The following is a 194,474-nucleotide window of genomic DNA, read 5'->3' as shown; positions in this document are numbered from 1 at the left end:
GTCTTGCCGTGGTCAACGTGACCAATCGTGCCAATGTTTACGTGCGGTTTGTTACGTTCAAACTTTGCCTTTGCCATCTTATCAGACGCCCTTTTTGGTTATGGGCCATATGGCCCCGTATCGCTTCCGCGCGCGATGTATTGTGGATGAGGACGGAAATCAAGCAGTCTCGGCAGCAACGCAACCGGTGCCACTGTTTCAACGCCAAAACGCCTCCGGGCCCAATGGGTCGGAGCTATGGACTTACTCGGCCGGAACCACTCCGTTCGAAGCGTCGGGTGCTGGCGCCGCTGTGCCCTCGGGCGCGGCGGATGACTTGAACCAGCCCTGCTCCGCCTGTTGCTTGACCAGATACCGCTCAACCGCCTTGGCGGCATTCTCACTGAGCTGTTCCAATTGCTGTTGCGCAGTGAGGGTATAGCCCGACCCGACAACAGCCCCGGTTCCAAAGGTTTCGGCAACGGTGATCTGCTCGGGCTGGTCATTCAGCTTTTTGCCTGCGGCATCGTCCCAGACCGTCAGGTTGATAATCATGATCGACTTGGGAGCCAGAACAACCGGGACGCCGGGCACCGCCAGAACGTAGCCTTCGACCGAGATGCCGAAATGGTAACGGCGGTTGCCGTCATAGCGGTCAAAGCGCTCTGCAATCGCGCTTTTCATGGTTTCGACCAATTGCTCTTCGCTGGCCTTGCGGCTCAGCGGGCCGCGCTGTGCCTTTGGGGCGACGACGATATTGTGCACCAGATTGAAGTCACCCAAAGGCACGGGCGCCTCATCCAAGTCAGCACTTCCACCACATGCAGCCAATACCAACAACAGGGCAAACCCAGATAACCAACGCAGCATTTGATGCCTTCTCCCCTAACGGCTTTGCCCTTGCGATACCGCAGCTGCGTCACAGGTGCAATTGCCGCAGCTCTGCCAGCGCCTATATCGACAGGTAACAATGGAGTGCGCAATGCCCGATACCGCCCTGCCCCAACGCATCCCGGTGCGCGTTGATCTGGTCAATGACGCCTGGGGGATTTGGAAAAGCCTCAAGGTGATGCGCACCAACCTGTTGCAGGCCATCCCCGAGATGACGACCCGCCAACCCATCGTATCGGGCGTCACCGGCAAGCGGTGGCACATGATCACCGATCCCGCCACCATCCGCGAAATGCTGCTGGACCGGCTGGATCAATATCCCAAATCCATCGTCACCAAGAACCTGCTGAAACCCGCCATCGGCGAATCGCTGTTCATTGCCGAGGGCGCGCATTGGCGCTGGCAACGGCGCACGGCAGCACCCGTATTCTCGCACCGAAACGTGATGAACCTGGCCCCGATCATGTCGCGCGCGGCAGAGCGGACAACGGATCGCATCGCCGCTGCGGGCCCCAGAGCGGTGAATCTGTTGGACGAAATGGTGACAGCCACCTTTGACGTGATTGCCGATGTGACGTTCTCGAGCGATGAGAGCTTTGACCGCGACATCGTCCACCGTGCCATCGACGACTATATTTCTGAGGCGGGCAAAGTATCCCTGTTTGACGTGATTGGCGCGCCGGACTGGGTGCCCCGTCCAGGACGCATCATGTCGGGCCAGGGCATGCGCGATATGAAAACTGTGGCGGATCAAGCTATTGACGCCCGGGCGGCCCGAGGCCCCGACGGCGTACCCGACCTTTTGGATCTGCTGTTGGAGGGTGAAGACCCCAAGTCAGGCCGCAAGATGACGACAGCCGAACTGCGCGATAATCTACTCACCTTCATCGTGGCCGGGCACGAAACCACCGCGCTGACGTTGGCCTGGTCGATGTACCTGATGGCCTTTGATCCAGAGGCCCAGGAGCGCGCCCGGGCCGAGGCGCAATCGGTGCTGCAAGGGCGCGCAGCGACTGGCGCGGACGTGGCGCGCCTGCCCTTTATCCGGCAAATCATCGACGAGGCCCTGCGCCTTTACCCGCCTGCGGGCATGGTATCGCGGACGGCCATGGCCGACGACACGCTGTGCGGAACGAAAATCCGCAAGGGCGACACCTGCATCATTCCTATCTATGCGCTGCATCGCTCCCATCTGTTGTGGGACACGCCCGACGCCTTTCGGCCGGAGCGGTTCGCGGACCGCAAGGCAATCGACCGCTATGCCTATCTGCCTTTTGGCGATGGGCCACGCATCTGCATTGGTGCATCCTTTGCCCTGCAAGAAGCGGTCATTATCCTCGCCACCCTGCTCAGCCGGTTCAAATACACCCCTGTTCCAGGTCGCGATCCGGAGCCGGTGATGATCCTGACGTTGCGACCTCAAGGGGGCGTCTGGCTGATGGCGGAACCGGTCTAACGCTGACAGATCGCTTGCAGATCATCCCATTGCGCGTCGTTCAGGATTGGCGTCCAGGCACCATCCTCGGGGGCGGCAGCCCGGGCCGTGTCGATCCGTTCCGACAGGCTGGGATGGGACAGGAAATGGGCCACGACGCCCTTTCTGTCGCCATACCGGCTGCGCAGTCTTTCAAACATGTCCCCCAAGGCCGCAGGCGACACGCCCGCCTGTTCCAGCACCTCATGGGCAAAAAGATCGGCAGAGGCTTCGGCCGCCTGGGTATAGCTGGCATCAATCAGCCGCTCTGTCAGGAACAAGACCAAGGCACCGCCTGCAAAGTCTCCAAAGAGCAAGCCCAGCACCCCTATACTTCCTGCAGAACGCAGGGCGTGGCGGGTGGGATCGCGGCTGACAACATGGCCCAGTTCATGGGCCAGAACAGAAGCCACTTCCTCAGGCGATTGTGCCGCGTCGATCAGGCCACGAAAGAAGACAACATTGCCGCCCGGCAAGGCAAAGGCATTCACCATCGGGTGGTTCAGCACAAACACCGACACTTCGACGTTATCGGGCAATGAGGGTGCAAAGGCCGCCATCATCTGGTCAAGCGCTGCACGGCCCTCGGGCTTTTCGCACATGGCCAACGGGCCGCGCACATCGTTGCCCATGGCGCTGCGTATCTGTTCAAGCGTCGCCTCGCCCAGCGCACGTTCAGCATGGGGCGGGATGATATTGGCGAGTTGATCAGCCATCAGCGGGATCAATACGACAATCTGGAAGGCCACCGCGGCGATCGCGCCGGACGCCCACATCGCCAGACGACCGCGCCCCTTGGGGGGCGCGCGTTTGGTCAGGTTGGGCAAAAACGGCAACGTTGAAGCATGTGGTACGTGCAAGCGCGCCACCGGATCGGAGGTCAGGCGGAGCACCATATCCGCACCCTTGGGCAGATCATCGACAGCCCGCACATCCTTTTTCAGCCACAAGACATCTTCGGCCCCGTCGCGCGACAGGATAAGGTTGGGATCATCGAGGCTTGATTTTACCTCGACCACTTGGGGCTTCGGTACATTGCCATCAAAGTAAAAGGCCTGCGTCATATGGCGGCCCCCAGATCCAGAGCCTCGGCGAACCCTTCGGCCTCGGCAAACTCATCGCGCTTGACCTGGCTGATCTCGGCCAAACCATCATGGGTGGGCAGTGTTATCGTAGTCGCCATATGCTTCATTAGCGGGAAGGTGACAAAGGTGTTGTAGACCACCGACCAAAGCAAAAAGATGGTGAAATAGATCACGACAGACACTGCAACCGTGACCGATCTCGGCAAATCGAATGACGCGGCTTTTTGCCCGGTGACCTGTTGGATCACCTCAAGGCCAGCCAACGGCAACAACAGCATTCCCATCAGGATGATCCCCAAGAACAGGACCAGATAGGCCAGGAAAGACCCAAGGGCAAAAATCCCGGCCACCCGCCCCGTGCGCAGATCAGAGGCAAAGGTCACACCCGGCGCAGATTTGTGATTGGCCATCATCCGGCGTGCGCCAAAGATGTAGTGTACTACACCCAGATAGAGGCCGAGCACCAACGGGATCAGCAGCCAAAGCCGCCACAGGCCGCTGGTGGTTTCGACCTCCTTTGCGAGGCCCGGGTCAAAGGAAAAAAACTCTTGTGCCATCGCATCAACAAAAAGGGCGACAACCTGGCCCATTGGATCAAGAAAACCGATCCAGGCAATCCAAGCCACCCATCCCACCAGCACCGCAATCAGCAGGCGCGCCGGACGATACAGCATCGTCCATCGCCCGCCTTGCAACAGTTTGGCAGAGCCGAAAAACGTCCGGTCCGTGCGGTACTTTTCGAGGTAGAACGTCATGCGCGGCCACAGGATGCCCAATGTGCAGACCGTCACCAGCCAATGGGCGCAAGCCCGCCAGGCATAGCCCCAGGCCCCTGGCTCTAACCCAAAGCGCACGCCGCGCCAGCGGGTGCGTCCCAACACATAACGCCGAGCGCGATAGCGGGCATAGAACCATAAGGGGATCACCCCCAGAAAACTGAGGAAATACCCCGCCACGTTCCCATCAAAAACCGAAAAGCTAATGAACATCAAAAGCAGGTTCACCACCCCGATGTAGAATGTGAGGATCACTACGGCGATGAAAAAGCCCAGGAGTTTCTCCCATGGGTCACCCACATATTCCATGGGATGGCCACCGGGGCGGATCGAGCCCCAGAAATAGCGACGCAGGCGGGTCTTCATCCAAAAGCGATAAAATCCCAGTGTGAGCACTGACCAAAAGCCGGTTTTGAGGGCCAGCCAAAAGACCGCGCCACGCTGACCCGCGAACCGGACGGTCAGGGCACCGTCAGGTGAATTTGTTGTCTCTGGGGAAGCCGCGGGGCGCCATGCGTCCGGTACCGGCGCGCTTGCCGCGCCATTCGGCGAGGTCGGCTTCGGTTCGGGTGCGTCCTGCGGGGTCGAGCCAGCTGAGCCCTTCTGCCAGGGTGAAGGTGGTTGCATCGCTCAGGCCCCCGTCTTTGTACTTTTGCAGCCGCACACCCTTGCCGCGCGCCATCTCGGGCAGTTCGTTCAGGCCAAAGACCAGCATCTTGCGGTTCTCGCCCACAACGGCGACTGCGTCACCCGTGATCGGCTTGCACACCGCCAATTTCACATCGCCACGGACGTTCAGGACCTGTTTGCCGGTGCGGGTCTGGGCGATAACCTCGTCCTCGGGCACCACGAAACCATCGCCCGAGGTCGAGCCCACCAGCAACTTGCGGCCCGGCGCATGGGTCAGGATGCTGTGGATCTTTACTTCGTTGGGCAGGTCCACCATTAGGCGAAGCGGCTCGCCCATGCCGCGCCCACCGGGCAGCGTCGCCGCTGACAGGGTATAGAACCGCCCATTGGAGCCAACCACAATCAACCGATCGGTCGTCTCGGCATGGAAAATGAAACGCGGGCCGTCACCGTCCTTGAACTTCAACTCGCGGCTCAAGTCGATATGGCCGGTCATGGCCCTGATCCAACCCATCTGGCTGCACACCACGGTGATGGGTTCACGGTCGATCATCGCCTCAAGGGGCACATCCTCGACCGCACCGGCCTCCGCAAAGGTCGTGCGGCGCGCGCCGCCGTGCCAATCCTTGCCGAACTGTTTTTTACTGGCCTTCAATTGGGTTGAAATGGCATCCCATTGCAGCTCCTCGCTTTCCAGCAAGTCCTCAAGGCCCGCGCGCTCTTCCATCAGCGCTGCTTGTTCGCGCAGCAACTCAACCTCTTCGAGGCGACGCAAGGATCGCAGGCGCATGTTCAGGATCGCTTCGACCTGCACCTCGCTAAGTTCTCCGTCGCCGGGCGCGGGGGACACATAGTCCGCCTCGCTCATGGCGCGGGGGTGATCAATCGACCAATCCTCGCGCATCAGGCCGGCCTTCGGATCATCGTCATAGCGGATAATGTCAATCACGCGATCAAGGTTGAGGAAGGCGACGATCAGCCCCTCCAACACCTCAAGGCGGTGGTCGATCTTTTCCATCCGGTGCTGGCTGCGCCGGATCAGAACTTCACGGCGGAAATCCAGGAAGGCGCGCAGCACCTCCTTCATCGAACAGACCTTGGGGGTCACTCCGTCGATCAGTACGTTCATGTTCAGCGAAAACCGAACCTCAAGGTCCGAGTTGCGATACAGCATGCCCATCAGCACATCGGGGTCCACGTTCTTGGAACGCGGTTCGATGATGAGGCGAATATCATCGGCCGATTCGTCGCGCACATCGCCAAAGATCGGGATTTTCTTTGTCTGGATCAGCTCGGCCAGTTTTTCGATCAATTTGGACTTCTGGACCTGATAGGGGATCTCGGTGACCACGATCTGCCACTGGCCCCGACCCAAATCCTCAACCTCGTATCGGCACCTCAGACGGAAACCGCCCTTGCCGCTGCGGTAGGCCTGGGCAATCGCTTCGGGCGGCTCGACAATGATGCCTCCGGTCGGGAAATCGGGACCTGGCACGTAGTTCAACAGCGTGTCGTCGCGTGCATCCGGTGTCTTGATCAAATGCAGGCAGGCGTCGCACAGCTCGGCAATATTGTGGGGCGGGATATTGGTGGCCATACCCACCGCGATCCCGCTGGAGCCATTGGCCAACAGATTCGGGAACTGCGCGGGCAGCACAACCGGTTCTGTCAGAGTGCCGTCGTAATTCTCGCGGTAATCAACGGCGTTCTCGTTTAGACCGTCCAGCAGCGCCTCGGCCACTGCTGTCATCCGCGCTTCGGTATAGCGCGAGGCGGCTGGGTTATCGCCATCGATATTGCCAAAGTTACCCTGCCCGTCGACCAGCGGATAGCGCACGTTGAAATCCTGCGCGAGGCGGGCCATGGCATCATAGATCGCAGCGTCACCGTGCGGGTGGTAGTTCCCCATCACGTCGCCCGAAATCTTGGCCGACTTACGGAATCCCCCGGAGGAAGACAGGCGCAATTCCCGCATGGCGTACAAAATGCGGCGATGCACCGGTTTCAGACCATCGCGCGCATCCGGCAGCGCGCGGTGCATGATCGTGCTGAGCGCATAGGTCAGATACCGCTCGCCCAATGCGCGGCGCAGCGGTTCGGAAAGGTCCATGTTGGGGGCGTCGGCCTGATCTGACATAGATGCTGTGTAGCCAAGGGATTTGTCAGGAACAAGCATCCATCGCGCCTGACGGTATTCTGACGGCACGACAAAGCACACATGTCGTTGCTTTCACACCACAACTCGGATTGAGGGGAAAAATTGCGGAACTTTTCCAGTGTGAGAGACGTTGCGATTTGGTAGGCACAGTACATCACCAAGCTGCACCGGTGATATAGTTCTGTTGGGGGGATATGGTTCGATGCGTTTGATCATCATCACATTTGGGTTTCTGGGTTTCGCGTTCTACGAGATGAGTGGCGGCGCCGAATTTGATCCAGAGGCAACGCGCATGGCGCGCGTCGAAGCTCCAGTTGAGATACAGGAAGAAGCATTGGACGCCGTGGTGGCACAGGCCGAGCCTGTCCTGCCCGAAAACGTCACCCGCGTCGCCTTGAACCTGTCGACAGTGCAGGACGTCATGCGCCCCGAGCGGACCTTACAAACGCAAGTCGTTGCGCCTGCGCCCGCCGCCGCCGTGCAAGCCTCCGCCGTGCAAGAAGTCACAACACCGATCCTGGCCGCAGTTAGTGAAGAAGAGCCGACCATTATCTTGCCCAGCCTTTTGGGAGATGCTGTGGTGATCACGCCGGTAGATTTCAGCAACGAAGAGCCCGTGACACCGCTGGGCGTCGAAATTCGCTCAGTCTCTGGCAATAGCGTGAATGTGCGCGGCGGCCCCGGCACGAACTTTTCCGTTGTGAACCGAATGGTGCGCGGCGACGAGGTGGAAATCCTGCAAGACCCCGGTGACGGTTGGGTGAAATTGCGCCCCGTCAATGGTGGCCCCGTCGGTTGGATGGCGGACTTCCTGCTCAGCGAAGGCTGATTGCATCGGGCGACGAGACCGCTATGACTGCGGCCTGAAAAACTCGGGCGCGCGTGATGCAACACAAATCCATTCTCATAACAGGTTGTTCCACGGGCATTGGTCATGCCTGCGCCCACGGGTTGCGGTCACGCGGCTGGCGCGTCTTTGCCGCCTGTCGCAAGGCAGAAGACTGCGCGCGCCTCAAGACGGAGGGGTTTGAGAGCCCGCTGATCGACTACGAGAACGCCGAAACGATTGTGTCTGGTCTTGCCGAAGTGCTGGACGCCACCGGTGGAACGCTGGACGCGCTGTTCAACAACGGCGCCTTTGCCATTCCCGGCGCTGTCGAAGACCTGCCAACTGACGCACTGCGTACAATATTCGAGGCCAACTTTTTTGGCTGGCACGACTTGACCCGTCAGGTCATCCCCGTGATGCGCGCACAAGGGCATGGCCGGATCGTGCAATGTTCATCGGTTTTGGGCTTTATTACCATGCCTTGGCGGGGCGCTTACAACGCCACCAAATTCGCCCTTGAGGGCCTGACCGATACTCTGCGCCTTGAGATGCGGGACACCGATATCGAAGTCATTCTCATCGAGCCCGGCCCGATCACGAGTGATTTTCGCGCCAACTCGATCAAACAGTTCGAGCGCTGGATCGATTGGGAGGCGTCAGCCCGTGTTGAGCAGTATCGCAGCAAGTTGCTCAAACGGCTCTATTCCCTGGGGCAGACGCCCGATACGTTCGAACTGCCTGCCGACGCGGTGTTGCACAAACTGGTGCACGCCATCGAGGCGCCACGGCCCAGACCCCGCTATTATGTAACGACGCCCACATATCTTATGGGCGCCTTGCGGCGCATCCTGCCCACGCGAGCGTTAGATTGGGTTTTATCGCGCGGGTGACAACTAAGCGTTCGCTTTTGCGGGTGGCCCACCTAAGTCAGCCCTAACAGACGACCAAAAAGGACAACGGCCATGGCCCAAGACCCACTTTTCATCCTGATCATACTGGCCTGCCTTGCGGTGATGGTGGTGTTGATGCTGGGCCTTGGCGGTTTTGCCAAGGGCTCTGGCTGGGCGCAGAAAAACTCAAACAAGCTGATGCGGTACCGGATCGGCGCGCAATTCGTGGCAGTGCTACTGATCGTGGCTTACGTACTGCTGCGCCAGAACGGGGGGGAATGACCGATGGTTGTCCTGAACAAGATTTACACCAAAACCGGTGATGCCGGTGAAACAGCCCTAGGCAACGGCGCGCGCGTGGCCAAACATGCGATGCGCGTTACGGCTTATGGCACCTCGGACGAACTGAACTGCTTTGTTGGCGTGGCCCGCCTTGAGGCCTCGGGTGATGTGGACACGGCGCTCAGCCGCATTCAGAACGACCTTTTCGATCTGGGCGCGGATCTGTGCCGCCCTGACATGGAAAAAGACGCCGAAGCCGAGTATCCGCCGCTGCGCATGGCCGACGCCCAGGTCGCACGGCTGGAGGCAGAGATTGACGCGATGAACGACGTGCTGGAACCGCTGCGAAGCTTTATCCTGCCCGGAGGCACGGCTTTATCTGCGCATCTGCATGTGTGTCGCACCGTGGCACGCCGCGCCGAGCGACTGGCCGTGGAACTGGCCACGATGGAAGCGGTCAATCCGGCCGCAGTGAAATACCTCAACCGTCTCAGCGACTGGTTCTTTGTCGCGGGACGCATCGCCAACAATGGCGGCAAGGATGACGTGCTGTGGGTTCCGGGCGCCAACCGTGCATAGCAACTAGCTTGCTTCCGGCTCCCACAATTCGATGGGGGTCCCTTCCGGATCGGCAAGATGCGCAAACTTGCCGATGCCCGGCATGTCATCCAACCGTTTCACAGCGATCCCCGCGGCCTCAAGCTGGGCGATCATCGCCGTCAGGTCCGCCACTCGGAAATTCAGCATGAATGCCTTATCTGCGCTAAAGTAATCGGTATCCGCGGCAAAAGGGGCAAAAACAGTTGCCCCGCCCTCGGCCATCCAAGGCATTTGATCGGCAGCGGTGGGGACCAAATCAATGCCAAGCGTGTCGCGATACCACACCGCAAGGTCACTTGGTGCCTGCGACCGGAAAAATAATCCGCCAAATCCAAGAACACGTTCCATCAGCGTTTTCCTTTTTTCCGAGTGTACCACGTTTCCGATCCGCGCGCATTCTGGGGCAAAGACGCCGCCAATTTGATGTGACGTGACGATTTTACGCTGTTTCCGTGACGACGGGTTAGGTAAACCGTCCCGGACTGACTAACTCGCTCGTCATAAACGAGTCGAAAAATATTGAGAGAGGAACGCTCATGAAGGTGCTGGTGCCCGTCAAACGCGTGATTGACTATAACGTGAAGGTGCGCGTCAAAGCGGACGGTTCAGGTGTCGATCTTGCCAACGTGAAAATGTCGATGAACCCGTTTGACGAAATTGCCGTCGAACAGGCGATCCGCCTCAAAGAGGCTGGTCAGGCCGAAGAGATCATCGCAGTCTCGGTCGGTGTCAAACAAGCGCAGGAAACCCTTCGCACGGCCCTGGCCATGGGTGCGGACCGCGCCATTCTGGTGATTGCCGCTGACGACGTACACACCGACATCGAGCCGCTGACCGTCGCCAAAATCCTCAAAGGGATCATCGACGAAGAGCAGCCCGGCCTCGTGCTGTGCGGCAAGCAGGCTATCGACAACGACATGAACGCCACCGGCCAGATGCTGTCGGCCCTTATGGGCTGGAGCCAGGCAACCTTCGCCTCCGAGGTCGAGATTGCGGGCGACAAGGCCAAGGTGACACGCGAAGTGGACGGAGGCTTGCAGACCATCGAGGTCAACATGCCCACCGTCATTACCGTGGACTTGCGCCTGAACGAGCCGCGCTATGCGTCGCTGCCCAACATCATGAAGGCCAAGCGCAAGCCGCTGGATGAAAAGACTGCCGCTGATTATGGCGTGGACGCATCCCCGCGTCTGGAGATCATCGGCACCACAGAGCCCGAGGCCCGCGCTGCAGGCATCAAGGTCGGTTCCGTGGACGAACTGGTCGAGAAACTCAAAGAAGCAGGAGCAGTGTAATGGCCGTACTCCTTTTGGCAGAAATCAATGATGGCGAACTGGCAATGGACGCCACCGCCAAAGCCGTGACAGCCGCCGCCGCCCTGGGCGACGTGACCGTGCTGGCCACGGGTGCAACCTGTGCGGACGCCGCAGCCGAGGCCGCGACCATTCAAGGCGTGGCTAAGGTGCTGTGCGCCGAAGACGCGCTCTATGGAAAGCGTCTGGCCGAGCCGGTGGCGGACCTGATCGTGTCGCTGGCAGGCGACTATGAGCATATCGTTGCGCCCGCGACCACAGACGCCAAGAACGTGATGCCACGCGTTGCGGCCCTGCTGGACGCTATGGTGATTTCCGAAGCGATCAGCGTCATTGACGCCAACACGTTCACGCGCCCGATCTACGCGGGTAACGCGATCCAGACGGTGAAGTCGAACGACGCCAAGAAGGTGATCACCTTCCGTACGTCCACATTCGATGCAGCGGAAACCGGCGGTTCGGCTTCGGTGGAAACCATTGGCGCAGCCGCTGATCCTGCCCTGTCGTCCTGGGTCGAGGATAAGGTTGCCGCAAGCGATCGTCCTGAACTGACGTCGGCAGGCGTGGTTGTGTCCGGCGGACGTGGCGTCGGCTCCGAAGAGGACTTTGCCCTGATTGAATCGCTGGCCGACAAACTGGGTGCCGCTGTTGGCGCATCGCGCGCCGCGGTGGACTCGGGTTATGCCCCCAACGACTGGCAAGTGGGTCAGACAGGCAAGGTTGTGGCCCCTGATCTTTACGTCGCGGTTGGCATCTCGGGTGCGATCCAGCACCTTGCCGGCATGAAAGACAGCAAGATCATCGTTGCCATCAACAAGGACGAGGAAGCACCGATCTTTCAGGTTGCCGACTATGGCCTGGTTGCAGACCTCTTTGACGCTGTGCCAGAGCTGGTATCCAAGCTTTAAGTCATCTCTCCATGAAGTGACAAAGCCCGCCGGTCCAACCGGCGGGCTTTTTTCATATCATCTGGTCAAGTGTCTTCGCCAAGGCATCCGCGACCTCCCGGTGCATTTGCGGGCCCAACATCGTCTTGGCCGCTGCCGCATCCATATCGGCAAACACCATTCCTTCGGTCCCCGCCGCCTTTGCGTCAGGCGAAGCTACAACCTCGACAACCTCTGTCACCATGGGCCGCAGATCATCCACCATGGCCCGCGTCACAAAGGCCGGATCGTGGTCGATATCAAGGGCTGTGTCCTGCGGTGGCGCACCGCTGGCCCAAAGCAGGATTGTCTTGCCTGACATCTGGCTGAGCGTTAGGCGCATGCGTGCGCGCCATGCGGCCTGTAACTCTTCGACAACGGCGAGGAAGCGTTCAGGCGAGATGAGCTGCAAACGTTGGAGCATGTGGTTGGTGAAGTTGAATTCGGCGAAATCCACCTCGCGGTATATGGCGCGCAACAAGGCGGACGCCTCGACAAACCGGTCGTTGCGGCGCGGATGCACCTGGTAAAACCGGTTCGAAATGTTGCGCGGGCTGGTGACTTGGATAACCGTGACGCTGGCACTGTTGGCCACCTCGCGCAGATAGGGATCAGCCGCATAAAGGTCGATACCGCCATTCACACAGCCAAAGTTGATGCAAGTGGTGCCCAATGCGCCCTCCACCAAATCCGGGAAAGGTGTCGCGATGTACTTGCCATATGTGGTCGTGCCGCCAAAAAACGCGATATAAGGACTGTCCAAGGGCCTGCGCGGACCCCGGAACAGGATTTTGGAACTGCCGTAGCGACACGGCAGATAGTCGAGCCCCCCCGGACTCAATGCATCGAAACTCATGATACCCACTCTCAAATATGTTAACTCACCCGATGTGGATATTGCGCGGATGCCCTTTCGGTTTCCCTAACAGATCATGGCCATTTCAAGGCGCACCTGCCCTTGCCCCTGCTGTGGCGCGCGCCCTATGGTACGGCGGCAGACAAAGGGGATCGGCATGGACATCAAAACCGTTGGAATTGTAGGCGCCGGACAGATGGGCAATGGGATCGCCCATGTGATGGCGCTAGCCGGTTATGACGTCATGCTGACGGATGTTTCTGGCGATGCGCTCAAGGCCGCGGTGGCCACCATCGACAAGAACCTCGAACGCCAGGTCAGCCGTGACAAAATCAGCGCCGATGTCAAAGCCGCCGCAATGGACCGTATTGCGACCACGCAAGTCCCGACGGACCTTGGGGCCACCGATCTGGTGATTGAGGCCGCGACCGAGCGTGAAACGATCAAACAGGCGATTTTCGAGGATCTGGTACCGCATCTGCAGCCCCATACGATTCTGACGTCGAACACGTCGTCCATCTCGATCACACGGCTGGCCAGTCGGACGGATCGCCCCGAAAAATTCATGGGTTTTCACTTCATGAACCCGGTGCCGGTGATGCAACTGGTCGAATTAATCCGCGGGATCGCAACAGACGCCGAGACGTTCAACGCCTGCAAGACTGTCGTGGACAAGCTCGGCAAGACATCGGCCAGTGCCGAAGATTTCCCTGCTTTCATCGTCAACCGTATCCTGATGCCAATGATCAACGAGGCAGTCTATACCCTTTATGAAGGTGTGGGCTCGGTCCAATCCATCGACTCATCCCTGAAACTTGGGGCCAACCACCCGATGGGGCCGCTGGAACTGGCCGACTTTATCGGGTTGGACACCTGTCTCGCGATCATGAATGTGCTGCATGACGGATTGGCCGACACCAAATACCGCCCTTGCCCTCTGCTGACGAAATATGTTGAAGCGGGATGGCTGGGGCGCAAGTCACAACGTGGATTTTACGATTACCGCGGAGAAACCCCCGTGCCGACGCGGTGATCGTTTTCCGTGTCGGAAAACGGCTGGAAAATGTGTCATTTTCCACCAGCGCGCTTGGCTGACCCTAGTCCTTGAGGTCGAGGGTATGCGTGCGCAACCACGCCATGAAGCCGCGCGGATCATCCTTGAATCCATCGACAAAGTCGCGATCCAGCGGATGGCCCACAACCGGTCCTTGAGGCTTGTTCAGCGAATGTACGATCTCGTGCAGCAACAGACCCTGACGCAGCATCGGCGAAAGCTTGTTCGCTATCTGGTAGGCGCGGCTGTTTTGGCCCGGGAAGAACATCGGCACAACGGTCGCGCCGGAACGTCGGATAAGCTGCGCCGTAAAGACGTTCCACTCTCCTTCGACGGCCGGGCCCCACCAGGTGTCCGACACAGCAACCACGCCAGAGGGAAACAGCGCGACGACACCACCGTCCTTGAGGTGTGCCATCGCCTTGGCACGCATTTCAACGCCCTTGCGCTGCGCGTCGTCGTCATGTGGGAACGGCACCGGGATCATATAGCTGCCCGCCACCTCGTCGATAGACGTCAACAGCGAGCGGGTGAGAATGCGGTAATCAGGACGCACACGCCCAATGAGATCGGCAAAAATCATGCCATCGACCATCCCATGCGGGTGGTTCGCAACGATGATCACCGGACCTTCCTTGGGGATGCGGTCCAACTGGGCCTGCGGTGTTGTCAGCTCAATGCCCATCACATCGAGGCACGCGCGCCAAAACGCCTGGCCCTTCGGTGCGCCTTGGCGCTCGAACTTGCGGATCAACCGCAGGATCGTCAGCTTGCCTGTCAGCGCCTCCATAACCCGGATGAACGCCGCCTTGCGGGGGTCCTCGAAAGTCGAGGCATAGGACAAGCTGCTGCGATCATATTTGGCAAAGCTCACCGTCTCGGGCTTTGCCAGTTTGGTCATGTTATGCGTATGGTCCACCAAAGGGTTGCCACCTTATCTTGACGCTCAAAGCGGCTGATCGCTTGATCAGGCCTCTTCACCGAATTTGTCTGCGACCAGCGCCGACAGCGCCTCGATCAAGGCGTCTGCGTCCGGCCCGGACGTTTCAACGTCAATAAAACTTCCCATGGGCGCTGCCAACATCAAAAGACCCATAATGCTGTCACCTGATGCAGACATACCATCCTTGGATACGGTGGCGTTTGCATCAAAGGCCTCAACCACCTCGACCAGTTTGGCAGATGCACGGGCATGCAATCCCTTGACGTTAACGATTTTGAGAGAGGATTGGGTCATCTGTGTTATGTGTCCGCACTGATATTCTGGCTATCGATATACTTCTTACCCGCATCCAGGGCTGCGCGCACGGCATCGGTCAATTCAAGCTGGCGACTTTTGGCCAGCTTGATCAACATCGGCAAGTTGGCACCGTAAAGAATACGCCTGTTCTGAGGTTGGCAGGCCAAGAGGCTCAGGTTTGAGGGCGAACCGCCAAACAGGTCCGTGACAACCACGACGCCATCCCCGGTATCCACCTCGTCCGCCGCGCGGCAAATTTCGATTTCTTTGGTTGGGCGGTCATGATCGGCTTCGATGGCAATGGCGCGCACGCCCCGTTGGGCACCAACGACATGTTCGATGGCTTTGAGGTATTCGCCCGCAAGGCCTCCGTGGGCCACGATCACTATGCCGATCAAACTTTTGCCTCTTCCCGTTTGCGGCGGTCCAACTCGCGATGGCGAATAGACACTTGCCAGCCCGACTGCGCAAGGGCCGCTGCCAAGCTTTCTGCCATTGCCACCGACCTGTGTTGCCCACCTGTGCAACCGAAGGCGACAGAGAGGTGGGATTTGCCCTCTTCGAGGTAGGCGGGCAGCAACCACTGCACCATATCCCGCACTTTTTCCTCAAAGGGGGCGGCACGCGGGTCGCTTTGGATACAGGTTTGAACTTTTGAATCCTTGCCTGTTCCTGCCCGCAAATCCGGGTCCCAGAATGGATTTTTCAAGAACCGGCAATCAAACACCATATCGACCGAGCGTGGCAGCCCGCGTTTATAGCTAAAGCTCTGAACCGAAACAGCCAATTGGCTTTGATCACCCGGCGAAAACCAATGTTCGACCTCGGTGCGCAACTCGTGAACATTGAGCGCTGAGGTATCGATCAGCACATCGGCCCGAGCGCGCAGCGGGGCCAACAATTCAAGCTCTCTGTGTATGCCTGCCTCCACCCGATCGGAGGCGGCCAGAGGATGGCGGCGGCGCGTTTCGGAAAACCGATTCAAGAGCACATCGGTGCTGCAATCAAGATAGAGCAGTTCAGGCACAAGATCAGGCAGCGCCGCAATCTGGCCCAACGCGTCCATGATCGCGGTGACTGAAAAATCGCGATTGCGCGGATCGATCCCCAAGGCGAGAGGCGCGTCAGTGCCCGGATTATCCAACAAAGGGCGCAACAAGCGAAGCGGCATGTTGTCGATGGCCTCATATCCAAGATCTTCGAGCACACGAATAGCGCTGGAGCGGCCCGCGCCGGACGGGCCAGTGACAAGCACAAGGCGGCGATGGGTGGGCGTTTCTGCGGTCATGACGGATCCCTTCGAGACCCTTTCAGATATTGCATAATCGCCGCAGGCCAAGCAGGGTTGTCCACTTTGTGAAGGCAAATGATGGGTCGGTCCAACAAAGTGACACTGTGCCGTTGTGGCAGGCGTTCTGTCTCAAGCAGATCAAGGTCAATCACAAGGGCAATGGGTGCCTCACACGGATCGGCAGTTAGGATTCCCACGCCGCGCGCCTCGATCAGGCCGCGCGTGGTGGGCGGTGAGCTGGCCCAGACCTGAGCGCTCATGAGGCGCAACTGGGTTTGGTCGTCAGCAATCAACTGCGCCCCAAGGGTCATCAACTGCAAGCTCAGACTGGATTTTCCACTGCCAGACGCACCTGTAATCAACACCCCTTGCCCGTCCACGGCAACCGCATTCGCGTGGAGCAAGGTTTCCAGCATGACAGACCTTTAGACGGGAAGACCCACAACAAATCGGGCGCCGAGCGGTTCGGACGTGATGTCAGCGTCGGTTGGGCGGATGTTCTCGGCCCAAATCACGCCACCATGTGCCTCGACGATCTGTTTGGAGATCGCAAGACCCAAGCCAGAGTTGTTCCCAAAGTGCTCATCGGGACGCTGCGAATAGAACCGTTTGAAAATTTTGGTCAGCGCCTGATCCGGGATACCGGGCCCGGTATCTTCGACAACGATCAGGACACGGTTTTCCCGTTTGCGGGCCCAAACCCGGATCGCGTCGCCCTCTTCACAGAATGAAATCGCGTTGGTGATCAGATTGACAAAGACCTGCGCCAAACGGGCCTCTAGGCCCTGAACTTCGACCGGTTGCGCGGGTAGATCGGTGATGAACTCAATGCCTTTGCCGCGTGCGTCTTCCCCCAGATACTGGCCGAGATTTTGAAGCATTTGCAGAAGGTTAAAGGATTCTTCCTCTTCCTTCACCAACTCGCTGTCGAGGCGCGAGGCGTTTGAAATATCGCTGACCAATCGGTCCAACCGGCGGACGTCATGTTCGATCACATCCAACAGTTTCTCGCGTTGATCCTCACGCTTGATCATCCGCAGTGTGCCAACCGCAGAGCGGAGCGAGGCTAGCGGGTTCTTGATCTCGTGGGCGACATCGGCGGCGAACTGTTCGTTGCCGTCAATCCGATTATACAGGGCCGCAATCATTCCGCGCAAAGCACCGGAGAGGCGACCGATTTCGTCCGGGCGCGCGGTCAGGTCGGGGATACGGATGCGGCCCGGGTTTACCTTGCGGGCATTCTTGTCGCGTCCCAGTTCGGCGGCGGCCGCCAGATCGGCCAGCGGATTTGCGATGGTCGAGGCCAGCACGAGGCTGAGGCCGATGGACACAAGTGTGGCGATGACAAACATCTGCAATACGCGTTCACGTTCACTGCGCACAAGGTTGTCGATCTCGCCCAAGGCACTGGTCAAGGCGACGACGCCCACAGCAACATCGTTCTGTATAATCGGCGTTACGACGCTGAAGAGCTTGCCGCCGCTTGTGTCGAGGCCATCGCTAATCTGTGTACGTCCCTCCAACGACTGCGCAACAAGCTCGCGAAGCTGGTCTTCAACGGCAATCGCAGGGGCCGGCTCCGCGGCAAAGGGCGCTGAAACGATACCCCACACCCAGCTCAGGCTGTCAGTCAGAAACGCGCTGTCGTTTCCAGTCTGCCGTTCAGGCAGCAAAGGTTCCAATTGCCCTTGCGTTTGGGCAATCAACTCTTCGGCGGTATCAAAGACATAGACGTCATGACCAATCCGGACATCCAGGCCATCCAAGGTGCCTGAAACATCAATCCCATCGCCTGTCGCGAGGTTCACAGGGGCACCCGATGGCAACTGCGCCTCCATCACGTCAGCGATCAACTCCGCCTGGGATACCAGAGTGGAGATCCGCTGATCAACGAGGCTGTCACGGGTTGAGTTGAGGTACAGGATACCACCGACCAGCACATATAATGCGATCAGGTTGAAATAGACGATCTTGCGGGTCAGGGGTGACGCGCGCAGAGAGAACCGCCCGCGCCGGGCACGCGTGTCGCGCATCTCTGACGGGGCCACGCGCTCGGGCGCAACCCAGTCCTCCCCAAGCACAACGTCCCCGTCGCGCGATGGTGGGGTGCTCATGTCACGCACGAATGTCCCCTTGGCCAATGCCGCGCAAGGCGCGCATTATTCTTCGTTATAACGATAGCCGATGCCGTAAAGCGTCTCAATCGCCGAGAATTCCTGATCCGCTGTGCGCATTTTCTTGCGCAGGCGTTTGATGTGGCTGTCGATGGTGCGGTCATCCACATAGACCTGATCGTCATAGGCCACATCCATCAGCTGATCGCGTGACTTCACAAAGCCGGGACGCTGGGCAAGCGCTTGAAGCAGCAGGAATTCAGTGACCGTCAGGGACACATCGTTGCCCTTCCAGCTGACCGCATGGCGCAGTGGATCCATCCGCAAATCGCCGCGTTCCATCACCTTTGTCTCTTCGGTGACGCCAATTTCTTCGGAAGCCACGGCATCCTGGCGGCGCAAGAGTGCGCGAATGCGTTCAACCAAGAGACGCTGCGAAAACGGCTTTTTCACATAATCGTCTGCGCCCATGCGCAGGCCCAGCACCTCGTCGATTTCATCATCCTTGGACGTCAGGAAAATCACAGGCATTGCGGTTTTCTGGCGCAGCCGCTGCAACAGGTCCATGCCGTCCATGCGGGGCATCTTGATGTCCAGCACTGCCATGTCTGGCAGGCGCTTGTTAAAGGCATCAAGCGCCGCCTGGCCGTCGTTATATGTCTCAACCTCAAAGCCTTCGGCCTCAAGTGTCATGGACACAGACGTCAGGATATTCCTGTCGTCGTCCACCAATGCAATCTTGGACATTGCCTGTTTCCTTATACTGCTCATGATCGTTATTTTTTCTTCATTGTCCCGGTTTTGGCCTTTCGAATCAATCCATAAGTGCGAATCACCCAAGGATTACCGGCCAACCATCGCCAGAAATTGGTTAGTAATGACTAAATTATCGCACATTCCCGCTTTGGGTGTACCGCCGGGACCGCCTGTTTGCGCAACCGTTCGCCATGATGGCGCTAACTGAGACAAAGCTGCCTGTTCACCTTGTGAATCCGCATGTTAAGACCAGAAAACCGACGCGACTCTGCATCGGTTTCACACTGCCTTCGGGCATCCTCTTACACGGAACGCCGATGGGCGGGATCAGGAGCACCACATGACATTTGGACGGGTAAACCCGCAGTTTCAGCTGGAAGATCAAGGGATCACAGGGCTGGGGAATGTCTATTACAACCTGATCGAACCTGCCCTGATCGAAGAGGCCCTGGCCCGCAAAGAGGGCACATTGGGCAAGGGCGGCACCTTTCTGGTGACCACCGGCAAGTTCACGGGCCGGTCGCCCAAGGACAAGCACGTCGTCAAGACCGACAGCGTCGCCGATACGATCTGGTGGGAAAACAACGCAGAGATGTCACCCGAAGGGTTCGATGCTCTTTATGCCGATATGATCGAGCATATGAAGGGCCGCGATTATTTCGTTCAGGACCTGACCGGTGGGGCTGACCCCAGCTATTCCATCAACGTCCGAATGGTGACCGAACTGGCCTGGCATGGCCTGTTTATCCGCCACCTGCTGCGCCGTCCCGATGCCGAGGACCTGAATGACTTCCTCGCGGACTTTACCGTGATCAACTGCCCCTCGTTCCAAGCCGATCCGGCCAAGCATAATTGCCGGTCCGAGACCGTCATTGCGATGAACTTTGACCGCAAGCTGATCCTGATCGGTGGCACGGAATATGCGGGCGAGAACAAGAAATCGGTCTTTACCCTACTGAACTACCTGCTGCCTGACCGCGGCGTGATGCCCATGCACTGCTCGGCCAACCACGCCCATGGCAACCCGGTGGATACCGCCGTGTTCTTTGGCCTGTCGGGCACGGGCAAGACGACGTTGTCCGCTGACCCGGGCCGCATCCTGATTGGCGACGACGAACATGGCTGGTCCGACCGGGGCACGTTCAACTTTGAGGGTGGCTGCTATGCCAAGACCATCAACCTGAGCGCCGAGGCCGAGCCTGAAATCTACGCCACAACCGAAAAATTCGGCACGGTGATCGAAAATATGGTCTTTGACCTCGATACCAAGGACCTCGACTTTGAGGATGATAGCCTGACGGCCAACATGCGCTGCGCTTATCCGCTGCACTATATTTCGAACGCGTCCAGCTCTGCTTTGGGCGGCCATCCCAAGAATATCATTATGCTGACCTGCGATGCCTTTGGCGTTCTGCCCCCGATCGTGCGGCTGACACCCGCACAGGCGATGTACCACTTCTTGTCCGGATTTACGTCCAAAGTGGCCGGAACAGAGCGGGGCGTGACAGAGCCCGAGCCCACATTCTCCACCTGTTTCGGTGCGCCGTTCATGCCACGCCGCCCCGAAACCTATGGCAAGCTGTTGCAGGAAAAGATCGCAAAACACGGTGCTGCTTGCTGGCTGGTGAACACAGGCTGGACCGGCGGGGCATATGGCACGGGCAGCCGGATGCCGATCCGGGCGACCCGCGCCTTGCTGACAGCGGCTTTGGACGGGACACTTGCGGCGGGTGATTTCCGCAAAGACCCCAACTTTGGGTTCGAAGTGCCTGTGTCCGTGCCGGGTGTGGCTGACATCCTGCTCGATCCACGTCGGACCTGGGACGATGCCGCCGCCTATGACAAGCAGGCCGCAAAACTGGTCGACATGTTCTCCAACAACTTCGAACAGTACCTGCCCTATATCGACGAGGACGTGAAAGCCGCCGCTATCGGATAGCGGCGGCCTCGCTCGGCCGTTTGACGATCAGGCCGCTTGCGCAGCGGGTTCCATCATCGGCTGCGCAATCGGCAGATCGAGCAGATACTCGATATCTCCGCGATGCAGATAGGACAGCACGGTTTCAATCGGGGGCTGCCCGCTGGCGGGGAACCACTGCAAGGCGGCCGGGTCGCTGTGCATCCAACCGGTGCGGGCGGCCAGGCCCTTGTAGGCAACCGTGTTCAACATGAAAGCGAACATATGGTCCGGGTCCCAATGCTGCATCGCCATCCAGAACCCGTACCGACATAGAACGGTCGACACACCACTGCCTCGGAACTGGCCGGGCGCCCCTCCGATCCAGAATTCACCATGATAGGCAATGCGGCCCGTCATACGCTGCGCGCCAGGACCTGCCCTATAGTTGGACTTGTCCAAATCGAGCGCCATGGAAGGAGGCGGAAAGTCTGTAAAATGGGCAGTCAGATGATCGGCCAGACTGATGCCTGTCACATTCAGCAAACGAAGGGTCTGGGTGTGGACGACTGCGCCCTGCTGATCTGTTGCAACAATCCAGAACGCGGAACCATCGCTGAAATCATGCTGGTCGGGGTCAAACGGAACCCCGATCGTATGCCCCGGCCGCGCCGTTTCCAGCAGGGATTTATACTGCTGAAAGTCATATCCAACGCGCAGCGTTAATCCATGGGCTGCAAAAAGCCTCATGCTGGAAGCGACGAATCTTTCGCCAAAATGCATATTGTGGAACGTCACCCGACTCTCTCCTTCTCGTATAAGATGAAGCGAGTGTACCGGATGTAAGGCGAAACGCCCAATACTGCTTAAATATTACTAAAATTAATGTAAACGTCCTCCGCCATCTCTTCTAGCGCTGATTGATCCAGCCCATTTACCCGAATCACATCCGGTCGATCGACGATGACCATGAGGGCAAAACTGCCGTCCGGCATCTGACATCCCAGCAGCAAACGATCAAAAACAAGGTGCTCAGGCTCGCCGCCGGAGGTGCGCGGCACACGGGTCACAACCTGATCGATGCGCATACCATGGGTGGTCTGCACTTCGCGCAGCGGCACGTCCATGACGCGGGCAAGTTCGGGCCCAAAGGGGAACTGATCAAGGGACCGACCGACAGAGCTGCGCGCATTGGCCCAACCCCACCATTTGGAATAGAATGACCGCTCCCCCACTTCGGTACAGATCCAACCCGCCGCCGTGTCGCGATAGATCAGCACATAGGGCCGGATCGCGTTCATTTTAGGGTGTTCCAGTGCGCCATCCGTCTCTGCCCAGCAACGAATGGCCGTGCGCATGAGGGCCGAAGAGTTGGACCAGGCAGTGTTAATGGGCAGTTGCTGCTGATAGTAGTACCAGCCCTTGCCGTCCTCATAGGACATGCCCATCAGGCCATCCACGTCCTTGATCTGACCCCGTAGCCACAGCCGCCCGTGCCCCAGCAGGGACAAGGCCGAGGGCAGCGCTGCCTCGCCTTCGGGCGTCAACTCATAGCGGCGGTTGATGACGTCAAACAAGCGCTCGCCGCGCAACTCTTCGAGTTGAGAGATATGGCGGCGGACGGTTTGGCGGGTGCTTTGCAGCTCGGCCACGGCGTGGGACAGGTTCAAAGTACGCGCCAAAGTTGTGAATGAGCGGATCATCTCAAACAGCAACGGTTGGTTCATATCCCGGAATTCGGTCACAGGCGCGTTCAAGAGGAATCCCCTAATGTATTATCAATAACACATTACGGTAAAAACAATCATACATCAATGCAACATTTACGTGTGCAAAAGGTACAAAACTAGTCAATTGAACGAAATCGTCTGATCGCCGATCACTCTTGAAACAAATCAACCGGAGGTAATTGGTCAATGGCACACGACGTGGACATTCATGTAGGTAAACGGCTGAAACAAATTCGTACGCTGCGGCGGATGTCGCAAACAGATGTGGCCAAGCGCCTGCAACTGTCCTTCCAACAGATCCAGAAATACGAGATTGGATCGAACCGCATCGCAGCCAGCCGCCTGTTTGAGCTGTCGCGCATTCTGGACGTGCCGACCTCTTACTTTTTCGAAGGTATCGTAGACGCCGATCCGACACCGCGCCGCGACAATGGCCTGGACATCGTGAACGCGTTGGCCGCCATCGAAGACGAAAAGATCAAGTCGCGTATCGTGACCTTTATCGAAGACGTGTCCGGCCTCACCGTCGCACGCCGCGCGTCCTAAGCGAAAACCGCCCGCCGGATCAAGTTCAGGCCCGCAATCAGCAAGACAAGCAATGTCGCCCGTTTGAATGCGGCCTGATCGATCCGGTCCAACACTTTACCACCGACCCATTGCCCCAGCAACGCCGGGGCAATGAGAGCCAGGCTCAGCGGCAGCGTCTCGGCGCGCAGCACACCAGAGCCGATATGCGCGCCCAAAAGTGCGAGCGCGCCCAAACCATAGATTACGCCCTGTACCCGCATCTGTTCGGTCTTTTCCGTGCCGAGGGCGGTCAGATACATCACCGTAGGCGGCCCCCAGATACCGGACAGCCCGCCCAAAACCCCTGCAATCACACCGATCACCGCTTCAACCCGCGGGCTTTGGTGTGCCAGGCGCAGGCCCCATCCGGCCAATTGCACAAGGGTAAAGAACGTCACCGCAAAGCCGATAAAGCCCAGCATCACCCCGATTGGCAGCACCCGCACCAGTTGCGCGCTGGCCACCAGAACGACACCGCCCACCGAAAGATAGACCCAGAATCGCCGCGCCGCCGCCAATGCCGGGCCGATCCCCTGCCGCAAAGCCTGCGTGCCATTGGTGACCAGCGTAGGTAGAATCAGCCCCGCCAATGCCAGTTCGGGCGCGATGAACGAGGACAGGCCAGAGATCACAACCGTCGGCATGGCAAAACCGACCACACCTTTGACGAAGCCCCCCAATACCGCGATACTCAGCGCAATAAGCCACAGGCCCGGGGTCAAAAGGCTGAAAAATATATCCATGCGGCAGTCTTACCCGGGCGCATAGCCCCTTGCTAGCGCCGCACTGCAAAAAGACAACGCGAAAGAATAGAATAAATGGCCGCAGCAAAACGAATATTTGTTGCGCTGCACCTGCAAAATAGATAGGACGGCCAAGACCAGAAATGAGGAGCCGCGCAATGGCACATGACGGACAGGATTTGGGCAATGTCGCGCCCGTTTTGCTTGATGATCTTCTGACGCTGACTGGTGCTGCGATTGCGCCGGTGGACGCTGTTTTCGAGATCGCGCGCAACCGGCTGCGCAAGGAACTGACCGTTGACGGCCGCATCTCGGCCGCGCTGGTCGAACAGCACCAAACCGCCGCCCACGGGCTGGCATGGCTGGCCACATATGCCGAATCGCTACGCCAGATGCAGAAATGGGCCGAGGCCCTGAACGCCGATAACAAATTCGGCGAGGTCGAGGCCCTGATCCATCAGATCGCTTTTGGCGAATACCTCTGGCAAATCTATGGCGGTATCCAGATGAACCAGGGCGAAGTTCTGCGCCTGCAAGACATGGGACTGAGCCAGGAAGACATGCGGGCCATGATGGTGCCCGCAATCCAGGCCCTCACCCAGGGTGGCAATACCCAAGCCGCGCGCATTCGCCTTGTGGCACTGATGCAAGAACGCAGCGCCGAGATCACGGTGGGCACATCGGGCCTTGATGACGAGCTTGAGATGATCCGCGAACAGTTCCGTCGCTATGCGGTGGAAAAGGTCGAACCCTTTGCTCACGAATGGCATCTCAAGGACGAGCTGATCCCGATGGAGGTTATCGAAGAGCTGGCCGAAATGGGTGTTTTTGGCCTGACCATTCCCGAGGAATATGGCGGCTTTGGTCTGTCCAAGGCGTCCATGTGCGTGGTCAGCGAAGAACTGTCGCGCGGCTATATCGGCGTGGGTTCGCTTGGCACCCGGTCCGAGATTGCGGCAGAGTTGATTATCGCGGGCGGCACCGAAGAACAGAAACAGAAATGGCTGCCGAAACTGGCCAGCGCCGAAACGCTGCCCACGGCCGTGTTCACTGAACCCAACACAGGCTCTGACCTGGGCAGCCTGCGCACCCGCGCCGTCAAGGGCGCAGATGGCGACTATACCATTACAGGGAACAAGACCTGGATAACCCACGCCACGCGCACCCAAGTGATGACGCTGCTCGCACGGACTGATCCGAACACAACCGACTACAAGGGTCTGTCGATGTTCCTGGCCGAAAAGACACCCGGCACAGACGAAAACCCCTTCCCCACCGACGGGATGACCGGTGGCGAGATTGAAGTGCTCGGATACCGCGGAATGAAGGAATACGAACTGGGCTTTGACGGGTTTCAGGTCAAGGGCGAAAACCTGCTTGGCGGCGAAGAGGGCAAGGGTTTCAAACAGTTGATGGAAACCTTTGAATCCGCGCGTATCCAGACGGCGGCCCGCGCCATCGGTGTGGCGCAATCAGCCCTCGACCTGTCGATGCAATACGCGCTGGACCGCAAACAATTCGGCAAGGCACTGATCAACTTCCCCCGTGTGGCCAACAAACTGGCGATGATGGCGGTGGAGATCATGGTGGCGCGGCAATTGACCTATTTTTCGGCCTTCGAAAAGGACGAGGGGCGGCGGTGTGACGTGGAGGCCGGCATGGCAAAGCTGCTGGGTGCGCGCGTGGCCTGGGCGGCAGCGGACAACGGGTTGCAGATCCACGGTGGCAATGGATTCGCGCTGGAATACAAGATCAGCCGGGTGCTGTGCGATGCACGGATCCTGAACATCTTTGAAGGCGCCGCTGAAATCCAGGCCCAAGTCATCGCACGCCGCCTCTTGGGCTAGGCGCGGCGATTTCCGACACGGAAATCGGGCCAGAAACCGTGTCGGTTTCCGCCAGCGCCCAATTGACCACATCCGCAAAACAGGCACTGTGGCACGATGCTCACCTTTGCAGCCGCCGTCTTTTTCCTGATCATCACCCCCGGCCCTGGGGTGCTGTCTGCCGCGGGCGTCGGCGCTGCCTATGGGATGCGCCCCGGGTTACGCTATGTGCTTGGCCTTTTTATCGGGAACAACCTGGTGATCCTCGCGGTGATCTCTGGCCTCGCCGCTTTGGTGCTCGCCACGCCATGGCTGCGCACCGCCCTCTTTGTCGCTTCGACCGCCTACCTGCTCTACCTCGCATTGCGGATCGCCTTCGCAGGCTCGAACCTCGCCTTTTCCCCTGCAACCTCCGAACCCGGCGTGATGGCCGGTATCCTGCTCCAGCCAATCAATCCCAAAGCCTATGCCGTCAACACCGCTCTCTTTTCCGGCTTTGCCATCTTTCCTGACGCACTGGTGGCTGAAGTCATCTGGAAACTGATCATCGTGAATGCGATCTGGCTGCCTATTCATGTGCTTTGGGTCTGGTTTGGCGGCTTGCTCAAGGAACTCAACCTGCCGCCGCACCAACAAAGGCGCGTCAACTTCGCCATGGCAGGATCGATGCTTCTAGTTGTGGGCCTCGCGATCGTGTCCGCAATGTAAAAAGCGACCGCAAAATGCTGAATTTCCGCGCATTCAACCACAAGCCATGTGCGGCATAACGCCGATGCGCGTCAACATCCCCGCTTTCGCTTGAAACGAGAAATACGCAGGCGTATCGCAATCATATGGCTAAAGCACCCCTCTCCCCCGCCGCCTGGATTGATGCCGGGCTGGATCAGTTGACGGCTCTCGGACCCTCTGCGCTTCGGGCCGAACCGCTGGCACGTCACCTCAAGACCTCGAAGGGGTCTTTTTACTGGCATTTCAAGGATGTACCCGCCTTTCAGGCCGAACTGCTTGCGCAATGGAAAGCAGGCGTTCTGGACCAGTTGGAAACCGATGCGAGGCAGGATGGTTCTTCCACAGACAAAATGATTCGGTTTGGTCAAAGCGTTCAAAGCGACGCGGCAGGCCCTGCCTTGCGGGCTTGGGCACAGTCGGATGCCAAAGTGTCCGCCGTCTTGGCCGAAGTGGACGAGGCCCGAATGGCCCGCCTTCTGGCGTTGCTCTCCGAAATTGGCATCACCAATGACGACTTTGCCAAGGCCGCGTACGGCTCTCTCGTGGGGCTGCAACAGATGCATATGGATGACGGCGACGCCCTTGTCGCCTATGCGACCCTCGTTGATCTGGTACTGGCGCTGAAATGATCCGCAGCGCTGCGGCTTTGTTGATCGGCTGCGGCACGCTGTGTCAGGCAGACGGTGCTGCTACGAGTTGGCAGTTGATCGAATTATCCGGCACGGCATTTTCCGCATCTGCCACTCTCACAATCGGCGAAGACGGGCAAATCACGGGCCGTGCGCCCTGCAACCGATACGCTGCGCGCCTGTTGAACGGCGGAACCGCGTTCGAGGTAGGACCGATCATGGCGACCAAGATGGCTTGCCCCGATCTGGTGGCCGAGACAGTGTTTTTTGACATATTGGCTGAAGTCGCAAACTCTGAAACGCGAGATGGCTTTTTGATCCTGCACGCGGCCACCGGCGCGGAAATGGTGTTCAAACCCGCCGAGTAAACGCCGCGACAAAGCGGGCCCGCGCATCGGGCAAGGGCCGCGTGCCCAGATCAGGCGCCATATGTGCACTCAGGAAATAGCCGGTCGTTTCAAGGGCCTGTGCCACCTCAGCATCCGGCGCCTCCCCTTGGCCCTGCAAGACCGCAGGCAGCGGCAGCAAACGAGACGCCCATTCACCCGCCCCTTTGGCAGAAACGGCCCGCCCCGTTTTGGGCGAGACATAGATCAAGTCTTCGGTCGCACCGGTCACGGCACACGCCGTCAAGTCCAGGCCAAATCCCATCTCGTTCAACAAGGCAACTTCCCAGCGCAGATAGGCCAAGGGCCACAGATCGTTCTGCCCCAACAAGTCCAACAACTGTTCAGTCTGGCGGTAAAGCGGTCCATGGGCTTCCCGCTCCGGCAGGCAAAAAACCAGCAGCGCCGTGACCGCGTTCAACCCCGCGAGAGCCAAGCGGTTGCCCATGACCAGGGCCGCGCGGCTGCGCACGGGCTCAACCACAAAACTGCCGATGTGGTCTTCCAACCGGGCGCGCCAAGCCACGTCCAACTGCGCGCCGGGTTGCAGGATCGGCGCGATCTTGCGGCTGGTGCCGCCGCGCACGACGCCCGCGTGGCGGCCGCGGTTCTCGGTAAAGACGTCAATGATCGCGCTGGTTTCACCGTGGCGGCGCACGCTCAGTAATATGCCCGTGCCGCGCCATTCCATGTCAAGCCAGCCCCTCTTGATCAAGCAGATGCCGACCTTGGCGGTCCTCCACTTCGATCACCCAAAGGTCGGGATCAAAGCCGCGTTGGCGGGTGACAGCGGCGTCCACTTCGGCTTCGGCCCCACTCGCCAGCTCGGCCCAGACGCGGGTGTCGGACATCAGATCAAAGCTGCGTTGAAAGAGAACAGCCTGCCCATCCAGCGTGTTCAGTTTGACCAGAACCGCGCCGCCTGTGTCGTCGCCATGGGCGACCACGAACCCCGGCACATCAGCAAATCGCAGCCGGGCCAGATAGGCATCCACCCAGAACCGTGACGTCAGGCGTGCCATGGCTTCTCTGTTCCAAAAAAATCCCCCCCGGAGGGCCGATTGGCAATGAAATCAAGCGTTTCCATCTTTGAAGTCCAGCCCCATCTCGGAATAGCGTTCCGCCTCTTCCTGCCATTTTTCGCGCACTTTGACCTGCAAGAACAGGTGCACTTTGCGGCCCAGAAACTCCGTCAGTTCTGCGCGGCTGGCCTGGCTCACTGACTTGATCGTCTCGCCTTTGTTGCCCAGCACTATGCCTTTGTGACCGTCGCGCATGACATAGATAATCTGGTCGATGCGGGCGCTGCCGTCTTTGCGTTCTTCCCAGTTTTCGGTCTCGACCGTGAGCTGATAGGGCAGTTCCTGGTGCAGACGCAGGGTCAGCTTTTCGCGGGTCATTTCGGCTGCGATCATGCGCATGGGCAGGTCGGCGATCTGGTCCTCGGGGTAGAGCCATGGACCTTCGGGCACCTGCTGCGCCAGCCACTGGCGCAGGGTATCGACGCCGTGCCCTTTTTCGGCGGAGATCATGAAGGTTTCGGCAAAATCATAACGGTCGTTCAAGTCCTGCGCGAGGCTCAGCAGAGCGGGCGCCTCGACCCGGTCAATTTTGTTGATGGCCAGCGCCACAGTGCGCCCCTGGCCAATCTCGGCCAGCCCTTCGAGGATGCGTTCGACCCCTTCGGTCACCCGGCGATGCGCCTCGATCATCAGCACCACGACATCGGCATCCGCAGCCCCGCCCCAGGCCGCAGCGACCATGGCGCGATCCAGCCGTCGGCGGGGTTTGAAAAGGCCCGGCGTGTCCACAAATACGATCTGGCTGTCGCCCTCCATCGCGACGCCGCGGATGCGGGCGCGGGTGGTCTGGACCTTATGGGTCACGATCGACACTTTGGCCCCGACCATACGGTTCAGCAGCGTGGATTTGCCCGCATTGGGCTCTCCGATCAGGGCGACAAATCCGGCGCGGGTGCTCATGTGTCGTGCTCCAGTTGGGCCAACAAGGCCTTGGCGGCGGCCTGTTGGGCCTCGCGTTTTGAACCGGCAGTGGCCTGGGCGCTTGCACCCGTGCTCAGCCGCGCGGAAATGGTAAAGACGGGCGCGTGATCGGGCCCGGAACGGTTGGTTTCAACATAGTCAGGCGGCAGGAGGCCACGAGCCTGCGCCCATTCCTGGAGCGCGGTTTTGGCGTCGCGCGCATCCGCTTCGACCTTTGATATCCGCTTGCCCCAGAGCCGCAGGATCAGGTCGCGCGCAGCATCAAATCCAGCGTCCAGGTAGACGGCTGCAATCACCGCCTCGACCGCGTCACCCAACAGCGCCTGCTTGCGCCGCCCGCCCGACACCATCTCGGATCGGCCGAGCCGGATGACAGCCCCCAGATCAATGTCACGGGCCACGTCCGCGCAGGTTTCCTTGCGCACTAAGGCATTGAAACGTGGGGCCAAAGTGCCCTCTGCCGCACCCTTGTCCGCCTCAAGCAGTGCCTGCGCCATCACCAGCCCCAACACCCGGTCGCCCAGAAATTCCAGCCGTTGATTGTCGCTGCGCGTGGGCGAAGACATGGAGGCATGCGTGACCGCCTCGATCAACAGATCGGGCGCGGCAAAGCGGTGCCCGATGCGCCCCTCAAAGGCTTTGAGTTCTGCGCTCAGCTTCACTCGATCCCCTTAAAGAACCGATCCCCGCGCCAGGTCCAGAAGAACAGCATAGAGCGACCCGCAGACGAGAACATGATCCGGTCGGCCCGGCCAATCAGGTTCTCGAACGGGACATAGCCCACACCACCGGCCACTTGAGCGATCCGACTGTCGGAGGAGTTGTCGCGGTTGTCGCCCATGAAGAAGAAATGCCTCTCTGGCACCCGGAAGACCGGCGTGTTGTCAGAGCCCTGATTGCCCACATTCAAAACGATATGTTCGCGCCCGTTGGGAAAGGTTTCGACAAAGCGTGATTTGGTGCATTCAGCCCCCACACCCACGGTTCCGTTTTCGCAACGGGGCCGCAGGCCCTGGGGGCCCTGGCGGTCAAAGATTTCAGTGAATTGGCCTGCCGGTTCCTGGGGTACGGGCGTGCCATTCAGGATCACCGTGCCGTTCTGAACCTGGACCGTATCGCCGGGCAGACCGATGACCCGCTTGATGAAATCCGAACCGTGGATCGGGTGCCGGAAGACCACCACGTCGCCCCGCTCAGGTTCGCCCGCCCAGATGCGGGTGTTGTCGCCATCGATGAAGCCACAAAGCTTTTTCGCGTCCAGACCAACCATCGGGATCGAGGGGCAAGAGGCGTAGGAATAGCCATAAGCCATCTTGTTCACAAAGAGGAAATCGCCGATCAACAGCGTCTCTTTCATGGAGCCGGAGGGGATCCAGAATGGTTGGAAAAACAGCGTGCGAAAGACGCCCGCGATCAGCAGGGCATAGACGATGGTCTTGATCGTTTCCACCACACCGTTTTGGGCTTTTTCCTTGGCGGCCATGGGGCGCTCCTGCTGGGTTGTTTCGCAGGTACATGCGGGTGTGAAGGGAGGGTGTCAAGGCGCGGGGCGGGATTGGACCGTGCGCTGCGTTAACGGGGGCTTTGGCGGCGGGTTTGGGCGCGGATTTGTCGGGACCTGCGCGCAAAACGTACAGCTTGGTCGCCAAAGGTTACGTTTTCACGGCCCCTCACATGCCTTGGTTCAGGTCATTTTTCGGAAAGTGAGCCGTTTACCCGCCAAAATGTACGTTTTTGGCCATGGCGTCAAAAACCGGCGGTTTCAAAGGTTAATCCGCTTCGATTCGCCGCAGTTTCAGGGCGTGATCGGCCGCGCCTCGATCAGGACAAAGGCCTGCGCCCAAGGGTGATCATCGGTGAGCGTCACGTGGATGATCGCCTCGTGGCCCGGCGGTGTCATCTCGGCCAGCCTTTGGGCGGCCCAGCCCGTCACGGCCATCACGGGTTGGCCGGTGTGCATGTTGCTGACGGCCATATCCTTCCACGAGATGCCCATGCGCAAGCCTGTGCCCAGCGCTTTGGAACATGCCTCTTTCGCGGCCCAGCGTTTGGCGTAGGTGCCTGCGATGTCGGCGCGCCGTTCGGCCTTGCGCTGTTCCGTTTCGGTAAAGACCCTGTTGCGGAAGCGGTCGCCGAAACGGTCAAGCGTGGCCTGGATCCGCTCGATATTTGCGAGGTCTGTGCCGATGCCGAGGATCATTGCAGCCGCGCCGTCAGAATTTTGAACGCGGCAAAGCCGAAGAACCCGGCGAAGGCCAGATCGAACCAGCGTTGCGCGGCGGCGTAGGCCCGCACGACCCGGTCCGATGAAAAGAGCACGGCGTAGCCGATGAAAACCATCATGCCGCCGGTATAGAGCAAGCCGAAATATCCCAAGAGCATCGTCAATGTCGCGTCCGGTGGCGCCACAATTGCATAGATCGCCCCCCAGCTGAGGATCGCCTTGGGGTTGGTGATGTGGATCGCCCATCCTTTGAGGAACAAGGTCCGCCCGCTGCCGGAAAACGGTGTTCCCAGGATCGCCCCACGCGGCGATACGGCCCGGCGCAGCGCCTTGGCCGCCAGCCAGCCCAAGTACAGCGCACCGGCATAGCGGATCAGTTCGAAGATCCACGCATTCGCCAGCATGATCGCCGACAGCCCCAAGGCGGCGGCGATGCCCCAACTGGCCCCACCCGCCAGAATGCCAAACGCAAAGCACAGCGCCGATCGCCGTCCTGCTGTCATCGCCGTGCCCGCGATGCCCATCGTGGCCGGGCCGGGCGAAGCACCGGCAAGGACCCAGCCGACCCAGACGAGCGCGAACTGCGCCGTGATCATGCCCGCGCCTCGTCCATCAGACGGCGCATTTCGCGGATGGCCGGGTCGAGGCCCCGGAATATCGCCTCGCCGATGAGGAAGTGGCCGATGTTCAGTTCCATCGCTTCGGGGAAGGCGGCGACGGGTTGTACGGTCTCGTAGGTCAGTCCGTGGCCCACATGAACCTCAAGACCCAGGGAATGGGCGAAGGTGCTCATCTCGCGCAAGGCGTCCAGTTCGCGGTCGCGGTCGTCAAAGCGGCCCTCGTGATGGGCGTCGCAATAGGCACCCGAATGCAGTTCGATCACCTGCGCGCCGATGCGGTGGGCGGCTTCGATCTGGCGCTGGTCGGCTGCGATGAAGATCGACACCCGGCAACCCGCATCGCGCAGGGGGGCGATGAAATGGGCAAGCTTGTTTTCCTCGCGGGCGACCTCGAGGCCGCCTTCGGTTGTGCGCTCTTCACGCTTTTCCGGGACGATGCAGACGGCGTGGGGTTTGTGACGCAGCGCGATCGCCTGCATCTCGTCTGTGGCGGCCATCTCGAAATTGAGGGGGACGGACAGGACGTCCATCAACCCTTCGATGTCGGCATCCGAGATATGGCGGCGGTCTTCGCGCAGGTGCGCGGTGATGCCGTCGGCACCCGCCGCCTCGGCGATCTTGGCGGCACGCAAGGGATCAGGCGTGTCCCCCCCGCGCGCGTTGCGGACGGTGGCCACGTGGTCGATGTTCACGCCAAGGCGCAGTTTGCCCAAGGGGTCGGTCATGAGGCGGGTCCTTTCATTGGTCCCTGGCAACCTAGTGCGGCAAAGCCCGCGTGGAAATGCAGACAAAGTGTGAAAATTGTATCAAGACGGGGCCGTATCCCCGTAAGGCGGATCTTGATCCGCCAGTGGCAGCCTTCGTCAGCCCTTCCTCAGTCTGCTTTGTGCTTGGCGGCGGATTTGGCGGCCGCCTTGGCCTTCAGCGCGTCGAACTTGGCCTTGATGGCGCCTTTGCGACGGTGCTTGTAGGCGCGGATCAGCGGGACGGAGACATAGTAGCAGATCGTGGCGGCGATGATGCCCGGCACGATCCCACCCACCATGTAGGGAAAGAAAATCTCGTCATAGAACACGCCCAGGGCTGACCAATCTTGGGGCTGGCCCATGACAAAGGCCTTGAGGTTGTGGGTCAGGTCGGCGCCCGCATCCACGAATTTGCCCCCGAAAGAGCGTTCATGTTCTTCGGTCATTTCCTTGCCCAGGAGCCAATGGCCCGTTTGCAGGGAGATCACCCCGATGGGCACATAGGTCAGCGGGTTGCCAAAGAAGGTTGCCATGAGCGAGGCGAGGATATTGCCGCGCATTGCCTTGGCCAGAAAGGCCGCAATAAAGAAGTGGATACCATAGAAGGGCGTGAACGTGGTGAACACCCCCGCCCAGATGCCGCGCGCAATGGTTTCGGGCTCGTCCGGCAAGCGACGCACCCGATGTTTGACGTAGTGAAAGGCACGACCCCATCCGCCGCGGGGCCAGAGAAGCTCTAGCAGCCCGCGCAAAAACGGTTTGGGGTCGCGACGCTTGAATACCAATGCCTCGCCCTTCTTTCCTTGTGCGTCAGCCCGTTGCCGTCTCACCTGCTGTTGCAACAGGTTTGCGGAAACGCGCGATCGCGGCGACATCACTTTCGGCCTGAAGCGCCCCCATCAGACTGTGCAAATGCTGGGCGTCTCGCAGCTCTACATAGATCAGCAACCGGTAAAAGTCCGGTTTTCGGTCCATGAATTCAAGATTGGAGATATTGGCCTTGCTCTCGCCAATCAATGTGCAAATACGCCCCAGTACACCTGCATCGTTGCCAATCGTCAGATCAAGTGTCGCGCCATAGACCGCCGGGTGGCTGCCGTCGTGCCAGGCGAGGTCAAGCCACCGTTCGGTCTGGTTCTCGTATTCGGCCATGCGGGCGCAGTCGATGGCGTGCACCACGACGCCCTCGCCCCGAAAGGTGATCCCCACGATCCGCTCGCCCGGCAGCGGTTCGCAGCAGGTGGCCCGCTGAAATTTCTGCCCCGGCCGCAGGCCGATAACGGCGCGCCGCGCATCGACTTCGGCGCCGGTTTTAGGCGTGAGGTCGGGATAAATCGCCTGCACCACCTCGCGCCCCGTCAACTCGGCAGAGCCGAGCCGGGCCAGCACCTCATCCGCACCACCCAGCCGAAGCTGTTTGGCGGCCGCGTCCAGCGCCTTGTCGGTCGCTTTTTTGCGCACATGCGCAAAGGCGGAGCGCGCCAGTTCGCGCCCCAGCGTGATGTAGCGTTCGCGGTCGGCCTCGCGCATGGAGCGGCGGATCGCCGTCTTGGCCTTGCCCGTCGTTGCGATTTCGAGCCAGGTGACCTGCGGCGTTTGCCCCTCGGCGGTGATGATCTCGACCGATTGGCCGTTCTTTACCCGCGTCCAGAGCGGCACTCGCATCCCGTCCACCTTGGCCCCCACGCAGGCATTGCCGATCCGGGTGTGGATCGCATAAGCGAAGTCGATGGGTGTGGCCCCGCGCGGCAGTTTCACCACCTCGCCCTTGGGCGTGAAGCAAAAGACCTGATCCGAATACATCTCGAGTTTGACAGCTTCGAGGAAATCCTCGTGATCGTCCTCGCCGTCGAACTGTTCCGTCAGTTGCGCGATCCATTTGGCCGGATCGACCGCAAAGGGGTTTTGCGAGCGCACCCCGTCCCGGTAGGACCAGTGCGCCGCCACGCCGGTTTCGGCCACGTCGTGCATTTGCCGGGTTCTGATCTGGACCTCGACCCGTTTGCCGTCGCGCCCCGACACCGTGGTGTGAATCGACCGGTAACCGTTGGTTTTGGGCTGGCTGATATAGTCCTTGAACCGGCCCGGCACCGCGCGCCAGCGTTGGTGGATCGCGCCCAGCGCGCCGTAAACGTCCACCTCGGATTCAGTGATGACGCGAAAGCCGTAAATGTCGGAGAGACGGGAAAAGCTTTGGTCTTTTTCCTGCATCTTGCGCCAGATCGAATAGGGTTTTTTGGCGCGGCCGAACACCTCGGCCTCGATCCCCGCCTTTTCCAACTCAAACCGCATGTCGCCGGTGATCCGCTGGATCACATCGCCCGTCTCGCGCTGCATGGTGATAAAGCGGCGCATGATCGAGGAGCGCCCCTCGGGGTTGAGTACCTTGAAGGCGAGGTCCTCAAGCTCTTCGCGCATCCATTGCATCCCCATCCGGCCCGCAAGGGGGGCGAAGATATCCATGGTTTCGCGCGCCTTTTGCACCTGTTTGTCAGGCCGCATCGACCGGATGGTGCGCATGTTGTGCAGCCGGTCGCCCAGCTTGACCAGGATGACGCGCATGTCCTTTGACATGGCCATGAAGAGCTTGCGGAAATTTTCGGCCTGTTTTGTCTCGACGCTGGACAGCTGGAGGTTGGTCAGCTTGGTGACCCCATCGACCAGCTTGGCGATGTCCTCGCCAAACTTCTCGGAGACGATGGCGTAGCTTGCCTTGGTGTCTTCGATCGTGTCGTGCAGCAGGGCTGTCACGATGGTGGCGTCGTCCAGTTGCTGTTCGGTGAGGATGGCGGCCACAGCCACGGGATGCGTGAAATAAGGCTCGCCCGAGTGGCGGTATTGGCCCTCGTGCATCTCGCCACCAAAGTCGTAGGCGGCGCGGATCAACGCTTCGTTTGTTTTGGGATTATAGTTGCGGACCAGTGCGATCAGATCGTCAGCCGTGATCATCGGGTCCGCACCTTAGAAGCAGGTCAGCTTTGGCCTTGCGCGGCCATCAACTGACGCAGAAGCATCTCTTCGGACATACTGTCCTCTTCGGGCTTGTCCTGTTCGGCACCCATGAGAAGCGCCATGGCGTCTTCTTCGGCCTCGTCCACTTCGATCTGGGTCTGGTTGGACTCGATGAGGCGCTCGCGCAGTTCGTCCGCGCTTTGTGTCTCGTCGGCAATCTCGCGCAGAGACACGACAGGGTTCTTGTCGTTGTCGCGGTCCACCGTGATGGGCGCGCCGGCGGAGATTTCGCGCGCACGGTGCGCGGCCAGCATCACCAGCTCGAAACGGTTTGGAACCTTGTCAACGCAGTCTTCAACGGTCACGCGGGCCATGGGATGCTCCAGATCAGCACAAGAAAAGTAGAAGTGGCGTATTTAGGCCCCTTGCGCCGGAATGACAAGGTGCAATTGCCCCCTGTCAAGAGGGCGCGGACAGCGGCACGATTTCTGCCAACGCATCGGCAGGCAAGGCGTCAACCATCTGGCGCACAGAACGGCCCACGATCGGGTGCACCCAGTCCGGTGCGATATCGGCAAGCGGCACCAGCACAAAGGCCCGTTCATGCAGGCGGGGATGCGGCAGGATCAGCCGATCCGGGGCCTTTTGTTGCTGCTGCGCGAGTGGCAGATCCATCCAGCGTGTGACAGTGGCCGTGTCGGGCTGTACCGTATCGCCGATCGCCAGCAGATCCAGATCAATCGCCCGCGCCCCCCAACGCGCCCTGCGAACGCGTCCCAGATCGGCCTCGACCGCGTGCAAATGGGCGAGCGCTTCGGTGGCGGTCCAGCCCGTTTCCAACATCAAAGCACCGTTCACAAAGTCGGGACCCGCGCCCGGCGGGAAGGCCGGCGTCTGAAAAAAGCGGCTTTGTGCCCGAATCACTGCACCCCTCTGGCGCAGCCCCTCAACCCCTGATAGAATGGTTTCCGCAGGGGTACCGGAAGGAGAATCCATGTTTGACCCTACGGCAACCAGCAGAATTGACCGGTCTTGAGGCAGTTTTCCGCTGATTTTCCCCGTAATCGTGTCTTGCGACATGAGATTATTCCCCTATTTTCCTCGGAACGTCTTCCGCACAAAAATTACGCACGCACTCACACTCACGGAACGCGTAGGACGGATGGCCGAATTTCTCGGAAGGACATTTTATGTTTTACAAGGACGAACGGCTCGCGCTGTTCATTGATGGTTCGAACCTCTATGCGGCTGCCAAAGCGCTTGGGTTCGACATAGACTACAAGCTTTTGCGGCAGGAGTTCATGCGCCGTGGCAAGTTGCTGCGTGCCTTTTACTATACCGCTCTGCTCGAAAACGACGAGTACTCCCCCATTCGTCCGCTTGTGGATTGGCTGAACTACAATGGTTTCACCATGGTGACCAAACCGGCCAAGGAATACACAGACAGCATGGGCCGCAGGAAGGTCAAGGGCAACATGGACATCGAGTTGGCCGTGGACGCGATGGAGCTTGCGCCCCGCGTGGACCACATCGTGCTGTTCTCGGGTGATGGCGACTTCCGCCCGCTGATCGAGAGCCTGCAACGTCAGGGCGTGCGCGTCTCTGTCGTGTCGACGATCCGCAGCCAGCCTCCGATGATCTCTGATGACCTGCGTCGGCAGGCCGACAACTTTATCGAGTTGGACGAGCTGAAAGACGTGATTGGCCGCCCGCCCCGCGAGCCTGCCTATGAGCGTGAAGAACGGGTTCAGGTCCAAGGCTGAGCTTTGACCGTCTGGCGGGCCGGATCACTCTCTGGCGTGCCACTGACAGGAAAAAACGTGGTGAACCGCGCGGGCCCCGGCCTGCGCGGTTTTGCTTTGCCCGCCTATTGCGCCACCTCAAGCCGCCGGTTCATCTCGTCATGCCGGGCGATGATGTCGGCGGGCCAGGTGCTTTTGATATAGGCCATGACCGCGATGATCTGGTCATCGGTCAAGACCTCCTCGTAACCCGCCATGTCGCTTTGATATGACCCGCCCACCAGCGCAGCGGTGCCGTATTTCACAATGTCAAAGAGCTGGGCATCGGGGTGGTGCCAGGTGTGCCCGCTGACGTCATGCGGCGGCGCAGGCAGCCGCCCGTTGGCCAGAGGCACCCGCCAATCCGCCTGCCCCTCAAGCTGTGTGCCGTGACAGGCGGCGCAATAATCCGCGTAGAGCCCTTGCCCCTCGGCCGCCACAGCGTTGTCGGCATAGGGAAAGAGCCCCGGTGTGGCCACGGCCCCGCCCTGCCCCAACACGACCCCTGCGGCGATGATGCCCACCCCTGCTGCGACGCCGATCCCGTGCCAAATGTTCATTAACCGTCCTTTTCCATAAGTGCCCATGCGCGGGCCGGTTTAGGGGATTGCCCCTGCTGGAAGGCAAGCGAAAAACTGTCCCGCCCCGATGCCTGTCCGCCCACTGGACGGGTCCGGCGCAAAGCCTTAGGTCTAGGGCACTAACCCTGCGGAGACTGTAACGATGGCCAAGCCCCCCCTGACCCTTTATCTGGCGGCCCCCCGCGGCTTTTGCGCGGGCGTGGACCGCGCCATCAAGATCGTCGAGATGGCATTGGAGAAGTGGGGCGCACCTGTCTATGTCCGCCACGAGATCGTCCACAACAAGTTCGTGGTCGATGGCTTGCGTGACAAAGGGGCCGTGTTTGTCGAAGAGCTTGACGAATGCCCTGATGACCGCCCGGTGATCTTTTCCGCCCATGGTGTGCCCAAATCCGTACCAGCCAAGGCGGCCGCCCGCGAGATGGTCTATGTCGATGCCACCTGCCCACTCGTCAGCAAGGTTCATATCGAGGCGCAGCGCCATTCCGACAACGGGTTGCAGATGATCATGATCGGCCATGAGGGCCATCCCGAGACGGTGGGCACCATGGGCCAGTTGCCTGAGGGTGAGGTGCTGTTGGTCGAAACCGTCGAGGATGTGGCGGGCGTCGAGGTTCGTGACCCTGACCGCCTCGCCTTTGTCACGCAGACGACCCTGTCGGTGGATGATACCGCCGATATCGTGGCCGCCCTGCACGCACGGTTCCCCGCCATCGTTGGGCCCCATAAGGAAGACATCTGTTACGCCACCACCAACCGCCAGGAGGCCGTCAAGGCGATGGCCCCGAAATGCGATGCGATGCTGGTGGTGGGCGCGCCCAATTCGTCGAACTCCAAGCGGCTGGTCGAGGTTGGGGCGCGTGCGGGCTGTGCCTATGCCCAGCTGGTCCAGCGGGCCACGGATATTGATTGGCGCAGCCTTGAGGGCATCGCGTCGGTGGGCATCACGGCGGGCGCCTCGGCCCCCGAAGTGCTGATCAACGAGGTGATCGACGCGTTTGGCGACCGCTATGACATGACCGTCGAGATGGTCGAGACGGCCGTTGAAAACGTCGAGTTCAAGGTGCCTCGGGTGCTGCGCGTTCCGGCCTAGGTTAAGGATGCGACGGCGGCGGTGATCGCCGCCTGCGTCAGGTCCAGGTCCTCTTGGGTGATGGCCAGCGACGGATAGAGCTTGCCCGGAGATTTGAACACACCGTGGGCGCGCAGCGTTGCGTTGTAGGTGGCGTTGCGGGTGGGGTCGTCATGTTTGGCGCTTCGGTAATCGCGGCAGGGGGTTTCGGTGAAGAAGATGTCGAAAAGGGTCTCATCCCCGCAGATTTTGTGAGGGATGCCTGCCTCTTTCAGCACGTTGCTTTGCATGTCTTGCAGGGTTTTGCCGACTTCGCGCAAGCGGTCATAGCTGCCGGGGCGCTTCAGCACCTCCATTGTCTTGAGGCCTGCGACGGCGGCAATGGGATTGCCTGAAAGCGTGCCGAGCTGCATCAGCCATTTGTCGACACCGACGCGGGATTTGTCGAAATGCGCCATAATCTCGGCGCTGGCCCCGAGAGCCGCGAGGGGAAAGCCACCGCCGATGATCTTACCCAGCGTGCAGATGTCGGGCGTGACGCCATAGCGTTCTTGCGCCCCGCCATAGGCCAGGCGGAAACCGGTGACGATTTCGTCGAAGATCAGCAGCACATGGTGTTTGTCGCAAAGATCGCGGAGCCCTTGCAGAAATCCGGGGGCGGCGGGGATGATCCGTTGCAGGGGTTCGGCGATGATGGCGGCAATGTCGCTGTGTTCGCTTAACAGCGCTTCGACTGCCGCGAGATCGTTGAACGGCGCGATCAGCATTTCATCGGCCACGCTGGCGGGGATGCCCGCGCTGTCAGGCACGGCCTGGGGGAAATTGACGTGCTGGGCGGGTGCGAGGCTCATCTGCGCCTCGGCGCTCATCCCGTGATAGCCGCCTTCGAATTTCAGGATCTTGGTTCGGCCCGTATAGGCGCGGGCCAGCCGGATCGCGTACATATCCGCCTCGCCGCCCGAGGCGACAAAGCGGACCTGTTCGCAGCAGGGCACTGCATCGACGATCGCCTCGGCCAGTTCGATCCCTTTGGAATTGTTAGCGAAAAAGGTCATGCCGAGGGGGAGCTGTTCCAGAACCGCCTCCATCACTTCAGCGTGGCCATGGCCCAAGAGCATGGGGCCGGAGCCGATGAGGTAGTCGACATATTCCGCGCCGTCCTCGTCCCAGACGCGGCTGCCCTGCCCGCGCGCAATGACGATGCCGGGGTCGAAATTGCCAAAGCCGCCACCGGGCAACACGGCATGGGCGCGGGCGATCCATTCGGATTGTGAGGTGAGTTTGTTCATGGCTCAAGCCAGCTCCAATACAGGGGTTCCAAGGACGGATGGGTCAGGTGAGACGCCCAGCCCCGGCCCGTTTGGCGGGGCGATGCGGCCGTGTGCGCGGGTGGGTGCATCGGGGCAGAGACGCGGGGCGACATATCCTGCCAGATCGCAGGTGTTCAGCAGCGCGCCTTGGGGCGTGGAGGCCGCGAAATGCAGCGACGCGGCGGTCACGATGTCGGACCCCCAAGTGCATTCGGCGCAAATCTCTGCCCCCAGATGCACCGTGAGATCACGGGCGCGGCGCATGGCGGACAGCCCGCCGAATTTGGAAAGCTTGAGCGCCACGGCGTCAAGGCAGCCAAGGGCGTGCGCGCGCAAAAGCGTTTCAAAATCATGCGCGCCCTCGTCGATTTTCATGGGCAGGCCCGTGGCTTGGCGCACGGCGGCGCAATCCTCAAGCGTTTTGCAGGGCTGTTCCAGCATCACGTCGAGATGCGCAACCGCCCGGCCGGTGCGCGTGGCGCGCAGTTTCGTTGCTCCGCAGTTCCAGTCGCCATAGACCAGCGGACCGGTCCCCACCGCTTCGCGCACCTTGATCAACCGCTCGGCGTCGGCCTGCCAGTCGGCGTCGGCGCCGAGTTTGACCTGGAATTGGCGGATGCCGGTGCCATAGGCCTCAGTCGCGATCCGGGCCATGTCGTCGGGCGCGATGCAGGTGATCGAGTGATAGAGCGGCATGTCGAACCGCGTGCGCCCGCCCAAAAGCGCATAAACCGGTTGGCCGGTGGCCTGTCCAAAGAGGTCCCACAGCGCCATGTCAACGATGGATTTGGCATGGGGGTGGCCCAGCAGAACCTGATCGAGGCGGCGCATGGGCGCGTCCACCCCGAACGGGGCCAGCCCGAGGATGGTGGTTGCCATTTCGGTGACCGCACTGGGCACGCCATCGGCGAAGGCGGGCAGGTAATGGGGGATCGGGCACACTTCGCCCCACCCCTTGAGCCCTGTGTCCGTCTCAAGGCAGAGGACGTGGGTTTTGACCGTGGCGCAGGCTTTGCCCTCGGCCATGTAGTAGGTCTCGTGGCTGGTCAGATCGACGGACCAGAGGGTGATGCGGGTGATCCTCATCTGTAGACCGCCACCGGGTCGCCCAGCGCGTCCTCGTCCGGGTGCACACCAAGGCCCGGGGCCTCGGGCAGGTGCAGGTGGCCGTCGGTGTTGCGGGGGCCGCGCCCGCCCGCGATGTCAGTGGTGATCATGTCCTGACAGGCCCAGACCGCGTGGCAGTTGGCATCGGGGATGGTCGCGGCCAGATGCAGCGCCTCGGTATCGGCCAGAACGCTGCCGCCCGTGGCCATCACGAACATGTCGATGCCATGGGCCAGTGCCACATCGCGCATCCGCGCGGCCTTGGTCAGCCCGCCGACGCGGTTGAGCTTGATCCCGAACACCTCGGCCAAGCCGTCACGGGCGATCCGCGTGGCGTCCTGGAGCGTCACAAGGGCCTCATCCACACTGACCGGGGCGGCGTGTTTGCCCGCGATGGCAGCAATGTCGTCGAGGGTTTCGCAGGGTTGTTCGAACATGATCTGCAGGTCTTGGGTCGCCGACATGACACGCAGCGCCTGTTGCCGGGTCCAGCCCCGGTTGACGTCATAGAGGACGATTTCGCCGGGTTTGCGCATGGCCTCGACGTCGCGGATGCGGGCGATGTCGCGGGTGACATCGCCACCGATCTTGACCGAATGGGCCACATAGCCGCGCTGGCGGTAGCGGTCGATGACGGCGCGGGTTTCCGCGATGTCCTTGGCCCCGACCGACGCGGCGATGGGGCGCGGCGTGCGCGACCCGCCGCCCATGAGATCGGCGATGGGCATCCCCGCCGCCTGGCCTGCGATGTCCCAACAGGCCATGTCGATGGGGCTTTTGGCATAGAGGTGCCCGGGAAGTGCCAGGTCCATGGCCCGTTCCACATCAAGCACTTTGCGCGGATCGAGACCGGTCACGAATTTCGCCATCGTCTCGATCCCTGCACGGATGCCGGGGCCGTGGGCCGGCACATAGGTGTGCCCCCAGGGCGTGCCCTCGCCCCAGCCGGTGATCCCGGTGTCGGTGTCGATCTTGACCAGCGTGGCGTCGAGCACTTCGAATTTGAGCCGCCCGCCGGAGAGCCAATACGGGTGTTCGAGCGGCAGATCGACGTGAAAGACGGTGATTTGGGTGATTTTCATGATCCGTACTCCGCGACGGGGGCACCAAGGCTGTCGAAATCGGGGGTCACCCCAAGGCCGGGCAGATCGGGGGCATAGAGCCGTCCGCCCGTCGCCCAGGCCCCGCCCATTCCGGTGGACCGGGTGTTGTAGTTCATCAGGTCGGTGGTGTTTTGCAGGTAGTCCGCCGGAGTGGAGGCCGCGAAATGGGCCACGACGGTGCTTGTTATCTCGCCGCCCCATGTGTCCTCGCTGACCACGGGGATGCGGTTTTCGACCAGGAAATCCCGCACGCGCCGCGCCTTGCTGAGCCCGCCGAGGTTCGAGATCTTGAGACAGCAGATTTCAGCGCCCCGGTCGGCCACGATCTGCTGGGCGGCGGCAAGGCCAGTGACGCATTCATCCAGCTTCATCGGGTGATGGGCGACGCGGCGCACCTGTTGGCATTCGGCATAGGTTTTGCAGGGCTGTTCGAGGATATAGTCGAGATCGGCGGTGGCCCGGGCCACCCGGATGGCATCATCCACGCGCCAGCCCTGATTGGCATCGGCCATCGCCTTTTCCCCCGGTTCGAGCAGGGCCACGCCCGCGCGGATGCGGTCAATGTCGCTGGCCCAGTCGCCGCCCACCTTGATCTGAAACTGTCTGTAGCCATCGGCGCGGTAGCGGCGCATCTCGGCAAGCGTGTCGTTGGTGGATTTTTGCGGGGCGACCCGGTACATCGGCGCGCCGTCCGTGAGCTTGCCCCCCAGCAACATCCAGACCGGTTGGTCGCAGGCCTGCCCCAGAATGTCCCAGCACGCGGCGTCAAAGGGGGCCTTGGCATAGCCGTGGCCCTGCACCGTGTGATCCATGATCTGTTCGATCCGGGCGACCTGTCGGGGGTCTTGACCCAGCAGGTGCGGGGCGACCAGCCGCGCCAGCGCTTGCACCCCTTCGGAATGGGCGACCATGTAGTTCTCGCCGCAGGGCGTGAATTCGCCGCAGCCCGTCAGCCCCGCATCAGTGTCGAGGACCACCACGCTGGCCTGCGCCTCGCGGATCGCGTTTCCGGCCCCCCAGACATAGGTGCCGCCCACATAGGGCAGACCGGTTTTGAAGACGCGGATGCGGGTGATTTTCATGGGCAGACAACGATGTTGCCGGTGTGGGATTTGGCGATGAAGGCGGCTTGGGCCGCTTGCAGCTCTGCCAGCGGGTAGGTGGCCGCGAGGGCGGGTTGGATTGCGCCTGTTTCGATATAGCGGATCAGGTTGGGCATGACCCCCGGGTCGATGACGGTGGAGCCGAGGAACGTCAGGTCGCGCAGGTACAGCGTGCGCAGGTCGAGCGTGGCCATGGGCCCCGCAATCGCACCGGAGCAGACATAGCGCCCGCCCCGTTCCAGCACGTCGATGAGCGCGGGCCAATAGGGACCGCCCACCACATCGGCGATGACGGTGATCCTTGTGCCGTTTAGGGCCTCGCGCAGATTTTCGGGGGCGCGGGGCAGGATTATGTCGGGATTTAGGTCTACGACTGCGGTGTGTTTTGCCTCTGACGCCATGGCGATGACCGTTGCCCCCCGCCGTTTGGCCAGCTGGACCAATGCCCCCCCGACCCCGCCGGATGCGCCGGGGATCAGCACTGTGTCGCGTTCGGTGACCTCGGCGCGGGTCAGCATCCCCTCGGCCGTCGAGAAGGAACAGGAGAAAGTGGCAAGCTCTGCGTCGCTGAGGTCGGATTTGACGGCCAACGCGTTGCGGGCCGGAATCGTCGTGAACTGGGCAAAGCCGCCATCCCGCTCGGAGCCATAATATCCGGTTTTGTCTTTGTTCTCGGGGTCTTGGGGGTCGCGCAGCCAGTTGTCTGTGATCACCCGTTCGCCGATGCGGGCGGGGTCGACACCCTGTCCCACGCCGACAATCTCGCCACAGACATCGGCCCCCTGGATGCGCGGGAAGGTGATTGGCGCGCCGCCCCAGGTGGGATCATCCTTGCCCACTTTGTCAAACGCGCCGCCGGTGGTCGCGTCCGTCACCGTCTTTGAATACCAGCCGGAGCGAGTGTTCACATCGGTGTTGTTCAGCCCGCAGGCGCCCACGCGGATCAGCACCTCGCCCGGGGCGGGATCGGGCCGGGGCCAGTCGTGGTGCAGCACCATTTGGTCCAGATCGCCGTGGCCCATGGTGACCATGGCCGTCATGGTTTTGGGCGGGCTCATGCGGGCACTGGTTCGTCGGTGCGGGGTTTGACGCTTTGGGGATCGTAGGCCGGTTCGCCCAGCACGCGGGCGGCGCGCGCTTGGCCGTGGATGATGACCTGGAGGTCTGTGCCGGGCTTGGCCGCCTCGGGTTTGACGTAGGCGAAGGCGAGGACCTTGCCGACCGTGGGGCCGTAGGCGACGGAGGCGGTAGAGCCCACGACTTGGCCGTCCAGCAGGACCGCTTCGCCGCCGTGGCCGTCGGTTTTGCCGTCCGCTTCGATGGCGAGATAGGCGCAGACCCAAGGCAGCTCAGTATTGAGCGTCTTGTCGCGGCCCAGATAGTCCTTGTCCGTGCGGGCAAAGCGCAGCACATCGGCCTCGGCCAGCGTAACCTCGTTCGTCAGCTCACCCGCCCCTTTGAACCCTTTTTCCATCCGCATGACGTTCATCGCGAAGGAGCCGTAATCGGTGATCCCGTGCGCCTGACCCGCCGCCCAGAGGGCATTGTAGACATCGAGGCATGCCGCGAAGGGCATGTGCAGCTCCCACCCCAATTCGCCTGCGTAGGACATGCGAAAGGCCCATATTTTATAGCCCGCAACGGTGATTTCCTGAGCAGAGAGCCAGCGGAAGCCCGCATTGCTCAGGTCCGCGTCGGTGCAGGCCCCCAGCACATCCCGCGACAATGGCCCGTTCAGCGAAAGGGCGGACCATGTGTCGGACAGCGCGGTGATTGTGACGTCTTCGCCGGTGCGGTGCTGGTCGAGGTGATCCAGCAGCCGCTGTTCGAAGAAGGCGGCGCAGACGAGGTAGAAGCGGTCGGGTGCCATGCGGACGATGGTGGTCTCCAGCTCGATCCGCCCGGCGCGGTTGAGCATGTGGGTCAGCGTGATTGAGCCGCCAGTTTGTCCCCCTACCGCTTCGCTACTTGAGGGGTATTTTTGCGGCATGCGGTTGGCCGTCAGCCGATCGAGCAGCGCATATGCATCCGGCCCTTCGACCATGACCTTGGTAAAGGCGGTGACGTCCATGATACCCACCGTTTCGCGCACGGCTTTGACCTCGGCGGCGACCAGTGTGTCGACGACGGTGCGGTTGAAGGAATAGTGATCCTCTTGCGCGACGCCGTCCCTTGCAAACCAGCGGGGGCGTTCAAAGCCATAGACTTCCTCGTGCACCGCCCTTTTGGACTGCAAGAGATCGTGCAGGGGCGAGGGTTTGATCGGTCGCCCCGCCAGCCGGTTGAAATGGGGGAAGGGGATTTCGTGGCGCAGGCAGTAGTCTTCCTCGGCCTTGATCACCTGCCAGTCTTTGGTGGCATAGCTGCCAAAGCGGCGCGGGTCGTAGTCGCGCATGGAAATGTCGGCGGCCCCGTGTACCATCCATCGGGCCAGTTCGCGGGTCAGGCCCGGGCCCCAACCGATGCCGATCTGCGTGCCGCAGCAGCACCAGTAGTTGCGCACGCCCGGTGCAGGGCCAATGAGCGGATTGCCGTCGGGCGGGTGGCTGATGGCGCCGTGCACCTCGCGCTGGATGCCCAGTTCGGCAAAGATGGGCATGCGGTTCAGCGATTCCTCAAGATAGGGCATGACCCGGTCGTAATCGGCGTCAAACAGCCAGTTTTCGTAATCCCACGGGCAGTGATCGTGCCAGACCGAGTTGGGATTTTCCTTTTCATAGATCCCGATGAGGCCTCGTTTCTGCTCCATCCGGATATAGCCCGAGACCTTTTTGTCGTCGCGGATGACGGGGAGTTCGGTGTCGAGATCGGCAAATTCGGGGACCGGTTCGGTGACGAAATAGTGGTGCGTCATGGACGTCATGGGCAATTGCAGGCCGGACCATTCGCCCATCTGGCGGGCATAGGTGCCGCCCGCGTTGACCACATGTTCGGCGGTGATTGTGCCCTTGTCAGTTTCCACCTGCCATTCGCCCGAAGGCAGTTGCGTGATGTTGGTGGCCCGGCACTGGCGGATGATCCGCACGCCTTTCTGGCGGGCCCCGGCGGCCATGGCCATGGTCACATTGGTGGGGTCCACGTGGCCATCATCGGGCGTGTGCAACGCACCCAGCACCCCGTCGAGGTTGTAGAACGGGTGCAGCGCGCGGACCTTTTCGGAGCCGACCAGTTCGATGTTGAAGCGCAGCGACCGGCCCACGGACAGGGTGTGGCGCAGCCAATCCATCTCGTCCTCGGTATAGGCCAGCCGGAAGGAACCGCAGCCATGCCAGGTGACGGGCTGGCCGGTTTCGGCCTCTAACCCCCCGGAATAGAGCCCGATATTGTAGTCGACGCATTTGCCCAGACCAAAGCTGGAGGTCGAATGCGTGATCTGCCCCGCGGCATGCCATGTGCTGCCCGAGGTCAGCTCTGCCTTTTCCAGCAGGACGGTATCGGCCCCCCAGCCTTCGTGGCCGAGGTGGTAGGCAAGGCCCACCCCCATGACGCCACCGCCCACGATGACAACGCGTGCGGTGCTTGGAAATTCAGTGGCCACCGGCTCTTTCCCTTCTGTCCGTTTTTCTCTCGACACGCTAAGCGAACAAAAGTACCATCGTCAATCATGAATGGGACAAATGTATCAAATACGATTCTGGAGCGGTTGGCGGGCGAGTTGTCGGCCCTGACGCCCGAGGCGCGCAAGGCGGCCACATACGTGCTGGAGAACCCGCGCGATGTGGGCGTGTCGACGGTGCGCGAGATTGCCGAGGCCGCCAAGGTCAAACCCAACACCGTCGTGCGCATGGCCCGCCAAGTGGGTTTTGAGGGCTATGAGGATTTTCGCGCGCCCTTTCGCGAGGCGATCCGGCGCGGCGCGGCCGATTTTCCGGACCGGGCGCGCTGGTTGCAGAGTATTCGCAAATCGGGGGACATGGGCGGGCTTTATGCCGATATGGTCCGCGATGTGCTGGCCAATGTGGAAGACACCTTTGCCGCCATTTCCACCGAAGACCTGAAGGCGGCCGCCGAGGCCATCTGGGCCGCGCGGCGGGTGTTTGTGCTGGGCGTTGGGGTGAACCATTCGGTTGCCCGCAACTTTGCCTACCTCGCCTCGACCGGCATGACCGAATTTCATGCGATCCCCCGCCCCGGATCGACGCCTGTGGACGATCTGGCCTGGGCGGATGGGCGCGACATCCTGATTGCGGTGACGTGCAAGCCCTATCGCAGCGAGGTCGTGGAAGCCGTGAATATCGCGCGTGAACAGGGCCTTAGCATTGTGGCGCTGTCCGACAGCCCGGCCAGCCCTATTCTGCGGGCGGCGGATCACGGCTTTGTCGTGTCGGTCGAGACGCCCCAATTCTTTCCCTCGACCGTGAGCATCATCGCGCTGCTTGAAACTCTGTTGTCCTTTGTCATTGCGGTGGCCAGCGACGAAATCGTCGAGCGGGTCGAGACATTCCACAACCGCCGCCATCAATTGGGGCTGTACCATCGGGAGGATAAATGACCCAAACCATCCGATCGCTGGCCGCGCGCTACTACACCGACCCGGAGATCTTTCGCGTCGAGAACGCGGGCCTGTTGGCCCAAACCTGGCAATTTGGCTGCCATGCCTCGGAACTGGCGCAGACGGGCGATTATGCGACCTTTGAGATTGCGGGCGAAAGCCTGTTTGCCATTCGCGGCCGCGACGCCAAGATCCGGGTCTTTTACAACGTTTGCCAGCACCGGGCGCATCAACTGGTGAGCGGTACGGGCACAACCCGCGTTGTTGTCTGCCCCTATCACGCCTGGACCTATGAGCTGACCGGAGAGTTGCGCGCAGGGCCCAACATCAAGGCGGTCGAGGGGTTCGATAAGGCAGGCATTTGCCTGACCGAGGTGCGGGCAGAAGAGTTCCTTGGCTTTGTCTTTGTCAATCTGGACGCGGATGCGGCCCCGATGGAAAGCTGGTTCCCCGGTGCCCGTGCGGAGTTGGAGGAATGGGTGCCCAATTGGGCGGAATTGAAGCCGCTGGAATGGGTCGAGATTGCCGAAAACTGCAATTGGAAAGTGTCGGTCGAGAATTATTCGGAGTGCTATCACTGTTCGCTGAACCATCCGACCTTTGCCAATGGTGTGGTCCGCCCCGAAACCTATGACATTCAGCCTCAGGGCATGTGTTTGCGGCACACGACCGAGTGCCAGAACCTTGAGAATATGACTTATGACGTCCATTCCGGCTTTGCCCATCAGTTTGAATATTCAAGCTGGTTTCTGTGGCCGATGTTCTCGTTCCAGGTCTATCCCGGCAATGTGTTGAACACCTATCACTGGCGGGCGGTGGATGCGGAGCACGTGGTGGTTTGGCGCGGCTGGTATTCGGTGGACGGTGTCGATGATTCCAAGGTCCGCATGTTGGCCCGGCAGGATCGGGCCACCACGGTTGAGGAGGATATCCATCTGGTTGAATCCGTCCAACGCGGTCTGGGATCGCGTGGCTACCGCCCTGGCCCTCTGGTCATTGACCCCAAGGGCGGGGTCAATTCCGAGCATCCGGTGATGCATTTGCAGCGGTGGATGCGTGAGGCCATCGACGGCTGAGCCCCCTTTTAGAAAGTCCTGAACATGCAGACCTATTGGCAGAACTATATTGACGGCGCGTGGGTCGATGGCGGCGCGGGCCGCATCGAGGTTGTGAACCCGGGCACCGGTGAAACGTTGGCCGAACAAGCGCTGGCCGATGCCGCGGATGTAGATCGCGCCGTTCAGGCCGCCCGCCGCGTGCATCTGTCCGGTGCCCTGGCCGATCTGCGCCCGGTGGAGCGGGGCCGGATGGTGCAGGCCATGGGGCGCTATCTGCTGGACCATATCGACGAGATTGCCCCCGTGCTGACCCTGGAACAGGGCAAACCCTTGTGGGAGGCGAGGATCGAGATCGAGGGCGCCGCCCGGTATTTCGAGTATTACGGCAATCAGGCCGAGACGGTTGAGGGCCGTTCGATCCCGCTCGGCAAAGGCTATTTCGACTTTACCACCTATGAGCCATTTGGCGTGTCGGCGCAGATTATCCCGTGGAATTATCCGGTCGAGATGACGGCGCGGTCATTGTCTGCCGCGCTCGCCACCGGCAATGCTTGCGTGATCAAGACACCTGAGCTGACGCCGTTAAGCAATGCGTGGTTCGCCCATGCCGCCGAGGCCGTGGGGCTTCCGCACGGGGCGGTGAACATCCTGTGTGGCTTGGGGGCCGAGGCAGGTGCGGCCCTGTCGGGGCACCCGGATGTGAACCAGATCGTCTTTACCGGGTCGGTGCCCACGGGCATTGCCATTGCGACGGCGGCGGCCCGCAATGTGGTGCCTTGTGTGCTAGAACTGGGCGGGAAGTCGGCGGCGATTGTGCATGATGATGCCGATCTGGCCGCCTTCGAGAACGACGTGCGCTGGGGGATTTACTTCAATGCCGGTCAGGTTTGCTCCGCGATGAGCCGGGTGATCGTGCACGACAGCGTGCATGACGCATTGGTCGATCGGATGGTGGGTGTGGCGCAATCCTTGAGCGTTATGCCGGGGATCGAACAGCCCGAATTTGGGCCGACCATGGGTGCAATGGTGTCAGAGGCGCAACGTGATCGGGCCGTGGCCATGATTGCCGAGGCGCAGGCCCAAGGGGCCACTGTAGCCACGGGCGGGCGTGTGCCCAACATTCCCGGCGCCTTTCTGGAGCCGACGATCCTGACCGATGTGACACCCGACATGACCATTGCAAACGAAGAGGTTTTTGGCCCGGTCCTGTCTGTCCTCAAATTCTCGGACGATGCGGCGGCCATCAAGATCGCCAATGGTACGCCTTATGGCCTTGTGGGCGGCGTATTCACCCGCGATCTGGACCGGGCCACCGCAGCGGCGCGGCAGTTGCGGGCGGGCCAGGTCTTTGTCAACGAATGGTATGCGGGCGGCGTCGAAACACCCTTTGGCGGTTACGGCAAATCAGGCTATGGCCGGGAAAAGGGGCGCGAGGCGCTTTGGAATTATGTGCAGACGAAAAACGTCGCCATCAAGTTGAAAGGCTAGATCATGAGTGCATTCGATGAGGATCTGTTCCTGAAAGGGTTGGAGCAGCGCAAGGCGACCCTTGGCGCCGAATATGTCGAGAAAAACCTGGCCGCCGCAGATGAATTCACCCGGCCCTTTCAAGAGGCGATGACGGCGTGGTGCTGGGGCTTTGGCTGGGGCGATGATGTGATCGACGCCAAGACCCGGTCGATGATGAACCTGTCGATGATCGGGGCCCTGGGCAAGATGTCGGAATGGGAAATCCATTGCCGCGGCGCGATCCGTAATGGCGTCAGCCAGGACGAGATCCGCGCCATTATCCACGTCATTGGCATTTATTGCGGCGTGCCCCAAGCGCTGGAGTGTTTCCGCGTGGCCCGCAAAGTGCTGGTCGAAGACTAGAACCCACTGGCGCGCGCGCCCGTCATTGCATAGCCTCGCGCGAAACAGCACGAGGTTTGCCATGCTCTCCGTTCAATTCCTGCTGACCGCTTTGGTGGTCGTGATCGCCCCGGGAACGGGCGTGATTTACACTCTGGCCCTGGGCCTCGGACAGGGGCGGCGCGCGGCGCTTTGGGCGGCACTGGGCTGCACCTTTGGGATTGTGCCGCATCTGGCGGCGGCGACACTGGGGTTGGCGGCGATCCTGTACACCTCTGCCGTTCTGTTCAACATCGTGAAATTCGCGGGCGTTGCGTATCTTTTGTACCTCGCCTGGGGCAGTTTGCGGTCGGGCGGCGCACTTGCCATCTCGTCCGAGCACAAGGCCGAGGCAGGCTGGCGCATTGCGCGGCGGGGTGCGTTGATCAACATCCTGAACCCGAAACTGTCGATCTTTTTCCTGGCGCTGTTGCCGCCCTTTCTGTCGGGCAATGCGGCCACCGCGACCCTTGAGATGACCGCCATGGGGGCCGTGTTCATGGTCATGACCTTTGTGGTCTTTGTCCTTTATGGGTCTTTTGCTGCGGCGGCGCGTCAATGGGTTTTGGGATCGGACCGGGTCATGCGCTGGTTGTCGCGCAGCTTTGCCGCGATCTTTGCCGCCTTGGCAGGCCGCCTGGCGCTGGAGCGCGCATGACAGACGGCTGGGTCGCCTTTGAAGGGGTGATCGCGCCCATGGAATGGGGCAAGAACACCTATACGGTTCTGCGCCTGCCGGAGGACGTCATCGCCGCACTGCCCAAGGGCACAAAGCGGATCGAGGGCGAGTTTGGCGACTTTCCCGTCAATCTGGCCCTCACCAAGGCCCCGGTCATTGACGGTGTATTTGTCTATACGGGCAAGGCGTTCCTGCGTGACAGCGGATTGACCCCCGGCGAGGTGTTCGAGGCACGCGTGCGGGCGGTTGACCCCGACCTGGTTGAGATACCCGAGGACGTGAGCGCGGCCTTGCGCGCCGCCGGGCGCAGTGCCGATTGGGCAGCCCTGTCGGCAGGCCAGCAGCGCAGCCGATTGCACCTTGTCAACACCGCCAAAAGGGCCGAAACCCGCGTCAAACGGATCGCAAAACTGATCGCAGAGCTATGACATCTATTCCCCGTGCCCCCCTTTTCCTTGGCCTTGCCGGTCTGATCCCCTTTCTGTGGGGGGCGGCCACGGTTGTCAGTGATGACCTGGCGGAGTTTGCCCTGAACAGCTTGGGCGCACGCTTTGTCGGGCCCTATGTGCAACTGGCCTATGGGTCGATCATTCTGTCCTTCATGTCAGGCGTCTTGTGGGGCTTTGCCACCAAGGCGTCGGGTGCGCAGGCGGCGGTGGGCTACGCCCTGTCAGTTGTTCCAGCGCTCTGGGCCTTTTTCATGGTGGGCGGCGGGCCGACCAGCGCGGCGATGAACCTGATCTTTGGCTTTGCGGGTCTGCTGATGCTCGATTTCGCCTTTAGCGCCTGGGGGCTGACGCCGCGGTGGTGGATGGCGCTGCGTATTCTTTTGACGGCAGTGGTGATCGCCTGCCTTGGATTGACGGTGATGATATGAGCGACCCGGAAACTCTGGCGGTCTATGCCGCGCAGGCCGAAAAATACGCCACGCTGGCCACCCTCGATATGGAACGACCTCATGTGGAGCGGTTTATCGCACAGATGCCCAAAGGCGCGCGGGTGCTGGACATCGGCTGTGGACCGGGCGTGGTAACAGGTGCCTTTGCCGCCGCCGGGATGGAAGCCGAAGCCTGGGACCCGGTGTCGGAAATGGTGGCGATGGCCGCCGCCCAGCCGGGTGTGACGGCGCGCCAGGCCGTCTATGCCGATCTGGTAGCCGAGGGTGTTTATGATGGCATCTGGGCGAACTTTTCGATGCTGCACACGTCGCTTGCCGATTGGCCCGCACAATTTGCAGCCGTGGCCCGCGCGTTGAAACCCGGCGGGCTGTTTCACTTTGGCACCAAACTGGGCGAGGGCGAGGCGCGCGACAGCATCGGGCGGCTTTATTCCTATATCAGCGAGCCTGCGCTGATGGAGTTGATGGCGCAGACCGGGTTGACGGTTGAATACACCCGCACCGGTGAGGGTGCTGGCCTATCGGGCGAGGTCGCGCCATTCATCTCGGTCCAGGCCCGTGCCTGAGCTTTTCGCCTATACCGACGGGGCCTGTTCGGGGAACCCCGGACCCGGGGGATGGGGCGCGCTGCTGCGGGCGTCCGAGGGCGATGTGGTGATCAAGGAACGTGAGCTGAAAGGCGGCGAGGCCCTGACCACGAACAACAAGATGGAGCTGATGGCGGCCATTTCGGCGCTGGAGGCGCTGGCCAAGCCATCGACCATCACTATCGTGACCGACAGCAATTACGTCAAAAACGGGATCACAAGCTGGATCCACGGCTGGAAGCGGAACGGCTGGAGGAACGCGGCGAAAAAGCCGGTGGCCAATGCAGAGTTGTGGCAACGGCTGGATGCGGCGCAGGCGCGCCATGATGTGACCTGGAAATGGGTCAAGGGCCATGCGGGCCATGTGGACAATGAGCGGGCGGATGCGCTGGCGCGGGAGGGCATGGCGCCGTTCAAGCCCAAGTGACGTAGGGGCGGATTGCGGGGGCTCGGCGGTATCCGTGACAATTATTACACATGCGTCGCCGCTTAAGCCCAAGATTTTTCTCATTAAAAAATCTTGCTGCGCCTGCATCCTCACGAGAACCATCCCTTTGCGCGCTCGTTTGTGACTGGTCGGTCCCTTATTGTTACAGCCTCTTTCTGCTATCTCTATCCCATCAAAGGACGGCCCCTGCCGCCCCTTCAGACCCAACAGATGGAGACGACACAAGATGGCCCTCACACTTTCCAAAACCCCGCTCTTGATCGCTGCCATGGCCACCGCCGTGACCCTGACCAGCTTTGGCCCCGCAAGCGCCAAGGCCTATTGGGCCAGCGCCGATGCCGAGGCGGTCGAAGTCATTCAGGCCGGTTTCAAGGTCAAGACATACAAATCCCACAAATTCCACGCGCCCAAGCACTACCACGGTCACAAGCACCACAGCCTGAGCAAGAAAAAGCACGTGTCGAAAAAGCACCTGAAGAAGAAGCTGATCCTGAAAAAACTGTTTTGAGGGTGGCGTAGGGCGGTTCGGGTCTCCTCCCCCCGGATCGCCTCAGCGCTTGCGCCAATGCGTGGGCACGATGATCAGCGCCCCGATGGAGGACGCGATGGCGTTCAGCCCCGCACTGCCAAACCCAATCCCGAACATCAGCCGCACGAAATAGAAGAGAAACGCACCGCCGATGCAAATGATGATCGACTGGAGGATTCCGTTGCGGGTAAATCCAGACTTTTCCGACAGATAGCCTACGATCCCCGCGATTACGACCGTGCCGATCAATGTTGGAAACATCAGATTTTCCCCTTACAGAACCGTACCTTTGGGCATCACATTGCCGCGCAAGAACACATCCGCATCCTGCGCAGCTTTGCCAGCCCGCTGCAAGCGGGTCAGGCGCACAGCCCCGTCGCCGCAGGCCACGCTTAGCGCGTCATCAAGGACGGTGCCGGGTGCGCCGGTGCCGTCACCAAGCGCCGAGCCCAGCACCTTGATCCGCGCGCCCTCGTGTTCGAACCACGCCCCCGGAAAGGGCGACAAACCTCTGATCTGCCGATCCACAATGGCAGCAGGTTGTGCCCAGTCGATGGCCGCCTCGGCCTTGTCGATCTTGTGGGCATAAGTGACGCCATCCTCTGGCTGAGGGTGCGGCGTCAGATCGGGCAAAGCGTCCAAGGTTTTCACCACCAGATCTGCACCGATCGCAGCGAGGCGGTCGTGCAGATCGGCTGTGGTTTCCGTCGCGCCGATAGCTGTTGCCTCGCGCATCAGGACGGGGCCTGTATCCAAACCGGCCTCCATCTGCATGATGCATACGCCTGTCTCTGCATCCCCGGCCATGATGGCCCGGTGGATCGGGGCCGCACCGCGCCAGCGAGGCAAGAGGCTGGCGTGGATGTTCAGACAGCCGTGCGTCGGGGCATCAAGGATCGGTTGCGGCAGGATCAGGCCGTAGGCCACGACAACCGCCACATCCGCGTTCAGCGCAGCAAACTCGGCCTGCGCCTCAGGATTGCGGAGAGACACCGGATGACGGACCTCTAGCCCAAGCGTCTCGGCACGGGTCTGCACGGGGCTCGGCCGATCCTTTTTGCCACGGCCCGCGGGGCGTGGCGGCTGGGAATAGACGCAGGCGATGTCGTGACCCGCCTCATGCAGTGCATCGAGTGCGGCCACCGAAAACGCTGGCGTGCCCATGAAAACCAAACGCATGTGCTCTCCCCGTAAGGCGGATCTTGATCCGCCTCAGCGTTTCTTGCGGGCGCGGCGAAGCAGCATATCGCGCTTTACCCGGCCCAGATTGTCAAAATACATCCGGCCCGCCAGATGGTCGATCTGGTGCTGGACCGAGCGGGCCTCGAGCCCCGCAAAGTCGCGCCGCTCGATCACACCGTCGGCATTCAGAAAACGGACAGCCACAGTTGTGGGCCGCATGATCTCGGCCTGTACGCCGGGCAGGCAGGGGCTCGCCTCTGTATAGCTGCCCATCTCGGACCCCGCGGACAGGATTTCAGGATTGGCCAGCAGAATACGGCGCGAGCGGTCGTCGGTCACGTCCACCACGGCCAACTGGATCATCTCGCCGATCTGGGGAGCCGCAAGGCCCACGCCCTGCCCCGGCATCGCATCCATCGCTGCAACCATATCAGCCCAGATGGCGCGGACATTGTCAGTGATCTGATCCACCGGCGCGCAGGGCGTGCGCAGCCGTTTGTCGGGCCACATGACAAAGGGGCGTAAGGTCATGCGGCGGCCTCGTATTGGGCCAGAAGTGCAGCCCGTTGCGCCGCGTCCACGCGGTCGAGGGTGACGATGCCATCAAGGTGGTCAAGTTCGTGCTGGGCGCAGAGGGCGGCAAAGCCGCTGAGGGTTTCCACCTGCTCCGCGCCGTTCAAATCCGTCCATGTCATGCGGATTGATGTGGGGCGGCTGACCTCGGCGCTGAGGCCGGGGATGGACAGGCAGCCCTCGCCCGCCGTGGCCGTCTGTGCGCTATGGCTGAGGATCACCGGGTTGATGCAGATCATGGGGCTGGGCGTGCCCTCTTTCCACGTGGCGTCCATCACAAAGAGGCGGATCAGTACACCCACTTGCGGCGCAGCCAGACCACGACCGGGGGCGCCATACATTGTGTCCAGCATGTCGGAGGCCAATGTGCGGATGTCGTCCGTCACCTCATCCACGGGCGCGCACTTGGCCGACAGTCGGGTGTCGGGCCAAGTCAAAATAGAGCGCCGGCTCATGCCTTTTCGCGGGCGCGCTCGCGCTTCATCTTGACCATCTTGCGGGTGATCATCTGGCGTTTCAGCGGCTTGAGGTAATCGATGAAAAGCTTGCCATCAAGGTGGTCAATCTCGTGCTGGAGGCAGGTGGCCCAAAGGCCATCCATCTCTTCGCTTTGTTCGTTGCCGTCACGGTCAATCCATTTGACCTGGACCTGGGCCGGGCGGGTCACATCGGCATATTGCTCGGGCAGGGACAAGCAACCCTCTTCATACACATTCAGCGCATCCGAAGACGCCACAATCTCGGGGTTGAACATGATCAGTGGCCGCGGCGCTTCGCCGTCTTCCTTGACGCAATCCAGAACGATCAGCCGCTGCAAAATACCGACCTGTGGGGCCGCCAGACCCACGCCCGGCGCATGATACATTGTTTCCAGCATATCATCCGCCAGCGTGCGCAATTCGTCCGTCAGATCGGGGACAGCATCGCTGGTCTTTTTCAGACGCGGATCGGGGTGCAGAATAATCGGGCGTTTCATGGTCCCTCATTTAAGTGAAGGCGGCGCGCGCTGCAATGTCCCCTTGCACTTGGGCGTCACCCGGGTAGCTTGCCTCGCAACATCAGCCAGGAGAGTACCATGAGCTTTGACGAGATGATCGACCGCAGGGGCAGCCATTGCGTCAAATGGGACATGATGGAAGAGATTTATGGCGTGCCACAGGATCGCGGTCTGGCCATGTGGGTCGCCGACATGGATTTCCGTCCGCCCCAGGTGGTTGTGGACGCGGTGCAGGGCCAGGTCGATCACGGCGTCATGGGGTATTTTGGCGATGACAGCAAATACCGCGCGGCGATTCAGTGGTGGATGTCCGAGCGCCATGGCTGGTCGCTGGATGCCGACAGTATCTTTACCACCCATGGATTGGTGAACGGCACCGCGATGTGTGTCGACACGTTTACCGCGCCGGGCGATGGCGTGGTGCTTTTCACCCCTGTTTACCATGCCTTTGCCAAGGTCATCAAAGCCAATGGCCGCCGGGTCGTCGAATGCGAAATGACCCAGGCCAACGGCCGCTATACGATGGATTTCGACGCCTATGACGCCCAGATGGACGGGTCAGAGCGGATGGTGATCCTGTGTTCGCCGCACAACCCGGGCGGCACAGTCTGGACCCGCGCCGAGCTGGAAGGCGTCGCCGCCTTTGCCAAACGCCATGACCTGATCCTGGTGTCGGACGAGATCCACCATGATCTGGTGATGCCCGGGCACACCCATATTCCCATGGCGCATATCGAAGGCATCGAAGACCGGCTGATCATGATGACGGGCGCCACCAAGACCTTTAACATCGCGGGCTCTCATTCGGGCAATGTGATCATTGCCGATCCGGACCTGCGGGCCAAATTCGGGGCGCGGATGGCGGCGCTGGGGCTCTCTCCGAACTCCTTCGGGCTGTTCATGGCCACGGCGGCCTATTCACCGGACGGGGCCGCATGGGTGGATGAGCTGGTGCGCTATCTCGATGGCAACCGGCGTTTGTTCGATGATGCCGTGAATGCGATCCCGGGTCTGGCGTCGATGAACCTGGAGGCCACCTATTTGTCCTGGGTTGATTTTTCCGGCACCGGGATGGACCGGGCCGAGTTTACCCGCCGGGTCGAACAGGACGCCTGTATCGCGGTGAACCACGGGCCCACATTTGGCACCGGCGGCGACAGTTTCCTGCGGTTCAACATCGCCACGCCCCGCGCGCGGGTTCAAGAGGCGGTGGAGCGGTTGGCGCAGGCCTTTGGCGACCTTCAGTAAGCCCGACATTCGCCAGGCGATTGCCAGCGACGCGGATGGTATGAGTGCCGTTCTGGCCCCGATTTTGAAGGGCTGGAACAGTGCCCGGCCCTTTGATCCGGCGCATGTATTGGCCCATTATGTTGAGCATCCCGACCGGGTGTCTTGTGTGGTGGGTATAGACAACGCGGGCACGGTTCTGGGGTTTCAGTCGCTCAAGGTTGCAAGTTCGGGCAACATCTATGACCTGCCTGAGGGTTGGGGAATCATCGGGACCTATGTGGCTAAAGCGGCCGCAGGGCACGGCGTGGGACGGTTGATGTTTGACGCGACCCTAAAACATGCGAAAGCGTATGGCTTGCAGGATATCGACGCAACTATCGGGGCCGACAACAGCGGCGGGCGCGCCTATTACGGCGCACTTGGCTTTCAGCCGTATCGCGATTTGCCCGGTGCCGTGGGCGCGCGCTTCCGGGTCTAGCGCTGCTCTTCGAGCAAGGCGACGGGCGCGTCTTCAGCGCGTTCAAAATCCAGCGGAGCCGCTTCTGATACAGCTGTCAACCGCTTGAATTCATAGCGCATTTCGCCTGCTTCCTCTTCGGTCGCGACGATCAGGCACTGAAACAGATGGATCGCCCCGTCATAGAGGTCGACATAGCCACGCAGGCGCGGTGCGCCCTCTGCCTCCATCGAAAAGCCCGACTTCCACATCCGCAGCACCGGATATGTCCGGTCATTGGCGGACAGGCGCAGCCGCGAGGCAGACTTCATCGAGGCAAGCCGGGCGCTGTCTAGCCCCGCCTGTACTTCTTTCGGAACAAACGTCGTCATGGCAGTCTCTCCTATCCCCAATGACAAGGTGGATCATAAACCGTTTGAATCCAGTTAAATTTTTACAAGAGGCACTGCGGAGATGATGTTGTGTCTTATGCGTGACTCTCGCGGCGCTGTGCGCATGTGCAGAGAATGTGCGCGAGGGTGGGCCTGTGCAAGTCGCCGCTCGCGTCATACATCACTTGAAACCAAGCGACAGGAGACGCGACATGGGCCTTTTGATTGATGGTGTCTGGCACGACCAGTGGTATGACACGAAATCCAGCGGGGGCAAGTTTGAGCGGGCCGCCGCCAAGTTTCGCAATTGGATCACGGCAGATGGCAGCGCCGGACCATCCGGTACCGAAGGGTTTATGGCCCAATCGGGGCGCTATCACCTGTATGTCTCTTATGCCTGCCCGTGGGCGCACCGCGCATTGATCTTTCGCAGTTTGAAAGGATTGCAGGAGCACATCACCATTTCCGCCGTCCATCCTGATATGCTGGGTGACGGGTGGACATTCCAGACGGATACGAATGGTGCGACTGGTGATACGCTCTATGACCTGCCCTTTGCGCGTGACATCTATACCAAGGCAAACCCTGGATTTTCTGGCCGCGTGACCGTGCCGATCCTGTGGGACAAAGAGAGCGAGACGATTGTGAGCAACGAAAGCTCCGAAATCATTCGGATGTTCAACAGTGCCTTTAACGCCATCACGGGCAATACCAATGACTATTGGCCTGCCCCGCTGCGCGACGAGATCGAGCCGATCAATGATCGCATCTACGACACGCTGAACAACGGTGTCTACAAGTCCGGCTTTGCAACCACGCAAGAGGCGTATGACGCGGCCGTGCACCCGCTGTTTGATACGTTGGATTGGTTGGACGCGCGGCTTGCCACCCGCCGCTATCTGATGGGCGATACGCTGACCGAGGCCGATTGGCGGCTCTTTACAACGCTGGTGCGGTTTGACCCGGTGTATCACCTGCACTTCAAATGCAATCGCAAGCGCCTGGCGGACTACCCGAACCTCTGGGCCTACACGCGAGACCTGTATCAGGTGCCGGGTGTGTCAGAGACGGTGAATATGGATCACATCGTGCGTCACTATCATTACAGCCACGAGAGCATCAATCCGCACCGTATTATTCCGATCAATCCGCAGATTGATTTTGAGGCCCCGCATGGGCGGGATCAGCTGGCGGCGTAATGTTCCACCATGGCGGCCAGATCCTCTGGCGGCGTGCCTGAGGGCACAAAAGCGCAGGCGTTGCTGGCGTGGTTAAAGATCGATCCGTCCGAGAAGAAGGTCGTGTCGGTGACAAAGATCACCCGCGCGTTCGGATGGCGGTAGCTGGCGAAATCGGACACCGCCAGAGCGCTGCCATCGGCCAACACAAGGTCAAGCACGATGATATCGGCCCCATGATCGGACAGAAATGTCACCGCCTCTTGCTGACCCGCGGCCAGCGTGACGTGCATCCCTTGACGTTCCAGATGGCGTTTCCATAGGCCGCCCAGTTCAGGGCGGCTCTCAACAATAAGAATATTCATACTCACTCCGGGCCAACCCAACATAGACCCCACAATCTACACATGCGTAAGATTGTGTTAACAAACTCTTAACAGCAAAGATAATATCTTAACAGTCCCGGAACGGTCTTGAAAAATGCGCGGCGATCCGCTCTTTGCTGGCGTGTTGCCGCTCAGAGGGGTGGAAATGGGACTGGAGCCATGCAGAGTGATGCAATCGCGTGACCACGGCGGGGGAATCGATGCTGCTGCCGCCACCTATGGCGGGGTACGCGCGGCCTGGATCGACTTGTCCACAGGTATTAACCCGGTCCCCTATCCGTTACCGTCGTTAACCCCCACGAGTTGGACCGCCCTGCCCGATCATACGGCCGCAACGGCACTGACCGATGCCGCGCGCCGCTTTTGGAGTGTGCCGGACGGAGCCGATATTCTGGCAGCGCCCGGGGCCTCGGCCCTGATCGCGCAGATCCCACGCCTGATGGTGGCGGGAACCGTTGATATCCCCGGACCCACATATAACGAACATGCTGCCAGCTTTGCCGCGCAGGGCTGGACGATGGGTACGGGTGGATCGGCACAAGTGCTTGTTCATCCCAACAATCCCGACGGTCGCGTATGGTCGCGCGCAGATCTGAGTTGTGCATTGACGGTCATCGACGAAAGTTTTTGCGATATTGCACCAGAGACTTCGTTGATATCTGCGGCGACGCGGGCCGGCACCTTGATCCTCAAGAGCTTTGGCAAGTTTTGGGGTTTGGCGGGTGTACGCCTCGGCTTTGCCATCGGAGACCCGGCCATGGTCGCGCAATTGCGCGAGATGCTGGGGCCCTGGCCGGTATCCGGCACGGCGTTGGAGATCGGGGCCATCGCCTTGTCTGACGAAGAATGGGCGCGCGAAACGCGAGCGCGTTTGGCCGAGGACGCGAGCCGCCTTGATGCCTTGGTGACTGCGCGCGGTGGCGGAGTCATTGGTGGCACCGCGCTCTTTCGCCTCTACAAGGTCGATGAGGCCGTTGTGTGGCAAGACCGCCTGGCCCGACATCAGATCTGGAGCCGCACGTTTCCATACGCATCCGACTGGTTGCGTCTGGGCCTGCCCGGACCGCAGGACTGGCCGAGAGTGGAGGCCGCTTTGTGAGCCTTTTTTTGCTCGCTTTGGCCATGATCCTGGATGCTGTCGCGGGGGAACCTCGGTGGCTTTGGTCGCGGGCGCCGCATCCGGCGATTATCATGGGCAAGGCGGTTGGTGCGCTGGACAAAGCGCTGAACGCAGGCTCGGGTCGTCGGATCAAGGGCGTTTTGGCCGTGCTGTTGCTGGTGATTTGTGCGGGTTTGACCGGCTGGGTCATAAGCCTGTTCGGCCCTGTGGCGGAAATCATCGCGGCGGCCATATTGCTGGCACAAAAATCGCTGGTTGATCATGTGCGCGCGGTCAGCGACGGGTTGCGCCAATCCGATGAAGCGGGCCGTGCCGCCGTCGCAATGATCGTGAGCCGCGATGTCAGTCAATCCACGCCCTCCGACACTGCTCGCGCCGCGATCGAGAGCCTGTCGGAGAATTTCAGCGACGGGGTCATCGCACCCGCCTTCTGGTTTCTGATCGGGGGGCTGCCCGGCATCATGATCTACAAGGCCGTGAACACCGCCGACAGCATGATCGGTTATCTCACCCCGCGCCATGCCGCCTTTGGCTGGGCCGCGGCGCGGCTGGATGACCTGTTGAATTGGGTGCCTGCACGGCTGAGCGCAGGGTTGATCGCGGCAATGGGGGACGTGATGGGGACTTGGGCTGCAGTCGTTGTAGACGCCAAAGGGCATCGGTCGCCCAATGCGGGTTGGCCCGAGGCGGCCATGGCCCGGGCGTTGAACATCGCGCTGGCGGGCCCGCGCAGCTACCACGGCACGGTGCAACCACTTGCCTGGGTCAACGGCTCCGCCCGCCGCGATCTGACACCCGCCGACATTGACGCCGCCGTCGCGATGGTGTGGAAAGCATGGGGACTTGTGCTTGGGCTTGTTCTGGTAACCGGAGGAATTTCATGGGTGTTTTGAAACATGTGAGCCTGGCGTTCGTGCTGGGCATCAGCCCCGTTGTAGCGATGGCGCAATGCGGCGGTTCCTTCAACGCCTTCAAGGACGGGTTGCAGGCCGAGGCTGTCGCCAAGGGCATCGACGCAAGCACCGCGCGCGCCTTTTTGGCAGGTGTGCGGCAGGACCCTGCCGTGCTCAAGGCGGACCGGGCCCAAGGCGTGTTTCAACGCCCTTTCATCGACTTTTCCCGGCGGCTGATTTCCCAAAACCGGATCGACACCGGCCGGGCCAAAGCCCGCCAGAACGCAAGCGTCTTTGACAGGATTGAGCGGACATATGGCGTGGATCGCCACGTGTTGTTGGCGTTCTGGGCCTTTGAGACAGACTTTGGATCGTTCCAGGGTAATTTCAACACGGCCAATGCACTGGTGACCCTCGCCCATGATTGCCGTCGGCCCGGACTGTTCCGCCCCCAAGCCATTGCCGCGATTGAGCTTTATGCCCAGGGCGGGTTTGATCCCAGCACCACCACAGGCGCCTGGGCCGGAGAGATCGGGATGGTGCAGATGCTGCCGCAGGACATCCTGACCAATGGCGTGGACGGCGATGGTGACGGAGTTGTGCGGCTGAAAACTTCGGCCCCGGATGCATTGATGTCGGGGGGCAAGATGCTGCAACACCTTGGCTGGCGGGCAGGCCAGCCCTGGCTGCAAGAGGTCACCGTGCCTGCACAGATGGATTGGAGCCTGAGCGGCCTGTCGACCACGAAATCCGTGGCGGAATGGCAGGCGATGGGTGTGCAAGCGCGGCAAGGGGCGTTGAGCGATTTGCCCGCCTCGCTGATTCTGCCGCAGGGTCACAAGGGTCCCGCCTTTCTCGCCTATCCGAACTTCAACGTCTATTTCGACTGGAACCAGTCCTTTACATACGTGCTGACCGCCGCCTATTTCGCGACCCGGCTGGCGGGAGCGCCGGTTTACGATGCGGGCAACCCGGATGCGGGCCTTGGCCCGGACCAGATGAAACAGCTGCAACGCAAGTTACAGGCGCGTGGCTATGACGTCGGCAAGATTGACGGCATCCTCGGTTCTGGCACGCGCGGGGCAGTGCAGGCCGAACAACAGCGGTTGGGGATGCCCGCGGATGCGTGGCCGACGCCTGCGTTGCTGAACCGGCTTTAGATCATCAGCAATATCTGGACGAAGGTCAGGAAAAAGATCGCAGCTGTCAGGCCAATCATGATCGTGTCAGTGTGTTTCATCTTGTGTCTCTTTCAGTTGGAAGTGGCGTTCCAAACAGAGCTAGACCCAAAACCTTAACGACCTAGGGACGCAGAGTACGCACAACACGCAACGGGGCCAAATCCCCGTAAGGCGGGCATGTCCTCCCCACCCTGTCCGCACCTCAGGCGACCAGCGTTTCAGCCTTTTTCAGGTCTACTGATACCAACTGGCTGACGCCCTGTTCGGCCATCGTCACGCCGAACAAGCGGTCCATCCGCGCCATGGTCACGGCGTGGTGGGTGATGATCAGGAACCGCGTGTCGGTGCGGCGGCACATCTCGTCCAAGAGGTCACAAAACCGCGTCACATTCGCGTCGTCCAGCGGCGCGTCGACCTCGTCCAGCACGCAGATCGGCGCAGGATTGGCCAGGAACACCGCAAAGATCAGCGCCATCGCCGTCAGCGTCTGTTCACCCCCCGACAGCAGGCTCAGTGTCGACAATTTCTTACCCGGCGGCTGGCACATGATCTCGAGACCCGCTTCCAGCGGATCGTCGCTTTCGACCATCACCAGGTTCGCTTCGCCGCCACCAAAGAGGTGGGTGAAGAGCAGCGAAAAGTTGGAATTGACCTGTTCAAAAGCTGTCAGCAACCGTTCGCGGCCCTCGCGGTTCAGACTCGCGATGCCGCTGCGCAGAGTCTTAATCGCTTCCTCAAGGTCGGCTTTTTCCGACACGAGCCCGTCATGCTCTTCCTGCACCTCTTTGGCGTCTTCCTCGGCCCGCAGGTTGACGGCACCCAAAGCGTCGCGCTGGCGTTTCAGGCGGTTCACATCGGCCTCAAGCGCCTCGGCGGCTGGCATCGCATCGGGCGAGACGTCAAGAGCCGTGAGCAGCTGGTTCGGCGTCATCTGGTGTTCATCGGCGATGCGCTCGGCTGCATAGGCGACCGTCTCGTGGGCGGCTTCCATGCGCGCCTCGGAGCGGGCGCGGGCCTCGCGGGCCTCTGAGGCCAACCGCTCTGCCTCCCGCTCGGCCAAAGTGGCGTCGCGCAGCGTGCCTTCGGCCTCGGAAAGCGTGTTCGTAGCCTCGGCCTTGCGGGCCTCCGCGGTGGAGATTTCCTCGGCCAGAGCCGCGCGTTTCGCGGCCAATTCGCCAGGCAAGGCCTGGGCGGTGACCAAATCTGCCTGTGACGTTTCCTTGCGCTCTGACAACTCGGCGGTGCGTCTTTCCGCCGTTTCAAGGCGATGCTTCCAACCGCTGATTTCCTTGGTGATCTCCTGCGAACGCTTGATGCGCGCCTCGCCCGTGCGGCGCAAATCATCATGAGCCGAACGGCGCGACATCATAGTGATGCGCGCGGCCTCGACCGTCATGCGCAGATCTTCCACATCGGCGCGCGCGGCCTCCAGATCGGGTAGATCGGCAAGGGCGGTTTCCGCCTCGGCCACGCGGGCGCGGGCGGCCATTGCGTCCTCTTCGTGTCGGGTCACGGCCAGGCCCAGAGATTCAAGGCGCCCTTGGGCCAGGTTACGATCCGCCTCTGCCCGGCTGAGGGCGCGGGCGGCATCCGCAACCAACCTGTCTGCCTCGCGTCGGGCCAGTCGGGCGCGTTTATCCGCATCGGTCAGTTCGGCCATCCGGGCCGTCAGCGCCTCATGGGCCTGACGTGCTCCATCGGCGCGCGACGTGGCGCGTTCCAGCGATTGTTTCAATTCCTCCAGGCGGTTGAGCTGTTGCAACCGCAGGGCCGCCGCACTCGGCGCATCCTCGGCCCAGGCGCGGAAACCGTCCCAACGCCACAGGTCGCCCTCGGGTGATACGAGCCGTTGACCCGGCTTGAGCAATGGTTGCAAGCGCAGCGCATCATCAGCGTCCACGAGGCCAATCTGGCTCATGCGGCGGACGAGCACATCGGGCACCGAAACATGCTGGGTCAGCGGTGTGACCCCTGCGGGCAGCGGCTGGTCCGTCTCGTAGGGCGCAAGCACGGCCCAACCGGAGGGGCCATCCTCATCCACTTCTGGCGCGCGCAGATCATCGGCCAGGGCAGCCCCCAGCGCCTTTTCAAACCCTTGCTGCACTTGCAGCCGGTCTAGGATCTGGCCGCCCTCGGCGGTGTCGCGCGCGACCAGTTTGGCAAGCGCCCCTGCCTCGGCACGCAGGGCGTTCATCTCGCCCTCGGCCTCTGAGCGTTCGGCCCGCGCGTCCGCCTCGCGCGATTGGGTTTCCGCGCGCGCCTCTTCGGCGGCCAACAGGGTCGCATCAGCATTGCGCGCGGTGGTTTCGGCCTGAGCTTCGGCCTGTTGTGCGGCCTCAAAATCAGTGCCGGCCTTGTCCAGCGCGGCGCGGCTGGTGGCAACGGCGCCGCGGGCCTTTTCCGCCTCGACCTCGGATTTCGCCTCGACCTTGCGGTTGTCTTCGAGAAGGCGCTGCGCGGAGCCATGGCGGGCCGCAAGCCGCGCCACATCTTCGGTCTTTTGCGACTGGTCACTTTCGCGGGCTTGCAGAACCTGGCCCGCCTCGCGCGCCCCTTCGGCAGCGGCGGCAAGCGCATCGGCATGCCCTTCGCTGGCCTTGGCAATCTCTGCGGCTTCCCATTCCAATCGTTCGATTGTCTCGCCCGCGTCGCGGTTGAGGCCGCCCTCGCGCTCGATGTCATGGGCCAGTTGAGCGATACGTTGGGTCAGCGTCTGGATGGTCTGTTCGGCCTGCGCCTCTTGATCGGCGAGCGTGTCGCGTTGCACGGCGAGGCGCTGGAGGATCGCAGCGGCAATCGCCTCTTCCTCGCGCAGGGGTGGCAGCGCGGCCTCGGCAGTTTCGCGGGCCTTGGCGGCGACCCGCACGGCCCCTTCGGCTTGAGCCGTTGCGGTGGTCCTGCCCCGCAATTCATCATCAGCTGCGGCCCGCGCCGTGTCCGCCTCGCGCCAACGCCGATAGAGCAATTGCCCCTCTGCCTGCCGCAGGCTTTCCCCAATTTCACGATAGCGGGCGGCCTGGCGGGCTTGACGTGCAAGCTGTGCCAGTTGGGCGGCAAGCTGTTCTATGACGTCGTCCACACGGGTCAGGTTTTGCTCGGCCCCGCGCAGCTTAAGCTCTGCCTCGTGACGGCGTTGGTAGAGACCCGAAATGCCCGCCGCTTCTTCGAGGATACGACGGCGGTTCTTGGGTTTGGCGTTGATCAATTCGGCAATCTGCCCCTGCCGCACCAGTGCAGGGCTATGCGCCCCGGTGGAGGCATCCGCAAAGAGCATCTGCACATCCCGCGCCCGCACATCCTTGCCATTGGTTTTATAGGCGCTGCCCACATCGCGGGTGATCCGGCGCACGATATCGAGCGTGTCGAGATCGTTGAAGCCCGCGGGCGCGAGGCGTTCGGAATTGTCGAGATGCAGGCTGACTTCGGCGAAGTTCCGGGCAGGGCGGGTGGCGGCCCCGGCAAAGATCACGTCTTCCATCCCGCCGCCGCGCATGGCGGTGGGTCGGTTTTCACCCATCACCCAACGCAGCGCTTCGAGCAAGTTGGACTTGCCACAGCCATTGGGCCCCACAACCCCCGTCAGACCGTCAGCAATGATAAGGTCTGTTGGATCGACAAAGGATTTGAAGCCCGTCAGTCTGAGTTTCGAAAAGCGCAATCGCGGCCGCCCTGCTGAGTCTGTTTGGCCTATGATGTTGGACGGGACGGGGCGCACCTGTCAACGGACGACCCCCACAAAGGGCGGTTTGGCTCAGGTTATCCACAAGATATTGCGTTTTGAAGTGTCAGATCAGGGTGCAATCGAGGTCGAGCACCAACTCGTTCGTGGCGGGACTGATATAACTGTCGATCATAAAGCAGTCATATTCGCCCTGTGGGCGCAACCGGTCGATGGGTGGCCCCCCGTCGCCGCAGTCGAGGATGCCGGTGGCCAGAGCCTGATCACCCCGCACCTCTTTGACGATGCAGCCAGAGACCAACTCCATCGCCTGGCCCGCCCGATCCTTGATTGGTCCGAAACGGGGCGCGTATTGCGTGTTTATGCGCAGCGCCTCGGCCAAGCGGCCATTGACCCGCACGTCAAATGTTGACCCGTCGATCGTAACCGTCGTGGCCGGTAATCCCCGAAAATGAGGCCCGGGCGTATTGCAGCCGGCAAGCAGGCAGAGGGCGAGGAGGACGAAGCGCATGCTGCCCACATCGCATGTCATGGTTAACGCGGGCTTAATGACATCCGGCGATGGCGGATCAAGTGACGTCTTACAGGGATGATTGCACCCCCGCGCGATTGGTCATATGATTTTACCAATTCTGCACCTGGAGCCCGCATGCCCTTTCGACCTGTCCATCCTGAAAAGCTGTCTTCGGCGGTCGTCCGTCAGATCGAACAGTTGATTTTGCGAGGCATCCTCCGCCCGGGCGAAAGGTTGCCATCCGAGCGTGAATTGGCGGATCGGATGGGCGTGTCCCGCCCGTCGCTGCGCGATGCGATTGGGGCTTTGCAAGACACTGGCCTGTTGACCGCCCGGCCCGGGGCGGGTGTTTATGTGGCGGACGTTCTTGGCTCTGCTTTTGCTCCGGCCCTAACGCAGCTCTTTGCCCGCCATGATGAAGCGGTGTTTGACTACCTGAGCTTTCGCCGGGATATGGAGGGCCTTGCCGCCGAGCGTGCGGCGCGTCTCGCCTCTGACACGGACCTGGCCGTCGTGCAGGCCGTGTTTGAAAAGATGGAAGCCGCCCATCCGAAACGCAATTCCGATGAAGAGGCCAAGCTGGACGCACAATTCCATATGGCCATCATCGAGGCGAGCCATAACGTCATCATGCTGCACATGATGCGGTCGATGTACCAACTGCTGCGCGATGGCGTGTTCTACAACCGGCAGGTCATGTTCAAACAGCGCACCACGCGGCAGGCCCTGCTTGACCAGCACCGGGCCATCAACGATGCCCTGCAATCGCGCGATCCGGAGGGGGCACGGGCCGCAGTACACGCGCATATGGATTACGTCGAACGCGCGCTCAGGGATCAGCAGGATGCCGAGCGCAACGAAGAGATTGCCAAGCAACGGCTGGACCATGAAACGGGCCTCTGAGGCGTGCAAAACTGCATTCGGTGCACACCGTTTCCTCTGAGAACGAAAAAACCCCGGCGCAGGGCCGGGGTCTAATCAGATCAATTGAAGGTCGCTTAGTGCAGCTTGGCATCAACCTCGGAAATGGCGTCGTCGATCAGCGCGTTGCCGTCGGCGGCCGTCATCTGCTTGGCGATCACATCGCGCGCGGCTTGAACCGCGACGGTTGCGGCCATGTCGCGGACCTCTTTGACGGCACCGGCCTGAGCCGACGCAATCTGGTCTTCGGCAGCGGCAACGCGACGTTCGATGGATTTGGCCAGATCAACACGTGCCTGATCAGCAGCGGCTTCGGCATCTGCCTTGGCAGCGGCCACGATCCGGTCGGACTGTTCCTGCACTTCTTTCTGCTTGCGCTCATAGGAGGCCAGCAGGGTTTGTGCTTCTTCCCGCAGGGCGCGGGCTTCATCCAGTTCGGACTGAATGCCAGCGGCTCGCTCGTCCAGCATTTTCGAGATCATGCCGGGCACTTTGAAGTACACCAGCACACCGATGAAGATGATGAACGAAATCAATACGACAAAGTCGGTATTGGCCAGGCTAAAGAACGGGCCCTTGGCCGCCAGCGCGGGACTGGCCAGCAGGGTCAGGGCACCGGCAAAGGTGAGGGTTTGCTTGATCATCTGGCTACCCTTTCATCCGTGCGGTGACGGCGGATGTGATGCTTTTGGCATCGGCCTTGCCACCCAAGACAGCCACGATTTCCTGGGCCGTGTTTTTGGCGACCTCTGTAACAGCCTCCATCGCGCCTGCGCGAATTTCGGCAATGGCCTTTTCGCTTTCGGCGGCTTTGGCCGCGATCTCGGCGTCTGCCTTGGCGATGGCCACGTCCAGGTCGGCCTGGATGGTTGCCTTGGTCTCGGCCGAAATGCGCTGCGCTTCGGCGCGCGCATCGGCAAGCGCCTTGTCGTAGGCAGCTTCGGCCTCTTCGGCCTTGGCCTTCAGGTCTTCGGCCGCAGCAATGTCATTTGTAATTGTCCCCTGCCGTTCGGCAAGGATGGCCGCAATGCGAGGCAAGGCCACGCGCGACAGCACGAAGTAGATCGCGACCAGAGCCAGGAGCAACCAGAAAATCTGGTTCCCGAAGGTCGTGACATCGAGCTGTGGCATACCGGGGGCTGAGGCCTCGGCGGCACTGGTTGTTTCGGTCGCCATATCCGTCTCCTAATGCGATGCGGGCCGTTACATCGGGCAGCATGATACCACACTGCCCGACCGTAAGGATTGCGTCGTTTAGGTTTAGACGGCGAACATCAGCAGCAGAGCGACGAGGAACGCGAAAATCCCCAGGGCTTCTGCAAAGGCGATGCCGATGAAGAGTGTTGCGGTTTGGCCCGCAGCGGCGGATGGGTTGCGCAGAGCGCCCGCCAGGAAGTTGCCAGCCACGTGGCCCACACCGATAGCAGCGGCACCCGAACCGATGGCTGCCAGGCCTGCGCCGATGAATTGACCCATTTGTGCGATATCGCCTTCCATGTCTTTTCTCCTTACGATGGAATGAGTGATCTTTGGTAAGGCGGACGTGTCGTCCGCCCCGATGTTAGTGATGCGGGTGCAGTGCGTCCTTGAGATACACGCATGTGAGGATGGTGAAGACGTAGGCCTGGATGGCTGACACCAACACTTCGAGTCCGTAGATCGCGACCACGCCAAGGATGGCAACCGGTGCCACCGCGGTGACCTGGGCAAAGCCCGCGAACACTTTGAGAACCGCGTGGCCAGCCATCATATTGCCCGCCAAACGAATGGAGTGGCTTACGGGGCGCACGAAATACGAAATGATTTCGATCACGGCCAGGATGGGGCGCAGCGGCAGAGGCGCGCTCGACACCCAAAACAGACTCAGGAACGAGGCGCCGTTTTTGACAAAGCCTAGGATCGTGACCGCAAAGAACACGCCAAAGCCCATGATTGCCGTGACCGCGATGTGCGATGTGGTCGTGAAGGACATGGGGATCAGGCCGAGGAAGTTGGCGCACAGGATGAACATGAACAGCGTCATGATGTAGGGAAAATAGCGCAGGCCGTCCTTGCCCGTCACATCCTCAACCATCTTGTAGACAAAACCGTAAGCCATCTCGGCGATCGATTGGCCGCGCGAGGGTACAACCGCCCGCTTGGACGTTGTCAGAACCAGCAGGCCGATCACAGCCAGAATGGCCAGCGCCAGCCAGAGCGTCACGTTGGTGACGGTGTACCAGTGCACGGCGTCGCCCGCTTCGCCGAAAAGCGGTTTGACGATGAACTGGTCCATCGGGTGAAATTCGAGGCCACCGCCGCTTTTTGCTTCATCTGCCATGTGGCACTCTCCGTCTCAACTCACCTTTGCGGGTGATCGTTTTCTTCGGCCAGTTCGGCCATTCTCTTCGACTGGACCTCTTCGGCGCTGCGCATCATCGTTTTGACACCGGCCGCGAAGCCCAGAAAAATAAAAATGATCATCAGCCAGGGTGATGTTCCAAACACCGCATCCAGCCCATAACCCATCCCAAATCCGATCCCCAGACCGGCCACCAGTTCTATCACCATGCGCCAGGCCAATTGTGCCTGAGAGTGATGATCCGGCGTGCGGGGTTTTGGCGCGTGCTCCTCCTTGACCGCGTCGATCCGTGCGCTGAGCGCGTCCAATCGTGCTTTGTCATCGGGGTCGGTCATGCGCCTCGTCCCTGCCCTTTGGCTTGCAAGGTGAATATGTCGGGGGGCTGCGTGAGTCAACGCAGTCTGGGGTGGCACATAACGCCACATAAGATACTGTTTTGTTTATCTTTTTTGCGTCAGTGAAAGGAGGCGACAGCGCGTCGCACCCCCTGTGAGAGGTAAAAGCAGGGCATTTGTCATATTCAACCGATTGGTTGATTTTTACCGCTGCGCAGCGCCTGAGTATGCTCCAGCAACCAGGACCGCACCTGTCGGACGGCCTTGCGTCGGCCCGCCTGCCCGCTGGTCAGCAGGTGAAAGGACCCTTGTTTGAACCCCACATCGGACACCCGCACAAGCCGCCCGGCTGTTTCGTCGAGATATGTGCCGTCGGACGCCCCCAGATAGATGCCCGCCCCGTGCACCGCCGCCTCTAGTGCCAGGGCCGCGCGCATCCGCCAGGGATTGTCGGGCACCTCTACGTCAAAGCCCGCGTGCCGCACCCAGTCGATCCAGATGTTTGGCCCGCGGTCCCTGAGCAGGGGCCGTTCCAGCAGGTCAGTGGGGCGTAACTTGTCATCTTTCAGATACCCGGGGGCCGCAAAGGGATAGATCGCTGCATCGCTGAGCAGGTCCGATGGTTGGTCCAGCGCCCCGGTCTTGGCATAGCGGATCGCCAGGTCAGCCTCGTAGCGGTCGAGGTCTGCGAGGTCATTCGACCCCACGAGCCGCAGTTCGATCCCAGGAAGGTCCTGTTGGAACTTTGCCAGAATGGGGATTACGATTTTGGTGGCAAAGACCGGTTCGCTGTTGACCACGACCCGTCCCGCGGGCGCATCAGCCAGCCCTTCGGTTGCCTCACCGATCACGTCGAGGGCGGGGGTGATCCGTTGCAGATAATGCTGCCCCTCTGGCGACAGCGCCACGCCCCGCGCCGCCTCGCGAAAAAGCTGTACGCCTAGCCGCGCCTCAAGCCCGCGCACGTGGCGGCTGATGGCTGAATGGCTGACCCCTAATTCGTCTGCCGCACGACTAAAGCTTTGGTGTCGGCCTGCCGCCTCAAAGGCACGTAGGGCGTTCAGCGGGGGAAGCGTTCGGGACATAAAAAGCATAACCTGTGCAATTTTTGCACAAGTCATGTCAGACAACTCTGTTTGTGGCAAGCGTCCCATCGCCTCATATTAGACGTAGAACCCAAACATATAGGGGCATCTCAATGCAACTGATCAAATCAAACGCGCTTTTGCGCGGCCTGTCGACTTGTGCCAAAATTTTTCGCTGGTGGCGCAGCACCAACATCCCGGAGGGCACAGCGCCGCCCCCGCTTACACCGCACATCGCCCGCGACATCGGCCTTTCGCCCAGCACGCAGGCGCGGATGCGTCACCGATGGCCTTCGCAAAGCACACAGCATCCTTATCTCTGAGCGCTTTCCTCGGGGGTCTTGAATTGGTAGGAGCGGGTTATGGCCGATCCCCTCGACACTGTATTCTCTGCGCTGGCAGATCCGACGCGCCGGGCGATCCTGACGATGCTGCTTGAGGATGACATGGCCGTCACCGATGTGGCCGAACCATTTGAAATGTCGCTGGCCGCCATTTCCAAGCATCTGACAATCCTCACCCGGGCGGGCCTGATCCAACAGGAGAAGCGTGGCCGGGTGAAGTGGTGCAAGTTACAGCCCGATGCAATGCGGGCAGCGTCGGTCTGGATGCAAGGCTTTGGGCAGTTTGAACCAGTCAACCTTGACGCGTTCGAACGGTTTCTGGCGGCAGAATTGGGCGACCCGCAAGCCTAGGTCGCCCTGATCGTCCGTCTGGCCTAGGCGATCCCGGCAAGCCGCAAGACGGCCACGACGACCACGATAAGGCCGATGATGTAAATGACGTTGCGCATATTCTTTCCTTTATGGTTCCGAAACGGATTAACGCGCCAAAGCGCGAAAGGTTCCACAGAAAAGTGGTCGTCCGGTCAGACGGCTGTGGCGTCGTCATCGCGCAAGAGCAGTCCGAGCGCGACAATGGTCAGCCCCACACCAACCCAGACCAGCGCCGAGGGCACAGCGTTGCCCAGCGCCATTTCCCAGCCGATCACCCAACTGGGCGTCAGATAGGTGTAGGCCATAACCTTGGCCGAAGGCAGCCGCATTGTTGCGAATTGCAAGAGCAAGAACGTAGCCGCACTGGCGAAGAGTGCGATGTAGCCCAGTGTGATCCAGACGATCCCCGGCAGCGCGGACCAGGGCGTGGCCATGAGATCGGACCAGCCGAAAACCGTCAGCAACACGGCCCCCGCCACCAGTACGACAAAGGTAAAGACCACCGCAGGTTCACCCCGGTTCAGTTTGCGGACCATGGGCGTGTAGATGGCGTGGCTGATACAGCCAAAGAAATAGATCACCTCGCCCCGCCCGACTTCGAACGCCAGAAATGCGTTCAGGTCCGCCCGAAAGATCACCCAAAGCGCGCCGATGGCCCCGATGGCCAGCGCCAACGCCATACGCGGCGTAGTCACCTGGCGCAGCAGTAACCAGCCAAAGCCCCCTGCGATCACGGGTGTCAGGGTAAAGACCGCAGCCGCACTCACGGGCGGCGCGGTCTTGAGCCCTTCGAACATCAGCACAAAGTAAAACGCAAAGAGGCCGCCCAACACCACATAGCGCCAAGGGGCGAACAGGGCCGCCCGCGTCATCGTGCCTGTGGCCAGAACCGCCCCGCCCAGCACCAGAGCCGCGATCCAGAAACGGACGGCGTTGAGCGCAGTTGGCGCAATCTCGTTGGCCACGATCGAGCCCAGCGAGAACGACCCCGCCACTAAGGCGGAGAAGCACAGCATTGCCAGATGGCCGCGAAGGCCCGGCGTCACAGCACCTTCCAATGCTTGGATCGGTCCTTGAGGAAGGTCAGGAACGCCTGCACCTTGTTGGTGCGGTGCAGGTCCACGTGGGTGACAAGCCAGAGGGGCGCCGACCAATCCTCGCGCGGGGTCATGATCTCGACCAGGTCGGGATTTGCCCGGGCCTCAAGCACCGGGTAGAAGCCGATGCCCGCCCCCGCCAGAACCGCCTGTTCCAGCGCCCGCACATCGGCAGAGCGGAAGGTGATGTCATCCTCGCTGACTTGCGAGCGGAGCCATTTGTGGAACGGCGCGCGGTTGTCGGCGGCATCGTGACTGACAAAGCGGTGGCCTTTTGCCGTGGCAATGTCGTCGGGATGGCCATGGTCTGCGATGTATTTTCGCGTCGCGTAAAGGCCGACAGACGTCCGCACAAAAGGTTGCACCACGTTGTCGGGTTGATCCGGCGCGTTGCCAGCCCGCACCGCAACATGCGCCTCGCCATATTCGAGGCGGAACAGCCTGTCACCTGTCAGGTAGCGTACGATGACATCCGGGTGCTGTTGCTGAAAATCGGTCAGAACCGGAACCATGCGCGGGGCCAGCGACACCAGCGAGGTCACGACCAATTCGCCCGATACCTCGGTCCCGCGTCCTTTGATCCGGCCCGACAACTGGCTGAACTGATCATCCGTAGCCTGTGCCACACGAAAGAGGTCATCGCCCGCCTCGGTCGGGGTATAGCCGCGGGCGTGCCGTTGAAACAGCTTTACGCCCAGACGCGCCTCAAGCGCGTCGATGTGGCGGATCACCGTGGCGTGGTGAACGCCCAAAACATCGGCCGCCCCGCTGACGGTGCCCATGCGAGCCACCTGATAGGCGGTTTTGATTTCATCCCAGTTTTCCATGCCCGATTCCTTACGCGTCCTTAATGTGCAAATCCAAACAGGTCCTGTTGAGTTTCAGGAATTGCGTTCGAATTTGCAAGGCTCAAATATCAGAGCACAAGACAGCATCCCTTTGAAAGGACCCGACCCATGACCATTCTGCATATTGATAGCTCTGCCCGCACCGAAGGTTCGGTGACCCGTGACCTTTCGGCCCAGATTGTCGCACAACTGGGCGGCAACGTGATCCGCCGCGACCTGACCGATGCTCTGCCCCAGATCACCGAGAACTGGGTGAATGCCAACTTTACGCCCGCCGATCAGCGCGACGCAGTGCAGCGCGATACGCTGGCCCTGTCCGACACTTTGATTGAAGAACTCAAGGCCGCTGACACTATCGTCATTGGCGCGCCCGTTTATAATTTTGGTGTACCAGCGGCTCTTAAGGCCTGGGTTGATCTGGTGGCCCGCGCTGGTGTGACCTTTAAATACAGCGAAACCGGCCCCGTCGGCCTGCTGGAAGGCAAGCGCGCGATCATCGCCGTCGCAACCGGCGGCACCCCCGTGGGCAGCGAGATCGATTTTGCCAGCGGCTACTTGCGCCACATCATGGGCTTTATCGGCATCCATGATGTCGAGGTGATCGCAGCAGACCGTGTCATGGCCAATGGCCCCGTAGCCATCGCAGACGCCAAGGCCGAGATCGAAAAACTGGCCGCCTGATCCGAATTCACACGACCCAAGACCACCACTCCAGAGCCCCCTCTTGGCCCTTCCCGGCCAGGAGGGGTTTTTCATTTTCTCCCGTCCTTTCGTGCAGCCCAGACCTTTCCGCCCCGCAAAGGCAGAAGGAAAAAGGCGCTGTTCTGGTGCTGGACGATACGGCCCGGCACTGACTAAACTCGTCTCATGACCATTCTGCGCAACCTTCCGGAACAATTGATCCTGGCCCATGCGCCCTGGGTACTGGGGGGCGGTTTGATCGTCTGCATCGTGGGCTGCGCGGCAGCCGGACTTGCCTTGATTTTTAGTGGCGAAGTTGGCGGGCTGTTCACAATCCTGGTGGGAAGCTGCGTGCCTTTGGCCATTTTTGCCGTGGCGATCAAACGCGATCAGGCGATTTTTGATGCCACTGCCGCGACCGTCACGCTGCAACGACGCACGTTGTTTGGATATGGTCGGCAAACCTATGATCTGGGCGATGTCCGCCGGGCCGAGGTTGAGGATTTCAGCGACACCGCCCGGGCCATACTGACCTTTCACGGAGCCAGCCCGCCCTATCCGCTGGTGGAGGCTTACGTGTCCGGCAATGCGCCCCGGCAGGTGGTGGATGCGATCAATGACTGGCTGCGCGCGGCGCGGCGAACAGAACGCAAAGGATAGGTTTATGCAAAAGATCGGCATTCTGGGAGGCGTCGGCTGGTCCTCTACCGTCGAATACTATCGCGGCGTGGCCGAGGCAGCGAGCGCGCATGCGGCGGCACAAGGCGGAACAAGCCCCCTGTTGATCCCCGCCATTACCATCGAATCCGTGCAGCAGGCCCGCACCCGCGCCTTGCGCGGCACCCCGGGGGACGAGGCCAGTTGGGCCGGGTTTGATGCCGTTTTCCGCGATGCGCTTTTGACGTTACAGGGCGCGGGATGTGACTTTGCCGTCATCGCGTCGAACACGCCCCATGCGCGGCTCCATGCTATCACGCTGGGGGTCGCGATGCCCGTCCTGTCGATTTATGACGCGACCGCACAGACTGCTGCGACCACGGGCAAATCTAGCGCATTGGTGCTTGGCACGCGGGTCACGATGCAATCGCCCAATTATGCGCAGGCGCTCGCCGCCCATGACATTCGCGCCAATGCCGAGTTGGACGTGCCCGAGATAGATGAGATGCAGGACATGATCGACCATGCATTTCACGGCGGTGCGTCTGACACCGCCCGCGCCCGCCTGCTGCGCTTTTGCAATGCCCATGCGGCAGCGGATCAGGCCATCCTGCTGGCCTGCACCGAACTGCCCTTGGCCTTTCCCGAACACATTGACGATCCGGTATTCGAGGCGGGAGGACACCTCTTCGTGAACCCGTCTGCCGCGCATATTCAGGCGGCAGTTGCCCGCGCCCTGACCTAATTCAAAGGACGATCCATTGACCTCCAAACCCCTGGTGATTTGCGCCCCGGAACCGCGCACCCTCGACCTGATCTTTACGCCCAAGGCCTTGGCCGAGTTGCGCGCGCGCTATGATCTGGTCGAGACGACCGAGGATGCGGTGGCCAACCTGGACGCGGCCACGCTGGGTGCGGCCCGTTATATCCTGGGCCAGCCCCCGATCAGCGCGGCGACCCTGGCCAAGATGACCAACCTGCGCGCCGTGTTGAACGTCGAATCCAATCTGATCGACAACATGCCTTATGACGAGGTGTTCGCCCGTGGCATTCACGTTCTGACCACAGGGGCCGTCTTTGCCCTGCCAGTGGCCGAGATGGGGATTGCCATGGCCCTTGATCTGGCGCGCGGTGTCAGCGGGGCCGATCAGGCCTTTCAAGAGGGGCGCGAACAATGGGGCGGTGACGGCAACGCAAATGCCCGCCTGCTCAGCGGGGCCGATGTGGGCATCGTTGGCTTTGGCGATCTGGGGCGCGCGCTGTGTCGGCTGTTAACTGGCTTTCGCTGCAACATATCGGTGCATGATCCATGGCTGCCTGCTTCTGTCCTGCATGACCATCAGGTCACGCCTGCAAGCCTGGATGACGTGTTGCAAGGGTCGGATTTCGTCTTTGTTATGGCCTCAGTCACCTCCGAAAACCGGGGTTTTCTGGGGGCGGAGGCCTTTGCCCGGATGCGTCCCGGGGCGGCGTTCATCCTGCTCAGCCGTGCCGACGTGGTGGATTTCGACGCCCTGATGGCTACGGTTGAACGGGGGCATATCAAGGCCGCCAGCGACGTATTCCCGACTGAGCCTTTGCCCGCCGATCATCCGGTGCGCACCCTGCAGGGTTTCCTGCGGTCTGCCCACAGGGCGGGCGCGCTCGACAGTGCCTTTAAGCAGATGGGCGACATGGTGCTGGAGGATATGGGCCTGATGGACCGCGACCTACCTCCCGCCGTCTGCAAACGGGCCGAACGGGAAACCGCGCGGCGCATGCGGTCCAAACCCGTCGAAGTCAATTGATACGATGAGACGGAGGCAACTGATTGCTGGAGGCATCGCAATGAGCGCTCTGAGCATGACAGGACAGAGCATGGCCCAAGGCACCAATAGTTTTTACGTCCCGCCAGAGGAAGCACCGCACCAGCGCACCTTTATGCAATGGCCGGTCAACCGGCGGGTCCATACCGACCCTGTCTTTCTTGATATGGTGCAGCGGACCATCGCAGACATTGCCAACTCCATCGCCGCTTTTGAACCCGTCACAATGTTGGCGGCCGCGTCGGATCACCCACGTGCCCGCAAACTCCTGTCAAGTGACGTGACCTTGTGGGACGTGTCCACCGAAGATCTGTGGTGTCGGGATGCCGGGCCGATCTTTATCACCAATGACCGAGGCGATCTGGCCGTCAGCCACATTCAGTTCAACGGCTGGGGCAGAAAACAGGTGCACCGCCGGGATAGCCAGATTGCGCGCCTTGTGGCCGAACGGCTGGGGTTGGAGTTGCACCCAACGGGTCTGGTGGGCGAGGCTGGCGGAGTAGAACAGGACGGCCATGGGTTGCTCATGGCCCATGAAAGTTCGTGGGTGAATGACAACCGCAATCCAGGTCTGAGCCGTGATCAGATCGAACGTCGTCTGCTCGACGCTTATGGCGCTGACCGGATGATCTGGTCCGACGGCGTCTGGGGCGAGGACATCACCGATTATCATATCGACAGCCTTGCGCGCTTTACCGGCCCGGGCCGGGTGCTGATCAACCTGCCTGACAGGCTGGACGAGGACGATCCCTTTCACATGGCTGCGGCTGATACCCATGATGCGCTTGAGGCAGCAGGGCTAGAGATCGAGGTGATCCCGGAGCCGGTGCGCCGCCGGGTCAAAGCTGGGGATTTCGTCGCCTCTTATGCCAATTACTACGCCTGCAATGGCGCCATCATTGCGGCCCAGTTCGGGGACCGTGAAACGGACCGGATCGCGCGGGACGCGCTGGCGCGGCACTATCCGGGACGCGAGGTTGTGATGCTGAATGTTGACCCACTGGGCGAAATGGGCGGCGGCATTCATTGCGCAACGCAACAGATGCCGGCCACGTGACCACGGGCCACGGCGTTGAACCGCGGCACCCAAATTCAACGCGTAAGTGTTCCTGCCTTCACCCGTTGTCGCAGCCGTTGTGCCGCCGCCACATGGTGGCGTCATGCCCCTCTGGCACAGAGGCGCAAGGGTCGTCAGCATAGCCCCTCAGCACCGCATAGGCGGCAACCTGTTCTGAATTCAGAATGTCCAAAGTCATCAGATGGCGTGACAGGTGTACATATCTGAGATCCGCGCGCGCCGTTGCCGCCGCATCGATCAGGCGTCTGAGGTCCGGCGCGTCCAAGTTGCCCGCTCTGAACCCCGCATCCAGCGCGCGCTCTGCCACAATCAACGCTTCACCCTGCGCGACCGCCTCAAGGCGCATCGCCTCATAGATCGCGGAAACCTGGTCTTGCTGACCCTTGGTCAGGCTCAGTTCATCGGCGAGTTCAAGGACATGGGCCGGGCCCGGAAATCCATTCAGTTCGGCAGGCAGCGCAAGACCCCAGCCGGCTCCCGCGCGCAAATCTGCGATGTCTTGATCGGACAGGCTTGTGATGTCGCGCGCCTCAAAGCCGCGATAGGGCTGTTCCGTTCCCTCCGCCAACGCAAAGGAAGATGCCGCAGCACAAGCAGCAAGAAGTGCGAGCAGTTTTTTCATGTTGAACCTCTTTCGTTTCTTGCCTTATGGCGCATTCCTGCCCGCACACATATGATAGCTATCATGTTGCAGCTTCGATCCATCTTTGACGTCAATGCGGTCCAGCGCTTCGCTCCGGGCGATGTGGTTTTTCGATCCGGGGCGCAGGTCAAAAACGTGTTTTTGGTGTGCGACGGGCGCGCAGCGCTCTTGCGACTGCTACCCTCTGGACAACAGGCAATGTTGCAACGGGCCGCCACCGGTCAAATCATTGCCGAGGCGTCGGTTTATGCGCATCACTATCACTGCGACTGCGTGGCGCAAGAACCAACGGACCTCGCATCAATGCCGCGCGCTTCGTTTCTGAATGCGCTTCGATCCGACACCGAATTGGCTGACGCATGGGCGGCCTATCTTGCTCATGGCATTCAACAGGCGCGGATGCGTGCCGAAATCCGCAGCCTGAAAACCGTGGCAGAGCGGCTTGATGCCTGGACAGCCGAATATGGCGCGCTGCCCGACAAGGGGCAATGGCAGGGCCTCGCCGACGAAATATCGGTGAGCCGCGAAGCGCTTTATCGTGAATTGGCGCGAAGACGGTCGGCTTGATCAGTGATAAGCAGCACGCGGTCGCCCGACGCCTGCCCTGTTGACTCGTCGGCGTGACAAGCCTATCAGCCCGGCAACACCCGGAAGCATCAGCCTTCCGGTCCCTTGGGTTTGCCCGGGATCGCCCTCCGTCAGCGCGTTGCGCCCACGGGGGCTCTCTTGGTTTGTAGACTGCACTTGGGAATTCCGCCGCCTGATCTTACCTTCAGGCACAACGTCAACGGCTTTGAAAGGATGGGCCCCATGTTTGAAAATCTCTCCGAACGCCTGTCCGGCGTCTTTGATCGGCTGACGAAACAGGGCGCACTGTCCGAGGATGACGTCAAAACGGCGCTGCGCGAGGTTCGTGTGGCCCTGCTTGAGGCGGACGTGTCCCTACCTGTGGCGCGTGATTTCGTCAAGGCAGTACAGGACAAGGCCACGGGCCAGGCCGTCACCAAATCGGTGACCCCCGGCCAGCAGGTCGTCAAGATCGTGCATGACGCGCTAATCGACACCCTGCGCGGCGAGGGCGAGCCTGGTGCCCTGAAAATCGACAGCCCACCCGCGCCGATCCTGATGGTCGGCCTGCAAGGCGGTGGTAAAACAACCACAACGGCCAAGCTGGCCAAGCGGCTGTCCGAGAGGGATGGCAAGCGCGTGCTGATGGCCTCGCTCGACGTCAACCGCCCTGCGGCCATGGAACAGCTGGCAATCCTTGGCACCCAGATCGGCGTCGACACCTTGCCCATCATCGCAGGCCAAGATCCTGTGGCCATCGCCAAGCGGGCCAAAACGCAAGCCTCCTTGGGAGGCTATGACGTGTATATGCTGGACACCGCCGGTCGCCTGTCGATCGACGAAGAGCTGATGACCCAGGTCGAGGCGGTCCGCGATGTTGCCAACCCGCGCGAAACCCTGCTGGTCGTCGATGGCCTGACGGGCCAGGACGCAGTAAACACCGCCCAGAACTTTGACGACCGTATCGGCATTTCCGGCGTGGTCCTGACCCGGATGGACGGTGACGGGCGCGGCGGTGCGGCCCTGTCCATGCGGGCCGTGACCGGCAAGCCGATCAAGTATGTCGGCTTGGGCGAAAAGATGGACGCGCTGGAAACCTTCGAGCCAGAGCGTATTGCAGGCCGCATCCTGGGCATGGGCGACATCGTCTCCCTCGTTGAAAAGGCCCAGGAAACCCTGGAGGCCGAACAGGCCGAGCGGATGATCCGCCGCATGTCCAAGGGTCAGTTCAACATGAACGACCTGCGTATGCAGCTGGAACAGATGGTCAAGATGGGCGGCATGGAAGGGATGATGGGCATGATGCCCGGTATGGGCAAAATGGCCAAGCAGGTGCAGGACGCAGGCTTTGACGACAAGGTCTTGAAACAGCAGATCGCCATGATCCAGTCCATGACGAAAAAAGAACGTGCCGCGCCGCAAATCCTGCAAGCCTCGCGGAAAAAACGGATCGCCGCAGGCTCCGGCATGCAGGTCAGTGACCTGAACAAGCTGCTCAAGATGCACCGGCAGATGGCCGACATGATGAAAAAGCTCGGCAAGGGCAAAGGCGGCATGATGAAGAAGGCGCTTGCCGGGATGATGGGCGGCAAAGGCGGCATGCCTGACATGGGCGGTATGGATCAAGCCCAGCTTGAAGCGGCCGCCAAACAGATGGGTGGTAAAATGCCCGGCGGCCTGCCCGGTTTGGGCGGCGGCATGGGCCTGCCCCCCGGCCTTTCGGGGTTTGGCAAGAAAAAATGATTACGGTCCTGATCACATATGTGATCGACCCTGCAAAGGTCGATGCGTTCGAGGTGTACGGACGCGCCTGGATTCATCTGGTAAACCGGATGGGCGGCACGCATCATGGCTATTTCCTGCCCTCCGAGGGGGCCAATAACAAGGCCTGGGCGATGTTCTCGTTTCCGTCTCTCGCCGCCTACGAAGACTACCGGCACGCCATGGCCTCCGATGCGGACTGCCAAAAGGCCTATAAACACGCCCAGGACAGCGGCTGCATCCTCAGTTTTGATCGTACCTTCATGCGCCCCGTCCTGGATGGCGCGAGCCCTGAGGATTTGGGGCTGTGATGATTCCTACCGTCCAAACGGAGCGGCTGACGCTGCGGGGCGCCTTGCGGTCCGATTTCGACGGCTATGCCGCGATGCTTGCCGATCCACGAACGGAATATATGGGCGGTCCGTTTGATCGCGGCGCTGCGTGGTGCGAGTTCAACAAATACATCGCCAGCTGGCACCTAAGCGGCTTTGGCGGCTGGATGATCACCGCAACGTCCAATGGCGCACTGCTGGGCGAAGTTGGGATCACCTATTCGCATCATTTCCCCGAACCAGAGCTTGGCTGGTCGCTGATGGCGAGGGCCGAAGGACACGGGTTCGGTTTTGAGGCCGCCGGTGCCGCACGTGACTGGTTCTGGGCCAACACGGAAGGTGACGCCCTGGTTAGCTATGTGGACCCGGCCAATACACGCTCTGCCGCGCTGGCCCGCAGATTGGGGGCGACCGCTGACCCCGATGCCCCCTTGCCAACCGGTGAGACCGCCGCCGAAACCACGGTCTACCGCCACGTGCGGCCTCAACAGGTGCACGCATGAGCTATCATCTCGATACACCTGTGCTGACCACCGACCGGCTGATCTTGCGAGCGCCTCAGGCCGAAGATGCGGACGCGTTCATCTCCTTTTACGCGACGGAGCGGGCGCAGTTTACCGGCGGCCCAATGACGGAACGGCAGGCCTGGAACTTCTTTGGCACCGAGATCGGGCATTGGATGATGCACGGCTTCGGCATGTTCGCAGTGACGGAAAAAGGCGATGACACCGCCATCGGTATCGTAGGCCACTGGTATCCGCGCACCTGGCCAGAGAAGGAAGTTGGCTGGGTCTTGTTCGATGCAGAACATGAAGGCAAGGGGATCGCCTTGGAGGCCGCACGGGCTTGCATCAACCACGCCTGGACCGTGCTGAAATGGGAGACAATCGTCAGCTACATCGCAACCGGAAACACCAGTTCCATCGCGCTGGCCGAGCGGTTGGGCGCAACGCTGGATCCTATGGCGGCACAGCCCAAACCTGACAGCCCCTGCCTTGTCTACCGGCACAAGAAGGGTATGGCATGAGCGACACATTCATCATCCCGACCCTGTCAACAGAACGATTGGTCCTGCGTGCCCCAGGGTTGCAAGACGCTCCGCAACACGCGGCGTTCTATGCCTCCGACCGGACGAATTTCGTGGGCGGCCCTCTGACCGCGGAATTGGCGTGGCGCAACCCGGCGATGGAGCTTGGACATTGGGCGCTGCGCGGCTTTGGCCGTTGGGCCGTCACGGAAAAAGGCAACGACACTGCCATCGGTATCGTCGGGCTGTGGCACCCCATGGGTTTTCCAGAAAACGAACTGGGTTGGGACCTCTTTGACGGGGCAACAGGCAAAGGCTACGCCACCGAAGCGGCGCGTGCCGCGCGTAATTACGCCTACGACAGGCTGGGCTGGACCACGCTGACCAGCATGATCGACCCCAAGAATACCGGGTCCGCAGCGGTCGCCACTCGGCTCGGCGCCGCATTTGACTACGACTTTGATCATGAACGGTTTGGCAGCATCCAAATCTGGCGCCACCCCGGCCCGGAGGCGCTGACATGACCGGTTCATTGTTCGCGAAATATGCAAAACCCACAGACGCCAGAGAGGACAGCATATGACCCTCTCGCGCATCCCCGAAATTGAAACCGGACGGCTGATCCTGCGCGGGCCCCGGCCCGAGGATTACCCCAACTTCAAGGCGACCTTTGCCTCCTATCGCTCGCGCTATATGGGCGGGCCGCTCAACCCTTACGAGGCGTGGATGCTCTATGCTGCCGAGATCGGGCATTGGGACATTCGCGGTTTCGGCATGTGGATGATCCACGACAAGGACACCGACGAGACCTATGGCATGGCGGGCGGCTGGCAGCCCGCAGGCTGGCCTGAGCGCGAGATCGCGTGGATCATCTGGCCCGACAAGTCCGGCAAGGGCTATGCGCTTGAGGCGGCCCATGCCGTGCGCGCGCATTATTATGCAAACGGCTGGGACGGTGCTGTCAGCTATATCGACCCCAAGAACCTCGACAGCATCCGGTTGGCCGAACGGTTGGGCGCGGTCAAGGATCACGACGCACAGACCATCGACGGCTCTGACGCCGTCTACCGCCACCCCTCGCCTGCGGCCCTCAAGGACAGCCAGTTGGCGCACGGGATCGAGATGGAGATCAGCCACTACGCTGATCCGATGTTCAAACCGAAAGGATGGGCCCTTGACTGACCCGGTAACACGCGCCGCCGAAGTGCTCAAAGAGCACCGCTCCAGTATCGACCGCCTCGATGCAATCCTCGTCTATACGCTGGGCGAGCGGTTCAAACACACGCAGGCCGTGGGGAAACTCAAGGCCACGCACGACCTTCCACCGTCCGATCCATCCCGCGAAGCGGATCAGATCGCGCGGCTTGAAGATTTGGCAAACCAGGCCGACCTGGACCCGGAATTTGCCAAGAAGTTCCTGAACTTCATCATCGCTGAAGTCATTCAGCACCACAAAACCCATCAAACCTGAGCGCGCCTCGGGTGCGACAAACGCAAGGCGGATTTCGATCCGCCACCCAACTGAAAAACCAAAGGAAAACACATCATGGCTATGAAAATTCGTCTCGCCCGCGGCGGCTCCAAGAAACGCCCCTTTTATCGCATCGTGGCTGCCGACAGCCGCATGCCACGCGACGGTCGCTACATCGAAAAGCTGGGCACGTATAACCCGCTCCTGCCCAAAGACAGCGAAGAGCGCGTGAAAATGGACATGGAGCGCGTGCAGTACTGGCTCGGTGAGGGCGCACAGCCCACGGACCGTATCAGCCGCATGCTGGAAGCTGCTGGCGTCCTCGAGAAAAAAGAGCGCGCCAACATGAAAAAAGCCGTCCCCGGCAAGAAGGCCCAGGAACGCGCCGAAGAGAAAGCCGCCAAAGCAACGGCCGCCGCAGAAGCCGCCGCCGCCCCTGCCGAAGAAGCGCCGGCAGAAGCGTCTGAGTAATCAAAGGGTTACAGGCGATGGAAAGCTTTTCCGAGGATTTCCAGACCCAGTTGCGCAACCTGATGGCGTGGCGCCGCGATGTGCGGCGCTTTCGCACCGATCCGGTGGACGAGGCAGTGCTGATGCGCTGCCTCGACGCCTTTCGGCTGGCCCCATCCGTGGGCCTGTCCGAACCCTGGCGCGTGATCCGCGTGTCGTCCGACGCCGCCCGCAGCGCGGCCCTCGAAAACTACCGTACCGCCAACGCCGCCGCCCTGGCGGGCTATTCCGGTGCGCAGGCCGAAAAATACAGCCAACTCAAGCTCTCTGGCATGGTCGAAGCCCCTGAACATATTGCCGTTTTCTGCGATGACAGCACTGCTCAGGGTCACGGGCTGGGTGCAGGCACAATGCCCGAAATGCGCCGTTATTCCGTTGTGGGGGCGATCAACCTGATGTGGCTTACCGCCCGGGCCCAGGGCCTTGGCGTGGGCTGGGTTTCGATCCTCGATCCGGCTCAACTGACCCGCGATCTGGACGTGCCCGAAGGCTGGCGCCTGGTGGCCTATCTGTGCGTCGGCTGGCCCGAGGCCTACTCCGAAACGCCCGAACTTGAGATGAAGGGCTGGGACCAGCGCCGCCCTGATTTGATCGTGGAACGCCGCTAAGTCCTTAGCCGGATGACATTTTCAGGCCAGCCACCCCGGCCACGATGGCCAGCGCCGACAGCGCCTTCATCACCGTCAGGCTTTCGCCCAGAAACAAGTAGCCCAGCGTCACCGTGCCCAGCGTGCCTACCGCCGTCCAGATCGGATAGGCAACGCTCACCGGCAAATCCCTCAGCGCCATGGTCAAAAACCCGATCCCAGCCGCGACCGCGACAATCGTCACGATGCTCGCCCGCAGATTGGTGAACCCGTCCGCATATTTCATACTCATCGCAAAGATCACTTCGAACACCGCCGCCAGGCCAAGGTAAAACCACGCCACCCATACATCTCCAAGTTAGGAACCAATCAGTTCCGTAACTAAACCATTGGTCCGGGCAAGGCAAGCCTCACCCCGCCCGGACCTGCCACAACCGCGGCTTAGCCGCGCAGCTTTGTGAATGTTACCTTGTCTTCATCCGGCCCGAAAAAGGCTGGAATCGTCGCAACATGGGTATAACCGCGCGCTGCGTAAAAACGGCGCGCCCGGCCTTGCTCCGGCGATTGGGTCGTGTCGATCACGATCAGGCGGGCAGCGCTGAGCGCATCCTCCATCGCTTTGATCAACACGGTGCCGGCGCCTGCCCCGTGCAAGTCCGGTACCACGGCAATGGCCCGCACGTTCCACGTGGCCTCCGTCATCGCCTCGGGCTGCGCAAAGGCGAAACCAACAACATCCGTCCCGCGCGTCACCACGCGCCAGATGTCATCACCCTCACCGTTCAGGGTGGGGGCAATCATCCCTGCGATCATCTCACCGGGAAACAGGGTTTCCTCGGCAATCGCCGCAAGAAAAGGTATGTCGGATGCGCGCGGGGCGCGTGTTTGGTATAAGTCTGGCATGGCCATCCTCTCGATATATTGAATATTTTCGGTGAACTGACCCTCAGGCCAGAGAAAATCAGGGCACATGAAAAGACACCGCCAAAGCGGTTTCTTTCGTCCCATTCTGTCCCCTCACACGAGGCGACTGGGCCAGTGCCCACTTATACCGACATAAAATCTCCATCCCGCACCACCGGGTGCAGGTGGCCCAAGGCTAGGCCGCGCGCGGCTCAGGCTCAAGCGTGGGCTGGACAAACACCGCCCACGTGGCCCAAATGCACCAAACCGCAACTTGGGCGAAATCACATAGATGTTTGGACTGATCCGCACCGCCATCCTGGTCATGATCGCCTTTGTCGGTGGGCTCATATTCGAGCGCAGCCAAGCGGCGGATGCCTGTGTGGGGATGGGCGGAAAAATGCATGACGGAGTGTGCTGGAATGAGTGAAGCGTTGATCTGTGTCGGCACCATCAGCGGCTCGTATGGGGTGCATGGGGAGTTGCGCGTCAAATCCTTTTGCGCCGTGCCAGAAGATATCGAAACCTATAGCCCCCTGACCTCCGAGGACGGCAAGCGCAGCTTTGCCCTGGCCCTCGTTCGCCCGATGAAAAACGGCTTTGTCGCGCGTATCGCAGAGGTTGCCACCAAGGAACAGGCCGACGACCTGCGCGGTACTCAGCTTTTTGCCCGTCGCGAACAGTTGCCGACCCTGCCGGATGACGAATATTACTATAGCGATCTGGTCGGGCTTGAAGTGTTTGACACCGGCGGCACGTCTCTGGGCCGCGTAAAATCGGTGCAAAACCACGGGGCCGCCGACATCCTTGAGGTCCATGTGGCAGGGGGCACGGCGACTGTCCTCTTGCCTTTTACCATGGCTGTGGTGCCGACTGTTGATCTAGGGGCCGGTCGCATCGTGGCAGACCCGCCCGAGGGGCTGTTCTAGGCCATGCCGCCGCGGGTCGTTGTGCATGCCGGCTTTCACAAGACCGGCACCACCTCGATCCAAAAGGCGTTGGATGCGCACCGCGCCGTTCTGGCACCCCTGACCATCCAGTTGGGCGCAGATATGCGTGGCCTTTGTGAGGCTGCCCGCATTTACTCGGTGTCGCGCAGTGCCTTTGACCTTGGCTACATCCGCTATGAGGCGGCAGCCTTGGCCGAAAACTGGCAAGGCACTCTCCTGCTCAGTTCCGAGGATCTGGCCGGCCAAATGCCAGGGCGTCGCGGTCTTTCATCCTATGACACGACACCGCAGATATTGGCCGCCATGACCGAAGGATTTCGAGCGGCCCGGCCGGAGATCGCGCTTGCCTTTGCGCTCACCACACGCAGTGCCGCCCCGTGGCTGCTGAGTTGTCACATGCAGCATCTGCGCGCCACACGGATGACTCTGTCTGCAGAGGAATACGCGGCCGACTACGCCGCGTCGGCCGATTTGACAGGTGTCATCGCCAAGATTGCCGATGCCTTGCCGGGTATCGCCGTGCAGGAACTGCCTCTTGAGGCGGAAACCGATCCGCTTACAGCTTTGCTTGGGCTTGTGGGTGTACCGCCTGACAAGTTGCCTGCGATGCCGCACAAGAACCGGTCCGAACCCGATGCGCTGCGCGCAGGCCTCTTGGCCATCAATCGATCAGACCGAAGCGATGTCGACGCGCGCACAGCGCGCAAAGCGCTGATGCGAAAGGGACGGCCCTGACCGGCAGCGAGCCGCTTGATCTTTGAACCCCAAATCGCGCATATCCCGACAAGGCCATCGGCAACGCGGCCACCTTCGTTGAGGCACGCACATGACCACTCCACCCAAATCTCACGGACGCAAAGCCATCCGCCCGACGCTGAAACCCTCGTCCCTGATGGACGAAGCCCCCGATCTGGTGGGCGTGTGGCAGGCGCGGGTCGTGACGCTGTTTCCCGACACATTCCCTGGGGTCCTGGGCGCGTCGTTGACCGGCAAGGCGTTGCAGGCCGGCAAATGGCAATTGCACACCCATGATCTTCGCAGCCATGGTGTAGGCAAGCATCGCAATGTCGACGATACCCCCGCAGGTGGCGGGGCCGGCATGGTGCTGCGCGCCGATGTGGTCAGCAGCGCACTGGCCGAGGCGCAAGGCCATGCGCGAGGCCGTTGGCCGATCCTTTACATGTCCCCGCGGGGACGGCCCTTTGACCAGGCCATGGCCCGAGACCTTGCGCGCTGCGACGGGGTGACGATGCTCTGTGGCCGGTTCGAAGGAGTGGACGAACGCGCGCTCGAGCATTGGGGCGTGACCGAGGTGTCCTTGGGCGATTTTGTCATGACCGGTGGCGAGATTGCCGCCCAGGCGATGTTGGACGCCACCGTGCGTCTGCTGCCCGGCGTCTTGGGCAATGCCGAAAGCGCAGTAGAGGAAAGCCATTCCGCAGGCCTGTTGGAGCATCCGCAATATACCAAACCGGCCTCTTGGGAGGGGCGCGATATTCCTGAGGTCCTGATGTCTGGCAACCACGGCAAGATCGCCGCGTGGCGGCAAGAGATGTCTGAAAAGCTGACTCAGGATCGACGGCCAGACCTCTGGGCCAAGCGCCGAGACAATCTCTAAGACTGACTGTTTCCATATGGGAAACAGTATCTTGGATTTCTGGTCCATTGTCCTGCTTACGTTTCGTCAGCGGACAAATTGACACAAGTCCGAACAGTTTGAGGTAAGCTCTTCTAAAGGAATTCGCGGCACTTCTGGGGGAACAGTCATGCTTTATCTATTGGCAATGCTCGGGCTCGCTTCGAGCGCCGTTTTTGTTGGCACCGACGAAGACGATGAAATCCGCGGCACAAATGATGACGACGCCATCCAGGGTGCGGGTGGCGACGATCTGATCCAGGGACAGCGCGGCGATGATCTGCTGGAGGGTGACGCGGGCCAGGATACGCTGATCGGCGGATGGGGCAATGACAGCCTGAATGGTGACGCGGGCAATGATGAATTGCGCGGCGCGCGCAACGATGACTTGCTGTCGGGCGAAGATGGCAGTGACACGCTCTATGGCGATATGGGGCAGGACACGCTTGAAGGCGGCGCAGGCGCTGACCGGCTGTCAGGAGGTCAGGGTCGCGATGATATCTCCGGTGGGGCGCAAAACGACAAACTGAGCGGCGACAGCGGCAACGATACCCTGAACGGCGACGCGGGCAACGACACGCTCAACGGCAATTCCGGCAATGACCTGGGCTTTGGTGGCGAAGGCGATGACCAGTTGAACGGCGGCACCGGGCGCGACGCTCTGTTCGGCGACGAAGGCGAAGATACGCTTGAAGGTGGCGACAGCCACGACACGCTCAGCGGTGGGCAGGACGATGACTATGCTGATGGCGGTGCCGGCAATGATGAGCTGGACGGCGGTGAGGGCAGTGACGACCTGCGCGGGGGATCGGGTGACGATACTCTGATGGGCGGGACCGGTTATGACACCCTTTATGGCGGGACCGGACCTTTCAACGGCCCCGATGGAGGCACCGGGGACGGCAACAACCTGTTGGACGGGGGTATTGGGAACGACGACCTGTTTGGCGGCGACGGCAACGACACCCTTCTGGGCGGGCAAGGATTTGACCTCCTCAACGGGTTTGCGGGCGACGACGTTTTGGTCGGCAATGCGCTGGACGGCACCGACAACACCCAACTCTGGTCCTATTTCAGCGAGACCACAAACAATGTGCTGGAGGGTGGGGCCGGCAATGATACCCTCATCGCATCAGATTTCGACCTGGCCACCGACATCGGCGGGGATGCTGGCAACACCGACACCTTCCTCGTCGCGGCTCCTGCTTTGAACGACGCGCTGGTCAGCGGGAATGCGTCATTCGACGGTAGCGATATCGAGGGCTTTGCCCGGATCGAAATGGACCCGACCGACGAGGTGGCCGTGTTGATCACCGACGAGGTCAATACTGACCTGGCATTTGACGTGTTGTCGGACCGGGTCAATCTGACGGCCGAAGGCGGTGTGATTGCTCAACTCACGTTCCCCGACACCTACGCCAGTGTCCAATCGGACAGCGACAGCAGCCAAGTGCGCATTTATGACACCGAGGAATGGCAGGCCATTCGCGACGCCAATCCCGGTTTGGACGACTACAGCACCCTCTTTGAAACAGAGCTGAGCTTTACCGAACTGCGGGTCGACGACATCGCCATCTTTGATCAGGCGCAACTGGATGCGCTGTTGAGCTAGGCAGAGCAACGGCCGGGCGCATCATCCTCTTGATCGCGCGGGCCGTTCCCCCTATACGCAGCCCAGTTCGAGTCGGGCTTGCCCGTATCGAACCCCTTTGCTGTTGCGCCACCTTCTTCGGTGCATACCCGCAGCACAAAGGCGACAAGACAAAGGAAATGCTGACCTGACCTCTGGTGGGCGCTGCGGCGGACCCGGTGAAGACCAAGAGCTCTGAGGCGCGACAAACCTTCGTGGAAAAACCACGAGCAATATAGGAGTGATGGTCAATGGACTTGATCGCACAGATCGAGGCGGAGCAAATTGCCGCCCTCGGGGCAGATATCCCCGATTTCAAAGCCGGTGACACCATTCGTGTCGGCTTCAAGGTGACCGAGGGTACGCGTACCCGGGTCCAGAATTACGAAGGCGTCTGCATCGCACGCAACAACGGCCACGGCATTGCCGGTTCGTTTACCGTGCGCAAGATTTCCTTTGGTGAGGGCGTGGAACGCGTGTTCCCCCTGTACTCCACCAACATCGACAGCATCACCGTGGTCCGCCGCGGCCGCGTGCGTCGTGCCAAGCTGTATTACCTGCGCTCGCGTCGCGGCAAGTCCGCCCGGATCGCCGAAGTCACAAACTACAAACCCAAGTCCGAAGGAGCCAAGGCATGAAGGCCGATACGCATCCCGAATACCACATGATCAACGTCAAGATGACCGACGGCACGATCGTGGAAATGAAGTCGACCTGGGGCAAAGAAGGCGACCAACTGTCGCTCGACATCGACCCATCGGTCCACCCTGCATGGACAGGCGGCACATCGCGCCTGATGGACACCGGCGGCCGCGTGTCGAAGTTCAAGAACAAATATGCGGGTCTGGGCTTCTAAGCTTTTTGACCTTGCGAAAGACCAAAGGTCGCTCCGGATGGGGCGGCCTTTTTCGTTGGTTGAGGTGGATAAAGCATAGTCGCAAATCTCAACAGACGACCGCGTTCAGCCCAAACCGGACATTGGCACATTGGACCTGTCGCGGTTTAGGGGGGAGAACAAGTCTGGTGCAGATCGCAGGTCATGCGTGCAAATATGAAGATTTCTGCACGCGGGTGCTCACCGTCCGCCGTTCCAGCCTTGAAACCCTTTGAGCGCTCCGGGTGGTCGCCGATTATACTTCATGGTTACTGCGATGAACTTCGTTTCATCGTTACCAAGTAGTTTCGGTTCATCGGTCAGGATGGCCCTCATAAACTCCCCAAACTGGGTATCGTGGTACATTTCGTCGTAGTTCTTTTTCCAGCCCTCTTAAAAAGTGACACCACCAATGGACGAGTTCTTCCTGAATTTTTCTCTCCGCCGTTTCATCCAGAGTAGATAGGTCTCGTATGGGATCATACTGTTCTGCCAATGCAAAAACTGATCTGCTTGCGCGCCCCAGAATCGGTCATAGTGCCGATTTGCTTCTTCTTCGCTTGTGATGCTCGAAGCTTGGTCTAGAAGTTTCTCATATCTTTCTTGGCATTTGATACTTGTATCCACACCCTTCAGATCTCGGTTCAGTGCCTGAGTTTTAATGACCAAAATTGAAGTAACAATGATCTGAGCAGTGGCAGTAACCAAAACAAACGGAAAACTCAAAAAGTCCAAACCGTGCCCCCTTAGGTCCTGCCCACCGTAAGACAGCTTACAATTCTAGCGAGTTTTGTTCAACTCGCGCACACGGCGAGTCCAAGGGTGTAACTTTGCACAGTCCGCTCTCTGCGCATCGCTGAAATCGGAACCAAAATGCGCAAAAGAACCGCATTCCAGTTTTGATCCCTGAAAGCGCAGCACCAAGGTCGCGCAATTGGCCCGCCTCTGAACCCGCCGACCCTCTTGCATTACCCCTAAACGACCGGCCAGGGGGTGCTTTACCCGCCCAGCGCTGCCGCCTCTCGGGCCAGTTCTTCGATACCGGCCCAGTCGCCCGCCTGTACCTTGTCCTTGGGCGCGACCCAGCTTCCTCCCGCGCAGACCACGTTCGGCAGGCTCAGATAGCTCATTGCGTTGGCCATGCTCACCCCACCCGTTGGGCAGAACGAGATTTGCGGCAAGGGGGCGCCGATGGCCTTCAGCGCGGGCGCGCCGCCGGAAGCTTCGGCCGGGAAGAACTTGAGCATGTCATAGCCACGCGCCAAAAGCGCCATCGCCTCGGTTGCGGTGGCGGCACCGGGCAGCAAGGGCAATTCCTCGGCCTCGCAGGCGGCAATCAAGGCATCCGTCGCTCCCGGCGACACGCCGAATTGCGCCCCTGCCGCCTTGGCCGCAACAACGTCATCAGGCGTCACCAAGGTTCCGGCCCCGACCACGCCGCCCGGCACGTCCGCCATCGCTGCGATCACGTCCAAAGCGGCTTCGGTCCGCAGGGTCACTTCCAAAGCGGGCAATCCACCGGCCACCAGCGCCTCGGCGAGGGGGCGCGCATGGGCCACGTCATCGACCACCAGCACAGGAACAATGGGGGCGAGGTTACAAATTTCCCAGGCCCGCGCGGCGGCGGCTTTTGCGGTCATCATAGTTCAGAAGTCTCCAAATACAGTTGCCCCGGTGTTGGCCGATCCGACCGCCCCACGGAAGGTGGAAAACAGTTCACGACCAACGCCCCAGGTATTGTGTTCAAGATCCGCAGTGGCGTGCGGGCGGTCCAGCACGCCTTCGGTCATGATCTCCAATACACCAGCCTCGGCGTCGACACGCAACACGTCACCGTCGCGCAGTTGCGCGATCGGCCCACCGTCCAGTGCCTCAGGGCACACGTGGATGGCCGAGGGCATCTTGCCCGACGCGCCGGACATGCGCCCATCGGTGACAAGCGCCACCTTTTGGCCCCGGCCCTGCATGATCCCCATGAGCGGCGTCAGGCTGTGCAATTCGGGCATCCCATTGGCCTTTGGCCCTTGGAAACGGACAACGATGATGGTGTCGCCGATAAATTCACCTGCCTTGAACGCGGCCTTCACCTCGTCCTGATCGTGGAAGACGCGGCAGGGCGCCTCAACGATCCGGTGCTCTGGCGCCACGGCGGAAATTTTCATCACGCCGGTGCCCAGTGTGCCCACGAGGCGGCTGAGGCCGCCGGTTTCCTGGAACGGGTCCGTCGCCGGGCGCAGGATTCCGGGGTTCAGGCTGTCCGGCGTGCCAGGAGTCCATTCCAGCGTCCCATCGACCAGTTTCGGCTCTGCCGTGTAGTGCTCAAGCCCCTCACCGGCCACGGTTTGGGTGTCGTCATGCAAGAGGCCCGCACCGAGCAATTGGCCGATCATGAAGCCCAGGCCACCTGCCGCATGGAACTGGTTCACATCCGCCAGACCGTTGGGATAGACCCGGGCCAAAAGCGGCGTCACCTCGGAGAGATCACAGAAGTCTTCCCAATCCAGAATGATACCGCCCGCGCGCGCCATGGCGATCAGGTGGATCAGCAGGTTGGTCGACCCCCCCGTGGCATTCAGACCGACGATGCCGTTCACGAACGCCTTTTCATCCAGAACGTCGCAAACAGGGGTATAGTGATTGCCCAGCGCCGACAGCGACAGCGCACGCTTGGCCCCCTCAACCGTCAGCGCGTCGCGCAAGTCGGTGTTGGGGTTCACGAACGAAGAACCGGGCAGGTGCAGCCCCATGAACTCCATCAGCATCTGATTGGTGTTTGCAGTGCCGTAGAAGGTACAAGTGCCTGGGCCGTGATAAGCGGCCATCTCGGCCTTCAACAACTCTTCGCGGGTCGCCTCGCCTGCGGCAAAGCGCTGGCGGACCTTGGCCTTTTCGTCATTGGGCAGACCGCTGACCATAGGCCCTGCGGGCAGGAAGACGGCAGGCATGTGACCAAAGCTCTGGGCAGCGATGATCAGGCCCGGCACGATCTTGTCACACACACCCAGGTAGACAACCGCATCGAACGTATTGTGGCTGAGGGCGACGCCCGCGGCCAAAGCAATCACGTCGCGGGAAAACAAGCTCAGCTCCATCCCCGCCTCGCCCTGTGTCACACCATCACACATGGCGGGCACGCCGCCCGCAACCTGGGCCGTGCCACCGGCGGCGCGAACCGCATCGCGGATCAGGGTCGGGTACCGCTCGAACGGTTGGTGAGCCGACAACATGTCATTATAGGCTGTCACAATGCCGAGGTTGCCCACCGACGCCTCTGCCAAACGCCCCTGATCCGGGCCTGCGGCAGCAAAGGCGTGGGCCTGCCCGCTGCACGACAGGTGGGCGCGAGCGGGGCCTTGTGACTTGGCGGCGGCCATCCGGTCCAGATATCGGCGGCGGGTGGGTGCGCTGCGTTCAATGACGCGTTCGGTGACGCGTTCCAACATGGGGTGCAGGGGCATGGTGCTCTCCTATCTCATCTCATTCGTTGCGCGCCCTATAGCACAGCCTTTCTGATAGCGCTAACAGGAACTGACGCGCCACGGTGCCGCAGGAAAAGATACGCCAACGCTTCCCAAGCGCTCGGCCACAACATATAGTCCGCATAACAAGGCATAGCGGATGTGCGGTAAGGGGACAGACATGGCGCATATCATCGTCGTGGGGAACGAAAAGGGCGGTGCCGGCAAATCGACGGTATCGATGCATGTGGCGACAGCGCTTGCGCGTTCTGGTCACAAGGTCAGCGCGCTGGATCTGGACCTGCGGCAGCGCACGTTCGGGCGCTATGTGGAGAACCGGGAAAGCTTCTGTAAACAGGCTGAGCTGGAATTGCCCAGCCCGGATGTGCATGACCTTCCCGAAATTGACGCCTCGGCCCTGAAACCGGGCGAAAACATCTATGACCACCGGTTGTCAGCGGCGGTGGCTACGCTGGAGCCAGACAACGACTTTATCCTGATCGACTGCCCAGGCTCGCACACGCGGCTGAGCCAAGTGGCGCATTCGCTCGCCGACACGCTGATCACGCCGCTCAATGACAGCTTTGTCGACTTTGACCTGCTGGCGCGGATTGATTCGTCGGGGGAGAAAATCCTCGGGCCGTCGGTCTATTCCGAAATGGTCTGGAACGCGCGGCAATTGCGGGCGCAGGCGGGGCTCAAACCCATCGACTGGATCGTTGTCCGCAACCGGATGGGGGCGCAGCGGATGGTCAACAAGGAAAAGATGGAGCGGGCGATCGCCATGCTCTCCAAACGGATCGGGTTCCGCATTGCACCCGGCTTTTCCGAGCGGGTCATTTTCCGCGAGCTGTTCCCCCGGGGGCTTACGCTGCTCGACCTAAAGGATATCGGGGTCAAACAGCTCAACATCTCGAATGTGGCGGCGCGGCAGGAATTGCGCGATCTGGTGAAGGCGTTGAAACTGCCCGGGGTCGAAGCAGACTTTTGAACTCCTTCCCCTAAGGCGTGCCTTTTGGTGCGCCACGGTTTGCGTCCGGTGATGGCAAACGACACCTCCGCCTTAAAGGTCAGCTTGAACTGTTTCAAACCAATCTAGCATGCGTGTCGCCCAGCCCCGTGGCGCACCATGTCCGCCAGGGTGAAGCATCAATTCGATCCGCCCCGCCGCGCAATCCGTCCAATGACGCAGCCAGCGCTCCGGCTCAAAGCTGTTCCGCTCGGGCTGGCGCGCATCGCAGCCATTGGTTTCCCGCAGGATTTTGAGCGACGCCCAAACGTCCCCCTGAATTACCGTACCACCACGCAGTGAACGCCCTTCCAACGGCACGGTCCGATCATTCCAACCGTGGGTATGAAAGAGGTTCACGGGCGCCGTACAACTGTCTGGCAGGTCATCCCACAGTGCACCTGCCATGGGCGCATAGGCCATGGCAAAGCCCGGATCATCACAGGCGATATCCCACACCATCGACCCGCCCCGCGAAAACCCGGCCAACAGCACGGGCATATCCGCCACGCCCGCCTTGGCCTGCGCATCCGCCAGCACATCGCGCAGGAACGCCGCATCGTCCCGCTCAAAGGACGTCCCCTTGGCCCGGACCGACCAGTTACGCACAAAACGCGAGTTGGGGTGATACCCGTCCGGGGCCACAAAGGCATAGCCGCGCTCTACCGCGCCCCGGCCCAAACCGGATTTCAAAAGCCCTTTGCCTTGAGCGCCGGCCCCGTGCAGGTGCATGACGATACCCTTGGCCTGTCCGTCTTCGGGCATCGCCATGTGATAGGTCCCTCTGTCCACAACGCAGGGGGTCTCGGCGTTGCCGCAGTCTAGGGCCTGCGCAGCAGGTCCAAACAGGGTGGCGCTGACAAATGCGGCCCAGAAAAACATCCGTGGTTTCATGATTGTGGCTGGTCCTCGAAATTTATTGCCGTACCCTGCTGACGCATGGCCCACCATGCAAGTCACATTCCCACGACCAAATGTTCGTTTCCTATCCCCGCCGCCGGGCCAGCATGTGCAACAGCGCCTTGAGGCGTGCGGCATCCTGCGGCGGCAAACCTTCCAACAAGGCGGCATCATACCGTTCCGCAACCGCCCGCAAATCGGCAAAGGCCGCCTGCCCGCTGGGCGTCAGCGTCAGATGCTCCACCCGGCGGTCCTTGCCGTCCCGGTCCCGGGTCAAAAACCGGCGCGCCTCAAGCTTTGCGACCGCCCGGCTGATCTTGGTCTTGTGCAAACCCGCCCGCGCCCCGATGGCAGAGGCCGTCATCCGGCCATACATGCCCAAATGAAACAGCACACGCCATTCGTTGCGCAACATCCCGTAGCGGTCCTTATAGACCTGTTGAAACTCAAGGCTCGATGCCTCAGCTGCCTGGTTCAAAAGATAGGGTAAAAACTTTTCCAGATCGAAGTCAGACACGCCCACACCGCTTGTTAGTTACAAAACCAACTATTACAGAAGGGACCAATTCCGCAAGGGAGCGTATCGCCATGAACCGCCACACCGCACCGCATAACATGATCCAAGCGCCTTCGGGGGCAGGGATCACCGACGGTTACATGCCCGGCTTTGGCAATGACTTTGAGACCGAGGCCCTGCCCGGTGCCCTCCCCGATGGCATGAATTCACCGCAAAAATGCAACTATGGTCTCTATGGCGAACAACTCAGCGGCACCGCCTTCACCGCCCCCAGCCATCAGAACGAGCGGACATGGTGCTACCGCATCCGCCCGTCGGTCAAACATTCGCACCGTTACCAGCGGATCGACCTGCCCTATTGGAAATCGGCCCCCCATATCCCCGAGAATGTGACCAGCCTCGGTCAATACCGTTGGGATCCCCTCCCGCATTCCGGCCAGCCGCTGACCTGGCTGACGGGCATGCGGACCATGACAAGTGCTGGCGATGTGAACACTCAGGTCGGCATGGCTAGCCACATCTATCTGGTCACCCAATCCATGCAGGATGCCTATTTCTACTCTGCCGACAGCGAATTGCTGGTGGTACCCCAGGAAGGACGGCTGAGGTTCTGCACCGAATTGGGTGTGATCGACCTGGAACCAAAGGAAATTGCGATCCTGCCCCGTGGTCTGCTGTACCGGGTCGAAGTGCTGGAAGGGCCCGCACGCGGATTTGTCTGCGAAAACTACGGCCAGAAATTCGAACTGCCGGGACGCGGCCCCATCGGGGCCAATTGCATGGCCAACCGCAGGGATTTCAAAACGCCCGTGGCTGCGTTCGAGGACCGCGAAACCCCCTCAACCGTCACGATCAAATGGTGCGGCCAGTTCCATGAGACACAGATCGGGCATTCGCCGCTCGACGTGGTCGCCTGGCACGGCAACTACGCCCCGGTGAAATATGACCTGCGCACCTATTGCCCGGTCGGCGCGGTTCTTTTCGACCATCCCGACCCGTCGATCTTTACCGTGCTCACGGCCCCATCAGGCGTCGAAGGCACTGCAAATATCGACTTTGTCCTGTTCCGCGAACGCTGGATGGTGGCCGAAGACACGTTCCGCCCGCCCTGGTATCACAAGAACATCATGTCCGAACTGATGGGCAACATTTACGGCCAATATGACGCCAAACCCAAAGGGTTTATTCCCGGCGGGATGAGCCTGCACAACATGATGCTGCCGCACGGCCCCGACAAGAACGCCTTCGAGGGCGCCAGCAATGCAGAGCTTGACGCGGTAAAACTGGACAACACCATGTCCTTCATGTTCGAAACCCGTTTCCCCCAGCACCTGACGCAATTCGCGGCACAAGAAGCACCGTTGCAAGACGACTATATTGATTGCTGGACCGATATCGAAAAGAAATTCGACGGGACACCGGGCAAGAAATGAAGGTGAATGGGATAACCCTTCGGGCAGACAAGGCCGTACCAGACACAATCAAAGGGGATGCAAATGCTTGATTTCATAACTTCCGTTCCCTGGTTTGGCTGGGTGCTGATTTCGCTGCTGATCTTTACCCTCTGTCAAATGCCTTTGATCTACCGGCAATGGCGCGAGCGGCCGGCCGACACCCTCAAAATGCACCCGGGCGAAGACCCGCCGACCCACGGCCCCGGCTGGCACTGAACGAAAGCCTCATATGACCCTCAAACGTTCCTGGGTGGACAGCGCCAACAGCGCCGACACTGACTTTCCCCTCAACAACCTGCCCTATGGCGTATTCTCGACGGGTACGCTCGACGCACGCTGCGGGGTGGCGATTGGTCATATGATCCTCGATATGCAAGCCGCTGAGGAACAAGGGATCGTGGATCTCACTGATGATCCTCTTTTTGACGTGCCCTTCTGGAACGAAGTGATGGAGGAAGGGCCCGCCGTCTGGGCCGCCCTGCGGGGCCGACTGATCGCACTTCTCGCCGAAGGCAGCAAAGATCAGGGTCTGGTCGCCCCACTCTTGATCCGCCAAGCGGATGCCAAGATGCACATGCCCTTCATGGTCGCGGAGTACACCGACTTCTATTCGGGCCGTCACCATGCGACCAATGTGGGCACGATGTTTCGTGGTGCCGACAATGCGTTGCCACCCAACTGGCTGCACATTCCCATCGGCTATAACGGGCGCGCCTCTTCGGTGGTTGTCTCGGGCACCGATATCCGTCGGCCCTGGGGCCAGCTGAAGTCGCCCAATCACGACTCGCCTGCCTTTTTGCCATCGCGCCGCTTCGATCTGGAACTGGAAATGGGGGCCATCGTCGGCATGGCCTCTGACGGGCCGATCACGGTGGACGAGGCCGATGGCGCGATCTTTGGCTATGTGCTGCTCAACGACTGGTCGGCGCGCGACATTCAGGCCTGGGAATATCAGCCGCTCGGTCCGTTCCAGGCCAAGGCCACAGCCACTTCGATCAGCCCCTGGATCGTGACCAAGGCCGCTTTGGAACCGTTCCGCACCACCACCCCCGACCGCGAGGTCCCGCTGCTCGATCATCTCAAGGACACGAGCCCGATGCTCTATGATCTCGACCTGAGTGTGTCACTGGCCCCCGAGGGTAAGGCCGCAACGACAATCGCTGAAACCAACTATAAGGAAATGTACTTTTCCGCCGCCCAGCAAATGGCACATCACAGCACCTCTGGCTGCCCGATGACAGTGGGCGATCTGTTAGGCTCCGGTACAATCTCGGGCGCAGAAAAACACGAACGTGGCAGCCTGCTGGAACTCAGCTGGGGTGGAAAGGAACCTGTGACGCTGGATAGCGGCGACACAAGAACTTTCCTTGAGGACGGCGACACCCTCACGCTCAAGGGTGCCGCAAAAGGCATAGGCTACCGCATTGGTTTCGGCACCTGCACCGGCACGGTCCTCCCCGCACTCAAAGACCCCTATGCCCGACCCTAATTTCATTGTTCCAAAAATACTGCCGGGGTCTGGGGCAGCGCCCCAGTCCGACGCCAGACAAAAACCGACGCAATACCGACGTAATACCGACACGATACCGACGTTCAAAAAGGACCAAAAATGGCCAAAGCATTTGCCTCCCAAGGGGACATGACCGAAAAGAAAATCACCTTTGAAGAGGTGGGCAAAGATCTTTGGGCCTTTACGGCCGAGGGCGACCCGAACTCCGGCGTCATCATCGGCGATGACAGCGTGATGATCGTCGAAGCACAGGCAACCCCGCGCCTCGCACACAAGGTCATCGAAAAGGTGCGCGAAGTCACGGACAAACCGATCACCCACGTGGCCCTGACCCATTATCACGCGGTCCGCGTGTTGGGTGCCTCAGCTTTCAACGCGCAGCAGATCATCATGTCCGACATGGCGCGTGGCATGGTCGCCGAACGGGGCCAAGAGGATTGGGACAGCGAGTTTCAACGCTTCCCCCGCCTCTTTGAGGGGCATGAAAGCATCCCCGGCCTCACCTGGCCCACGACCACTTTTACCAATGAAATGAGTATCTTCCTCGGCAACCGCCGGATCGACCTGAAACATCTGGGCCGCGCTCACACCGCAGGTGACATCGTGATCCACGTGCCGGACGAGAACGTGATGTTCACCGGCGACATCGTCGAATACCATTCTGCCTGCTATTGCGGCGACGGCTATTTCGGCGACTGGAGCGGCACGCTCGACGCGATCAAATCCTACGATGTGGACGCCATCGCCCCCGGTCGCGGCGATGCGCTGGTGGGCACCGAAATGGTGAACAAAGCGATCGAAAACACCCGCGATTTCGTCGCCTCCACCTACGCTCCAGCGGCCCGCGTGGCCGCGCGCAACGGCACGCTGAAAGAGGCCTGGGACGCCGTGCGCGAAATCTGCGACCCCAAGTTCAACGACTACGCAATCTACGAACACTGCCTGCCCTTCAATGTCGCCCGCGCCTATGACGAAGCCCGCGGCATCGCCCATCCCCGCATCTGGACAGACAAGCGCGACATCGAAATGTGGGAGGCGCTGCAGGGGTGATTGTGTTTCCAATCCTTCAGATATCGCTCATATTGGGTTTGTTCGGACTGTTCGCCGCGACATGGATTTTTGGCCTGATACAAATAGTTCGTTCATACGCACAAAGCCCATCACCGGCGTGGCCCTTTACTGGAAAGGGCCTCGCCAATCAGAATAAAACGCTGCAAGCGATGCGCGATCAAGAACAAACCCCAAACGGAAAACGGCTGAATTGGTGTCTTCAACGGCTCACATTCGGCATTGTCTGTTTAGTCGTCGTCTTTGTCGTTGAGTGGGTATTGGTAGAAAAAATCGGTCTAGCAAAAAGTGCGCTCTTTCAATGAACAAGTACGGCCCCTCCCGCGGCGACCTTAAATTTCGCCTCACCTTCTCCATCGTGGGCCTTGCGATGCTGACAGGTGCGATCGTCTATCGAGGCTGGCCCACCGGACCCGGTGGGTGGGAAGCGATCGGTATTGCGCTGATCTTTTTCGGCGGCACCTTCCTTTGGACCCTGATCAAGCTGATCCGAAAGGACCATCCCGATGGCCTATGACTACGCCCCTTTTCCCTATGGTGCCCCCCCGGGCCTGACCGCACCGGAGCCGCGCCATCCGGTGGCCATCGTGGGCGCGGGCCCCATCGGCCTTGCGATGGCCATTGACCTGGCCCAACACGGCATCAAGTCCGTGGTTCTGGATGACAACAACGTCGTCTCTGTCGGCAGCAGGGCCATTTGTTGGGCGAAACGGACGTTGGAAATCTTTGACCGCCTGGGCGTCGGCGAACGGATGCTGGACAAAGGCGTTACGTGGAAAGTCGGGCGGCTCTTTCATGGGGGCGACGAATTCTACAGCTTTGATCTGCTCCCCGAGGACGGGCACAAATACCCGGCCTTCATCAACTTGCAGCAATACTATGTCGAACAGTACCTCGTCGAGCGTGCCCAAGACCTGAGCGACTTCATCGACCTGCGCTTTCTCAACAAAGTCACGGATCACACCGATCACGGCGACCACGTCACGCTGGATATCGAAACGCCAGACGGCCCGTACCAGATCGAAGCGGACTACTATATCGCAGCCGAGGGCGCTGGCTCCGCCACACGCAAACGGATGAACCTGCCCTTTAAGGGCCAAACGTTCGAAGAGCACTTTTTGATCGTCGATGTTGAATTACCCGACAGCCCCTTTGCCACGGATGATCCCGAACGCTGGTTCTGGTTCGCGCCGCCCTTCCATCCGGGCCAATCGGCACTGCTGCACAAGCAGCCCGACAATATCTACCGGATCGATCTGCAATTGGGCGCAGATACCGACCCAAAGACAGAAGCGACCGAGGAGAAGGTGATCCCCCGGATCAAAGCCATCATTGGCGACATGGATTTCCGGCTCGACTGGATGAGCGTCTACAAATTCCGCTGCGCCAAGCTCGATAATTTCGTACATGGCCGCGTCCTTTTTGTCGGCGACAGCGCCCACGTGGTCAGCCCTTTCGGCGCGCGGGGCGGCAATGGTGGCATTCAGGATGTGGACAATCTGGGCTGGAAACTGGCGGCTGTGCTGAACGGCGCATCGAATACCCTGCTCGACAGCTATAACGAGGAACGCACCCACGGTTCCCGCGAAAACATTCTCAATTCATCGCGGGCCACAAACTTCATGACACCAAAGTCCGAGATTGAAACGCTTTTTCGCAACGAAACCCTGAACCTCGCAGGCAAACACCCCTTTGCGCGCAAATTGATCAACTCGGGGCGCCTGTCGCAGCCTTGCACATTGGCCGACATGACCTTGCAGACAGGCACCCACCCGCTGGTTGGGCATAGCTTGATCGACATGCCCATGGGCAACGGATGGTTGATTGAACAGGCGCAAGGCCAATTTACGTTGCTGACGCTAGATGATGCGAACTGGTCCGGGCCGCACGGCGTCCGAACAGTGCATCTAGCCGCAACCCAGACTGCGGCACAGCGCTATGGTCGCGCCGGCGCTTTCCTAGTCCGGCCAGATGGGCACATCTGCGCCTATTTCGAAACGCCGGATATGCAGGCGGTCAGTTCCGCATATACAAAAGCCATGGGACGCCGCACATGATCCTCAATGACAACCTAGGCGCTCAGGGCGACACGCTCTATGCGGCACTGATGCAGGCGCATGAGGGTCTGAGCGCCGAACAATCGCACGCTTTGAATGCGCGGCTCGTCCTGATCCTGATGAACGAAATTGGCGATGCGGACAGGCTCACCGCCCTGCTCAAAGAAGCCCGCAATACCTCTCTTGGCTAAAGACATTCCCGCGCGGCTCGCAAAAACGCGTTTGCCGGAGGCGGGCGCAAAATATCATGTGGCGCGCATGCGCCTCCTTTCTGTCGCAAGCCGCCTAGAGCAGACCGCAGAGATTTGAGACCGTGAGCCAGCAAAAAAGGACAAGGCGATGACACAGCGAATCTTGTGCGTGCGGCACGAAACGGACCCAACCGACGACCGGATCACTACATGGTGCAACAGCAACGGGGTCAAGGCTGACATTCGGCGGCCCTGTCAGGGCGACGATTTGGGCGACGTCACCGACAACCTTGCAGGCGTCGTTGTCTATGGCGGCAATTACAATGCTTACGACAGCGCCCTCCACCCGTTTCTGAATAAAGAATACCGCATGATCGACGCGGCCATGCAGGCCAATGTGCCGCTTCTGGGGATTTGCCAAGGCGCACAAATGATTGCCCACCATTTGGGCGCGTTCGCAGGCCCGCTCGAGCACGGCACCTATGAGTTCGGGTATTACGAAGTAACACCGACGGACACCGGTCACGATATCCTGCCGCAGGCCATGCACATGCCGCAATCGCACTACCACACGTTTGATCTGCCCACTGGGGCGCGCCACATTGCCCGTAGCGCCGTTTATGAAAACCAGGCCTTTGTCGTGGGCGATCATGTCGTGGGGTTCCAGTTTCATCCCGAACAGACGCCGACCGGATTTCGGCGCTGGCAAAAACGCGGGCATGACTGGGGGATCTACGGTCGGCCCAATGTTCAGGATGAAACCGCGCAAACCGCACTGATGAATGTGCACGATCCCGCACTTGAGACGTGGTTTAACAGATTTATGGACAGGTACTTCGCAACTCGCCCTCAAGGCGCTTAGACTTCCGCAGACCGGACTTTGCTGTCTCGGATCGCCAATTCAGCATCAGAACCACAGAAATCGACCATAAACGACGCGCAAAGGACGGTTTTGTGCCTGCTTAGGGCGCAGAAACGCAAATCAGCGCCCGCGTCTTGGCCTAAAACTGCGGTCACGACCCCGCAAGTTGGGGTTGACGCCATGCGTTCGATGGTTTGAACTTCTGGCGTCCCCCATACTCAGGGGAAGCAATAAAACGCAGGTCAACTGCAACACCGACAGGCCGGGCTTGCACCGGCCGAATTTGGACGCGGACAGCAAGTGCGCGCCGCCAACAGAGAGGAAGACTATGACATTTCTAACCCGTACCGGTAAGCCACTGCCGCAATCCATCGTGGACAGCGCAGCCGCCGCCGGCAAGGACGAAGTCAGCCGCCGCGAGTTCCTGGCACTGGCCAGTGCATTCGGCGCAACCACCGCAACGGCTTATGGCATGCTCGGCATGGCCGCACCGGCCCAAGCCGCAGCGCATGCAAAAGCAGGCGGCACCGTCCGTGTCCAAATGGAAGTTCGCGGCCTGAAAGACCCGCGCACCTATGACTGGTCGCAAATCGCGAACTTCTCGCGCGGCTGGCAAGAATACCTGGTCCACTACGAGAATGACGGCACATTCACCGGCAAACTGCTGGAAAGCTGGGAAATCTCCGATGACGCAACGGTCTACACTCTGAATGTCCGCAAAGGTGTTAAGTGGAACAACGGCGACGACTTCACAGCCGAGGATGTGGCTCGCAACATCGCCGGTTGGTGCGACAAGGCACTCGAAGGCAACTCGATGGCCGGCCGCTTTGCCACGCTGATCGATGCCAACACTGAAAAAGCACTGGAAGGTGCGATTGAAGTGGTCGACTCGCACACCGTGCGTCTGAACCTGCCCGCGCCTGACATCTCGCTGATCCCCGGCATGGCCGACTATCCAGCGGCGATTGTGCACGCCGATACGTCCCTGAACGATATCTCCAGCCCCATCGGCACTGGCCCTTACCTGCCCGAAACCCTCGAAGTGGGCGTGACCGGCGTTCTCGTCAAGAACACCGAGCACACTTGGTGGAACGAGGGCAAAGGCGCCTTCATGGACCGTATCGAATATATCGACTACGGCACTGACCCATCGGCATTCGTGGCTGCGGCCGAAGCCGAAGAGATCGACATGACCTACTCGATCGAGGGCGAGTTCATCGACATCTTTGATACGTTGGACGGCTGGGTGAACAACGAAGTTGTCACGGGCGCAACTATCGTGATCCGTCCCAACCAGTTGGCCGAAGTCGATGGCATGAAGCCGTATGCGGACAAACGCGTCCGCCAGGCGATTTCCATGGCCGTGGACAACGCGGTTCTTTTGGAACTGGGGTATGCCGGTCGCGGTGTGCCTGCCGAAAACCACCATGTCGGCCCAATGCATCCAGAATATGCGGAACTGCCTGCGCGCTCTGTAGACCCCGCAGGGGCCAAGGCGCTGATGGAAGAGGCCGGCATGGCCGACTTCGAGCACGAGCTGCTTTCGATCGACGATGCTTGGCGCAAGGACACCACGGACGCAGTGGCCGCTCAGTTGCGCGATGCGGGCATCAACGTCAAACGGACCATCCTACCAGGCTCGACCTTCTGGAATGACTGGGCCAAGTACCCGTTCTCGTCCACCAACTGGAACCACCGTCCTTTGGGTGTACAGATCTGGGCGCTTGCCTATAAATCCGGTGAGGCTTGGAATGAATTTGGTTGGGCTAACGCGGAATTCGACGCCATCCTTACACAGGCCTTGGCCACACCTGACCTTGAAGCGCGCCGCGCCTTGATGGCAAGAGGCCAGGCAATGATCCAGGATGAGGGCGTGACGATCCAACCCTACTGGCGGTCGCTCTACAACCACACGCGCGAGGGTCTGGAGGGCGGCGCCCACCACATCTCCTTCGAAATCCGCCCAGAGCAACTGCACTGGACCTGATATTCGATCAACATCAAACGACAAAGGGCCGCCAACGTGCGGCCCTTTTTTATGGAAGACGACGCAATCGGGGGCAGCATATGGAAACGACAGTATTGGCGGCACAGGCTCTGGCCACTGGGCTCATCGGCGCGTGGCTGACGCTGGGTGTGCGCGACAACATTCTGCACCCGGCAGTCAACGAAACCTATACAGCCGAAGTGATGGCGATGACCCGCATGCGCGCAGAGTACCCGGATGAATTTGCCCATGTGGCCCATCGCGCCGTCACCAACCGGGCAGTCCAGAAATGGGCCTTCCGCCTTGTCGTGGCTGCAGAACTGATGGCGGCGCTGCTACTTTGGGCCGGGGTGATTGCGCTGCTACTGGCCATTTTTGGCACAGTTTCAGTAGAAACAGGGCAGAGCGTTGCATTGATCGGCGCCATGTTGTTCACCGCCGTGTGGGCAGGTTTTCTGATTATCGGCAATCATTTCTGTTACTGGTTTTGCCACGATGGGGCGCAAAACACGCATTACCAGATGACGCTTTGGGGCGTGGGCACGATGATCTTGCTGGCGATCGGCTAGGTCAAAAACGGGACGGTGGGCGGGGCGTCTTTGCCGCGAATGCGGTCAAAGAGCGTCCGACCAGCGGCCCACATCTGCAATCTCTGCAAGACGCTCGAGCGGGAAATGCAGCAACCGTTCAGCCCCAGCAGGATCTGCCAGAATATCTGGCGCAACCAGATGATGAAGCTGTGCCACAAGGGCGGGCCCTTCCAGATCGCGGCGGGGATGTTTGGCAAACCATGCCTCTTCGCGGATCAAATCCTCGATCAGCGGATCAATCACTGCGCCACCCCCACCAGGATAGCGGTAGTAGCCCCATCCACCCTTTTTGCCCAACCGCCCTTCGGCCACCATACGCGGTAATATCGGCGTCGGCGCGTCAACGCCCCGGGCGGCGAGGACCCCATCCAGGCCCGCAAGGTCCTGCGCTGCACAGGGGCCAAGACGGTAGCCCCAATCCACCAGTGCCTCGTCCAGTTCCCATGGGTTCGTGTGATCCATAAGCACGCGTTCGCAGGCCCGCCAGAACCGGTCTTGCAACGGGGCCGGGGCATGGCTCATTCCGGCCCGATACTTTCCAAAAAACGGTGTTTGGCGATCACGGCCAGCAACTCGTTGACCGAGGTTTGCACCGGTTTGGCAGAGGTGTTTATCTGCGCCAGGGCCTGTTCGTATTGCGGGGTACGGGCCGTCAGAAAGTGTTTGAGCTGATCCATGGCCGCCGGGTTGCCATCCATCGGGCGCAAATCGCCCTGCGCGCGGACGCGCGCCATATGCTCGGCCGCGCTGGTCCTGATCCACACGGTGTGAAACCGCTCCAAAACCTGATTGAACGTGGCAGGGGCGGCAACAATTCCGCCCGCCACGGCCAGGATCAGTTTATCGTAAGTCTGCAATACGCGGTCCACGGCCTCCGCCTCAAGCGCGCGGTACCCATCCGGGCCGTAAAGGGCCATGATTTCGTCCAAAGGCATCTCAACCGCACGTTCGATCTCGGCATTCAACTCTACAAAAGGCACTTTCAGCTTTTCGGCCGCCGCCGCCCCAAGCGTCGATTTTCCCGCGCCGCGCAGCCCGATCAGGCAAACCCGCTGCGCCCGCTGGGCAAGGGGGTTCTCGGGTGCAAGCAAGGCACGCACGCGGCCTTGCACGGGGGCCGGTGCGGCCCGGTAGAGCGACGCCACGCGCGACACGTCATCCTCCATCGGGCCCGCGTCGCTCAGTAGTTCCTCGATCCGCACGTTCAGCGCCGCCGCCACGCGGCTGAGCAGCAGAACCGATATATTGCCCTCACCCGCCTCAAGCTGGGCCAGATAGCGCGGCGACACGCCCGATCGTTCGGACAAAAGCCGTCGGGGCAAACCCTGGGCCGTGCGCACGGCCCGCACGCGCGCGGCAAGCCGTTCGATCAAAGGGGCAGAAGCATCAGGTATTGGCTTTGACGACGTCATTTGTCCCGGTAAATTCATGATTTCCAAGGAGGAAAGATAGCGCGCCAAAGGTTGATTTCAACGCGCTAGCCACTTCGGACGTGTGGCGCGATGATGCGTCGCAGGTCGGGCGGGGCCGATTGGCTTTTGAATTGATCCGCAATGATGAACACCGATGTGAACGTCCCCTCAAAGCACAGAACACCATCCTGCCGCGCATGCACGGCAAAGGTGATGGATTTATCGCCCAACCGGCTGGGCCAGACTTCGCACATCAGCCGGTGGCGCGGAGTCACGGGCGCGCGGAAATCCATGCTGAGGTTCACGAAAGGCGTCCCGATATTGCGATCCAGCTCAAGCTGATACCAGCCGTCCCCGCCCAGATGCGCCTCCCACCAGGCATTGATCGCATCAAGCGCGAACCACGGCAACCGCCCGGTATAAGCGATGCGCGCGGGGTCACAATCGCCCCATGTGACGCGGATTTCGTGCACAAATGGCGCATCACCCATTCAGTAGGTTTCCACGTGATAGCGTCCCTCGTCCCGCATCGCATCGCGCATGGTGGTCCAGGGTTGGCCCATGCTTTCCGCGATGCTGGTCAGCGCTTTTTCAACGCCGTCCTCCATCCCCTTGAGGCCGCAGATATAGATGTGTGTTGCCGGGTCGCCCAAGATTTCGGCAACCGTATCGACCTCTGCCAACATCCGGTCCTGCACATATTCCTTGGGCTGATCCGGCAAACGGCTGAACACGAGGTGCTTCTGCAACAATCCTTCGGGCACCTTCTTGAGGGGGCCAAAATAGGGCAGGCTTTGGGGAGTGCGAGCGCCAAAAAACATGGTCATGCCACCGGTCTCGCCCCCGCTGGTGCGCTGGCGCTGCATCGTAAAAGCCCGCATAGGCGCAGAGCCGGTACCGGTACAAATCATCAGAATGCGCGCATCATTGTCATTTGGCATCAGGAATGTCGCGCCAAAGGGGCCGGTCACCTGCACGTCGGCGCCTTGTATCAGATCGCAAAGGTAGTTTGAGGCGATACCCTCCGCCTCGCGTTTCACGGTCAGCGAGATGTTGTGATAGCCCGGTCGCTCACCATCACGTGGCGAGGACACGGAATAGAGGCGCGGCAGATGCGGCGCGCCGCTTGCGTCCGTCCCGGGAGGAATGATCCCCACCGATTGCCCTTCGAGCACGGGAAATGGCAAGCCGTTCGTGTCCAGAATGATATGGCGCACATCGTGGTCCGGGTCATCCGTCAGTCGGTAATTTCCCTGCACCAGCAGGGTCGCTGGCTTGCCCAGATTGTACATATTGATCGCAGGTTTGGCGGCGGACGCAGGTGGTTTGGACTTCCCCCCGGCCCCGGCATGGGCTTCAGCCAAAAGCGCCGCGACGGCATCGTCAATCTCGCCTTCTTCCGGGGCGGACACCGCGATATCTGCCTGCTCTGGCAGCTCGTCCCACTCGTATTGCTCTTCGAGCGTATAAGCCGTTTCGACGACCCGCCATTCGTCGATGGACCCGGTTGGGCAAACGGGGATGCAATCCATGCAGAAATTGCAGATGTCCGCGTTTACGACCACATTGTTGTCGTCATGCTCGATCGCCCCGATGGGGCAGGTGTTTTCGCAGGTGTAGCAGCGAATGCAGATCTCGGGGTCGATCAGATGTTGCTTGAGCGGTTGATTCATCGGCGCACAGCCTTGGTCACCACATCCGGAACGACTAGGGCGTCAAGCAGCGCCTGACACACCCCCTCGCACCCCGTGCAACCGATGCATGGGCCGTTCAGAGCATTCAACTCTTCGGCCAGCGCGCGGGTGCGCGGGGCGTGGCCGATGTTTCGGGAAATGGTCATACGGCATTTCTCCTTTGGTCCGGGGTTGGCGCACTGCAAGTACGCCTTACGGGGATGTTTTGGTCTCAGGCCATGTGCAGTTTGACATACTCGAAATCGCCGGGCTTGTTGTCGATCCCCACTTTGGGCGGGGCGATCCAGCTGGCATATTTGCCGGGCTCAAAGCAAGGTTTCATCAGCGACTGGATAAAGGCACCGTCTTCTTTGGTTGGCAACCATTCATGCTGCCGCTTGGCCCATTCATCGCCCGAGATGATGGCCCCATCGGGATCAACGGCCACGGACGAAAACACACCGATTTGACGGTGAAACCCTTCATGCGGCAGCTTGAGCTGGAATTCGATCCCTGACTTGGCAATAAGCTTGTTCCAGCGTCCGACCCCACCGGACGCATCGCGTACATAGTCATCGCGCAGCCGCATGTTGATCGCGGTGAGCGCGGGCACATCCTCGGTCACGATCTGACCATCCTTGATGCTCGTCACTGCATAGGTGTCGTCTTGCAACTTGTGGTCGTCGTCAATCCGCTGCTCCATATACCGACCCTTGACCCCTGCGTTGAAGGCGTTGGCCGCATTGGTGCTTACCTCTTGACCAAAGAGATCGAGCGACAGCGTATAATGCAGGTTCAGCTTTTTCTGGATCGTGGGCAGGTCAATGACACCCAGGTCGCGGATTTTGCCGATGTCATAGGGGTCAGTGATCCCGTTGGCAGTCATCGCCTCAAGCGTCGCCTGAATGGTCCGCCCCACACCGGTTTCGCCCACAAACATGTGGTGCGCTTCCTCGGTCAGCATGAAGCGGCAGGTCCGGCTGAGCGGGTCAAATCCCGATTGCGCCAGGCTTTCGAGCTGCATCTTGCCGTCACGGTCGGTGAAGTAGGTGAACATGAAAAAGGAGAGCCAATCGGGCGTTTCCTCGTTGAACGCGCCCAGCATCCGCGGCGCTTCCTCACTGCCCGAGGATCGGACAAGCATGTCATCCGCTTCTTCGCGCCCATCCTTGCCGAAGTATTTCTGAAGCAGATAAACCATGGCCCAAAGGTGCCGCCCCTCTTCGACATTAACCTGAAAGAGGTTGCGCATGTCGTAAAGGCTGGGGGCCGTCAGGCCCAAAAACCGCTGCTGCTCGACTGAGCCCGGCTCGGTATCGCCCTGGATCACAATCAGGCGTTTGAGCATGTTGCGGTACTCGCCCGGCACCTCTTGCCAGGCGGGCTCGCCGTAATGCTCGCCCATGGGAATTTTGCGCTCTTCGACTGCGGGGGCCAGCAAAACGCCCCAGCGGTACTCAGGCATTTTGACATAGTCAAATTTCGCCCAGCCTTTTGGGTCAACGCTGACAGCAGTCCGCAGGTACACCATGCTTTCCTGAAAGTTCTGCGGGATCAGGTCGTTCCACCAATTAATATAACCGGGGTGCCATTTCTCCAGCGCTTTCAGGACCTTGCGGTCACTGCTCAGGCCGACATTATTGGGAATCTGTGTGTCATAGCTGACGTTTACCAAGTCCATCTTACGTCTCCTCTGGGGGTCGGTTCACACCCGCTCCATGTCAAAATCACCGCGCACACCTGTGCCATAGCGTTGCAGCGCGCCTACTTCGCCCACCGCATTGGGGCGATTGAAAATCCAGTTCTGCCAGGCCGTCAGGCGGCCGAAAATCCGCGTTTCCATCGTTTCGGGGCCTACAAAGCGCAGGTTCGCCTCCATCCCTGTCATTGCATCGGGGCTGAAACTGGCGCGTTCCTCCATGAAGATGCGAATTTCATCCTCCCAATCGATGTCATCCAGAATCATTGTGACAAGGCCCAGATCATCAGCATCCTCCGCCTCCAGCGCCTCACCAACATGCTCTCGGGCACCGGCAACCGCCTCTGGCGTCCCGTAAAACCGGGTCTCCAGACGGCTGAGGTCATTGCCCATAGGATAGAGGCCAAAGTTGGCAGCGGTCAGGGTCACCGTGGCCACGGGGCGGTTGTCGCCTTCGAACTCGTCTTCCATCATGTATGTGCGGTCCACGGCGAACAAAAGTTCGGCCAGAACACCCGCAAAACAGCTTCCATGTTCGACCAGGGCCACCATCGACCGTGACGTTACATCAACCCGTTTCAGGACGCGCTTCCAGTACTTTAGCACCTCATTGGCCAGCCAATGATCAGGCTCGGCCATCAAAACGGCCTCATGTGCCACAACTGCCCCCGGGTCGCCCTGGGCGCGAAACACCAACAGGCCAAGCTCGGGTTCGTTCAGCCGCAAATGCAGGATGGCATCGTCCAGTTCACGGGCCAGACGCAGCATATAGGCCTGGTCCCCCTGAGACAGAAAATCGCTCATGTCAGCCGGTGGGTCCGCATCCGGCCCGTTGAGGGTCAGCGTCGCACGACGCGCATCGCGTTCGACCGAAACCTCGACCAGCGAGTAGTGCAGCGAGCCGTCCTCGCTTATGGTCTTGTTGAGCGGCCCAAGCGTGATCCCCTTCGCCACGTCTTGTTTGGTAGACGCTTGCGCAAATTCCACCGCCCGTGCTGCAACCGTTTCGTCAAATTTCGAGTTTGGAATGGCCTCGTCCACGAGGTTCCATTTCACCGCGCGCTTCCCCTTTACCCCCTCTTCGGTGGAACAGAACACATCGGCCAGATCGCGTCGCACTTTGCGTTTGTCCGTCACCCGGGTCAGGCCACCCGTACCCGGCAAAACGGCCAGCAACGGCACTTCTGGCAACGCGACCGAAGACGAGGAATCATCCGTCAGCATGATGTGATTGCACGCCAGCGCCAACTCGTATCCGCCACCCGCACAAGCCCCCTTGACCGCCGCGACATACTTTTGGCCGCTATCCACTTCGGCGGCCTCGAACGTATTGCGGGTCTCGTTGGTGAACTTGCAGAAATTTACCTTGTGGGCATGCGCGGCCCCGCCCAACATCCGGATATTGGCGCCTGCGCAAAACACCTTTTCCTTGGCCGAGCGCATGACCACAACCTTGACCTCGGGGTGTTCAAAGCGCATCCGCTGGACCACATCGGCCAGTTCGACATCCACGCCCAGATCGTAAGAGTTCAGCTTGAGCTGGTAACCGTCAAACAAGCCGCCATTCTCGTCCACGTCCATGTACAGGTTCGCAACCGGTCCCTCATATTCAACCCGCCAATGGCGGTAGCGCGACGGGTCCGTCTGAAAATCGATGATTTTAGCCATGTTTCCTCCGGACAGCGCAGGTGGTGTATTTTGCACTATCTTACACTCTCACACCAATTGTGACATCACTGGGGGTGCTAATTCCGAAATTAGTGCATTTTATTACTCATTCTGGTGCAAATCCTGCAAAGCGCAAGCCTCGGCGCGCAAACGCTCAACGTTCTGGCCGAGAATCATCGTGCGCCCCTCACATTCGTCAAGCAAGCTCTGCACGATCATGCACAACCGGCGGACGGCCTTTGGGCGATCCATCCGCGACTTGAGCTGTGCATTGGCCAGTTGAATGACAGCCTGCACATAGTTGCGCAGGGCGCCGTCCGGGGTCGCTAGCCAAAGTGCCTCAAGCACCTCGTGGCACTCCCAATAAAACCCGTCATCGCGAAATCGGATACCGGCCCGCCAGGCGAGGCTCGACTGCATCTCGCCCTCGGTCATCGCGTTGTGTATGCCGACCTTCAACGGGTCAAACAATCCCTCCGGATGCCGTATGGTCTGGCCCGGGACGTAGGCATGCGGCGGGTTGCGAAAATCGCTCACCCCGCCTCCGGAATATCCACCACCTGGCTTTCAATGCGACGCAAGCGCGTGCAGAAATCAGCGACGGCAGATGTCACTTTATCAGTGGCCTCTTGATGCGGCGCATGGCCGATCCCATCCAGGATCAGCTTTTCAAACGGGGCGTAAATCCTTCCCTCGATCTCGTCGATCTGGTCTAGCGTGCCATAGGCGTCTGCGGTGCCCTGAATGGCCAAAGCCGGAATGCGCCAATGATCAATGCAGTCGGCCACGGACCACGTGTCATTTGCCGGATCTGTCCAGACATCATGCCAGCCGTAAAACGCAACATCCGGCGCATCGTGGTGACGCGCCATGCGTTCTTTCAACCCCTCGGTTTCATAGGCGACTTTGGCCCGACTGATCGCTTCAACACCAATAGGTTCGCAAAAAAAGTGTGGCGCCATCAGGATCAAGCCGCGCACGCGCATGTCAGATACGGACCCTGCATAGATCGCCGCAATCGTGGCCCCGTCCGAATGGCCCAATAGCACAGCAGAGGTGACACCAGCCGCATCCAGAACCCGGCCAAGTACCGTTTCGGCCTCAATGCTCATGTAATCCGGCGGGCGTGGCAAGGTTACCGTCGATGACCGCCCATATCCCGCGCGCGAATAAACCAACACGCCGTATCCTGTGGCCTTGGCCAATTGCGCAGGCCAGTCGCGCCACAACCCGACCGACCCCAAACCCTCATGCAACAAAACCAACGTTGGTGCTGCGCCAGGTGGTGGGCCCCAGCACGCATATTCCAGGCTGTTGCCCGCCACATCCAAATTCCCAGACAACCATTCCATTACGCGTCTCTCCGCAGCTTGAAGCGCTGAATTTTACCTGTCGCCGTTTTGGGCAGGCTTTCGACACATTCGATCCAGCGGGGATATTTCCACTTGCCGATGCGATCCTTGACGTGATCACGCAACTGATCTTCAAGGTCATCAGGACGGTCGCCATGCACAACGACAAAAGCCTTTGGCTTGTTCAATCCATCATCGTCCTGCGCGGCCACCACTGCGCATTCCAAGACGGAAGCGTGACTGCTGATGGCCTGTTCCACCTCAAAAGGGCTAACCCAGATGCCAGAGACCTTGAACATGTCGTCAGTACGCCCGCAATAGACGTAACGTCCGTCGGCGCGGCGTTCGTATTTGTCGCCTGTTCGCGTCCATACGCCTTCGAAGGTCTGACGGGATTTTTCCCGCTTGTTCCAATAGCCGCCAGCGGCCGAGGCCCCGTTAACGAGCAGCTCGCCCACCTCATCAACGCCGACATCTTGGCCCGCCTCATCTACCAAGCGCAGTTCATAACCCGGCACGGCCACGCCCGAGGTGCCATAGACCACGTCCCCCGGCGCGTTGGACAAAAAGATGTGCAGCATCTCGGTTGAGCCGACACCATCCAGAATGTCGACACCAATCGCGGTGCGCCAGCGCGTTCCCACGTTTTCAGGCAATGCTTCACCCGCCGAAATACATAGTCGCAGCGGCGAATCGGGCGCTCCCACCGCTTCGATATGCGCGACCAGTGCGGCATAAAGCGTTGGGACACCGCAGAAAATTGTCGGCTTCTCTGTCTTGATGATATCGTAAACCACGTCGGGCGTCGGCCTGCCTGCGTAGATGATTGCCGTTGCACCCACCGACATCGGAAAGGTCATCGCGTTGCCAAGGCCATAGGCGAAAAAGAACTTGGCCGCAGAAAAAATCACATCGTCTGGCTGAATGCCCAACACCTGCGCGCCATAGGTTTCAGCTGTGGCCTGCATCGCGGAGTGCACATGATGCACCCCCTTCGGTTGCCCAGTGGACCCAGAGGAATAGAGCCAAAAGGCAGTTTCATCGGGGCTGGCGTCAAAGGCGGGCAAAACCGTGTCGCCGCCCGCCATAAACGCATCATACGCTATCGTATGGTCACCATCCTTATCCCCGATGACGATGACATGCTTCAAGTAAGGGTTGTCGGCCAGGACAGGGGCCACACCTGCATAGAGCAGTTGGGAAACAACAAGAACAGTGGCGCGGCTATCGCGCAGAATGCTGTCATAGACAGGGGCGGCCAGCAGCGTATTCAGTGGCACGGCAATCACGCCTGCCTTCAAAGCGCCCCAAAACAGAACCGGGAATTCGATCTGATCGAGGACGAGCATAGCCATACGCTCCTCAGGCCGCACCCCAAGCGCAAGGAGCGCTGCCGCCGCGCGCCCTGAGTGTTCTGCCAATGCGCCATAGGTCAGGCTGCGGCCGGTCCCTGCTTCACGAAATGCAACGTGATCTGAACGACCCTCGGCAACATGGCGGTCCACGAAATAGGTTGCTGCATTCGCCATGCGACTCCTCCCAAAGGCCCAAGGACATGCTTTATAGTGCACGTATTCTGCGACATCTCAACGCAACAGACTGATTAACGCACTTTATTGCAAACCCAACAGCCGCGCCGCGTTGTGTTTCAGAATGTCGGGGCGCACTGCGTCTTTGATGTCGATGCCTTCAAAATCCGCCAGCCAGCGCTCTGGCGTGATCATGGGCCAGTCCGACCCGAACAGCATCTTTTTGCGCAGGATCGAATTGCAGTATCGGACCAGGATGGGCGGGAAGTATTTCGGCGACCAGCCGCTCAGATCGATATAAACATTCGGTTTGTGCTGCGCGACGGCCAGCGCCTCTTCCTGCCAGGGAAAACTGGGATGCGCGAGGATGATCTTTAGATCAGGAAAATCGACCGCGACGTCGTCCATATACATCGGGTTTGAGTATTTCAAACGCATGCCATTGCCGCCGGGCATTCCTGACCCGACACCGGTCTGGCCTGTGTGGAAAAGGGCAATGCCCCCCTCAGCCTCGATCGCCTCGTATAGTGCGTAGGCTATTCTATCGTTTGGATAAAATCCCTGCATCGTCGGGTGAAACTTGAACCCCTTGATGCCGAAATCCTGCATCAACCGCCGTGCCTCGCGCACCCCCATCTTGCCCTTCCAAGGGTCGATGGAGGCAAAGGGTATTAGAACATCGCTATTGTCGGCTGCGATCTCGGCCACCTCTTCATTCGCATAGCGGCGATAGCCTGTCTCACGTTCTGCATCGACCGGGAAAATCACCGCAGCGATATTTTGCGCCCGGTAGTGCGCGGCAGTCTCCGGGACGGTCGGCGGGTGTTTCCAAGGCGCGCGAAAATACTGGGCCATGGTGGATTGCAGGTCGTCATACCCATCATCCGGATGGCACCCGCAGGGCTCTTCGGCATGTGTGTGGATGTCGATGGCACGGATGTTTTCAAGGTCGATCATTTGGAAATCACAATGCTGGCAGGATCGGTATCATCATAAAGCCGCGCAACAAGGTCGGCGCGACGCGCAAGCAGCTTGGCAAAGTTCAGATTGCCCTTGGCGGTGACTTCGCCGCCGCCCACATCCGGTGGCTCTGCCATGACAAGTGCACGGGTGACGCGGTTGGCGGACCCCGTGGCGGTTTGGGCAAGCCGCTCCATACGCTTACGTATTTCACCGGCTGCATTGCAGCAAATCGCGCCATGCTGGATCGTGCCGTCCCGTGCATCAGGTCCGGGCACGATCAGGATGCCCACCTCGTCATACCCTGCACCACAGATGACAACATCCTGCGCAATCCCTACCAACGCATCCAGCATCTCAAGCCGAAGGTTGGCCGCCCGCACCCATGTTCCTGTGCTCAATTTAAAGTCTTCGGATAGGCGACCATCAAAGCGTAGACCTTGGGTCATGTCCTCAGGATCGACAAAGCGCATCGCATCCCCGGTGACAAAAAAACCTTCATGATCAATGGCATCCTGAGTCTGACCCGGGTTGTCATGGTAGGCATCAAACACGGTGTCACCTTTGACCCGCACGTCCATACGACCCGTTCCGTCATCCACCAACTTTAGTGTGACACCGGGCAATGGCACACCCACAATGCCTGCGCCTTTGGCGGGCACGTGTTGCAGCAACGCGGCGGGCGCAGTCTCTGTCAGACCCCAACTGGACGTGATCAGGGGAATGCGCCCGCCGACCTCCAGCGCCATACGCTCCAGTTCGGACCACGTATCCTGAGGCAAGGAAGCACCAGCATAAAAGATCATGTCGAGATCGCGGAAATAGGTGTCGCGCAGCCCCGTGTCACCTTTCAGCGCCTTGATCAATTGTGCAAACCCAACCGGAACGTTGAAGGAAATCGTTCCCGACACCAAACCCAAATTCTCAACCGTTCGCGGGAACAACGCGGGCAAGGGCTTGCCATCGTCGATATAAAGCGTTCCGCCGTTGGCCAACACCAGGTTGAAATTATGGGAACCGCCAAAGACGTGGTTCCACGGTAGCCAATCGACCAACACAGGCGGACGCGCAGCAACAAAGGGCAAGCTATCGCGGATTTGGGCCTGATTGACCGTCATCATCCGCTGTGTCGTCTCAACCGCCTTGGGATCAGAGGTGGACCCAGACGTCATCAGAAATTTGGCAACCGTCTCGGGCCCGACCATCGCATTCGCGGCCTCAACCCTTGCCAAATCTCCGGTCAGCGCCGAAAGCGGCACCGCACCGGAGCGGCCCCAAGTCGAGCACAAGGCAAAGCCACCAACCAAGTTTAACGCTTCTGAATAGGCCACTGCATCATCGGCAAAAACGGCGTCCGGCCGGACCAATTCAACCACGTGTTTCAGGCGCCCGTGTGCGGCGGGGATCAAGCTGTATTGTTCGGCCACAGGGACGGTGACAATCCCAACGTAATGCGCCGCAAGCGTGATCAAGGCATGATCAATGGAGTTTCCCGAAAGGATCAATAGCGGTCCGCGAACACCACGATCCAGAAACCCGGCCGCAATCCTCCGCGCACGCTCTAACGCCTCGCCATACGAAAGTGTCTGCCATCCCTCGCCTTTGCGTTCCGCAAGGAAAACCCGATCAGGGGCCGCTGTCGCCCAACGGGCGAGCCAGTCGTTCGTTGTGGTCGCGACGGGCGACAGATCATACCCCGATGTCAGCCAAATCGATCCGTCGGGGCGATCCTCACGACGCACCTTGTGGGGGCGCAAATTCAGGTGATCCGTCATGCGCCCTTTCCTTGTGCTTCGATCGCGGCAAACGTGCGGTTCACCGCAGCCAAGTCAGCCTCGCGAAGGCCCGCAAGCATTCGCCGGTCATGGCGCTCTACCGCTTGAGACGCACGACCATAGACACGGGCGCCGGACAGCGTGGCATGCAAAGCGTACGCGCGCCGATCCTGTACGCTGGGACGCCGGGTAACCCATCCCGCCTCTTCCAACTGATCCACATACACCGCCACATTCGCACGCTCGACGGAAAGCGCCTCTGCCAATTGGCTGGGGCGCAAGCCGGGGTTTTCCACGATCAAAGCAAGAGCTGAAAAGGTAAGCATACGCAGACCAAAAGGCTCCAACGTACTCGACAGATCTGCCTGCAACGCATTGAAAGCACGTTTTAGATTATACCCGACAAACCGGCGCAGTGCGGCATCCGAAACAGTATCCACCGGGTGGTCTGGCGCCGCTTTAGCCATTACCGAAACCTCGGAGCACGTTTTTCCAGAAACGCGGCCAGACCCTCGACTGCATCAGGGCTGGTCTGGGCCAACGCAGCGCAGAGGCTTTCTACAAACAGCCCGTCGCTGCGGCTCATGTCGTGAATGCGGGCAATGCCCTGGATCACCATATAGTTGCTCAGCGGCGCGTTCCCGGCGATTTGTGCCGCGATCTTGAGCGCCATTGGCAGCGCCTCCCCCGTGCCGACGCTGTAATGGGCAAGGCCCAGACGCGTCGCCTCTTCGGTATCGAATTTCCGACCGGTCAGCATCATTTCTGTCATGCGATCCGCGCCCAGAATGCGCCCCACGCGCACGGTCGCTCCACCACCGACAAAGATCCCACGCCGCCCTTCGGGCAGTTGAAAGATGCAGTCCGGTTCAGCGATTCGAACATGGGTCGATGTGGCCAATTCGAGACCCCCACCAATCACGGCACCGGTCAGGGCCGACACCACGGGCAAGCCCGATCCTTGCACCCGATCCATCACCTCATGCCAACCGCGCGAGTGGTGCATCGTGCCTTCGGCATCGCGTGACACATGTTCGCTCAGGTCCAGGCCCGCGCAGTAATGCCCACCCGCTCCGGTGATCACCGCCACCCGCACACCATCCGGTGTTGTGCGAAAGAAAGCGTCAATCTCTGCCAGCAGCCCATCGGACATCGCATTCCGCTTGTCGGGCCGGTTCAAGGTCAGAACGGCGATCGCGCCGTCGATCTCGATATTCAGGTTCTTGCCCATGCACACGCCATTTTAGTTATGAAACATAACCAATGAGGCACGATTCGGGCACCATACGCAAGTTTTGCGGATTAGGCCGGTATCAGGAACAACGTGATCGCCGGAAACATCACAAGCAAGATCACCCGCACAATGTCCGATCCGACAAAAAACATGACCGCCTTGTAGGTCTGTGTCATGGGCGTTTCGCGGTCCATGGCGTTGATGATGAAAAGGTTCATGCCGACGGGCGGGGTTATCAATCCGACCTCGACCACGATCAACACTAGGATACCGAACCAGATTGCCACATGTTCCGGCGACATGCCGAAATCCATCGCCGAGATGACGGGGAAAAAGATTGGCACCGTCAGCAGGATCATCGACAGACTGTCCATCACACAGCCAAAGATCAGGTAGAACAACAAGATCACCGAAAGGACAAAGAACGGGCTATACCCTTGGTTCAAAACAAAATCTGCCAAGGTTTGCGGAACGCCTGACAGGGCCAGAAAGCCGTTGTAGAACGCAGCACCCAACACGATGAAAAAGATCATCGCAGTGGTTTTTGCCGTCCCGATCAACGCCTCGCCCAGCACCCGCCAGCTGAGGTTGCCGCCGACCAAGGCCACGAGGCCCGTGCCAGCGGCACCGATGGCCGACCCTTCGGTAGGGGTGAACCAGCCCGCATAGATGCCACCCACGACAAGGCCAAATATCACAAGAACCGGCCATGTTGTCGCCAGCGCTTTCCATCGTTCGGCCATGGGAACGGGGGGCCGCGTCCCCGCCGATTTGGGGAAAAGCCGTACATAGATCGAGATGGTGATCACGTATCCAAGGGCTGCCAGGATACCTGGGATAAAGGCTGCCAAAAACAGCTTGGCGATGTTCTGTTCAGTAATGATCGCATAGATCACAAGGATGACCGAGGGTGGGATCAGAATGCCCAGAGTTCCCCCGGCGGCCAGTGTCGCGGTTGAAAACCCTCCAGAATAACCATAACGCTTCAACTCCGGCAGGGCCACGCGGCTCATCGTGGCGGCGGTCGCGAGAGACGAGCCACAGATCGCCCCAAAACCGGCACAGGCCCCCACCGCCGCCATGGCCACACCACCTTTGCGATGACCAAGGAAGCTTTCGGCCGCCTTGAACAGCGCCGTCGACATGCCCGACAGGGTCGCGAATTGACCCATCAGTAGGAACATCGGGATGATGGTCAATGAGTAGTTGGAAAAGGTGGTGTAGGTCTCCGACTTCAGCTTGGCCAGAAGCGGAATGGGATTGCCGTTCATGGCAAAATACCAGCCGCCAAAGCCGCACAGCAGCATGGCCAGCCCGATGGGCGCGCGGATGAAAATCAAGCCCAACAGTACCGGAAAGGACCAGAAGCCAAGTTCAAGGCGGCTCATATCTGCAAAAGGCAGCAGGTCGAGGATGGTCTGCATCGTCGCCTACCCTTCCGGCAAAATTGTGCGGCGGGTGACCGCCTCGGATACGCGGGCAAAAGCGCAATATGCGGCTGTAATGCAGGCGATGACAGCTGCACCCACGCAGGCCGCATAAGACCACCAGACCGGGAATTGCAGGAAAAGCGTCGTCTCGCCATTGCCCAGATACCGCTGCATCCCCTCGTAAAGGCGTAGGGTGATAAAGATGATCACAACGGACAACACGACTTCCCAAAAGGCGCGCAACCAGGCCAATGCGCGGGGGCGCATCGTTGAGGTAAAGACGTCAACTGTCGCGTGCCCGCCATAGAACTGGCAAACAGGCAAAAAGGCGAAAATAGCAAAGGCGACACCGGCCTCGGTCAGTTCATAAGTGCCATTGATCTCGTCAATGCCGATGGCAATCAGCAACTCGCCAAATCCCGACAACCATCCGCCGTCGGCCCAGCCATGGGCAAGCTTGGAGATTTCGCGACCCAGGATCGACAATGTGGTCAGCACGATCAGGATCATAAGGACGATGCCGCCGATTACCGCCGACGCGCGTGACAACCATTTCACCAAAAGGTGCATAAACGCCTCATTTCGCAAAGAAAAAGGGACCGCGATCCTTTGACCGCGGCCCCATTCATGACTTAGCCGTCATAGGCATCCATCAGGGCGCGGGCTTCGTCGATCAGGGCCTGACCGTCGATGCCCTTGCTTTCCATATCCGCCACCCATTCGTCATAAATGGGCTGAGACACGGCACGCCACGCATCCAGATCACCACCGGTCACCGTGACGATGTTGTTGCCACGATCCACTGCCAGCTGACGGGCGGGCCCGTCAGAATCGGCCTGTGTGCCGCCCGCAAAGATGCTGAATTCAAGGCCCGAATTGTCGTCAATGACCTTTTGCAGATCCGCAGGCAGGCCCTCATAGCGGGCCTTGTTCATCGCCAGCACAAAGGTGAGGGTATAAAGCGCGTTGCCCTCGAACTCGGTGTGGTTGCCCACCAGCTCCGGCACTTTCAACGCGGCGGTTACTTCCCACGGGATCGTGGTGCCGTCGATGACACCTTTGCTCAGGCCCTCTGGCACGGCAGGAACGGGCATTCCAACAGGTGTCGCGCCCATCTTTTCCAGCAGGTTGTTGACGGTGCGCGACCCGCCACGGATCTTCAGGCCTTCCATGTCGGCAGGGGTCTTCACCTCTTTGTTGACGTGGATCATGCCGGGGCCATGGACCCAAGTGCCCAGGATGTGCACGTCCTTGAACTCGGTGTCCTTCATGTGCTTTTCGAACATCTGCCAATAGGCCGACGACATCGCGCGCGCGTCCGTCATCATAAAGGGCAGTTCGAACACTTCGGTGCTCGGATAGCGGCCGGGGGTATAACCCACCACGGTCCAGACGATATCGGCGACACCATCAATGGCCTGATCCATCAACTCAGGGGGGCGACCGCCCAACTGCATGGAAGGAAAACGGTCAACCTTGATCCGGCCGTTACTGGCCTCTTCGACGTTGTCGGCCCAGACATCCAGGATCAGCTTTGGCACATTGGCTTGCGCGGGCAAGAATTGATGCAGGCTCAGCGTGACCTCCTGGGCCTGTGCCGCCCCACCGGCACCCAGCGCAAGGGCTGCAGCCCCCACGAGGTTCAGGAACGATTTGCGTGAAATAGTCATGAGTTTCCTCCCTTTGGTTCAGGCGTTCTGTCCAGGCTACAGCCTGACTCGCTCTTCCAAAGTGATTGTTATGCAACGCAACTAATTCTGTCACCCGCCTTTGTAACTATCCGACGTCACAATGCGTGCGCTCAACCCCGGGGCAGGGTCATCTGTGGATCATAGGGTGCGGGATCAATGACTGTGGCACTGACCATTTTCCCCAAGATATCAATCTCATGGACCGTACCGACCGCGGCCAACTCCGGCCGGACAAATGCATAGGCCAGGTTCATCCCGACCCGGTGTCCCCAATCGCCCGAAGTCACTGTACCAACGACTGTGCCATCGCGCATCAACGACGCGCCACCATGAGCAGGGGCATTCGTCTCGCTCAGGTGCAATGACACCAGTTTACGGGTCAACCCCGCCTCCTGGCGGGCCAGAAGGGCCTCTTTGCCCACGAAATCCTTGTCCAGTTTCACGAACCGATCCAACCCCGTCTCGAAAGGGTCAAATTCGGTGATCAGGTCCGCCTTCCAGTGCAGAAACCCTTTTTCCATGCGCATCGCCTCGACGGCGCGCGCCCCAAAGAGGCGCAAACCATGGTCCGCACCCGCCCCTTTCAGCGCCAGATAAGCCGCATACAGCTGGTTGTTGGGCACGTGAATTTCATAGGCCAGCTCGCCCGAAAAGCTGACGGACATCACAACCGCAGGGGCCACACCGATAAAGGCATGGCGCACCGACAACCACGGAAACGCCGCCTTTGACCAGTCGTCCCGGCTTACCGCGCGCATTACATCGCGCGCTTTGGGCCCGGCCAGCACCAGGATTGTCCAGTCATTTGTCAGGCTACGCAGCGACACATCAAATCCGTCGCTATGCTGCGCCAACCAATCCATGTCATGCCATTCGGATGCGGCGGCTGATCCGTACCAAACTGAACCATCAGGCAGGTTTGCCACCGTCGCTTCGGCCTTGATACAGCCATGATCGTTCAGCAGATACCCCAGACCCACGCGGCCCGGCTTGGCTGTTGCGCGGCCGCAAACCATGTGATCAAGGAACTTGTGCGTCTCAGGCCCCGTGATCTCGATCCTATTGAACCCGTTGACCTCGGCCAGGCCCACGGCGTTCTGCACTGCCCCAACCTCGCCCGCCACAACGTCAAACGCCTCGTCAAAGTGGAAGCCATGCGTGACGTCGAAATCAGGTGTGGGCTTGAAATACTCGGCACGCTCCCACCCGTTCACAACCGTAAACTCGGCGCCCTCGGCCGCCATGATCGGCGTCAACGGCGTCGTCTTGATCGGGCGGCCGGCAGGGCGGTGTTCATGCGGGAAATGGAAGCGGAATTCGTTCTGATAGTCCTCGATCGCTTTCAGCGCGGTCAGCTCCACATTTGCATGACCGGTAAAGCGGCGCGGATCGATAACCCAAGTGTCATAACAGGCCTCGCCATGCACGATCTGCTGAGCCAAGAGCCACCCATGGCCACCGCCCTCGCCCAACCCTGCGCGCAGGCCGATAATGCAAAACGCATTGCGCTTGCCCGGAATCGGCCCGACCAAAGGCGCACCGTCGATGGTGTAGGTAATGGGTCCATTGACCACATTCTTGATGCCCACCTCCATCAACGCAGGCATCCGCTCGAACGCACCTTCCAAAACGTCGGTCACACGGTCCAGATCATCCGGACACAGATCGTTCGAGAAATCAGGCGAAATCCCATCCATACCCCAGGTCTTGCAGTCCTGTTCATAGAACCCCAAAAGCAGGCCGTTCTTCTCCTGACGACAGTAATAGTCACTGATCGGACAGCGCAGAAGGGGCATCCGGTGGCCCGCTGCAGCGATGCCGGGGATTTCGTCGGTAACGAAATACTGATGCTCCATCGAGGTCACGGGGTGATGCACACCCATCATCGCGCCCACCTCGTTCACACGGTAGCCGCAGGCATTAATGACCACCTCGCAGGCGATATCGCCCTTGCATGTATGAACGATCCAGCTGTCATCCTTCAGCTGGGTCAGCCCCGTCACATTGGTCTGGCGATAGACCTCGGCCCCCGCCTTGCGCGCGCGCCGGGCCAAGGCCTGACATAAGGAGGCCGGATCAATATCGCCATCGTTGCCATCCCAAAGCCCGCCCAACAGATTCTCGGTCGAGATCAGGGGATGACGGCGTGCACATTCGGCGGCATCCAGGATTTCGAACTCCACCCCCATACCGCGCGCCATCGACGCAAAGTGGCGATACCCATCCATCTGCGCCTCGGTGTTGGCCAACCGGATGCCGCCATCGCCATGATTGTACTGCACAGGGTAATCGGGATCGTCGCGCAACTCCTGATACAGGTTGATCGAATGCGTCTTCAGACCCACCATCGTCTGGTTCATGCCGAAATTCGTGACCTGCGCCGCCGAATGCCAGGTGGTGCCACTGGTCAACTCGTCCCGTTCCACCAGCACAACATCTGTCCATCCCTCCTGGGTCAGATGATAAAGCGTCGAACAGCCGGCGATGCCACCACCGATCACGACGGCACGGGTCTGGGTTTTCATGGCGAACCTCTGGATTTGCATATTTTTCGAAACAATGAAGACAAGACGTTGGGCGTCAATTCCCGCCTCACATCTTCATTGTTCTGAAAATATGCATTCACAGACGCCAAACTTAGAAACCAACGCTTGCGCAAATCGACACCAGCGGCGTCCCTGACCCCATGTCTGATCCCACTCCCCGCCGCGCCGGGCGCAAAGCCCGCATGGCCGCCCGCGCGGCTGGCCCGCCTGCCAACCCTGCGCCGCCCGGGCAAGCGGGCGGTCGGTACAAACCGCTCAGCGATGCGGACCTGCATGCGATCTATCAAACCGCGCTGCGCCTTTTGTCCGATCTTGGCATGGGCGAGGTGCCCGACCGGTTGCGTCGCACACTGGAAAATGCGGGTGCCTCCTCAAAAACCGACGGGCGCGTGTCCCTGCCCCGGGCTCTGGTCGAAGAGGCTATTGACCGCGCGCCTGAAATCTTCCCACTGCATGGCCGTGATCCAAAGCGCAGCATTGAAGTCGGCGGCACGTCGGTGCATTTCGGCACAGGCGGTGCGGCCGTACAGACGCTGGATCGGCAAACGCGGCTCTACCGCGCCTCGACCCTCGCGGACCTGCATGATTTCACCCGGCTTCAGGACAGCCTGACCAATGTCAGCTGGTTCACCCGCTGTTGTATCGCAACCGATCTACCAGACGAATGGACGCTGGACGTCAACACCGCCTACGCGCTGATACGCGGCACCACCAAACCGGTGGCCACCGCCTTTACCCTGGCCGAGCATGTGGCGCCCATCGTGGGTATGTTCGACATGGTGGCAGGGGGCGATGGCAGCTTTGCCAGGCGCCCTTTCGTCAAGTCGCATATCAGCCCGGTAATCTCGCCCATGCGCTTTGGCGCCGACGCGGTTGAAACGGTCTATGCCTGCCTTGATCACAACATCCCCGTCAGTTGCATCACCGCGGCACAGGCCGGCGCCACAGCCCCCGCGACCCTTGCCGGGTTCCTGGCCCAATCCCTGGCCGAAACGCTGGCCAGCCTCGTGATGGTCCACGCGATCAAGCCGGGCCACCCTATGGTTTTTTCCAACTGGCCGCTGGTGATCGACTTGCGCACCGGCGCTTTTGCAGGGGGCGGAGGCGAGATTGCGGTGCTCAATGCCGCCTCCGCCCAGATTATCAACTGGTTGGGCCTCGTGTCCGGCGTCGCGGCCAGCATGACCGACGCCAAAGCCATCGACGCGCAATATGGTGCCGAAAAAGGGCTCACCTCGCTTGCCGCGGCACTGGCCGGGGGCAACCTGGTTTACGAAAGCTCCGGCATGACGGCGGCCTTGCTTGGGGCCAGCTTTGAGGCCTTTGTGCTGGACGACGAGATGCACGCAGCCACCTACCGCATTTTGCGCGGTGTCGAGGTCAGCGATGACATGCTGGACTACGATGGCATTTGCGCCGCCGTGCAGGGCGAGGGGCATTTTCTGGGTGGCCCGGCCACCATCGCCGCAATGGAACGGGATTACGTCTATCCCAGCCTGGCCGACCGCGAAACGCCGCGCACTTGGGAGGCGGCGGGGGCAACCACCGCTTGGGATCGGGCCAGCGCGCGGGTGGAGGAGATTTTGGCCGCCACCCCACCCGCATATATCGACCAACAGACGGATCAGGCGATCCGCGACCGGTTTGACATTCGCCATCCTTAGGGACCAAATCCCGCCATGACAGTCAAAGACACTACCGCCATGATCGCAGGCATGGACCCCGTTTTGGACGCGAGCCTATGGGTATATTGCTGTGAACCGGACACGGCGCGTGCCGCGGCGCTGACCCCTGATGCCTTTACCACTGTGCGCGAGGCCGAGGGGGTGACCCTAATCCTGCCCCTCGATCTGGCAACGGCACAAGGCTATGACACAAAACTGCCGATGCGGCGGATCACGCTCAATGTGTTTTCCGACCTCGAAGGGATTGGCCTGACGGCGGCGGTGGCACAGGCGCTGACAGATGTGGAGGTCTCGTGCAACGTCGTGGCGGGCTTTCACCACGACCATGTCTTTGTCCCCGAAAGCGACAGCACCCGCGCGATGGGTGCCCTGAGAGCGTTACAACAGCAGGCGGCAGCCACCCCTGCCCCGCCCGCATAACCAAATGTCACCTGCGCATCAGGACGTTTGGTCTTTCGCAGCATGAAGCACCTCAAAGGGCGCCAGGCTTGAAGCAAAAGCCTCGATAAACTCCAACGTAATGGCAGACGGATGTTTCAAAGTGGGCCGCACCAAGGACAAGCGATGCGGAATTGTCGGCGAGAACGGGCGCATCGAAATACCCTGATCCGCAAATTTTAACGCATCCAACTCGCTTACCACTGCCACACCAAGTCCGTGGGACACCAATTCGCAGGCGGCGGTGAATTGCCGAGTTTCCACAAGGGTCTCTAGCCCGGTGTTCGCCGCAACAAAGGCACTCGAAAGGCTTTTGAAAAAATCACTGTCGCGCAATGTGTGAATGATCCGTTCTCCTACCAGGTCGGTCGGCGTGACCTCGTCACATTTTTCCAACTCATGACCGGCCGGAAAGATGCACACGGTCCGCACGTCGATGTCCCGACTTGCCACGGCAGAGTGTCCGCGAAACCCATCGGTGATCCCGAAATCGAATTGCTCGTCTATCATCCACTCCAGAATGCGTTCGGGGCGGTCCGGCTCGATCGTGATGCTCACACCGGGCCGATCCTTGAGAAACCTGGCCACAACAGCAGGCAGGTGGCTGGTGGCAAAGCCGGGCAGGCAGGCGATTCTGATATGGCCCGCCTTCCTTTGGGTAATGCTTTGGCTGACTTCACCGATCTGATCCATAAGGTCCAAAACCTTTTGGATATCGGCTTGAAGAAAACGAACCTCCTGTGTGGGGGCAAGTTGACCGCCCCGCCGATCAAAAAGGGGGAAGCCCAGCGTGTGACCAAGATCGGCCAGCAATCGGCTGACGGCCGGTTGGCTGATGCCCAACTGCTTGGCGGCCCGTGTTACAGAACCGTGGTGAATGACGGCCATAAGGGCCTCGAATTGGCGCAAACGAAGTTTTCGGGTCATGCCAATTCATCACATGAAACCCAGCGGTGATCCATAATATAATGTTATATTTATGCAAGATTCTGCGGCCTTGTATTATACCTGCTTCGGTGTATCGTTTCGAGGTCACCAACCGATGCACGGCCCGCCGAAAGCATCGCCTGACAGACAACGCACCGCTGAGGTGCAAGGGAGGAAACATGAAGAAATCTTTGCTCGGCGCGCTCGCCGTCTCGACAATGCTGTCGCCAGTGGCGGCGATGGCCCAGACCGAAGTCCAATTCTGGCACGCCTTCACCGGCCGCCTTGGGGAACTGGTTGCGGCGCAAGTCGAAGAATTCAATGCCAGCCAAAGCGATTATGTCGTGGTTCAAAGCCACAAGGGCAACTATTCCGAGACCCTGAACGCAGGCATCGCCGCCTTCCGTGCGGGCGAGCAGCCCCATATCCTGATGGTGTTCGAAGTTGGGACAGCGACGATGATGGCCGCCTCGGGCGCCGTGCGCCCCGCCTACGAAGTGATGGCAAAAAGTGGCGGTGACTTTGACCCTGACGCCTATATCGGCTCAGTCAAAGGGTATTACACCTCTACCGATGGCGACATGCTTTCGCTGCCGTTCAACGCTTCGACTCCTGTGCTGTGGGTCAACCGCGATGCGATGACGGCGGCAGGTGTAGACCCTGATACCGATCTGTCCACATGGCAGAACGTCGATACGGTCCTGACGGCGCTGCAAGAAGGTGGCGAGGAATGCCCGCTTGTGACCGCATGGCAAAGCTGGATTCACCTCGAAAACTTCTCGGCCTATCACGATGTGCCCTTTGCAACGCAAGATAACGGTTTTGCCGGTCTCGACACCGAACTGGCGCTGAACGGTCCGGCGCAAGTCGCGCACCTCACGGCGATGGGCCAGTGGGCGCAGGACGGCAAGTTCATCTACACAGGCCGCCGCAATGAAGGTGGCGCGAACTTCCGCGCGGGTGAATGCGCGCTCTTTACCGAAAGCTCGGCGGGCTATGCGGGCATCAGTTCCGAGGCCGAATTCGACTTTGACGTGCGACCGCTGCCCTACTGGGAAGGCGTCGGCAACGCACCCCAGAACACCATCATCGGTGGCGCGTCCTTGTGGGTCATGGAAGGTCACAGCGACGACGAGTACAACGGTGCCGGTGCATTCCTGAACTACCTGTCGTCGGGCGATGTTCAGGCCAAATGGCACCAGGACACCGGCTATCTGCCGATCACTGCCGAAGCGGGCGACATCACGCGCGCGGCGGGCTTCTACGCCAAGAACCCCGGCACCGACATCGCCGTGATCCAGATGACCGCAAAGGAACCCACAGCCAATTCCAAAGGTTTGCGGTTGGGGTCCTTTGACCAGATCCGCGGGATCATCGACGAAGAGCTTGAGGGCATCTGGTCCGGTGACAAGACCGCTCAAGAGGCCATGGACAGCGCCAAAGAGCGTGGCGATGCCTTGCTGCGCCGCTTTGAGGCCGCCAACCGCTAAGGCGAAACACCAATGGCAGGCCTGATATCGGGCCTGCCGTTTTTCCAAGGGGTTGGACAATGCAAAAACGGGTCACGTTTCGCGGCTGGTGGCTTCCGGCACTGCTGATTGCGCCACAGGTTCTGGTGTCAGCCGTTTTCTTTTTCTACCCCGCAGGTCAGGCGATCTGGCAATCGCTCTTTATCCCTGACCCCTTTGGCCTGTCGTCCCAGTTCGTGGGGCTGGGCAATTTCGAGTTCCTGCTCAGCGACCGGTTCTACCGCGCGTCGTTTGGGACGACGGCGGTGTTTTCCATTCTGGTGACGCTGTGTTCAATGATCCCCGCGCTGTTCCTCGCGGTCATCGCAGACCGGCTGATCAAAGGATCAGGTGTCTATCGCACCATGCTGATATGGCCCTATGCAGTGGCCCCGGCCATTGCGGGCGTGCTGTGGCTGTTCATGTTCAACACCCGGGTCGGCGTGGTGTCCTGGTATCTGGGAAACCTGGGCTACGACTGGAATCACGTCCTGAACGGAGGTGAGGCGATGGGCCTTGTTGTCGTTGCATCGGCCTGGGGGCGGATCAGTTATAACTTCTTGTTCTTCTTTGCCGCGCTCCAGGCGGTCCCACGCTCCGTGCTTGAGGCGGCGGCCATTGACGGCGCACGGTTCTGGAAACGGTTCTGGACAATCGTTTTGCCCCTTTTGTCGCCAACTACATTCTTTTTGCTGGTGGTGAACGTCGTCTATTCCTTCTTCGAAACCTTCGGCGTCATCCACACAATCACATCCGGCGGCCCACAGCAGTCCACAACGGTGCTGGTCTACAAGGTCTTCTCGGACGGGTTCGTGGGCCAAGACCTCGGCTCATCCTCGGCGCAATCGGTGATCCTGCTCTTTGTCGTGGGGATGCTGACGATCATCCAATTCAAATTCGTAGAGAAAAGGGTGCATTACTGATGGCCCAGGAAGTCCACGGCATGGTCGAAAAACGCGGGGCAGGACTCTGGTTGACCCACGTCTTCATGATCCTTGGGGTTTTGATCATCTTCTTTCCAATCTGGCTGGCCTTCGTCGCCTCCACCGTGACCCAGCCCGAAATCGTGAGACCGCCGATGCCGCTCTGGCCCGGCGACCAGATGTGGGAAAACTATTCCAAGGCCCTGTTTTCCGGGGTGAACGTGCCCGTGGCCACGATGCTGGTGAACAGTCTGGTGATGGCGATCGGGATCGCGGTTGGGAAAATCGTCATCTCGCTCCTGTCGGCCTTCGCAATTGTCTATTTCCGCTTTCCAGGGCGCAACCTGTTCTTCTGGATGATCTTTCTGACACTGATGCTGCCGGTCGAGGTGCGCATTGTGCCAACCTACGAGGTGGTCGCAGGCTTCGGCATGCTCAACAGCTATGGCGGGCTGATCTTTCCCCTGATCGCCTCGGCCACGGCCACATTCCTCTTTCGCCAGTTTTTCCTCACGATCCCGGATGAATTGGCCGAGGCCGCGCGCGTCGACGGGGCCAGCCCCATGCGGTTCTTCTGGGATATTGTCGTGCCGATGAGCCGGACAAACGTCGCAGCCCTGTTCGTGATCTTGTTCATCTACGGCTGGAACCAATACCTCTGGCCACTGCTGATCACGACAGACCCAGAAATGAACACCATCGTCATGGGCATCAAACAGATGTTCCCATCGGGCGATGATGTGGCTGAATGGCCCGTGATCATGGCCACCTCCATCCTTGCGATGATCCCTCCGGTCATCGTCGTGGTGAGTATGCAACGGCTGTTTATCCGCGGCCTCGTCGATAGCGAGAAATAGAATATGGCAACTGTGTCCCTCAAGGACGTCAAGAAAAGCTTTGGCGCCACAGACGTGATCCACGGCATCACAACCGACATCGCAGACGGCGAATTCATCGTGATTGTCGGGCCGTCCGGTTGCGGGAAATCCACACTGTTGCGCATGGTCGCTGGTCTCGAAACCGTATCGGAGGGCGAGGTTCTGATCGGCGGCGAACGGGCCAACGACAAGGAACCGATGGACCGCGACATCGCGATGGTGTTCCAGAACTACGCGCTCTATCCGCATATGTCGGTGCGTCAGAACATGGGTTATGGCCTCAAGATCGCCAAGCTGCCCAAAGCCCAGATCGAAGCCAAAGTCGTGGCCGCCGCCAAGCTCCTGCAGTTGGAGGCGTTGTTGGATCGCAAACCCAAACAGCTCTCTGGCGGGCAACGTCAACGTGTCGCCATGGGCCGCGCAATTGTCCGCGAACCTGCCGTTTTCCTGTTTGACGAACCTCTGTCCAACCTCGATGCAAAGCTGCGCGTGCAAATGCGGCTAGAGATCAAGGAACTGCAATCCAAGCTCGGGATCACATCGCTCTACGTCACCCATGATCAGGTCGAGGCGATGACCATGGCCGACCGGATGATCGTGATGCACGCTGGCATCGCCGAACAGATCGGCACACCGCTTGAAGTCTACGAGACACCGCGCACCTTGTTCGCCGCCCAGTTCATCGGCAGCCCGGCGATGAACATCGTGGATGCCGAGGTGAAGGGCGGCAAAATCCTTCTCGGCGGTCAGCCTGTTGCCGACACCGTCGGTGCGGACGGCCCGGTCAAACTGGGCGTACGACCCGAACACCTTGTGCCCGACGACGCAGGCCCAATCCGCGTGGTGGTGAAAATGGCCGAGCCACTGGGCGCCAACACGCTCCTGCACGGGGTGCTTGAAGGCTTGGACGGTGGATTTACCGTCAGCCTGCAAGGCGTGCATCTAATGCCCGAAACCACGACCGCACGTGGCTTTCGGATCGAGCCGGGCAAAGCACATGTGTTCGACCCCGAAAGCGGCCTGCGCCGAACGGGTTGAACCGCGATTCCACTGCTGGAAATACTCGGTCTTCTTCCCAAATGTCGGCTGAACTGAAATGCGTGGTAACCCGGACGGCGCACGCGATTAAGAAAGCCGGAACCAAACGCGATCCAATCAACAAAATGGTTAGTAAATGGTGGCGTGGGGGAGACTTGAACTCCCGCACTCAGCGTAGCGCCAAAGGCGATGCGCGTTAGTCGGGCCAACCACACCGCGGTACACAGCAAGGAGCGGAAAGGTTGGTGAATGGTGGCGTGGGGGAGACTTGAATGCCCGCACTCAGCGTAGCGCCAAAGGCGATGCGCGTTAGTCGGGCCCACCGCAGCGCGGATCACAGCAAGGAGCGGAAAGGTTGGTGAATGGTGGCGTGGGGGAGACTTGAACTCCCGACCTATCGATTATGAGTCGATCGCTCTAACCAACTGAGCTACCGCGCCATCGGGGCGTGACCTATGCCAGCCCTCGCCCCCCGTCAAGGCCGAAAACTATCCTATCCGCCCCGCACCGTCTCGATCATCAGGGTCACGTTTTCCGGGTCCGCGTCCGGCGTGATCCCGTGGCCGAGGTTGAAGATGTGCGGCCCCTTAGAAAAGGCTTTGACGATGGCGCGGGTCTCGTCGATCAGGTCCTGTCCGCCGGTGACCATATGGCGCGACGCCAGGTTGCCCTGCACACAGCCATCCTTTTGCACATTGGCCGCCGCCCAATCGGGAGACACCGAGTTGTCCAGCGCCACGCAATCCACCCCAGTGGCGGCATGGAACCCGATGTAGCCATCCCCCGCTTCACGCGGGAAACCGATGACCGGAATATGGGGATAGCGGGCCTTGAGGGCTGCGGTAATCTCGGCACAGGGGGCCACGGCGTATTTCTGGAACGCGTCGCCCTTCAGCGATCCGGCCCAGCTGTCAAAGATCTTCACGACCTCTGCACCTGCCTCGATCTGCATCGCCAGATATTCGATGGTCGCGGCCGTGATGCGGGCCAACAGGGCCTCGAACGCCGGGGTATTGCCCTGCATGAAAGCATGGGCAGGGGCCTGATCAGGCGTGCCTTGGCCAGCGATCATATAGGTGGCCACGGTCCAGGGCGCGCCGGCAAAGCCGATCAAGGTCGTCTCTTCAGGCAGTTCGCGGCGTAGAATTTTCACCGTCTCATAGATCGGGTTCAGCGTGTCGTGAATCGCATCCAAAGGTTTCAGGGCGTTGACGCCCGCCTGATCGGTGATGGTCGACAGGCGCGGCCCCTCGCCTGTGACAAACCAAAGATCCGCACCAAGGGCCTGCGGGACCAAAAGGATGTCGGCAAACAGAATCGCGGCATCAAATCCATAGCGGCGGATGGGCTGCAACGTGACCTCGGCGGCCAGTTCAGGGTTATAGCACAGCGACAGGAAATCACCGGCCTGCGCTCGGGTGGCCTTGTATTCAGGCAAATAGCGACCCGCCTGGCGCATCATCCAGATGGGCGGCGTGGGCAGGGTCTCTCCCGCCAGGGCTCGCAAAATCGTCTTGGTTTGAACCGCATCTTTCATCGCGCTGTGGCCTCTGTCTTATCGTTTCCAGTTGTCAACATAAGTTGACACACCTAAAAGATAAACCCATGACAGTGCGACTTCCCAACTCAACTGCGCCGCTGAAGATCGGCACGCGCGGCTCGCCCCTGGCTCTGGCCCAGGCTTACGAAACCCGTGCGCGGTTGGGGGTTGCATTCAACCTGCCCGAAGACGCGTTCGAGATTGTGATCATCAAGGTCACGGGCGACGCCATTCAGGATCACCCGCTCAAGGATATCGGGGGCAAAGGGCTCTTTACCCGCGAGATCGAAGAAGACCTTCTGTCGGGCAAGATCGACATCGCCGTCCATTCGATGAAGGACATGCCGACGATCCAGCCCGAGGGGTTGATCCTCGACACCTATCTGCCGCGCGAGGATGTGCGGGACGCGTTCATCTCGCCAACGCTCACCGGAATCACGGGCCTTGCCCAGGGTGCCGTGGTCGGCACCTCGTCTTTGCGCCGCCGGGCACAGCTCTTGCACAAACGGCCCGACCTGCAAGTGGTCGAGTTCCGCGGCAACGTCCAGACCCGGCTCAAGAAACTGGCCGATGGCGTGGCTGAATGCACCTTCCTCGCCTGCGCGGGGCTGAACCGTTTGGCGATGGACGAGGTGCCCGCGACACCCGTGGCCACCGATGACATGCTGCCCGCCGTGGCCCAGGGGGCGATCGGGATCGAACGGCGGCTCGATGACAGCAACACCGCCGCGCTTCTGGCCGCCATTCACGACACCGAAACCGGCCAAAGGCTGGCCGCCGAACGGCGTTTCCTGCTGACGCTGGATGGCTCTTGTGAAACACCCATCGCAGGGCTTGCCACGCTGGACGGCTCCGTGCTGCATCTGGCAGGCGAAGTGCTGCGCCCCGACGGCTCCGACGCCCTGTCGGCAAAGCGCACCGGCCCGATCGAAGACGGCGCAGAGATGGGCGAAGACCTCGCCAAGGAACTGCTGAAACGGGCCGGGCCCAGCTTCTTCGACTGGCACTGACGCGCCAATTCCCAGTACAAATACCCTTGGGTGAGGCGCGTATACGCCAAGGGGCAATGCCCCTGTATCCGGCGACAACCCCGCGTCACCCTTGACCTGATGCCCCCTGGCCCCCCATCTTGATAGGGAAGGAGGCCTGCCATGACCCCGGGCAAAGCATACCTGACCTCAGACCACATCCGCCCTCTGGCGACACGCTCTGACCTCGCGGGCGCGCTTCTGGTTCTGCACTGCTGGGGCGTGATCGCCGCCGCCATCGCGATGTTCGCGCTCTGGCCCAACCCGCTCACGGCCCTGTTGGCGGTCCTTCTGATCGGGTCACGGCAACTGGGCCTCGCCATCCTCATGCATGACGCCGCCCATAACGCGCTGTTCAAAACGCGCGGCCTCAACGAATGGGCAGGCACCTGGGCCTGCGGTTGGCCGATCATGGCCGACCTCAAGGCCTATCGGCACTACCACCTCACACACCATCGCTATACCCAAACGGACAAGGATCCCGACCTCAAGCTCAGCCGGAATTTCCCGACCTCGCGCGCCTCGCTGAAACGGAAATTCACGCGGGACCTGACAGGGCAAACCGGGGTCAAACAATTGCTCAGCCAAATCGCCACCTTTGTCCGGCTCGCAGGCGACGACGACGCCATCGAGGCGGCAAAAGGGGATGCGGCGCAGGCCTTCAAATCCAACACCATCTACACCGCCTTCCCGGTCTTTTTCGGGATCGCCCTGATGATCAGCTTTATCGGCGACTGGTGGTGGGGCATCGCCTTCTGGATCGTGCCCTATCTGACATGGTTCCAATTTGTTCTCAGGGTGCGCAACATCGCCGAACACGGCGCAACAGAGATGTCCGAAAACCCGCTGCGCAACGTCCGCACCACCCTGGCCGGGCCCATCGCGCGCACATTCGTGGCCCCCTATTGGGTCAACTACCACCTTGAGCATCACATGATCATGCACGTGCCCTGTTGGCGGCTCCCAAAACTGCATGGCCTGCTGATGGCCAAAGGCTTGGGCGACAAAATGAACGTGGCGCCGAATTACAAGGCGGCCATGGCCGAGGCCGGATGGGACTGACGCGGCCACTCACCATAGCCGATCATGCGCAGGTTCTGCCGCTATATGCGGTTCTGGGCGGCAGCAGCACAGATCCGGACGCGTTCGAAACGATCCTGAGCCATCCCGGCACAACCATCTGGGGCAGCTTTGATGGCGATATGCTCAAGGCTATGACCACGTTGCATATTTTGCCCAATCTCACGCAAAACGGGCGACCCTATGCGCTGATCGAGAATGTGGCCAGCCTGCCCAGCGCCCGGGGGCAAGGCCACGCGCGCGACGTGATGCAGGCGGCGATCAACGCGGCCTGGATTGCAGGAGCCTACAAGATCATGCTGCTCACCGGTCAGGACACCGGGGCCAAGGGGTTCTATGAACAGTTCGGCTTTCGCGCCGACCAGAAATTCGGGATGCAACTGCGCCGGGTTCCCGCGCGAAAACCCTAACCCTCGGGCGGCGCGCCCGTGCTCTTGCGGGCAATCAGTGATACCGGGATCACCGCCTCTTGCCGCGCCTCTGAGGTGACTTGCCCAGCGATGCGTTCCAACAACATGGTGGCAGCCGTTTCGCCAATGATGATTCGATCCTGGCGGATGGTGGTCAGGGGCGGAATGAACTGCTCGGCCAGGTCAATGTCGTCAAATCCCATCACCGACACGTCCTGCGGTACGCGTATGTCATGCCGTGCCAATTCGGCGATAAAGGCCATGGCGATCTGGTCCGAGGCGCAAAACACCGCCGTGGGGCGATCCACAATGGCCATCCATTGCCGGGCCGCGTCACAGCCCGCTTGCAACGAAAAGTCCCCATCAATGATCCACTCGGGCGGCAAGGCCAACCCGTGCCGACCCACCGCCTCGACAAAGGCGTCCTTGCGCGCGGTTGTCAGCACATTGCCTTGTGGTCCGGTGACATGGGCGATCTTGCGATGGCCCAGCGCAACGAGGTGATCAATCGCCGCCGCGGTGCCCCGTCGATTCTCGCAACGCACCGACGGAAACGGCGCATCCGCCACCCATTCGCAAGCAAACAGGATGCGGTTGGAATGGGGCGATCCCTCAAGCGAGGCGACGACGTCAGGGGCCAGCTGGCCATCCAGAATGATCATCCCGTCAGCCCGGGCATCATCCAGATAATCGATCAACCGATCCCCGCTGTCATGGACCTGGCGGGTGCTGGCCACCAGCATCGAATACCCCTTGTCCGCCAATGTGCGCGAGATGCCTTCGAGGATATTGGAAAAGAACGGGTTGGCCAGATCCGGCAGCAGCGCAATCACCGAATGAGACCGCTGCGTGCGCAGGTTCCGCGCCGCCCTGTTGATGCGATAGCCGGTCTTCTGAACAGCAGCCGACACCCGCTTGCGGGTTGATTCGGACACCACATCCGGGTGCGACAGCGTCCGCGAGACGGTCGCCGTCGAAACGCCCGCAACGCGTGCAACATCTTGAAGAGTGGAAGTTTTCAGGGGTCTTGCTCCTGCGGTCGCTGTCTTTGTTTTGTAATCGATTACAGTATTTCTTGACAAGTACCGCGCCCGCCCTGCCTAATGTAATCGATTGCAGAGCAAAGCATTCTGCAACACCCGAACAAAAAACGTTCTTTCTGGGAGGAAGAGATGACCAAAATGATGAAATCGCTGCTGGCGGGCACGGCGCTCACAGCGCTCAGTGCCTCGGTCGTGTTGGCGGATGGCGCAGAACTTGAAGTGACGCATTGGTGGACATCCGGGGGCGAGGCAATCGCCGTCGGCAAACTCGCCGACGCGTGGCAAGCTGCAGGCAACACCTGGATCGACGGCGCCATCGCAGGTTCCGGCGGCACCGCCCGCCCGATCATCATTTCGCGCATCCTTGGCGGTGACCCGATGGCCGCCACCCAACTCAACCACGGCCGCCAGGCCGAAGAGCTGATCGAGGCGGGCCTGCTGCTCGACCTGACCGAGGTGGCCGAGGCCAACAACTGGGCCGAGATCATCAACCCATCTTCCTTGCTGGAGGCGTGCACGCTGGATGGCCGCATCTATTGCGCCCCGCTCAACATCCACTCCGCCCAATGGATGTGGCTGTCGCACGGCGCCTACGAAAAGGCCGGGCTTGACGTGCCCGCCAACTGGAACGACTTCGTGGCCTCCGCCCCCGCCCTCCAAGAGGCAGGCATCGTACCGCTCGCCATGGGCCAACAGGGTTGGCAGCAAAACATTGCCTTCGGAACGATCACCATCGCCATCGCGGGTGTCGACAACTGGCTGGCCGTGAATCGTGACAAGAACATCGATGTAGCCACCGGCCCCGAATACACTGCGGTGTTCGAAGCCGTTGCCGCCGCGCGCGCGCTGGCCGCCGATTCCAACGTCCAGGACTGGAACCTGGCAACCAACATGGTGATCACCGATACCGCAGGCGCGCAGATCATGGGCGACTGGGCCCAAGGCGAATTCCAGGTTGCAGGCGAAGTGGCGGGCACCGACTATTCCTGCCTGCCGGGGCTTGGGCTGAATGCCGTGCTGGATACCGGGGGCGACGCCTTCTACTTCCCCGTGATCGACGACGACGCCACCCGGGCGGCCCAACTTGAGATGGCCGCCATGCTCGTCTCGCCCGAAGTACAGGTCGACTTCAATCTGGCCAAAGGGTCCCTGCCCGTACGCGGCGACATTGACCTGTCATCCGCCAACGCCTGCATGCAAAAGGGCCTCGAAATCCTGGCCTCCGGCAACGGCATCCTGCCCTCTGGCGACATGAACCTGAGCGCGGACACCCAAACCCAGGTCGAAGATCTGATGGCCGAGTTCTGGTCCTCCGACATGTCGGCAGCGGACGCGCAGGCGGCCTATGTCTCGATCATCTCGCGCGCTGACTAAACCGGCGTCGTGACCCCTTGAGGCGCGTGGTCCCAGCGCGCCTCATACCCAAATTCCGGACAGTGCAATGACCTCCCAATCCACGGCCAAACGGCCCGTACAACTCTTGCGCAATCTCAGCGCCAAGATCGCCTCGATCCCGATGATCCTTACGGCTCTGGTGGTGTTTGTGGGCGGCACGGCCTGGACGGTGGTGCACTCGTTCACCTCCTCGCGGCTCCTGCCCAAGCTCAATTTCGTGGGCTTTGACCAATACGAGCGGCTCTGGTCGACTCGGCGCTGGCTGATCTCCATCGAAAATCTGGCCATCTACGGCATCTGCAGCCTGATCCTGACGCTGCTGATCGGCTTTACACTTGCCGCGCTGCTGGATCGCAAAATCCGGTTCGAAGGGGCGTTCAGAACCATCTTCCTATACCCGTTCGCGCTGTCTTTCGTGGTGACGGGGCTCGCCTGGCAATGGATCCTCAACCCCGATTTCGGCGTGCAAGGCGTCGTGCGCGGCATGGGCTGGGAAAGCTTTGCGTTCGACCCGCTCAACAACTCGGAAATCGTGATTTTCGGCATCCTGATTGCGGGCATCTGGCAGGGCTCCGGGCTGATCATGTGCATCATGCTCGCGGGCCTGCGCGGTATCGACGAAGACATCTGGAAAGCCGCCCGCGTCGACGGAATCGGTACGGTCAAAACCTATGTGCGGATCATCATCCCCATGATGCGACCCGTCTTCATCACGGCCCTCGTGCTGATCGCCTCCGGCATCATCAAAATCTACGACCTGGTCGTGGCCCAAACCAATGGCGGGCCGGGGATCAGTTCCGAAGTGCCCGCAAAATACGTGATCGAATACATGTTCCGCGCCCAGAATCTGGGACAGGGCTTTGCCGCCTCAACGATGATGCTGGTCAGCGTGATCGTCATCCTGGTCCCCTGGGCCTATCTCGAATTCGGAGGACGCAAACGTGGTTAACACAGTCGACCCAAGCGGGCCAAAACCGCGCCGCGCCCTCTCGGCCCGTAACATCATGCTCTATGGCACGCTCATGGTGGTCAGCATGTACTACCTGCTGCCGCTCTATGTGATGGTCGTGACCTCACTCAAGGGGATGCCGGAAATCCGGCTTGGCAACGTCTTTTCGCCGCCGCTCGAAATCACCACAGCGGCCTGGACCAAAGCGTGGTCAGAGGCCTGCACAGGGATCAATTGCGACGGGCTCAGCCGGGGCTTCTGGAACTCGGTGCAAATCCTGATCCCCTCGGTGATCCTGTCGATCGGGGTGGCGTCAGTGAACGGCTACGCGTTGTCCCATTGGAAGTTCAAAGGGTCCGAAACCTTCTTTACCATCCTGATCATCGGGGCCTTCATCCCATACCAGACCATGCTCTACCCCATCGTGATCCTGCTGCGCGAGATTGGGCTGATGGGCAGCCTCTGGGGGCTGGTGCTGGTGCACACGGTCTTTGGAATGCCAATCCTGACGCTGCTTTTCCGCAACTATTTCGCCTCAATCCCCGAAGAGTTGTTCAAAGCCGCCCGCGTCGACGGGGCCCGGTTCTGGGGCATCTATTTCCAGATCATGTTGCCGATGGCGCTGCCCATCTTTGTGGTGGCAATCATTCTGCAAGTCACGGGCATCTGGAACGATTTCCTCTTTGGGGTGATCTATACCAAACCCGAAACCTACCCGATGACGGTGCAGCTCAATAACATCGTGAACTCGGTGCAGGGGATCAAGGAATACAACGTCAACATGGCCGCGACCCTGCTTACCGGTCTGGTCCCTCTCGTCATCTACTTTGCCTCTGGCAAACTCTTTGTCCGCGGCATCGCCGCAGGCGCAGTCAAAGGCTGATCCACATGGCACATTCCGTTGAAATCAAGAACCTCGACCTCAGCTTTGGCGCGGTTCATGTCCTCAAACAGCTCAACCTCGATATTGTCGAGGGCGAGTTTCTCGTCCTGCTCGGCTCGTCGGGCTGCGGGAAATCCACACTGCTCAACTGCATCGCGGGTCTGTTGGACGTGACGGGGGGGCAGATTTTCATCAAGGGCAACAACGTCACCTGGGCCGAACCCTCGGATCGGGGGATCGGCATGGTGTTCCAGTCCTACGCGCTTTATCCGCAAATGACGGTGCGCGGAAACCTGACCTTTGGCCTCAAAAACGCCCGTGTACCCAAGCCCGAAATTGAAAAACGCGTCGCCCGCGCCGCCGAGATTCTACAGATCGAGCCGCTCTTGGATCGCAAGCCCGGCGCTTTGTCCGGCGGTCAACGGCAACGGGTGGCCATCGGTCGCGCATTGGTGCGGGACGTGGATGTGTTCCTCTTTGACGAACCGCTTTCCAACCTCGATGCAAAACTGCGCACCGATCTGCGGGTCGAGTTGAAGCGCCTGCACAAGCAACTCAACAACACCATGATCTACGTGACCCACGATCAGGTCGAGGCGATGACGCTGGCCGACCGCATTTCGATCATGAAAGACGGGATGATCCAACAGCTCGACGCCCCCGAGGTGATCTATGCCAAGCCCTGCAACATCTACGTGGCCAACTTCATCGGCTCGCCCGCCATGAACATGTTCACCGGCAAGCTGACCGGCAACCGCTTTGCGAATGAGCATTTCGAATTGGACGTCACAGGATATGATTTTGGCCCCGCAGGCCCGCAGGACGGGCGCGTCGCACTGGGCATCCGCCCCGAACATATCGTCACAGGCGACGCGGCGCAGGGCATGTCCTATTCGGGCAGCGCCGAAATCGACATCGTTGAGCCCATGGGCTCTGACACGCTGGTCTGGATCAACTTTGCGGGCCAATCCGTACGCGTCCGTACCGAGGGGCAATCGGGCCTCACATCCGGCGACACGCTCGCCATCGGCTTTGACGCCAGCCGCCTGCACCTTTTCGACACCGCAACCGAGCTTCGCCTCTAAACAGGACACAAGATCATGACTGTTGGACTTCAACTTTATTCCATGCGCGACTGCGCCGATCAGATCGGCCTTTTGGCCGAACTGCCCGCCATGGGGATCACCCAGGTCGAAGGCTACGGCGGTGTCTACGGCGACGCCGAGGCATATCGCGCGGCCATGGACGCAAACGGGATCACGATGCCCTCAGGGCACATGGGCCTCGACGACATCGAAAACGACTTCGACACAACGCTGAACCTGGCCAAGACGCTCGGTATGCAACACGTCTTTGCCCCCTATCTCGACGCGTCCCAACGCCCCGATACCTCCGCAGGCTACGCCGATCTCGCCGCACGGCTGGCCAAGGCGGGCAAGCGCTACGCCGATCACGGGCTGCACTTCGGCTGGCACAACCACGACTTTGAATTCGTGGCCCTTCCCGACGGCGGCATCCCCATGGACATCCTGCTGACCGAGGCCCCCGACATCACATGGGAGGCAGACCTCGCCTGGATCGTACGTGGTGGCCGCGACCCACTGGACTACATCGCCAAATACGGCGACAGGCTCACCTCCATCCACGTCAAGGACATCGCAGCCGAAGGCACCAACGAGGACGAGGACGGCTGGTCCGACCTCGGCTCTGGCACCATGGATTGGGCGGCCCTCCTGCAAGCCTGCCGCAACCAGTCACCAAACCTCATCTACGCGCTGGAACACGACAAACCCAGCGATCCCAAGGGCTACGCAAAACGCTCCGCCGCCGCCTTCAAAACCCTGTGGGAGAAGACACATGACTAAGTCCATGGGCGTCGGCATCATCGGATGCGGCAACATCTCGACCGCCTATCTGCAACTGGCGGACATGTTCAAAGGCTACGACATCCGCGCCGTGGCCGACATCAACATGGACAATGCACGGGCCCGGGCGGCCGAATTCAACGTGCGGGCCGACACGGTCGAGGCCCTGCTGGCCGCCGACGACATCGACCTGATCATCAACCTCACGATCCCGGCTGCCCATGTCGAAGTGTCGCGATCCATCCTCCAGGCAGGCAAACACGTCTACTCGGAAAAACCCTTCGTGCTCAGCCTCGCCGAGGCCCAAGAGCTTGAGGGCATCGCACAGGTGAATGGCGTGCGGATCGGCTCTGCCCCCGACACGTTCATGGGCGGCGCGCACCAACTGGCACGCAAACTGATCGACGATGGCACCATCGGCACGGTCACATCGGGCACGGCGGTGGTCATGTCACCGGGGATGGAGGATTGGCACCCCAACCCCGATTTCTTCTTCCTGCCCGGCGGCGGGCCCATCCTCGATCTGGGCCCTTACTACATCTGCAACCTGGTCCAGATGTTGGGACCAGTGCACAAGGTCACCAGCTTTACAGGCGCCGCCCAAGACACCCGCACCATCGGCAACGGGCCGCGCAAGGGCGAGGTGATCCCGGTCAAAACGCCCACCACTATCCACGCAGTGCTGTCCTTCGCCAGCGGCGCAATCATCACACTGCTGAGCAGTTGGGACGTCTGGGCCAACAGCCATCCCACGATGGAGCTTTACGGCAGCACTGGCACCCTGAACGTGCCCGACCCCAACTTCTTCGGCGGCGACCTCACAGTGACAGACCGGAACGGCCCCGCAACAGCGCAAAGCTGGGATCACCCCTTCGGCACGCCGAACACTGACGACAACCGGGCCAATTACCGGGGCGCAGGGCTGGCCGACATGGCCCTTGCCATCGCCGCAGACACACCGCATCGATGCAACAGCGCCTTTGCCACGCACGTGGTCGAGGTAATGACAGCGATCCTGACCGCGGGTGACACAGGCCAGGTCATGACCATGACGACAACCTGCGACCGGCCCGAAACGCTAAGCCCCGAACAGGCCGCCGCCCTGCTGGCCTGACGACAAAATGACGGAGGATAGAATGGCCAACGCCATCAAAGGGCCAGGGATCTTCCTGGCACAGTTTCTCGACGACACGGCCCCCTTCAACAGCCTGCCTGCGATCGCCGAATGGGCGGCTGGGCTGGGGTACAAAGGCGTGCAAATCCCCACCTGGGACGCGCGGGTATTCGACCTGGATACAGCGGCCAACAGCAAGGACTATTGCGACGAGGTTGCGGGCATCTGTGCCGCACACGGGCTCGCCATCACCGAATTGTCCTGCCACCTCCAAGGGCAGCTTGTCGCCGTAAACCCCGCCTATGACAGCAATTTCGACGCCTTTGCGCCCGCCGAAGTACACGGAAACCCGAACGCACGGCAGGCCTGGGCCGTCGATCAGGTCACCAAGGTCGCCCATGCCTCCAAACATCTCGGGCTCGCCGGGGCCGTGGGCTTCACCGGCTCACTTGCCTTCCCCTACCTCTATCCTTGGCCGCAACGCCCCCCGGGGCTGATTGACGAGGCGTTCACCGAACTCGCGCGCCGTTGGAAACCCATTTTGGACGTTTATGACGAAAACGGCGTCGACATGGGCTTTGAAATCCATCCCGGCGAGGACGTGTTCGATGGCACTACATTCGAAAGGTTCCTAAGCGCAATCGACAACCATGCGCGCTGCAAAATCACCTACGACCCCTCGCATTTCCTGCTGCAACAACTCGATTACCTCGCCTTTATCGACATCTATCACGACCGGATCAGCGCCTTTCACGTCAAGGATGCGGAGTTCAATCCAACCGGCCGTCAGGGCGTGTATTCCGGTTATGCCGATTGGACCGAACGTGCGGGCCGCTTCCGGTCCTTGGGCGACGGACAGGTTGATTTCAAAGGGATTTTCTCCAAACTGACGCAATATGGTTTTGACGGCTGGGCTGTGCTGGAATGGGAATGCTGCCTCAAACACCCCGAACAGGGGGCTGCCGAAGGGGCGCCATTTATCGCCGATCACATCATTCGGCCCACGGAAAAAGCCTTTGACGATTTTGCGGGCGGCAGCACAGATGTGGCCGCATTGCGCAAAATGATGGGATTTTGACATGGCACCACTGAAACTCGGGATGGTCGGCGGCGGCCAGGGGGCCTTTATCGGTGCGGTCCACCGCATCGCGGCCCGGCTCGACGGGTGCTTCGATCTGGTCGCGGGCGCCTTTGCGTCCGATCCCGCACGCGCTCACGCCTCTGCCGCCGAACTCGGCGTCGCGCCCGACCGCTCCTATGCCGATTACGCCGACATGGCTGTGGCCGAAGCCGCGCGGGCTGACGGCATCGTCGCCGTAGCCATAGTGACCCCGAACCACCTGCACGGCCCCATCGCCGAGGCGTTTCTGGCCCAAGGCATACACGTCATCTGCGACAAGCCCATGACAGCCACGCTGGCGCAGGCTCAAAGCCTTGCAAAGGTCGCAACTGCATCCGACGCGCAGTTTTTCCTGACCCACAACTACACCGGCTATCCGATGATCCGGCAGGCCCGGCAGATGATCGCCGAGGGCATGCTGGGCGATTTGCGGATGGTCGAGGCGCAATACCTCCAGGATTGGCTCGCCGCGCCCGCTGATGCGGACAACAAACAAGCCGCCTGGCGCACCGACCCCGCCCAGGCGGGCGGCGGCGCCATCGGCGACATCGGCACCCACGCCTATAACCTCGCCTGCTTTACGACCGGTCTGACGGGTCAGGCGCTCAGCGCCACGCTCACGACCCACGTGCCGGGCCGCGCGGTCGACGACGATGCCCGCGTCACGGTCGACTTTCCGGGCGGCATTCACGGTCACATCTGGGCCAGTCAGGTCGCCGTGGGCCATGAAAACAGCCTGACCTTGGCCATTTACGGCAGCGCAGGCGGCCTACGCTGGGCCCAAGAGCATCCCAACCAGCTCTGGTTCACCAAGCTGGGTCAACCACCCCAACTCATCACACGCGGCAGCAGCGCCAGCCACCCTGCCGCCAACGCCGTCACCCGCATCCCCGCAGGCCATCCCGAAGGCTACCTTGAGGCCTTCGCGACCCTCTACCGCGAGGCGGCGGCTGCCATCTCCGGTGCGCCCCGCGACACCGACGCCCTGCTCGGTATCGCCGACGGCCTTGCCGGAATGAAGTTTATTGACGCGTGCCAACGTTCATCCCGACAAAACGGGGCACGAATCGAACTCTGATCCAAAGGTAAGTCCGGCGGCCTAAAGAAGCGTTAAATCCGCGATACATCTGCGCACGCCGTCCAACCCTCGGGCGGAAAAACGGAATAACCAATCGGTTAAAATCAAGTCAATTCAACGCACTGCTTGTCCCCGCGGGGACAATTCAGACCCACTTGGCCAAAGGCGGCAAGCTCATGAGCACCGCGTTGGCATCGTGCCCCGTCTCCAGCCCGAATTTCGTCCCCCTGTCATAGACAAGGTTATACTCCGCATAGAGGCCCCGATGCACCAGTTGCGCATCCTTGTCGGCCTCGGTCCAATCCTGCACACGGCGTTTCTCGACCAGCGGTAGATAGGCGGGCAAAAAGGCGCGGCCAATATCCTGCGTCAGGGTAAAATCCTGCTCCCAATCACCAGTGCAATGGTCGTCCATAAAGATGCCCCCAACGCCCCGCGCGCGGCCCCGGTGAGGCACATAAAAATACTCGTCCGCCCAGTCTTTGAGGCGCGGATACAGTTCGTCCCCATGGGGATCGAGATGCGCCTTCTGGGTCGCGTGAAAGTGGGCGGTGTCTTCGGCATATTCCAAACACGGGTTCAGGTCAGACCCACCGCCAAACCACCACGCGTGGGGTGTCCAGAACATGCGGGTGTTCATGTGAACGGCGGGCGCGTGCGGGTTCTGCATATGCGCGACAAGCGAAATGCCCGAGGCCCAAAAGCGCGGATCATCCTTCATTCCGGGAATGCCCTTGCGGGCCGCCATCGCATGCTGCGCCCGCTCGCCCAAGGTCCCGTAAACGGTCGAGATATTGACGCCAACCTTCTCAAAAACACGCCCGCCGCGCATGACGCTCATCAAGCCGCCGCCCGCATCTGAACCGTCCTCGGACTGGCGCGTTGTCTCGGTCACTTCAAACTGGCCGGGCGCTGCATCCGACAGAGGGCCCGCCTCGTGCGAGGCTTCCAAACCCTCGAACGCGGCCACGATGTCGTCGCGCAATTGGCGGAACCAGGCGGAGGCCCGGGTTTTCTGAGTGTCGAAGTGTTCGGTCATGCGTACTGTCCATTTTAGTTGACAGATTTTAACGCGAAAAAAGCCGCAACGCCAAGGGCAAAGACGCCACATGACACCGGGCGGGGCCCTGCCCTTCAGTGTTCCAAGAATATGCGTCCCCGGAAGGCCGGGCGGCCTAGTGCGCGGGCGCGGATACAGGGTCCAGAAGGCTGCGACCGCCGTCCACTGTCATCACGTCACCGGTGACAAAACCCGACCCCTCAGAGGCCAGAAATTGCACCGCGTCCACCAGCTCTGTGGGGCTGGCGATGCGGTGCATGGGGGTGCGGGTCTCGATCTCTTCGCGCCATTCGGGATGATCTCCGATGGACGATTTCAGTGAGGCGGACATGACAGATCCAAAGGCCACAGCATTCACGCGGATACGGTGAGGGGCCAGTGCAAGAGCCATCGAGCGGGTCATCTGTTCCAGCCCCGCCGACGCGATGGAATAGCCCAAAAGCTCCGGGCGCGTCTGATGCGCCGCAATGGACGACAGATTGATGATCGAACCCGCAGGGCCGTCGCCTTCGCGGCCGTCCGATTGCTTGATCATACGGCGCGCGACCTGCTGGCTGAGGCGCAGGGCCGTCATCAGGTTCTGCTCCAGCAGTTGTTCTACCGACGTGTCTTCGGGGTTCAGGGCATCGGTTTCCATCACCTGACGCGAGGCATTGACCAGGATGTCGATCTCGTCGAAGGCGTCGATGGTGGCCGACACCAGGTTGGCGATGGTCAGCCGTTGGCGCAGGTCGCCCGCAAAATAACGGATGTTGCCCTCGTCGGCCACATCGCCAAGTTCTTCTGCCAGACGTTTTTCGTCCATATCGGCGCACATCACGTTGGCGCCGCGATCCGCAAAGGTGCGCGCGACTGCAAGCCCGATGCCGTTGGCGGCCCCTGTCACAATCGCCGTCTTGCCGGTGATCGAAAATGCCATTTGTTATCCCCGTGTCCGTTTGGGCCGTTCGGCCCGCACCAGTTTGAACCGCGCATCGCCGTCCAGATCAACCACTTTGGCGAATTGGCCCGCCAGCGCATCCTCATATGGCAGGTGCCGGTTGGCCACCATCCAGAGCGCCCCGTGGGGCTGGAGCATCCGTGCCGCCGCCGCGATGAAGGCGCGGCCGAGAGACGGGTCGGCCTTGCGTCCGGAATGAAAAGGCGGGTTCATGACAACCGCATCCATCTTGTGCGACGGCTTCCATACGGTAGCGTCCGCCCAATGGAATTGAGCGCGCGGGTCGGTTACGTTGTGGTGCGCGCATTGCAGGGCCATGTCGTGGTTTTCGACCAGGTGCACCGCTTTGACGTCGCGGGTCAGGATGTGGGCTGCGAGGTATCCCCAGCCGGCCCCCAGATCTGCGACCGTGCCCACCATCGCCTCTGGCAAAGCCTGTGCCAGAAGGGCCGAGGCCGGGTCGACACCATCGGCGGAAAACACACCAGGCGCTGTCCAGAACCCACCCGGTTGCAGCTCTGGGCCCAGCGCCCAATCGGACAGATCGCCGCCGGATTGCGCCCAGAAAATCTTGCCATGGGCCTTGGAGATTGGTCCAGCAATTTCCATACGTAACCGTAGGGACTTGAGCATGGAATCCGCGCCGTCGGTCTTTTGGCCGTCCACAATGACCAGCCCATCGGTCTGGGACATTGCAACGGCCAATAGCGCCCGCGCCTCAGCCCTGGCGCGGGTCAGACAGACCACGGCAGCGGCAAAGCGGGCGTCCTTGGCAGGCTCTGCCGCAACATCAAAGCCGCGCGCTTGAAAATGCGCGCAGACAGTGGCCAGAGGAGAAATGATGCATACACGATCACGCGGCAAAGCGGACAGGTCGGCGTCCACAGCGGGATGCATCACAGCAATAGGGCCGTCGCCCGGCAGCTCTGTCGCTGCAAGCGCCAAGGGCAAGCGATCACCGATCACTGATTATTCTTCTTTTTCCATGGTGCATTGCAGCGGGTGCTGATGGCGGCGCGCATAATCCATCACCTGAGCGACCTTCGTTTCTGCAATCTCGTGGCTGAACACGCCGACGACGGCGAGGCCCTTTTTGTGGACGGTCAACATGATCTCGAACGCCTGGGCGTGGTTGAGACCAAAGAACCGTTCCAGCACATGCACCACAAATTCCATCGGGGTGTAATCATCATTCAGCAGCATCACCTTATACAAAGGCGGGCGCTTGGTCTTGGGCTTGACGTCGGTGACGACGGTGGTGTCACCGTCATCATCTGCCGGGCCCGACATGTTTTGGGCCATCATCTGCACGAATGTATGCATCTGCATCGTCATGAAACCAAGAATCCTATGGCGGGTTTGAGCCTTGCTATATAACGCTCACAGCAGTTTAGAAAAGAGGGTCGCACCGGAATGTCGCAAACACTGGGCGCAATCGGCTTTGATGCCGATGACACGCTTTGGCACAATGAACGGTTTTTCAAGCTGACCCAAGAGCGCTTTGCCGAGCTTTTGGCCCCTCACACCGACCACCCCGATCTGGACGACCGGTTGATGCAGGCCGAGCGCCGCAACCTGGGTCACTACGGCTTTGGCATCAAAGGATTTGTGTTGTCGATGATCGAAACGGCCCTTGAGGTGACAGATCGCAAAGTGCCCGGCGCCGTGATTGCCGATCTGATTGCCGCTGGTCAGGACATGTTGCAGCACCCTATCGATCTGTTGCCCCATGCCGCCGAAGCGGTGGAGGCCGCCCGTGCCCACGCGCCCGTTTTGCTGATCACCAAGGGCGATTTGCTGCATCAGGAGCGCAAGCTGGCCCAATCGGGGCTGGGCGATCTATTTGATGGGGTCGAAATCGTGTCGGACAAACAGCCTGGCGTTTATACCCGCATCTTTGACGCCTTTGGCGGCGCGGGGCGCGGCATGATGATCGGCAATTCGATGAAATCCGATGTCCGCCCGATGATTGACGCGGGCGGTTTTGGTGTCTTTGTCCCCCATGATCTAGCCTGGGCGTTCGAGGCGGCAGAGGCCCCTGAGAACCATCCCCGCTATGCTGAACTGCCCGATTTGGGTGCCTTGCCCGACTATCTTGAAGGGATGCGTTGATGCCACATGCCGAGTTGAAATTTTCCGCCGATATTCCCCTGGATGCCCCGATGATCCTGCGCCGGATCGAGGCTGTCATTCAGCAGCATGATGAGAGCTCTGGCGCGTGCAAAGGGCGCGCTTATCCTGCCGACCTGTTCCACCATTCCCATGTGATTGTCGATATCTCGATGCTGCCCAAATCGCATCGCGATGCGGCCTTTGTCGATGCGCTACGGGTGGACCTGGCTGCCGCAGTTCAGGCGATGATCCCGGTCCCGTGCTATTTTTCGCTCAATATCGGGTTTTCGGGCAGCGGTTATATGACCGGCGACCACCGCCACTGACCGCCACATTCCTGCCACAATCGCCGGTGTTGTCATCAGTCCCGGACCCGCCCCAAGATGTTGAGTTTTGCAGGTGCAGAAAACCAAAATCCACTGCGCATCAACGCTTTATCGAAACGGGCACCTGTGTTAGCCTGACGCCAATAAAAATGAGGCCAGTCGAATAATCGGCGGTCAGAGGCAAAATATAGGCAGGTTTACCGTGAAGGTTCGACGCATGCAGTCGGCCCGGTTTGGGCTATTACTTTTTACCGCTTTGTGGTTGCTGGTCATTGTGCCCGCCTCTGTTGTGGCCGCCCCCTATGCGGCCATGGTAATGGATGCACGCACGGGCGAAGTCCTCCATTCGCGCAATGCCGACACCCGGCTTCACCCTGCATCGCTGACCAAGATGATGACCCTCTACGTGGTTTTTCAGGCGATCGAGCGGGGCGAGATTACCTTGGACACACGCGTGAAAGTATCGTCCAAAGCCGCTGCCGAGCCGCCCTCGAAACTGGGCCTGAAGGCAGGCAGCCGCATCAAACTGCGCTATCTCATCCGCGCCTCTGCGGTGAAATCTGCAAATGATGCGGCCACGGCAATGGCCGAAGCGATCTCCGGTTCCGAGGCGGCCTTTGCCCGCCGGATGAACCGCACGGCGAAGGCGTTGGGCATGACCCGCACCACCTTCAAGAACGCCCACGGGTTGACCGAGACGGGCCACATGTCAACGGCCCGCGACATGACGATCATGGGCCGGCACATGATCTATGACTATCCGCAGTACTATAACCTGTTTTCCCGCCGCTCGACCGATGCAGGCATCCGCGATGTGGCCAACACCAACCGCCGTTTGCTGGCGGCCTACAAAGGTGCCGACGGGATCAAGACGGGCTATACCCGCGCTGCGGGCTTCAACCTGGTGTCCTCGGCAGAACGGGGCAATGAGCGCATCATCGCCACGGTCTTTGGTGGCAAATCCTCGGCCTCGCGCAACGCCAAGGTGGCGGAATTGCTGGATCTGGGCTTTCGCCGGGCGCCGTCGCGTGCGCCTGTCCGCAAGCCTGCGAAACCCAATATCGGCCCCGGCAGCCCGGTTGTCGTGGCAGGCAATGGCCAGGCTCCCAAAGGGGCGGGCAAGATCATCCGGCTGAGCGGGGCAGTCAAGACGTCCTACCGGCCCCGGATGCGCCCCGGCACTGCAACGCCTGTGCTGGTGGCCCAGGCGCCGGTCACATCCACGGTTCTGCCCGACGATATCCGCACCGCGCTGGAAGAGGCGCAAACAGCGCCCGCGCCGGTGCCTGCCCCAACGATTGTCGCGACCCGCAGGCCAGAGGCGCGGCCCACCGACGTGGTATTGGCCAGCCTGGAACCCGAAGTCGTCACCCGCCTGTCCACCTCTGGGGGGCGGCATTGGGGCGTGAACATCGGGCGCTATGGCAGCCGCTACAAGGCGGAAAAGGTGCTGTTGCAGACGGCCCTGACCGAGATGTCGTCGCTGGACGGGTCCTTGCGCAAAGTCGTGCAACGGCCCACGGGGTTTGACGCAAATTTCATGGGGATGACCCGCGAGACGGCGGACCTGGCGTGCAGGCGTTTGCAGGCGCGCAATGTGACCTGTTTCATGATCGGGCCATAAGCAACAGAGCGCCGAAGGGACGGTGGGCGGGGCGAATTTGCGCAGGCAAAGAGCGTCCGCACGGCGTCTTACGGTTTGGGCTGATCATCCCATTGGGCATCGAGAATGCGGCGACTGTCCCCGTCAGGATCGTCGTACTGGCGACTGCGCAGGGTATAAATGAACCCCACAAGGCCAATCCCGCCAAGGATCAGCGATACCGGGATCAGATAGGCCAGGACATTCATCCGCGGGTTCCTCACACCATTTTATCTGCGCGTTCCGCGCATCAGTTTATCTGCGCGTTCCGCGCAAGGCATTCAAAGACACCGTAATCGAGGATGACGACATCGCCAAGGCGGCGATCAGTGGGGTGGCCAGACCGATCACGGCCAGAGGCACCGCCACGATATTGTAGACGGTCGCGATCTGGAAATTCTCGGAAATCCGGCGGCGGGCCGCGCGGGCGCACTGCACCGCATCAGGCAACACCGCCAGGCTTTGGCCCAAAAGCACCATATCAGATGCCACACGTGCAGCATCCAAAGCAGTGGCCGGAGACAACGACACATCCGCCGCCGCCAATGCACCGGTGTCATTCAACCCATCGCCCACCATCAGCACGGTCCGCCCTTCGGCGTGCAGGGCCGCAATGTGATCCACCTTGTCTTCGGGTAGGCAATTGGCGCGCATGGTGTCGATGCCTGCGGCCAGCGCCACATCGGCCACGGCCCCCTCCCGGTCGCCCGACAGGATTTCGACGTGCAAGCCTGCGTTTTTCAACGCGGCTACCGCCTCCACCGCGCCTGCGCGCAGGCTGTCGGTAAACGTGATGGCCAAGGGCGCGCCTGCGCCCAGATCAAGCCAGGTCATCAGACCGCCGCCCGCCTCTTCCGGTCCGGCCCAGCCTGCGCGTCCGATCCGTACGGATTTGCCCCGCCACAGGGCTTGCGTGCCAAATCCGGGCACTTCGGTGATCGCTGTCAGCGCGGCCCGGTCACCAGACAAACGCGCAATAGCTTTGGACAGCGGGTGGGTGGAGGCGTCGGCCAGGGCCAGAGCCACGGACTGCGCTTCGCGGCCGAGCGTGTTCCAATTCATCACTTCGGGCGCGCCTTCGGTCAGCGTGCCCGTTTTGTCAAAAACGACTGTATCAACAGCCGCCAACCGTTCCAACGCGGTGGCGTTTTTGATCAAAACGCCTTTGCGAAAGAGCGCTCCAGAGGCCGCCGTTGTCACCGCAGGCACGGCCAGCCCCAAAGCGCAGGGACAGGTGATGATCAGCACGGCGGCGGCAATGTTCAGCGCCACGCGCATGTCACCCGCCCAGATGAGCCATCCAACAAAGGCAAGTGCCGCAAGGATATGCACGCCGGGCGCATAAAGCGCTGCGGCCCGGTCCGCCAGAGGCGTGTAGTTAGCGCGCCCCGCTTCTGCCACGGCGACAAGATCGGCGAGCCTGTGCAGCGACGTTTCGCGCCCCACGGCGGTGGCGCGGATGGTCAGCGGACCGCTGATCACAACCTCGCCTGCGGCCACTGCCGTACCGGGGCCAGCGGCCACCGGGATCGTCTCACCCGTCAAAAGCGAGCGGTCGAGTTCTGCATGTCCATCGGTCACGATCCCGTCCACGGGCACCCGCCCCCCTGCCCGCACGAGGACCAGATCATCTATGCTCAGCTCGGCAACGGGGCCGTCCACCGGCACACCACCGATGATCCGCGTGGCGCGGGGGACTTCAAGGGCGGTGAGTTCTTCCGCTGCGGAGCGCGCCGCCGCGCGCGTGCGGAATTCGAGGTAGCGCCCGGCCAGCAGGAAGAAGCAGAGCGTCAGCGCCGCGTCAAAATAGGCATGGTGGCCCGAGAGAGCCGTTTCCCAAAGCGAGGTGCCCAGTGCCAGAATGATCGCCAGCGCGATGGGTACGTCCATCGACAGCCGTTGCGCGGACAGCGCCCGCCACGCACCCATGAAAAACGGCTGACCCGCAAAGGTGACGGCGGGCAAGGCGATAGCCGCCGAAATCCAGTGGAACAGGTCGCGCGTCGCGTCGGTGGCCCCGGACCAGACGGCCACGGACAAGAGCATCACGTTCATCGCGGCAAAGCCCGCAACGGCGAGCCGCATGAGCAGTGCCTGGCCCGCGCGGGCGGTTTCGGTACTCCGCAGGACCGAAGGATCGAGCGGTTGGGCGAGGATGCCCGCACCTGCAAGCGTTTCGATCAGCGCGTCGTCAGAGACATCGCCCTGCGGCGTCACATAGGCCCGTTTCAGCGTGAGGTTCACCCGGGCCGCGGCCACGTCATCGCGCGCCGTCAGGGCCTGTTCGGCGGTGCGGATGCAGACCTGGCAGTGGATGTCGGGGAGCGACAGGAGGATATCGTCGGCCCTGGCCTGCGGCCCCTCCCCGTCCAGCGGCAGGGCGATGCAGCCGGGGCAGGCCATTGGCCGGGGATCGGACATCGGGGAAAATGGCCGTGGATCGGCCATAGGGGAAAGTGGCCGGGGGTCAGGGAGGGCCGTCACGGGCGTCAGCCCCCCACTCGCAGCGGAATGCGTTGGGCAAAGACGGTACCATCCGCCGCACGGGCCGAAAGGCGCACCTGCCAATGCCCGTCGGCCAGCGGCGCGGCGGCGGTATAGGCCACGCCGTCAAAGCTGAACTCCGGCGTCATGTCGTCGGCGACATGGGTGGCGCGGCCCACCCGGGCCTCGATCATTGCCGTGCGGACGGGCGCGCCCGCGTCATCGGTGATGGCCACGCGCAATGCGCCGTTGTCGTGGGTGGCCGCAACGGTCCACCCAAGCGCCTGTTGCGCGGCGCGGTTGGCGTCGAATTTCTGGCTGGCCACGTAGGAATTCTTGGTCTCCAACCCCGGGAATGTCGCCACGGCGTTGAAGGCCAGCGTCAGGTTCACGGCGATGATGATGCCAAAACCTGTGCAGAACATGGCGGCCACGTGCCAGCCCTTGAGTTCACGGATCATTGTTGGACCCTCCCGTTGAATGTTGTGTCGCGGTAAGCGCGGTCGCCCCCGCCCAGTGTTTCGACCCAGATCCGCACCCCTGTGCTGTCGGTGATCGCGGGGTCTGAGCCGTTGGGCGCCACCAGATAGACCCGTTGCAGGAAGGTAGCGTCGGCGGCCACGTCCACCGCCTGATAGATCGACCCTTCAAGCTGGAGCCGGATCGCGGGGTGTCCCTTGACCGAGAGGCGCATGGTTTGCGGGTCTGCCGTCTTGTTGCGCAGCCGCACGTCATAGGTGTTGCGGATGGAGCCATCGGAGAGCGTGACGAAGGTCGGGTTGCGCACCGGTGCCACCGTCAGTTCCAGATCGGAGCGGATGAAGAGCGCAAAGACCAGCGCAAAGCCGACCGCCGCCCAGAGTGCGGTATAGAGGATCGTGCGCGGCCGCAGGATGTGTTTGATGATCGGTTTGGGCGCGTTGCCCGCCCGTTCGGAGTGTTCGTCTGTCAGCGCCATGTAGTCGATGAGGCCGCGCGGCTTGCCGATCTTGGCCATGATGTCGTCGCAGGCGTCGATGCAGAGCGCGCAGGTGATGCATTCGAGCTGTTGTCCGTCGCGGATGTCGATGCCTGCGGGGCACACGTTCACGCAGGCCATGCAGTCGATGCAATCGCCCTGGGTTTCGCCTTCGGGCACGTGGTGTTTGCGCGGCTCGCCCCGCCAGGGCCGGTAGGCGACAGTCAACGTGTCTTCGTCCATCATGGCGGCCTGGATGCGGGGCCAGGGGCAGGCATAGTTGCAGATCTGCTCGCGGGCAAAGCCGCCGAACAGAAACGTCGTGCCCGTCAGGATCGCCATCGTGATATAGGCAACGGGGGCCGCGTTCAGCGTGACCAGATCGCGCGCCAGCGTGGGCGCATCGGCAAAGTAGAAGACCCAGGCGCCGCCCGTTGCGAGGCCAATCAGCAGCCACAGTGTCCATTTGGTGATGTTGAGCCGGGCCTTGCGCAGGTCCCACTTTTTCTGCCGGTGCAGGCGCAGGCGAGCATTGCGATCGCCCTCGACCCAGCGTTCCACGGCGATGAACAGGTCTGTCCAGACGGTTTGGGGGCAGGCATAGCCGCACCAGACCCGCCCCAGTGCAGAGGTGAAGAGGAAGAGGCCGAGGCCCGCCATGATCAGGAGGCCCGCGACGAAGTAAAATTCATGGGGCCAAATTTCGATCCAGAAGAAGTAGAACCGGCGGCCCGCGAGGTCGAGAAGGACGGCCTGATCGGGCAAGGCATCGCCCCGGTCCCAGCGGATCCAGGGCAAGAGGTAATAGATGCCCAATGTCACCGCCATGATGATCCATTTCAGGTTCCGGTAATGGCCGGATACCCGCTTGGGAAAGATCGGTTCACGAGCGGCGTAAAGGCTGGGCGCAGGCGCGTTGTCGGACAATGGGTGACCTCGTCAGGTTCAGTTGATCCCGTTGTGACGGATAGCGCCATCATGCACTTTGACTCAGGTCAAGTCACGGGCGGCTTTCTTGATCCATTTCAAGAAACTGCGCAGGGGCGGGCGTTGAATGCCGGGGCGTGTGACGAGGTGGTAGCCCATGCCCGGTGTGTCGTCTTGTTGCAGGACCACAAGGCGGCCTGCGCGAATGTCAGCCTCGACGAAATTGCGCACGGTCACGGCCAGCCCCTGACCATCACGCGCCCCATCCAGCAAAAGGTTGCCGGGCATCTGGATAAAGCCGCCCCGATTGCCCTCGGCCACGCCCCGCGCGCGCAGCCATTCGCTGCTTTCGCTGGTGCAAACCTCGTCCAACCATGGGAACAGGCTAAGCGCTTCGGGTGTGCTGGTGTCGCAGCAGTCGATCAGGGACGGAGCACCCACCACAACCATGTTGGTTTCGACCAGCAGCGTCGCCTCGACCCCCGGCCATTGACCTGCGCCGTAACGGATCGACAGGTCGACACCGCCCGGGGTCAGCGCCACCTTTTCCGCTGTCGGGTTGAGCACGATGTTGATCTCGGGATGCAGCGCGCGAAATTCGGCCAGCCGGGGCATCAGCCAGGCGGCGGCAAAGCTGGGCGTGGGCGAGATGTGCAAGGGGCGCGTTGCCTCGGCCCCCGTCACGAGGGCCACGGCCCGTGCGATGCTGGCAAAGCCGTCGGCGCAGCCCTGGGCCAGGATGTCGCCGTCAGGCGTCAACTGCATCGCGCGACCCGAGCGGTCGAAGAGGGTCACGCCCAGATGTTCCTCAAGCGCGCGCAATTGCTGGCTGATCGCTGCATGGCTGACGCCCAGAGCTTCCCCTGCGGCGACGACGCTGCCGCTCTCGTTAAAAGCCGCAAAGGCACGCAAGGCGGCCAGCGGGGGGATGTCACGCCATTCCATATGTTATCCAAACTTACACATCAGCATTCCAATTGAGTCGCATTTTTCGCCGCGAAACGCAATATTCATGAGGCAAACAAGAGACAAAGCGGAGATAGAACCATGCTGAACATCTATGCCCATACTTTCATGACCGCCTCGCGGAACCGCCGCTGCACACCCGTCGAGATCAAGGGCCGCCGGTGGTGGCACCCGACCACACGCAAATGCATCGATCTGAGCAAGCTGTGAGCCGGGTTCTGAATAGGGCTCTGTCCACGGACGCCATCAAATGGGGGGCCTCTGTCGCGCAAATCCTCGGATACGGGGCGACCGCGATGGGGGTGACCCCCCTGAACCTGTGGTTCTTTGTGCTGGGCATTGCGGGGTGGTTTATCGTGGGTATGCGTTGGAATGACCGGGCCATCATGCTCATCCATATCGTGGCGATGGCAGCGATGTTTGTTGGTCTGATGACCACAATATAAGATGGTCTTTTGGCCGGTTAGTCAGGAAAGAAATGACGATGACAAAAACCGTATTGGTGCTGGTGGATATCCAGAACGACTATTTTGACGGGGGCACATGGACTTTGCCCCAGATGGATGCCGCTGCGGCCAATGCCGCGCGTGTACTGGCACACGCACGGGCCGAGGGGCTGGAAATCGTCCATATCCAGCATCAGGCCGCCCCCGGCGCTCCGTTTCTGGTGGCAGGCACTTATGGCGGCGAGATCAACGCCACAGTGACGCCCAAGGACGGCGAGCCGGTGATCACCAAGGACCGGCCCAACAGCTTTCACAACACGGGCCTTGATGCGCATCTGCGCGCCCTTGGGGTGACGGATATCCGCCTTGTGGGCGCAATGAGCAATATGTGCATTGATGCCACCGCGCGGGCGGGCCGTGATCTGGGCTACAACATTGAGGTGATCGAAGATGCCTGTGCGGCAAAACCCGTCATCTTTGGCGGTCAGGACCTTAGCGCGGATCAGGTCCACGCGGCCTTTATGGGTGCGCTGGTCGGTGCCTATGCCGCTGTCCGAACCGTGGACGATCTAGGCGCCTGAGATCAGCAAAGTGCGCGGCCCAGCTCTCCCCCCGGGCCGCGCACATGCGGAGTTACTGCCCCCCGCCGCGACTGTGCACATAGAGTGAGACAGCGCGAATTTCAGCCTCCGACAGACGCGACTGCCAAGGCGGCATCACGCCATAGCGGCTGTAAGTGATGGTTTCGGTCAGCGTGTCGGTGTCCCCACCATAAAGCCAGATTGCATCCGTCAAGTTGGGCGCGCCCAGATCCTGATCGCCCATCCCGTTTTCGCCGTGACAGGCGGCACAGTTGTCGAGGAAGAGTTCCTGACCCGCTGGCACCAGCGTCGCGTCATCGGGCGTGCCAGACAGCGATTTGACGTATTGGACCACCGAGGCGATTTCCCCGTCCTCGAAAATCTCGCCATAGGCGGGCATCTCGGAATAACGGCTATCGAGGTCTTCCTCGTTGCGGATACCGTGGGCGATGGTGAGGTAGATGTTTTCGATATCCCCACCCCAAAGCCAGTCGTCATCCAAGAGGTTCGGGAACCCCACGGCGCCCGCAGCGCCTGAGCCGTGGCACTGGGTGCACCACGTCCGGTAGACGGCCCCGCCCGCCGAGGTGGCGTATTGCATCAGGTCCGCATCGGCCCGCACGTCGGTCAGTTCCGCCGCCTCAAGCCGGGCGTTGATCGGCCCGTTGGCTGTGGCAACAGCGGCGATTTCCTCGGCCACTTCGGCACGGGTTGAGTACCCAAGCACCCCGGCCGTCGCCTTGTTGATCATTGGCCAGGCGGGATAGGCGATGGTGTACCCGATCCCCCAGATGATCGTCAGGTAAAAGCACCAGAGCCACCACCGCGGCAGAGGGTTGTTCAGCTCTTCGATGCCGTCCCATTCGTGACCGGTGGTGCCGACGTCATTGTCTTGTTCGGTTTGCTTGCTCATCTCTGGTCCTCCTCTGGACCCATGGGGGCATCATCGTTGCGGAAAGGGATGGCGGCAGTGTCGCGGTGTATCGCGCTTGACCCCGGACGGATGACCCAAAGGAACACCCCCACAAAGATCGTAAACAGCACCAAGAGCATCCAACTGTCGGCAAATTCGCGCAGCATGCTATAGGTATCCATAATCGTTCTCCTTACCGGCTTGCATCTGCGATGAAGGTCGAGAAGTCGACCAAAGTGCCCAGCATTTGCAGATAGGCGATGAGCGCGTCGGCCTCGGACACCCCGGCGGCCCCGTCAAAGTTGCGCACCTGCGCGCCCGGGTAGCGTTCGAGAAGGCCGTCAAAATCGCTGTCGGGATCGGCCTGGTCGCGGAAGTCGCGCTGCGCCAGGTCAATCATCTCGTCCGTGTAGGGCACGCCAACCAGCTTGTGCGTGGCCAACAGCTCTTTGATATGCTCGCCCTCGATCAGGGTTTGTTCCAGAAATCCGTATTTTGGCATGACCGATTCCGGCACCACCGCTTGTGGATCGCGCAGGTGCACGAGGTGCCAATCGTCCGAATACCGCCCCCCGACGCGGGCCAGATCAGGCCCCGTACGTTTCGATCCCCATTGGAAGGGGTGGTCGTACATGGACTCTGCTGCCAGCGAGTAGTGGCCATAGCGTTCGACCTCGTCCCGCATGGGCCGGATCATCTGGCTGTGGCACACATAGCAGCCCTCGCGAATGTAGATGTCGCGCCCTGCCAGTTCGAGCGGGGAATAGGGCCGCACGCCTTCGACTTCCTCGATGGTGTTTTCGAGGTAGAAAAGCGGCACGATCTGTACCAGCCCCCCGATTGTCACCACCAGAAAGCTGAAGATCAGCAGCAGGGTTGCGTTGCGTTCAAGGATCTTGTGTCTGTCGAGAATACCCATTGGTCCCTCCGTTATTCAGCAGGGACAGCTGTGGAAAGCGGTGCCTTGGCAGGCGATGCTTTCACAGTCATCCAGAGGTTATAGCACATCACGCAGGCGCCAGCGAGGAACAGAACCCCGCCCAGACCGCGCACAACATACATCGGGAACTTGGCGCTCACGGTGTCGGCAAAGCTGTTCACGAGGAACCCGTTTGCATCGACTTCACGCCACATCAGCCCTTCCATGATGCCGGTGACCCACATCGAGGACGCGTAAAGAACGATCCCGATCGTGGCGAACCAGAAGTGCCAGGAGACAAGGCTGAGGCTGTAGAGCCGCTCGCGTTTCCACAGCACCGGCGTCAGGTAGTAGAGCGCGCCGAAAGTGATCAACCCATTCCACCCCAGTGCACCGGAATGCACGTGGCCAATGGTCCAGTCGGTGTAGTGGCTGAGGCTGTTGACCGCCCGGATCGACATCATCGGCCCCTCGAATGTGGACATGCCGTAGAACGCGAGGCTGGTCACCATCATCCGGATGACCGGATCGGTCCGCAGCTTGTCCCACGCCCCTTGCAGGGTCATCAGACCGTTGATCATGCCACCCCAGGAGGGCATCCACAGGATGATCGAGAACACCATGCCAAGCGTCGAGGCCCAGTCGGGCAGTGCCGTGTAGTGCAAGTGGTGCGGACCCGCCCAGATATACAAGAAGATCAACGCCCAGAAGTGGATGATGGACAGTTTGTAGCTGAACACTGGCCGCTCGGCTTGCTTGGGAATGAAATAGTACATCATCCCGAGGAAACCGGCAGTCAGGAAGAAGCCCACAGCGTTGTGCCCATACCACCACTGCACCATCGCATCCTGTACCCCGCTAAAGACCTGGACGGACTTGGAGCCGTAGATGCTGACCGGGATGGAAAGGTTGTTGAGCAGGTGCAGCATCGCCACGGTGACGATGAAGCTGAGCAAAAACCAGTTGGCCACATAGATATGCGGCTCGCGGCGCTTGATCAGCGTGCCGACAAACACCGCCAGATACGCGACCCAAACGATGGTCAGCCAGATGTCGATATACCATTCAGGTTCGGCATATTCCTTGGATTGGGTGCCGCCCAGCAAATAGCCGGTGGCGGCCAGCACGATAAAGAGCTGGTATCCCCAGAACACGAACCACGCCAGGTTACCGCCCCAAAGCCGCGCGGCACAGGTGCGCTGGACGATAAAGAAGGACGACGCGATCAGCGCGTTGCCCCCAAAGGCAAAGATGACAGCCGATGTGTGCAAGGGCCGCAAGCGGCCAAAGTTCGTATAGCCCTGGGCCCAGTCAAAGTTGAGCACCGGAAAAGCCAGTTGGAACGCGATGACAACGCCGACCAGAAAGCCTGCGATGCCCCAAAAGGCAGTGGCGATTACTCCCGCCCGGATCACCCCGTCATGATATTCGTTCATCGGTGCGGGTGTGACGTCTTCACCCGTGCGGCGGACCTGCCACAAAAACATACCACCCGCGATCAACATGATCAGGATGGCGTGCAGCTGGTAAGCTATATCGCGCGCGTGGTTTGCCGCGATCATCGCGCACAATGTGATCAAACCCAGCGCAATCAGCTTTATCATCTGTGCCATATTGCGTTCCCTTCTTATCAAGATACCCATTTGAAACCGATTCCGGGCGGGCACCTCCTTGTTTCGATGTGCTCTTTTGGACTGACGGAGGGGATGGGTCTTTGATCTGGGTCAAGCCATAAGCGCCATTGCGTTGACGCCGATCAATGCAGCGCCCTTCGCTGGGGCATAAACTGAGGACATCCCAAAACACTTGCGGAGGTCCTCATGACATATTCATCCATTCTGACGGTGGTTACTCAAGGCGATGACGCGCTGCGCGGCCTTGATACGGCCATGGCGTTGGCGGCGGCCAATGATGCCCATCTGGAGGTGCTGGTGGTTGGTATCGACCGCACCATTCAGGGCTATGCCTATACAGAGATGAGCGCGACGCTCCTCGAAGTGGGCCTGAAAAGCGCGCGCACCGATGCCGAAGAGCTGGAAGCGCAGGTGGCCGAGCGCCTCAAGACGACGGATATGCGTGCCAGCGTCACCCAGGTGATCACGCCGCTCAGCATGCTGACGAGCGTCATCCGGCGTCACGCCCGCTTTGCCGATCTGGTGGTGCTGCCCAAGCCTTATGGCGCAAAAGCCAATTACGAAGAGCCCGCAATTGTCGAAGCGGCGCTTTTTGATGCCCAGGTTCCCGTTCTGATCCTGCCTGACGGGATGACCGGTTGGGCAGCGCCCGGCCGCACTGCGGTCGGCTGGAACGAAAGCGACGAATCCTTGCGGGCGGTGCGCAGTGCCATTCCGATGCTGATGGCAGGCGATACGACATACGTGTCGGTGATCGACCCGCCGCAGCATGGGCAGGACCGGTCCGACCCCGGCGGTTTGCTGGCGCAGTTTCTGGCCCGGCACGGGGTGCGCTGCGAGATTGATGTGCTGGCCCGCAGCCTGCCCACGATCAGTGGCGTTTTGATCCGGCATTGCAGCGACCGGGATATCGACATGTTGGTGATGGGGGCTTATGGCCGCGCCCGCTGGTCCGAGGCGATGTTTGGCGGGGCCACGCGGGATATGCTGGAAAACTGCCCCGTCCCGTTGTTCATGGCGCACTAAAGTGCAAAAGGCGCTTCGCCGGGGACGGTGGGCGGGGCGTCATTGCCGCGAATGCGGTCAATGCGCGCCGTCCCGACGGACCACGATCAGACCAGCAAACCACCGTCGCTGTCGTCGCCTGCCTCTTCCATCAACAGATCGACATCCGGCACGTGCACCCTGCGTTTGCCTTGCAATTCGATGACCCCATCCCGCTTGAGGGCCGACACTTGCCTGCTGACCGTCTCCAGGGTCAGGCCCAGATAATCGGCCATTGCCTCCCGCGTCAGCGGCAAATCAAACGTCACAGACCGCACTACCCCAGGGGCATAGACCGCATCACGGCGCGCAATGATGGACAAGAGCGAAGCGATTTTCTCGCGCGCCGTCTTGCGGCCCAGCACAAGCATCCATTCGCGGGCCGCATCCAGCTCGTCCAGGGTCATCTCGAGCAGCCGTTCGGCAATATGCGGTGTTGAGGCGATCATCTTCTCAAAAGGCGCTTTGCGGAAACAGCACATCACCAGTTCGGACACCGCCACCACATCATAGCGGACACCATCACGGCCCGGCCGACCCACAAAATCAGACGGCAGCAACAGGCCCACCATCTGCCGCCGCCCATCTTCCATCGTCTGGGTCAGCGTCGCCGCCCCCGACACGACAGAGGCCACGAAATCCATCTTGTCCCCGGCCCAGGCCACGGTCTGACCCGCCTCATAGGTGCGGTAATACTTGACTTCCTCCAGACGCTCCAACTCGTCCGGTTCGCAACGGGCACAAACAGCCCGATGCCGGATCGGGCAATCGCTGCAGTCTTGCTTGGCAAGGTCAGGGGTCATCGTTGTCATGGCGGATCCAGAAAGTTGATCTGCGTCAAGGCGCGCGGGTTCAGACAACCCTAGCGTTCAACCATGGAAACCAAAACCAAATTCGAACGCTTGGGGCTTTTTGACGCGAAGGTACCGCGCTACACAAGCTACCCCACAGCGCCGCATTTTTCGGATCGTGTCGGTTCGGACCAAATGCAAGCGTGGATCAAAGCCGTGCCTGCCGGTGGGCAAATATCGCTTTATATCCATATCCCCTTTTGTCGGCGTTTGTGCTGGTTTTGCGCCTGCCGGACGCAAGGCACCGCCACCGCAGCGCCTGTCGCCGCCTATCTCGAAACCCTGTTTGCCGAGATCGACATGCTGGCACGGACGCTGCCCCCGGGCGTGCGCCTGAACCGGATGCATTGGGGGGGCGGCACGCCCACCTTGCTGACGCCCGACATGATCGCGGGCCTTGCGGGCAAGATTGCGGGCGTGTTGCCCTTTACCCCCGGCGCCGAGTTCTCGGTCGAAATTGACCCCAACGAGATTGACGGCCCACGCGTAGACGCGCTGGTGGCCGCTGGCATGACCCGCGCCTCCATCGGGGTGCAGGATTTTGACCCCGACATTCAGGCCGTCATCGGACGCGATCAAAGCTTTGAGATCACCGCACAGGCGGTGGAACGACTGCGCGATGCGGGCGTGCACAGCCTGAACGCCGATATCCTGTTTGGCCTGCCCCATCAGACGCCCGAGCGGATCACCGACAGCGTGAGCAAGCTTTTGTCCCTTGGGCCAGACCGCGTGGCGCTTTATGGCTATGCGCATGTGCCCTGGATGGCGCGGCGGCAATCGCTGATCCCGTCCGACGCGCTGCCCACGCCGGCCGAGCGGCTCAACCTCTTCGAGATTGCGCGCAAGCTGTTCACCTGGGATGGCTATGAAGAAGTCGGCATCGACCACTTTGCCGTACCCTCTGACAGCCTGGCCAAGGCGCAGGCCGCCGGACAGTTGAAACGGAATTTCCAAGGCTATACCGATGACCAAAACGATACGCTGATCGGCCTTGGGGCCTCGTCCATCTCGCGCTTTCCGCAGGGCTATGCCCAGAACAACCCGGCCACGTCGCGCTATGCCACCGCTGTGCGCGACGGGGTCTTTGCCACGGCAAAGGGCCATGCGTTTCAGGGTGACGATCTGCTGCGCGCTGCCATTATCGAGCGGATCATGTGCGATTTCGAAGTGTCAGCGCAGGACTTCGGTGCGCAGGCCGACCAGGCGCGCGCGCTGATGCGGACCGCCGCGCAAGCTTTTGACGAGACCCTGATCTTGCAAAATGACACGCTGATCATCCCGCCCGCATCGCGCGCGCTGACGCGGCTCGTGGCGCGGCACTTTGATGATTACACGGTTGAGGAAGGCAGGCACGCCTCCGCCATTTGACAAAAGGGACGGTGGGCGGGGTGTCATTGCCGCGCATGCGGCCAATGCACGTCGTCCGGCGGACCTCCTAATGCGTCGCTTGCAACAACAGGCGCGTGTAGTCGGTCTGAGGACGTTCAAACAAATCGTCCGCTGTGCCTTGCTCCACGATATCGCCCTGTTTCATCACCAGCACCTTGTGGCTCATGGCGCGCACGACCTTCAGGTCGTGGCTGATGAAGAGAAACGCCAGCCCGTATTTCTTCTGCAAGCCGCGCAGCAGCTCAACAATCTGAACCTGAACCGTCATGTCGAGGGCCGATGTAGGCTCGTCCAGTACCACCAGTTTGGGGCGCAGCACCATGGCGCGCGCAATGGCGATCCGTTGCCGTTGCCCGCCCGAAAACTCATGCGGATAGCGGTCCATCGTGGCCGGGTCGAGGCCCGTTTCCGCCATCACTTCGGCGACCACATCACGCACCGGTCGACCATCTTCGATCCCGTGCACGCCCAGGCCTTCGGCGATGATCTGCATCGCCGTCATGCGCGGGCTGAGCGAGCCGAACGGGTCCTGAAACACAATCTGCATATCCTTGCGCAGACGGCGCAATTCACGCACAGACCAGCTGCGAATGTCCTGCCCCATATAGATGATGCCGCCTTCCGACGAGATCAGGCGCATGATGGCCAGCGCCAGCGTGGTCTTGCCAGACCCGGATTCGCCCACGATGCCCACGGTCTCGCCCCGGCGGACCTCGAATGTCGCGTCATTGACCGCCTTCACATGGCCCACGGTCTTGCGCAGAAGCCCTGCGGTGATCGGAAACCACACTTTCAAATGTTCGGTGTGCGCCACAACCTCGGCCCCCGCAGGCACGGGTTCGGGCTGGCCCTTGGGCTCGGCCCCCAGCAGCTTTTTGGTGTAGGGGTGTTGCGGGTTGTCAAAAATCTCGGCCACAGGGCCCGCCTCGACGATTTCACCGTTTTGCATCACGCAAACCTTGTCGGCGACGCGGCGCACGATTCCCAGGTCATGCGTGATGAACAACAGACCCATCTGTTCGGTCTTTTTCAACTCGGCCAGCAGGTCGAGGATTTGCGCCTGAATGGTCACGTCCAGCGCTGTCGTGGGTTCGTCCGCGATCAGGATGTCGGGTTTGTTGGCCAGCGCCATCGCGATCATCACCCGCTGGCGTTGCCCGCCAGACAGCTGGTGCGGGTAAGCACCCAGCCGCGTTTCCGCGTCGCGAATGCCCACCTTGTCCAGCAGTTCCAGAATGCGGCCCCGGGCCTCGGCACCCGCGATCCCCTGATGCAGCGCCAGGCTTTCGCCCAGTTGTTTCTCGATGGTATGCAGCGGATTGAGCGACGTCATCGGTTCCTGAAAGATGAACGAGATGTCGTTGCCGCGCACCTTGCGCAGCAACCGGTCACTGGCCCCGATCATCTGTTGCCCGTCATAGGTGACAGAGCCCGAAACCTCGGCACTGTCGCCCAGGAGCGATACGGTCGAGAGTGCGGAGACCGATTTGCCCGACCCGGATTCCCCCACCAGAGCCACCGTTTCGCCCCGATCCACAGAGAATGACACACCTTTGACCGCATGCGTGACATGCCCATCCTGCCGGAATGCAACCCGCAGATCCTTCACATCCAAAAGTGCCGTCATGAAAAGGTCTTTCTCGGGTCAAACGCGTCCCGGATGCCTTCAAAGATGAAGATCAGAAGGCTGAGCATGATGGCAAAGACCGTGAAAGCGGTGAAGGCCAGCCAGGGCGCTTGCAGGTTCTGTTTTGCCTGCAATGTCAGCTCGCCCAGAGACGGGGCCGAGGACGGCAGGCCAAAACCCAAAAAGTCGAGCACGGCCAGAGACGAGATTGTGCCGGTGATGATGAATGGCAGCATGGTCAGCGTCGCCACCATCGCGTTGGGCAGCATGTGCCGGAACATGATTGTGAGATTGCTTACCCCCAGGGCACGGGCCGCGCGCACGTATTCGAGGTTCCGGGCGCGCAGGAATTCCGCCCGGACGACGCCCACCAGACCCGTCCAGCCGAAGAGGACGAGGAGGAAGACCAACAGCCAGAAACTGCGCCCCAGGATCGCGAACATGATGATGATGACGTAAAGGCTGGGGGTGGAGGACCATATTTCGATGATCCGCTGGAAGATCAGATCGGTGCGCCCGCCAAAATAGCCCTGCACCGCGCCTGCGATGATGCCGATAACCGCTGAGGCCCCTGTCACGATCAGGGTGAAAAGAACGGACAGCCGGAACCCGTGGATCACCCGCGCCAGCACGTCGCGTTTTGTCCCGTCAGTGCCCAACAGGTTTTCGGAATTCGGTGCCAGCGGTGCAGCCCCGGGTCGGTCCACAGCGGTGTCATAGCTGTACGGAATGAGGGGCCAGATTGCCCAGCCGCGATTGATCTCCTCGCCATCGACGATGCCATCGCGCGCATCCTCGATCACGCCCTCGGGGTCGTCAAAACAGATGTCCATGCCGCCCGAGGCAATCAGGCATTGCACCTCGATATCCCGGTAGGACGCTTCGGTCTGGAAATCGCCGCCAAAGTCGGTTTCGGCATAAAAGTTCCAGATCGGGGTGTAGAACGCGCCCTGATAGCGGATCAGGATCGGCTTGTCATAGGCCAGAAACTCGGCGCACATGCTAAGCCCAAAGAGGATCGAAAAGATCCAGAGCGACCAATAGGCGCGCCGGTTCTTCTTGAAATTCCGCCAGCGGCGTTGATTCAGCGGCGACAGGGAAAAGAATTTACGCTTGGGCGCAGGAACGGCAAGCGTCGCTGGCTCGGTGACCGCCATCAGCCCTCCCTCCGCTCAAAGTCGATGCGTGGGTCGACCAGCACATACATGAGGTCTGACAGGATGCCGACCAAAAGCCCCATGAGCCCAAAGATATAGAGCGTGCCAAAGACAATCGGATAGTCGCGGGCGACCGCCGCTTCGAACCCGAGCCGCCCCAACCCATCGAGGGAAAAGATCGTCTCGATGATCAGCGAGCCGCCGAAAAAGACGCCGATGAACACTGCCGGAAAGCCCGCGATCACGATCAGCATCGCGTTGCGGAAAACGTGCCCATAGAGGACCTGCCGTTCCGACAACCCCTTGGCGCGGGCGGTCATGACATAGAGTTTCTTGATCTCGTCCAGAAAGCTGTTTTTGGTCAGCAAGGTCAGCGTGGCAAAGGCCCCGATGGTGCCGGCCAGCACCGGCAAGGTGATGTGCCAGAAGTAGTCGACCACTTTGCCCCAAGCGCTGAGATCTTCGAAATTGTCAGAGGTCAGGCCCCGTAGCGGGAAGATCTGCCAATAGGTGCCACCCGCAAAAAGCACGAGCAGCAGGATCGCGAAAAGGAAGCCGGGGATCGCATAGGCCGCGATGATCGCGCCGGATGTCCAGGTGTCAAAGGGCGTGCCGTCCTTGACCGCTTTGCGGATACCCAATGGGATCGACACCAGATAGGCGATGATCGTCGACCAAAGGCCCAGGGTGATTGAGACGGGTAATTTCTCGATCACCAGGTCTATGACGGATATGGACCTGAAATAACTCTCTCCGAAATCGAATTGTATGTAGTTCCAGACCATGTTGAGGAAGCGTTGGACGGGCGGTTTGTCGAACCCGAACTCGGCCTTGAGCTCTTCGATGAACTCGGGCGGCAGGCCGCGTGCGCCGACATATTCGCTGTCAGAGGCTGTGTTCAGCTCGTCCGCGCCTGCGTCATTGTTGCCCCCGGCAAAACCGCCAAAGACGTCCCCGCCCCCTTGGGCCCGCGCAATGGCCTGTTCGACGGGGCCGCCGGGCACGAATTGCGTGAGCGTGAAGTTGACCAACAGGATGCCCAGCAAGGTCGGAATGACCAAGAGCAGCCTGCGCAGGATATAGGGGGCCATGCGTCTACCTCAGCGCGCCCGAGGCTTTCAGCGCTTGCGCCTTTTCCTCGTTGTACCACCAGAAATCCAACTGGCCGAGAGCGTAGGGCGGGATCGTTTCGGGATGCTCGAACTTGTCATAATAGGCCACCCAATAGGACGGGTTGTACCACAGCGGAATCATGATGAAGGCGTGGCGCAGCGCCCGATCCAGCGCCATAAGCGAGGCCTGTTCTTCCTCACGTGTCTGGGCGTTCAGCGACGCGTCGATGATCGCGTCCACCAGCGGGCTGGCCAGCCCAGCGGGGTTAAAGAGCGAGAACTCTGCGGCTTCGGAGCCGAAGCGCTGCAAAAGTCCCGTTCCGGTGCCCAGGAAAGCCGCATAGGCATCAAACACCAGATCATAGTCGCGATCCCGCTCGCGGGAGGTGTATTGCGAGGGGTCCACCTTTTCCAACTCGATCTCGATGCCCAGTTTGCGGACGTTCGAGACAAAGTTTTCCATCGCCCCCGACAGCGTGTCGGGCGAGGACGAGTTGAACAGGAAGCTCAACGACAGCTTTTCGCCCGCGGCGTTGCGGCGGATGCCGTCGTCACCCACAGCCCAACCGGCCTCATCCAACAGCGCCATGGCCGTGCGCGCATTACGCCGGTCAAAGAGGCGCGCCTCATTCGAGGTGTGCGGGACGCGCACCTCTTGGGTCAGCATATCGGCAGGCACCAGATCGCCCAGGCTTTGCAGCAGCTCAAGTTCTGCACCTTCGGGCAGACCCGTGGCCATCAAGGGCGTGTCCTGGGTATAGGAGGCCCGCTGTTTGAACAGGCCATATTGCAGCGATGCGTTTGTCCACTCAAAGTTGTAGGCCAGCGCGATAGCCTCGCGCACGCGGGTATCCTGCAACTGTTCACGGCCCAGGTTGAACACAATCCCGGAAGGGGTAGGCGGCGCGCCGTCCGGCAAATCCGCCTGCACGATGGCACCGCTGGCCACCTTGGGCGTGTCATAGCCGGTCGCCCATTTCTTGGAATCATTTTCCGAACGGAAGGTAAATTCACCTGCAAGGAAGGCCTGGAAAGCGGCCTCGGCATCGCCGAAATATTCGATGCGGATGCTGTCGAAATTGTTGCGCCCCTTGTTGAAGGGCAGGTCATTGCCCCAATAGTCGGGGTTGCGTTTGTAAACGACGCGGCGGTTTACATCGACACTGTCGACCACATAAGGGCCGGATCCGGGCGAAATTTCCAACCGGCTTTCGTCGAGGCTGGCCCCGGTTTCCTCATACCACTTCTTGGACCAGGCGGGGACGCCGCCCACCTGTTCGATGAGGGACCGGCGCGACACCCCTTCGGTGAAGTAGAACTTGATCGTGTAATCGTCCAGAACCTCGACCTTGGGGATCAGTTTGCGCACCGCATCGGCATAGGATTTCAGACCCTCATCCAGCAGCAGGTTATGCGAAAAGGCGATGTCATGGGCAGTGACAGGCGTTCCATTGGAAAACCGCGCCTCGGGGCGCATATAGAAGATTACCCAGTTCTTGCCCTCATCATATTCGAGTCGGTCACAGAGCAGGCAGTAGTACTCGGCATAGACATCCGCAGGCACCGCGGTGCTGTTCACACCCTCGCCCAGCAGGCTTTCGTAAATCGAAGAGGACAACGCGCCTGCCCGGCCCTTGCGGGTATAGGGGTGCATCGAATCGAATGTGCCCACGGTGCCGAGGGCAATTTCGCCCCCTTTTGGCGCATCGGGGTTCACATAGTTAAAATGGGTGAAATCCGCAGGATAGGTCAAGTCGCCGTAAAACGAATAGCCGTGGCTTGAGATGATGGTTTCGTGCCCATCCGCCCGCGCATGGCTGGCCATCAGCGCCAGAACCATCCCCACAAGACCAAGCCCCCACCACATCACATTTGCGGGGCGCGCCACCTTGGCACGTACGCGGGATCGGGCCTGTGGTCGGGTGTGGGGCTGTGTCTTGCGCATGTTTGGTCTCCTGCTGTGGCCAAGTGCGAACGCTCTTGCGTGTTGATCTAAGCTAATGGAGCCATTCGCCAATATGCAACTTGAGAATATGTGAACTTGCTCGCCCAGCCGTGATCAGGCTGTAACATGGGCAATAAAAAAGGCCGCGGGCAGAATTGCACGCGGCCTTTGCATGATTTCGATGCCCGAGGGACTTAGTCGGTATAGGTCGCCAGATAGGCGATGAGGTTTGCGCGGTCTTCGATGTCGCGCATACCGTTATAGCTCATGGATGTACCGGGCGCGTAGGACTTCGGGTTTTCCAGGAACGCGTTCAGGTTTTCGGGGGTCCAGACGTCTGCCGCCTCGCTCAGCGCGCCGGAATAGGCAGCGTAGCCAACGGCGGTGCCCACATCACGACCAACGACGTTGTGCAGATAGGGGCCAACACCATTTTCGCCCGAGACCAGCTTGTGACAGGCGCTGCACTGACGGAAGGCGCGTTCCCCTTTGCCGGGGTCGGCGGCAGCAAACACATCGGCAAAGGCCAGCACAGGTTCGTCGCTGGGTGTTTCGTCCACCCCGGTGTCGATCACATAGGCCTGGGCGTGATCACCGTGACCACCGACATGAAACAGCTCTTCAGCCGCCCATTTGCCCAGCAAAAGGATCAGCAACGCACCGCACAAACTGCCTGCGATCTTGGTGAAGGTCATCGTGTCGAACATGTGTTGTCACTCTCGTGGGTTATCTCTTCGCTCGGGCGGGTATCTATTGCTTCCCCTCGGCGCTGGCAAGCGATACTAACCGCGACCAATCGCCCTGCCCCCAAAAAAGGATAGGGCGAAACTGGTTAAGGAAAGACAGATGTCACAGCGGATTGCATTTCAGGGCGACCTGGGCGCCTACAGTCACGAGGCCTGCCTGAAGGCCCGCCCCGATGCGCAGCCGGTGCCCTGCCGGACTTTTGAGGACGTGATCGAGGCCGTGCGCGCAGGCAATGCAGATATGGCGATGCTGCCTGTTGAGAACACGACCTATGGCCGGGTGGCCGATATTCATCGCCTGTTGCCCGAAAGTGGGCTGCATATCGTGGACGAAGAATTCGTGCGCGTTCGCATCTCACTTATGGCGATGCCCGGTCAGACCCTTGAGGACATCCGTCATGTGCGGGCCCATCTGGTGCTGATCCCGCAGGCCCGTGCCTTTCTGAATGCGCATGGAATCACCTCTGAGGCCGCCGCCGACAGTGCCGGTGCCGCATCCGACATCGCCCAAGCGGGCGAGATGGGCGTGGGTGCCCTAGCCTCTGCCGTGGCCGCCGACATTCACAACTTGCAGATCCTGGCCCGCGATATCGAGGATCAGGGCCACAACACGACCCGGTTCCTATTGATGTCGCCCCATGCCGATCACAGTCCGCGCCATGCCCACATGATCACGACCTTTGTCTTTGAGGTGCGCAACATTCCCGCCGCCCTTTACAAGGCGATGGGCGGCTTTGCGACCAATGGCGTGAACATGATCAAGCTGGAAAGCTATATGGTCGGCGGGGCCTTCACCGCGACGCAGTTCTACGCCGACATCGAAGGTCACCCGGATGATCCGGCTGTGGCCCGCGCGCTGGAAGAGCTGGATTACTTCACCAACCGGCTCGATATTCTGGGGGTATACCCGGCGGCCGCCGGACGGGAGTGACCTGATCAGGCCGAACGTTGCAACCGCTCTTCGAGCGTTTTGGCGTATTCGGCCACCCGCAGTTTGAACCGTTTAGTCAGAGAGTTCTTGGCCAGTTTGAGCGATTGCACCAACAGCCGGGTCGACAGGTTCAAGGGTGCCATTTCCAGCGCGATGGACATGCGCGTTCGACTGCGCGACAGGGCAATCAGTTCCACGGAAAACGTGCCGCCCATGCCGGGCGATTTTGCGGCAAAGACCATCTCGTTGGGCACATCAAACCGGACCAGTTCAAGGTCAAGCTCGCGGCGGCGTCCGCGCATCGTAAATGCCGCTTTCCAGGTCATCCCGACGCCCGGCGCGCCCAGTGCATCGACACGTTGCACCTCGGCACCGCGCCGCATCGCCTGCCGCTCGAACGCCTCAAAGTCACAAAGCGCCTCGAACACCCTCTCAATCGGAGCGTCAATGTCTTCCCTCGACGAGAATTTCATGGCCTGCACCTGCTTTTTGCGCGGTTTTGGGCAGTGTCCCCTTAATCCAGCGTATCCGCAAGCCAGTTTTCCAGCAAAAAGTGTGCAATTGCGCCTTTGCGCGCGGGCGCAATGGTGGGGTGCTCGCCCGCAAAAACCGTCATCATCTCATCGCGGCTCATCCACATGGCGTCTTCGATCTCGACCGGATCGATGGTAATCGTCTGGCTCGTGGCTACGCCCCGGCAACCGAACATCAAAGAGGCGGGAAAGGGCCAGGGTTGGCTGGCAAGATAATCCACCTGCCCCACGGTCACGCCTGCCTCTTCGAACACCTCGCGGCGCACCGCAGCCTCAAGGGTTTCACCCGGCTCCACAAAACCTGCCAGCAGCGAATACATCCCCTCGGGCCAACCGGGCGAGCGGCCCATGAGCACCGAATTGCCGTGGGTGATCAACATGATGACCACCGGGTCGGTGCGCGGGAAGTGATGCGCGTTGCAGGCCGGGCACGTAGTTTGCCAGCCGCCTTGCGACACTTCAGAGGCGGCGCCACATTTTGAGCAAAAGCGGTGGCTTTCGTGCCAGCCAAAGATCGCTTTGGCTGTGGCCGCCAATTCTGCGTCCCGTGGGCTGAGCCAGGTCATGATCCGGCGTAGTTCGGCAAAAACCTCGATGGGTTCGAAGGCCGGGTGGTGCTGTTCTGAAGGGTCCACAAAGGCACCGATCAGCGCGCTGTCCAGGTTGTCAGGGTGCCAGCCCGACAGGTCATGGGCAAAGCGGGGTGCACCCTCTTCGCGGCCCAGAAAGATCGGCGGCATCAGCGCGTCCTTCAGCGCGGGATGATCCATCGGCACTTGCACCACATGGGCAGGCCGGGTGCTTGCGATCAGGATCTTGCCACGCCACAACACGACGGTGCGCGCGTCCGGATGAGCGGCGGCAGCCTTGAGCGCCTCGGCGTCGCCACGCACCTCGCCCCCCCGGTCCAACCCGGAACCGCCGAATGTCACTGTCTCTGCGTGGCGCATGTTCCTGGTCCTTCGCGTCGCCTCTTGTTGGGGCGCAGGCTTGGCACGGGCGTGGCGTGGGTGCAATGGCCCGACGCTCTGATTGCATCGGCTGCAATTTGCGCTTGTGTCTCCTGGGCCGACGGACAAGCCTCCGCGAATGACCGACAGCACCTGTTCAGACCCGCAGCAGAGCCATGCGCATCTGCGCATTCTTGCGACAACGGACGTGCATATGCACATGACGGGATGGAACGCGCGCCAGGATCACATGGACCGGGGCGTCGGCCTGGACCAGTTGGCGCCTACCATTCATGCCGCGCGGGACAGTGCCCCGGGCCTCTGCCTGCTGCTCGACAATGGTGATATCCTGCAAGGCACGTCCGAAGGGGACCTGTGCGCGCTTGACCCCAGCCCTGTCGCGCATCCCTGGCCGGGCATCGCGACTGCTTTGGGCTATGATGCCGTGGGCCTCGGCAATCACGATTTCGACTATGGTCTGCCCCTGCTGGAGCGGATCACGGCGCAGATGGTCCCGCCCGTGCTTTGCGCCAGTTTGGGCCCGGGCCAGGTCGCGGGCGTCCTGCCTCATACCCAGCTAGCGCGCACGGTGCAGTGCAGCGACGGCACCACCCGTGCATTACGCATCGGCGTCACCTCTGTCCTGCCGCCACAGACCCTGGTGTGGAACCACCGTGCGTTGCACGACCGCGTCACCTTTGAGCATGGCGTTGTGGCTGCGGGGCGCGCGGTGGCGGCGCTGCGTGCAGGTGGCGCTGACGTAATCGTGCTGCTCTGTCACAGCGGCTTGTCCCTTGATCCCGATCCGGCGGGCGAGAACTTTGCCGCCCAGATCGCGGCTCAGGTGCCCGGAATTGATGCGATGATCCTCGGTCACACCCATCGTCAGTTTCCGGGCGATGATCAGGGGATGGGGGCCATCGTCGATGCGACGCGCGGCACGGTTGCGGGTGTGCCCGCAGTGATGCCCGGCGTCTTTGCCAAATCTCTGGGATGCATCGACCTTGCCTTGGCACAGAACCATGACGGCTGGCAGGTGGTGGGGCACGAGAGCGGTTTGCAAGACGCCCGCCCCAACGACCCCGACGGCGCGATCACCACCCTTGCCGCCCCATCCATTGCCGCGGCACGGTCTCGCCTGGCCGAACCTCTGACAACCACCGGCCATGCCATCCACAGCTTCTTCAACCTGCTGCAAAGCGGGACCGAAGCCGTGCTGGTCGCCCGCGCCTTGACACAGGCCATCGCAGGCGAAGTGGCGGGTGGGTCACTGGCCGAGGTACCCTTGATCGCTTCTGTGGCCTGTACGGCGGCGGGCGGTCAGGGCGGCGTCATGAACTATGTCGATATCCCCAAAGGTCCGGTTCTGGCGCGGCATGCGTCGATGATCAGCCCCTATCCGAATCAGATCTGGGCCATCCTGATGACCGGGGCCGCACTTTATGATTGGGCCGAACGGTCAGCCGCTATCTTTGGACCAACAGCAGGGCGCCTGTCGCCGCTGGCAAATCCGGACGCGCCCGCGTTCAATTTCGACACGCTGGTGGGGGTCGAGACAGAGTATGATCCCTTTGCGCCCGCCCGCTTTGACGCTTCCGGCAGTCTGCTTGACCGGGCAGCCACGCGGGTGCGCCGCTTGCGGTACAAGGGTGCCGACATTGCAGCGGATGACTGTTTTCTGGTGGCCATGAGCAGCTATCGCGGCGCGGGCGGCGGGAATTTCCCGGGGCTCGATACCGCAACGCAAGTGCTGCGCACCGAATTGGACATGCGCAAGGCCGTGTCCGAGACATTCCGCGACGCGCCCTTTGGCGCGGCCAGCGCGCCCAGCGCATGGTACTTTGTGACGGGCCTTGAGGCACAGGTAATTATCGAAACCGCGCCTTGGGCGACGGCACATCTCGAAGACATCGCGCGCTTTGACCCTCGGCCGATGGGCCTGAACGCGGCCGGCTTTCTCGAAGTGCAAGTCACGATCTGACCCACCCTTGCGTGCCCGGCCAACAGGGCCTATATCGCTGATCGAGAGGTTGGCGCGGGCAAGCGCCTCGCCAACCCGGTCAGATCCGGAAGGAAGCAGCCGCAACGAGCCCCGCTTGGGTCGATGTCAATCTCTCACCACAGCGTCAAAACCAAAGGGTTGGCGCGTTTCCCGGCAGGTGGTTTTTTAAGAAACGCCGAGTGGGATTAAATGATCAAGCACGACTACCATGGGGCCACGACGGCGCACCGATACCGTTAGTGCGGACTTGTGGGCGCACGATGCCCACCGTCATCCATCCAGCAAGGCAGGCCAAATGGCGCGGTTGCGGCGGGAAAAGGCACTGAGGTGGCCCACGGCAGTCAAACCAAAATCTGCCGGGGCCAACAGATCAAAGCGAGTCGCAGGCCCATAAACATCCGCCAACCGAGCTACACAGCCGGACGGGACCAGATCGTCATCGGCAAAGGCGATCAACCGGACAGGGGCCGGTGCCGTCCAATCCGGCGCAGGCAAACGGGTGCCCAGATCATCGGCATAGAACGCGCGCGACGTGCACCATTTTCGCCACTGCCAAAAGACGCCTGCGGGCAGGTCCTCGCCGAAACCGAGCCGTTTGCCTGGAAGGTACCCGCATATTGCGGTCGCGAGTGGCCCGATCCCGAACCAGAAAGCCAGCGCTTTGGCACGGTAGGGCCAGGGATGATCACTGTGATGCACCATACCGGAGGCGATGCCGATCACGCGGGCCACATCCTCCATCTCGGGCTGGTTGGGCAGCAACATCGCGCCCAGCGAATGCCCGATCACCCAAAGCTGTGTATCGGGCACTTCGCGGCGCATTGCCCGGCGGGCGGCGACTTGATCACTGGTGCCCCAATCAATCATGTCCGCCTTGTGTCGGCGCAGTGGCCCGAAAGTTGACCGGCCAAGGCCGCGGTAGTCATAGGTCAAGCAGGCCATGCCCCGTTCCGCCGCGAGCCAGCGCGCAAAATGTGCGTAGAATCCCTGCGGCACACCCGTGGCACTGTTCAATACCACAGCAGCAAAGGCCCGGCCCGCAGGCCGATACAGCCGCCCGACCAGCTCGGCCCCGTCAGCTGTCTTGAAGGCGACAGAACGTTCGTGAACGTCACGGCGGATGGGTGCGGTATCAAACATCTTCTGGCTCCGTTGTGTCGGCGCAGGGCGTACCCACGCAAGTCTCTAGACCAATCGGTCTATTCGCGACACTGGACCAATCGGTCTATTCCTGTCAAGCTGCCCAGATGACAAAACCTGCCCTGCCCACCAAGGATCGCTTGATCATGTCTGCCGCCACGTTGTTTCGTACGCGGGGTTATCACGGCGTCGGGCTGGCAGACTTGCTGGCCGACGCGAATGCACCCAAGGGCTCGCTCTATCATCATTTTCCCAACGGGAAGTCCGACCTCGCCTTGGCCGCAGCCACTTGGGCCTCTGACGAGATGCTGCGTCTGATTGCCGCCAGCTTTGACGGCGCAGACAGCTTCGAAGACGGGGCGACAACCCTGTGCTACAAGCTGGCCAAACTCTTTGACCTGACCGGGTGGGATACATGCCCCATCGCCGCCACACTCTTTGAGGGCCCCGACAATACGCTTTTTCGCGACCATGCCGAGCATATCTATGAAGGCTGGATTGCAGAGGTCCACGACCACGCCGCCCGCCTCGGTTTGAGCGAAGAGGCAGCGCATGCAAAGGCCGAGCACCTTTTTATCCTGATCCAGGGGGGGTGGTCATTGGCTCGCGCTCGGCGTAGCTCCGACATCCTGCGCGGATTGATCAAACGAAACGACACCTGAATGACGCGACACAGCCGGAGCACTTGCCCATGAGCGACGACGACGAAAACGCCCGCGACCGGACCAAATGGGCCGAGGATCGTACAATTCTGGCCACGGAACGTACGTTCTCCAGTTGGATGGGCACCGGCCTCGGGGCCGTCGGGATCGCCATCGGCCTCAAGGCCGTTTTTGGCGCGACCGAACCCACCTGGATCGCTAAAGTGGTCGCCAGCATGTTTCTGGGCATCGCCATCATGCTCTATTGGGCCGCGCAACGGCAGGCTTGCAAGACCATCGCGCGCCTGCATCAAAACGACGTCGAAGCGCAGTCCTCGGGCAGTTTTACCCGCCTTGCCGTTGCCATGACCATCGCCACTTTGGCTACCGGCGGAGTGCTCTGGTCACTCTGATCGCTGGACGGCCCCGCGCCCGCGTTCTACTCTGACCCTTCAACGAATCCGGGGACAGTGATGAGCGATCCGAGCCAAGACACCTATCAGGTCCTCGCCCGCAAATACCGGCCCGAGACCTTTGTCGATCTGGTGGGCCAGGATGCGATGGTCCGCACCCTGAAAAATGCCTTCGAGGCGGACAGGATCGCCCAGGCCTTTGTCATGACGGGCATTCGCGGCACCGGCAAAACGACCACGGCCCGCATCATCGCCAAGGGTATGAACTGTATCGGCCCCGATGGCACGGGCACCCCGACAACCGAACCCTGCGGAGTTTGCGAGCATTGTGTCGCCATCATGGAGGGGCGTCACGTCGACGTGCTCGAGATGGATGCGGCCTCCAACACTTCGGTCAACGACATCCGCGAGATCATCGATTCGGTGCACTATCGCGCGGCCTCGGCCCGCTACAAGATCTACATCATCGACGAAGTGCACATGCTGTCGAACTCGGCTTTCAACGCGCTTTTGAAAACACTCGAAGAACCCCCCTCCCACGTCAAATTCATCTTCGCCACCACCGAGATTCGCAAAGTGCCCGTTACGGTCCTATCGCGTTGCCAACGCTTTGATCTGCGCCGGATCGAACCCGAAGTGATGATCGGCATGTTGCGCAAGATCGCCGCCTCCGAGGGTGCCGAGATTGCGGATGATGCATTGGCACTGATCACCCGCGCCGCCGAAGGGTCGGCGCGCGATGCGACCTCCCTGCTGGATCAGGCGATTTCCCATGGGGCGGGCGAGACCACTGCCGATCAGGTCCGCGCCATGCTGGGTCTGGCTGACCGGGGCCGGGTGCTGGACCTCTTTGACATGATCCTCAAAGGTGATGCTGCGGGGGCGCTGACGGAGCTTGGGGGCCAATATGCCGATGGGGCAGACCCCATGGCCGTGCTGCGCGATCTGGCCGAGATCACCCATTGGGTATCAGTGGTGAAAATTACCCCCGAGGCTGCGGATGACCCGACGATTTCCCCGGACGAGCGGAGCCGGGGCCAGCACATGGCTGAGGCGTTGCCAATGCGGGTGCTGACACGGCTCTGGCAGATGCTGCTCAAGGCACTGGACGAAGTGGCCGCTGCCCCAAACGCAATGATGGCAGCCGAAATGGCGGTGATCCGACTAACCCACGTGGCGGACCTGCCCAGCCCGGACGAACTGGTCCGCAAGTTGCAAAACGCAACGCCCCCCCCCGCAGCCCCGGCCCCGGCCCCCGGCGGCCGCGCAGCACCCGGCGCGCAGGCCGTGCATCAGGCGCAGGCTCGGATGGCTGCAAATCCCACCGCCTCTGGCCAGACCACAGCACTGGCGCAGAACGTGGACGCGGCCCTAGCCCGCTATCCCAGTTTTGACCATGTGCTTGAGCTGATCCGCGCCAATCGCGATGTGAAACTGCTGGTCGAGGTGGAAACGACCTTGCGCCTTGCCAATTACCAGCCCGGGCGGATCGAATTTGTGCCGACCGACCGCGCGCCCCGTGATCTGGCCCAGCGGCTTGGCGCGCGGCTTCAGGCGTGGACGGGCAATCGCTGGGCGGTGACTGTGGTCAATGACGGCGGCGCAGAGACCATTGCCGAAGTCCGTGACGCGGCTGAAAACGCGTTGCGCGCGCAGGCCGAAAGCCATCCCTTGGTCCAAGCGGTCCTGGCCCAGTTTCCCAAGGCCAAGATCACCGACATCCGCACGCCCCAGGATATCGCCAATGAGGCGCATATCGAAGCGCTGCCCGAAGTGGACGATGAATGGGACCCATTCGAAGAGGATTGATGCTGGCCGCCCTGCCCGGCGCTGCCCGCGCAGAAGTGTGCAGCACCTTGCGTCCCGATTGGGACGGCACACCCACCAGTGCTCTGAGCGAGGCGTTCATGCTGACAGCCTCGCCGCTGACACTGGTGCTGGTCGGGCTTACCTTCCTCGCGCTCCGGTTCCGCAGTCAGTGGGGCGGTGTGGCTGTGGTCGTTCTGTGGACGGGATTGGTGTCGATCATCACCATGCTGGATCCGACGGGCACCCGCACCCCCGCCATGGCCGAAGGGTGCATTGGCTCACCGACCTTGTTCATCGCGGCCGTCGCTGCAATATGTGTGGCAACGATCATTTACACCGCCCCGCGCAACAGCGGGGCATGACACTCGGAGATGACAGAATGCTCAAAGGACTAGGCGGGCTCGGCGATATGGCCGGGATGATGAAAAAAGCTCAGGAAATGCAGACCAAGATGGCCGAAATGCAAGACGGCCTGAAAAACGTGATGGTGACCGGAGAAAGCGGCGCAGGTCTGGTCAAGGCCACGGCGACGGCCAAGGGCGATTTGACGGCGCTGGACATTGACCCGTCGATCTTCAACGGAGACGACAAGGAAGTGGTCGAAGACCTGATCCTTGCCGCGATAAAGGACGCCCAGGCCAAGGCCACCGAAAGAGCGCAGGAAGAAATGGGCAAGCTGACTGAAGGGCTGGGCCTGCCCCCAGGTATGAAACTGCCGTTCTAAACGGCCCCCTTCAGTGTTCCCCCGAATATGCCCGCCGGAGGCGCCCTTCCGTACAACAAGGTCAACGGTTTGAGCAGTACACGCGACATCGAAGCCTTGATCGAGATGATGGCCAAGCTGCCGGGTTTAGGTCCCCGCTCGGCCCGGCGCGCGGTGCTGCATCTGATCCGCAAGCGGGCGCTCTTGCTAACGCCGCTGGCGGACATGATGCAGACGGTGGCCGTGACCGCGCGCGAATGTCTGAATTGCGGAAATGTGGGCACGTCCGACATCTGCGATATCTGCCAATCGGAGAAACGCGCCAATGGCGAGTTGTGCGTGGTCGAGGATGTCGCAGACCTGTGGGCGATGGAGCGGTCAGGCTCGTTCAAGGGCCGCTATCACGTGTTGGGCGGCACGCTTTCGGCGCTGGATGCCGTCGGCCCGGATGAATTGCGCATCCCCCGGCTAATCGACCGGGTGGCCACAGAAAACGTGACCGAAGTCATCCTGGCCCTCAACGCAACCATCGACGGCCAGACCACAGCACATTACATCGCGGACCAGTTGGAGGGGCACGTCTCTCTGACCTCGCTTGCCCAAGGTGTCCCCATCGGCGGTGAGCTGGATTATCTGGACGACGGCACGATCACCGCCGCTATGCGCGCACGCAAATCCCTGTGACGCCCTAAAAAGTCAGATTTTGGTAACGCTCTGCCCTTAGATGTGGCGATCAGCAGACGCGTGAACAGGCCGATCATGACGCAAGAGACCACTCAAGATGAAGACCTCGTGACTGTGTTTGACAGTATCATGGGGGCGTCCAAATCATTTGCCTATCGTTGCGACAACGACGAGGCGGTGACAATGACCTACCTTGCGGGTTCGGTCGAGGAAATCACCGGCTGCCGCAAAGCGCAATTGCTGCACAATCGCGACCTCAGCTATGCCTCATTGTGCAACCCGGACGACTTGCAACCAATGATCGACGCCGTGGATGCCGCGATCGAACAGCGTCTGCCTTGGGATGTCGACTACCGACTGGAACGGCCCGATGGCAAAATCGGCTATGTGCGCGAACGGGGGGCTGCGGTCTTTGATGATGCGGGCAATGTCCTTTATCTACAGGGTCTTGTGGTTGACGCCAGCGCCGAATTTCAGTTGCGCCGCTCGCTAGAGGATCAACAGGCCGAAGCGCTGGCCGCCAATGCCGAAATCCTGACCCTGGCCAACAATATCGCCCGGTCCGTGCGCGAGTTGTCCATGCTCTCTGTCAATGCCCGGATCGAGGCGGCGCGCGCCGGCGACGAAGGGCGTGGATTTGCCGTAGTCGCTACCGAAATCAGCAATCTCGCCGACACAAACGCCCGCTGGGCCACAATGATCGCAGAGAGAATGTCAGCCAGCCGCTAAGCTTGGCCAAAGGCCGAGGCAAACCCATCCATCGCCGTGCGCAGCCCCGCATCCGTCACATCCTTGTGCAGAACAAGCCGCGTTGTCCCCTCTGCCCCGCTGAGCATGACGCCCCGTGCCGCCATATGATGTTGCAAAGCAGGTGTCACCCCGCCCTCAGGCGTAAAAAAGACCATGTTGGTGCCTTGGGTCACGGTGCCGTATTGCGACAAGGCCTGCCCCAACCGCTCGGCGCGCATCCGATCCTCGGCCAGGCGGGCCACATTCGTATCCAGAGCATAGAGCCCTGCCGCCGCCAACAGACCGCTCTGCCGCATTCCGCCACCCAACATCTTGCGCCAACGTCGCGCCCGCTGGATCAGATCGCGAGGACCAACCAGAACCGACCCCACCGGCGCCCCCAGCCCTTTGGACATGCAAATAGACAGCGTATCGAAGAGGTCTGCCAGCTCTGTCTCGGCGCAGCCCAACGCTTCGACCGCGTTAAAGAATCGCGCCCCGTCCAGATGCACCGACAGCCCTGCCGCGCGTGCCGCATCTGCCGCCGCCTTGCACCGCGCCAGGGGCACGGGTTGCCCATTATGCGTGTTTTCGAGCGCCAAAAGTCGGGTCATCGCATGGTGCGAATCGTCGTCCTTGATGGCTGCGGTGATCGCCGCAGGCTCCAACCCTCCATCTGCCGCGACCTCCAGCGGGTCCAACGCGATGCCACCCAGCACCGAAGCGCCCGCCGCCTCGTAGGTGTAAATGTGATATCCACGCCCGACCAAAACCTCTTCGCCGCGCGCGCAATGGGCCAGCATGCCCACCAGATTGCTTTGGGTGCCTGAGCTGAGGAACAGCCCAGCCTCTTTGCCCAGACGCTCGGCCAGGGTGGCCTCCAACCGGTTGACGGTGGCATCCTCGCCGTAAACATCGTCACCGACCTCTGCGGCAGCCATCGCCGCCATCATCCCCGCGTCGGGTCTTGTGACGGTGTCACTGCGCAGATCACACAGAATTGGGGCAGCAGGCGCATCCTGGACAGCAGCGTATTGGTTCATCTCAAAGACCTCGGCAAAAACGAAAACGGGCGCGCCTTACCCTAGGCGCGCCCGTTTGAAACTTAAAGCCTGAGACGGCCCAGATCAGGGCTGTTCGTCCTCGTCATCACCGCCACCTTTGGGCAGGTTGAACAGGCTGTCGGCATCGACCAGGGTCGACTTGTCATCCTCGTCGTCATCATCCACATCCATGGAAAGCGAGAAGGTTTCCAGCCCCTCAATGGCCGTTGGGATCTTCGGCTCGGCCTCCATGCCAAGGCTTTGCTCGGTGCTGACCAGTTTGCGACGCTCGTCGTCGGTCATGACTGCACCTTCGGCGGCCTTCTTGGCAGCGGCCTTTTGCACGGCTGCGTCGAGTTCGGACTGTTTGGTCAGGCCCAAAGCCACCGGATCAACCGGCTGGATGTTCGAGATGTTCCAGTGCGTGCGCTCGCGAATCGACTGGATCGTCGGCTTGGTTGTGCCCACCAGTTTGGAGATCTGGCCATCGGTCAGTTCGGGGTGGAATTTCACCAACCAATAGATCGCTGCCGGACGGTCTTGACGCTTGGACAGTGGGGTGTAGCGCGGGCCACGGCGCTTTTCCTCGCCCTCGGCGGCAGCATAGTATTTCAGCTTCAGCTTGTGCAGCGGGTTCGCTTCGGCGGCGTCGATTTCCTCTTGCGTCAACTGGTTGTTGGCAATGGGATCAAAACCTTTGACGCCTGCGGCGACGTCGCCATCGGCAATGCCTTGCACTTCAAGTTCGTGCATTTCGACAAAGTCGGCAATCTGCTTAAAGCTCAGGGTCGTGTTGTCTACCAGCCAGACGGCGGTGGCCTTGGCCATGATCGGTTTTGCCATGTTGCGTGCTCCTTCGCGCATATCTTTCCCGTCGCCTGACTAAGGCGGCCTTGGCGTCCAAGGCGGGTTTCCGTTGTGGGGGAACTTGGACGCGATATAGTGGCGATCGAGCAAAAAGGAAAGCACAATGCGCGTATTGCTGATCTGGTTGATGATGACCCTGCCCGCCTGGGCCGAAGGTGAACGGGCCGGGGAATTCGACTATTACGTCCTGTCGCTCAGCTGGTCACCCAATTGGTGTGCCTATGAAGGCGATGCGCGCGGGTCCGATCAATGCGACGCGCGCCACGATCACGGCTGGATCATGCACGGGCTGTGGCCGCAATTTCATCGCGGTTACCCATCCTTTTGCCCAACGGCAGAGCGTGCGCCATCGCGCCGCATGACTGGCGAGATGGCAGATATTATGGGCACGTCAGGTCTGGCCTGGCATCAGTGGCGCAAGCATGGGGTCTGTACGGGTCTGTCGGCCCCTGCCTATTTCGCCCTGTCCCGTGAGGCCTATGACCGCGTGGTGCGCCCCCCCGTCTTTCGCAAGCTGGACAAGACGGTAAAAGTCCCCGCTTCGGTCGTCGAAGACGCGTTCCTGCAATCCAACCCGGATATGGAGCGTGACGGCGTCACCATTACCTGCCGCGCGGGCCACATCCAGGAGGCACGCATTTGCCTGTCGCGCGACCTGAACCCGGTGCCCTGCGGGCAGGATGTTGTGCGCGATTGTACCACGCGGGATGCCCTGTTTAATCCTGTGCGCTAAAGCTCGATTACCGTGGAGCCTGTGGTTTGCCGCGCCTCGAGCGCGCGGTGCGCATCAGCGATGTCGTCCAGCTTGAACCGTTGATCAATGCGCAGGGTCACGTCACCGCTGATGACTTTGGCAAAGAGCCGATCCGCCATGGCGCGCAGGATGTCCGGGTCGCTGATATGGGTGAACAAAGTGGGACGCGTGATTTTAAGCGACCCTTTTTGCCCCAGAGTGCCGATGTTGAGCGGCGGTACCGGCCCAGACGCGTTTCCAAAGGAAATGAACATACCTAAGGGTTTGAGGCAGTCGAGCGAGCCATCAAACGTATCCTTCCCCACCGCGTCCATCACCACATCCACGCCCGCCCCATGGGTCAGACCACACACGATGGGCACAAAATCCTCGGCCTTGTAGTCGATGCAATGTGCGGCCCCGTGATCCAACGCCAATTGGCATTTCTCAGGCCCACCGGCCGTCCCGATCAGGGTGATCCCTTCGGATTTGGCCCATTGGCAGGCAATCAGGCCAACGCCGCCCGCCGCCGCCTGAAACAATACGGTATCACCTGCGCTGAGCGGCGTCGTGCGATGAAACAGATATTCGGTCGTCAGCCCCTTGAGCATCATGGCCGCCGCCACGTCGAAGGGCACCTCATCGGGCAGTTTGACCACCTGGGCCGCAGGCATGACACGCGCCTCGCAATAGGCACCGGGCGGCGTGGCGGCATAGGCCGCGCGGTCACCCACAACCAGATGAGTCACCCCCTCGCCAATCGCTTCGATCACGCCCGCCGCTTCCATGCCCAGCGCATGAGGCAGCTCCATCGGATAGAGGCCAGTACGCTGATAAACGTCGATGAAATTCAATCCGATGGCCTTGTGCGCGATGCGGATCTCGCCCGGTCCGGGATCGCCCACAACGCGGTCCACGATCTGAAACTGCTCTGGCCCGCCATGGGCCTCAATCACTGCCGTCTTGGCCACGCCCCTATCCCTTCATTGTTCCAAAAATATGCAAAAAACGCCTCAACCCGCGACCCGCAAGACAATCTTGCCGATATGGCCCGAGCTTTCCATCCGGGCATGGGCCTTTGCGGCTTCATCCAGCGAAAACTCGGAATCCATCACCGGGCCAATGCGGCCCGCAGACAGCAGGGGCCAAACGGCCTCTGCCAAGTCCTGAGCGATCCGCGCCTTGGCCAGATCGGATTGCGGGCGCAAGGTGCTGCCCGTCATGGTCAATCGCCGAGTCATGAGTTGCACGAAATTGACCTCGACCTTTGGCCCTTGCAGAAAAGCGATCTGCACCAGCCGCCCATCATCGGCCAAGGCCTTGAGGTTGCGCGGAATATAGGGCCCGCCCACCATGTCGAGGATCAGGTCGGCCCCACCTTCGGCCTGCAGGACCTCAACAAAATCGGCGTCGCGGTAGTTGATGGCCACCTCGGCCCCCAGGTCGCGGCAGGCCTGACACTTTTCCTCGGATCCGGCGGTCGCAAAGACTCGCGCGCCAAAATGATGGGCCAGTTGGATCGCTGTCGTTCCGATTCCACTGGACCCGCCATGGACCAGGAACCGTTCGCCGCCCTTCAGGCCGCCCCGGTTGAACACGTTCGACCAGACGGTAAAAAACGTCTCGGGCAGGCAAGCGGCCTCTTTCAGCCCCATGCCTTCCGGAACGGGCAGGCAATGTGCGGCAGGGGTCGCGACATATTCGGCATAGCCGCCGCCAGGCAACAATGCACAGACTTGATCACCCACCGCCCATTCACTGACGCCCGTTCCCAAGGCCACAATTGTGCCCGACGCCTCAAGCCCCGGAAGATCGCTGGCCCCCGGAGGCGGATTATAGAGGCCCGCGCGTTGCAGCGCATCAGGGCGATTCACGCCCGCGTACGCGACCTTGATCACAACCTCACCATGACCCGGTTCGGGCACGGGCCGCGTCACCAATTGCAAGACTTCGGGGCCACCGGGGCTCGTGATTTCAACCGCGCGCATCTCTTGGGTCATCAGGTCATCCTTTTTGTTGACCAATGCGTATCAAGGACAGCGCCGCCTGAAAACCTCTGCAAGGGAAAGCCCATGATCGCCCTGTCCTTCCTCGCCAATTGTCTTATCGCGTTTCCGCTGGTGATGCCGATGCTGCGCAGATCGGATGCGATGGACGCAGCCTTTGGCCCGCCCAGCGACGCGCGACGCATCTTGGCCTGTATCTATGGCACCATCGGGCTGATCAGCCTTTTCAGTCTGTTTTGTATCGCGGCAGGGTATGGTGACTTTGCACGGCAGATTGCCCAGACCCTTCTGCCACTTCAAATCATCTACAAATGCTTCACCATCCCGGCGGTCGGCCTGCAGAGTGTCGTGGTGAAAACCAATATCGGGGTGAGCCTTTTGCACCTTTTGACGCTAGTCAGCGTGACGCTTTAGGGCTTGGAACCCCACCGCCCCGGCAGGTCGATGTCCGCGTCTGGTCGTGGCGCCTTGATCTGGCTGAGCAGCCAGTTCGGCCCGGCCATCAGCGCGCTGAGCGCCTTGTTGTCACGTACCTGCGCCTTGACCTTTTCGATCTGCATCACGTCGTCGATGCGTCGGTCGAGAAAAGCCCAGGTCGCCTGATTATCCACACTGTCGTCGCCCAGCCAATAAAGCACCGTCGCACTGTAAACACCCGACAGGGTCGCACGCTTGGTATACCAATTCACGTCGTCGGACGTATCGCCCAGCGTGGTCCAGATTTTGTCGGCCGTGCCCCAGATCGCCTTGGCCCCATCGGCGGCATGCATGGGCAACGCGAAAAGGGTCGTGCCCCGGCGCACGGCCTCTTTGTCGGTGACCGCCTCTATGCGAAAGCGCACCGCCGCCGCCACCTTGTCGCGGAACCGGTCGGGCATGTCGTCCGATTGCATCCGCGCCACCATCGCCGCATCACCACGCGCATGATAGGCCAGCGCCAGATCAACCGCCCCACGCGGGCACACGGCACGCGCCATGGCCATGTCGATACCCGCATCCTCGGCGGCGGCGCGAAAGCTTGCTTCGGACCAGCCATCAAAGGGAACATGCATCAGGGCGGCATCCAACAGGGCGTCTTTTGTCTCGGCATAGGGGGTGGTCATGGGCGTCTCCTTGCGCGGGCGTTGCGTGCTGGACAAACTAGGGCGCGCTTGCTATAGGGCCACTTCCTGCAAATCCTTGCAACTCATATCTAGAAAGGTGGTGAAAACCACATGCAGGTTAGTGTTCGCGACAACAATGTCGATCAGGCCCTTCGGGCTCTGAAGAAAAAGCTCCAGCGCGAAGGCGTGTTCCGTGAAATGAAGCTCAAGCAGCATTTCGAGAAACCGTCCGAGAAAAAAGCGCGCGAGAAAGCTGAAGCGATCCGCCGTGCCCGCAAGCTGGCACGCAAGAAAGCACAACGCGAAGGTATGATGTAAATCATTCCACGCGCTGCGTTTACGAATATCAAAGCCCTCATGGTCACCGCCATGGGGGCTTTTGCTTTGCAGGGGTCGCATACACGCATTGGGCGAATTTTCGCCCAGACACCCCTGCCTTGGACGCGCTGGCCCCGCAGCCGGACTGACTGTGCTAAAACGTCCTCCTGTCCAACGTTGTGTGGCGTTCCATATTTTTGGAACTGTCACAAATCTGTGCCCCAGACTGACTAGCGTCCGCCGCATCACAGCCACTGGAATTATATTTCGACAAGGAAGCTGCCCATGACCCATCAAGACCCCCAACTGGCCCATGAAATGTCCCCCGACGATTGGGACGAGATGAATTTCCCCCGCCCCGAGACTCAAGGCTTTGACGCTGTGGTCGAGGCGGCCATCTCGCGCCGTGGCTTTATGGGCGGCACGCTTGCTTTTGGCTCTGGCGCCGCTGTGATGGGCACCTCGATGCTGTCCGGCGAGGCGGCCATGGCGGGGCAAGCCGACCGCTTTGCCTTTGACCAACTGCCGATCCAGACCGATGGCACGGTGCATGTGCCCGAAGGCTACACTTGGGATGTTCTGGTGCGCTGGGGTGATCCGCTGTTTTCCGACGCGCCTGCCTTTGACGCCGAAATGGGCGTGCCAACTGAAGGATCAGACCGCGTTTTCGGTGAAAACACCGACGGAATGGAGCTGTTCAACGTCGGCGGGCACGAACTGCTCGTTGTCAACAGCGAATATGTGAACGCCAAATACAACCTTGCCCATACCGAAGACGGGATGCCCACATCGGCAGACGACGTCCTGCGCCTCCAGAACTTCCAGGGTGTATCGGTCATGGAAGTGACCGAAGGTGACAACGGGTGGGAGGTTGTCATCGACAGCCCCTTTAACCGCCGCATCCACCACAACACCCCTATGACCATTGATGGCCCCGCCGCCGGGCATGACCTGCTCAAGACCGAGGCCGACCCGACAGGCACCGCGTCTCTGGGCACGTTCAACAACTGCGGGTCGGGCCGCACGCCCTGGGGCACCTATCTGACCTGCGAAGAGAACTTTAACGGCTATTTCGGCACCACCGCAGAGCTGGCCCTGGGCGACACCCACACAATGGGGTTCAAGCGCTACGGCGTCAAAACGGACATCGACACGGGCCGCTATAACTATCACGGCTTTGACGCCCGGTTCGACATCTCCAAAAACCCGAACGAGCCGCACCGCGCGGGTTACATCGTGGAGATTGACCCGGCCAAACCCGACAGCACACCGGTCAAACACACCGCCCTGGGCCGTTTCAAGCACGAGAATGCCGCCTATGCCTTGGCCCCCGACGGTCGTGTCGTCGTCTATATGGGCGATGATGAGCGCGGCGAATTCATGTATAAATGGCTGAGCACGGACAAATACGTGCCGGGCGGTGACACGTCAACATTGCTGAGCAAGGGGCAACTCTATGTCGCCAAGTTCAACGACGACATGTCCGGCGAATGGATGGCCCTGACCCCTGCCGCCACCGGCATGGATGAAGCCGAGATAGCCATATTTAGCCGCATGGCTGCCTCTGCTGTTGGGGCCACGACTATGGATCGCCCCGAATGGATTGCCGTGAACCCAACAGCGGTTGAGGGCTATTGCTGTTTGACCAACAACCGCAACCGGGGCGTCAAACCCAATGCGGGAGGAGATGAAACCCCAGCCAATGGCCCCAACCCGCGCGAGGTCAACAATTTTGGCCAGATCGTGCGCTGGCGCCCCTCGGGGGACAACCACGCCTCAAACACGTTCGAATGGGACCTTTACGTGATGGCCGGCAATCCCAACACGCAAGAAGGGCTATACAAGGGGTCGTCCAACATCAACGCGGGCAACATGTTCAACTCGCCCGATGGTATGCAGTTCGACACCACTGGCATCATGTGGATCCAGACGGACGGGAACGACAAGAACGAGGGTGACTTTGCGGGCATGGGCAACAACCAGATGTTGGCTGGCGACCCCGTGACGGGCGAAATTCGCCGCTTCCTCACGGGACCCAAAGGCTCTGAAGTGACGGGCCTGACCTGGTCAACGGATCGCCGCACGATGTTCGTGGGCATCCAGCACCCGGGCCGCCCCTTCCCCGATGGCGAAGGCAGCCTGCCCCGGTCCGCCATCGTGGCCGTCAAGCGGGTGGACAACGCGTTGGTCGGCTAAGCCTCCAAAAACAGACAAAAGCCCCGCAGCCTGTTCGGTTGCGGGGCTTTTTTGTGCGTGCTTTGAGCGCCTGACCCTAGTGGCCGGTAAAGACCAGCGTTTGCAACGGCAAGATCAGCGACCGGATGCGCAGCCCGGCGGCATGCACCACGCCCACCGTGTCCACCACATGCAGGAAAATGCGCTGGCCAAAGGTCAGGGCGTCGTCATGCTCTAGCCGGTGGTGATTGTCAGTGTAGGCATTGACCAAACAGCGGCTACCCGGCGGGATATCGTCCGCTTGCCCGGCATAGAGCGGCTCAAGATAGGCGGTGATCGTACCGGGTGGTCCTTGCCGTTGCGCATCGCCAAGCCGATCTGTCTGGCGCACCTGCCCGGCTGCAATCACGTCCTGCACTTCGACAATGACCATCGGCACCACGGTGAATGGTTTTGAGATGCACATGATCTCAGCCACGCCACCCTTTTTGATCACCTGCGCGGTGACTTGAGGGAAACCAGCCTCGAACCGGTTGCGCCCGGCACCTCCTGGCACCAGCACCCCGGCGGGGCGCAGCACCGGGTTCACCAGATCGCCCTCCTGCAGCACGAATTGCTCCAACCTGCCGTCCACGCTGGCAAAGATCGTCAGCTTGTCGATCTCTGTCTGGGCCTGGGCGAGGGCCGCCTCTGCGCTAACCCGCAGGGCGCGCATAAGCTATGCCAAATGCACCCGCAAGGATCAGACGGGAAGGGCCGTCGTCTTGAACACTGTCCGCAGGGCAAAACTGCTTTGCATTTGCGCCACGCCAGGCAGTCGCGCCAGGTGCTGGCGGTGGATGCGAGCGAAGTCTTCGGTCCCTTCGGCGACGACCTTGAGGATGTAATCCGCCGTTCCCGCCATCAGGTGGCATTCGAGCACGTCGGGGATGCGCGCGACCGCCTTTTCAAAGGCCTCCAACACTTCGTCGGCTTGGCCCTGCAACGTGATCTCAACGAATACGGTGGTGGGCACGCCCATCTTGCGCGCATCCAGCAGCGCCACGTAGTCTCGGATATATCCCGCCTCTTCCAAGCGCTGCACCCGCCTGTGACAGGCCGAGGGTGACAGGTTCACGGCCTCGCTGAGGTCAGCATTGGACATCCGCCCCTTGCGCTGAAGGGCCGACAGGATACGGCGATCTGTTGCATCAAGTGTCATTTACGCTGATTTCTTTCATGAATGCGATCTAAACTGCAAGAATATTCGATGGTTATGCGTAAACACGACTGCTCTTTCGTGCCCCATTGCAAGGATGCACGCCGATACTGGCCCAAATCCGGAGGAGGACCAAATATGAAAATCGGCTGCCCGAAAGAGATCAAATCCCAAGAGTACCGCGTGGGCCTGA

Annotated in this window: 217 protein-coding genes, 2 tRNA genes and 1 other RNA gene (1 of these 220 only partly in view); 108 read left to right on the top strand and 112 right to left on the bottom strand. The window is 60.7% G+C overall.

Features of this window, described 5'->3' with window-relative positions:
- Positions 1 to 243: 243 nt before the first annotated feature.
- A complete protein-coding gene (locus Q1A44_RS06125; RefSeq protein WP_299621269.1) occupies positions 244 to 783 on the bottom strand; it encodes a hypothetical protein in 540 nt (179 codons plus the stop codon).
- A 178-nt stretch (positions 784 to 961) separates the two neighbouring features.
- On the opposite strand from Q1A44_RS06125, the gene Q1A44_RS06120 reads away from it, so the two are divergent.
- On the top strand, positions 962 to 2,326 hold the full coding sequence (locus Q1A44_RS06120; protein ID WP_299621266.1) for a cytochrome P450: 1,365 nt from the start codon (positions 962 to 964) through the stop codon (positions 2,324 to 2,326).
- On the opposite strand, the gene Q1A44_RS06115 is transcribed toward Q1A44_RS06120, so the two are convergent.
- The 3 genes from Q1A44_RS06115 to Q1A44_RS06105 are packed head-to-tail and all read right to left on the bottom strand — an operon-like array spanning position 2,323 to position 6,972.
- Positions 2,323 to 3,408, bottom strand: coding sequence for a M48 family metallopeptidase (locus Q1A44_RS06115; protein WP_299621263.1), 1,086 nt, complete (start codon positions 3,406 to 3,408; stop codon positions 2,323 to 2,325). The genes Q1A44_RS06120 and Q1A44_RS06115 overlap by 4 nt on opposite strands.
- Positions 3,405 to 4,670 carry a DUF898 family protein gene (locus Q1A44_RS06110; protein WP_299621403.1) on the bottom strand — a complete coding sequence of 422 codons (1,266 nt, stop codon included), beginning with the start codon at positions 4,668 to 4,670 and terminating at the stop codon, positions 3,405 to 3,407. Before Q1A44_RS06110 ends, Q1A44_RS06115 begins: the two co-directional genes overlap by 4 nt.
- A 7-nt stretch (positions 4,671 to 4,677) precedes the next feature.
- The gene (locus tag Q1A44_RS06105; RefSeq protein WP_299621260.1) at positions 4,678 to 6,972 is read right to left on the bottom strand and encodes a DNA topoisomerase IV subunit A; all 2,295 of its coding nucleotides are present in this window, start codon (positions 6,970 to 6,972) and stop codon (positions 4,678 to 4,680) included.
- A gap of 223 nt (positions 6,973 to 7,195) precedes the next feature.
- Here Q1A44_RS06105 and Q1A44_RS06100 point away from each other — a divergent pair, with 223 nt between their 5' ends.
- The 4 genes from Q1A44_RS06100 (at position 7,196) to Q1A44_RS06085 (ending at position 9,573) form a co-directional block, all read left to right on the top strand.
- Positions 7,196 to 7,822, top strand: a complete 627-nt coding sequence (locus Q1A44_RS06100) for an SH3 domain-containing protein (protein WP_299621255.1) — start codon at positions 7,196 to 7,198, stop codon at positions 7,820 to 7,822.
- 56 nt (positions 7,823 to 7,878) lie between these two features.
- Complete coding sequence (locus tag Q1A44_RS06095) at positions 7,879 to 8,712, top strand: SDR family oxidoreductase (RefSeq protein ID WP_299621251.1); 834 nt, start codon at positions 7,879 to 7,881, stop codon at positions 8,710 to 8,712.
- A 72-nt stretch (positions 8,713 to 8,784) separates the two neighbouring features.
- Complete coding sequence (locus Q1A44_RS06090) at positions 8,785 to 8,994, top strand: twin transmembrane helix small protein (protein WP_299621248.1); 210 nt, start codon at positions 8,785 to 8,787, stop codon at positions 8,992 to 8,994.
- 3 nt (positions 8,995 to 8,997) lie between these two features.
- Entirely contained in the window at positions 8,998 to 9,573 is a 576-nt protein-coding gene (locus tag Q1A44_RS06085) for a cob(I)yrinic acid a,c-diamide adenosyltransferase (protein WP_299621245.1), read from the top strand.
- A gap of 3 nt (positions 9,574 to 9,576) precedes the next feature.
- Here Q1A44_RS06085 and Q1A44_RS06080 read toward each other — a convergent pair whose 3' ends face one another.
- A complete protein-coding gene (locus tag Q1A44_RS06080) occupies positions 9,577 to 9,942 on the bottom strand; it encodes a VOC family protein (RefSeq protein WP_299621242.1) in 366 nt (121 codons plus the stop codon).
- Positions 9,943 to 10,130: 188 nt separating this feature from the next.
- Here Q1A44_RS06080 and Q1A44_RS06075 point away from each other — a divergent pair, with 188 nt between their 5' ends.
- Positions 10,131 to 10,889: an electron transfer flavoprotein subunit beta/FixA family protein gene (locus tag Q1A44_RS06075; RefSeq protein ID WP_299621239.1), complete on the top strand. Its 759-nt coding sequence runs from the start codon at positions 10,131 to 10,133 to the stop codon at positions 10,887 to 10,889.
- The gene (locus Q1A44_RS06070) at positions 10,889 to 11,815 is read left to right on the top strand and encodes an FAD-binding protein (protein ID WP_299621236.1); all 927 of its coding nucleotides are present in this window, start codon (positions 10,889 to 10,891) and stop codon (positions 11,813 to 11,815) included. The genes Q1A44_RS06075 and Q1A44_RS06070 overlap by 1 nt, the downstream gene beginning before the upstream one ends.
- A 52-nt stretch (positions 11,816 to 11,867) precedes the next feature.
- Here Q1A44_RS06070 and Q1A44_RS06065 read toward each other — a convergent pair whose 3' ends face one another.
- A complete protein-coding gene (locus Q1A44_RS06065) occupies positions 11,868 to 12,689 on the bottom strand; it encodes a DUF6473 family protein (RefSeq protein WP_299621234.1) in 822 nt (273 codons plus the stop codon).
- A 157-nt stretch (positions 12,690 to 12,846) separates the two neighbouring features.
- On the opposite strand from Q1A44_RS06065, the gene Q1A44_RS06060 reads away from it, so the two are divergent.
- On the top strand, positions 12,847 to 13,722 hold the full coding sequence (locus Q1A44_RS06060; RefSeq protein WP_299621231.1) for a 3-hydroxybutyryl-CoA dehydrogenase: 876 nt from the start codon (positions 12,847 to 12,849) through the stop codon (positions 13,720 to 13,722).
- Positions 13,723 to 13,786: 64 nt separating this feature from the next.
- On the opposite strand, the gene Q1A44_RS06055 is transcribed toward Q1A44_RS06060, so the two are convergent.
- The 7 genes from Q1A44_RS06055 to Q1A44_RS06025 all read right to left on the bottom strand — a co-directional run bounded on the left by Q1A44_RS06055 (position 13,787) and on the right by Q1A44_RS06025 (position 19,135).
- Positions 13,787 to 14,644, bottom strand: a complete 858-nt coding sequence (locus Q1A44_RS06055) for a lysophospholipid acyltransferase family protein (protein ID WP_299621228.1) — start codon at positions 14,642 to 14,644, stop codon at positions 13,787 to 13,789.
- A 66-nt stretch (positions 14,645 to 14,710) separates the two neighbouring features.
- Positions 14,711 to 14,980, bottom strand: coding sequence for an HPr family phosphocarrier protein (locus Q1A44_RS06050; protein WP_299621225.1), 270 nt, complete (start codon positions 14,978 to 14,980; stop codon positions 14,711 to 14,713).
- Between the two features lie 5 nt (positions 14,981 to 14,985).
- On the bottom strand, positions 14,986 to 15,381 hold the full coding sequence (locus tag Q1A44_RS06045) for a PTS fructose transporter subunit IIA (RefSeq protein ID WP_299621222.1): 396 nt from the start codon (positions 15,379 to 15,381) through the stop codon (positions 14,986 to 14,988).
- Positions 15,378 to 16,271, bottom strand: coding sequence for an RNase adapter RapZ (gene rapZ / locus Q1A44_RS06040; protein WP_299621219.1), 894 nt, complete (start codon positions 16,269 to 16,271; stop codon positions 15,378 to 15,380). The genes Q1A44_RS06045 and rapZ overlap by 4 nt, the downstream gene beginning before the upstream one ends.
- A complete protein-coding gene (locus Q1A44_RS06035) occupies positions 16,268 to 16,690 on the bottom strand; it encodes a serine kinase (RefSeq protein WP_299621216.1) in 423 nt (140 codons plus the stop codon). The genes rapZ and Q1A44_RS06035 overlap by 4 nt, the downstream gene beginning before the upstream one ends.
- A 9-nt stretch (positions 16,691 to 16,699) precedes the next feature.
- Complete coding sequence (locus Q1A44_RS06030) at positions 16,700 to 18,388, bottom strand: sensor histidine kinase (protein WP_299621213.1); 1,689 nt, start codon at positions 18,386 to 18,388, stop codon at positions 16,700 to 16,702.
- A gap of 45 nt (positions 18,389 to 18,433) precedes the next feature.
- Positions 18,434 to 19,135, bottom strand: a complete 702-nt coding sequence (locus tag Q1A44_RS06025) for a response regulator transcription factor (protein ID WP_299621210.1) — start codon at positions 19,133 to 19,135, stop codon at positions 18,434 to 18,436.
- 349 nt (positions 19,136 to 19,484) lie between these two features.
- Here Q1A44_RS06025 and Q1A44_RS06020 point away from each other — a divergent pair, with 349 nt between their 5' ends.
- Entirely contained in the window at positions 19,485 to 21,083 is a 1,599-nt protein-coding gene (locus Q1A44_RS06020; RefSeq protein WP_299621207.1) for a phosphoenolpyruvate carboxykinase, read from the top strand.
- A gap of 27 nt (positions 21,084 to 21,110) precedes the next feature.
- On the opposite strand, the gene Q1A44_RS06015 is transcribed toward Q1A44_RS06020, so the two are convergent.
- Positions 21,111 to 21,791 (bottom strand): hypothetical protein, encoded by a 681-nt coding sequence (locus tag Q1A44_RS06015; RefSeq protein ID WP_299621204.1) that lies wholly within the window; start codon positions 21,789 to 21,791, stop codon positions 21,111 to 21,113.
- 116 nt (positions 21,792 to 21,907) lie between these two features.
- The gene (locus Q1A44_RS06010; protein ID WP_299621201.1) at positions 21,908 to 22,744 is read right to left on the bottom strand and encodes a LysR family transcriptional regulator; all 837 of its coding nucleotides are present in this window, start codon (positions 22,742 to 22,744) and stop codon (positions 21,908 to 21,910) included.
- 213 nt (positions 22,745 to 22,957) lie between these two features.
- Between Q1A44_RS06010 and Q1A44_RS06005 the strand changes: the two genes are divergently transcribed.
- Entirely contained in the window at positions 22,958 to 23,317 is a 360-nt protein-coding gene (locus tag Q1A44_RS06005; protein WP_299621198.1) for a helix-turn-helix transcriptional regulator, read from the top strand.
- On the opposite strand, the gene Q1A44_RS06000 is transcribed toward Q1A44_RS06005, so the two are convergent.
- A complete protein-coding gene (locus Q1A44_RS06000) occupies positions 23,314 to 24,081 on the bottom strand; it encodes a sulfite exporter TauE/SafE family protein (protein ID WP_299621194.1) in 768 nt (255 codons plus the stop codon). The two genes, Q1A44_RS06005 and Q1A44_RS06000, sit on opposite strands and share 4 nt — an antisense overlap.
- Positions 24,082 to 24,239: 158 nt before the next feature.
- On the opposite strand from Q1A44_RS06000, the gene Q1A44_RS05995 reads away from it, so the two are divergent.
- The 4 genes from Q1A44_RS05995 to Q1A44_RS05980 all read left to right on the top strand — a co-directional run bounded on the left by Q1A44_RS05995 (position 24,240) and on the right by Q1A44_RS05980 (position 27,633).
- Positions 24,240 to 25,928 (top strand): acyl-CoA dehydrogenase family protein, encoded by a 1,689-nt coding sequence (locus Q1A44_RS05995; protein ID WP_299621191.1) that lies wholly within the window; start codon positions 24,240 to 24,242, stop codon positions 25,926 to 25,928.
- A gap of 96 nt (positions 25,929 to 26,024) precedes the next feature.
- Positions 26,025 to 26,615, top strand: coding sequence for a LysE family transporter (locus Q1A44_RS05990; protein ID WP_299621188.1), 591 nt, complete (start codon positions 26,025 to 26,027; stop codon positions 26,613 to 26,615).
- A gap of 125 nt (positions 26,616 to 26,740) precedes the next feature.
- Positions 26,741 to 27,265: a TetR/AcrR family transcriptional regulator gene (locus Q1A44_RS05985; protein ID WP_299621184.1), complete on the top strand. Its 525-nt coding sequence runs from the start codon at positions 26,741 to 26,743 to the stop codon at positions 27,263 to 27,265.
- A complete protein-coding gene (locus tag Q1A44_RS05980; RefSeq protein WP_299621181.1) occupies positions 27,262 to 27,633 on the top strand; it encodes an META domain-containing protein in 372 nt (123 codons plus the stop codon). The genes Q1A44_RS05985 and Q1A44_RS05980 overlap by 4 nt, the downstream gene beginning before the upstream one ends.
- On the opposite strand, the gene recO is transcribed toward Q1A44_RS05980, so the two are convergent.
- From recO to folK, 12 genes are all read right to left on the bottom strand, one after another.
- Positions 27,617 to 28,342, bottom strand: coding sequence for a DNA repair protein RecO (gene recO, locus Q1A44_RS05975; protein ID WP_299621178.1), 726 nt, complete (start codon positions 28,340 to 28,342; stop codon positions 27,617 to 27,619). The genes Q1A44_RS05980 and recO overlap by 17 nt on opposite strands.
- Position 28,343: 1 nt before the next feature.
- A complete protein-coding gene (locus Q1A44_RS05970; protein ID WP_299621175.1) occupies positions 28,344 to 28,673 on the bottom strand; it encodes a DUF1491 family protein in 330 nt (109 codons plus the stop codon).
- A gap of 51 nt (positions 28,674 to 28,724) precedes the next feature.
- Positions 28,725 to 29,633, bottom strand: coding sequence for a GTPase Era (gene era / locus Q1A44_RS05965; RefSeq protein ID WP_299621172.1), 909 nt, complete (start codon positions 29,631 to 29,633; stop codon positions 28,725 to 28,727).
- Complete coding sequence (gene rnc, locus Q1A44_RS05960; protein WP_299621168.1) at positions 29,630 to 30,316, bottom strand: ribonuclease III; 687 nt, start codon at positions 30,314 to 30,316, stop codon at positions 29,630 to 29,632. The genes era and rnc overlap by 4 nt, the downstream gene beginning before the upstream one ends.
- On the bottom strand, positions 30,313 to 31,137 hold the full coding sequence (lepB, locus tag Q1A44_RS05955) for a signal peptidase I (RefSeq protein ID WP_299621165.1): 825 nt from the start codon (positions 31,135 to 31,137) through the stop codon (positions 30,313 to 30,315). Before lepB ends, rnc begins: the two co-directional genes overlap by 4 nt.
- A gap of 312 nt (positions 31,138 to 31,449) precedes the next feature.
- A complete protein-coding gene (gene acpS, locus Q1A44_RS05950) occupies positions 31,450 to 31,854 on the bottom strand; it encodes a holo-ACP synthase (RefSeq protein WP_299621162.1) in 405 nt (134 codons plus the stop codon).
- Positions 31,851 to 32,474 carry a LysE family translocator gene (locus tag Q1A44_RS05945; RefSeq protein WP_299621159.1) on the bottom strand — a complete coding sequence of 208 codons (624 nt, stop codon included), beginning with the start codon at positions 32,472 to 32,474 and terminating at the stop codon, positions 31,851 to 31,853. The genes acpS and Q1A44_RS05945 overlap by 4 nt, the downstream gene beginning before the upstream one ends.
- A complete protein-coding gene (locus Q1A44_RS05940) occupies positions 32,471 to 33,223 on the bottom strand; it encodes a pyridoxine 5'-phosphate synthase (RefSeq protein ID WP_299621156.1) in 753 nt (250 codons plus the stop codon). The genes Q1A44_RS05945 and Q1A44_RS05940 overlap by 4 nt, the downstream gene beginning before the upstream one ends.
- Positions 33,224 to 33,372: 149 nt before the next feature.
- Positions 33,373 to 34,029: a DUF2062 domain-containing protein gene (locus tag Q1A44_RS05935; protein ID WP_299621400.1), complete on the bottom strand. Its 657-nt coding sequence runs from the start codon at positions 34,027 to 34,029 to the stop codon at positions 33,373 to 33,375.
- A gap of 25 nt (positions 34,030 to 34,054) precedes the next feature.
- Positions 34,055 to 36,193: a bifunctional (p)ppGpp synthetase/guanosine-3',5'-bis(diphosphate) 3'-pyrophosphohydrolase gene (locus tag Q1A44_RS05930; protein WP_299621153.1), complete on the bottom strand. Its 2,139-nt coding sequence runs from the start codon at positions 36,191 to 36,193 to the stop codon at positions 34,055 to 34,057.
- Between the two features lie 23 nt (positions 36,194 to 36,216).
- On the bottom strand, positions 36,217 to 36,570 hold the full coding sequence (gene rpoZ / locus Q1A44_RS05925; protein ID WP_223421386.1) for a DNA-directed RNA polymerase subunit omega: 354 nt from the start codon (positions 36,568 to 36,570) through the stop codon (positions 36,217 to 36,219).
- 85 nt (positions 36,571 to 36,655) lie between these two features.
- Positions 36,656 to 37,276, bottom strand: coding sequence for a 2-amino-4-hydroxy-6-hydroxymethyldihydropteridine diphosphokinase (folK, locus tag Q1A44_RS05920; protein WP_299621146.1), 621 nt, complete (start codon positions 37,274 to 37,276; stop codon positions 36,656 to 36,658).
- A gap of 110 nt (positions 37,277 to 37,386) precedes the next feature.
- Between folK and Q1A44_RS05915 the strand changes: the two genes are divergently transcribed.
- Entirely contained in the window at positions 37,387 to 37,959 is a 573-nt protein-coding gene (locus tag Q1A44_RS05915) for an NYN domain-containing protein (RefSeq protein WP_299621143.1), read from the top strand.
- A gap of 104 nt (positions 37,960 to 38,063) precedes the next feature.
- On the opposite strand, the gene Q1A44_RS05910 is transcribed toward Q1A44_RS05915, so the two are convergent.
- On the bottom strand, positions 38,064 to 38,537 hold the full coding sequence (locus Q1A44_RS05910) for a cytochrome c (RefSeq protein ID WP_299621139.1): 474 nt from the start codon (positions 38,535 to 38,537) through the stop codon (positions 38,064 to 38,066).
- Between the two features lie 163 nt (positions 38,538 to 38,700).
- Here Q1A44_RS05910 and ispH point away from each other — a divergent pair, with 163 nt between their 5' ends.
- On the top strand, positions 38,701 to 39,651 hold the full coding sequence (gene ispH, locus Q1A44_RS05905) for a 4-hydroxy-3-methylbut-2-enyl diphosphate reductase (RefSeq protein ID WP_299621136.1): 951 nt from the start codon (positions 38,701 to 38,703) through the stop codon (positions 39,649 to 39,651).
- Here ispH and Q1A44_RS05900 read toward each other — a convergent pair.
- From Q1A44_RS05900 to Q1A44_RS05875, 6 genes are read right to left on the bottom strand one after another with little or no spacing between them, the layout of a single operon-like run.
- Positions 39,648 to 40,919, bottom strand: coding sequence for an aminotransferase class III-fold pyridoxal phosphate-dependent enzyme (locus Q1A44_RS05900; protein WP_299621133.1), 1,272 nt, complete (start codon positions 40,917 to 40,919; stop codon positions 39,648 to 39,650). The genes ispH and Q1A44_RS05900 overlap by 4 nt on opposite strands.
- 3 nt (positions 40,920 to 40,922) lie before the next feature.
- Complete coding sequence (locus Q1A44_RS05895; protein ID WP_299621130.1) at positions 40,923 to 42,026, bottom strand: enolase C-terminal domain-like protein; 1,104 nt, start codon at positions 42,024 to 42,026, stop codon at positions 40,923 to 40,925.
- Positions 42,023 to 43,129 carry an enolase C-terminal domain-like protein gene (locus tag Q1A44_RS05890; RefSeq protein ID WP_299621127.1) on the bottom strand — a complete coding sequence of 369 codons (1,107 nt, stop codon included), beginning with the start codon at positions 43,127 to 43,129 and terminating at the stop codon, positions 42,023 to 42,025. The genes Q1A44_RS05895 and Q1A44_RS05890 overlap by 4 nt, the downstream gene beginning before the upstream one ends.
- Positions 43,126 to 44,232 (bottom strand): enolase C-terminal domain-like protein, encoded by a 1,107-nt coding sequence (locus Q1A44_RS05885; RefSeq protein ID WP_299621124.1) that lies wholly within the window; start codon positions 44,230 to 44,232, stop codon positions 43,126 to 43,128. The genes Q1A44_RS05890 and Q1A44_RS05885 overlap by 4 nt, the downstream gene beginning before the upstream one ends.
- Entirely contained in the window at positions 44,229 to 45,311 is a 1,083-nt protein-coding gene (locus Q1A44_RS05880) for an alcohol dehydrogenase family protein (protein ID WP_299621121.1), read from the bottom strand. The genes Q1A44_RS05885 and Q1A44_RS05880 overlap by 4 nt, the downstream gene beginning before the upstream one ends.
- Positions 45,308 to 47,791: an FAD-dependent oxidoreductase gene (locus Q1A44_RS05875; protein WP_299621118.1), complete on the bottom strand. Its 2,484-nt coding sequence runs from the start codon at positions 47,789 to 47,791 to the stop codon at positions 45,308 to 45,310. The genes Q1A44_RS05880 and Q1A44_RS05875 overlap by 4 nt, the downstream gene beginning before the upstream one ends.
- A 66-nt stretch (positions 47,792 to 47,857) precedes the next feature.
- Between Q1A44_RS05875 and Q1A44_RS05870 the strand changes: the two genes are divergently transcribed.
- From Q1A44_RS05870 to Q1A44_RS05825, 10 genes are all read left to right on the top strand, one after another.
- Entirely contained in the window at positions 47,858 to 48,745 is an 888-nt protein-coding gene (locus tag Q1A44_RS05870) for a MurR/RpiR family transcriptional regulator (protein ID WP_299621115.1), read from the top strand.
- Positions 48,742 to 49,821, top strand: a complete 1,080-nt coding sequence (locus Q1A44_RS05865) for an aromatic ring-hydroxylating dioxygenase subunit alpha (protein WP_299621112.1) — start codon at positions 48,742 to 48,744, stop codon at positions 49,819 to 49,821. Before Q1A44_RS05870 ends, Q1A44_RS05865 begins: the two co-directional genes overlap by 4 nt.
- Before the next feature lie 24 nt (positions 49,822 to 49,845).
- The gene (locus Q1A44_RS05860) at positions 49,846 to 51,291 is read left to right on the top strand and encodes an aldehyde dehydrogenase family protein (RefSeq protein ID WP_299621109.1); all 1,446 of its coding nucleotides are present in this window, start codon (positions 49,846 to 49,848) and stop codon (positions 51,289 to 51,291) included.
- A 3-nt stretch (positions 51,292 to 51,294) separates the two neighbouring features.
- A complete protein-coding gene (locus Q1A44_RS05855) occupies positions 51,295 to 51,675 on the top strand; it encodes a carboxymuconolactone decarboxylase family protein (protein WP_299621106.1) in 381 nt (126 codons plus the stop codon).
- 61 nt (positions 51,676 to 51,736) lie between these two features.
- Entirely contained in the window at positions 51,737 to 52,351 is a 615-nt protein-coding gene (locus Q1A44_RS05850) for a LysE family translocator (protein ID WP_299621103.1), read from the top strand.
- On the top strand, positions 52,348 to 52,800 hold the full coding sequence (locus Q1A44_RS05845) for a YdeI/OmpD-associated family protein (RefSeq protein WP_299621100.1): 453 nt from the start codon (positions 52,348 to 52,350) through the stop codon (positions 52,798 to 52,800). Before Q1A44_RS05850 ends, Q1A44_RS05845 begins: the two co-directional genes overlap by 4 nt.
- Positions 52,797 to 53,249 (top strand): DUF3429 domain-containing protein, encoded by a 453-nt coding sequence (locus tag Q1A44_RS05840; RefSeq protein WP_299621097.1) that lies wholly within the window; start codon positions 52,797 to 52,799, stop codon positions 53,247 to 53,249. The genes Q1A44_RS05845 and Q1A44_RS05840 overlap by 4 nt, the downstream gene beginning before the upstream one ends.
- Positions 53,246 to 53,836, top strand: a complete 591-nt coding sequence (locus Q1A44_RS05835) for a bifunctional 2-polyprenyl-6-hydroxyphenol methylase/3-demethylubiquinol 3-O-methyltransferase UbiG (RefSeq protein ID WP_299621094.1) — start codon at positions 53,246 to 53,248, stop codon at positions 53,834 to 53,836. The genes Q1A44_RS05840 and Q1A44_RS05835 overlap by 4 nt, the downstream gene beginning before the upstream one ends.
- The gene (gene rnhA, locus Q1A44_RS05830) at positions 53,829 to 54,284 is read left to right on the top strand and encodes a ribonuclease HI (RefSeq protein ID WP_299621090.1); all 456 of its coding nucleotides are present in this window, start codon (positions 53,829 to 53,831) and stop codon (positions 54,282 to 54,284) included. The genes Q1A44_RS05835 and rnhA overlap by 8 nt, the downstream gene beginning before the upstream one ends.
- A gap of 247 nt (positions 54,285 to 54,531) precedes the next feature.
- Positions 54,532 to 54,813, top strand: coding sequence for a hypothetical protein (locus Q1A44_RS05825; RefSeq protein ID WP_299621087.1), 282 nt, complete (start codon positions 54,532 to 54,534; stop codon positions 54,811 to 54,813).
- A 42-nt stretch (positions 54,814 to 54,855) separates the two neighbouring features.
- Here Q1A44_RS05825 and Q1A44_RS05820 read toward each other — a convergent pair whose 3' ends face one another.
- Genes Q1A44_RS05820 through def (Q1A44_RS05800) form a run of 5 tightly spaced genes read right to left on the bottom strand, consistent with a single transcriptional unit; the run spans position 54,856 to position 57,565 of the window.
- Complete coding sequence (locus Q1A44_RS05820) at positions 54,856 to 55,095, bottom strand: hypothetical protein (protein ID WP_299621084.1); 240 nt, start codon at positions 55,093 to 55,095, stop codon at positions 54,856 to 54,858.
- A gap of 12 nt (positions 55,096 to 55,107) precedes the next feature.
- Positions 55,108 to 56,013 (bottom strand): methionyl-tRNA formyltransferase, encoded by a 906-nt coding sequence (gene fmt, locus Q1A44_RS05815; RefSeq protein ID WP_299621081.1) that lies wholly within the window; start codon positions 56,011 to 56,013, stop codon positions 55,108 to 55,110.
- Positions 56,014 to 56,046: 33 nt separating this feature from the next.
- Positions 56,047 to 56,547, bottom strand: coding sequence for a peptide deformylase (gene def, locus Q1A44_RS05810; RefSeq protein WP_299621078.1), 501 nt, complete (start codon positions 56,545 to 56,547; stop codon positions 56,047 to 56,049).
- The gene (gene def, locus Q1A44_RS05805; protein ID WP_299621074.1) at positions 56,544 to 57,044 is read right to left on the bottom strand and encodes a peptide deformylase; all 501 of its coding nucleotides are present in this window, start codon (positions 57,042 to 57,044) and stop codon (positions 56,544 to 56,546) included. The genes def (Q1A44_RS05810) and def (Q1A44_RS05805) overlap by 4 nt, the downstream gene beginning before the upstream one ends.
- Positions 57,041 to 57,565 (bottom strand): peptide deformylase, encoded by a 525-nt coding sequence (gene def, locus Q1A44_RS05800; protein ID WP_299621071.1) that lies wholly within the window; start codon positions 57,563 to 57,565, stop codon positions 57,041 to 57,043. The genes def (Q1A44_RS05805) and def (Q1A44_RS05800) overlap by 4 nt, the downstream gene beginning before the upstream one ends.
- A 99-nt stretch (positions 57,566 to 57,664) precedes the next feature.
- On the opposite strand from def (Q1A44_RS05800), the gene Q1A44_RS05795 reads away from it, so the two are divergent.
- Both Q1A44_RS05795 and Q1A44_RS05790 read left to right on the top strand, forming a co-directional pair.
- Entirely contained in the window at positions 57,665 to 58,834 is a 1,170-nt protein-coding gene (locus Q1A44_RS05795) for a MalY/PatB family protein (RefSeq protein WP_299621068.1), read from the top strand.
- Entirely contained in the window at positions 58,818 to 59,294 is a 477-nt protein-coding gene (locus Q1A44_RS05790) for a GNAT family N-acetyltransferase (RefSeq protein ID WP_299621065.1), read from the top strand. The genes Q1A44_RS05795 and Q1A44_RS05790 overlap by 17 nt, the downstream gene beginning before the upstream one ends.
- Here the strand turns inward: Q1A44_RS05790 and Q1A44_RS05785 are convergent.
- On the bottom strand, positions 59,291 to 59,644 hold the full coding sequence (locus Q1A44_RS05785; protein ID WP_299621062.1) for a hypothetical protein: 354 nt from the start codon (positions 59,642 to 59,644) through the stop codon (positions 59,291 to 59,293). The genes Q1A44_RS05790 and Q1A44_RS05785 overlap by 4 nt on opposite strands.
- A 212-nt stretch (positions 59,645 to 59,856) precedes the next feature.
- On the opposite strand from Q1A44_RS05785, the gene Q1A44_RS05780 reads away from it, so the two are divergent.
- Positions 59,857 to 60,843 (top strand): glutathione S-transferase family protein, encoded by a 987-nt coding sequence (locus Q1A44_RS05780; RefSeq protein WP_299621059.1) that lies wholly within the window; start codon positions 59,857 to 59,859, stop codon positions 60,841 to 60,843.
- On the opposite strand, the gene Q1A44_RS05775 is transcribed toward Q1A44_RS05780, so the two are convergent.
- Positions 60,828 to 61,187, bottom strand: a complete 360-nt coding sequence (locus tag Q1A44_RS05775; protein ID WP_299621056.1) for a response regulator — start codon at positions 61,185 to 61,187, stop codon at positions 60,828 to 60,830. The genes Q1A44_RS05780 and Q1A44_RS05775 overlap by 16 nt on opposite strands.
- 187 nt (positions 61,188 to 61,374) lie before the next feature.
- Here Q1A44_RS05775 and Q1A44_RS05770 point away from each other — a divergent pair, with 187 nt between their 5' ends.
- Genes Q1A44_RS05770 through Q1A44_RS05760 form a run of 3 tightly spaced genes read left to right on the top strand, consistent with a single transcriptional unit; the run spans position 61,375 to position 64,381 of the window.
- Complete coding sequence (locus tag Q1A44_RS05770; RefSeq protein WP_299621052.1) at positions 61,375 to 62,307, top strand: threonine-phosphate decarboxylase; 933 nt, start codon at positions 61,375 to 61,377, stop codon at positions 62,305 to 62,307.
- Entirely contained in the window at positions 62,304 to 63,221 is a 918-nt protein-coding gene (gene cbiB / locus Q1A44_RS05765) for an adenosylcobinamide-phosphate synthase CbiB (RefSeq protein WP_299621049.1), read from the top strand. The genes Q1A44_RS05770 and cbiB overlap by 4 nt, the downstream gene beginning before the upstream one ends.
- Positions 63,209 to 64,381, top strand: coding sequence for a lytic murein transglycosylase (locus Q1A44_RS05760; RefSeq protein ID WP_299621046.1), 1,173 nt, complete (start codon positions 63,209 to 63,211; stop codon positions 64,379 to 64,381). Before cbiB ends, Q1A44_RS05760 begins: the two co-directional genes overlap by 13 nt.
- Before the next feature lie 223 nt (positions 64,382 to 64,604).
- Here Q1A44_RS05760 and smc read toward each other — a convergent pair whose 3' ends face one another.
- A complete protein-coding gene (gene smc, locus Q1A44_RS05755) occupies positions 64,605 to 68,060 on the bottom strand; it encodes a chromosome segregation protein SMC (protein WP_299621043.1) in 3,456 nt (1,151 codons plus the stop codon).
- A gap of 127 nt (positions 68,061 to 68,187) precedes the next feature.
- Positions 68,188 to 68,592, bottom strand: coding sequence for a hypothetical protein (locus tag Q1A44_RS05750; RefSeq protein WP_299621040.1), 405 nt, complete (start codon positions 68,590 to 68,592; stop codon positions 68,188 to 68,190).
- 138 nt (positions 68,593 to 68,730) lie between these two features.
- On the opposite strand from Q1A44_RS05750, the gene Q1A44_RS05745 reads away from it, so the two are divergent.
- Entirely contained in the window at positions 68,731 to 69,498 is a 768-nt protein-coding gene (locus tag Q1A44_RS05745; protein WP_299621037.1) for an FCD domain-containing protein, read from the top strand.
- Positions 69,499 to 69,593: 95 nt separating this feature from the next.
- Here the strand turns inward: Q1A44_RS05745 and Q1A44_RS05740 are convergent, their stop codons facing one another.
- The 6 genes from Q1A44_RS05740 to Q1A44_RS05715 form a co-directional block, all read right to left on the bottom strand.
- Complete coding sequence (locus tag Q1A44_RS05740) at positions 69,594 to 70,160, bottom strand: F0F1 ATP synthase subunit B (protein WP_299621034.1); 567 nt, start codon at positions 70,158 to 70,160, stop codon at positions 69,594 to 69,596.
- A gap of 4 nt (positions 70,161 to 70,164) precedes the next feature.
- The gene (locus tag Q1A44_RS05735) at positions 70,165 to 70,692 is read right to left on the bottom strand and encodes a F0F1 ATP synthase subunit B' (protein ID WP_299621031.1); all 528 of its coding nucleotides are present in this window, start codon (positions 70,690 to 70,692) and stop codon (positions 70,165 to 70,167) included.
- A gap of 84 nt (positions 70,693 to 70,776) precedes the next feature.
- Complete coding sequence (locus Q1A44_RS05730; protein WP_011453893.1) at positions 70,777 to 71,013, bottom strand: F0F1 ATP synthase subunit C; 237 nt, start codon at positions 71,011 to 71,013, stop codon at positions 70,777 to 70,779.
- A 64-nt stretch (positions 71,014 to 71,077) separates the two neighbouring features.
- Entirely contained in the window at positions 71,078 to 71,836 is a 759-nt protein-coding gene (locus Q1A44_RS05725; RefSeq protein ID WP_299621017.1) for a F0F1 ATP synthase subunit A, read from the bottom strand.
- Positions 71,837 to 71,856: 20 nt separating this feature from the next.
- A complete protein-coding gene (locus Q1A44_RS05720) occupies positions 71,857 to 72,192 on the bottom strand; it encodes an AtpZ/AtpI family protein (RefSeq protein ID WP_299621014.1) in 336 nt (111 codons plus the stop codon).
- A gap of 185 nt (positions 72,193 to 72,377) precedes the next feature.
- Positions 72,378 to 73,277 carry a LysR family transcriptional regulator gene (locus tag Q1A44_RS05715; RefSeq protein ID WP_299621010.1) on the bottom strand — a complete coding sequence of 300 codons (900 nt, stop codon included), beginning with the start codon at positions 73,275 to 73,277 and terminating at the stop codon, positions 72,378 to 72,380.
- Between the two features lie 113 nt (positions 73,278 to 73,390).
- On the opposite strand from Q1A44_RS05715, the gene Q1A44_RS05710 reads away from it, so the two are divergent.
- Positions 73,391 to 73,600, top strand: coding sequence for a hypothetical protein (locus tag Q1A44_RS05710; RefSeq protein WP_299621007.1), 210 nt, complete (start codon positions 73,391 to 73,393; stop codon positions 73,598 to 73,600).
- Positions 73,601 to 73,639: 39 nt separating this feature from the next.
- Positions 73,640 to 73,972: a metalloregulator ArsR/SmtB family transcription factor gene (locus tag Q1A44_RS05705; RefSeq protein WP_299621003.1), complete on the top strand. Its 333-nt coding sequence runs from the start codon at positions 73,640 to 73,642 to the stop codon at positions 73,970 to 73,972.
- A gap of 173 nt (positions 73,973 to 74,145) precedes the next feature.
- Here Q1A44_RS05705 and Q1A44_RS05700 read toward each other — a convergent pair whose 3' ends face one another.
- Together Q1A44_RS05700 and Q1A44_RS05695 are read right to left on the bottom strand one after the other, a co-directional pair.
- Positions 74,146 to 75,039: a DMT family transporter gene (locus Q1A44_RS05700; protein ID WP_299621000.1), complete on the bottom strand. Its 894-nt coding sequence runs from the start codon at positions 75,037 to 75,039 to the stop codon at positions 74,146 to 74,148.
- Positions 75,036 to 75,917 (bottom strand): LysR family transcriptional regulator, encoded by an 882-nt coding sequence (locus tag Q1A44_RS05695; RefSeq protein WP_299620997.1) that lies wholly within the window; start codon positions 75,915 to 75,917, stop codon positions 75,036 to 75,038. The genes Q1A44_RS05700 and Q1A44_RS05695 overlap by 4 nt, the downstream gene beginning before the upstream one ends.
- Before the next feature lie 129 nt (positions 75,918 to 76,046).
- Between Q1A44_RS05695 and Q1A44_RS05690 the strand changes: the two genes are divergently transcribed.
- The 5 genes from Q1A44_RS05690 (at position 76,047) to Q1A44_RS05670 (ending at position 80,138) form a co-directional block, all read left to right on the top strand.
- Positions 76,047 to 76,619, top strand: a complete 573-nt coding sequence (locus tag Q1A44_RS05690; RefSeq protein ID WP_299620994.1) for an NAD(P)H-dependent oxidoreductase — start codon at positions 76,047 to 76,049, stop codon at positions 76,617 to 76,619.
- A gap of 186 nt (positions 76,620 to 76,805) precedes the next feature.
- Positions 76,806 to 77,279, top strand: coding sequence for a hypothetical protein (locus Q1A44_RS05685; RefSeq protein WP_299620991.1), 474 nt, complete (start codon positions 76,806 to 76,808; stop codon positions 77,277 to 77,279).
- 4 nt (positions 77,280 to 77,283) lie between these two features.
- Entirely contained in the window at positions 77,284 to 78,021 is a 738-nt protein-coding gene (locus tag Q1A44_RS05680; RefSeq protein WP_299620987.1) for an aspartate/glutamate racemase family protein, read from the top strand.
- Between the two features lie 16 nt (positions 78,022 to 78,037).
- Positions 78,038 to 79,063 (top strand): hydroxyacid dehydrogenase, encoded by a 1,026-nt coding sequence (locus tag Q1A44_RS05675; protein WP_299620984.1) that lies wholly within the window; start codon positions 78,038 to 78,040, stop codon positions 79,061 to 79,063.
- A 4-nt stretch (positions 79,064 to 79,067) separates the two neighbouring features.
- Positions 79,068 to 80,138 (top strand): agmatine/peptidylarginine deiminase, encoded by a 1,071-nt coding sequence (locus Q1A44_RS05670; protein ID WP_299620981.1) that lies wholly within the window; start codon positions 79,068 to 79,070, stop codon positions 80,136 to 80,138.
- A gap of 58 nt (positions 80,139 to 80,196) precedes the next feature.
- Here the strand turns inward: Q1A44_RS05670 and Q1A44_RS05665 are convergent, their stop codons facing one another.
- Positions 80,197 to 80,781, bottom strand: a complete 585-nt coding sequence (locus Q1A44_RS05665) for a Spy/CpxP family protein refolding chaperone (protein WP_299620978.1) — start codon at positions 80,779 to 80,781, stop codon at positions 80,197 to 80,199.
- Between the two features lie 63 nt (positions 80,782 to 80,844).
- Between Q1A44_RS05665 and Q1A44_RS05660 the strand changes: the two genes are divergently transcribed.
- The 10 genes from Q1A44_RS05660 (at position 80,845) to bluB (ending at position 87,078) form a co-directional block, all read left to right on the top strand.
- Entirely contained in the window at positions 80,845 to 81,369 is a 525-nt protein-coding gene (locus tag Q1A44_RS05660; protein ID WP_299620975.1) for a Crp/Fnr family transcriptional regulator, read from the top strand.
- Between the two features lie 243 nt (positions 81,370 to 81,612).
- Positions 81,613 to 83,112 (top strand): signal recognition particle protein, encoded by a 1,500-nt coding sequence (ffh, locus tag Q1A44_RS05655; RefSeq protein WP_299620973.1) that lies wholly within the window; start codon positions 81,613 to 81,615, stop codon positions 83,110 to 83,112.
- Entirely contained in the window at positions 83,109 to 83,441 is a 333-nt protein-coding gene (locus Q1A44_RS05650) for an NIPSNAP family protein (protein ID WP_299620971.1), read from the top strand. The genes ffh and Q1A44_RS05650 overlap by 4 nt, the downstream gene beginning before the upstream one ends.
- The gene (locus tag Q1A44_RS05645; RefSeq protein WP_299621397.1) at positions 83,441 to 83,965 is read left to right on the top strand and encodes a GNAT family N-acetyltransferase; all 525 of its coding nucleotides are present in this window, start codon (positions 83,441 to 83,443) and stop codon (positions 83,963 to 83,965) included. Before Q1A44_RS05650 ends, Q1A44_RS05645 begins: the two co-directional genes overlap by 1 nt.
- The gene (locus Q1A44_RS05640) at positions 83,962 to 84,489 is read left to right on the top strand and encodes a GNAT family N-acetyltransferase (RefSeq protein WP_299620969.1); all 528 of its coding nucleotides are present in this window, start codon (positions 83,962 to 83,964) and stop codon (positions 84,487 to 84,489) included. The genes Q1A44_RS05645 and Q1A44_RS05640 overlap by 4 nt, the downstream gene beginning before the upstream one ends.
- Positions 84,486 to 85,013, top strand: coding sequence for a GNAT family N-acetyltransferase (locus Q1A44_RS05635; RefSeq protein WP_299620967.1), 528 nt, complete (start codon positions 84,486 to 84,488; stop codon positions 85,011 to 85,013). Before Q1A44_RS05640 ends, Q1A44_RS05635 begins: the two co-directional genes overlap by 4 nt.
- A 55-nt stretch (positions 85,014 to 85,068) precedes the next feature.
- Entirely contained in the window at positions 85,069 to 85,671 is a 603-nt protein-coding gene (locus Q1A44_RS05630) for a GNAT family N-acetyltransferase (protein ID WP_299620965.1), read from the top strand.
- Positions 85,664 to 85,960: a chorismate mutase gene (locus Q1A44_RS05625; RefSeq protein ID WP_299620963.1), complete on the top strand. Its 297-nt coding sequence runs from the start codon at positions 85,664 to 85,666 to the stop codon at positions 85,958 to 85,960. Before Q1A44_RS05630 ends, Q1A44_RS05625 begins: the two co-directional genes overlap by 8 nt.
- Positions 85,961 to 86,035: 75 nt before the next feature.
- Positions 86,036 to 86,431, top strand: a complete 396-nt coding sequence (gene rpsP / locus Q1A44_RS05620; protein ID WP_299620961.1) for a 30S ribosomal protein S16 — start codon at positions 86,036 to 86,038, stop codon at positions 86,429 to 86,431.
- Between the two features lie 17 nt (positions 86,432 to 86,448).
- Complete coding sequence (gene bluB, locus Q1A44_RS05615; RefSeq protein ID WP_299620959.1) at positions 86,449 to 87,078, top strand: 5,6-dimethylbenzimidazole synthase; 630 nt, start codon at positions 86,449 to 86,451, stop codon at positions 87,076 to 87,078.
- Between the two features lie 4 nt (positions 87,079 to 87,082).
- On the opposite strand, the gene Q1A44_RS05610 is transcribed toward bluB, so the two are convergent.
- On the bottom strand, positions 87,083 to 87,400 hold the full coding sequence (locus Q1A44_RS05610; protein ID WP_299620957.1) for a multidrug efflux SMR transporter: 318 nt from the start codon (positions 87,398 to 87,400) through the stop codon (positions 87,083 to 87,085).
- A 98-nt stretch (positions 87,401 to 87,498) separates the two neighbouring features.
- Entirely contained in the window at positions 87,499 to 87,960 is a 462-nt protein-coding gene (locus tag Q1A44_RS05605; RefSeq protein WP_299620956.1) for a GNAT family N-acetyltransferase, read from the bottom strand.
- Positions 87,961 to 88,252: 292 nt separating this feature from the next.
- Here Q1A44_RS05605 and Q1A44_RS05600 point away from each other — a divergent pair, with 292 nt between their 5' ends.
- The 7 genes from Q1A44_RS05600 to rpmE all read left to right on the top strand — a co-directional run bounded on the left by Q1A44_RS05600 (position 88,253) and on the right by rpmE (position 93,032).
- The gene (locus Q1A44_RS05600; protein WP_299620955.1) at positions 88,253 to 88,390 is read left to right on the top strand and encodes a hypothetical protein; all 138 of its coding nucleotides are present in this window, start codon (positions 88,253 to 88,255) and stop codon (positions 88,388 to 88,390) included.
- Positions 88,383 to 88,889, top strand: coding sequence for a ribosome maturation factor RimM (gene rimM, locus Q1A44_RS05595; protein WP_299620954.1), 507 nt, complete (start codon positions 88,383 to 88,385; stop codon positions 88,887 to 88,889). The genes Q1A44_RS05600 and rimM overlap by 8 nt, the downstream gene beginning before the upstream one ends.
- A gap of 3 nt (positions 88,890 to 88,892) precedes the next feature.
- The gene (locus Q1A44_RS05590; protein ID WP_299620953.1) at positions 88,893 to 89,645 is read left to right on the top strand and encodes a hypothetical protein; all 753 of its coding nucleotides are present in this window, start codon (positions 88,893 to 88,895) and stop codon (positions 89,643 to 89,645) included.
- Between the two features lie 91 nt (positions 89,646 to 89,736).
- Complete coding sequence (gene trmD, locus Q1A44_RS05585) at positions 89,737 to 90,528, top strand: tRNA (guanosine(37)-N1)-methyltransferase TrmD (protein ID WP_299620952.1); 792 nt, start codon at positions 89,737 to 89,739, stop codon at positions 90,526 to 90,528.
- A 148-nt stretch (positions 90,529 to 90,676) separates the two neighbouring features.
- Positions 90,677 to 92,158 carry a calcium-binding protein gene (locus Q1A44_RS05580; RefSeq protein WP_299620951.1) on the top strand — a complete coding sequence of 494 codons (1,482 nt, stop codon included), beginning with the start codon at positions 90,677 to 90,679 and terminating at the stop codon, positions 92,156 to 92,158.
- A 269-nt stretch (positions 92,159 to 92,427) separates the two neighbouring features.
- On the top strand, positions 92,428 to 92,814 hold the full coding sequence (rplS, locus tag Q1A44_RS05575) for a 50S ribosomal protein L19 (protein WP_299620950.1): 387 nt from the start codon (positions 92,428 to 92,430) through the stop codon (positions 92,812 to 92,814).
- Positions 92,811 to 93,032, top strand: coding sequence for a 50S ribosomal protein L31 (gene rpmE, locus Q1A44_RS05570; protein ID WP_299620949.1), 222 nt, complete (start codon positions 92,811 to 92,813; stop codon positions 93,030 to 93,032). The genes rplS and rpmE overlap by 4 nt, the downstream gene beginning before the upstream one ends.
- Before the next feature lie 411 nt (positions 93,033 to 93,443).
- Here rpmE and Q1A44_RS05565 read toward each other — a convergent pair whose 3' ends face one another.
- The 3 genes from Q1A44_RS05565 to edd form a co-directional block, all read right to left on the bottom strand.
- Positions 93,444 to 93,785 carry a hypothetical protein gene (locus Q1A44_RS05565; protein ID WP_299620948.1) on the bottom strand — a complete coding sequence of 114 codons (342 nt, stop codon included), beginning with the start codon at positions 93,783 to 93,785 and terminating at the stop codon, positions 93,444 to 93,446.
- 263 nt (positions 93,786 to 94,048) lie between these two features.
- A complete protein-coding gene (gene eda, locus Q1A44_RS05560; protein WP_299621394.1) occupies positions 94,049 to 94,690 on the bottom strand; it encodes a bifunctional 4-hydroxy-2-oxoglutarate aldolase/2-dehydro-3-deoxy-phosphogluconate aldolase in 642 nt (213 codons plus the stop codon).
- Between the two features lie 6 nt (positions 94,691 to 94,696).
- Positions 94,697 to 96,508 (bottom strand): phosphogluconate dehydratase, encoded by a 1,812-nt coding sequence (edd, locus tag Q1A44_RS05555; protein ID WP_299620945.1) that lies wholly within the window; start codon positions 96,506 to 96,508, stop codon positions 94,697 to 94,699.
- Between the two features lie 181 nt (positions 96,509 to 96,689).
- Here edd and Q1A44_RS05550 point away from each other — a divergent pair, with 181 nt between their 5' ends.
- Positions 96,690 to 97,499 (top strand): division plane positioning ATPase MipZ, encoded by an 810-nt coding sequence (locus Q1A44_RS05550; RefSeq protein WP_299620942.1) that lies wholly within the window; start codon positions 96,690 to 96,692, stop codon positions 97,497 to 97,499.
- A gap of 72 nt (positions 97,500 to 97,571) precedes the next feature.
- Here Q1A44_RS05550 and Q1A44_RS05545 read toward each other — a convergent pair whose 3' ends face one another.
- Positions 97,572 to 98,411, bottom strand: a complete 840-nt coding sequence (locus Q1A44_RS05545; RefSeq protein ID WP_299620939.1) for a polyhydroxybutyrate depolymerase — start codon at positions 98,409 to 98,411, stop codon at positions 97,572 to 97,574.
- A 91-nt stretch (positions 98,412 to 98,502) separates the two neighbouring features.
- The gene (locus Q1A44_RS05540; protein WP_299620936.1) at positions 98,503 to 98,940 is read right to left on the bottom strand and encodes a MarR family transcriptional regulator; all 438 of its coding nucleotides are present in this window, start codon (positions 98,938 to 98,940) and stop codon (positions 98,503 to 98,505) included.
- Between the two features lie 65 nt (positions 98,941 to 99,005).
- Between Q1A44_RS05540 and hmgA the strand changes: the two genes are divergently transcribed.
- The 10 genes from hmgA to Q1A44_RS05490 all read left to right on the top strand — a co-directional run bounded on the left by hmgA (position 99,006) and on the right by Q1A44_RS05490 (position 108,632).
- Positions 99,006 to 100,367, top strand: coding sequence for a homogentisate 1,2-dioxygenase (gene hmgA / locus Q1A44_RS05535; protein WP_299620933.1), 1,362 nt, complete (start codon positions 99,006 to 99,008; stop codon positions 100,365 to 100,367).
- A 63-nt stretch (positions 100,368 to 100,430) separates the two neighbouring features.
- Entirely contained in the window at positions 100,431 to 100,604 is a 174-nt protein-coding gene (locus tag Q1A44_RS05530; protein WP_299620930.1) for a hypothetical protein, read from the top strand.
- A gap of 13 nt (positions 100,605 to 100,617) precedes the next feature.
- The gene (gene fahA, locus Q1A44_RS05525) at positions 100,618 to 101,877 is read left to right on the top strand and encodes a fumarylacetoacetase (RefSeq protein ID WP_299620927.1); all 1,260 of its coding nucleotides are present in this window, start codon (positions 100,618 to 100,620) and stop codon (positions 101,875 to 101,877) included.
- 120 nt (positions 101,878 to 101,997) lie between these two features.
- On the top strand, positions 101,998 to 102,948 hold the full coding sequence (locus tag Q1A44_RS05520; RefSeq protein ID WP_299620924.1) for an MBL fold metallo-hydrolase: 951 nt from the start codon (positions 101,998 to 102,000) through the stop codon (positions 102,946 to 102,948).
- A gap of 319 nt (positions 102,949 to 103,267) precedes the next feature.
- The gene (locus Q1A44_RS05515) at positions 103,268 to 103,483 is read left to right on the top strand and encodes a hypothetical protein (protein WP_299620921.1); all 216 of its coding nucleotides are present in this window, start codon (positions 103,268 to 103,270) and stop codon (positions 103,481 to 103,483) included.
- Positions 103,473 to 105,023 carry an FAD-dependent oxidoreductase gene (locus Q1A44_RS05510; protein ID WP_299620918.1) on the top strand — a complete coding sequence of 517 codons (1,551 nt, stop codon included), beginning with the start codon at positions 103,473 to 103,475 and terminating at the stop codon, positions 105,021 to 105,023. Before Q1A44_RS05515 ends, Q1A44_RS05510 begins: the two co-directional genes overlap by 11 nt.
- Positions 105,020 to 105,214 carry a DUF2783 domain-containing protein gene (locus Q1A44_RS05505; protein ID WP_299620915.1) on the top strand — a complete coding sequence of 65 codons (195 nt, stop codon included), beginning with the start codon at positions 105,020 to 105,022 and terminating at the stop codon, positions 105,212 to 105,214. The genes Q1A44_RS05510 and Q1A44_RS05505 overlap by 4 nt, the downstream gene beginning before the upstream one ends.
- A gap of 148 nt (positions 105,215 to 105,362) precedes the next feature.
- Entirely contained in the window at positions 105,363 to 106,076 is a 714-nt protein-coding gene (locus Q1A44_RS05500; protein WP_299620912.1) for a gamma-glutamyl-gamma-aminobutyrate hydrolase family protein, read from the top strand.
- Positions 106,077 to 106,404: 328 nt separating this feature from the next.
- On the top strand, positions 106,405 to 108,063 hold the full coding sequence (locus tag Q1A44_RS05495; protein ID WP_299620909.1) for an ABC transporter substrate-binding protein: 1,659 nt from the start codon (positions 106,405 to 106,407) through the stop codon (positions 108,061 to 108,063).
- Positions 108,064 to 108,143: 80 nt separating this feature from the next.
- Positions 108,144 to 108,632, top strand: a complete 489-nt coding sequence (locus tag Q1A44_RS05490; RefSeq protein ID WP_299620906.1) for a DUF2165 family protein — start codon at positions 108,144 to 108,146, stop codon at positions 108,630 to 108,632.
- Positions 108,633 to 108,677: 45 nt separating this feature from the next.
- On the opposite strand, the gene Q1A44_RS05485 is transcribed toward Q1A44_RS05490, so the two are convergent.
- The 18 genes from Q1A44_RS05485 to Q1A44_RS05400 form a co-directional block, all read right to left on the bottom strand.
- Positions 108,678 to 109,175, bottom strand: a complete 498-nt coding sequence (locus tag Q1A44_RS05485; protein ID WP_299620903.1) for a 3-hydroxyacyl-CoA dehydrogenase family protein — start codon at positions 109,173 to 109,175, stop codon at positions 108,678 to 108,680.
- Positions 109,172 to 110,065, bottom strand: coding sequence for a helix-turn-helix transcriptional regulator (locus Q1A44_RS05480; protein ID WP_299620899.1), 894 nt, complete (start codon positions 110,063 to 110,065; stop codon positions 109,172 to 109,174). Before Q1A44_RS05480 ends, Q1A44_RS05485 begins: the two co-directional genes overlap by 4 nt.
- Before the next feature lie 65 nt (positions 110,066 to 110,130).
- The gene (locus Q1A44_RS05475) at positions 110,131 to 110,556 is read right to left on the bottom strand and encodes a thioesterase family protein (RefSeq protein ID WP_299620896.1); all 426 of its coding nucleotides are present in this window, start codon (positions 110,554 to 110,556) and stop codon (positions 110,131 to 110,133) included.
- Positions 110,557 to 111,738, bottom strand: coding sequence for a benzoyl-CoA 2,3-epoxidase subunit BoxA (boxA, locus tag Q1A44_RS05470; RefSeq protein ID WP_299620893.1), 1,182 nt, complete (start codon positions 111,736 to 111,738; stop codon positions 110,557 to 110,559). It lies immediately after the preceding gene.
- Entirely contained in the window at positions 111,735 to 111,905 is a 171-nt protein-coding gene (locus Q1A44_RS05465) for a hypothetical protein (RefSeq protein WP_299620890.1), read from the bottom strand. The genes boxA and Q1A44_RS05465 overlap by 4 nt, the downstream gene beginning before the upstream one ends.
- Before the next feature lie 65 nt (positions 111,906 to 111,970).
- Positions 111,971 to 113,419: a benzoyl-CoA 2,3-epoxidase subunit BoxB gene (boxB, locus tag Q1A44_RS05460; protein WP_299620887.1), complete on the bottom strand. Its 1,449-nt coding sequence runs from the start codon at positions 113,417 to 113,419 to the stop codon at positions 111,971 to 111,973.
- 24 nt (positions 113,420 to 113,443) lie between these two features.
- Positions 113,444 to 115,105, bottom strand: a complete 1,662-nt coding sequence (gene boxC / locus Q1A44_RS05455) for a 2,3-epoxybenzoyl-CoA dihydrolase (protein WP_299620884.1) — start codon at positions 115,103 to 115,105, stop codon at positions 113,444 to 113,446.
- Positions 115,106 to 115,207: 102 nt separating this feature from the next.
- Positions 115,208 to 115,642: a DUF309 domain-containing protein gene (locus Q1A44_RS05450; protein WP_299620881.1), complete on the bottom strand. Its 435-nt coding sequence runs from the start codon at positions 115,640 to 115,642 to the stop codon at positions 115,208 to 115,210.
- Positions 115,639 to 116,457 (bottom strand): alpha/beta hydrolase, encoded by an 819-nt coding sequence (locus Q1A44_RS05445; protein ID WP_299620878.1) that lies wholly within the window; start codon positions 116,455 to 116,457, stop codon positions 115,639 to 115,641. The genes Q1A44_RS05450 and Q1A44_RS05445 overlap by 4 nt, the downstream gene beginning before the upstream one ends.
- The gene (locus Q1A44_RS05440; protein WP_299620875.1) at positions 116,457 to 117,986 is read right to left on the bottom strand and encodes a benzoate-CoA ligase family protein; all 1,530 of its coding nucleotides are present in this window, start codon (positions 117,984 to 117,986) and stop codon (positions 116,457 to 116,459) included. The genes Q1A44_RS05445 and Q1A44_RS05440 overlap by 1 nt, the downstream gene beginning before the upstream one ends.
- A gap of 84 nt (positions 117,987 to 118,070) precedes the next feature.
- Complete coding sequence (locus Q1A44_RS05435; RefSeq protein WP_299620872.1) at positions 118,071 to 118,943, bottom strand: amidohydrolase family protein; 873 nt, start codon at positions 118,941 to 118,943, stop codon at positions 118,071 to 118,073.
- A complete protein-coding gene (locus tag Q1A44_RS05430) occupies positions 118,940 to 120,721 on the bottom strand; it encodes a feruloyl-CoA synthase (RefSeq protein ID WP_299620869.1) in 1,782 nt (593 codons plus the stop codon). The genes Q1A44_RS05435 and Q1A44_RS05430 overlap by 4 nt, the downstream gene beginning before the upstream one ends.
- Entirely contained in the window at positions 120,718 to 121,188 is a 471-nt protein-coding gene (locus Q1A44_RS05425; protein WP_299620866.1) for a MarR family transcriptional regulator, read from the bottom strand. Before Q1A44_RS05425 ends, Q1A44_RS05430 begins: the two co-directional genes overlap by 4 nt.
- Positions 121,188 to 121,952, bottom strand: a complete 765-nt coding sequence (locus Q1A44_RS05420) for a crotonase/enoyl-CoA hydratase family protein (RefSeq protein ID WP_299620862.1) — start codon at positions 121,950 to 121,952, stop codon at positions 121,188 to 121,190. The genes Q1A44_RS05425 and Q1A44_RS05420 overlap by 1 nt, the downstream gene beginning before the upstream one ends.
- 71 nt (positions 121,953 to 122,023) lie before the next feature.
- Positions 122,024 to 123,343 (bottom strand): TRAP transporter large permease, encoded by a 1,320-nt coding sequence (locus Q1A44_RS05415; protein ID WP_299621391.1) that lies wholly within the window; start codon positions 123,341 to 123,343, stop codon positions 122,024 to 122,026.
- A 42-nt stretch (positions 123,344 to 123,385) separates the two neighbouring features.
- Positions 123,386 to 123,955 (bottom strand): TRAP transporter small permease, encoded by a 570-nt coding sequence (locus tag Q1A44_RS05410; RefSeq protein WP_299620859.1) that lies wholly within the window; start codon positions 123,953 to 123,955, stop codon positions 123,386 to 123,388.
- 62 nt (positions 123,956 to 124,017) lie between these two features.
- Positions 124,018 to 125,055, bottom strand: coding sequence for a TRAP transporter substrate-binding protein (locus tag Q1A44_RS05405; RefSeq protein WP_299620856.1), 1,038 nt, complete (start codon positions 125,053 to 125,055; stop codon positions 124,018 to 124,020).
- Positions 125,056 to 125,186: 131 nt separating this feature from the next.
- The gene (locus Q1A44_RS05400) at positions 125,187 to 127,601 is read right to left on the bottom strand and encodes an FAD-dependent oxidoreductase (RefSeq protein ID WP_299620853.1); all 2,415 of its coding nucleotides are present in this window, start codon (positions 127,599 to 127,601) and stop codon (positions 125,187 to 125,189) included.
- Between the two features lie 161 nt (positions 127,602 to 127,762).
- Here Q1A44_RS05400 and Q1A44_RS05395 point away from each other — a divergent pair, with 161 nt between their 5' ends.
- Positions 127,763 to 129,286: a trimethylamine methyltransferase family protein gene (locus tag Q1A44_RS05395; protein ID WP_299620850.1), complete on the top strand. Its 1,524-nt coding sequence runs from the start codon at positions 127,763 to 127,765 to the stop codon at positions 129,284 to 129,286.
- 15 nt (positions 129,287 to 129,301) lie between these two features.
- Positions 129,302 to 129,727 (top strand): ACT domain-containing protein, encoded by a 426-nt coding sequence (locus Q1A44_RS05390; protein WP_299620848.1) that lies wholly within the window; start codon positions 129,302 to 129,304, stop codon positions 129,725 to 129,727.
- Between the two features lie 18 nt (positions 129,728 to 129,745).
- On the opposite strand, the gene Q1A44_RS05385 is transcribed toward Q1A44_RS05390, so the two are convergent.
- The gene (locus Q1A44_RS05385; RefSeq protein ID WP_299620845.1) at positions 129,746 to 130,672 is read right to left on the bottom strand and encodes a LysR substrate-binding domain-containing protein; all 927 of its coding nucleotides are present in this window, start codon (positions 130,670 to 130,672) and stop codon (positions 129,746 to 129,748) included.
- Between the two features lie 179 nt (positions 130,673 to 130,851).
- On the opposite strand from Q1A44_RS05385, the gene ugpB reads away from it, so the two are divergent.
- Genes ugpB through ugpC form a run of 4 tightly spaced genes read left to right on the top strand, consistent with a single transcriptional unit; the run spans position 130,852 to position 135,019 of the window.
- On the top strand, positions 130,852 to 132,162 hold the full coding sequence (gene ugpB, locus Q1A44_RS05380; protein ID WP_299620842.1) for a sn-glycerol-3-phosphate ABC transporter substrate-binding protein UgpB: 1,311 nt from the start codon (positions 130,852 to 130,854) through the stop codon (positions 132,160 to 132,162).
- Between the two features lie 59 nt (positions 132,163 to 132,221).
- Positions 132,222 to 133,103, top strand: a complete 882-nt coding sequence (gene ugpA, locus Q1A44_RS05375; RefSeq protein WP_299620839.1) for a sn-glycerol-3-phosphate ABC transporter permease UgpA — start codon at positions 132,222 to 132,224, stop codon at positions 133,101 to 133,103.
- A gap of 20 nt (positions 133,104 to 133,123) precedes the next feature.
- Entirely contained in the window at positions 133,124 to 133,960 is an 837-nt protein-coding gene (ugpE, locus tag Q1A44_RS05370) for a sn-glycerol-3-phosphate ABC transporter permease UgpE (RefSeq protein ID WP_299621388.1), read from the top strand.
- Positions 133,961 to 133,963: 3 nt separating this feature from the next.
- Entirely contained in the window at positions 133,964 to 135,019 is a 1,056-nt protein-coding gene (gene ugpC / locus Q1A44_RS05365; RefSeq protein WP_299620836.1) for a sn-glycerol-3-phosphate ABC transporter ATP-binding protein UgpC, read from the top strand.
- Positions 135,020 to 135,156: 137 nt separating this feature from the next.
- Here the strand turns inward: ugpC and Q1A44_RS05360 are convergent.
- The 3 genes from Q1A44_RS05360 to hemE all read right to left on the bottom strand — a co-directional run bounded on the left by Q1A44_RS05360 (position 135,157) and on the right by hemE (position 136,556).
- Positions 135,157 to 135,235: transfer RNA gene (locus tag Q1A44_RS05360), tRNA-OTHER, on the bottom strand.
- 147 nt (positions 135,236 to 135,382) lie between these two features.
- Positions 135,383 to 135,459: transfer RNA gene (locus Q1A44_RS05355), tRNA-Met, on the bottom strand.
- 53 nt (positions 135,460 to 135,512) lie between these two features.
- Complete coding sequence (gene hemE, locus Q1A44_RS05350; RefSeq protein ID WP_299620833.1) at positions 135,513 to 136,556, bottom strand: uroporphyrinogen decarboxylase; 1,044 nt, start codon at positions 136,554 to 136,556, stop codon at positions 135,513 to 135,515.
- Positions 136,557 to 136,624: 68 nt separating this feature from the next.
- Between hemE and hemC the strand changes: the two genes are divergently transcribed.
- From hemC to Q1A44_RS05335, 3 genes are all read left to right on the top strand, one after another.
- Complete coding sequence (hemC, locus tag Q1A44_RS05345) at positions 136,625 to 137,569, top strand: hydroxymethylbilane synthase (protein WP_299620830.1); 945 nt, start codon at positions 136,625 to 136,627, stop codon at positions 137,567 to 137,569.
- 141 nt (positions 137,570 to 137,710) lie between these two features.
- On the top strand, positions 137,711 to 138,649 hold the full coding sequence (locus Q1A44_RS05340) for a fatty acid desaturase family protein (RefSeq protein ID WP_299620828.1): 939 nt from the start codon (positions 137,711 to 137,713) through the stop codon (positions 138,647 to 138,649).
- Positions 138,640 to 139,077 carry a GNAT family N-acetyltransferase gene (locus Q1A44_RS05335; protein ID WP_299620826.1) on the top strand — a complete coding sequence of 146 codons (438 nt, stop codon included), beginning with the start codon at positions 138,640 to 138,642 and terminating at the stop codon, positions 139,075 to 139,077. The genes Q1A44_RS05340 and Q1A44_RS05335 overlap by 10 nt, the downstream gene beginning before the upstream one ends.
- Here Q1A44_RS05335 and Q1A44_RS05330 read toward each other — a convergent pair.
- Positions 139,074 to 140,159: a LacI family DNA-binding transcriptional regulator gene (locus Q1A44_RS05330; protein ID WP_299620823.1), complete on the bottom strand. Its 1,086-nt coding sequence runs from the start codon at positions 140,157 to 140,159 to the stop codon at positions 139,074 to 139,076. The genes Q1A44_RS05335 and Q1A44_RS05330 overlap by 4 nt on opposite strands.
- A 90-nt stretch (positions 140,160 to 140,249) precedes the next feature.
- Between Q1A44_RS05330 and Q1A44_RS05325 the strand changes: the two genes are divergently transcribed.
- The 8 genes from Q1A44_RS05325 to Q1A44_RS05290 all read left to right on the top strand — a co-directional run bounded on the left by Q1A44_RS05325 (position 140,250) and on the right by Q1A44_RS05290 (position 148,524).
- Positions 140,250 to 141,494, top strand: a complete 1,245-nt coding sequence (locus Q1A44_RS05325) for an ABC transporter substrate-binding protein (RefSeq protein WP_299620820.1) — start codon at positions 140,250 to 140,252, stop codon at positions 141,492 to 141,494.
- Positions 141,495 to 141,561: 67 nt separating this feature from the next.
- Positions 141,562 to 142,464 (top strand): carbohydrate ABC transporter permease, encoded by a 903-nt coding sequence (locus Q1A44_RS05320; protein ID WP_299620817.1) that lies wholly within the window; start codon positions 141,562 to 141,564, stop codon positions 142,462 to 142,464.
- Positions 142,457 to 143,347 (top strand): carbohydrate ABC transporter permease, encoded by an 891-nt coding sequence (locus Q1A44_RS05315; RefSeq protein WP_299620814.1) that lies wholly within the window; start codon positions 142,457 to 142,459, stop codon positions 143,345 to 143,347. The genes Q1A44_RS05320 and Q1A44_RS05315 overlap by 8 nt, the downstream gene beginning before the upstream one ends.
- A gap of 5 nt (positions 143,348 to 143,352) precedes the next feature.
- Positions 143,353 to 144,432: an ABC transporter ATP-binding protein gene (locus tag Q1A44_RS05310; protein WP_299620811.1), complete on the top strand. Its 1,080-nt coding sequence runs from the start codon at positions 143,353 to 143,355 to the stop codon at positions 144,430 to 144,432.
- A 15-nt stretch (positions 144,433 to 144,447) separates the two neighbouring features.
- A complete protein-coding gene (locus Q1A44_RS05305; protein ID WP_299620808.1) occupies positions 144,448 to 145,212 on the top strand; it encodes a sugar phosphate isomerase/epimerase in 765 nt (254 codons plus the stop codon).
- Complete coding sequence (locus Q1A44_RS05300; protein WP_299620805.1) at positions 145,205 to 146,326, top strand: Gfo/Idh/MocA family oxidoreductase; 1,122 nt, start codon at positions 145,205 to 145,207, stop codon at positions 146,324 to 146,326. The genes Q1A44_RS05305 and Q1A44_RS05300 overlap by 8 nt, the downstream gene beginning before the upstream one ends.
- 22 nt (positions 146,327 to 146,348) lie before the next feature.
- On the top strand, positions 146,349 to 147,404 hold the full coding sequence (locus tag Q1A44_RS05295; protein ID WP_299620802.1) for a sugar phosphate isomerase/epimerase: 1,056 nt from the start codon (positions 146,349 to 146,351) through the stop codon (positions 147,402 to 147,404).
- A gap of 1 nt (position 147,405) precedes the next feature.
- The gene (locus Q1A44_RS05290; RefSeq protein ID WP_299620799.1) at positions 147,406 to 148,524 is read left to right on the top strand and encodes a Gfo/Idh/MocA family oxidoreductase; all 1,119 of its coding nucleotides are present in this window, start codon (positions 147,406 to 147,408) and stop codon (positions 148,522 to 148,524) included.
- A 145-nt stretch (positions 148,525 to 148,669) separates the two neighbouring features.
- On the opposite strand, the gene hemF is transcribed toward Q1A44_RS05290, so the two are convergent.
- From hemF to clpS, 4 genes are all read right to left on the bottom strand, one after another.
- The gene (gene hemF / locus Q1A44_RS05285) at positions 148,670 to 149,563 is read right to left on the bottom strand and encodes an oxygen-dependent coproporphyrinogen oxidase (RefSeq protein WP_299620796.1); all 894 of its coding nucleotides are present in this window, start codon (positions 149,561 to 149,563) and stop codon (positions 148,670 to 148,672) included.
- A 136-nt stretch (positions 149,564 to 149,699) separates the two neighbouring features.
- Positions 149,700 to 150,503, bottom strand: a complete 804-nt coding sequence (locus Q1A44_RS05280) for an SDR family oxidoreductase (protein WP_299620791.1) — start codon at positions 150,501 to 150,503, stop codon at positions 149,700 to 149,702.
- 3 nt (positions 150,504 to 150,506) lie between these two features.
- Positions 150,507 to 151,487 carry a methyltransferase gene (locus Q1A44_RS05275; protein WP_299621385.1) on the bottom strand — a complete coding sequence of 327 codons (981 nt, stop codon included), beginning with the start codon at positions 151,485 to 151,487 and terminating at the stop codon, positions 150,507 to 150,509.
- Between the two features lie 6 nt (positions 151,488 to 151,493).
- Positions 151,494 to 151,826: an ATP-dependent Clp protease adapter ClpS gene (gene clpS / locus Q1A44_RS05270; RefSeq protein WP_299621382.1), complete on the bottom strand. Its 333-nt coding sequence runs from the start codon at positions 151,824 to 151,826 to the stop codon at positions 151,494 to 151,496.
- Positions 151,827 to 151,937: 111 nt separating this feature from the next.
- Here clpS and Q1A44_RS05265 point away from each other — a divergent pair, with 111 nt between their 5' ends.
- The 3 genes from Q1A44_RS05265 (at position 151,938) to Q1A44_RS05255 (ending at position 154,586) form a co-directional block, all read left to right on the top strand.
- Positions 151,938 to 152,636, top strand: a complete 699-nt coding sequence (locus tag Q1A44_RS05265) for an HAD family hydrolase (RefSeq protein WP_299620788.1) — start codon at positions 151,938 to 151,940, stop codon at positions 152,634 to 152,636.
- Positions 152,636 to 152,962, top strand: a complete 327-nt coding sequence (locus Q1A44_RS05260; RefSeq protein WP_299620785.1) for a hypothetical protein — start codon at positions 152,636 to 152,638, stop codon at positions 152,960 to 152,962. The genes Q1A44_RS05265 and Q1A44_RS05260 overlap by 1 nt, the downstream gene beginning before the upstream one ends.
- 217 nt (positions 152,963 to 153,179) lie before the next feature.
- Positions 153,180 to 154,586 carry a D-alanyl-D-alanine carboxypeptidase family protein gene (locus tag Q1A44_RS05255; protein ID WP_299620782.1) on the top strand — a complete coding sequence of 469 codons (1,407 nt, stop codon included), beginning with the start codon at positions 153,180 to 153,182 and terminating at the stop codon, positions 154,584 to 154,586.
- Positions 154,587 to 154,654: 68 nt separating this feature from the next.
- Here the strand turns inward: Q1A44_RS05255 and ccoS are convergent, their stop codons facing one another.
- The 5 genes from ccoS to Q1A44_RS05230 all read right to left on the bottom strand — a co-directional run bounded on the left by ccoS (position 154,655) and on the right by Q1A44_RS05230 (position 159,918).
- A complete protein-coding gene (gene ccoS / locus Q1A44_RS05250; RefSeq protein WP_299620779.1) occupies positions 154,655 to 154,813 on the bottom strand; it encodes a cbb3-type cytochrome oxidase assembly protein CcoS in 159 nt (52 codons plus the stop codon).
- Positions 154,814 to 154,859: 46 nt separating this feature from the next.
- The gene (locus Q1A44_RS05245; RefSeq protein WP_299620776.1) at positions 154,860 to 157,025 is read right to left on the bottom strand and encodes a heavy metal translocating P-type ATPase; all 2,166 of its coding nucleotides are present in this window, start codon (positions 157,023 to 157,025) and stop codon (positions 154,860 to 154,862) included.
- 68 nt (positions 157,026 to 157,093) lie between these two features.
- Complete coding sequence (locus Q1A44_RS05240) at positions 157,094 to 157,549, bottom strand: FixH family protein (protein WP_299620773.1); 456 nt, start codon at positions 157,547 to 157,549, stop codon at positions 157,094 to 157,096.
- A complete protein-coding gene (ccoG, locus tag Q1A44_RS05235) occupies positions 157,546 to 158,973 on the bottom strand; it encodes a cytochrome c oxidase accessory protein CcoG (RefSeq protein ID WP_299620771.1) in 1,428 nt (475 codons plus the stop codon). Before ccoG ends, Q1A44_RS05240 begins: the two co-directional genes overlap by 4 nt.
- Positions 158,974 to 159,036: 63 nt before the next feature.
- The gene (locus Q1A44_RS05230) at positions 159,037 to 159,918 is read right to left on the bottom strand and encodes a LysR family transcriptional regulator (protein WP_299620768.1); all 882 of its coding nucleotides are present in this window, start codon (positions 159,916 to 159,918) and stop codon (positions 159,037 to 159,039) included.
- 102 nt (positions 159,919 to 160,020) lie between these two features.
- On the opposite strand from Q1A44_RS05230, the gene Q1A44_RS05225 reads away from it, so the two are divergent.
- The 3 genes from Q1A44_RS05225 to Q1A44_RS05215 are packed head-to-tail and all read left to right on the top strand — an operon-like array spanning position 160,021 to position 160,966.
- Positions 160,021 to 160,149, top strand: coding sequence for a hypothetical protein (locus Q1A44_RS05225; protein WP_299620765.1), 129 nt, complete (start codon positions 160,021 to 160,023; stop codon positions 160,147 to 160,149).
- The gene (locus tag Q1A44_RS05220) at positions 160,146 to 160,385 is read left to right on the top strand and encodes a DUF6552 family protein (RefSeq protein ID WP_299620762.1); all 240 of its coding nucleotides are present in this window, start codon (positions 160,146 to 160,148) and stop codon (positions 160,383 to 160,385) included. Before Q1A44_RS05225 ends, Q1A44_RS05220 begins: the two co-directional genes overlap by 4 nt.
- A 38-nt stretch (positions 160,386 to 160,423) precedes the next feature.
- The gene (locus Q1A44_RS05215) at positions 160,424 to 160,966 is read left to right on the top strand and encodes a cysteine hydrolase family protein (RefSeq protein ID WP_299620759.1); all 543 of its coding nucleotides are present in this window, start codon (positions 160,424 to 160,426) and stop codon (positions 160,964 to 160,966) included.
- 52 nt (positions 160,967 to 161,018) lie between these two features.
- Here the strand turns inward: Q1A44_RS05215 and ccoP are convergent, their stop codons facing one another.
- From ccoP to ccoN, 4 genes are read right to left on the bottom strand one after another with little or no spacing between them, the layout of a single operon-like run.
- Positions 161,019 to 161,879 (bottom strand): cytochrome-c oxidase, cbb3-type subunit III, encoded by an 861-nt coding sequence (gene ccoP, locus Q1A44_RS05210; RefSeq protein ID WP_299620756.1) that lies wholly within the window; start codon positions 161,877 to 161,879, stop codon positions 161,019 to 161,021.
- The gene (locus Q1A44_RS05205) at positions 161,876 to 162,061 is read right to left on the bottom strand and encodes a cbb3-type cytochrome c oxidase subunit 3 (RefSeq protein ID WP_299620752.1); all 186 of its coding nucleotides are present in this window, start codon (positions 162,059 to 162,061) and stop codon (positions 161,876 to 161,878) included. Before Q1A44_RS05205 ends, ccoP begins: the two co-directional genes overlap by 4 nt.
- 11 nt (positions 162,062 to 162,072) lie before the next feature.
- A complete protein-coding gene (gene ccoO / locus Q1A44_RS05200; RefSeq protein ID WP_299620749.1) occupies positions 162,073 to 162,798 on the bottom strand; it encodes a cytochrome-c oxidase, cbb3-type subunit II in 726 nt (241 codons plus the stop codon).
- Between the two features lie 11 nt (positions 162,799 to 162,809).
- Positions 162,810 to 164,411, bottom strand: coding sequence for a cytochrome-c oxidase, cbb3-type subunit I (gene ccoN / locus Q1A44_RS05195; protein WP_299620745.1), 1,602 nt, complete (start codon positions 164,409 to 164,411; stop codon positions 162,810 to 162,812).
- A gap of 207 nt (positions 164,412 to 164,618) precedes the next feature.
- Here ccoN and Q1A44_RS05190 point away from each other — a divergent pair, with 207 nt between their 5' ends.
- The gene (locus Q1A44_RS05190) at positions 164,619 to 165,458 is read left to right on the top strand and encodes a universal stress protein (protein WP_299620742.1); all 840 of its coding nucleotides are present in this window, start codon (positions 164,619 to 164,621) and stop codon (positions 165,456 to 165,458) included.
- Between the two features lie 86 nt (positions 165,459 to 165,544).
- Here the strand turns inward: Q1A44_RS05190 and fnrL are convergent, their stop codons facing one another.
- On the bottom strand, positions 165,545 to 166,288 hold the full coding sequence (gene fnrL, locus Q1A44_RS05185) for a transcriptional regulator FnrL (protein ID WP_299620739.1): 744 nt from the start codon (positions 166,286 to 166,288) through the stop codon (positions 165,545 to 165,547).
- Positions 166,289 to 166,351: 63 nt separating this feature from the next.
- Here fnrL and hemN point away from each other — a divergent pair, with 63 nt between their 5' ends.
- The gene (hemN, locus tag Q1A44_RS05180; RefSeq protein WP_299620735.1) at positions 166,352 to 167,695 is read left to right on the top strand and encodes an oxygen-independent coproporphyrinogen III oxidase; all 1,344 of its coding nucleotides are present in this window, start codon (positions 166,352 to 166,354) and stop codon (positions 167,693 to 167,695) included.
- Between the two features lie 67 nt (positions 167,696 to 167,762).
- On the opposite strand, the gene Q1A44_RS05175 is transcribed toward hemN, so the two are convergent.
- From Q1A44_RS05175 to Q1A44_RS05155, 5 genes are all read right to left on the bottom strand, one after another.
- Entirely contained in the window at positions 167,763 to 169,343 is a 1,581-nt protein-coding gene (locus tag Q1A44_RS05175; protein WP_299620732.1) for an ABC transporter ATP-binding protein, read from the bottom strand.
- A complete protein-coding gene (locus Q1A44_RS05170) occupies positions 169,340 to 170,500 on the bottom strand; it encodes an ABC transporter permease (RefSeq protein WP_299620729.1) in 1,161 nt (386 codons plus the stop codon). Before Q1A44_RS05170 ends, Q1A44_RS05175 begins: the two co-directional genes overlap by 4 nt.
- A complete protein-coding gene (locus tag Q1A44_RS05165) occupies positions 170,500 to 171,591 on the bottom strand; it encodes a microcin C ABC transporter permease YejB (protein WP_299620726.1) in 1,092 nt (363 codons plus the stop codon). Before Q1A44_RS05165 ends, Q1A44_RS05170 begins: the two co-directional genes overlap by 1 nt.
- A 4-nt stretch (positions 171,592 to 171,595) precedes the next feature.
- Entirely contained in the window at positions 171,596 to 173,452 is a 1,857-nt protein-coding gene (locus tag Q1A44_RS05160; protein ID WP_299621379.1) for an extracellular solute-binding protein, read from the bottom strand.
- Positions 173,453 to 173,751: 299 nt separating this feature from the next.
- Positions 173,752 to 174,264, bottom strand: a complete 513-nt coding sequence (locus Q1A44_RS05155) for a c-type cytochrome (RefSeq protein WP_299620723.1) — start codon at positions 174,262 to 174,264, stop codon at positions 173,752 to 173,754.
- A gap of 139 nt (positions 174,265 to 174,403) precedes the next feature.
- On the opposite strand from Q1A44_RS05155, the gene Q1A44_RS05150 reads away from it, so the two are divergent.
- Entirely contained in the window at positions 174,404 to 175,234 is an 831-nt protein-coding gene (locus Q1A44_RS05150) for a prephenate dehydratase (RefSeq protein ID WP_299620720.1), read from the top strand.
- Between the two features lie 5 nt (positions 175,235 to 175,239).
- On the opposite strand, the gene Q1A44_RS05145 is transcribed toward Q1A44_RS05150, so the two are convergent.
- Both Q1A44_RS05145 and nudC read right to left on the bottom strand, forming a co-directional pair.
- Positions 175,240 to 175,707: an SRPBCC family protein gene (locus Q1A44_RS05145; RefSeq protein ID WP_299620717.1), complete on the bottom strand. Its 468-nt coding sequence runs from the start codon at positions 175,705 to 175,707 to the stop codon at positions 175,240 to 175,242.
- Between the two features lie 41 nt (positions 175,708 to 175,748).
- Positions 175,749 to 176,717 carry an NAD(+) diphosphatase gene (gene nudC, locus Q1A44_RS05140; RefSeq protein WP_299620714.1) on the bottom strand — a complete coding sequence of 323 codons (969 nt, stop codon included), beginning with the start codon at positions 176,715 to 176,717 and terminating at the stop codon, positions 175,749 to 175,751.
- Positions 176,718 to 176,856: 139 nt separating this feature from the next.
- Between nudC and Q1A44_RS05135 the strand changes: the two genes are divergently transcribed.
- Both Q1A44_RS05135 and ffs read left to right on the top strand, forming a co-directional pair.
- On the top strand, positions 176,857 to 178,698 hold the full coding sequence (locus Q1A44_RS05135) for a 5'-nucleotidase C-terminal domain-containing protein (protein ID WP_299620710.1): 1,842 nt from the start codon (positions 176,857 to 176,859) through the stop codon (positions 178,696 to 178,698).
- Positions 178,699 to 178,740: 42 nt separating this feature from the next.
- Positions 178,741 to 178,838: signal recognition particle sRNA small type (gene ffs / locus Q1A44_RS05130), an RNA gene on the top strand.
- A gap of 151 nt (positions 178,839 to 178,989) precedes the next feature.
- On the opposite strand, the gene Q1A44_RS05125 is transcribed toward ffs, so the two are convergent.
- Positions 178,990 to 179,859: an alpha/beta fold hydrolase gene (locus Q1A44_RS05125; RefSeq protein WP_299620707.1), complete on the bottom strand. Its 870-nt coding sequence runs from the start codon at positions 179,857 to 179,859 to the stop codon at positions 178,990 to 178,992.
- Between the two features lie 107 nt (positions 179,860 to 179,966).
- Between Q1A44_RS05125 and Q1A44_RS05120 the strand changes: the two genes are divergently transcribed.
- The 7 genes from Q1A44_RS05120 to Q1A44_RS05090 all read left to right on the top strand — a co-directional run bounded on the left by Q1A44_RS05120 (position 179,967) and on the right by Q1A44_RS05090 (position 184,838).
- Positions 179,967 to 180,521, top strand: coding sequence for a TetR/AcrR family transcriptional regulator (locus Q1A44_RS05120; protein ID WP_299620704.1), 555 nt, complete (start codon positions 179,967 to 179,969; stop codon positions 180,519 to 180,521).
- A 29-nt stretch (positions 180,522 to 180,550) separates the two neighbouring features.
- Positions 180,551 to 180,913, top strand: a complete 363-nt coding sequence (locus Q1A44_RS05115) for a DUF202 domain-containing protein (protein ID WP_299620701.1) — start codon at positions 180,551 to 180,553, stop codon at positions 180,911 to 180,913.
- A gap of 60 nt (positions 180,914 to 180,973) precedes the next feature.
- Complete coding sequence (locus Q1A44_RS05110; RefSeq protein WP_299620698.1) at positions 180,974 to 182,722, top strand: DNA polymerase III subunit gamma/tau; 1,749 nt, start codon at positions 180,974 to 180,976, stop codon at positions 182,720 to 182,722.
- Complete coding sequence (locus tag Q1A44_RS05105; RefSeq protein ID WP_299620695.1) at positions 182,722 to 183,084, top strand: hypothetical protein; 363 nt, start codon at positions 182,722 to 182,724, stop codon at positions 183,082 to 183,084. The genes Q1A44_RS05110 and Q1A44_RS05105 overlap by 1 nt, the downstream gene beginning before the upstream one ends.
- 17 nt (positions 183,085 to 183,101) lie before the next feature.
- Entirely contained in the window at positions 183,102 to 183,446 is a 345-nt protein-coding gene (locus Q1A44_RS05100; RefSeq protein WP_299620692.1) for a YbaB/EbfC family nucleoid-associated protein, read from the top strand.
- A 69-nt stretch (positions 183,447 to 183,515) separates the two neighbouring features.
- Entirely contained in the window at positions 183,516 to 184,109 is a 594-nt protein-coding gene (gene recR / locus Q1A44_RS05095; protein WP_299620689.1) for a recombination mediator RecR, read from the top strand.
- A gap of 75 nt (positions 184,110 to 184,184) precedes the next feature.
- Positions 184,185 to 184,838, top strand: a complete 654-nt coding sequence (locus Q1A44_RS05090) for a PAS domain-containing protein (protein WP_299620686.1) — start codon at positions 184,185 to 184,187, stop codon at positions 184,836 to 184,838.
- On the opposite strand, the gene ltaE is transcribed toward Q1A44_RS05090, so the two are convergent.
- Entirely contained in the window at positions 184,835 to 185,881 is a 1,047-nt protein-coding gene (gene ltaE, locus Q1A44_RS05085) for a low-specificity L-threonine aldolase (RefSeq protein WP_299620683.1), read from the bottom strand. The two genes, Q1A44_RS05090 and ltaE, sit on opposite strands and share 4 nt — an antisense overlap.
- An 84-nt stretch (positions 185,882 to 185,965) precedes the next feature.
- Complete coding sequence (locus Q1A44_RS05080) at positions 185,966 to 186,724, bottom strand: DUF1013 domain-containing protein (protein ID WP_299620680.1); 759 nt, start codon at positions 186,722 to 186,724, stop codon at positions 185,966 to 185,968.
- Positions 186,725 to 186,851: 127 nt separating this feature from the next.
- Here Q1A44_RS05080 and Q1A44_RS05075 point away from each other — a divergent pair, with 127 nt between their 5' ends.
- A complete protein-coding gene (locus tag Q1A44_RS05075) occupies positions 186,852 to 187,481 on the top strand; it encodes a ribonuclease T2 (protein WP_299620677.1) in 630 nt (209 codons plus the stop codon).
- Here the strand turns inward: Q1A44_RS05075 and Q1A44_RS05070 are convergent.
- Both Q1A44_RS05070 and Q1A44_RS05065 read right to left on the bottom strand, forming a co-directional pair.
- Entirely contained in the window at positions 187,478 to 188,452 is a 975-nt protein-coding gene (locus tag Q1A44_RS05070; protein WP_299620673.1) for a quinone oxidoreductase, read from the bottom strand. The two genes, Q1A44_RS05075 and Q1A44_RS05070, sit on opposite strands and share 4 nt — an antisense overlap.
- A 42-nt stretch (positions 188,453 to 188,494) precedes the next feature.
- On the bottom strand, positions 188,495 to 189,481 hold the full coding sequence (locus Q1A44_RS05065; protein ID WP_299620670.1) for an NAD(P)H-quinone oxidoreductase: 987 nt from the start codon (positions 189,479 to 189,481) through the stop codon (positions 188,495 to 188,497).
- 72 nt (positions 189,482 to 189,553) lie between these two features.
- On the opposite strand from Q1A44_RS05065, the gene Q1A44_RS05060 reads away from it, so the two are divergent.
- A complete protein-coding gene (locus Q1A44_RS05060; RefSeq protein ID WP_299620667.1) occupies positions 189,554 to 189,901 on the top strand; it encodes a hypothetical protein in 348 nt (115 codons plus the stop codon).
- Here the strand turns inward: Q1A44_RS05060 and Q1A44_RS05055 are convergent.
- Positions 189,898 to 190,590, bottom strand: coding sequence for a COQ9 family protein (locus Q1A44_RS05055; protein WP_299620664.1), 693 nt, complete (start codon positions 190,588 to 190,590; stop codon positions 189,898 to 189,900). The genes Q1A44_RS05060 and Q1A44_RS05055 overlap by 4 nt on opposite strands.
- Positions 190,591 to 190,701: 111 nt before the next feature.
- Here Q1A44_RS05055 and rpsU point away from each other — a divergent pair, with 111 nt between their 5' ends.
- Positions 190,702 to 190,908 (top strand): 30S ribosomal protein S21, encoded by a 207-nt coding sequence (rpsU, locus tag Q1A44_RS05050; RefSeq protein ID WP_007118112.1) that lies wholly within the window; start codon positions 190,702 to 190,704, stop codon positions 190,906 to 190,908.
- Between the two features lie 285 nt (positions 190,909 to 191,193).
- Positions 191,194 to 193,104, top strand: a complete 1,911-nt coding sequence (locus tag Q1A44_RS05045) for a PhoX family phosphatase (protein ID WP_299620660.1) — start codon at positions 191,194 to 191,196, stop codon at positions 193,102 to 193,104.
- Between the two features lie 76 nt (positions 193,105 to 193,180).
- On the opposite strand, the gene Q1A44_RS05040 is transcribed toward Q1A44_RS05045, so the two are convergent.
- Together Q1A44_RS05040 and Q1A44_RS05035 are read right to left on the bottom strand one after the other, a co-directional pair.
- Positions 193,181 to 193,798 carry a hypothetical protein gene (locus Q1A44_RS05040; protein WP_299620657.1) on the bottom strand — a complete coding sequence of 206 codons (618 nt, stop codon included), beginning with the start codon at positions 193,796 to 193,798 and terminating at the stop codon, positions 193,181 to 193,183.
- Positions 193,799 to 193,825: 27 nt separating this feature from the next.
- Complete coding sequence (locus tag Q1A44_RS05035) at positions 193,826 to 194,284, bottom strand: Lrp/AsnC family transcriptional regulator (protein WP_299620654.1); 459 nt, start codon at positions 194,282 to 194,284, stop codon at positions 193,826 to 193,828.
- A 135-nt stretch (positions 194,285 to 194,419) separates the two neighbouring features.
- On the opposite strand from Q1A44_RS05035, the gene ald reads away from it, so the two are divergent.
- Positions 194,420 to 194,474: the 5' portion of an alanine dehydrogenase gene (ald, locus tag Q1A44_RS05030; RefSeq protein WP_299620651.1), read on the top strand. The gene runs 1,064 nt beyond the window's last position; 55 of the gene's 1,119 nt are visible here — the first part of the coding sequence; its start codon is at positions 194,420 to 194,422; the stop codon falls past the right edge of the window.

The sequence above is a fragment of the uncultured Tateyamaria sp. genome (genome assembly GCF_947503705.1).
Classification (GTDB): domain Bacteria; phylum Pseudomonadota; class Alphaproteobacteria; order Rhodobacterales; family Rhodobacteraceae; genus Tateyamaria.
The sequence above is the reverse complement of the archived record's forward strand: the minus strand, read 5'-3'. Positions and strand labels throughout refer to the sequence as shown.

What these genes read in the sequence shown, in the direction of transcription:
- Q1A44_RS05845 (WP_299621100.1), top strand. Translation starts at nt 52,348, where the DNA reads ATGACAGACGGCTGGGTCGCCTTTGAAGGGGTGATCGCGCCCATGGAA.
- Q1A44_RS05245 (WP_299620776.1), bottom strand. Translation starts at nt 157,025, where the DNA reads ATGTCCGATCCCCGGCCAATGGCCTGCCCCGGCTGCATCGCCCTGCCG.
- def (WP_299621078.1), bottom strand. Translation starts at nt 56,547, where the DNA reads ATGACCTTACGCCCCTTTGTCATGTGGCCCGACAAACGGCTGCGCACG.
- Q1A44_RS05590 (WP_299620953.1), top strand. Translation starts at nt 88,893, where the DNA reads ATGCCGCCGCGGGTCGTTGTGCATGCCGGCTTTCACAAGACCGGCACC.
- Q1A44_RS06080 (WP_299621242.1), bottom strand. Translation starts at nt 9,942, where the DNA reads ATGGAACGTGTTCTTGGATTTGGCGGATTATTTTTCCGGTCGCAGGCA.
- Q1A44_RS05430 (WP_299620869.1), bottom strand. Translation starts at nt 120,721, where the DNA reads ATGACGGATCACCTGAATTTGCGCCCCCACAAGGTGCGTCGTGAGGAT.
- Q1A44_RS05785 (WP_299621062.1), bottom strand. Translation starts at nt 59,644, where the DNA reads ATGACGACGTTTGTTCCGAAAGAAGTACAGGCGGGGCTAGACAGCGCC.
- Q1A44_RS05305 (WP_299620808.1), top strand. Translation starts at nt 144,448, where the DNA reads ATGACTGTTGGACTTCAACTTTATTCCATGCGCGACTGCGCCGATCAG.
- Q1A44_RS05090 (WP_299620686.1), top strand. Translation starts at nt 184,185, where the DNA reads ATGACGCAAGAGACCACTCAAGATGAAGACCTCGTGACTGTGTTTGAC.
- Q1A44_RS05930 (WP_299621153.1), bottom strand. Translation starts at nt 36,193, where the DNA reads ATGATCACGGCTGACGATCTGATCGCACTGGTCCGCAACTATAATCCC.
- Q1A44_RS05465 (WP_299620890.1), bottom strand. Translation starts at nt 111,905, where the DNA reads ATGACCATTTCCCGAAACATCGGCCACGCCCCGCGCACCCGCGCGCTG.
- Q1A44_RS05730 (WP_011453893.1), bottom strand. Translation starts at nt 71,013, where the DNA reads ATGGAAGGCGATATCGCACAAATGGGTCAATTCATCGGCGCAGGCCTG.
- Q1A44_RS05945 (WP_299621159.1), bottom strand. Translation starts at nt 32,474, where the DNA reads ATGATCACGGCGCAGTTCGCGCTCGTCTGGGTCGGCTGGGTCCTTGCC.
- Q1A44_RS05895 (WP_299621130.1), bottom strand. Translation starts at nt 42,026, where the DNA reads ATGAGGATCACCCGCATCACCCTCTGGTCCGTCGATCTGACCAGCCAC.
- Q1A44_RS05290 (WP_299620799.1), top strand. Translation starts at nt 147,406, where the DNA reads ATGGCACCACTGAAACTCGGGATGGTCGGCGGCGGCCAGGGGGCCTTT.
- Q1A44_RS06085 (WP_299621245.1), top strand. Translation starts at nt 8,998, where the DNA reads ATGGTTGTCCTGAACAAGATTTACACCAAAACCGGTGATGCCGGTGAA.
- ffh (WP_299620973.1), top strand. Translation starts at nt 81,613, where the DNA reads ATGTTTGAAAATCTCTCCGAACGCCTGTCCGGCGTCTTTGATCGGCTG.
- Q1A44_RS05260 (WP_299620785.1), top strand. Translation starts at nt 152,636, where the DNA reads ATGCCACATGCCGAGTTGAAATTTTCCGCCGATATTCCCCTGGATGCC.
- Q1A44_RS05395 (WP_299620850.1), top strand. Translation starts at nt 127,763, where the DNA reads ATGTCTGATCCCACTCCCCGCCGCGCCGGGCGCAAAGCCCGCATGGCC.
- Q1A44_RS05400 (WP_299620853.1), bottom strand. Translation starts at nt 127,601, where the DNA reads ATGAAAACCCAGACCCGTGCCGTCGTGATCGGTGGTGGCATCGCCGGC.
- Q1A44_RS05970 (WP_299621175.1), bottom strand. Translation starts at nt 28,673, where the DNA reads ATGGCACGCCTGACGTCACGGTTCTGGGTGGATGCCTATCTGGCCCGG.
- Q1A44_RS06010 (WP_299621201.1), bottom strand. Translation starts at nt 22,744, where the DNA reads ATGATCCGCTCATTCACAACTTTGGCGCGTACTTTGAACCTGTCCCAC.
- boxA (WP_299620893.1), bottom strand. Translation starts at nt 111,738, where the DNA reads ATGAATCAACCGCTCAAGCAACATCTGATCGACCCCGAGATCTGCATT.
- Q1A44_RS05885 (WP_299621124.1), bottom strand. Translation starts at nt 44,232, where the DNA reads ATGAAAATCACCCGCATCCGCGTCTTCAAAACCGGTCTGCCCTATGTG.
- hmgA (WP_299620933.1), top strand. Translation starts at nt 99,006, where the DNA reads ATGAACCGCCACACCGCACCGCATAACATGATCCAAGCGCCTTCGGGG.
- Q1A44_RS05410 (WP_299620859.1), bottom strand. Translation starts at nt 123,955, where the DNA reads ATGCACCTTTTGGTGAAATGGTTGTCACGCGCGTCGGCGGTAATCGGC.
- Q1A44_RS05890 (WP_299621127.1), bottom strand. Translation starts at nt 43,129, where the DNA reads ATGAAAATCACCCAAATCACCGTCTTTCACGTCGATCTGCCGCTCGAA.
- Q1A44_RS05320 (WP_299620817.1), top strand. Translation starts at nt 141,562, where the DNA reads ATGACCTCCCAATCCACGGCCAAACGGCCCGTACAACTCTTGCGCAAT.
- rapZ (WP_299621219.1), bottom strand. Translation starts at nt 16,271, where the DNA reads ATGACCGCAGAAACGCCCACCCATCGCCGCCTTGTGCTTGTCACTGGC.
- acpS (WP_299621162.1), bottom strand. Translation starts at nt 31,854, where the DNA reads ATGATCCTCGGCATCGGCACAGACCTCGCAAATATCGAGCGGATCCAG.
- Q1A44_RS05795 (WP_299621068.1), top strand. Translation starts at nt 57,665, where the DNA reads ATGAGCTTTGACGAGATGATCGACCGCAGGGGCAGCCATTGCGTCAAA.
- rpsU (WP_007118112.1), top strand. Translation starts at nt 190,702, where the DNA reads ATGCAGGTTAGTGTTCGCGACAACAATGTCGATCAGGCCCTTCGGGCT.
- Q1A44_RS05630 (WP_299620965.1), top strand. Translation starts at nt 85,069, where the DNA reads ATGACCCTCTCGCGCATCCCCGAAATTGAAACCGGACGGCTGATCCTG.
- folK (WP_299621146.1), bottom strand. Translation starts at nt 37,276, where the DNA reads ATGTCGCAAGACACGATTACGGGGAAAATCAGCGGAAAACTGCCTCAA.
- Q1A44_RS05440 (WP_299620875.1), bottom strand. Translation starts at nt 117,986, where the DNA reads ATGGCGAATGCAGCAACCTATTTCGTGGACCGCCATGTTGCCGAGGGT.
- Q1A44_RS05115 (WP_299620701.1), top strand. Translation starts at nt 180,551, where the DNA reads ATGAGCGACGACGACGAAAACGCCCGCGACCGGACCAAATGGGCCGAG.
- Q1A44_RS06120 (WP_299621266.1), top strand. Translation starts at nt 962, where the DNA reads ATGCCCGATACCGCCCTGCCCCAACGCATCCCGGTGCGCGTTGATCTG.
- Q1A44_RS05215 (WP_299620759.1), top strand. Translation starts at nt 160,424, where the DNA reads ATGACAAAAACCGTATTGGTGCTGGTGGATATCCAGAACGACTATTTT.
- bluB (WP_299620959.1), top strand. Translation starts at nt 86,449, where the DNA reads ATGGAAAGCTTTTCCGAGGATTTCCAGACCCAGTTGCGCAACCTGATG.
- Q1A44_RS05240 (WP_299620773.1), bottom strand. Translation starts at nt 157,549, where the DNA reads ATGATCCGTGAACTCAAGGGCTGGCACGTGGCCGCCATGTTCTGCACA.
- hemE (WP_299620833.1), bottom strand. Translation starts at nt 136,556, where the DNA reads ATGAAAGATGCGGTTCAAACCAAGACGATTTTGCGAGCCCTGGCGGGA.
- Q1A44_RS06030 (WP_299621213.1), bottom strand. Translation starts at nt 18,388, where the DNA reads ATGAGCACCCCACCATCGCGCGACGGGGACGTTGTGCTTGGGGAGGAC.
- Q1A44_RS05055 (WP_299620664.1), bottom strand. Translation starts at nt 190,590, where the DNA reads ATGACCACCCCCTATGCCGAGACAAAAGACGCCCTGTTGGATGCCGCC.
- Q1A44_RS05715 (WP_299621010.1), bottom strand. Translation starts at nt 73,277, where the DNA reads ATGTCCCGAACGCTTCCCCCGCTGAACGCCCTACGTGCCTTTGAGGCG.
- Q1A44_RS05530 (WP_299620930.1), top strand. Translation starts at nt 100,431, where the DNA reads ATGCTTGATTTCATAACTTCCGTTCCCTGGTTTGGCTGGGTGCTGATT.
- Q1A44_RS05900 (WP_299621133.1), bottom strand. Translation starts at nt 40,919, where the DNA reads ATGAACAAACTCACCTCACAATCCGAATGGATCGCCCGCGCCCATGCC.
- Q1A44_RS05045 (WP_299620660.1), top strand. Translation starts at nt 191,194, where the DNA reads ATGACCCATCAAGACCCCCAACTGGCCCATGAAATGTCCCCCGACGAT.
- Q1A44_RS05110 (WP_299620698.1), top strand. Translation starts at nt 180,974, where the DNA reads ATGAGCGATCCGAGCCAAGACACCTATCAGGTCCTCGCCCGCAAATAC.
- rpoZ (WP_223421386.1), bottom strand. Translation starts at nt 36,570, where the DNA reads ATGGCCCGCGTGACCGTTGAAGACTGCGTTGACAAGGTTCCAAACCGT.
- Q1A44_RS05080 (WP_299620680.1), bottom strand. Translation starts at nt 186,724, where the DNA reads ATGGCAAAACCGATCATGGCCAAGGCCACCGCCGTCTGGCTGGTAGAC.
- Q1A44_RS05510 (WP_299620918.1), top strand. Translation starts at nt 103,473, where the DNA reads ATGGCCTATGACTACGCCCCTTTTCCCTATGGTGCCCCCCCGGGCCTG.
- Q1A44_RS06065 (WP_299621234.1), bottom strand. Translation starts at nt 12,689, where the DNA reads ATGAGTTTCGATGCATTGAGTCCGGGGGGGCTCGACTATCTGCCGTGT.
- Q1A44_RS05635 (WP_299620967.1), top strand. Translation starts at nt 84,486, where the DNA reads ATGAGCGACACATTCATCATCCCGACCCTGTCAACAGAACGATTGGTC.
- fahA (WP_299620927.1), top strand. Translation starts at nt 100,618, where the DNA reads ATGACCCTCAAACGTTCCTGGGTGGACAGCGCCAACAGCGCCGACACT.
- Q1A44_RS05545 (WP_299620939.1), bottom strand. Translation starts at nt 98,411, where the DNA reads ATGAAACCACGGATGTTTTTCTGGGCCGCATTTGTCAGCGCCACCCTG.
- Q1A44_RS05385 (WP_299620845.1), bottom strand. Translation starts at nt 130,672, where the DNA reads ATGACCCGAAAACTTCGTTTGCGCCAATTCGAGGCCCTTATGGCCGTC.
- Q1A44_RS05995 (WP_299621191.1), top strand. Translation starts at nt 24,240, where the DNA reads ATGGCACATGACGGACAGGATTTGGGCAATGTCGCGCCCGTTTTGCTT.
- boxC (WP_299620884.1), bottom strand. Translation starts at nt 115,105, where the DNA reads ATGGCTAAAATCATCGATTTTCAGACGGACCCGTCGCGCTACCGCCAT.
- Q1A44_RS05205 (WP_299620752.1), bottom strand. Translation starts at nt 162,061, where the DNA reads ATGGATACCTATAGCATGCTGCGCGAATTTGCCGACAGTTGGATGCTC.
- Q1A44_RS06070 (WP_299621236.1), top strand. Translation starts at nt 10,889, where the DNA reads ATGGCCGTACTCCTTTTGGCAGAAATCAATGATGGCGAACTGGCAATG.
- Q1A44_RS05145 (WP_299620717.1), bottom strand. Translation starts at nt 175,707, where the DNA reads ATGAAATTCTCGTCGAGGGAAGACATTGACGCTCCGATTGAGAGGGTG.
- Q1A44_RS05505 (WP_299620915.1), top strand. Translation starts at nt 105,020, where the DNA reads ATGATCCTCAATGACAACCTAGGCGCTCAGGGCGACACGCTCTATGCG.
- Q1A44_RS05745 (WP_299621037.1), top strand. Translation starts at nt 68,731, where the DNA reads ATGCCCTTTCGACCTGTCCATCCTGAAAAGCTGTCTTCGGCGGTCGTC.
- Q1A44_RS06025 (WP_299621210.1), bottom strand. Translation starts at nt 19,135, where the DNA reads ATGTCCAAGATTGCATTGGTGGACGACGACAGGAATATCCTGACGTCT.
- Q1A44_RS05405 (WP_299620856.1), bottom strand. Translation starts at nt 125,055, where the DNA reads ATGACTATTTCACGCAAATCGTTCCTGAACCTCGTGGGGGCTGCAGCC.
- Q1A44_RS06035 (WP_299621216.1), bottom strand. Translation starts at nt 16,690, where the DNA reads ATGCTGGAAACCTTGCTCCACGCGAATGCGGTTGCCGTGGACGGGCAA.
- Q1A44_RS06095 (WP_299621251.1), top strand. Translation starts at nt 7,879, where the DNA reads ATGCAACACAAATCCATTCTCATAACAGGTTGTTCCACGGGCATTGGT.
- Q1A44_RS05725 (WP_299621017.1), bottom strand. Translation starts at nt 71,836, where the DNA reads ATGGCAGATGAAGCAAAAAGCGGCGGTGGCCTCGAATTTCACCCGATG.
- Q1A44_RS05820 (WP_299621084.1), bottom strand. Translation starts at nt 55,095, where the DNA reads ATGTTTCCAACATTGATCGGCACGGTCGTAATCGCGGGGATCGTAGGC.
- Q1A44_RS05035 (WP_299620654.1), bottom strand. Translation starts at nt 194,284, where the DNA reads ATGACACTTGATGCAACAGATCGCCGTATCCTGTCGGCCCTTCAGCGC.
- Q1A44_RS05420 (WP_299620862.1), bottom strand. Translation starts at nt 121,952, where the DNA reads ATGGGCAAGAACCTGAATATCGAGATCGACGGCGCGATCGCCGTTCTG.
- ccoS (WP_299620779.1), bottom strand. Translation starts at nt 154,813, where the DNA reads ATGAATGTCCTGGCCTATCTGATCCCGGTATCGCTGATCCTTGGCGGG.
- Q1A44_RS05255 (WP_299620782.1), top strand. Translation starts at nt 153,180, where the DNA reads ATGCAGTCGGCCCGGTTTGGGCTATTACTTTTTACCGCTTTGTGGTTG.
- Q1A44_RS05915 (WP_299621143.1), top strand. Translation starts at nt 37,387, where the DNA reads ATGTTTTACAAGGACGAACGGCTCGCGCTGTTCATTGATGGTTCGAAC.
- Q1A44_RS05760 (WP_299621046.1), top strand. Translation starts at nt 63,209, where the DNA reads ATGGGTGTTTTGAAACATGTGAGCCTGGCGTTCGTGCTGGGCATCAGC.
- Q1A44_RS05230 (WP_299620768.1), bottom strand. Translation starts at nt 159,918, where the DNA reads ATGGAATGGCGTGACATCCCCCCGCTGGCCGCCTTGCGTGCCTTTGCG.
- Q1A44_RS05680 (WP_299620987.1), top strand. Translation starts at nt 77,284, where the DNA reads ATGCAAAAGATCGGCATTCTGGGAGGCGTCGGCTGGTCCTCTACCGTC.
- Q1A44_RS05750 (WP_299621040.1), bottom strand. Translation starts at nt 68,592, where the DNA reads ATGCGCTTCGTCCTCCTCGCCCTCTGCCTGCTTGCCGGCTGCAATACG.
- Q1A44_RS05735 (WP_299621031.1), bottom strand. Translation starts at nt 70,692, where the DNA reads ATGGCGACCGAAACAACCAGTGCCGCCGAGGCCTCAGCCCCCGGTATG.
- Q1A44_RS05710 (WP_299621007.1), top strand. Translation starts at nt 73,391, where the DNA reads ATGCAACTGATCAAATCAAACGCGCTTTTGCGCGGCCTGTCGACTTGT.
- Q1A44_RS05985 (WP_299621184.1), top strand. Translation starts at nt 26,741, where the DNA reads ATGGCTAAAGCACCCCTCTCCCCCGCCGCCTGGATTGATGCCGGGCTG.
- Q1A44_RS05685 (WP_299620991.1), top strand. Translation starts at nt 76,806, where the DNA reads ATGACCATTCTGCGCAACCTTCCGGAACAATTGATCCTGGCCCATGCG.
- Q1A44_RS05225 (WP_299620765.1), top strand. Translation starts at nt 160,021, where the DNA reads ATGCTGAACATCTATGCCCATACTTTCATGACCGCCTCGCGGAACCGC.
- Q1A44_RS05500 (WP_299620912.1), top strand. Translation starts at nt 105,363, where the DNA reads ATGACACAGCGAATCTTGTGCGTGCGGCACGAAACGGACCCAACCGAC.
- Q1A44_RS05835 (WP_299621094.1), top strand. Translation starts at nt 53,246, where the DNA reads ATGAGCGACCCGGAAACTCTGGCGGTCTATGCCGCGCAGGCCGAAAAA.
- Q1A44_RS05100 (WP_299620692.1), top strand. Translation starts at nt 183,102, where the DNA reads ATGCTCAAAGGACTAGGCGGGCTCGGCGATATGGCCGGGATGATGAAA.
- Q1A44_RS05340 (WP_299620828.1), top strand. Translation starts at nt 137,711, where the DNA reads ATGACCCCGGGCAAAGCATACCTGACCTCAGACCACATCCGCCCTCTG.
- Q1A44_RS05125 (WP_299620707.1), bottom strand. Translation starts at nt 179,859, where the DNA reads ATGTTTGATACCGCACCCATCCGCCGTGACGTTCACGAACGTTCTGTC.
- Q1A44_RS05150 (WP_299620720.1), top strand. Translation starts at nt 174,404, where the DNA reads ATGTCACAGCGGATTGCATTTCAGGGCGACCTGGGCGCCTACAGTCAC.
- Q1A44_RS05295 (WP_299620802.1), top strand. Translation starts at nt 146,349, where the DNA reads ATGGCCAACGCCATCAAAGGGCCAGGGATCTTCCTGGCACAGTTTCTC.
- Q1A44_RS05775 (WP_299621056.1), bottom strand. Translation starts at nt 61,187, where the DNA reads ATGAATATTCTTATTGTTGAGAGCCGCCCTGAACTGGGCGGCCTATGG.
- Q1A44_RS06115 (WP_299621263.1), bottom strand. Translation starts at nt 3,408, where the DNA reads ATGACGCAGGCCTTTTACTTTGATGGCAATGTACCGAAGCCCCAAGTG.
- Q1A44_RS05135 (WP_299620710.1), top strand. Translation starts at nt 176,857, where the DNA reads ATGACCGACAGCACCTGTTCAGACCCGCAGCAGAGCCATGCGCATCTG.
- fnrL (WP_299620739.1), bottom strand. Translation starts at nt 166,288, where the DNA reads ATGACAACGATGACCCCTGACCTTGCCAAGCAAGACTGCAGCGATTGC.
- Q1A44_RS05475 (WP_299620896.1), bottom strand. Translation starts at nt 110,556, where the DNA reads ATGGGTGATGCGCCATTTGTGCACGAAATCCGCGTCACATGGGGCGAT.
- Q1A44_RS05780 (WP_299621059.1), top strand. Translation starts at nt 59,857, where the DNA reads ATGGGCCTTTTGATTGATGGTGTCTGGCACGACCAGTGGTATGACACG.
- Q1A44_RS05870 (WP_299621115.1), top strand. Translation starts at nt 47,858, where the DNA reads ATGAATGGGACAAATGTATCAAATACGATTCTGGAGCGGTTGGCGGGC.
- eda (WP_299621394.1), bottom strand. Translation starts at nt 94,690, where the DNA reads ATGACCGCAAAAGCCGCCGCCGCGCGGGCCTGGGAAATTTGTAACCTC.
- Q1A44_RS05740 (WP_299621034.1), bottom strand. Translation starts at nt 70,160, where the DNA reads ATGATCAAGCAAACCCTCACCTTTGCCGGTGCCCTGACCCTGCTGGCC.
- Q1A44_RS05705 (WP_299621003.1), top strand. Translation starts at nt 73,640, where the DNA reads ATGGCCGATCCCCTCGACACTGTATTCTCTGCGCTGGCAGATCCGACG.
- Q1A44_RS06000 (WP_299621194.1), bottom strand. Translation starts at nt 24,081, where the DNA reads ATGGATATATTTTTCAGCCTTTTGACCCCGGGCCTGTGGCTTATTGCG.
- Q1A44_RS05910 (WP_299621139.1), bottom strand. Translation starts at nt 38,537, where the DNA reads ATGAACATTTGGCACGGGATCGGCGTCGCAGCAGGGGTGGGCATCATC.
- Q1A44_RS05665 (WP_299620978.1), bottom strand. Translation starts at nt 80,781, where the DNA reads ATGAAAAAACTGCTCGCACTTCTTGCTGCTTGTGCTGCGGCATCTTCC.
- Q1A44_RS05105 (WP_299620695.1), top strand. Translation starts at nt 182,722, where the DNA reads ATGCTGGCCGCCCTGCCCGGCGCTGCCCGCGCAGAAGTGTGCAGCACC.
- boxB (WP_299620887.1), bottom strand. Translation starts at nt 113,419, where the DNA reads ATGGACTTGGTAAACGTCAGCTATGACACACAGATTCCCAATAATGTC.
- Q1A44_RS05495 (WP_299620909.1), top strand. Translation starts at nt 106,405, where the DNA reads ATGACATTTCTAACCCGTACCGGTAAGCCACTGCCGCAATCCATCGTG.
- Q1A44_RS05040 (WP_299620657.1), bottom strand. Translation starts at nt 193,798, where the DNA reads ATGCGCGCCCTGCGGGTTAGCGCAGAGGCGGCCCTCGCCCAGGCCCAG.
- Q1A44_RS06050 (WP_299621225.1), bottom strand. Translation starts at nt 14,980, where the DNA reads ATGACCCAATCCTCTCTCAAAATCGTTAACGTCAAGGGATTGCATGCC.
- fmt (WP_299621081.1), bottom strand. Translation starts at nt 56,013, where the DNA reads ATGCGTTTGGTTTTCATGGGCACGCCAGCGTTTTCGGTGGCCGCACTC.
- Q1A44_RS05600 (WP_299620955.1), top strand. Translation starts at nt 88,253, where the DNA reads ATGTTTGGACTGATCCGCACCGCCATCCTGGTCATGATCGCCTTTGTC.
- Q1A44_RS05485 (WP_299620903.1), bottom strand. Translation starts at nt 109,175, where the DNA reads ATGAGCCATGCCCCGGCCCCGTTGCAAGACCGGTTCTGGCGGGCCTGC.
- ugpE (WP_299621388.1), top strand. Translation starts at nt 133,124, where the DNA reads ATGGTCGAAAAACGCGGGGCAGGACTCTGGTTGACCCACGTCTTCATG.
- Q1A44_RS05120 (WP_299620704.1), top strand. Translation starts at nt 179,967, where the DNA reads ATGACAAAACCTGCCCTGCCCACCAAGGATCGCTTGATCATGTCTGCC.
- Q1A44_RS05515 (WP_299620921.1), top strand. Translation starts at nt 103,268, where the DNA reads ATGAACAAGTACGGCCCCTCCCGCGGCGACCTTAAATTTCGCCTCACC.
- Q1A44_RS05690 (WP_299620994.1), top strand. Translation starts at nt 76,047, where the DNA reads ATGACCATTCTGCATATTGATAGCTCTGCCCGCACCGAAGGTTCGGTG.
- Q1A44_RS06075 (WP_299621239.1), top strand. Translation starts at nt 10,131, where the DNA reads ATGAAGGTGCTGGTGCCCGTCAAACGCGTGATTGACTATAACGTGAAG.
- Q1A44_RS05435 (WP_299620872.1), bottom strand. Translation starts at nt 118,943, where the DNA reads ATGATCGACCTTGAAAACATCCGTGCCATCGACATCCACACACATGCC.
- rpsP (WP_299620961.1), top strand. Translation starts at nt 86,036, where the DNA reads ATGGCTATGAAAATTCGTCTCGCCCGCGGCGGCTCCAAGAAACGCCCC.
- hemC (WP_299620830.1), top strand. Translation starts at nt 136,625, where the DNA reads ATGACAGTGCGACTTCCCAACTCAACTGCGCCGCTGAAGATCGGCACG.
- trmD (WP_299620952.1), top strand. Translation starts at nt 89,737, where the DNA reads ATGACCACTCCACCCAAATCTCACGGACGCAAAGCCATCCGCCCGACG.
- Q1A44_RS06055 (WP_299621228.1), bottom strand. Translation starts at nt 14,644, where the DNA reads ATGACCAAACTGGCAAAGCCCGAGACGGTGAGCTTTGCCAAATATGAT.
- Q1A44_RS05310 (WP_299620811.1), top strand. Translation starts at nt 143,353, where the DNA reads ATGGCACATTCCGTTGAAATCAAGAACCTCGACCTCAGCTTTGGCGCG.
- Q1A44_RS05335 (WP_299620826.1), top strand. Translation starts at nt 138,640, where the DNA reads ATGGGACTGACGCGGCCACTCACCATAGCCGATCATGCGCAGGTTCTG.
- Q1A44_RS06100 (WP_299621255.1), top strand. Translation starts at nt 7,196, where the DNA reads ATGCGTTTGATCATCATCACATTTGGGTTTCTGGGTTTCGCGTTCTAC.
- Q1A44_RS05670 (WP_299620981.1), top strand. Translation starts at nt 79,068, where the DNA reads ATGAGACGGAGGCAACTGATTGCTGGAGGCATCGCAATGAGCGCTCTG.
- Q1A44_RS05860 (WP_299621109.1), top strand. Translation starts at nt 49,846, where the DNA reads ATGCAGACCTATTGGCAGAACTATATTGACGGCGCGTGGGTCGATGGC.
- ispH (WP_299621136.1), top strand. Translation starts at nt 38,701, where the DNA reads ATGGCCAAGCCCCCCCTGACCCTTTATCTGGCGGCCCCCCGCGGCTTT.
- Q1A44_RS05190 (WP_299620742.1), top strand. Translation starts at nt 164,619, where the DNA reads ATGACATATTCATCCATTCTGACGGTGGTTACTCAAGGCGATGACGCG.
- Q1A44_RS05940 (WP_299621156.1), bottom strand. Translation starts at nt 33,223, where the DNA reads ATGACCGACCCCTTGGGCAAACTGCGCCTTGGCGTGAACATCGACCAC.
- Q1A44_RS05060 (WP_299620667.1), top strand. Translation starts at nt 189,554, where the DNA reads ATGATCGCCCTGTCCTTCCTCGCCAATTGTCTTATCGCGTTTCCGCTG.
- Q1A44_RS06090 (WP_299621248.1), top strand. Translation starts at nt 8,785, where the DNA reads ATGGCCCAAGACCCACTTTTCATCCTGATCATACTGGCCTGCCTTGCG.
- ccoN (WP_299620745.1), bottom strand. Translation starts at nt 164,411, where the DNA reads ATGGCACAGATGATAAAGCTGATTGCGCTGGGTTTGATCACATTGTGC.
- recO (WP_299621178.1), bottom strand. Translation starts at nt 28,342, where the DNA reads ATGGAATGGCGCGGCACGGGCATATTACTGAGCGTGCGCCGCCACGGT.
- Q1A44_RS05265 (WP_299620788.1), top strand. Translation starts at nt 151,938, where the DNA reads ATGTCGCAAACACTGGGCGCAATCGGCTTTGATGCCGATGACACGCTT.
- lepB (WP_299621165.1), bottom strand. Translation starts at nt 31,137, where the DNA reads ATGGCCGCCAAGGAAAAAGCCCAAAACGGTGTGGTGGAAACGATCAAG.
- hemF (WP_299620796.1), bottom strand. Translation starts at nt 149,563, where the DNA reads ATGACCGAACACTTCGACACTCAGAAAACCCGGGCCTCCGCCTGGTTC.
- ugpA (WP_299620839.1), top strand. Translation starts at nt 132,222, where the DNA reads ATGCAAAAACGGGTCACGTTTCGCGGCTGGTGGCTTCCGGCACTGCTG.
- Q1A44_RS05695 (WP_299620997.1), bottom strand. Translation starts at nt 75,917, where the DNA reads ATGGAAAACTGGGATGAAATCAAAACCGCCTATCAGGTGGCTCGCATG.
- edd (WP_299620945.1), bottom strand. Translation starts at nt 96,508, where the DNA reads ATGCCCCTGCACCCCATGTTGGAACGCGTCACCGAACGCGTCATTGAA.
- Q1A44_RS05490 (WP_299620906.1), top strand. Translation starts at nt 108,144, where the DNA reads ATGGAAACGACAGTATTGGCGGCACAGGCTCTGGCCACTGGGCTCATC.
- rimM (WP_299620954.1), top strand. Translation starts at nt 88,383, where the DNA reads ATGAGTGAAGCGTTGATCTGTGTCGGCACCATCAGCGGCTCGTATGGG.
- Q1A44_RS05865 (WP_299621112.1), top strand. Translation starts at nt 48,742, where the DNA reads ATGACCCAAACCATCCGATCGCTGGCCGCGCGCTACTACACCGACCCG.
- ltaE (WP_299620683.1), bottom strand. Translation starts at nt 185,881, where the DNA reads ATGAACCAATACGCTGCTGTCCAGGATGCGCCTGCTGCCCCAATTCTG.
- Q1A44_RS05650 (WP_299620971.1), top strand. Translation starts at nt 83,109, where the DNA reads ATGATTACGGTCCTGATCACATATGTGATCGACCCTGCAAAGGTCGAT.
- Q1A44_RS05325 (WP_299620820.1), top strand. Translation starts at nt 140,250, where the DNA reads ATGACCAAAATGATGAAATCGCTGCTGGCGGGCACGGCGCTCACAGCG.
- Q1A44_RS05415 (WP_299621391.1), bottom strand. Translation starts at nt 123,343, where the DNA reads ATGAGCCGCCTTGAACTTGGCTTCTGGTCCTTTCCGGTACTGTTGGGC.
- Q1A44_RS06015 (WP_299621204.1), bottom strand. Translation starts at nt 21,791, where the DNA reads ATGAGGCTTTTTGCAGCCCATGGATTAACGCTGCGCGTTGGATATGAC.
- Q1A44_RS05825 (WP_299621087.1), top strand. Translation starts at nt 54,532, where the DNA reads ATGGCCCTCACACTTTCCAAAACCCCGCTCTTGATCGCTGCCATGGCC.
- ccoO (WP_299620749.1), bottom strand. Translation starts at nt 162,798, where the DNA reads ATGGGTATTCTCGACAGACACAAGATCCTTGAACGCAACGCAACCCTG.
- ugpB (WP_299620842.1), top strand. Translation starts at nt 130,852, where the DNA reads ATGAAGAAATCTTTGCTCGGCGCGCTCGCCGTCTCGACAATGCTGTCG.
- Q1A44_RS05645 (WP_299621397.1), top strand. Translation starts at nt 83,441, where the DNA reads ATGATTCCTACCGTCCAAACGGAGCGGCTGACGCTGCGGGGCGCCTTG.
- Q1A44_RS05280 (WP_299620791.1), bottom strand. Translation starts at nt 150,503, where the DNA reads ATGGCATTTTCGATCACCGGCAAGACGGCGATTGTGACAGGGGCCGCC.
- Q1A44_RS05980 (WP_299621181.1), top strand. Translation starts at nt 27,262, where the DNA reads ATGATCCGCAGCGCTGCGGCTTTGTTGATCGGCTGCGGCACGCTGTGT.
- Q1A44_RS05170 (WP_299620729.1), bottom strand. Translation starts at nt 170,500, where the DNA reads ATGGCGGTCACCGAGCCAGCGACGCTTGCCGTTCCTGCGCCCAAGCGT.
- Q1A44_RS05175 (WP_299620732.1), bottom strand. Translation starts at nt 169,343, where the DNA reads ATGACGGCACTTTTGGATGTGAAGGATCTGCGGGTTGCATTCCGGCAG.
- Q1A44_RS05605 (WP_299620956.1), bottom strand. Translation starts at nt 87,960, where the DNA reads ATGCCAGACTTATACCAAACACGCGCCCCGCGCGCATCCGACATACCT.
- Q1A44_RS06005 (WP_299621198.1), top strand. Translation starts at nt 22,958, where the DNA reads ATGGCACACGACGTGGACATTCATGTAGGTAAACGGCTGAAACAAATT.
- rpmE (WP_299620949.1), top strand. Translation starts at nt 92,811, where the DNA reads ATGAAGGCCGATACGCATCCCGAATACCACATGATCAACGTCAAGATG.
- clpS (WP_299621382.1), bottom strand. Translation starts at nt 151,826, where the DNA reads ATGGCCCAAAACATGTCGGGCCCGGCAGATGATGACGGTGACACCACC.
- def (WP_299621071.1), bottom strand. Translation starts at nt 57,565, where the DNA reads ATGAAACGCCCGATTATTCTGCACCCCGATCCGCGTCTGAAAAAGACC.
- Q1A44_RS05640 (WP_299620969.1), top strand. Translation starts at nt 83,962, where the DNA reads ATGAGCTATCATCTCGATACACCTGTGCTGACCACCGACCGGCTGATC.
- Q1A44_RS05720 (WP_299621014.1), bottom strand. Translation starts at nt 72,192, where the DNA reads ATGACCGACCCCGATGACAAAGCACGATTGGACGCGCTCAGCGCACGG.
- era (WP_299621172.1), bottom strand. Translation starts at nt 29,633, where the DNA reads ATGAGCACCCGCGCCGGATTTGTCGCCCTGATCGGAGAGCCCAATGCG.
- def (WP_299621074.1), bottom strand. Translation starts at nt 57,044, where the DNA reads ATGAGCCGGCGCTCTATTTTGACTTGGCCCGACACCCGACTGTCGGCC.
- Q1A44_RS05300 (WP_299620805.1), top strand. Translation starts at nt 145,205, where the DNA reads ATGACTAAGTCCATGGGCGTCGGCATCATCGGATGCGGCAACATCTCG.
- Q1A44_RS05425 (WP_299620866.1), bottom strand. Translation starts at nt 121,188, where the DNA reads ATGGCTAAAGCGGCGCCAGACCACCCGGTGGATACTGTTTCGGATGCC.
- Q1A44_RS05850 (WP_299621103.1), top strand. Translation starts at nt 51,737, where the DNA reads ATGCTCTCCGTTCAATTCCTGCTGACCGCTTTGGTGGTCGTGATCGCC.
- Q1A44_RS05155 (WP_299620723.1), bottom strand. Translation starts at nt 174,264, where the DNA reads ATGTTCGACACGATGACCTTCACCAAGATCGCAGGCAGTTTGTGCGGT.
- Q1A44_RS05390 (WP_299620848.1), top strand. Translation starts at nt 129,302, where the DNA reads ATGACAGTCAAAGACACTACCGCCATGATCGCAGGCATGGACCCCGTT.
- Q1A44_RS05580 (WP_299620951.1), top strand. Translation starts at nt 90,677, where the DNA reads ATGCTTTATCTATTGGCAATGCTCGGGCTCGCTTCGAGCGCCGTTTTT.
- hemN (WP_299620735.1), top strand. Translation starts at nt 166,352, where the DNA reads ATGGAAACCAAAACCAAATTCGAACGCTTGGGGCTTTTTGACGCGAAG.
- Q1A44_RS05880 (WP_299621121.1), bottom strand. Translation starts at nt 45,311, where the DNA reads ATGAGCCCGCCCAAAACCATGACGGCCATGGTCACCATGGGCCACGGC.
- ccoP (WP_299620756.1), bottom strand. Translation starts at nt 161,879, where the DNA reads ATGAGCAAGCAAACCGAACAAGACAATGACGTCGGCACCACCGGTCAC.
- Q1A44_RS05855 (WP_299621106.1), top strand. Translation starts at nt 51,295, where the DNA reads ATGAGTGCATTCGATGAGGATCTGTTCCTGAAAGGGTTGGAGCAGCGC.
- ugpC (WP_299620836.1), top strand. Translation starts at nt 133,964, where the DNA reads ATGGCAACTGTGTCCCTCAAGGACGTCAAGAAAAGCTTTGGCGCCACA.
- Q1A44_RS05990 (WP_299621188.1), top strand. Translation starts at nt 26,025, where the DNA reads ATGCTCACCTTTGCAGCCGCCGTCTTTTTCCTGATCATCACCCCCGGC.
- Q1A44_RS05165 (WP_299620726.1), bottom strand. Translation starts at nt 171,591, where the DNA reads ATGGCCCCCTATATCCTGCGCAGGCTGCTCTTGGTCATTCCGACCTTG.
- Q1A44_RS06060 (WP_299621231.1), top strand. Translation starts at nt 12,847, where the DNA reads ATGGACATCAAAACCGTTGGAATTGTAGGCGCCGGACAGATGGGCAAT.
- Q1A44_RS05660 (WP_299620975.1), top strand. Translation starts at nt 80,845, where the DNA reads ATGTTGCAGCTTCGATCCATCTTTGACGTCAATGCGGTCCAGCGCTTC.
- Q1A44_RS06020 (WP_299621207.1), top strand. Translation starts at nt 19,485, where the DNA reads ATGACATTTGGACGGGTAAACCCGCAGTTTCAGCTGGAAGATCAAGGG.
- Q1A44_RS05480 (WP_299620899.1), bottom strand. Translation starts at nt 110,065, where the DNA reads ATGACGTCGTCAAAGCCAATACCTGATGCTTCTGCCCCTTTGATCGAA.
- Q1A44_RS05520 (WP_299620924.1), top strand. Translation starts at nt 101,998, where the DNA reads ATGGCCAAAGCATTTGCCTCCCAAGGGGACATGACCGAAAAGAAAATC.
- Q1A44_RS05550 (WP_299620942.1), top strand. Translation starts at nt 96,690, where the DNA reads ATGGCGCATATCATCGTCGTGGGGAACGAAAAGGGCGGTGCCGGCAAA.
- Q1A44_RS05445 (WP_299620878.1), bottom strand. Translation starts at nt 116,457, where the DNA reads ATGGAATGGTTGTCTGGGAATTTGGATGTGGCGGGCAACAGCCTGGAA.
- Q1A44_RS05075 (WP_299620677.1), top strand. Translation starts at nt 186,852, where the DNA reads ATGCGCGTATTGCTGATCTGGTTGATGATGACCCTGCCCGCCTGGGCC.
- nudC (WP_299620714.1), bottom strand. Translation starts at nt 176,717, where the DNA reads ATGCGCCACGCAGAGACAGTGACATTCGGCGGTTCCGGGTTGGACCGG.
- rplS (WP_299620950.1), top strand. Translation starts at nt 92,428, where the DNA reads ATGGACTTGATCGCACAGATCGAGGCGGAGCAAATTGCCGCCCTCGGG.
- Q1A44_RS06105 (WP_299621260.1), bottom strand. Translation starts at nt 6,972, where the DNA reads ATGTCAGATCAGGCCGACGCCCCCAACATGGACCTTTCCGAACCGCTG.
- Q1A44_RS05160 (WP_299621379.1), bottom strand. Translation starts at nt 173,452, where the DNA reads ATGGTTCTGGCGCTGATGGCCAGCCATGCGCGGGCGGATGGGCACGAA.
- Q1A44_RS05840 (WP_299621097.1), top strand. Translation starts at nt 52,797, where the DNA reads ATGACATCTATTCCCCGTGCCCCCCTTTTCCTTGGCCTTGCCGGTCTG.
- Q1A44_RS05065 (WP_299620670.1), bottom strand. Translation starts at nt 189,481, where the DNA reads ATGACCCAAGAGATGCGCGCGGTTGAAATCACGAGCCCCGGTGGCCCC.